Annotated in this window: 158 protein-coding genes and 1 riboswitch (2 of these 159 only partly in view); of the genes, 40 read left to right on the top strand and 118 right to left on the bottom strand. The window is 71.6% G+C overall.

Features of this window, described 5'->3' with window-relative positions; translation table 11 throughout:
- The 4 genes from P2424_RS21615 to P2424_RS21630 all read left to right on the top strand — a co-directional run.
- Window positions 1-982, top strand: partial view of a DEAD/DEAH box helicase gene (locus P2424_RS21615; protein ID WP_276477406.1) — the 3' portion only. It extends 1,142 nt beyond the left edge of the window; 982 of the gene's 2,124 nt are visible here — the last part of the coding sequence; its start codon lies off the left edge, out of view; it ends in the stop codon at window positions 980-982.
- Window positions 983-1,080: 98 nt separating this feature from the next.
- The gene (locus tag P2424_RS21620; protein ID WP_276477407.1) at window positions 1,081-1,875 is read left to right on the top strand and encodes a response regulator transcription factor; all 795 of its coding nucleotides are present in this window, start codon (window positions 1,081-1,083) and stop codon (window positions 1,873-1,875) included.
- A gap of 44 nt (window positions 1,876-1,919) precedes the next feature.
- Window positions 1,920-3,461 (top strand): HAMP domain-containing sensor histidine kinase, encoded by a 1,542-nt coding sequence (locus P2424_RS21625; protein WP_276479068.1) that lies wholly within the window; start codon window positions 1,920-1,922, stop codon window positions 3,459-3,461.
- Window positions 3,462-3,487: 26 nt separating this feature from the next.
- Window positions 3,488-4,840: a dolichyl-phosphate beta-glucosyltransferase gene (locus P2424_RS21630; RefSeq protein WP_276477408.1), complete on the top strand. Its 1,353-nt coding sequence runs from the start codon at window positions 3,488-3,490 to the stop codon at window positions 4,838-4,840.
- A gap of 56 nt (window positions 4,841-4,896) precedes the next feature.
- Here the strand turns inward: P2424_RS21630 and P2424_RS21635 are convergent, their stop codons facing one another.
- The 19 genes from P2424_RS21635 to P2424_RS21725 all read right to left on the bottom strand — a co-directional run bounded on the left by P2424_RS21635 (window position 4,897) and on the right by P2424_RS21725 (window position 29,231).
- Window positions 4,897-5,388 (bottom strand): phospholipase, encoded by a 492-nt coding sequence (locus tag P2424_RS21635; protein WP_276477409.1) that lies wholly within the window; start codon window positions 5,386-5,388, stop codon window positions 4,897-4,899.
- A 207-nt stretch (window positions 5,389-5,595) separates the two neighbouring features.
- The gene (locus P2424_RS21640; RefSeq protein ID WP_276477410.1) at window positions 5,596-7,146 is read right to left on the bottom strand and encodes a hypothetical protein; all 1,551 of its coding nucleotides are present in this window, start codon (window positions 7,144-7,146) and stop codon (window positions 5,596-5,598) included.
- Window positions 7,147-7,152: 6 nt separating this feature from the next.
- Window positions 7,153-9,744 carry a GTPase-associated protein 1-related protein gene (locus P2424_RS21645; RefSeq protein WP_276477411.1) on the bottom strand — a complete coding sequence of 864 codons (2,592 nt, stop codon included), beginning with the start codon at window positions 9,742-9,744 and terminating at the stop codon, window positions 7,153-7,155.
- Entirely contained in the window at window positions 9,741-10,931 is a 1,191-nt protein-coding gene (locus P2424_RS21650) for a hypothetical protein (RefSeq protein ID WP_276477412.1), read from the bottom strand. Before P2424_RS21650 ends, P2424_RS21645 begins: the two co-directional genes overlap by 4 nt.
- On the bottom strand, window positions 10,931-12,970 hold the full coding sequence (locus P2424_RS21655; RefSeq protein ID WP_276477413.1) for an Hsp70 family protein: 2,040 nt from the start codon (window positions 12,968-12,970) through the stop codon (window positions 10,931-10,933). Before P2424_RS21655 ends, P2424_RS21650 begins: the two co-directional genes overlap by 1 nt.
- Window positions 12,967-15,210 carry an AAA family ATPase gene (locus P2424_RS21660; protein WP_276479069.1) on the bottom strand — a complete coding sequence of 748 codons (2,244 nt, stop codon included), beginning with the start codon at window positions 15,208-15,210 and terminating at the stop codon, window positions 12,967-12,969. The genes P2424_RS21655 and P2424_RS21660 overlap by 4 nt, the downstream gene beginning before the upstream one ends.
- Window positions 15,211-15,212: 2 nt before the next feature.
- Window positions 15,213-16,703 carry a hypothetical protein gene (locus tag P2424_RS21665; RefSeq protein ID WP_276477414.1) on the bottom strand — a complete coding sequence of 497 codons (1,491 nt, stop codon included), beginning with the start codon at window positions 16,701-16,703 and terminating at the stop codon, window positions 15,213-15,215.
- Window positions 16,700-17,350: a 4Fe-4S single cluster domain-containing protein gene (locus P2424_RS21670; protein WP_276477415.1), complete on the bottom strand. Its 651-nt coding sequence runs from the start codon at window positions 17,348-17,350 to the stop codon at window positions 16,700-16,702. Before P2424_RS21670 ends, P2424_RS21665 begins: the two co-directional genes overlap by 4 nt.
- Window positions 17,338-18,450 carry a hypothetical protein gene (locus tag P2424_RS21675; RefSeq protein WP_276477416.1) on the bottom strand — a complete coding sequence of 371 codons (1,113 nt, stop codon included), beginning with the start codon at window positions 18,448-18,450 and terminating at the stop codon, window positions 17,338-17,340. The genes P2424_RS21670 and P2424_RS21675 overlap by 13 nt, the downstream gene beginning before the upstream one ends.
- Before the next feature lie 2 nt (window positions 18,451-18,452).
- Window positions 18,453-19,403: a protein phosphatase 2C domain-containing protein gene (locus P2424_RS21680; protein WP_276477417.1), complete on the bottom strand. Its 951-nt coding sequence runs from the start codon at window positions 19,401-19,403 to the stop codon at window positions 18,453-18,455.
- On the bottom strand, window positions 19,400-20,170 hold the full coding sequence (locus P2424_RS21685) for a VWA domain-containing protein (protein WP_276477418.1): 771 nt from the start codon (window positions 20,168-20,170) through the stop codon (window positions 19,400-19,402). The genes P2424_RS21680 and P2424_RS21685 overlap by 4 nt, the downstream gene beginning before the upstream one ends.
- Window positions 20,167-20,403, bottom strand: coding sequence for a hypothetical protein (locus tag P2424_RS21690; protein WP_276477419.1), 237 nt, complete (start codon window positions 20,401-20,403; stop codon window positions 20,167-20,169). The genes P2424_RS21685 and P2424_RS21690 overlap by 4 nt, the downstream gene beginning before the upstream one ends.
- Before the next feature lie 153 nt (window positions 20,404-20,556).
- Window positions 20,557-21,684 carry a hypothetical protein gene (locus P2424_RS21695; protein ID WP_276477420.1) on the bottom strand — a complete coding sequence of 376 codons (1,128 nt, stop codon included), beginning with the start codon at window positions 21,682-21,684 and terminating at the stop codon, window positions 20,557-20,559.
- Between the two features lie 92 nt (window positions 21,685-21,776).
- Complete coding sequence (locus P2424_RS21700; protein ID WP_276477421.1) at window positions 21,777-22,454, bottom strand: RES family NAD+ phosphorylase; 678 nt, start codon at window positions 22,452-22,454, stop codon at window positions 21,777-21,779.
- On the bottom strand, window positions 22,454-23,239 hold the full coding sequence (locus tag P2424_RS21705) for a hypothetical protein (protein WP_276477422.1): 786 nt from the start codon (window positions 23,237-23,239) through the stop codon (window positions 22,454-22,456). The genes P2424_RS21700 and P2424_RS21705 overlap by 1 nt, the downstream gene beginning before the upstream one ends.
- A 58-nt stretch (window positions 23,240-23,297) precedes the next feature.
- Window positions 23,298-26,909 carry a CHAT domain-containing protein gene (locus P2424_RS21710; RefSeq protein ID WP_276477423.1) on the bottom strand — a complete coding sequence of 1,204 codons (3,612 nt, stop codon included), beginning with the start codon at window positions 26,907-26,909 and terminating at the stop codon, window positions 23,298-23,300.
- A 110-nt stretch (window positions 26,910-27,019) separates the two neighbouring features.
- Window positions 27,020-27,562, bottom strand: a complete 543-nt coding sequence (locus tag P2424_RS21715; protein ID WP_276477424.1) for a hypothetical protein — start codon at window positions 27,560-27,562, stop codon at window positions 27,020-27,022.
- A gap of 145 nt (window positions 27,563-27,707) precedes the next feature.
- The gene (locus P2424_RS21720) at window positions 27,708-28,997 is read right to left on the bottom strand and encodes a condensation domain-containing protein (RefSeq protein WP_276477425.1); all 1,290 of its coding nucleotides are present in this window, start codon (window positions 28,995-28,997) and stop codon (window positions 27,708-27,710) included.
- Window positions 28,998-29,033: 36 nt separating this feature from the next.
- Complete coding sequence (locus tag P2424_RS21725; protein ID WP_346660111.1) at window positions 29,034-29,231, bottom strand: acyl carrier protein; 198 nt, start codon at window positions 29,229-29,231, stop codon at window positions 29,034-29,036.
- A gap of 261 nt (window positions 29,232-29,492) precedes the next feature.
- Here P2424_RS21725 and P2424_RS21730 point away from each other — a divergent pair, with 261 nt between their 5' ends.
- Window positions 29,493-30,998, top strand: a complete 1,506-nt coding sequence (locus tag P2424_RS21730) for an amino acid adenylation domain-containing protein (protein WP_276477427.1) — start codon at window positions 29,493-29,495, stop codon at window positions 30,996-30,998.
- Between the two features lie 161 nt (window positions 30,999-31,159).
- On the opposite strand, the gene sbnA is transcribed toward P2424_RS21730, so the two are convergent.
- The 7 genes from sbnA to P2424_RS21765 form a co-directional block, all read right to left on the bottom strand.
- Window positions 31,160-32,167, bottom strand: coding sequence for a 2,3-diaminopropionate biosynthesis protein SbnA (sbnA, locus tag P2424_RS21735; RefSeq protein ID WP_276479070.1), 1,008 nt, complete (start codon window positions 32,165-32,167; stop codon window positions 31,160-31,162).
- A 15-nt stretch (window positions 32,168-32,182) separates the two neighbouring features.
- On the bottom strand, window positions 32,183-33,238 hold the full coding sequence (gene sbnB, locus P2424_RS21740; RefSeq protein WP_276477428.1) for a 2,3-diaminopropionate biosynthesis protein SbnB: 1,056 nt from the start codon (window positions 33,236-33,238) through the stop codon (window positions 32,183-32,185).
- Between the two features lie 53 nt (window positions 33,239-33,291).
- A complete protein-coding gene (locus P2424_RS21745) occupies window positions 33,292-34,335 on the bottom strand; it encodes a TauD/TfdA family dioxygenase (RefSeq protein WP_276477429.1) in 1,044 nt (347 codons plus the stop codon).
- On the bottom strand, window positions 34,332-36,911 hold the full coding sequence (locus P2424_RS21750; protein ID WP_276477430.1) for an amino acid adenylation domain-containing protein: 2,580 nt from the start codon (window positions 36,909-36,911) through the stop codon (window positions 34,332-34,334). Before P2424_RS21750 ends, P2424_RS21745 begins: the two co-directional genes overlap by 4 nt.
- Window positions 36,912-36,995: 84 nt before the next feature.
- Window positions 36,996-37,214 carry an MbtH family protein gene (locus P2424_RS21755; protein ID WP_027761024.1) on the bottom strand — a complete coding sequence of 73 codons (219 nt, stop codon included), beginning with the start codon at window positions 37,212-37,214 and terminating at the stop codon, window positions 36,996-36,998.
- 86 nt (window positions 37,215-37,300) lie between these two features.
- Window positions 37,301-50,491, bottom strand: a complete 13,191-nt coding sequence (locus tag P2424_RS21760) for a non-ribosomal peptide synthetase (protein ID WP_276477431.1) — start codon at window positions 50,489-50,491, stop codon at window positions 37,301-37,303.
- A gap of 83 nt (window positions 50,492-50,574) precedes the next feature.
- The gene (locus tag P2424_RS21765) at window positions 50,575-72,753 is read right to left on the bottom strand and encodes a non-ribosomal peptide synthase/polyketide synthase (RefSeq protein WP_276477432.1); all 22,179 of its coding nucleotides are present in this window, start codon (window positions 72,751-72,753) and stop codon (window positions 50,575-50,577) included.
- An 870-nt stretch (window positions 72,754-73,623) separates the two neighbouring features.
- Here P2424_RS21765 and P2424_RS21770 point away from each other — a divergent pair.
- Together P2424_RS21770 and P2424_RS21775 are read left to right on the top strand one after the other, a co-directional pair.
- Window positions 73,624-74,346: a class I SAM-dependent methyltransferase gene (locus tag P2424_RS21770; RefSeq protein WP_276477433.1), complete on the top strand. Its 723-nt coding sequence runs from the start codon at window positions 73,624-73,626 to the stop codon at window positions 74,344-74,346.
- A 54-nt stretch (window positions 74,347-74,400) separates the two neighbouring features.
- Entirely contained in the window at window positions 74,401-75,633 is a 1,233-nt protein-coding gene (locus tag P2424_RS21775; protein ID WP_276477434.1) for a cytochrome P450, read from the top strand.
- A gap of 200 nt (window positions 75,634-75,833) precedes the next feature.
- Here P2424_RS21775 and P2424_RS21780 read toward each other — a convergent pair whose 3' ends face one another.
- The gene (locus tag P2424_RS21780) at window positions 75,834-76,409 is read right to left on the bottom strand and encodes a rhodanese-like domain-containing protein (RefSeq protein WP_276477435.1); all 576 of its coding nucleotides are present in this window, start codon (window positions 76,407-76,409) and stop codon (window positions 75,834-75,836) included.
- 80 nt (window positions 76,410-76,489) lie between these two features.
- Between P2424_RS21780 and P2424_RS21785 the strand changes: the two genes are divergently transcribed.
- Window positions 76,490-76,777, top strand: a complete 288-nt coding sequence (locus tag P2424_RS21785) for a metal-sensitive transcriptional regulator (protein WP_276479071.1) — start codon at window positions 76,490-76,492, stop codon at window positions 76,775-76,777.
- A 77-nt stretch (window positions 76,778-76,854) separates the two neighbouring features.
- On the opposite strand, the gene P2424_RS21790 is transcribed toward P2424_RS21785, so the two are convergent.
- The 8 genes from P2424_RS21790 to P2424_RS21825 form a co-directional block, all read right to left on the bottom strand.
- Window positions 76,855-77,598, bottom strand: coding sequence for a sulfite exporter TauE/SafE family protein (locus tag P2424_RS21790; RefSeq protein WP_276477436.1), 744 nt, complete (start codon window positions 77,596-77,598; stop codon window positions 76,855-76,857).
- Entirely contained in the window at window positions 77,595-77,960 is a 366-nt protein-coding gene (locus P2424_RS21795) for a rhodanese-like domain-containing protein (RefSeq protein ID WP_276477437.1), read from the bottom strand. The genes P2424_RS21790 and P2424_RS21795 overlap by 4 nt, the downstream gene beginning before the upstream one ends.
- A gap of 75 nt (window positions 77,961-78,035) precedes the next feature.
- Window positions 78,036-79,394: an MBL fold metallo-hydrolase gene (locus P2424_RS21800; protein WP_276477438.1), complete on the bottom strand. Its 1,359-nt coding sequence runs from the start codon at window positions 79,392-79,394 to the stop codon at window positions 78,036-78,038.
- A 401-nt stretch (window positions 79,395-79,795) separates the two neighbouring features.
- Complete coding sequence (locus tag P2424_RS21805; RefSeq protein ID WP_276477439.1) at window positions 79,796-80,383, bottom strand: class I SAM-dependent methyltransferase; 588 nt, start codon at window positions 80,381-80,383, stop codon at window positions 79,796-79,798.
- A 445-nt stretch (window positions 80,384-80,828) separates the two neighbouring features.
- Window positions 80,829-81,272: a hypothetical protein gene (locus tag P2424_RS21810; RefSeq protein ID WP_276477440.1), complete on the bottom strand. Its 444-nt coding sequence runs from the start codon at window positions 81,270-81,272 to the stop codon at window positions 80,829-80,831.
- Window positions 81,273-81,815: 543 nt separating this feature from the next.
- Window positions 81,816-83,087, bottom strand: coding sequence for a sigma-70 family RNA polymerase sigma factor (locus P2424_RS21815; protein WP_276477441.1), 1,272 nt, complete (start codon window positions 83,085-83,087; stop codon window positions 81,816-81,818).
- Window positions 83,088-83,136: 49 nt separating this feature from the next.
- Window positions 83,137-83,508 carry a YciI family protein gene (locus tag P2424_RS21820; protein WP_276477442.1) on the bottom strand — a complete coding sequence of 124 codons (372 nt, stop codon included), beginning with the start codon at window positions 83,506-83,508 and terminating at the stop codon, window positions 83,137-83,139.
- Window positions 83,509-83,549: 41 nt separating this feature from the next.
- Entirely contained in the window at window positions 83,550-84,182 is a 633-nt protein-coding gene (locus P2424_RS21825; RefSeq protein ID WP_276477443.1) for a DUF998 domain-containing protein, read from the bottom strand.
- A 149-nt stretch (window positions 84,183-84,331) separates the two neighbouring features.
- On the opposite strand from P2424_RS21825, the gene P2424_RS21830 reads away from it, so the two are divergent.
- A complete protein-coding gene (locus P2424_RS21830) occupies window positions 84,332-84,757 on the top strand; it encodes a hypothetical protein (protein WP_276477444.1) in 426 nt (141 codons plus the stop codon).
- A 220-nt stretch (window positions 84,758-84,977) separates the two neighbouring features.
- On the opposite strand, the gene P2424_RS21835 is transcribed toward P2424_RS21830, so the two are convergent.
- On the bottom strand, window positions 84,978-85,688 hold the full coding sequence (locus P2424_RS21835) for a TetR family transcriptional regulator (protein ID WP_276477445.1): 711 nt from the start codon (window positions 85,686-85,688) through the stop codon (window positions 84,978-84,980).
- Between the two features lie 82 nt (window positions 85,689-85,770).
- Between P2424_RS21835 and P2424_RS21840 the strand changes: the two genes are divergently transcribed.
- A complete protein-coding gene (locus tag P2424_RS21840) occupies window positions 85,771-86,727 on the top strand; it encodes an ABC transporter ATP-binding protein (protein ID WP_276477446.1) in 957 nt (318 codons plus the stop codon).
- The gene (locus tag P2424_RS21845; protein WP_276477447.1) at window positions 86,724-88,352 is read left to right on the top strand and encodes an anibiotic ABC transporter; all 1,629 of its coding nucleotides are present in this window, start codon (window positions 86,724-86,726) and stop codon (window positions 88,350-88,352) included. Before P2424_RS21840 ends, P2424_RS21845 begins: the two co-directional genes overlap by 4 nt.
- A gap of 232 nt (window positions 88,353-88,584) precedes the next feature.
- Here P2424_RS21845 and P2424_RS21850 read toward each other — a convergent pair whose 3' ends face one another.
- The 5 genes from P2424_RS21850 to P2424_RS21870 all read right to left on the bottom strand — a co-directional run bounded on the left by P2424_RS21850 (window position 88,585) and on the right by P2424_RS21870 (window position 96,003).
- Window positions 88,585-90,000 (bottom strand): FG-GAP-like repeat-containing protein, encoded by a 1,416-nt coding sequence (locus P2424_RS21850; protein WP_276477448.1) that lies wholly within the window; start codon window positions 89,998-90,000, stop codon window positions 88,585-88,587.
- Window positions 90,001-90,453: 453 nt separating this feature from the next.
- Window positions 90,454-92,775 carry a glycoside hydrolase family 3 N-terminal domain-containing protein gene (locus tag P2424_RS21855; RefSeq protein ID WP_276477449.1) on the bottom strand — a complete coding sequence of 774 codons (2,322 nt, stop codon included), beginning with the start codon at window positions 92,773-92,775 and terminating at the stop codon, window positions 90,454-90,456.
- 140 nt (window positions 92,776-92,915) lie between these two features.
- A complete protein-coding gene (locus P2424_RS21860; RefSeq protein ID WP_276477450.1) occupies window positions 92,916-93,737 on the bottom strand; it encodes a carbohydrate ABC transporter permease in 822 nt (273 codons plus the stop codon).
- Window positions 93,734-94,669 (bottom strand): sugar ABC transporter permease, encoded by a 936-nt coding sequence (locus P2424_RS21865; RefSeq protein ID WP_276477451.1) that lies wholly within the window; start codon window positions 94,667-94,669, stop codon window positions 93,734-93,736. The genes P2424_RS21860 and P2424_RS21865 overlap by 4 nt, the downstream gene beginning before the upstream one ends.
- A gap of 32 nt (window positions 94,670-94,701) precedes the next feature.
- Window positions 94,702-96,003 (bottom strand): extracellular solute-binding protein, encoded by a 1,302-nt coding sequence (locus P2424_RS21870; protein ID WP_276477452.1) that lies wholly within the window; start codon window positions 96,001-96,003, stop codon window positions 94,702-94,704.
- Window positions 96,004-96,143: 140 nt separating this feature from the next.
- Here P2424_RS21870 and P2424_RS21875 point away from each other — a divergent pair, with 140 nt between their 5' ends.
- Window positions 96,144-97,175 carry a LacI family DNA-binding transcriptional regulator gene (locus tag P2424_RS21875; protein WP_276477453.1) on the top strand — a complete coding sequence of 344 codons (1,032 nt, stop codon included), beginning with the start codon at window positions 96,144-96,146 and terminating at the stop codon, window positions 97,173-97,175.
- Between the two features lie 71 nt (window positions 97,176-97,246).
- Here the strand turns inward: P2424_RS21875 and P2424_RS21880 are convergent, their stop codons facing one another.
- The 4 genes from P2424_RS21880 to P2424_RS21895 all read right to left on the bottom strand — a co-directional run bounded on the left by P2424_RS21880 (window position 97,247) and on the right by P2424_RS21895 (window position 101,398).
- The gene (locus tag P2424_RS21880) at window positions 97,247-97,636 is read right to left on the bottom strand and encodes a Fic family protein (RefSeq protein WP_276477454.1); all 390 of its coding nucleotides are present in this window, start codon (window positions 97,634-97,636) and stop codon (window positions 97,247-97,249) included.
- 6 nt (window positions 97,637-97,642) lie between these two features.
- Window positions 97,643-97,840, bottom strand: a complete 198-nt coding sequence (locus P2424_RS21885; protein ID WP_276477455.1) for a hypothetical protein — start codon at window positions 97,838-97,840, stop codon at window positions 97,643-97,645.
- Window positions 97,801-99,144, bottom strand: coding sequence for a TRAM domain-containing protein (locus P2424_RS21890; protein WP_276477456.1), 1,344 nt, complete (start codon window positions 99,142-99,144; stop codon window positions 97,801-97,803). Before P2424_RS21890 ends, P2424_RS21885 begins: the two co-directional genes overlap by 40 nt.
- 133 nt (window positions 99,145-99,277) lie before the next feature.
- Complete coding sequence (locus P2424_RS21895; RefSeq protein ID WP_276477457.1) at window positions 99,278-101,398, bottom strand: APC family permease; 2,121 nt, start codon at window positions 101,396-101,398, stop codon at window positions 99,278-99,280.
- Between the two features lie 69 nt (window positions 101,399-101,467).
- Here P2424_RS21895 and P2424_RS21900 point away from each other — a divergent pair, with 69 nt between their 5' ends.
- The gene (locus P2424_RS21900) at window positions 101,468-102,127 is read left to right on the top strand and encodes a TrkA family potassium uptake protein (RefSeq protein ID WP_075003329.1); all 660 of its coding nucleotides are present in this window, start codon (window positions 101,468-101,470) and stop codon (window positions 102,125-102,127) included.
- Window positions 102,128-102,212: 85 nt separating this feature from the next.
- The gene (locus P2424_RS21905) at window positions 102,213-102,875 is read left to right on the top strand and encodes a TrkA family potassium uptake protein (RefSeq protein ID WP_276477458.1); all 663 of its coding nucleotides are present in this window, start codon (window positions 102,213-102,215) and stop codon (window positions 102,873-102,875) included.
- A 134-nt stretch (window positions 102,876-103,009) separates the two neighbouring features.
- On the opposite strand, the gene P2424_RS21910 is transcribed toward P2424_RS21905, so the two are convergent.
- The 12 genes from P2424_RS21910 to P2424_RS21965 form a co-directional block, all read right to left on the bottom strand.
- Window positions 103,010-104,011 carry a DUF3048 domain-containing protein gene (locus P2424_RS21910; protein WP_276477459.1) on the bottom strand — a complete coding sequence of 334 codons (1,002 nt, stop codon included), beginning with the start codon at window positions 104,009-104,011 and terminating at the stop codon, window positions 103,010-103,012.
- A 142-nt stretch (window positions 104,012-104,153) separates the two neighbouring features.
- Window positions 104,154-104,954 (bottom strand): DUF3159 domain-containing protein, encoded by an 801-nt coding sequence (locus tag P2424_RS21915; RefSeq protein WP_276477460.1) that lies wholly within the window; start codon window positions 104,952-104,954, stop codon window positions 104,154-104,156.
- A gap of 3 nt (window positions 104,955-104,957) precedes the next feature.
- The gene (locus tag P2424_RS21920; protein ID WP_276477461.1) at window positions 104,958-105,362 is read right to left on the bottom strand and encodes an OB-fold nucleic acid binding domain-containing protein; all 405 of its coding nucleotides are present in this window, start codon (window positions 105,360-105,362) and stop codon (window positions 104,958-104,960) included.
- 81 nt (window positions 105,363-105,443) lie between these two features.
- A complete protein-coding gene (locus tag P2424_RS21925; protein ID WP_276477462.1) occupies window positions 105,444-106,130 on the bottom strand; it encodes a response regulator in 687 nt (228 codons plus the stop codon).
- 29 nt (window positions 106,131-106,159) lie between these two features.
- Window positions 106,160-108,802 (bottom strand): ATP-binding protein, encoded by a 2,643-nt coding sequence (locus P2424_RS21930; RefSeq protein ID WP_276477463.1) that lies wholly within the window; start codon window positions 108,800-108,802, stop codon window positions 106,160-106,162.
- 238 nt (window positions 108,803-109,040) lie between these two features.
- Entirely contained in the window at window positions 109,041-109,634 is a 594-nt protein-coding gene (gene kdpC / locus P2424_RS21935) for a potassium-transporting ATPase subunit KdpC (RefSeq protein ID WP_276477464.1), read from the bottom strand.
- 5 nt (window positions 109,635-109,639) lie between these two features.
- Window positions 109,640-111,790 carry a potassium-transporting ATPase subunit KdpB gene (gene kdpB, locus P2424_RS21940; RefSeq protein WP_276477465.1) on the bottom strand — a complete coding sequence of 717 codons (2,151 nt, stop codon included), beginning with the start codon at window positions 111,788-111,790 and terminating at the stop codon, window positions 109,640-109,642.
- Complete coding sequence (gene kdpA, locus P2424_RS21945) at window positions 111,790-113,451, bottom strand: potassium-transporting ATPase subunit KdpA (RefSeq protein WP_276477466.1); 1,662 nt, start codon at window positions 113,449-113,451, stop codon at window positions 111,790-111,792. Before kdpA ends, kdpB begins: the two co-directional genes overlap by 1 nt.
- Before the next feature lie 6 nt (window positions 113,452-113,457).
- Window positions 113,458-113,547, bottom strand: a complete 90-nt coding sequence (kdpF, locus tag P2424_RS21950; RefSeq protein WP_276477467.1) for a K(+)-transporting ATPase subunit F — start codon at window positions 113,545-113,547, stop codon at window positions 113,458-113,460.
- A gap of 319 nt (window positions 113,548-113,866) precedes the next feature.
- Window positions 113,867-114,652 carry a DUF3710 domain-containing protein gene (locus P2424_RS21955; protein ID WP_276477468.1) on the bottom strand — a complete coding sequence of 262 codons (786 nt, stop codon included), beginning with the start codon at window positions 114,650-114,652 and terminating at the stop codon, window positions 113,867-113,869.
- 1 nt (window position 114,653) lies between these two features.
- Window positions 114,654-115,223: a dUTP diphosphatase gene (gene dut / locus P2424_RS21960; protein WP_276477469.1), complete on the bottom strand. Its 570-nt coding sequence runs from the start codon at window positions 115,221-115,223 to the stop codon at window positions 114,654-114,656.
- The gene (locus P2424_RS21965; RefSeq protein ID WP_276477470.1) at window positions 115,220-115,822 is read right to left on the bottom strand and encodes a PaaI family thioesterase; all 603 of its coding nucleotides are present in this window, start codon (window positions 115,820-115,822) and stop codon (window positions 115,220-115,222) included. The genes dut and P2424_RS21965 overlap by 4 nt, the downstream gene beginning before the upstream one ends.
- A gap of 57 nt (window positions 115,823-115,879) precedes the next feature.
- On the opposite strand from P2424_RS21965, the gene P2424_RS21970 reads away from it, so the two are divergent.
- Entirely contained in the window at window positions 115,880-116,347 is a 468-nt protein-coding gene (locus tag P2424_RS21970; protein ID WP_276477471.1) for a DUF3093 domain-containing protein, read from the top strand.
- Window positions 116,348-116,409: 62 nt separating this feature from the next.
- On the opposite strand, the gene P2424_RS21975 is transcribed toward P2424_RS21970, so the two are convergent.
- The 4 genes from P2424_RS21975 to P2424_RS21990 form a co-directional block, all read right to left on the bottom strand.
- On the bottom strand, window positions 116,410-117,183 hold the full coding sequence (locus tag P2424_RS21975) for a hypothetical protein (RefSeq protein WP_276477472.1): 774 nt from the start codon (window positions 117,181-117,183) through the stop codon (window positions 116,410-116,412).
- 17 nt (window positions 117,184-117,200) lie between these two features.
- Complete coding sequence (locus P2424_RS21980; protein ID WP_276477473.1) at window positions 117,201-117,500, bottom strand: DUF4193 domain-containing protein; 300 nt, start codon at window positions 117,498-117,500, stop codon at window positions 117,201-117,203.
- Window positions 117,501-117,977: 477 nt separating this feature from the next.
- Window positions 117,978-119,297 (bottom strand): ATP-binding protein, encoded by a 1,320-nt coding sequence (locus P2424_RS21985; RefSeq protein ID WP_276477474.1) that lies wholly within the window; start codon window positions 119,295-119,297, stop codon window positions 117,978-117,980.
- A 5-nt stretch (window positions 119,298-119,302) separates the two neighbouring features.
- Window positions 119,303-119,956, bottom strand: a complete 654-nt coding sequence (locus P2424_RS21990) for a response regulator transcription factor (RefSeq protein WP_019359799.1) — start codon at window positions 119,954-119,956, stop codon at window positions 119,303-119,305.
- A gap of 315 nt (window positions 119,957-120,271) precedes the next feature.
- On the opposite strand from P2424_RS21990, the gene P2424_RS21995 reads away from it, so the two are divergent.
- Entirely contained in the window at window positions 120,272-120,433 is a 162-nt protein-coding gene (locus tag P2424_RS21995) for a hypothetical protein (RefSeq protein ID WP_019359798.1), read from the top strand.
- Between the two features lie 68 nt (window positions 120,434-120,501).
- Here P2424_RS21995 and P2424_RS22000 read toward each other — a convergent pair whose 3' ends face one another.
- Together P2424_RS22000 and P2424_RS22005 are read right to left on the bottom strand one after the other, a co-directional pair.
- A complete protein-coding gene (locus tag P2424_RS22000) occupies window positions 120,502-121,362 on the bottom strand; it encodes an inositol monophosphatase family protein (protein ID WP_276477475.1) in 861 nt (286 codons plus the stop codon).
- A gap of 93 nt (window positions 121,363-121,455) precedes the next feature.
- Window positions 121,456-122,616, bottom strand: a complete 1,161-nt coding sequence (locus P2424_RS22005) for a ferrochelatase (RefSeq protein WP_276477476.1) — start codon at window positions 122,614-122,616, stop codon at window positions 121,456-121,458.
- Window positions 122,617-122,820: 204 nt separating this feature from the next.
- Here P2424_RS22005 and P2424_RS22010 point away from each other — a divergent pair, with 204 nt between their 5' ends.
- A complete protein-coding gene (locus P2424_RS22010) occupies window positions 122,821-124,167 on the top strand; it encodes a D-arabinono-1,4-lactone oxidase (protein WP_276477477.1) in 1,347 nt (448 codons plus the stop codon).
- Window positions 124,168-124,272: 105 nt separating this feature from the next.
- Here the strand turns inward: P2424_RS22010 and P2424_RS22015 are convergent, their stop codons facing one another.
- Complete coding sequence (locus P2424_RS22015; RefSeq protein ID WP_276477478.1) at window positions 124,273-125,496, bottom strand: hypothetical protein; 1,224 nt, start codon at window positions 125,494-125,496, stop codon at window positions 124,273-124,275.
- 460 nt (window positions 125,497-125,956) lie between these two features.
- Here P2424_RS22015 and sepH point away from each other — a divergent pair, with 460 nt between their 5' ends.
- Window positions 125,957-127,066: a septation protein SepH gene (sepH, locus tag P2424_RS22020; protein WP_276477479.1), complete on the top strand. Its 1,110-nt coding sequence runs from the start codon at window positions 125,957-125,959 to the stop codon at window positions 127,064-127,066.
- Window positions 127,067-127,177: 111 nt separating this feature from the next.
- Here the strand turns inward: sepH and P2424_RS22025 are convergent, their stop codons facing one another.
- Window positions 127,178-128,047 carry a sulfurtransferase gene (locus P2424_RS22025; protein ID WP_276477480.1) on the bottom strand — a complete coding sequence of 290 codons (870 nt, stop codon included), beginning with the start codon at window positions 128,045-128,047 and terminating at the stop codon, window positions 127,178-127,180.
- Window positions 128,048-128,272: 225 nt separating this feature from the next.
- On the opposite strand from P2424_RS22025, the gene P2424_RS22030 reads away from it, so the two are divergent.
- Complete coding sequence (locus tag P2424_RS22030; RefSeq protein WP_276477481.1) at window positions 128,273-129,067, top strand: VOC family protein; 795 nt, start codon at window positions 128,273-128,275, stop codon at window positions 129,065-129,067.
- Here P2424_RS22030 and P2424_RS22035 read toward each other — a convergent pair.
- From P2424_RS22035 to P2424_RS22050, 4 genes are all read right to left on the bottom strand, one after another.
- Window positions 129,033-129,746 carry a thymidine kinase gene (locus P2424_RS22035; RefSeq protein WP_276477482.1) on the bottom strand — a complete coding sequence of 238 codons (714 nt, stop codon included), beginning with the start codon at window positions 129,744-129,746 and terminating at the stop codon, window positions 129,033-129,035. The two genes, P2424_RS22030 and P2424_RS22035, sit on opposite strands and share 35 nt — an antisense overlap.
- Before the next feature lie 82 nt (window positions 129,747-129,828).
- Entirely contained in the window at window positions 129,829-131,076 is a 1,248-nt protein-coding gene (locus tag P2424_RS22040) for a nucleotide pyrophosphatase/phosphodiesterase family protein (RefSeq protein WP_276477483.1), read from the bottom strand.
- A complete protein-coding gene (locus P2424_RS22045) occupies window positions 131,073-131,675 on the bottom strand; it encodes a DUF5998 family protein (protein ID WP_019359788.1) in 603 nt (200 codons plus the stop codon). Before P2424_RS22045 ends, P2424_RS22040 begins: the two co-directional genes overlap by 4 nt.
- 71 nt (window positions 131,676-131,746) lie before the next feature.
- On the bottom strand, window positions 131,747-134,491 hold the full coding sequence (locus tag P2424_RS22050; RefSeq protein WP_276477484.1) for a bifunctional GNAT family N-acetyltransferase/acetate--CoA ligase family protein: 2,745 nt from the start codon (window positions 134,489-134,491) through the stop codon (window positions 131,747-131,749).
- 169 nt (window positions 134,492-134,660) lie between these two features.
- Here P2424_RS22050 and P2424_RS22055 point away from each other — a divergent pair, with 169 nt between their 5' ends.
- Window positions 134,661-134,942, top strand: a complete 282-nt coding sequence (locus P2424_RS22055; RefSeq protein ID WP_276477485.1) for an HPr family phosphocarrier protein — start codon at window positions 134,661-134,663, stop codon at window positions 134,940-134,942.
- A gap of 123 nt (window positions 134,943-135,065) precedes the next feature.
- On the opposite strand, the gene P2424_RS22060 is transcribed toward P2424_RS22055, so the two are convergent.
- The 3 genes from P2424_RS22060 to P2424_RS22070 form a co-directional block, all read right to left on the bottom strand.
- Window positions 135,066-135,887, bottom strand: coding sequence for a M23 family metallopeptidase (locus tag P2424_RS22060; protein WP_276477486.1), 822 nt, complete (start codon window positions 135,885-135,887; stop codon window positions 135,066-135,068).
- Between the two features lie 14 nt (window positions 135,888-135,901).
- Window positions 135,902-136,057: riboswitch (cyclic di-AMP (ydaO/yuaA leader) on the bottom strand.
- 215 nt (window positions 136,058-136,272) lie between these two features.
- Window positions 136,273-137,652 (bottom strand): pitrilysin family protein, encoded by a 1,380-nt coding sequence (locus tag P2424_RS22065; RefSeq protein WP_276479072.1) that lies wholly within the window; start codon window positions 137,650-137,652, stop codon window positions 136,273-136,275.
- Window positions 137,653-137,708: 56 nt separating this feature from the next.
- Window positions 137,709-139,031: a pitrilysin family protein gene (locus tag P2424_RS22070; RefSeq protein WP_276477487.1), complete on the bottom strand. Its 1,323-nt coding sequence runs from the start codon at window positions 139,029-139,031 to the stop codon at window positions 137,709-137,711.
- A 272-nt stretch (window positions 139,032-139,303) separates the two neighbouring features.
- Between P2424_RS22070 and P2424_RS22075 the strand changes: the two genes are divergently transcribed.
- Entirely contained in the window at window positions 139,304-141,763 is a 2,460-nt protein-coding gene (locus P2424_RS22075; protein ID WP_276477488.1) for a DNA topoisomerase IV subunit A, read from the top strand.
- A 225-nt stretch (window positions 141,764-141,988) separates the two neighbouring features.
- Here P2424_RS22075 and P2424_RS22080 read toward each other — a convergent pair whose 3' ends face one another.
- A complete protein-coding gene (locus P2424_RS22080; RefSeq protein ID WP_276477489.1) occupies window positions 141,989-143,242 on the bottom strand; it encodes a GTP-binding protein in 1,254 nt (417 codons plus the stop codon).
- A 251-nt stretch (window positions 143,243-143,493) separates the two neighbouring features.
- Here P2424_RS22080 and P2424_RS22085 point away from each other — a divergent pair, with 251 nt between their 5' ends.
- Both P2424_RS22085 and P2424_RS22090 read left to right on the top strand, forming a co-directional pair.
- Window positions 143,494-144,477, top strand: a complete 984-nt coding sequence (locus tag P2424_RS22085; RefSeq protein ID WP_276477490.1) for a sucrase ferredoxin — start codon at window positions 143,494-143,496, stop codon at window positions 144,475-144,477.
- Window positions 144,478-144,837: 360 nt separating this feature from the next.
- Window positions 144,838-146,490, top strand: a complete 1,653-nt coding sequence (locus tag P2424_RS22090) for a sensor histidine kinase (protein WP_276479073.1) — start codon at window positions 144,838-144,840, stop codon at window positions 146,488-146,490.
- Between the two features lie 46 nt (window positions 146,491-146,536).
- Here P2424_RS22090 and P2424_RS22095 read toward each other — a convergent pair whose 3' ends face one another.
- From P2424_RS22095 to P2424_RS22105, 3 genes are all read right to left on the bottom strand, one after another.
- On the bottom strand, window positions 146,537-148,216 hold the full coding sequence (locus P2424_RS22095) for a cation acetate symporter (protein ID WP_276477491.1): 1,680 nt from the start codon (window positions 148,214-148,216) through the stop codon (window positions 146,537-146,539).
- Window positions 148,213-148,716 carry a DUF485 domain-containing protein gene (locus P2424_RS22100; protein ID WP_276477492.1) on the bottom strand — a complete coding sequence of 168 codons (504 nt, stop codon included), beginning with the start codon at window positions 148,714-148,716 and terminating at the stop codon, window positions 148,213-148,215. Before P2424_RS22100 ends, P2424_RS22095 begins: the two co-directional genes overlap by 4 nt.
- A gap of 140 nt (window positions 148,717-148,856) precedes the next feature.
- On the bottom strand, window positions 148,857-150,980 hold the full coding sequence (locus P2424_RS22105; RefSeq protein ID WP_276477493.1) for a DNA topoisomerase IV subunit B: 2,124 nt from the start codon (window positions 150,978-150,980) through the stop codon (window positions 148,857-148,859).
- Window positions 150,981-151,500: 520 nt separating this feature from the next.
- Here P2424_RS22105 and P2424_RS22110 point away from each other — a divergent pair.
- Window positions 151,501-151,731 (top strand): hypothetical protein, encoded by a 231-nt coding sequence (locus tag P2424_RS22110; RefSeq protein WP_075003361.1) that lies wholly within the window; start codon window positions 151,501-151,503, stop codon window positions 151,729-151,731.
- 362 nt (window positions 151,732-152,093) lie between these two features.
- Here P2424_RS22110 and P2424_RS22115 read toward each other — a convergent pair whose 3' ends face one another.
- The 6 genes from P2424_RS22115 to P2424_RS22140 all read right to left on the bottom strand — a co-directional run bounded on the left by P2424_RS22115 (window position 152,094) and on the right by P2424_RS22140 (window position 162,545).
- A complete protein-coding gene (locus P2424_RS22115; protein ID WP_276479074.1) occupies window positions 152,094-152,900 on the bottom strand; it encodes a serine protease in 807 nt (268 codons plus the stop codon).
- Window positions 152,901-153,445: 545 nt separating this feature from the next.
- Window positions 153,446-155,053: an RNA polymerase sigma factor gene (locus tag P2424_RS22120; RefSeq protein WP_276477494.1), complete on the bottom strand. Its 1,608-nt coding sequence runs from the start codon at window positions 155,051-155,053 to the stop codon at window positions 153,446-153,448.
- A 1,252-nt stretch (window positions 155,054-156,305) separates the two neighbouring features.
- A complete protein-coding gene (locus P2424_RS22125; RefSeq protein WP_276479075.1) occupies window positions 156,306-157,334 on the bottom strand; it encodes a FadR/GntR family transcriptional regulator in 1,029 nt (342 codons plus the stop codon).
- 272 nt (window positions 157,335-157,606) lie between these two features.
- A complete protein-coding gene (locus P2424_RS22130) occupies window positions 157,607-160,369 on the bottom strand; it encodes an ATP-binding cassette domain-containing protein (RefSeq protein ID WP_276477495.1) in 2,763 nt (920 codons plus the stop codon).
- A gap of 91 nt (window positions 160,370-160,460) precedes the next feature.
- Window positions 160,461-161,219: an NUDIX domain-containing protein gene (locus P2424_RS22135; RefSeq protein ID WP_276477496.1), complete on the bottom strand. Its 759-nt coding sequence runs from the start codon at window positions 161,217-161,219 to the stop codon at window positions 160,461-160,463.
- Between the two features lie 99 nt (window positions 161,220-161,318).
- Window positions 161,319-162,545: a DUF4192 domain-containing protein gene (locus tag P2424_RS22140; protein ID WP_276477497.1), complete on the bottom strand. Its 1,227-nt coding sequence runs from the start codon at window positions 162,543-162,545 to the stop codon at window positions 161,319-161,321.
- A gap of 140 nt (window positions 162,546-162,685) precedes the next feature.
- Here P2424_RS22140 and P2424_RS22145 point away from each other — a divergent pair, with 140 nt between their 5' ends.
- Window positions 162,686-164,878, top strand: a complete 2,193-nt coding sequence (locus P2424_RS22145; protein ID WP_276477498.1) for a DEAD/DEAH box helicase — start codon at window positions 162,686-162,688, stop codon at window positions 164,876-164,878.
- Between the two features lie 204 nt (window positions 164,879-165,082).
- Here P2424_RS22145 and P2424_RS22150 read toward each other — a convergent pair whose 3' ends face one another.
- The 7 genes from P2424_RS22150 to nrdR all read right to left on the bottom strand — a co-directional run bounded on the left by P2424_RS22150 (window position 165,083) and on the right by nrdR (window position 173,081).
- Window positions 165,083-165,703 carry a hypothetical protein gene (locus P2424_RS22150; protein WP_276477499.1) on the bottom strand — a complete coding sequence of 207 codons (621 nt, stop codon included), beginning with the start codon at window positions 165,701-165,703 and terminating at the stop codon, window positions 165,083-165,085.
- Window positions 165,704-165,815: 112 nt separating this feature from the next.
- A complete protein-coding gene (locus P2424_RS22155; RefSeq protein ID WP_276477500.1) occupies window positions 165,816-166,493 on the bottom strand; it encodes a ribonuclease HII in 678 nt (225 codons plus the stop codon).
- Between the two features lie 186 nt (window positions 166,494-166,679).
- Complete coding sequence (locus P2424_RS22160) at window positions 166,680-167,696, bottom strand: ADP-ribosylglycohydrolase family protein (RefSeq protein WP_276477501.1); 1,017 nt, start codon at window positions 167,694-167,696, stop codon at window positions 166,680-166,682.
- Window positions 167,697-167,708: 12 nt separating this feature from the next.
- Complete coding sequence (locus P2424_RS22165; protein WP_276477502.1) at window positions 167,709-168,368, bottom strand: histidine phosphatase family protein; 660 nt, start codon at window positions 168,366-168,368, stop codon at window positions 167,709-167,711.
- A 15-nt stretch (window positions 168,369-168,383) separates the two neighbouring features.
- The gene (locus P2424_RS22170; protein WP_276477503.1) at window positions 168,384-168,992 is read right to left on the bottom strand and encodes a YdbC family protein; all 609 of its coding nucleotides are present in this window, start codon (window positions 168,990-168,992) and stop codon (window positions 168,384-168,386) included.
- A 371-nt stretch (window positions 168,993-169,363) separates the two neighbouring features.
- Window positions 169,364-172,258, bottom strand: a complete 2,895-nt coding sequence (locus tag P2424_RS22175; RefSeq protein WP_276477504.1) for a vitamin B12-dependent ribonucleotide reductase — start codon at window positions 172,256-172,258, stop codon at window positions 169,364-169,366.
- Window positions 172,259-172,421: 163 nt separating this feature from the next.
- Window positions 172,422-173,081, bottom strand: a complete 660-nt coding sequence (nrdR, locus tag P2424_RS22180; RefSeq protein WP_276479076.1) for a transcriptional regulator NrdR — start codon at window positions 173,079-173,081, stop codon at window positions 172,422-172,424.
- Between the two features lie 757 nt (window positions 173,082-173,838).
- Between nrdR and lexA the strand changes: the two genes are divergently transcribed.
- On the top strand, window positions 173,839-174,648 hold the full coding sequence (gene lexA / locus P2424_RS22185) for a transcriptional repressor LexA (RefSeq protein ID WP_276477505.1): 810 nt from the start codon (window positions 173,839-173,841) through the stop codon (window positions 174,646-174,648).
- Window positions 174,649-174,865: 217 nt separating this feature from the next.
- Here lexA and P2424_RS22190 read toward each other — a convergent pair whose 3' ends face one another.
- The 4 genes from P2424_RS22190 to P2424_RS22205 form a co-directional block, all read right to left on the bottom strand.
- Window positions 174,866-176,857 (bottom strand): ATP-dependent DNA helicase, encoded by a 1,992-nt coding sequence (locus P2424_RS22190; protein WP_276477506.1) that lies wholly within the window; start codon window positions 176,855-176,857, stop codon window positions 174,866-174,868.
- Window positions 176,858-177,011: 154 nt separating this feature from the next.
- A complete protein-coding gene (locus P2424_RS22195) occupies window positions 177,012-178,814 on the bottom strand; it encodes an IucA/IucC family siderophore biosynthesis protein (RefSeq protein ID WP_276477507.1) in 1,803 nt (600 codons plus the stop codon).
- A 72-nt stretch (window positions 178,815-178,886) separates the two neighbouring features.
- On the bottom strand, window positions 178,887-179,699 hold the full coding sequence (locus tag P2424_RS22200; protein ID WP_276477508.1) for a GNAT family N-acetyltransferase: 813 nt from the start codon (window positions 179,697-179,699) through the stop codon (window positions 178,887-178,889).
- 39 nt (window positions 179,700-179,738) lie between these two features.
- Window positions 179,739-181,697 carry an IucA/IucC family protein gene (locus P2424_RS22205; RefSeq protein ID WP_276477509.1) on the bottom strand — a complete coding sequence of 653 codons (1,959 nt, stop codon included), beginning with the start codon at window positions 181,695-181,697 and terminating at the stop codon, window positions 179,739-179,741.
- A gap of 290 nt (window positions 181,698-181,987) precedes the next feature.
- Here P2424_RS22205 and P2424_RS22210 point away from each other — a divergent pair, with 290 nt between their 5' ends.
- Together P2424_RS22210 and P2424_RS22215 are read left to right on the top strand one after the other, a co-directional pair.
- Entirely contained in the window at window positions 181,988-183,205 is a 1,218-nt protein-coding gene (locus tag P2424_RS22210) for a trypsin-like peptidase domain-containing protein (protein ID WP_276477510.1), read from the top strand.
- Between the two features lie 75 nt (window positions 183,206-183,280).
- Entirely contained in the window at window positions 183,281-184,483 is a 1,203-nt protein-coding gene (locus P2424_RS22215; RefSeq protein WP_276477511.1) for a hypothetical protein, read from the top strand.
- Window positions 184,484-184,593: 110 nt separating this feature from the next.
- Here the strand turns inward: P2424_RS22215 and hflX are convergent, their stop codons facing one another.
- The 6 genes from hflX to miaA all read right to left on the bottom strand — a co-directional run bounded on the left by hflX (window position 184,594) and on the right by miaA (window position 192,930).
- Window positions 184,594-186,093 (bottom strand): GTPase HflX, encoded by a 1,500-nt coding sequence (hflX, locus tag P2424_RS22220; protein WP_276477512.1) that lies wholly within the window; start codon window positions 186,091-186,093, stop codon window positions 184,594-184,596.
- Window positions 186,094-186,311: 218 nt separating this feature from the next.
- Complete coding sequence (locus P2424_RS22225) at window positions 186,312-187,853, bottom strand: M1 family metallopeptidase (protein ID WP_276477513.1); 1,542 nt, start codon at window positions 187,851-187,853, stop codon at window positions 186,312-186,314.
- 128 nt (window positions 187,854-187,981) lie between these two features.
- On the bottom strand, window positions 187,982-190,243 hold the full coding sequence (locus P2424_RS22230; protein ID WP_276477514.1) for an HD domain-containing protein: 2,262 nt from the start codon (window positions 190,241-190,243) through the stop codon (window positions 187,982-187,984).
- Between the two features lie 147 nt (window positions 190,244-190,390).
- The gene (dapF, locus tag P2424_RS22235) at window positions 190,391-191,284 is read right to left on the bottom strand and encodes a diaminopimelate epimerase (RefSeq protein WP_276477515.1); all 894 of its coding nucleotides are present in this window, start codon (window positions 191,282-191,284) and stop codon (window positions 190,391-190,393) included.
- Between the two features lie 65 nt (window positions 191,285-191,349).
- Window positions 191,350-191,862 (bottom strand): hypothetical protein, encoded by a 513-nt coding sequence (locus P2424_RS22240; protein ID WP_276479077.1) that lies wholly within the window; start codon window positions 191,860-191,862, stop codon window positions 191,350-191,352.
- Between the two features lie 108 nt (window positions 191,863-191,970).
- Window positions 191,971-192,930, bottom strand: a complete 960-nt coding sequence (miaA, locus tag P2424_RS22245; RefSeq protein ID WP_276477516.1) for a tRNA (adenosine(37)-N6)-dimethylallyltransferase MiaA — start codon at window positions 192,928-192,930, stop codon at window positions 191,971-191,973.
- Window positions 192,931-193,348: 418 nt separating this feature from the next.
- Here miaA and P2424_RS22250 point away from each other — a divergent pair, with 418 nt between their 5' ends.
- The gene (locus tag P2424_RS22250) at window positions 193,349-193,507 is read left to right on the top strand and encodes a gliding motility protein (RefSeq protein ID WP_276477517.1); all 159 of its coding nucleotides are present in this window, start codon (window positions 193,349-193,351) and stop codon (window positions 193,505-193,507) included.
- Window positions 193,508-193,552: 45 nt separating this feature from the next.
- Entirely contained in the window at window positions 193,553-193,801 is a 249-nt protein-coding gene (locus P2424_RS22255; RefSeq protein ID WP_276477518.1) for an antitoxin, read from the top strand.
- A gap of 339 nt (window positions 193,802-194,140) precedes the next feature.
- Here the strand turns inward: P2424_RS22255 and P2424_RS22260 are convergent, their stop codons facing one another.
- The 3 genes from P2424_RS22260 to P2424_RS22270 form a co-directional block, all read right to left on the bottom strand.
- Entirely contained in the window at window positions 194,141-194,848 is a 708-nt protein-coding gene (locus P2424_RS22260; RefSeq protein WP_276477519.1) for a class III extradiol dioxygenase subunit B-like domain-containing protein, read from the bottom strand.
- Window positions 194,849-195,019: 171 nt separating this feature from the next.
- A complete protein-coding gene (miaB, locus tag P2424_RS22265) occupies window positions 195,020-196,537 on the bottom strand; it encodes a tRNA (N6-isopentenyl adenosine(37)-C2)-methylthiotransferase MiaB (protein ID WP_276477520.1) in 1,518 nt (505 codons plus the stop codon).
- An 82-nt stretch (window positions 196,538-196,619) separates the two neighbouring features.
- The gene (locus P2424_RS22270) at window positions 196,620-197,126 is read right to left on the bottom strand and encodes an ATP-binding protein (RefSeq protein ID WP_276477521.1); all 507 of its coding nucleotides are present in this window, start codon (window positions 197,124-197,126) and stop codon (window positions 196,620-196,622) included.
- Window positions 197,127-197,390: 264 nt separating this feature from the next.
- Here P2424_RS22270 and P2424_RS22275 point away from each other — a divergent pair, with 264 nt between their 5' ends.
- Both P2424_RS22275 and P2424_RS22280 read left to right on the top strand, forming a co-directional pair.
- Window positions 197,391-198,425, top strand: a complete 1,035-nt coding sequence (locus tag P2424_RS22275; RefSeq protein ID WP_276477522.1) for a TAXI family TRAP transporter solute-binding subunit — start codon at window positions 197,391-197,393, stop codon at window positions 198,423-198,425.
- A gap of 52 nt (window positions 198,426-198,477) precedes the next feature.
- Window positions 198,478-201,552 carry a glycoside hydrolase family 38 C-terminal domain-containing protein gene (locus P2424_RS22280; RefSeq protein ID WP_276477523.1) on the top strand — a complete coding sequence of 1,025 codons (3,075 nt, stop codon included), beginning with the start codon at window positions 198,478-198,480 and terminating at the stop codon, window positions 201,550-201,552.
- Here the strand turns inward: P2424_RS22280 and P2424_RS22285 are convergent.
- Window positions 201,518-202,945 carry a HAMP domain-containing sensor histidine kinase gene (locus tag P2424_RS22285; protein WP_276477524.1) on the bottom strand — a complete coding sequence of 476 codons (1,428 nt, stop codon included), beginning with the start codon at window positions 202,943-202,945 and terminating at the stop codon, window positions 201,518-201,520. The two genes, P2424_RS22280 and P2424_RS22285, sit on opposite strands and share 35 nt — an antisense overlap.
- A gap of 22 nt (window positions 202,946-202,967) precedes the next feature.
- Window positions 202,968-203,693, bottom strand: a complete 726-nt coding sequence (locus P2424_RS22290; protein WP_276477525.1) for a response regulator transcription factor — start codon at window positions 203,691-203,693, stop codon at window positions 202,968-202,970.
- Between the two features lie 369 nt (window positions 203,694-204,062).
- Between P2424_RS22290 and P2424_RS22295 the strand changes: the two genes are divergently transcribed.
- The 5 genes from P2424_RS22295 (at window position 204,063) to P2424_RS22315 (ending at window position 209,501) form a co-directional block, all read left to right on the top strand.
- A complete protein-coding gene (locus tag P2424_RS22295; RefSeq protein ID WP_075003392.1) occupies window positions 204,063-204,848 on the top strand; it encodes an amino acid ABC transporter ATP-binding protein in 786 nt (261 codons plus the stop codon).
- Window positions 204,849-204,977: 129 nt separating this feature from the next.
- Entirely contained in the window at window positions 204,978-205,889 is a 912-nt protein-coding gene (locus P2424_RS22300) for a glutamate ABC transporter substrate-binding protein (protein ID WP_276477526.1), read from the top strand.
- 161 nt (window positions 205,890-206,050) lie between these two features.
- Window positions 206,051-206,698, top strand: a complete 648-nt coding sequence (locus tag P2424_RS22305; RefSeq protein WP_276477527.1) for an amino acid ABC transporter permease — start codon at window positions 206,051-206,053, stop codon at window positions 206,696-206,698.
- Entirely contained in the window at window positions 206,695-207,600 is a 906-nt protein-coding gene (locus P2424_RS22310; RefSeq protein WP_276477528.1) for an amino acid ABC transporter permease, read from the top strand. Before P2424_RS22305 ends, P2424_RS22310 begins: the two co-directional genes overlap by 4 nt.
- 215 nt (window positions 207,601-207,815) lie before the next feature.
- Window positions 207,816-209,501 carry an FAD-dependent monooxygenase gene (locus P2424_RS22315; RefSeq protein ID WP_276477529.1) on the top strand — a complete coding sequence of 562 codons (1,686 nt, stop codon included), beginning with the start codon at window positions 207,816-207,818 and terminating at the stop codon, window positions 209,499-209,501.
- Window positions 209,502-209,640: 139 nt separating this feature from the next.
- On the opposite strand, the gene recX is transcribed toward P2424_RS22315, so the two are convergent.
- The 4 genes from recX to P2424_RS22335 form a co-directional block, all read right to left on the bottom strand.
- Window positions 209,641-210,354, bottom strand: a complete 714-nt coding sequence (recX, locus tag P2424_RS22320) for a recombination regulator RecX (protein ID WP_276477530.1) — start codon at window positions 210,352-210,354, stop codon at window positions 209,641-209,643.
- Between the two features lie 3 nt (window positions 210,355-210,357).
- Window positions 210,358-211,515: a recombinase RecA gene (recA, locus tag P2424_RS22325; protein ID WP_276477531.1), complete on the bottom strand. Its 1,158-nt coding sequence runs from the start codon at window positions 211,513-211,515 to the stop codon at window positions 210,358-210,360.
- Between the two features lie 256 nt (window positions 211,516-211,771).
- On the bottom strand, window positions 211,772-213,055 hold the full coding sequence (locus P2424_RS22330) for an AI-2E family transporter (RefSeq protein ID WP_276477532.1): 1,284 nt from the start codon (window positions 213,053-213,055) through the stop codon (window positions 211,772-211,774).
- A gap of 43 nt (window positions 213,056-213,098) precedes the next feature.
- Complete coding sequence (locus P2424_RS22335) at window positions 213,099-213,293, bottom strand: DUF3046 domain-containing protein (RefSeq protein ID WP_075003397.1); 195 nt, start codon at window positions 213,291-213,293, stop codon at window positions 213,099-213,101.
- 79 nt (window positions 213,294-213,372) lie between these two features.
- On the opposite strand from P2424_RS22335, the gene P2424_RS22340 reads away from it, so the two are divergent.
- Window positions 213,373-214,278: a hypothetical protein gene (locus P2424_RS22340; protein ID WP_276477533.1), complete on the top strand. Its 906-nt coding sequence runs from the start codon at window positions 213,373-213,375 to the stop codon at window positions 214,276-214,278.
- 81 nt (window positions 214,279-214,359) lie between these two features.
- Here the strand turns inward: P2424_RS22340 and P2424_RS22345 are convergent, their stop codons facing one another.
- The 3 genes from P2424_RS22345 to P2424_RS22355 are packed head-to-tail and all read right to left on the bottom strand — an operon-like array spanning window position 214,360 to window position 216,359.
- Complete coding sequence (locus P2424_RS22345) at window positions 214,360-214,665, bottom strand: AzlD domain-containing protein (protein WP_276477534.1); 306 nt, start codon at window positions 214,663-214,665, stop codon at window positions 214,360-214,362.
- Entirely contained in the window at window positions 214,662-215,453 is a 792-nt protein-coding gene (locus tag P2424_RS22350) for an AzlC family ABC transporter permease (protein ID WP_276479078.1), read from the bottom strand. The genes P2424_RS22345 and P2424_RS22350 overlap by 4 nt, the downstream gene beginning before the upstream one ends.
- Window positions 215,454-215,513: 60 nt before the next feature.
- On the bottom strand, window positions 215,514-216,359 hold the full coding sequence (locus P2424_RS22355) for an AraC family transcriptional regulator (RefSeq protein WP_276477535.1): 846 nt from the start codon (window positions 216,357-216,359) through the stop codon (window positions 215,514-215,516).
- Between the two features lie 108 nt (window positions 216,360-216,467).
- Here P2424_RS22355 and P2424_RS22360 point away from each other — a divergent pair, with 108 nt between their 5' ends.
- Window positions 216,468-221,279, top strand: coding sequence for a DEAD/DEAH box helicase (locus P2424_RS22360; protein WP_276477536.1), 4,812 nt, complete (start codon window positions 216,468-216,470; stop codon window positions 221,277-221,279).
- Window positions 221,280-221,356: 77 nt separating this feature from the next.
- Here the strand turns inward: P2424_RS22360 and P2424_RS22365 are convergent, their stop codons facing one another.
- Window positions 221,357-221,953 carry a MarR family transcriptional regulator gene (locus P2424_RS22365; protein WP_276477537.1) on the bottom strand — a complete coding sequence of 199 codons (597 nt, stop codon included), beginning with the start codon at window positions 221,951-221,953 and terminating at the stop codon, window positions 221,357-221,359.
- 163 nt (window positions 221,954-222,116) lie between these two features.
- On the opposite strand from P2424_RS22365, the gene P2424_RS22370 reads away from it, so the two are divergent.
- The gene (locus P2424_RS22370; protein WP_276477538.1) at window positions 222,117-222,962 is read left to right on the top strand and encodes a DNA-formamidopyrimidine glycosylase family protein; all 846 of its coding nucleotides are present in this window, start codon (window positions 222,117-222,119) and stop codon (window positions 222,960-222,962) included.
- A gap of 773 nt (window positions 222,963-223,735) precedes the next feature.
- Here P2424_RS22370 and P2424_RS22375 read toward each other — a convergent pair.
- The 6 genes from P2424_RS22375 to P2424_RS22400 all read right to left on the bottom strand — a co-directional run.
- The gene (locus tag P2424_RS22375; protein WP_019360111.1) at window positions 223,736-224,116 is read right to left on the bottom strand and encodes a helix-turn-helix transcriptional regulator; all 381 of its coding nucleotides are present in this window, start codon (window positions 224,114-224,116) and stop codon (window positions 223,736-223,738) included.
- A gap of 130 nt (window positions 224,117-224,246) precedes the next feature.
- Window positions 224,247-224,831: a nicotinamide-nucleotide amidohydrolase family protein gene (locus tag P2424_RS22380; RefSeq protein WP_276479079.1), complete on the bottom strand. Its 585-nt coding sequence runs from the start codon at window positions 224,829-224,831 to the stop codon at window positions 224,247-224,249.
- Window positions 224,828-225,649: a CDP-diacylglycerol--glycerol-3-phosphate 3-phosphatidyltransferase gene (gene pgsA, locus P2424_RS22385; RefSeq protein ID WP_276477539.1), complete on the bottom strand. Its 822-nt coding sequence runs from the start codon at window positions 225,647-225,649 to the stop codon at window positions 224,828-224,830. The genes P2424_RS22380 and pgsA overlap by 4 nt, the downstream gene beginning before the upstream one ends.
- On the bottom strand, window positions 225,646-227,253 hold the full coding sequence (gene rimO, locus P2424_RS22390) for a 30S ribosomal protein S12 methylthiotransferase RimO (protein ID WP_276477540.1): 1,608 nt from the start codon (window positions 227,251-227,253) through the stop codon (window positions 225,646-225,648). The genes pgsA and rimO overlap by 4 nt, the downstream gene beginning before the upstream one ends.
- 125 nt (window positions 227,254-227,378) lie before the next feature.
- Window positions 227,379-228,185 (bottom strand): helix-turn-helix domain-containing protein, encoded by an 807-nt coding sequence (locus P2424_RS22395; protein WP_276477541.1) that lies wholly within the window; start codon window positions 228,183-228,185, stop codon window positions 227,379-227,381.
- Window positions 228,186-228,545: 360 nt separating this feature from the next.
- Window positions 228,546-230,686, bottom strand: partial view of a DNA translocase FtsK gene (locus P2424_RS22400; RefSeq protein WP_276477542.1) — the 3' portion only. 631 nt of this gene lie beyond the right edge of the window; the window shows 2,141 of its 2,772 coding nt (coding positions 632-2,772); its start codon lies beyond the right edge, outside the window; the stop codon is at window positions 228,546-228,548.

Below are 230,686 nucleotides of genomic sequence, written 5' to 3' on the forward strand. Positions count from 1 at the left end.
GGTCGAGCCGGTGACCGCTCCACCGGAGCCACGCCACCTGGTGGCTCAGCAGCTCCTCGCGCTCGTACTCCAGCAGCACAGGATCGGCGACAGCCTGTGGACGGAGCAGTGGAACGGGCTGGTGCCGTTCGACCGTTCGGCACAGCCCGTCCTGCGGCATCTGATGTCCGAGGGCTTCCTCGAACAGGACGGCGGCCTGCTGTTCATCGGCCCCGAAGCCGAGCGCCGGTTCGGCCGTCGGCACTTCATCGAGCTGACAGCCTCCTTCACCGCTCCCCCGCAGTTCACCGTCCTCTCCGGGCGTACGGAGATCGGGCAGACGGATCCGTCCGTGCTGACGGAGGAGCGCCCGGGCCCGCGCAGGCTGCTGCTGGGCGGACGCAACTGGCAGGTCACGTTCATCGACTGGGCCCGCAAACGCGTCTTCGTCGAACCGGTCGACAGCGGCGGCGTCGCCAAGTGGTCGAGCGGCTCACTCGCGGGCCTCTCCCACCCCCTCACCCGGGCGATGCGCGACGTGCTCCTGGGCACCGACCCGCCCGTTTCCCTGACCCGGCGGGCCGATGCCTGCCTGGCCGAATGGCGCCAGGACCATGCGCCCGACCTCGTGCACCCCGGCGGGACGCTGATCACCCGAAGCGGCAGCGATGTGCGGTGGTGGACCTGGGCCGGCTACCGCGCGAACGCGACCCTCGCCGCCACCCTGCCGTCGGTCGCCGACCCTGTGCAGCGGCCCACGGACTGCTTTCTCCGGCTCCGCGAGGACCTCACGCCGGAAGGATGGCGGGCGGCCCGTGCGGCCGCCGACGACGGCGCGGCCCTGGTGCTGCCGGACGTGGACCCGCGGGCTGTGCGCGGCCTGAAATTCTCCGCCGCCCTGCCCGAACGACTCGCCGTCGCGACGGTCGCCGCCCGGCTCGCCGATTTCGACGGCGCGTCCGCGGCGCTGCGGGAGCCCGTGCGCTTCCACGTTCCCGCATAATCCTGGATCCGGGCGGGCGGCCGGCATCGGGCCCGCTTCTCAGCCGGCCCCCAGGGTTTTCACAGGTTTCTCTCAGGTTGGGCGTGCAGGGTGCTCGCATGGACGAGAAGGCGGTGTCGGCCGCGCGTGAGGGTGGTGCACGAGCTGGTGCCGGGCGGGCCGGGGCGCCGGGGCAGGAGCCGTTGCGGCGGCCCGACGGCAGTGCGGTGCGGATCCTCGTGGTGGACGACGAGCCCTCGCTCACCGAACTGCTGTCGATGGCGCTGCGGTACGAGGGCTGGGAGGTGCGTGCGGCGGGCGGCGGTGAGGCCGCGGTGCGCACGGCGCGGGACTGGCGTCCGGATGCGGTGGTGCTGGATGTGATGCTGCCGGACGTGGACGGGCTCACCGTGCTCGGCCGGCTGCATTCGGTGACGCCGGGGATTCCGGTGCTGTTCCTGACGGCACGGGACGCGGTGGAGGACCGGATCGCGGGGCTGACGGCTGGCGGCGACGACTATGTGACCAAGCCGTTCAGCCTGGAGGAGGTCATCGCCCGGCTGCGCGGGCTGCTGCGGCGGGCCGGGGCCACTGCCGCCGGGCAGCCGTCGTCCGTGCTGGCCGTGGGCGATCTGACGCTGGACGAGGACACCCACGAGGTGGCCCGGGGCGGAGCGGAGATCCGGCTGACGGCGACCGAGTTCGAGCTGCTGCGGTATCTGATGCGCAATCCGCGGCGGGTGCTGAGCAAGGCGCAGATCCTGGACCGGGTGTGGTCCTACGACTTCGGCGGCCAGGGCAACGTGGTGGAGCTGTACATCTCGTATCTGCGGCGGAAGATCGACGCGGGGCGAGCTCCGATGATCCACACCCGGCGCGGTGCGGGCTATCTGCTCAAGCCCGCCGCGGAGTGAGGGAAGCGGCGGTGTTCCGGCTGTTCGCCGGGGTGCGAGCGCGGCTGCGGGTGCGCCGTTCGCTGCGTGCCCGGCTGGTGCTCTCGGTCGTGGCGATGATCGCGGTGGTGGCGGCGGTGATCGGCGCGGTGACGACCATCGCACTGCACACCTACCTGTACCAGCAGCTCGACAGCCAGCTCAAGGACGTCACCTTCCGCGCCGCGGGCCCGGGGCCGCCCGGTCATCAGCGGCCCGAGGGGCTGGAGAAGCTGCGGTTCCTGAAGGTGGGCGGGCAGCCAGTGGGTACCGTCGGCGCCTTCGTCAAGGACAGCGGCGACGACGCCTCCGACGACGGTTCCGGCAGTACGTTCAGCTCCGCGGCCCGCAGCGTGCAGCAGCAGCCGGCCGGCGGGATGCCCGGCGTCGGCATCAGGGAGCTGACCGGCGCGCAGTCCGCGGCGCTGGCCTCGGTGCCCCGCGACAGCAGTCCGCACACCGCGGAGCTGCCGCAGGTGGGCAGCTATCGGGTGACGTCGGTGCACGTGGCGGGCGGCACCCTGGTGGTCGGTCTGCCGACCGCGGCGGTGGACGACACGATCAGCACGCTCGTGCTGGTCGAGGTGTGCGTCGCCGGGGCCGGACTGCTGGGTGCGGGGATCGCGGGCGCGGCGTCGGTGCGGGTGGCGCTGCGGCCGCTGCGGCGGATGGCGCACACCGCCACCCGGGTCTCGGAACTCCCCCTGCACAGCGGGGAGGTGCGGCTGCGCGAGCGGGTGCCGGTGCGGGACACCGACCCGGAGACGGAGGTCGGCCAGGTCGGGGCGGCGCTGAACCGGATGCTCGGCCATGTCGGTTCGGCGCTGGCGGCGCGGCACGACAGCGAACTGCGGCTGCGCCGGTTCATCGCGGACGCCAGCCACGAGTTGCGTACCCCGCTGGCGTCCATCCGCGGCTATGCGGAGCTCTCGCGCCGGGAGCAAGCCGGCGCGGGCACGGACACCGGGTACGCGCTGGAGCGGATCGAGTCCGAGGCGGTGCGGATGACCGGGCTGGTGGAGGATCTGCTGCTGCTCGCGCGGCTGGATTCGGGGCGGCCGCTGGAGCGGGCGCCGGTGGATGTCTCGGCGCTCGTCGTCGACGCGGTCAGCGATGCGCGGGTGGCCGGTCCTGAGCACGTGTGGCGGCTGGAGGTGCCCTCCTCCCCACTGCTGGTGACCGGCGACGAGCCACGGCTGCGGCAGGTGCTGGCCAATCTGCTGGCCAACGCGCGCAGTCACACCCCGCCGGGTACGACGGTGCGCGCACAGCTGGCGCTGGACGGGGGCCGGGTGGAGGTGCGGGTCGTGGACGACGGGCCCGGTATCCCGGCGGATGTGCGGGAGCGCGTCTTCGAGCGGTTCGCGCGGGGCGACGCCTCGCGCTCCCGGCACCGCGGCAGCACCGGGCTGGGGCTGGCCATCGTGACGGCGGTGGTGGCCGCGCACGGCGGGGGTGTGCAAGTCGCCAGCCGGCCCGGCCGGACCGCCTTCACCGTGCGGCTGCCCGCGGATTCCGCCGGATCCGGCACCTCACAGGTGGCGCACAGCCTGGCCACACCGGGCTGACAGGCCCGTTCGCCACGGTCGGCGGCATGAGTGCGAAGACCGATCCTGTGGGGCGCGAGACCGCGCCGTCGCGCGAGGGCCTGCCGTCGTGCGAGACCCTGCCCTCCCGCCGCCATCTGCCGTCCCGGACCCCCACGACCGTGCTGGACGTGGTGGTGCCCGTCTACAACGAGGAGGCGGCCCTCGGTCCCTGCGTCCGGCGGCTGCACGCCTTTCTGACCCGGCACTTCCCCTACGGCTTCCGGATCACCGTCGCGGACAATGCCAGCCGGGACCGCACCCAGGAGGTGGCCCGCGAACTCGTCCGGGAGTTCGACTCCGTCTCGTTGACGCGGCTGGAGGAGAAGGGCCGGGGGCGCGCCCTGCGGACCGTGTGGGCCGCCTCGGACGCACCCGTACGGGCCTACATGGACGTGGATCTGTCCACCGATCTCAACGCGCTGCTGCCGCTGGTCGCACCGCTGATCTCGGGCCACTCGGATGTCGCGACCGGCACCCGGCTGGCTTCCGGTTCGCGTGTCGTCCGCGGTCCGAAGCGCGAGGTCCTCTCGCGCGGCTACAACCTGCTGCTGCGCGGCTCGCTGGCCGCCCGCTTCTCCGACGCGCAGTGCGGATTCAAAGCCGTACGCGGCGAGGTGGCCGACCGGCTGCTGCCGCTCGTGCAGGACAACGGCTGGTTCTTCGACACCGAACTGCTGGTGCTGGCCGAGCGGGCCGGGCTGCGCGTGCACGAGGTACCGGTGGACTGGGTGGACGACCCCGACTCACGGGTGGACATCCTGCGCACCGTCACGGACGACCTCAAGGGCGTCTGGCGGGTCGGCAGGGCGCTGGCCGGGGGCGCGCTGCCGCTGGACCGGCTGCGCCGCCCGTTCGGCGACGACCCGCGCGACCGGGGGCTGGCGGACGTGCCCGGCGGGCTGCCGCGGCAGCTCATCGGCTTCTGCCTGGTGGGGGCGCTGAGCACGCTGCTGTATCTGGGGCTCTACTCGCTGCTGCGGCAGGGCCTGGGTGCGCAGTCGGCCAACGCGGCGGCGCTGCTGCTGTCGGCGTTGGGGAACACCGCCGCGAACCGGCGGCTGACCTTCGGGGTGCGCGGACGGGAGCGAGCCGTCCGGCACCAGGCCCAGGGCCTGCTCGTCTTCGCCGTCGGTCTGGCGCTGACCAGCGGTTCGCTGGCCGCGCTGCACAGCGCGGCCGCGGGTGCGCCGCGCAGCGCCGAGCTCGCGGTGCTGGTGTGCGCCAACCTGGCCGCCACGGTGCTGCGCTTCCTCCTCTTCCGCGCCTGGGTGTTCGGCCGCCGCACCGGGCGGCGGGAGCCGCAGGAACGGGAGAACCCGCGGGAGCCTTCGGCTGCCGGGCGCTCCTCCCGTGGCTGAAGGACCGCGGAAGGAGCGCCCCGGTGCCCGCCCGGCGGGCGGGTGCGGCGGTCCGGTCAGGCGGCCTTGTCGGCGGCTGCCTCGTCGGCGCCCTTGAGGCCGAAGATGTCGACGGCGTGGTAATACGTCCACGCTGTGGAGTTGCAAGCCGTCTTGGTCGCGCCGGAGTAGCGGTTGCAGACCCGCTTGAGGTCCTCGTAGAAGGCCGAGTCGATACGGGACTTGTTCGCGGAGAAGGTGCCCATGGCCTTGTAGTTGCGGTAGCCGAAATCGTGGCGGGCGCAGGCGGTCTGGAAGGGGAAGCCGAAGGGGTTGTCGGGCGAGGAGCTGCAGTAGTCCGTCGACCAGTCGAAGCCGTAGGCTGACCAGTCGCCCTGGTGCTGCCGGGCCTGGTACCAGGCGTTGTAGCTGGAGGCGCTGGTCTGCGTCCAGGAGCTGAGCACCTGCGCCTTGTCGGCGGGAGCGGCCGAGGCCGAACCGGCGGGGACGAGCACGGCGGGGAGCGAGAGGGCTGCGGCAGCGAGCGGCACGGCGAATCTGCGGCGCATGAAAGACCTCCGAAGTGACGGGCCCGGAACGACCGGACCATGGGGGGGTTCACTGGGGCACGGCAAGTGTGGCAGCACCGGCCGACCCTGAACAGATCTTTCAACTCACCATCGAGTGAACGTTGTTGGACCGCCGAGCGGGCCGCAACCGAAGGCTCCGCACCGAGCGGGCCATCCCACCCGCCGGTCCTGCCGAGCCCTCGGGGGTCAGGACTCCAGACACCAGTCGACGAGCTCGGCGATGCTGGTGTCCACCCGGGCCTCCTCGTCCGCCACGGCCGCCGTGCAGAAGAACCGGACCTCGCGGAAGTCCAGTTCCATCGCGCGGACGAGGCTGTGCAGGCCGAGCGCCTCCTGGAGCCAGGCGCGGGCCTCGTCGCTGCCGGCGGCGCTCCCCGGCCCGAGGCCGGCCTCGGCCAGCACGTCCGCTTTGCTGATGGCCACGGCGAGGCGCGCGTGCCGCACGGGTGCGCGCATCGCGGCCACCGCCTGCACCGACCGGGCGAAGACCTCCTCGGGATGGACGGTGGAGGCGAGGCTGCGGTCCGGGCCGGGCCCGGGCGCGTGCTCCAGCCGGTCCCAGAACGCCTCCACCGCCATCGGGTCCAGGACGAAGAGAAAGGTGCGCGCGGCCCGGGCATACCGCAGGGCGTCGGTTTCGTCGCGGTCGACGAACCGCTCCCCGGCCGTGTCGAAGAGGTGGACGAGCCGCTCGGTGCGGCCGGTGCCGAGCACGAAGGAGTGCGCGCTGGGCAGGTCCTTCTGGGTGCCGCGGGTGTTGCCGCGGATCCGCAGCACCTCGCGGAGGATCCGGTAGTCGGCGTCGGAGCGGGCGTCGGCGAAGCGGAGCGCGGGGCCGCCGCTGCCGGCCGCGTTCTCCAGCGTCAGCAGCATGGCGGCCATCAACTGGGTTTTGCCCGCTGCCCGGCCGCCGATCAGCGGGAGGACGGTTTCCGGCATGTGCCCGGCGTCGGCGTTCATCGCCCGCCCGCAGTGCGGATGGGTGCAGTACGCCTGGAGTCGGGCCTGCCTGCTCATGAGGATCAGCAGGGTGGGCATGCGGTGCCCGCACTCGCAGCGGCGGCGCAGGAGACCGTAGGTGCCCGGGCGGATGTCGGCGTGCCGGCGCCGGCAGGCCGGTGCCGGGCAGTCGTAGGCCGGGTGGCGGACGCGTTCGTAGCAGTGCGGGCAGATCATGCCGACCGACAGCCGCCGCGTCCACAGGGCCGCACGGTCGAGGGCGCGCAGCAGTCCGGCGGTGATCCGGGCTCCTGCCATCAGCAGCGCGAGGACGAGCGCGTGCAGCGCCAGCAGGGCGCCCAGGGGCGGTACGGCCAGCGCCGCGCCCAGGCCGAGGCCCGCGTACAGCGTCAGGCCGTACGGCACGGTGAGCGCTCTGCTCCGTGCCGGGGAGGTGAACTGCCGTGCCGTCACGTCGCGGAAGGCGTCGCCGACGGCTGCCGCGTACGAACGGCGCTCCAGGGTGAGGAGCTGCCGCAGGTCCCGGGATCCGGGCCCGAAGAAGTAGTTGCGGTACGCCTTCACCTCCTCGTCCTGCGGGCGGTACGGCGGCAGGGTGCGGAACTCGGGAGTGCGCCGGTACAGGACACCGATCAGCAACTCCAGGTGGCCGCGCAGCAGCTGCATCACGAACGCGAGTGCCCGCAGGGCCGCGAGGAGCGGGGCGAACAGCAGGAAGACGGCGAGCAGGGCGAGGTAGAGCACGGGGATGACGACATAGGCGACGATCTCGGCCACCGCGCGTCACCTCTCCCCGTCGTTCTTCCGTGGATTCCACCGCGGGCTCCGCCTCGGCCGGTCCGGTTCGCTTCCGGCGCCCTCGGGGCCGGTGCCGCGGGAGTCGTCGCGGGAACGTGCGCCGCCGGTGCCGCGCAGCAGTCCCGGAAGCCGGTGTGCGAGCCGCCGCGGGCCGCTCAGCCGGGACTCGGCGCACGCGTGGAACCAGTCGGCCAGCCGGGCGTCGTAGGGCCGCACCGCGCCCTCCAGCCGCTGCAGGTCCGCCGGCCGCCAGTGCCGGGCGGCATGGAGCCGGATCCGGTCGACGGCCTCCAGGTGGGCCTGTGCCAGCCCGGCCCGCGCCGGTGCCGCGGCGGCCGCGGCGACATGGCTGAGCCGGATGTCGTCGACCGGGTCGCTGCCGGCCGCCGCGCGCTGCACGGCGGCGAGATAGCGGTCGGCCTGGGCGTGTCCGGTGTGTCCGAGGTGCTCTCCCAGGGCGCCGATGTCGGCGGGCAGCCGCAGCATCGCGGGCACCAGGCGATAGCGTTTGAGCGCCTGCGGCCCGGCCCATCTGTCCGCCTCGGGCACGGAGAACGCACGGGCGAGCCCGGTGGCTTCCCGGGCTCCGCGCAGCGCCGCGGCCAGGTCGAGGGTGGTGCGTACCCGGGCCCGGACGTCTGCGGGCAGCCGTGCCCAGCGGCCCGGCGCTGCCAACAGCCCGCACAGCTCCAGGCAGCGGTCGAGCTCCGCGACGGTCTCGATACGCCGGTTGACCGCGCGGTCGAGCCACCGGCCGACCACCGGGTCCGCCAGCGCCTCGGGTGGCAGTCCGCGGGCGATCTCGCTCGCCTCCCGGTGGGTCCAGGTCCGGGCGGGATGCCGCCACAACGCCTCCAGCAGCGCGTCGTCGGGCAGCGGCCGGCCGCGGACCCGGAGGATCCGGAACATCAGCTCCACCGTGCGGGCCGGCTCCCGTTCGGCGCGCGCCCGCCAGTAGTGCTCCAGCAGCAGCGGGCTGTCCCGCAGGTCCCGTTCCTGAAGCAGTGCGGCGGGGAACTGCGAGAAGAGCTGCTCCTGCCCCGCGCGCCCGTCCAGCACCTCCCGCACGGCTGCCGCCAGCGCGTCCCTCATCCGGGGCTCGGTGGCGACGAGCAGCTCGACCTCCCGCCGGAGTGCGGCCCCTGGCGCCGAGGTGCCCAGCAGGGCGCGGGCCGCGGTGAGCGTCTCGCGCTCGACCACTTCCGCCGGGGGCGCGAGTTGCGCGCCGTGCGCCCAGAGCAGCAGCCGCACCCGGCGGCGGGTGGTGGCCGCCTCGTCCCGCAGCAGACGCTCCCAGAGTGCGGTGGCCCGCGCGCGCAGGTCCGGGTCGTTGAGGGGTGCGGGCTCCTTCGCGTCCGCGGCGCCGGCCATATGGGCCCGCATCCGCGACTCCAGCAGCCTCCCCTCGATCTCCTGGTGCAGCACCGTGTCGCCGGCGGCTCGCGCGACGCCGCTGAGCAGGCGCAGCCGGCCGTCGTCCAGGTTCCGGTGCCTGCGGTGGAGGTCCGCGGCGATCTGGGCGCCGAGCGGGCCCAGATGCTCGGCCGCGGGCAGCCAGTCGAGCAGCGCGTCGACGTCGGCGGCGGCGAGGTCGACCCCGCCCGAGGACGCGGCCGCGGCGACGGGGGCGTGCCAGTCGCCGGGGCTCTCCTCGGCGCCGTGCGCGAAGTCCTTGGTCCAGGCCCAGACCGGCCGGACGGCTCCGACGCCGATTCTGGTGAGCAGCGCGACCAGGGCGCGCACATCCGGTGCGGCCCGCACGTCGTCGGGGAACCGGCCGCGGCAGAAGTCGAAGACGGTGTAGGCGTCCTCCTCGTCCGGCCCGAAGTCGAGCTGCGCCTCGGGCACCGTGCCGATCAGGTGCAGACTGCTGCGGGCCGGGCGGAAGACATAGGTGGCGAAGGAGAGGCGTCGGGCGAGCGGCGGCGGCAGCAGGTAGCAGACGGCGGCGAACCAGTGCGCGATCCGCTCGGTGGTGCGGTCGACCACCACTACCGAGCCGTGCTCGGTGAGCGCGGCGAACGCGGCGGCCAGCAGGTGCGGCAACTGCTCGGCGTGCGGATGCGCGTCCAGGAAGCCGCGTACCGTGCGGGGGCCGAGCGGACCGCGTGGCGGCGCCGTGAGGACCGGGATCCGGGTCGTCGGGGAGGTGCCGGCCGCCCATACCGGCGAGCCCCACAGTTCGATGCCGAGCAGCCCGCGGCCCGCGGCGGGGAAGTCCTCGCTGTGCAGGGCGTGGGCGAAGTAGTTGCCGAACCGGCGGGCCGAGTCCCGGCCCGCGTAGCGCACGCACAGCGCCGTACCGCTGCGTCCCCGCGGATCGTGCGGCCGGTAGCAGAAGTTGACCGGGCACCGGTCGAGCAGTTCCGGGGTGTCCGACTCCACCATGGAGCGGGGCGGCTCGTACCCGGCGAGGGCCTCCACGGCCTGCCGGGTGTCGACCGTGACGCCTTCGCTGACGGCGTTGAACTGGAAACCGGAGAATCCGGTGAGCCCGTGCTCGCAGGAGGTGTAGTAGAGCTGCTGGAAGTGCGGCCCCGTTGCCGGCTGTTGCTGCTGTGCGGCGTCGCCGGTCATCCACGGCCCGCCTTCGGCACCGAACCGAACTCGCTCAGCAGCCACAGCAGCGGGTCGGCGACCCGGTAGGGCTGGATGCCGGTGGCCGCGACACGGGCGTCGGGGGTGGGGTTGCGGCCGAGGGCCGAGACCCCGAAGTAGCGGTAGCGGGTGTAGTGGTTCTCCAGGAGGTTGTCGACCGGCACCCCGTCCCAGTCCTTGAGGAGCCTGCGCACCTCCTCGTGGACGCTGAGGCTGTCGCCCACCTCGAACCGGCCGCGCGGCGGGGCGTGGTCGTGCAGCGGGCTGCTGTTCTCCAGCAGGTGCCAGAAGGCGTCCAGCTTCGAGAACACCACGGCGATCGGGGTGTCGATCTTCTGCGCGGAGCGGCCGCTGCGGGGCGCCAGCAGCAGGCCGGTCACCCGGGAGAGGACGTTCATGGGCGTGTCGAGCCCCTCGGTGCCCGGCAGCGGCGTCCCCGGCACGGCCCCGTCCCGGGCGCCCGGCATCTGGAGCGGGTCGAGCAGCAGGATGATGCCGTCGGCTCCGGTCAGATAGCGGGTGTTCAGCTCGACGCTCTCCCGCGAGCTGAAGTCCTCACCCGCGGTGTCGAAGAACGAGAGCACGGTGTGCTGCGGACGGTGGCCGAACAGGGTCCGCCGCCGCAGGCCGAACCGGAACACCAGCGGGTCCACCCGGTTGAGGTTGGTGGAGGCGGTCTGGGTGCCGGGGAACAACTGGCCGTCGCGGAAGAGGCGGTCCTCGTAGTCGGTGCTGAAGCGGCGCATGGTGGGGTCGTCCAGACCCATCAGGGAGGCGCCGAACGCCTCGCCCACCCGGTGCCGGATCTCGTGCAGCAACACCGTCATGTACACGGTCTTGCCGGACGCTTTCGCGCCGACCATCGCTATCAGCCGGTTGTCCACCATGCCGAACTGCACGGGGAGTTCGGAGTGGCACACCGGACAGATCCGATAGGTCGTCTCGCCCTCGCAGTCCGGGCAGAGGGCGGTCGGGCGGCGTCCGTCCGCGGCGAAGTCGGGGCCGAGGTCGTGGCTGCGGCGCCGGCCCATCCGCTCGTCCAGCACCTGGTCCCGGCGCCGCTCGCACTTCTTCCCGGCCGGGCTCAGCCGGGTGTTGCAGCGGAAGCGGATCCCGCGCGCGGCGAAGCTCTCGTAGCAGTAGGGGCAGGTGTGCCGTCTGGCCATCAGGTCACTCGCAGTCTGTGCAGCGCCGTCGGACGGATGTCGAGGTCGCAGTCGGTGCCCGCGTCGGCGTCCGCCGGAAAGCAGACCAGCCAGGAGGGGCCCCTGGTGGCGGGCAGCGGGAACTCCACGGCCAGCGGGCTGCCCGCGGGCAGCCGCTGCCCGGGCACCTCGTGCAGGACGGTGCCCTCGGACGCGCTGGTGGGGCGGAACCGGCCCCTGCTGTGGACGATGCGGAGGCGGGGCAGATAGCAGCCGGCCTCGGAGGTGAAGGTGACCGTCGCGACCCGGCCCGTGAGCCGGCGCCGCACGGTGGGCTCGTACTCCACCAGGGACGGCTGCGCGGGCACGGTGAGCGAAGCGGCCTCCTCGCACACCGCGCCGGGATCCGCGACCAGGGCCTCCACGGTGAGGGTGACCGCGCCCCGGCCGACGGCCAGATCGAGGCCGCCGTCGTGCTCGTACACCCGGCGCCGGCAGACCAGGTCCCCGTCCCGCGGCCCGGAACCCGCGGCGCCGCCCTCCCGCCGCCAGCGGACCCGGGCACTGAGCGCGCCGTCGGGCCACGCCCACAGGACGAGGAGGTGGTCGCCGCGCCGGAGCGCCTGGAGCTGTTCGACGGGAACGGCGGCGAGGGCGTGCGGATCCGCGGTGGCGCCGCCGGGGGATGCGGGGTGCGGCGGGTCGGGCGGACCGTGCACGGCGCCCCCTGGTGCGGGGTGCGGCGGGTCCGCGGTGCCGGGCAGGTCGGGTTCCCGGTCTGCCGTGGACGGCAGCGGCCGCCCGGTGTCGCCGTCGTCCGGTGCCGGGGTGTTGCCGGAAGCGTGCGGTGTCGCCCGCGGTGGCGCCGCGGCGGCCGGGGCATACCCGTCGGGTCCGGAGGCCGGTGCGCTGCCCGCGGCGGGCGCGGAGGCCGTGGTGGGCGGGGCATCGGGGCCTCGTGCGGTGTCTCGGTCCGACCCGGCGTTCGGCCCGGCGTTCGGCCCGGATCCTGTGGGGTGCGCCTCGTGCGGTGGGCGCCGGTCTCCGGGGTCGTGTGCCGGGTGCGGCGTGGGCGAGGAAGCGAGTTCCGGCCCGGACAGGGGATCCGGATCGGGGCTCGGGCCCGGCTCGGAGGACGGGGTCGGCTCGGGGTCGAGGTCCGGGAGGAAATACCCGTCGTGCGTGACGGCCGACCGGGCCGCGGGGCCTGAGGTGAACCGCAGGACGCCGAAGTCCCGCAGCGCCAGCAGCCCCCGCACCACGGCCTGTTCCGGTCGGTCGCAGCGCACGGTGAGGCCCTGCGCGGCCGGCAACTCCCGGATCTCCGCCGGCCGGCCCGCCATGGCGTACAGGCCGCCGGCCAGCAGAACGGTGTCCGGCGCCGGGTCCGCGGCGAGCAGTTCCTCGCGCACCGCTTCCAGGGTCCGCTCCCGCAACGGCGCCCCGGCCTCCTCCACCTCGGCCCGTTCCAGGAACACCGGATGCGGCTCCCCGGCGGCGTCGGGCACCCCCCGGGTGACGCTCTCCGCATCGCCCAGTGCCCGCCGCAGGAGCGCCGCCGAACGGCGCGGATCGGCGCCGTCCGGGAGGCGTCCGGCCAGCCGGGTGGCCAGCGCCGCGTCCCAGTCGTCGCCGCCCAGGCGGTGGCTGCGGGTCCGCAGGACGCGCAGGGTGAGATCGGGGGTGACGGCCAGGACGCTCAGATCCAGCGTGGTGGCTCCCTGGTCGCAGACCAGGAGCGTGCGGTCCACGCCCTCACCGGCCGCCCCGTAGTGCAGGGCCACGGCAACCGGGTCCGGGACGACCCGCTCCACGCGGAGCCCGACGCCGTCCGCGGCACGCCGCAGCTCCTCCTCCCGGCCGTCCGACACGGACAGCCCGATGACTGCGCCGTCCGCGCCGGTGCCTCGCGGGGCGGAGTCCAGCAGCGCGGGCAGTGCCCGGCCCGGTTCCAGGACGCCGTCCACGGCCTCGAACTCGCTCGCCGTCACGTCCGGATGTCCGCCGGTGCCGAGCTGTGCCACCCTGCCGAACCGGTGGCCGAGATCGATGGCGATCATGCGGGCCCGCCCCCTTCCGCCGTGCTCGCGAGGCCGCCCTGCCCGGCCGCGTCCGCCGCAACCGCCCGGCCCGCCGGGCCCGGCATACCCGACGTGCCCCACGTCTCGGCCGTCCCGGTCGAGTTCCCGGCGCTCTCGGTGTCCGTCGTGTCCGTGGTGACCCGCACCTCTCCCTCCGGGCCGATCTCCGTCCGGATCCGGCTGCCCGGTGCCGGACGGTGCTCCAGCAGGTGGCGGACGACCTGTGCCCGCACCTGCTCCAGTTCGTTGCGGATCTGCCGCCCGCCGTACGCCTGGTGCTCGGGCTCCGACATCCGTGTGGTGATCCACGGGTGCAGCGTCTGCGTGTCGTGGACCAGTTCCACCCGGTGGCGCTCGCGCACCGACTCGGTGAGCTGCCCCAGCAGCCGGTCGGCGATGCTGACGATGTGCTCGCGGCGCAGCATGTCGAAGACGACGACGCCCGGCTTGAGCCGTCCGTAGATCTCCGGTCTGCCGTTCTCCCGGAACCGGTCCTCCACCGCCCGGGTGAAGTGCGCTTCGAGCGCGGAGTAGGGGAGTTCGTCCTCGCTGCCTTCCAGCAGGGTCCGCAGCTCCTCGGCACCCGTGTTGGAGGTGAAGATGATCAGGCATTCGGAGAAGTAGGCGGTCTGTCCGCGCCCGTCCGTGAGCCGGCCGTCCTCCAGGATCTGCAGGAACTTGTCCAGCACCTTGGGATGGGCCTTCTCGACCTCGTCGAAGAGCAGCACGCTGAAAGGCCGTTCCTGCACCCGCCGGGTCAGCTCGCCGCCCTGCTCGTAGCCGATGTAGCCGGGCGGCGCGCCCGCCAGGCGCTCAGCGGCGTGCTCCTGCTGGTACTCGCTCATGTCGAAGCGGGCGTATGCGCTCCGGTCGCCGAACATCAGCTCGGCCACGGCCTTGGCGAGTTCGGTCTTGCCCACCCCGGTGGGCCCGACGAAGAAGAACGCGCCCCGCGGCCGGGCAGCCCCCGAGTGGCCGAAGTCGACGCCGACGAAGGCCGACTGGAGGGCCGCGGCGACGGCGTTCACGGCCGCGGGCTGACCGACCACGCGGGAGGCGAGCGCGTCGGCCGCACGGGCGACGGTCTCCCGGTCCAACTGGGCCCACGGGTCGACGTTGACGTTGAGCCGGTGCAGTTCCAGAAGCTTGTCCGGCTTCTGCAGCGGCGCGCCGCGCAGCCTCGACGTTCTGGCCAGGGACTCGATCTCCCAGCCCGCCATCCCGTCGGTGGCTCCGACCAGCGCCTCGAGATCGGACCGGGCGGCGTGGCGGCCGCCGTCGAAGTACCGCAGCAGCCAGGTCAGCCACAGCCGCCGCTCGCTGGGATCGGGCGGCCCGATGTGCAGCGCGGCGATCCGCGGATCCTCCAGATGGAACCAGCCCGGCAGCCTGCCGACATCACCCACCGCGCAGAGCACGGCGTTGCGGGCGTGCGGCTGCGGGCCCTCGGCGGAGTGCGGGGTGACGGCGCCGGCCATCGCGGCGCGCAGCCGGAGATAGCCCAGCTGCGACTCGGGCCGGTCGGCCGGCAGATGGTGGTCGACGTCCTCGAAGACGAAGGCCGTGGCCGCCTCGGGCGAGGCCGCCAGGCGCTGCACGGTGGCCACGACGTCGTCGAAGGAGCGGGGCCGCCCGGGGGTGCGGGCGGCGAACAGCCGCTCGCGGCTGCGCTGCCGCTCCCCGTCGCGCCGGGGACGCCCCGTCGGCTCCGCCGCCGGCGGCTCCCCCGCGTCCCGCCGTGGTGCGCTGCCGTCGTCCGCCGTTGCTCCTGCCTCCGGCGCTCCCCCGCCGCTGTCCGCGCCGCCCGGGTCGCCGCTGCCCGCTCCGTCGCGGACCGCTCCGTCGCCGCGTCCGGTCGCGGGCGGCGCGGCGGCCAGCCGGTCGAAGCGCTCCGCATGCTCCGGCAGCGGGAAGGTGAGTCCGCCGACGGGATCCCACCAGCCGACCACCTCGGCACCGCGCGCCGCCAGCGTGCCGGCGACCACCTCCCGGAAGGAGGCCGGGCTGTCGTCGAACCACCAGCGGTCCCGGATCTGCCCGTTGAGGATGACCTGCCGCCCGCGGCGGAGTTCCCAGCCGAGCGAGACCGCCCACAGCGGCATCATCCCGTCCGCCACGACCGGTTGCCCGTCGTCCGGCGGCGCGGCTCCCGCGCGGCGGTCACCGGACGCCGACCGCTGCGGGTCGGCACCGGCTCCCGGTCCGGCGCCCTTCGCCATGTTCACCCGCGCCGCCCCCGCCCCGCACCAGGCAGCGGCCCGGCCTGCCCTCCGGGGGGTTTGCCCTGCCAGGTGAGTTCGCCCGGCAGGAAGCCGTCCCGCTCACCCATCGCCTCATGCACCCGCTCCAGCAGGTCCTCGGTACGGTCGCAGACCGCACCCTCCGCCGCCGGGTGCAGCGTCACGTCGGGCTCGCCCTCGACGTGGTACACGAGCACGGGGGTGCCGTCGGATTCCGTGGCGACCGTCGTCTCGTACCGCGCCCCGCTGGGACGCTCGAAACGCAGCACGAAGGCCGCGCCCTGCTCGCTGCCCTCGGTGAAGGTGAACCCCTCCCCGCACATGGCGTCCTGGAGCGCCTCGGCGAGGTCGCTGCGCCGGGTGAAGGCCAACTGGAGTTCGTCCAGCCGGGCCTCGGCCTCGGGCAGCAGCCGCTCCAGGGCACCGACCGCTTCGAGCGCGTCCTCGGCCGCCTGCGCGCCGAGGGCGCCGGTGACGGTGTGCAGCGCCCGTTCGACGCGGGCGGCGAGGTCCGGATCCGCCAGTTCGCGGGCCTCCGCCGCCACGGCTGCGACGGAGCTGCGCACGACGCCCAGCCGGTCGGCCGCCTCGACAAGCGCCGCCGCACGCCGCTCGTGTACGGCCGTTTCCTCGGCCTCCTCGGCCTCCTCGGCCTCCTCGGCCTCCGCGGCTTCCGCGGCTTCCGCGGCGGCTTGCTCAGCCACCGCCCGCGCCGCGGCGTGCTCCTCGCTCCGGCGCCGCTCCTCCGCCACCCGCAGCCGCTCCTGGTCGGCGTGGCGCTGCGCGGTGCCGGCATGGCGGGTGAGCGCGTGCTCCACCGTGCCGAGCAGCGCGGCGAAGCGGGTCTCCGCGCCCGATCCGGCGGCAGCCCGCAGTTGGTCGAGCAGTTCGGTGCTCTCCCGCCGGCCCTCCGGGTCGTGCCGCGCGCCGTCCGGCCCGACCGCGGCCAGTTGCTGTTCGAGCCGCGCCAGTACGGTGTCGTAGCCGGCGTCCGGTTGCGCGGCGCTGCCTCGGCTGCTCAGCAGAACGAGGCGGCCGCGCAGTTCCTCGACCGCCCCGCCGAGCGGCTCCCCGCCGCCGACCTCCCCGCGCAACTGGACCAACCGCTCCTCGATCGCGGCGAGTTCGGCGGCCGGTGCGGCGGTCCGCACCCGGACGAGCAGGTCGTTCACCTCGTCGAGGCGGCGGGAGTCGGCAGCGGCCTGCTCCTCGCGTACCCGGGAGGCGTGCGCCTCCTGCTCCGCGGCCCGCCGATCGGCCGCCTCCCGCTGCCTGCGCTCGACGTCGGCCTGCGCCCGTTCCCGGCGCGCCGCCCGCTCGCGGGCCCGCCGGGCGGCGAGTTCGGCGCGCTCCCGGGCGCGCTGTTCCTGCCGGCTGCGGCGTTCGGCCTCACGCTGGGCACGGCGCTGCGCCTCACGCCGGGCGTAGGCGGAAGCGACCGAGACCGTGCTGTACTTCGGTGATCCACTCATGTGTCCCTCCGGGCCTTGGTGTGCAGCACGAAGCCGCGTTCCGCGAGGTGCGCCTCGAGCCCCGCGCGGAACCCGCGAGTCGGCGGCACCCCGGCCCAGGAGAGCGCCCCCCCGGGCTCCACGGACACCTCGATCCCGGCGCTGGTGTCGGGTTGGGAACGCAGTTCGGGATAGCGGTCGGTGAGCGCGACGAGACGCTGGTTCGACGAGCCCCGCCAGCGCAGGCTGCCGTGCAGGGCCGCCACATAGGGTCCGTCGACGAGGAGGTCGAGGCGCCGCAGCAGCGCTCGCCGGTCGGCCCCGCCCCGGCGCAGGACCTCGTAGGTGAGGCCCGAGTAGGCCATCGCGCTGAAGTCGGGGCGCCGCGCGCGGACCGCGTCGAGCAGTGCCGCCAGCCCGGCGGCCTGGCTGAAGGGCTCTCCCCCGGAGAGGGTGACGCCCTCCACCGAGGGCAACCCGCACAGCCAGTCGGCGAGTTCGGGCACGGTCCGGTCGGTGCCGCCCTCGAAGGGCAGCGTCTCGGCCGCTACGCAGCCCCGGCAGCGCAGCGGGCAGCCCTGCACCCAGAGCACGGCACGGGCCCCCGGGCCGAGGACGGTGCAGCGGTCCAGCGTCCGGGCCACCGAGATCCGGGTCACCTCTGCCATACCTCGCCCCTTCCGCCGTCCGCCCCGTTCCGCTGCTGTCCGGTGCCGGCTGTGCCGTCGACGCGCGGGCCGGCTCGCCCGGCCCGGCCCCCGGGGCGGCCCGCGCCCCGGTCGGCCAGGTCGCACCAGGGGCACCACGGGCGCTCGACCGTGTGCACGTGCCCCGCGTCGACCCGGCACGTCCGCAGACGTCCGGGGGCCGTTTCGGCCGCCAGCGCCTCGGCCCACACGGCCGCGGTGGGGCGCACTCCGCCGAACGCCGCACGGAGCAGATCCCGGATCCGTCGCGGCAGCAGATCGGTGGGCGGCGCGGACGGTGGCAGCACGACCGACATCCGGTCCAGCAGCAGGCAGCGTCCCCGCAGGACGTTGTCGTCGTAGGAGCGGTAGTCGGCACCGTCCGCGGGGTGCCCGGCGAACGGATGCAGGCCCTCGGTGAGCAGTTGGTGGACGAGGACGGCGAGGACGAAGTTGTCCGAGGCGCTGTCCGGCGGGGTACCGGCGGGTACGCCGATCCGCTCCGGAGCCGTGTAGCCGGGGGTGCTCATCCGTCCGGGGAACACTTCGGCACCGTCCCGGAAGTGCCAGGAGTCCACGTCCGCCACACCGACTGCGCCCCGGTCGTCCACCCAGAGGTTGTCGGGCTTGAGATCACCCACCACATAGCCTTCGGCGTGCAGGTCGGCGAGGAGCCGGGCGAGCGAGCAGGCGGCGGCGAGCGCGGTCTCCCAGGTCGCGTCCGGCAGGAAGTGCCGACGGGCGGTGGGGAAGAGCAGCTGCGGCAACGGCCGGTAGGCGTGGCGCATGTCGGTCATCAGATAGCCGTCGGCGTCCGCGTTCCGGGTGCGCACCAGCACCATCGGCCAGGCGGCCCGCGGGGGTGTCGCGGCGAGCAGCCGGACCGTGCGCGGCTCGCGGCGCTGCCGGACCAGCCGGGCGAGGCGGCGCCGGTAGGCGGCCGGGTCCGGCGGGTCGGGGACGAGCTTGGCCACCAGGGGCCGGTCGTCCTCGACGCCGTAGACCACTCCTTCCGAGCCGCTGCCGATCCGCTCGGTGAGGCGCCATGCGTGTCCGGCGGAGGACTCCACCGTGAGAGCCACTGTCACCACCCGCCCGTCAGGGCGCACAGCACCGTCAGGTCGTCGCCGGTACGGGCTGCCTCCGGGCCGGAGAGCAGCGCTCTGAGGGGTTCGGCGTCGCCGCCGTTGGCACGGAGGGTCGACGCGAGTCCGCAGAAGAACCGCTCCGAGGGCAGCGGACCGGCCTGCGGCGGGAGCGCGCGGGCCGAGGGATGGTCGAGGGTCAGCGCCGTACAGCCGTCGGTGGCCAGGACCACTCCGGTCAGCTCCGGCTCCCACACGGCGAACGACCGCACCCGCAGCGCGGCGCCGGGCGAGGAGAGGAAGACCGGGCCGGGTCCGCCGGGGCCGGGCGGCGGGAGGACGAGGTGGCACCGCTCCGCGGCCTCCGGCGGCGGCCCGCCCGGCCCGGGAGTCGGCCCGGGGGACTCGATCGGCAACCCGCCGGATCCGGGAGGCGGCCCGGGGTCGGTCGTTCCGCGGGTGAGTACCGTGCCGAAGCAGTCGCCGACCGCGACGAACACGACCCAGGGCGGACGGAGGACAGCCGCGGCCACCGTGGCGGCCAGCGCTCCGGTGTCCACCGGCGGCGCGGAGGGTTCCTGGAGCGCCCGCGGCAGCCCGCCGGGTTCCTCGGGCCCGGCCTGCCCGGATAGTGCCGGGGGCCCGGCCGCGCGCAGTATCCCTTCGGCGGCCCGCAGGTGGTCGGCGACCAGCCGTGTCCCGCACGCGGCGGCCCAGCCGGTCCACACCCCGGGGGGCTCGTCCGTTCCGGGCACCCCCTCGGCCAGCACCCGGCAGGCCGTGTCCACGGCGAGGTGCGCACCGAGCGCGCTGCGCTCCCTGCCGCCGGCGCCGTCCGCCACTGCGAGCACCACCGCGTCGCCCAGGTCTGCCGCCCGGAACGCGTCCTGGCAGCCGCGCCCGGTGGCCAGATGGCCGGTGCCCTGCACGCCGGCCCCCGCGACGATCACCGGTGCTTCTCCTCGAGCAGCCGGATCCGCTCCTGCCGCTTCATCTCGGCCGACACCTGGACATGGATGTCGTCGACGGCGCCGAAGGCTCCGATGACGTCCGAGCTCTGGAACATCGACCCCAGGATCTGCTCGAAGTCCAGACCCTCCAGCCGCAGTGCGGCGTTGGGCGCGAGCATCCCGAGCAGTTCCAGGTCGGCGCCGCGCACTCCGACCGCCAGGAGGACGCATTCGCCCCGCTCCTCCCCGCTGCGCACCTTCCGCGCCGTGGCGGCGACAGCCGCGGGATCCGCCCGGCGGCCGTGCGCGTCGCTGGGCGCCCCGTCCGTCAGGACCCACAGGAAAGGCCGCCGCACCTGCACCCGCTGCGCCTGCAGCGTCCGGTACCGGTGGCGGGCCAGGCCCAGCGCGGTCTCCACGGCCTCGGTGAGCCGGGTGACCCCGGACGCCGTCAGGTGCGGCGGGCTCAGCTCGTCGACCGGCACGAAGAGCCGGTCGGCGGGGGCCTCCTCGACGGGGACGAGCGCGCCCCGCGTGGGATCGAGGACGCGCACCCGCGAGTCGAAGGTGATCAGGCAGATCTCCATCCGGGCGCGCAGGCGCAGTTTCCCCCGCACGCCGTCGAACAGGCGTCGCAGTGCCGCGTCGAGCTCCTCGATCCGCGGGCTCTCCGCCGGCCGCGCCATGGAGGCAGAGGTGTCGAGGAGCAGCACGACGGGTTGCCGTTCGTCGTAGCTCTCCGCGAGACCGAAGCCGGGTGTGCTCATCCGCGTGCGCCCCCGTCCTCCTCCTGCTCCGCCGGGGTGGATCCGGCGGGTGCGGCCCGGTACGCGACGAGCCGCCGCCGCTCCGCGTCGTACCCCACGACGACCTCCGTTCCCACGGGCGTCCCGGGGTCGTCCGGGAGCATCCGCAGCAGCACGCCCTCGACCAGTACGTAGGTGTCGGGAGCCGGCCAGGTCACGGTCCGGCCCGACGCCCCGTGAGCCCATTCCGCCATCCCACCACCCATTCGCGAACACTATGTGATCGGCCGTCAAAACTCCCTGCTGTGACAGGAATTCGCGCGGGAGGGCGCCCCCCGGCGCGCCCTCCCGCGGACACCCTCGGCACCGGCTTCACGCGGCGCGGGATGCCCTCCCATTCCATCGGGTCACCTGGTCGCCCGTCGGTCGTGCGCCGGGCGGATCCCGGCCGGAAGCCGCTCCACCAGCGCCGCCGCCTCCGGCGAACGCACCACGACGTGCAGGTCCCAGCCCGCGCCGCGCGCCGCGTCCGCCTCCACCGCGGCCCACACGGCGGCCAGGCCGGCGCCGTACGGCAGGCCGCCGCGCCCCGAGCCGAGCAGCGGGAAGCACACCGAGCGGAGCGGCGGGTCGAAGCGGTCACGCTCCTCGGCCAGGACCGCGAGCGCCCGGGAGGTGGCCCGGGTGACGTCGGACTGCAGCACGTCGTAGTCGTTGGTCCCGGCCCGCGGGACGGCGATCGCCGCGTGGTAGATCCGCCGCACCCCCTGCCCGGCCAGCGCCCCCGCACCGGTGGCGGCCACCGTGCCGGGAAGCACCGCGCGCCCCGCGGCGCCGTGCCGGGACGCCCAGCCGAGCAGTTCGTCGTGGAGCGGATCAGCCTGCAGGTCTCCGGTCACCCCGTGCACGGCGGCCGCCCGGCGCAGCGAAGCGGCGACGGAGGATTTGAAGCGCTCGGGCAGCGCGAGGTGGACGTTGACCGGGGAGACGACCACGTCCACGTCGCGCAGCAGATCCACGGGGTGCACATGGAGGGTCAGCGCCACGGTCCGGCCGCCGGCCGCGACCCGTACCGTCCGGTGCGTACCGGAGCCGTCCCCGTCAGCGGTCCGGGCCGCGACCGCGTCGGCTGCCCCGCCGGATCCGCCGCCCGGCCGGCTCGCGAGGCGCACGATGTGCTCGGCGACCTGGCCGAGGACCATCACCTCGTGATCCTTGCGGAACCGCTCGACGCTCACCCCGTACACCGAGGCCGCCCTGGCGCGGCGGGAGGCCGCGGGCCAGTCGCGGGTGCCCTGCGCCAGCCCGAGGGTGTACTCGGCGGCGGTGCGCAGCGTACCGGCGTCCAGCCGCGCCACAGCGAGCCGCAGCAGAGCCTCCACGGCGGCGCCGGGGGTGCGGGCACCGGTCGCCGTCCCGGCCGCGGCCGACTCCAGGACGGGCAGCGCGCGGCCCCGCAACCGGACCAGCCCCGCACGCCGAACCTTCTGCAATTCGGCGAAAAGTGACGCCTCATCAGGCGCGGTCGATGCCATAGGACCACCATGCACCGGGCGTCAGCCGCGAACAAGACTGATCGCCGCGGCCGGGGACGCCGCCGCTCGGCATCCCCGGACGGGAACCCGCCTCACCTCCCCGCCGGCTCGGAGATCCGCGCCCGGAGAGGTTCGAGCAGGCGATTGACCGCGGCGATGCCGTCGGCGGAGTCCAGGGCCGGGACACCGCCGTCCGCCACGGCCTCCAACGGCTTGCCGTCCCAGCGGGCGAACCGGTCGTGGAAGAGCACCAGCGCGTGCTGCGGCCGGTTGTGCCGCGACTGCCAGACCAGCCCCATGGCACCCGGCGCCTGCGCCCGGATCTCGCTCGCCCAGCGCCTGGCCGGGACGTAGTTGCGCTCGTCCTCCAGAAGCGTGGCGTCCTGGCAGACCGCGGCCAGGTCCTCCGCCTCGACCAGCGAGACCAGGTCCAATGCGCACCTGGTCCGCACGGCGCTCAACGAGCGGCCCCGGACCGCGGCGTAGGGGATCAGCCGCAGACCCGCGGGCGGTTCGAAGGGACGCGAGCGCAGCACACTCTCGGCGAGCGCCGTGGTCGGGGTGTCGGCCAGATACAGGCAGTGGTACGGGTCCAGCGACGTGCCGTCGAAGCGGTTGCCCTTCCGGAACTCGAACGGGTCGGCGAGCGTCGGGTTGAACGCGTCCGGGGCACGGCGCGCGCTGTGCACCCGCCACAACAGGGTGCCCGCCGGGAGCACCCGGTGGTTGGGGCGCAGTTGCAGCGACGTCATGGGGAAGAGGGCGCCCATCAGTCCTCCTCCACCAGAGCGGCGGCCGCACCCACCAGTGCGCGGTCGGGCAGGTGTCCCAGCAGCGAGGCGGGCGCGCCGCCGAGCCAGGTGTTGCCCTCCAGCCACCAGGCCGCCGCGCCCCAGGGGTCGATATCCGCGAGCAGCAGCCGGTTGACCTCCAGGACGACCTCGCGCGGGGCACCGTCGGCCGCGGCGAACTGGAACGCCGGGTAGTGCTCGCGCCCCAGCGGATCGGAGAGCCTGATCAGTTCGGAGGGCGGCGCCGCTCCCCCGCAACGGGCCCGCGCCTCGTCCGCGGGAAGGGCCGGTTCCCGAAGCAGCCGTTCGTGGATGTCCAGGACGCTCCCGGGGCCCGGATCGGGGCCGGCGCCAGGATCGGAGTCGGCGCCGGGGGCCTGGTCGGGGACAGGGACCGGGTCGGGGGCAGGGCCGGAACCGGCTGCCGGGAATCCCGTCAGCGCGGTGGCCAGCTCCCGCGCGTCCGCGACGGTCGCCGGTCCCGGCGGTGTCCCGGCCAGCCGGTCGGAGTCCAGCGCGCGATGCACCGGATGGTCGTAGGGCAGCGACAGCCGTGTCAGGAGCACCCGCACGCCCTGGAACGCCCTGCGCACCGCCCGGTCATCGTCCGCCGAGGTGCTCGCCAGAGCTTCCAACCGGGCCAGCAGCAGCGCGTACTGCTCCTCGCCGAGCGCCGCACGCACGGCCTCCCGGTGCTCACCGACCAGTGCGAGCAGAGGGTGCACCGGTGCGCCGGGCCGGTCACCCGCTCCGTCGTCGCTCATCCCTTCCCCTTCCCCTTCCTCGGCCGTCCTCGGCCTTTCCCGGCCTCCCCCGCCTTCTTCAGCCCCCCTCGGCCTGCCTCGGTCCTCCTCGGTCCGTGTCCGGCACCCGGCGGCCCCGCCCCGGGTGCCCCTGGTGGATGAAGGCGGCCCAGAAACGGGCCCGGTCCAGATCGGGTCGCTCCATCTGCCGCAGCAGCGGGCCGTGGAGCGAGCCCGGGTTCTTCCGGTCCGGGTCGAGCATCCACAGTTGCGCGGCCCTGAGCGCGTCGGCGGGACCGAGCCCGTCGACGGTCGCGTAGTGGTGGAAGACGGCCATCAGCAGCGCCGACACCGCGTCGTCGGTCCGCCACCGCGAGCCCACGACGTCCCGCGCCCCGCCCGAGACGAAAGCCGTGGTGAGGGTCAGCGCCTCGTCGTGATCGCGAGTGCTCAGATCGGTCTGGCAGGCGCTCAGCACGACCAGCGGCGCCCCGGCGCCCGCCCCGGTGGAGTCCGCGCGCTCGGCACCCCCTCGCGCGGCGGGCCGGTCCAGCAGCCTGGTCACCGTCAGCATGCCGGGATCCGGCCCCGTCCCGTGTGCGTCCGGGCCCCCGGTGTCCTCCGGCGCGGCAAGGTGCAGGGCGGAGACCGTGGGGCGGGTGCCCGCCGATCCGTGGGAGGCGATGTGGAGCAGCGAGGCCCCACCGGCGAGCAGCGCGAGCACGTCCTCGGGCGTGCCGGGGTGCAGTTCCTCCTCCGGCAGCTCGAAGATCCCTCCGCACATTCGCGCTTCCCGGTAGAAGGCGTCCCGCAGCGCCATGACCTCGACTTCCGCGTGCGCCAGGTCCATGCCCGGATCGGCCAGCAGCACCGGCGCCGCCGCCGGATCCCGCGGCGCGCGGCGCACCGAGCGCAGGAACTCGCCGCCGGACGCCGCGTAGCTGACCACCGTGTTCCGGCACAGGTGTTCCCGGCCCGCCGCACCCGCCCGGCTCGCGGCGTGCCAGGGGACGATGCCGAGCCGCCCGCAGGGCACCAGGACGATCCGGAGCAGCCCGTCCGCCGCCGGCCGTTCCGCCGCCTCGCGGTCTTCCGCGGGCCGGTCCGCAGCCTCGCGGCCTTGCGTCGGCCGCTCCGCCAACCTTTCGCGCACCCCGCCGAGTACCGGGTCGAGCACCGCGTAGGCCCAGTCGCAGAGCGCCGCGAGGGTCTCGTCCCAGGTCTGCTCGGCGGACGGATCGGCGGAACGCCCGCTCCCCGCGGCGTCGCGGGCGGCGGTGGCGTCGAGGTAGTCCTCCAACGGGCCGGACCCGCTACCGGACAGCAGCGGCGCCACCCCGACCGCGGCACCGAGCCGGGGCGCCACGACGAGCACCACGCCGGGATTCTCACCCTCGCCGGGGACGAGGTAGACGAGCGCGTCGGCGCCGCTGTCCGCCACCCCGTCCGAGAGGGCACTCAGCGACGGGGTGGCGAGCAGACCGTCCTCGTCCCGGTAGCCCAGTGCTTCCAGAGCCCGACGGCGCAGTGTGCTCGGCATCCGGCCCGGTACCCCGCCCTCGTCACTCTCCGCTGCGTCCCCGGCCGCCCCGCGGGCCGCCCGCCACTGCTCGGCGAGCGTGTGGTGTCCCCCCGCATCGAGCAGTTCGGGAACCGCGGAGGACGTGGACGCCGCATGCAGCACCAGCGCGCGCCCCAGTTCCAGCACGGCCACCGCCTCGTGCAGCCGTCCCTGCGAGGCCGCCCACAGCGCGGCCTGCACCCCCCTGTTCGCACCGGAGCGGGCCGCCAGCAGCCCGTGCTCGGCACCGGCTTGGAGGAGGACGTCGGCGGCGAGCGCCGTCAGCGCCTCCTTGGCCGCCTCCAGCGCTGCGATGTCGGCCACCTCGTCCTGGAGAACCGCCCGTTCGCGGTACGCCTGGGCCAGCTCCCACAGCACGTCGGCGGCGATCCGCGGCGCCTTCCCCTCCCGGACCCGGTCGCGGACCCGCTCCAGTTGGCCGATCAGCGCGTCGAGGAGGGCGGGGTCGCGGGTGAGGGAGAAGCGCAGGGCCAGGTCGAGCGCGGCGGCGTGCAGTTCCTCCGGCGAGGCGTCGGGGGGCGCGGGAACATGCTCGTGCACCGGCGCCGGGTCGCCGCCGAGGCCCGCGCGGAGCAGGTCGAAGTCCGGGAGGGGCGGAAGCGGCAGCCGGTCGGCGAACGGGAGGGCGCTCACCCCCGCGTGCCCCCGCTCGATGTACGGCAGCGCACGCAGCACCATCGCCCTGTCCCCGGTGACGGTGCCCAGCCTGGCGAGGGCCGCGCCCAGTGCCCACAGGACGACGAACCGGAACGGCTCGTCGTCGGGAACGGAGCCCTCCAGCGCCTCCGCCTCGGCCACCAGTTGGCGGAGCGTGTGGACCTCCTCCGTCTCACCCGCCGCCAGGACCCGGGTGTACAGCGCGAACGCCCGGCCCCAGAGCGCCGGGTCCCCGACTCCGGCGGGCAGCTTGCCCGCCAGCGAGCTGAGGTGGCCGACGACGGCCGACAGGTGGGCGCGCCCCGCCGCGCTGTCCTCGTGGGTGCCGCCGACGCCGGGAGAGATGTTGAGCAGCAGTGCCCGCAGAGTCTCCAGCGCGTCGGTCGGATCCGGGCCGGGGGGCGGCAGGCCCTGGACGGCATGCAGTCGCCGCAGCAGGGCGTCGAGTGCCTCGGGGTCGCCGTTCTTGAGCACGTCCTCCAGACCCCAGGTGGTGGCATGGACGGCGTCCATGGCGGCGGTGAGGCGGTGGATGTCGTCCGGGGTGAACGCGGGTCCCCGAGGCGTCGGCCGGCCCGGAGGCGGGTCACTGTCCGCGGACGGCCCCGGAGGCGGGTCCGCGGGCCGGGGCGGGCCGGGTCGCGGGCCGGACCCGGCCGGGTCGGCCCGCTCCGCCGACGAGGACGGGCCGTCCTGGCCCGGCCCGGGTCCGGGCGGCTCGCGGTCCGGGGGGCCGGGCGGGGCCGCGGAAGCGGCGGCGTTGCCGGTGGAGCCCCCGGCCGCGGTGAAAGCGTTCTCCATCGTCTGCCGCATCTGCTCCGCGAAGGGTGAGCCGGCGGGCATCATGGTCGCGAGCAGGTCGGGGAGCGACAGTCCCGACGGAGCGGTGGTGGCGCGGTGCATCTGCCGGAGTTGGGCCAGGAAGTCCTCCGGCAGCGGCAGTTCGAGCACCTCCCCGATCAGCGTCTGAAGCTCCGCCGCGGCCTGCGCCATTCCGGCGGGGCCGGTCCGGGCCGCCCACGCGGCGTAGGCGGAGAGGTCGGGCGCGCCGCCCGAAGCGCCCGGCTGCATCTGCAGCGGTGAGACGAGCGGCAGCAGGAAGAACGCCGCCCAGCGGCGGTCCTCCTCGCACGCGGCCGCGCCCTGCTCCGTCGCACGGTCCCGTACGCCGCGCAGCAGCGCCTCGGCACGCTCGCGGTCCCCCGGCCCGCCGCAGCCGGCGAGGCTCCGCGCGGCCAGCGCACCTCCGAGCCAGACACGCACCGCGCTGCGCAGGCCCGGCTCGTGGTCCAGCAGCCGTTCCAGTTGCTCGAGTTCGGCGACGGACGCGTCGTAGGCGCCCGGCGGCACCGCGCCGTCGCGAACGGCGGGCAGCAGCCGCTTGGCCCGCTCGGCGGCGTCGGCCGCCCAGGCACGCAGTCCCGCGACACCACCTGTCTCCTCGCCGTTCACGGGCAGCCCTCCTCTCCGGGACCCTCGACAGACTCGGGCCTCCGGCCCGGGCAACCGCCACTATGCCGATCCGAGGGCGCCGTTGGGAGGCGATCTCGTGCTTTCGCAGCTCAACGCCCGGAATCCGACCGGGAGACGCCCAGTTCGGCGCGCATCTCGCGGCGCGCCTGCCGCAGCCGGCCCCACAGCGCGTCGATGCGCCGCTGGGCCGCGGCCGGGGAGTCCCCCTCCCGCGATACGCCCTCGTCCAGGCGCCGGACGGTGCCGTAGACCGCGCCCAGGTCGCGGCTGAGATCACCCGCGAGGTCGAGCACCCGCTCCGGCACCCGCATCTGGGCCTCGGCGTACACGTCCCGGTACTGGTCCCGGGCCTCGGTCAGCCGCTGCCGTGCGGAGGCCAGATCCTCGGTGCGGCCCAATGCGTGCAACTGGTCGGTGAGTGCGGCCAGGTACTGCCGCGCTGAGGTGTTCAGTGCCACATAGCACGACCGCAGCTCCTGAGCCTGGCTGCGGCGCTGCCACAGCTCCTCGGCGCGGTCCTGCTCGCGGCGGCGGCTGCGGTCTGCCGCGCGCTGGGTCAGCAGCGCGGACAGCAGCGTCCCGACGACTCCGACGACCGCGACCACGGGCGCGGTCGCACCCTCGATCTCCATGCCGGCTCCCTCCGCCGTCTGCGGTCCGCCGCCAGCGAAGCAGCGGACCCGGCTGCGGTGAACGCCCGGGCCGGACATCGCCCGGTCTCCGCCCCGCGGCCGCCCACCCGGGTGGCGGGCCGGCCGCCGGCGGTGCCGGGCGGGGTCAGGGCGCTGCGGGCGCCTGCTCCAGCAGGCCGCTGACCGAGCGGAGCAGGGCGACGATGTCCTCGACGAGCCGGGTCAGTTGAGCGCGGTCGTAGAGTTCGGCGTTGCCGTCCAGAGCGATCTGCAGGCCGCGGCCGTCCATCCGGTCGTAGACGTTGATCGTCAGGTCCTCGACCGGACCGGAGCACAGGGTGTGCACGGTGGCCGGATGGCCCGCGTAGTCCCCGTGGTAGTTGAAGGACATGATGTTGATGTCGGGGCCGAACTGCTTTCTCCCCTCGGGAAGTGCGGGCAGCTCGCGCACCAGATGCTCCTGGGGGTAGCGCTGGTGCCGCAGTGCTTCCTCCAGACGCTGCGAGGTCTGGGCCACCACATCGGCGAAGGGGGTGTCCGGGCCGAACGAGAGCCGCAGCGGCACCACGTTGGTCACCATGCCGGGCACCCTGCGCAGCATCGGTTCCGTGCGGGCGGTCACCGGCAGGCCGACGACCGGTTCCCGGACGCCGGTGGCCTGCTGCAGCCGCACGGCGACCGCGGCGACGACCACCTCGGGCCAGGTCACGTCGAGTGCGCGGGCCGCACCGCGCAGGACATCGAAGTCCGCGGGTGTGAGGTGGCCGCTCTCGCGCAGCGAGGCGCGGGAGGCGGTCGGCCGCCAATCGGTGAAGGCGGCCGTCTCGGTCTGCCCGGCGAGCCGGTCCAGCCAGAACTGCCGGTCGCGCGGGTACTCCTCGGACTCCTGATAGGCGAGGTCGGAGGCGATGACCTGCTCCAGGGTGCCCGGCGGGCGCGGCCTGCGGGGCCGGCCGGTCGCCAGCGCCGTGTAGACGTCGGCCACGTGAGAGGCGATCAGGGCCAGGCCGAAGCCGTCGAGGACGATGTGGTGGGCCGCGCGGTACCACAGGGTGCGCTCTGCCCCCAGCGTGAACAGCGCCCAGGTGACGAGGGGGCCTTCGGCGAGGTCGTACTCCTTGGCCAGGTCCTGCCGCATCCACCGCTCGGCGGCCTGCCGGGGGTCGGGGTCGCCGCTGACGTCGATGCGGTGCAACGGGATGTCGACGGTGTCGTCGACATATTGGCACAGCCCCTCGTCACCGATGTCGAACCGCGCCCGCAGGGCCGGGGTCGCCGCCACGACCTCGCGGAGCGCCTGCTGGAGGAGGTCCGGCTGCACCGGCCCGGCGATGTCGCAGTACTCGCCGATGTTGAAGGACCTGTCCTCCGGGTCGAGCTGCTGCGCCATCCAGACTCCGGTCTGGGCCGAGGACAGCGCCAGTTGTGCGGCCATCAGTCACCCTCTCCCCGCCCGCCGGGCGGGACGTCCCTACGCCGCATCGTGCGGAGCGGCCGGCTCGGTCCCGGTACGCCCGGAACGCAGTTCGGCGACGAACTCGCAGACCGAGTCGAGGCTGTGGAACCTCTCCCCGACGGCGCTCCCGGTGGGCAGGACCACATCGAAGCGCTTCTCGACGAAATTTCCGAGCCGGGCCACGGAGAGGGAATCGAGAATCCCCCATTCCAACAGCGGAGTATCCCCCTCCACTTCTCCTTGCCCCTTCAGGACACTCTCCTCCACATATCCCTTGACAGCCTCGAAAACCTCATTGTCCCGCACATGGACCCCCGAGTCCGCATCAGTTCTTCGCCGGAACCACCGCCCGACTCGCCGTCACGCTACTATGCTGCCGGATGCTACTGAGCCGCCGGAAAACCTGTCAAGGTTCGCAGGATTTGACCAAATCCTCCCGGCTGTGCGGGCCAAGAGATACGGAGACGTACCGTGATGCTCCACCAACTCGTGCGGGACGCAGCCCGAAATATCCCGGACGCCACCGCCGTGGTCGGTCCGGACGGCGCAGCGACATACGGATATCTGGACGACTGGGCTGATGCGCTCGCCCTCGAACTCGCTCGCCTCGGCGTGGGCCGCGGGGACCGGGTCGGAATATGGCTCGACAAATCGGCGGCCGCCGTCGCCGCGATGCAGGCCGTGCTGCGGCTGGGCGCCGCCTATGTTCCACTCGATCCGCAGGCCCCACCCCGCCGCACGGCGAAACTGGTGGCCGACTTCGCACCCAGGGCCCTGGTGGCGCCGCCGGAGCGGGAAGAATCACTGGCGGAGTTCGGCACCGCTCCGGCAACCCTCCGCCGCTGGCCGGACGGCTCTCCCTGGGAGCGCCTGCCGGCCGGCCGGCCGCCCGCGCCGGACCGGACCCTCCCCTCGCCCACCGGCACCGAGGACGACCTCGCCTTCATCCTCTACACCTCGGGTTCGACCGGCGAACCCAAGGGCGTGTGCCACAGCCACAACAGCGCATGGGCCTTCGTCTCCTGGGCGGCCGAGACCCAGAAGGCACACGCAGCGGACCGGTACTCCAATCACGCTCCTTTCCATTTCGACCTGTCCGTCAACGATATCTATGTGCCGTTCTCCGTCGGCGCTTCCGTGCACCTGGTGCCGCAGGAGACCGCATATTCGGCGAAGGGACTCGTGCAGTTTCTGCTGGACCACCGGATAACCGTCTGGTATTCGGTTCCCGCAGCCCTCATGCTGATGATGCGGCACGGTGGCCTACTGGACACCCCCGTGCCGTCGCTGCGTTTTCTGCTGTTCGCCGGAGAGGTCTTCCCCATCGGCCCGCTGCGGGAGTTGCGCGCCCACCTCCCGTACTGCCGGTTCATGAATCTCTACGGCCCGGCCGAGACCATCATCAGTACCGGCCACGAGGTCGTGGAGATCGACCCGGGCCGTATTCTCCCGGTACCCATCGGCACCGGCGCGTGCGGAAATTCCGTAACCGTGCTGCGGCCCGACGGCAGCCGGGCCGGGACCGGCGAGGAAGGCGAGATCGTCGTCACCGGACCGAGCGTGATGCTCGGCTACTGGGGCCGCCCGCCGGTGACCGACCGGACCTATGCGACCGGCGATCTCGCCCAGGTGCTGGGGGACGGGAGCCTGCAGTTCGTCGGCCGCCGGGACAGCATGGTGAAGGTACGCGGCAACCGCATCGAACTGAGCGAGATCGAGGCCGTACTGCAGAGCCACGAGGGAGTGGCGGATGCCGCCGTGCAGGTGGCGGGCAGCGGCATCGACGCCCGTATCGTCGCGCACGTGGTGCCCGCCTCGGAGCCCGCGCCGTCTCTCATCGAGCTGAAGCGCCACTGCGCGCAGCAGCTCCCGCGGCACTCGATCGTCGACAGCGTGCACCTCTTGGACACCCTGCCCCGCAACCCCAACGGAAAGGTCGACCGCAGGCTGCTGGCCGACCGGGCCGGCGAGAGCGGCTGAGCCCCGGCACCGGGACCGGCGCGGGGCCCGCACCTCGCGCCGCCTCCCGGCCGGTGCGGCCGGTCCGGTGCGGGCCGCCCCGTCCGGCCGCGGAGTGGCGCCGCCGGGATCGACGGCGCACAGCGCCCGCCGCAGGGCCCGGACGGAGCGGCCGGCGCCGCTCATCGGGCCGGGAACTCGGCCAGCGGCAGGCCGTCCAGCGCGGAGTCCTCCTCGGCGAACGCGGCCACCCCGTACACGTCCTGGACCCAGGAGTTGCGGTAGACCGTGTCCAGGTAGCGCTCGCCCAGGTCGGGTGAGATCGCCACGGCGGTCACCTCGGCTCCCGGCCGGTGGGTGGCGAGCCACCGCTGCGCTCCGGCCACGACCGTCCCGGTCGAGCCGCCGAACAGGAATCCCGCCCCGGCCAACCTGCGGCAGGCGCGCACCGTCTCCGGTTCCGGCACCATCACCACGTCGTCGACGTAGGAGGCGTCCAGGAGCTGCGGGCGGACGCCCGCGCCGAGTCCCGGGATCATCCGGGTCCGGGGCGAGCCGCCGAAGGTCACCGACCCCACGGTGTCGACCGCCACGACGGTCACCGGGCGTCCCGACTCGCGGAAGTAGCGGGCGCACCCCATCAGGGTGCCCGTGGTGCCGGCGCCGACGAAGAGCACGTCGAGGTCGGGGAACTGCTCGGCGATCGCGGGGGCCGTGGTCCGGTGGTGGGCGATCCAGTTGTGCGCGTTCGTGTACTGGTTGAGCCACACGTAGCGCGGGTCGGAGGCGCACAGGTCCCGGACGTACTCCAGCCGCGCGCCCAGGAAGCCGCCTTCCGCGTCCGGCCGGTTCACGGAGTACACCTCGGTCCCCATGGCCTCCATCAGCCGGCGCGTGCTCTGGTTGCACCGGGCGTCGGTCACACAGAGGAAGCGGTAGCCCGCGTTCGCGGCGATCATGCTGAGTGCCACGCCCAGATTGCCCGAGGACGACTCGACCAGGACGGAGTCCTCCGTCAGCAGTCCGGACTCCTCGGCCTGCGCCACCATGGCCGCGGCCGCCTTGAGTTTGATGGAACCGGCGAAGTTGAATCCCTCGCACTTGAGATGGAGCGCGCTTCCCAGAAGCGGCCGCAGATCTATGTAGAGGTCCTCGGTGTTGAAGTCCTGCGGTGCGCTGATCACCGTCAACGTGGCCACCCCGCCCTAAGCATGTTCATCGTCGGCCCCGACGTCCCCGTAGCGGCTGGTCTCGTGGAAGAAGCCGTCGACGACGCCCAGTTCGCCCCGCTCGCGTACGGCGTCGTAGACGTGTTTGCTCACCGCGAGGTCGAGCACGCCCAGGCCGAACGGCGAGAAGATCACCGGGCGGTCGGCGGGCACCCGCACCCGGTCCGTCATCACGTCGAAGAGCGTCCCGTCCAGGAAGTCGCGGTGCCCCACGCGCTGTTCGGCCAGGTGCGGTGAGGTGTCGGCCTTCAGGCAGTGTTCGACATCGTCGACGATGTTGGCCGACGTGAGCACGATCTCCGGCGCCAGGTCACGCAGCGAGACATGCAGCACCACCGGGTTGTGCGAGAACCACGAAGGGTCGCTGACGTGCGGGACTCCCGCCACCGTCGCGAACACCACCAGGTCGCTGGAGCCGACCAGCTCCTCCGCCGTCCCGTGCACGGTGACCCGACCGCCGCCGCCGGACCGTTCCAGGTAGGAGCGGAATCCGTCCGCGTGCTCGGGGCTGAGATCGTGCACGCCCACCTCGTCGAAAGACCAGCCGGCGGCGTGCAGATAGGTGTGGATGTAGCGGGCGATGAAGCCGGTGCCGAAGAAGCCGACGCGACGCGGCCGCCCGCGCTCCCTGGTCAGCCAGTCCGCGGCCAGGGCCGCCGAGGCCGCGGTGCGCGCGGCGCTGATGATGGAACTCTCCATACAGGCGATCGGATAGCCGGTCTCCTGGTCGTTGAGGATCGCGACCGCGGAGGCCCGGGGGATCCCGGCCTCGATGTTCTGCGGAAAGCTGGATATCCACTTCACCCCGTCGACCCGGGTCCGCCCGCCGACGGACGCGGGCAGGGCGATGATGCGCGAGGCGGGCCGGTCGGGGAACCGCAGGAAGTACGAGGGCGGGTTGACCGTGTCTCCCTCGCCGTGCACCCGGTAGGTAGCCTCGATCAGCTCGATGAGCAGCCGCTCCTGCCCGGTGAGTACCTCGTGCACCTGTGAGCCGGGGATGACGGCGAAGGGAGGGATCTGTGCGTTCATGACGAAGCGCGGCTCCGTTCTGGAGAGGGGATGTGCAAGGCGCGGCCGACAGGTCAGGAAGCCACGTCGGGCAGATGGGTGGGGGCGCAGTCGGCCAGGCGCACCGGGGCGCCCAGAACCATGCCGACCTCGCGCGATCCGGTGTACGGCTCGCGGCTGTGCGCCATACGGATGTTGTCGACCAGGAGGACGTCTCCGGCCTGCCACGGTTCGCGCACCGTCGCCGCTTCGTACGCCTCGTTGACGGCCTCCACGACCTCCGCCTCGACAGCCGCCCCGTCGCCGTACCGGCTGTTGAACGGCAGCCCGTCCGCGCCGAACTGCGCCACCAGGTACTCCCGCACCGCGGGATCCATCGTCCATTCGTTGAGGAACGCGATCTGGTTGAACCAGACCCGGCGCCCGGTCCGGGGGTGCCGGATGACCGCCGAGCGGCGCTGCCTGGTCCGCAGCCCGCCGTCCGGCTGCCAGTCGTAGGCGATGCCGTTGGCCCGGCAGTACTTCTCCGCTGCCGCCCGGTCGGGCGCGTCCAGCGCCTCGGTCCAGGGCACCCCGACCAGGTCGTTGTAAGAACGCGTCAGCGACCAGCCGACCTCCGTGAAGCGCTCCACGACGGCCGGGGGCAGGGCCGCGAGCACCGCTTCGGCATCGGCGAGTCCGGTGACGCCGCCGGCGGCCGGGGGCGTGAAGCATCCCATGAGCAGCAGCCGGGGAAACTCCAGGGCATAGCTCAACTCGTGGTGCATGCACATCGGCTGGTCCGGCGGCCACTCCAGGGACGAGAAGACCGGCCCGCCCAGCGGACGGCGCCGCGCGAACGCCTCCGTCTGGGTCAGGTGCCGTCCCAGGAGCCGCTCGCCGAGGCGGCCGAGAGCTGCCGCGTCGCGCGCCTCCAGGCCGCGGATCAGCACGGCACCGTGGCGGAGCACGGCCGCCTCCAGCGACTGTGCGCGCTCGCCGATCCAGTCCTGGAGCGCGTCGGCCCCCACAGGCGCGCCGACGCGCAGGATCGGGGGCTTCCCGGGAGCCAGTTCCAGGCCGAGATCGTCGGCGGGCTGCTCCTCGGCAGTCGGCGTCGGTGCGGACGGCTGCGTCATGTGCTCTGTTCCTTCCCCTGCTGCTGGTGCTCGTCCATGACCCTGGCCAGCTCGGCCAGAACGGGGTTGTTGACGATGTCCTCGAGCGAGGCGGTGCCGCCGCTCTCGACTCCGAGGCGGACCGCCGAGAGCGAGGTGCCGCCGGACTCGAAGAAGTGCTGCCCCCGGGTGATCTCCGCGAGCGGGATGTTCAGCACCCGCGCCCACTGCTCGGCCAGCCGCCGCTCCGTCGCCGTCCGGGGCACGGTCTCCCCGCCGGGTGCGGCGGGCTCCGCGGAGCGGGACGCGGCCTCGGTCGCCTCCCGGGCCAGCACCTTCTTGTCGATCTTGCCGTTGCCGGTGAGCGGCAGGGCCTCCCGGTGGTGGTAGATCCGCGGCACCATGTACGCGGGCAGGGCGCCGCCGAGAACCTTGCGCACCTCGTCCACGGACAGCGGAAGGTCCGCGGCGTAGAAGGCGGCCAGATGCTTCTCCCCGTCGGTTCCCTCCACGACGACGACCGCGGAGTCCCGTACGCCCGGCACGCGCAGCAGATGGTTCTCGATCTCACCGATCTCGATGCGGAACCCGCGGATCTTGGTCTGGGAATCCCGCCTGCCCAGGAACTCCAGCGCACCGTCGGGGAGCCGGCGGCCGATGTCCCCCGAGCGGTAGAGGCGCTCCCCCGGCCGGTGGGGATCGGTACCGAAGGCGGCGGCCGTCCGCACCGGATCGTTGATGTAGCCGCGGCCCACGCACACCCCGGAGAAGACGATCTCCCCGGGTGCCCCGAGCGGGACCGGGACGAGCTGCTCGTCGACCACGTAGACCCGGACGTTGCGGACGGCGGGGCCGAGGGGCACCCGGTCGTGGTCGGGCACCCGGTCCATGACCGCGTGGTTGGTGTCGTCCGACGTCTCGGTCAGCCCGTAGGCGTTCACCAGCCTGATGTGGGGGAACACCGCGAACCAGCGCTCGACCAGCTCCTTCTTCAGCGCCTCACCGGTCGCGGAGACCACCCGGAGGCGGCCGAGTCCGCGCTGCTTCTCCTCCACCCAGGAGAGCATCACCTCCAGGTAGGAGGGGACGACCTGCAGCACTTCCACCCCGCCGCCGACCAGCGCTTCGACATACCGCTCGATGTCGAGGACCTCCCGCTGCCCGACGACCAGCGTGCGGGCCCCCACCAGCAACCCGCTCACGAGCTGCCACAGGGAGATGTCGAAGCACTGCGGCGCGGTCTGGGCGACCACCTGCCCGGCATCGATCTCCAAATCCTCGATCTTGGCGAGGAGATGGTTGAGCATGCCCGCGTGCTCGCACATCGCGCCCTTCGGCTCGCCCGTCGAACCGGAGGTGAAGTAGATATACGCGAGCTGTCCGGCACCGACGGGAACACGAGGATCGACGTCCACCCCCTCCCGCTCCTCCGCCAGAACGTCGGCGAGATACAGGCGCGTCGGCACCTCGCTGTCCGGCTCCGGTCGGCCGGAGGACCCACGCGAGCCGGGATCCGCCGACGCCTGATCGAGAGTCGCTGTGCTGCCGGGCTCGGTGAGCACGAAACGGCATGCACTGCGACCGAGCATGGCCGCGATCCGGTCGGCCGGGAAATGCGGCTCCACCGGGAGATACACACCCCCCGCTTTGAGGACACCGAGGACCGCGGCCATCCAGGGCAGGTTCCGCTCGGTGACCACCGCCACCACGTCCTCGGGACACAGCCCGCGGGTGAGCAGCGCGTGGGCGATCCGGTTGGCGCGGCGGTTGAGTGCGTCGTAGCTCCACTCCGTGCCGTCGTGCACGGCGGCGACCCGATCGGGGTGCTCGCGCACCCGCTCCTCGAACAGCTCGTGCATCCGCCGGTCCGGCAGGGGGCGCCGCGGCCCGGCCAGCCCGTCGATCTGATGGGCGAGCTCCGCGGCGGACAACAGACTCCGCAGGTGATGCTCAGCCGTGCCGTCGGCGGTCATCGTCGCGAGGGCGGTGAGCAGGTAGCCGCCGACGCGCTCGGCGTAGGGGCCATCGAGGACGTCGCTGCGGCCCAGCAGCCGCAGGCGCACTCCGTCCCGCTCCGCGCGGAAGCCGACACGCAGAACGCAGGTACCCGGCAATCCGTCATCGGCCGCCCGGCCGGCGGGCACCGCGGACGTGGCAGGGCCGACGGCGGAGAAGGCCGATAGGTCGAGAACCACCTCGAAACCGGAGGCAGCAGGAGCGGGCTGCTCCGACCCCGCCGACGACGGCATGGCACGCTCGGCGGCGAGCACCAACTGGTGCCAGTCGCCGTCCGCCACCAGCAGACCGCACGGCTCCGGGTCGCCCCCGCCGGGTGCGAGGACCCCGGTCAGGACGTCCCGCTCTCCGCTGAGCACGGCGAGGACCTTCGCATGCGCGGCAAGGAGTACGGACTCGGGCCGCACCCGCAGCCGGTCGGCGAGTGCGCCGAGGCCCCGGACCGTGTCGGCCGGGACCGGGCACTCGTACTCGGTCCTCGGCGTGTCGGCATGCCGCGGCTCGCTCCGCCACCGCGGAACGGCCGAAGCGATCCCGGGTCCGGGGGGTGTGCCGCCGTCGGCCACTGTCGGTGTACCCATCGATTCCGTGCCCTTACCAGAGAGGTTGGAGACCGGTGGCGCTCTCCCACTGAGAGCGCCACCAGGGGGCGGCCTTCAGCCGCTTCAGGACTCCGCGGCGGCCATGGCCGCGATCAGGCTGGCCGGCCGCATGTCCGTCCAGTTCTCCTCGACATACGCGAGGCAGGCGTCCCTCGTGTCAGCCGACTTGGCGACGGTCCAGCCATCGGGTACGTCGATGAACTCGGGCCACAGCGAGTGCTGCCCCTCGTCGTTGACGAGTACGACGTAGGTGCCGTCGGGGTCCTCGAAAGGGTTGGTCATGGCTCTTCCTCTCTTCCATCTCGTGGCTCAGCCGACATACGCGGCTTGCTCTCTCCCGGCCGGCTCCGTCTGCCGCCGGGAATCCCTCAGGGCTTGCCGGTCGGCCGTGTCATGCGGCGCAGCGCCGGACGCTTCCGCGCCGCTGTGCGGGAGGCCGTCGTCAAGTGATCGGCCAGCCCGGCGACGGTGGGGGTCTCGAAGATCGTGCCGATGGCGACTTCCGTCTGCAGTTCGCTGCGGATCCGGCTGATCAGGCGGGTGGCGAGGAGGGAGTGTCCGCCCAGGTCGAAGAAGCTGTCGTCGATCCCGACCCGCTCCAGCCCCAGCACCTCGGCGAACAGCCCGCACAGCGTCTCCTCCTGCGGAGTCCGGGCCTTGCGCCCACCCACGCTCGCCGCGTACTCCGGCACCGGCAGCGCCTTGCGGTCCAGCTTCCCGTTCGGCGTGAGCGGCAACCGGTCCAGCACCATCACCGCCGACGGCACCATGTACTCCGGCAACCCCTCCACCAGCCGCTCACGCGCCGCCTTCACCACAGCCCCGATGCCCCGCGCAGCCACCGGACTGTTCACCCACGGACCACCCGAAGCAGCCGGCAGATACACACCGGACATGGGGCGCTCGTCCTCGTCTCCGGGCAGCACCACCGCATCGAACAAAGCCACCGAGCGGGACGACCACGTCACCACCACCCGCAACCCCAACTCAGCACCCCGCACCACCAACTCCTCCGGATCCACCCCGGAACCCAGATCACCGGCATCCAACCCGTCGAGACGCCGCTCGGCAGCCACCTCCCCGATGAGTCGCGCATTGGGGATGCCGGTGATTCGAATCGGTGACTCCGCTTCGGCGAGGTCGAACTCGGGCGTCCAAGCACGCCGGGGCAACACACCCACATCCACCACCGTGGTGGGCGCCTTGTGCAGCACCACTTCATACCGGTGCCGCGTCAACTCGTTGTGACAGCCACCCCGCTTGAGCCGCACATCCACAGCCCCCACACGCGCATCACCCCCGGCCAGCCCGGTGAAGAACTCCGGAGCCACCACCAACTCCTTCTCCAACAACACCGCACGATCCACCACCGCACGCGCCTGCACACCACGATCCCCATGCACCGCCGCATGCAACACCCGCAACGAACCCGCATGCCGCACATCCCCCACCACCACACGCCCACCCGGCACCAACAACCCCAGCGCACAATCCAGCACCCGGGACAGATACTCCCCATCCGGGAAATACTGCACCACCGAATTGAGCACCACCGTGTCGAAATACCCCGACGGAAGATCCCCCGCCGCATCCGCCGGCTGACACCGCAACCACACCCGATCCGACAACCCCGCCTCAGAAACCTGACCACGCAGCCGCTCGATCACCGCACCCGACAGATCAGTACCCCAATACTCCTCAACCCCCGAAGCCAAATGCCCCATCAACAGACCGGACCCCACCCCGATCTCCAGAACCCGACCACCACCGAACCCACGCACCCGCTCGACAACCGCATCCCGCCACTCCCGCATCTCACCCAACGGAATCGGCTCACCCGAATACGAACTGTCCCAACCGGCGAAATCCTCACCAAAACCACCCGACCCCACACCCGAATACACCGAGTCATAGATCTCCCGCCACTCACCTACCTGGGCGTCCTCGTCGGACGGCGTCTCTTCGGCATCGCCCTCGGCGGTCGTGGCCACCGCCGCCAGATCCGGCACGACATAGGCGGCGAGCCGCAGGTCCCCCGGCACATCCTCACGCGCCAGGACCACGGCTTGGCGGACACCTCCGCAGCCGGTCAGGAGGGACTCGATCTCCCCCGGCTCGATGCGGAAGCCGCGCACCTTGACCTGTTCATCGGCACGGCCCATGTACTCCAGCTGACCGTCGGCTCGCCAGCGGGCCAGGTCGCCGGTCCGGTACATCCGCGTGCCGGGCTCGAAGGGGGACGCCACGAAACGTTCCGCGGTCAGGTCCGCCCGCCCGACATAGCCACGGGCCAGACCGGCACCCGAAGCGTAGAGCTCACCGACCACCCCGGCAGGAACCGGCCGCAGTACTTCGTCCAGGACGTGGGCTCGGGTGTTCGCGACCGGGCTCCCGATCGGCACCACATCGTCGGAGAAGGTGTCGCTCATCGAGATCGCCACGGTCGACTCGGTCGGGCCGTAGGCGTTCACCACGCGACGGCCCCGCGACCAGCGCGCCACCAGTTCCGGCGGAGCCGCCTCGGCACCGACGACCACGCATGCGAACTCCGTGAGCTCCTCCTCGGAGCCCGCCGGAAGTGTCGCCAGTACGGAGGGCGGGATCAGCGCATGGGTGATGTGCTGGGCGGCCAGGACATCTCGCAGTGCCTCGCCGACCAGCCGGGCGCTGTCGGGCACCACGATCGCGGCGCCGGCCGCGAAGGCGGCGACCAGTTCCCAGACTGCCGCGTCGAAGCTGGGTGAGGCGAACTGCAGGACTCGGCTGCGGGGGGTGGTGCCCAGTCGCCGGAGCTGGGTGTGGGCCAGGCCGGCCACACCACGGTGGGAGACCACGACCCCCTTGGGCCGGCCGGTCGATCCCGAGGTGTAGATCACGTAGGCGGGATGCGTCGCCTGCACCACCACACCGGGGTCGGTCTCCGGGAAGTCCGACAGATCCTGCGCCAACTCCTGCGGTCCCAGCACCAGCAGCGGATCCGCGTCCTCGACCATGAACGCACGCCGCTCGACCGGATACTCCGGATCCACCGGCACATACGCACCACCCGCCTTCACCACCGCAAGCACAGCCACCACCATCTCCACCGACCGCGGCAACTCCACCCCCACCAACACCTCAGGCCCCACACCCTGACCCACCAGCCAATGCGCCAACCGATTCGCCCGCGCATTCACCTCCCGGTAGGAGAAACTCTGCTGTCCATGGACCAGAGCCGTCGCCTCCCCGTCCCGCCGCACCTGCTCCTCGAACAACCCCGCAAGCGAGACCTCCGGCAACACCACCGCCGTGTCATTCCACCCGGCAAGCCGCCCCCGCTCCACACCCGAGAGCAACTCCACCCCACCCACAGACACCGACGGATCCGCCACCACCTGCTCCAACAACCGCACCCACCGCGCCAACAACCCCTCAACCGAACCCCGATCGAAGAGACGCGTGGAGTACTCGACGGTCCCGGTCACCCCGCGCCCGCCGGCGCGCTCGGCCAGGCTCAGCAGCATGTCGAAGCGGGACCTGCCGATCCCGACGTCTTCGGGCGTCACCCTCAGCCCCGGCAGATCGAAGTCGCCTTCAGGCGCGTTCTGGAGTACGAGTGCGACCTGGAAGAGCGGGTGGTGGGAGGTGGAACGGTTCGGGTTCAGCAACTCCACCAGGTGCTCGAAGGGCACGTCCTGGTGCGCGTACGCCTCCAGACTCGACTCCCGCACCCGGCCCAGCAGCTCCTCGAACCCCGGATCACCCGACGTGTCCGTCCGCAGCACGAACGTGTTCACGAACAACCCGACAAGGTCGTCCAACGCCTCATCGGTACGCCCCGCCACACCACTGCCCAACGCGATGTCAGTTCCCGCACCCAACCGCGTCAGCAGCGCCGCCATACCGGCCTGCAACACCATGAACACCGTCGTGTTCGACCGCCGCGCCAGCCGGACCAAGCCCTGGTGCAGCTCCGCGTCCAGTGTGAAGTCGGTATGGGTGCCTTCGAAGGAGGCGACTGCCGGACGGGGCCGGTCGGTGGGGAAGGTCACCAGCTCCGGCAGACCCGCCAACTGGTCGCGCCAGTAGTCGACTTGTCGGGTGTAGAGGCTGTCCGGGTCGTTCTCGTCGCCCAGCAACTCACGCTGCCACAGCGTGTAGTCCGCGTACTGCACCGACAGCTCCGACCACTGCGGCAAACTGCCCTGCGAACGCGCCGTGTACGCCGCCACCAGATCCCGTGCGATCGGCCCCATCGACCAACCGTCACCCGCGATGTGGTGCACCAGCAGCATCAGGACGCTGTCCTGCGGCGCCACGTCGAACAGCCATGCGCGCACGGGTATCTCGGAACCCAGCTCGAACGCGTACCGAGCCGCTTCCTCCAGAACCTTCGGCAGTTCCTCCTCCGTCACCGAGCGGCGCTGCCAGTCCAGCTCCGCACTCTGCGGATCGAGAATCGACTGGCGGGGCTCACCGTCGGTTTCGGGGAAGACCGTACGCAGCGACTCGTGCCGGACGACCAGATCACGCAGGGCACCGCTGAGTGCATCCGCGTCCAGCTCGCCCTTGAGCCTGAGCGCAAGCGGCATGTTGTAGGTGGCGGAGGGGCCCTCCAGCTTGTGGAGGAACCACAGGCGACGCTGCGCGAACGAGAGCGGCACCGCCTCAGGCCGAGGCATGGGCGTCAGGGCCGCACGCGTACGACCATCGCCCGTGAGGCGCGGCGCCAGGCCAGCCACCGTGGGGTTCTCGAAGACAGCCGCGATCGGCACCTCGACGCCGATCACGCTACGGATCCGGCTGACCAGCCGCGTCGTGAGGAGGGAGTGTCCGCCCAGGTCGAAGAAGCTGTCGTCGATCCCGACCCGTTCCAGACCCAGCACCTCGGCGAACAGCCCGCACAGCGTCTCCTCGCGCGGAGTCCGGGCCTTGCGCCCACCCACGCTCGCCGCATACTCCGGCACCGGCAGGGCCTTGCGGTCCAGCTTCCCGTTCGGCGTGAGCGGCAACCGGTCCAGCACCATCACCGCCGACGGCACCATGTACTCCGGCAATCCCTCCACCAGCCGCTCACGCGCCGCCTTCACCACAGCCCCGATGCCACGCGCAGCCACCGGACTGTTCACCCACGGACCACCCGAAGCAGCCGGCAGATACACACCCGACAGCACCGATTCGTCCCCGTCTCCGGGCAGCAGCACCGCATCGAACAGAGCCACCGAGCGGGACGACCACGTCACCACCACCCGCAACCCCAGCTCAGCACCCCGCACCACCAACTCCTCCGGATCCACCCCGGAACCCAGATCACCGGCATCCAGGCCATCCAGCCTGCGCTCTGCCGCCACCTCACCGACCAGCCGCGCATTCGGAATCCCCGAGATCCGAACCGGGCCTTCTACATCGGCCAGATCGAAATCCGGGGACCAGGAAATCTGCGGCACCTCCGCCACATCCCGGGCCTTCGACGGCGCCTTGTGCAGCACCACCTCATACCGGTGCCGCGTCAACTCGTTGTGACAGCCACCCCGCTTGAGCCGCACATCCACAGCCCCCACACGCGCATCACCCCCGGCCAGCCCGGTGAAGAACTCCGGAGCCACCACCAACTCCTTCTCCAACAACACCGCACGATCCACCACCGCACGCGCCTGCACACCACGATCCCCATGCACCGCCGCATGCAACACCCGCAACGAACCCGCATGCCGCACATCCCCCACCACCACACGCCCACCCGGCACCAACAACCCCAGCGCACAATCCAGCACCCGGGACAGATACTCCCCATCCGGGAAATACTGCACCACCGAATTGAGCACCACCGTGTCGAAATACCCCAACGGAAGATCCCCCGCCGCATCCGCCGGCTGACACCGCAACCGCACCCGATCCGACAACCCCGCCTCAGAAACCTGACCACGCAGCCGCTCGATCACCGCACCCGACAGATCAGTACCCCAATACTCCTCAACCCCCGGCGCAAGGTGCCCCATCAACAGACCGGACCCCACCCCGATCTCCAGAACCCGACCACCACCGAACCCACGCACCCGCTCGACAACCGCATCCCGCCACGCCCGCATCTCACCCAACGGAATCGGCTCACCGGTGTACGCGCTGTCCCAGCCGGCGAAATCCTCACCGAACTCGCCATATGCGCTCTCGGCGTAGACCGAGTCATAGATCTCCCGCCATTCCTCCACCTGGGCGTCGCTCGCCACAGCGGCCTCCGCCGCCGTACCGGAGTCGGCCTCGACCCCGGCCGAGGCAGCCGCCTCGAGGTCCGGCACCACATACGCCGCGAGTCGCTGATCACCGGGCGTGTCCTCGCGCGCCACGACCGCCGCCTGCCGCACACCCGTACAGCAGGCCAACAGCGACTCGATCTCCCCCGGTTCGATCCGGAAGCCCCGCAGCTTCACCTGCTCGTCCGCACGCCCCACGAACTCCAGCTGACCGTCCGCACGCCACCGCACCAGATCACCCGTGCGGTACATGCGCGCACCCGGCTCGAACGGCGACGCCACGAACCGCTCCGCCGTCAGCCCGGGACGCCGCAGATAGCCGCGTGACACCTGAGCGCCCGCGGCATAGAGCTCTCCCACGACTCCGACCGGGACCGGCTGCAGGCCCGCGTCGAGGACGAACAGCCGGGTGTTCCACATCGGCCGTCCGATGGGAACACTGTTCGCGACGCCGTCCGGACCCTGCCAGACCGAGGAGGCGACCTGGATGGTCATCTCGGTCGGGCCGTAGAGGTTGGAAAGCTCGCTGCTCCAGGACGCGCTGACGCGGGCGGCGAGGTCCGGTCGCAGGGCCTCGCCGCTGGCCCAGACACGTCGCACCGAGTGCCCGGCAGGCGGCTCGGGCAGATTGGCCAGCAGGGACGGCGGGAACTGCGCGATCGTGACCTTGTTCTCGGCCATGAAGGACACGAGGCGCTGCGGATCACGCACCACGTCGCCGGGGGCCACGCAGACCGCGGCACCGTGCAGCAGGGGAAACCAGATCTCCAGACCGACGGAGTCGAACCGCACAGAGGTGCGGAACAGCAGCACGTCGCCGGGCCCGACCGGGTAGGTGTCCTGCATCCACTGCAGATTGTTCGCCAGCCCGCGGTGCTCGACCATGACGCCCTTCGGCCGGCCGGTGGAACCGGAGGTGTAGATGACGTACAGCGGGGCGGCCGGAGTCAGTGGGGCCGCGCGGTCGGCGTCCGTCAGGTCGGACGCGTCCTGCTGAGCGACCGCTTCGACGGTCGACGTCTCGTCCATGGCGACGCACGGGACCTCCGCGTCCGCGGCCAGGTCGCGGTCGCGGGAGACAAGCATCAGTGCGGGCCGCGCGTCACCCAGTGTGTACCGAAGACGCTCGACCGGGTCGTCGGGGTCGAGCGGGAGATAGGCGGCACCGGCCTTGATCACCGCAAGGAACGCCACGATCGTGTCGGCGGAGCGGGGCAGAGCAACGGCCACCAGTTGCTCGGGGCCGACGCCGCGGGTGACCAGATGGCGGGCGAGTCGGTTGGCTCGCGCATTCACCTCAGCGTAGCTGAGCTTCGTGTCGCCGGACAGCACAGCAGGGGCGTCCGGAGTGCGCGCCATCTGCTCCTCGACCAAGCTGACGAGGGTCTCTCGGCGTACGTCGGCCGCGGTGTCGTTCCAGGTCGTCAGAGTCTGCTGCCGCTCGGTCTCGGTCAGCAGGACGGCCTTGCCGATGGGCTGCGCCGGATCGCTGAGCGTCTGCTCCAGCAGTCGCTTCCAACGGTCGAAGACCGCCTCGACGGTGGAACGGTCGAACAGGTCCGTCGCGTACTCCACGACGGTCTCGATTCCCGCGGGGTTCCCGCCGGCGTCGTGCCGTTCGGTCAGTGACAGCAGCATGTCGAACCGAGCGGTGCCCGGATCGGCTTCGGTCGTGCTGACCTGCAGCCCCGGGAGCGTGAAATCCCCCTGGTCGGTGTTCTGGAGTACGAGTGCGACCTGGAAGAGCGGGTGGTGGGAGGTGGAACGGTTCGGGTTCAGCAACTCCACCAGGTGCTCGAAGGGCACGTCCTGGTGCGCGTACGCCTCCAGACTCGACTCCCGCACCCGGCTCAGCAGCTCCTCGAACCCCGGATCACCCGACGTATCCGTCCGCAGCACGAACGTGTTCACGAACAACCCGACAAGGTCGTCCAACGCCTCATCGGTACGCCCCGCCACACCACTGCCCAACGCGATGTCAGTTCCCGCACCCAACCGCGTCAGCAACGCCGCCATACCGGCCTGCAACACCATGAACACCGTGGAACCGGTCCCGCGCGCCAGTTCCGCCATGCGCCGGTGCAGCTCTCCCTCGACCTCGAACGTGACGGTCTCACCGGCGTACGAGGCCACCGCGGGCCGGGGCCGGTCGGTCGGGAAGGTCACCTGTTCGGGCAGATCCGCAAGCTTGTCGCGCCAGTAGCCGACCTGCTGCGTGAAGAGGCTGTCCGGGTCGTTCTCGTCGCCCAGCAGTTCACGCTGCCACAGCGTGTAGTCCGCGTACTGCACCGGCAGCTCCGACCACTGCGGCACAGCGCCCTGCGCACGCGCCGTGTACGCCGCCACCACATCCCGCGCCAGCGGACCCATCGACCACCCGTCCGCCGCGATGTGGTGGAACAGCAGCAGGAGGACGCTGGTGTCACCATCCGTGTCGAAGAGCCAGGCCCTGATCGGTGCCTCGGAGGCGAGTTCGAAACCGTAGCGGGAGACTTCCCGGACCACTGTCGGCAGCTCCGCCTCGGTCACCCGACGGTGTTCCCAGCCGAACGCGGCATCAGCAGGATCGAGCACCACTTGGCGGGGCTCGCCGTCCACCTCCGGGAACACCGTACGCAGCGACTCGTGCCGAGTGGCCACATCGACCAGCGCAGCGTGCAACGCCTCCGCATTCGCGGAACCGGTCAGCCGGAAGGCCAGCGGCATGTTGTACGTCGCGGAGGGCCCCTCCAGCTTGTGCAGGAACCACAGTCGACGCTGCGCGAACGACAGCGGCACCACATCCGGCCGCTCCACCGGCACCAGAGACCTACGTATCCGGCCCTCCCCTCGCAGCCGCTCCACCAAGAGCGCCACGGTCGGGGCCTCGAAGACGTCCTTGATGGGAAGCTCGACGCCGACCACGCTACGGATCCGGCTGACCAGCCGCGTCACGAGGAGGGAGTGGCCGCCCAGGTCGAAGAAGCTGTCGTCGATCCCGACCCGCTCCAGACCCAGCACCCCGGCGAACAGCCCGCACAGCGTCTCCTCGCGCGGAGTCCGGGCCTTGCGCCCACCCACGCTCGCCGCATACTCCGGCACCGGCAGCGCCTTGCGGTCCAGCTTCCCGTTCGGCGTGAGCGGCAACCGGTCCAGCACCATCACCGCCGACGGCACCATGTACTCCGGCAACCCCTCCACCAGCCGCTCACGCGCCGCCTTCACCACAGCCCCGATGCCCCGCGCAGCCACCGGACTGTTCACCCACGGACCACCCGAACCGGCCGGAACATACACACCGGACATGGGGCGCTCGTCCTCGTCTCCGGGCAGCACCACCGCATCGAACAAAGCCACCGAACGGGACGACCACGTCACCACCACCCGCAACCCCAACTCAGCACCCCGCACCACCAACTCCTCCGGATCCACCCCGGAACCCAGATCACCGGCATCCAGGCCATCCAGCCTGCGCTCTGCCGCCACCTCACCGACCAGCCGCGCATTCGGAATCCCCGAGATCCGCACCGGGCCTTCTACATCGGCCAGATCGAAATCCGGGGACCAGGAAATCTGCGGCACCGCCGCCACATCCCGGGCCTTCGACGGCGCCTTGTGCAGCACCACCTCATACCGGTGCCGCGTCAACTCGTTGTGACAGCCACCCCGCTTGAGCCGCACATCCACAGCCCCCACACGCGCATCACCCCCGGCCAGCCCGGTGAAGAACTCCGGAGCCACCACCAACTCCTTCTCCAACAACACCGCACGATCCACCACCGCACGCGCCTGCACACCACGATCCCCATGCACCGCCGCATGCAACACCCGCAACGAACCCGCATGCCGCACATCCCCCACCACCACACGCCCACCCGGCACCAACAACCCCAGCGCACAATCCAGCACCCGGGACAGATACTCCCCATCCGGGAAATACTGCACCACCGAATTGAGAACCACCGTGTCGAAATACCCCAACGGAAGATCCCCCGCCCCATCCGCCGGCTGACACCGCAACCGCACCCGATCCGACAACCCCGCCTCAGAAACCTGACCACGAAGCCGCTCGATCACCGCACCCGACAGATCCGTACCCCAATACTCCTCAACCCCCGAAGCCAAATGCCCCATCAACAGACCGGACCCCACCCCGATCTCCAGAACCCGACCACCACCGAACCCACGCACCCGCTCGACAACCGCATCCCGCCACTCCCGCATCTCACCCAACGGAATCGGCTCACCCGAATACGAACTGTCCCACCCCGCGAAATCCTCACCAAAACCACCCGACCCCACACCCGAATACACCGAGTCATAGATCTCCCGCCACTCCTCCACCTGAGCGTCCCCACCCGAGGAGACGGCTCCCTGGTCAGCACCGGCGTGGGCGGCCGCCGCGGCCAGATCCGGCACGACATAGGCGGCGAGCCGCTGGTCCCCCGGAATGTCCTCACGCGCAACCACCGCCGCCTGGAGAATTCCTGCATCGCTGGTCAGAAGGGATTCGATCTCGCCGGGTTCGATGCGGAAGCCTCGCAGCTTCACCTGCTCGTCCGCACGGCCCGCGAACTCCAACTGGCCGTCCGCGCTCCACCGCACCAGATCACCCGTCCGGTACATCCGCGCACCCGGCTCGAAAGGCGACGCCACAAACCGCTCCGCCGTCAGGCCCGCACGCCCCAGATAACCCCGCGCCAAACCGGCACCCGACACATACAACTCACCCACCACACCGGCAGGAACCGGCCGCAACACCTCATCCAGCACATACACCTGCGTATTCACCACAGGACGACCGATCGGCGCCACCACCCCACCCGACAACCCACCGCTCATCGACACACACACCGTCGACTCCGTCGGCCCATACGCATTCACCACACGACGGCCATCCACCGACCACCGCGCAACCAACTCCGGCGGCGCCGCCTCACCCGCCAACACCACCGACTCCAACAACGGCAATGCGGACTCCGCACCCCCCGGCACCGCGCCCAACACCGACGGCGGCAACGTCACATGCGTAACCCGGCCCCGAGACAGCACCTTCAACAAGTCGTCGCCGACGACTCGACCACCCTCCGGCACCACCAACACGGCACCGGACCCGAAAGCCATCACCAACTCCCAGAACGCCGCATCAAAACCCGGCGACGCGAACTGCAACACCCGACTCGACGAACTGACCCCCAAACCCTCCACCTGGGAACGGGACAGACTCACCGCACCCCGATGAGAAACCACAACCCCCTTCGGCCAGCCCGTCGAACCCGACGTATAAATCACATAGGCAGCCTGATGACCCTCAATGTCGACACCGGGGTCGGTCTCCGGGAAGCCCGACAGATCCTGCGCCAACTCCTGCGGCCCCAGCACCAGCAACGGATCAGCGTCCTCGACCATGAACGCACGCCGCTCGACCGGATACTCCGGATCCACCGGCACATACGCACCACCCGCCTTCACCACCGCAAGCACAGCCACCACCAACTCCACCGACCGCGGCAACTCCACCCCCACCAACACCTCAGGCCCCACGCCCTGGCCGATCAGCCAATGCGCCAGCCGATTCGCCCGCGCATTCAACTCCCCATACGACAGTGACCGCTCACCACACACCACCGCTGCCGCATCCGCATCACGCCGCACCTGCTCCTCGAACAACCCCGCAAGCGAGACCTCCGGCAACGCCACCGCCGTGTCATTCCACCCGGCAAGCCGCTCCCGCTCCTCACCCGAGAGCAACTCCACCCCACCCACAGACAACGACGGATCCGCCACCACCTGCTCCAACAACCGCACCCACCGCGCCAACAACCCCTCAACCGAACCCCGATCGAACAACTCCGTCGCGAACTCGACGAGAGCCTCGATACCCGCCACACCGCCTGCGGCGTCGTGGCGTTCGTACATCTCGACGAGCATGTCGAAGCGCGAGGTGTCGGTGCTGATGAACTCGGAGCTCACCTGGAGGTGCGGCAGCCGGAAGTCCTCGGACGGTGCGTTCTGCAGCACCATGGCGACCTGGAACAGCGGGTGGTGGCCGGCGGAGCGCTGCGGGTTGAGGGCCTCGACGAGGTCCTCGAACGGCACGTCCTGGTGCTCGTGCGCACTCATGCTGCGCTCCCGCACCCGGGCGAGGAGCTCCTCGAAGGCAGGGTTGTCCGAGGTGTCCGTCCGCAGCACATAGGTGTTGACGAAGAGACCGATGAGGTCGTCGAGGGCTTCGTCCGTACGGCCGGCCACACCACTGCCCAACGCGATGTCGGTCCCCGCACCCAACCGCGTCAGCAGCGCCGCCATACCGGCCTGCAACACCATGAACACCGTCGTGTTCGACCGCCGCGCCAACTCCACCAGACCCCGATGCAACTCAGCGTCCAGCCGGAAGTCGACCCGCATCCCCTCGTAGCCGGCGGTGGCCGGCCGGGGCCGGTCGGCGGGGAAGGTCACCTGCTCCGGCAGCCCCTCCAGCTCCGCACGCCAGTAGTCGAGTTGCTGTGCGTAGACGCTCTCGGAGTCGTCGACGTCTCCGAGCCGGTCGCGCTGCCAGAGCGTGTAGTCGACATACTGCGCGGGCAGCTCGGACCACTCCGGATCGCGCTGCTCGACACGGGCGGTGTACGCCTCCACCACGTCACGCGTCAGCGGAGCCATCGACCAGCCGTCACCCGCGATGTGATGCAGCAACAGCAGCAGCGTGCTGTGCTCTGCGTCCGTGTCGAACAGCCAGGCCCGGAAGGGGATCTCGGTGGCGAGGTCGAAGGTGTGTCGGGCCGTCTCTCGGAGGGTGCGCTCCAGGTCGGCCTCGGGCACCGACCGCCGCTCCCACCGGAAGTCGGCCTCGTCGAGGTCCCGTATCAGCTGGTAGGGCTCGCCGTGCACGTCGGGGAAGACGGTGCGCAGCGACTCGTGCCGACCGACGACATCGAGCAGGGCCGAGTGCAGCGCCTCCCCGTCGACGGTGCCGGTGAGGCGGAGGGCCAGCGGAACGTTGTAGGTCGCCGAGCGGCCTTCCATCCGGTGCAGGAACCACAGGCGGCGCTGGGGGAACGACAGCGGCACCACGTCAGGACGCTCGACGCGGGTGAGAGGGGCGCGCGCGTCGTCGGCGGCCGCTCCGGTGAGCCGCCCGGCCAGCGCGGCGGGCGTGGAGAAGTCGAAGATCTCCTTGATCTTCAGCTCCTCGCCGAGAGTGGCCCGGATCCGGACGAGCAGCCTGATCGCCGTCAACGAATGACCGCCGAGCTCGAAGAGGTCGTCGTGGGGGCCGACGTGGTCCCTGCCGAGCGTCTCGGCGAACAGGGCGCACAGCGCCGCTTCGCACGATGCCTTGGCGTCCAACTTCTCGCTCCCTCTTCTGACGGTGTCGAATCCGTGCTGCATCGGCTCGGGTCGGCTCATGGGCGGCCGCTCCGGCGGTCGGGTCACTCGGTGGGGTGGGACGGGGGGAGGGCCGTGGGGTGGGCCGTGGCGGGGGAGCCGATCTGCCGGAGCTTCTCGGCCACGAGTGGACCGATCTCCCGCAGCGGTTCCGGGTTCATCATCTGGGTGTGCCGGTGGTTGAGCTTCTGGAACTCCACGGTGCCGGTGAGGTAGGGGTCCCACGTCCCTGGTTCGAGCTGGTGGTCGTTCTCGCCTCCGGTCGCGGCCAGGATCAGCGTCGGCGCGGAGACGGGCCGGGGCCTGTTGTCCAGGCCCAGGAGGGTGTGGTTCACGGTCAGGTGCATCATGGCGGCGACCTCGGTCTCGCTGAGGCCGGCCAGGGCGGAGTTCTTCGTGGTCAGCAGCTCCACCGTCGTCTCGTGGGTGAGCTGCTCCGCCTCCTCGTCGGTGAGTTCGATGTCGAAGAGGCCCAGCATGGCGCGGTGCACGTCGGCGACCCGCACCTTCGGCATCGACTCCTCGACCTCGCGGCGGCTGACCGGGTTCACCGGGAAGCAGTCCAGCAGCGCCAGCATCGCGACCTGCTCCCCGCGCTCCTCCAGCAGTGCGGCGACGGCGTGAGCGACGACTCCGCCGAACGACCAGCCCAGGAGGTGATACGGCCCCGCGGGCTGGACGCGCCGGATCTGCTCCAGGTAGTCCTCGGCCATCTCCTCGACGGACTTCGCCAGCTCTCCGCCCGTCAGACCGCGGGCCTGCAGCGCGTACACCGGGGTGTCCCGGTCGAGGTACTGGAGCAGACCGGCGTAGGACCAGCCCAGGCCGCTTCCGGGGTGGACGCAGAAGACGGGTCGGCGGCTGCCCTGCGCGCGCAGCGGCAGGAGCACGTCGAGGGCGTTCCCGTCGCCGCCCGTCTCCAGCCGGGCGGCCAGTCCAGCCACGGTGGGCGCGCCGAAGAGGGTGCGCAGCGGCAGTTCCACACCGAGTACGCCGCGGATGCGGCTCATCAGCCGGGCGGCGAGCAGCGAGTGGCCGCCCAGATCGAAGAAGCTGTCGTCGACGCCGACCCGCTCCAGCTCCAGGACGTCCGCGAACAGGCCGCACAGCACCTCCTCGTGCGGGGTGCGCGGTGCCCGGCCGCGGCCGGCCTCGGAGAAGTCGGGTGCGGGCAGGGCGGCGCGGTCGAGCTTGCCGTTGGGTGTCAGCGGGATGTCCTCGAGGGCCACCACGGCGGCGGGGACCATGTAGTCCGGCAGCGCTTCCGCCACGTGGGCCCGGAGCGCGCGCACGTCCGGCTCGGCCGCACCGCTCTCGGGCACGACGTAGCCGACGAGTCGGGCACCGCCGGGGCCGTCCTCGCGGGCGACGACCACGGCCCGCCGCACCGAGGGGTGCGAGCCGAGCACGGCTGCGATCTCGCCCGGCTCGATGCGGAAGCCGCGCACCTTGACCTGTTCGTCGGCGCGGCCCGCGAACTCCAGCAGGCCGTCGGGGCGCCGGCGCGCCAGGTCGCCGGTGCGGTACATCCGCGCACCCGGCTCGAACGGGCTCGGCACGAACCGCTCCGCGGTCAGCCCGGGGCGTCCGAGATAGCCGCGGGCGACCTGGGCTCCGGACATGTACAGCTCACCCGTCGTGCCGGGCGGTACCGGCCGCAGCCCGGCGTCGAGAACGTAGGCGCGCATGTTCCAGAACGGCCGGCCGATCGGCACCGGTCCGGTGGGCTGCTCGGCGCCGGGCTCCAGCTCGAACTGGGCGCAGTTGACGGTCAGCTCGGTCGGGCCATAGGCGTTGATCACGGTGACGGCCGGGTGCCGGTGCCGCCAGGCGGCGACGGCTTCTCCGGTCAGCGCCTCGCCGCCCAGGATCAGCGTGTCGGTGGGCGACCAGTCCGGAGGCAGCTCCGCCAGGAGCGGCAGGTGCGAGGGGGTCGCCTTCACCAGCGTCACCGGGGTGTCGGCCGGCTCCCGTCCGGCCAGTTCGCGGAGGCTGCCGAGGTGGACCCGGCCGCCGCTGACGAGGGTGGTGTAGAGGCCGGTGACCGTCAGGTCGAAGGCGAGGGAGGAGTGCACCAGCGTGGTGCCACGCGCGGCCGGGTAGTGCCGCATCGCCCAGGTGAGGTAGTTCGCCACCGAGTGGTGCTCGACCACCACGCCCTTGGGCCGCCCCGTGGAGCCCGAGGTGTAGATCACGTAGGCGGGGTGCCGAGGCAGCAGCGGAGCCGTGCGGTCGGCGTCCGACAGGTTGTGCGACGGCAGTGCGGCCAGGGCCTCCGCTGTCTCCGGGGAGTCCAGCAGCAGGTGGGTGTGGGCCGTCTCCGGGAGCTGCGGCGCCGCTTCGGTGGTGGTGAGCACGCACAGCGGCGCGGTGTCGTCGAGGGCGTACGCGAGCCGGTCGGCCGGGTGGTCGAGGTCGAGGGGCAGGTAGCCCGCCCCGGACTTCAGTACGGCGAGCATCGCCACCGGCATCGCGGCCGATCCGGGCACGGCGAGGGCGACGAACCGCTCCGGTCCGGCGCCCAGCGCGGCGAGATGGCGGGCGAGCCGGTTGGCCCGTTCGTTCAGCTCCCGGTAGGTGAGGAGTGCGTCGTCGGCCTCCACCGCCACCGCGTCCGGGCTCGCCTCGGCCCGGTCCTGGAGCAGTTGCACGACGGTGGTCGCGGGCGTCTCGAAGTCGGTGTCGTTCCCTTCGAGGAGCGCCTGCTGCCGTTCGGCCGCGGTCAGGACGTCGATCTCGCGGACGGACCGCTCCGGGGCGGCGACGACCGCCTCGGCGACCCGGACCAGGCGGCTGGTGAGCGCCGTCGCGGCGTCGTGGTCGAACAGGTCGGTGGCGTACCGGAGCTGTCCGGTCACTCCGGCCGGCGCGCCGTCGTCGGTGAAGTGCTCACCGAAGGTGAAGTCCAGGTCGAACTTGGCTGCGCCGGTCCCGGCGTCGAGGGGTGTGACGTCGAGGCCGGGCAGCGTCAGGTCGGCGCGGTCGGTGTTGGCCAGCGACATCATGACCTGGAACAGCGGGTGCCGGGACGTCGTGCGGTCCGGGTTGATGATCTCCACGAGCCGTTCGAAGGCCAGGTCCTGGTGGGCGTAGACGGCCAGGTCGGTCTCCCTGACACGGCCGAGCAGTTCGCCGAACGAGGGGTTCCCGGACAGGTCCGTGCGCAGTACCAGGGTGTTGACGAAGAAGCCCACGAGGTCGTCGAGCGCTTCGTCGGTGCGTCCGGCGATCGGGGCGCCCATGACGATGTCGTCACCGGCTCCGAGCTTCGACAGCAGGACGGCCATGGTGGCCTGGAGCGTCATGAAGACACTGGCACCGGAAGCGGAAGCCAGTTCCGCCAGTCCGCGGTGGACGTGGGCGGGCAGTTCGACGGTGACGGTCGCGCCCTGGTGGCTGGGCTGCTCGGGGCGGGGCCGGGTGGTGGGCAGGTTCAGCTCTTCCGGCGCTCCGGCCAGCATCTGCCGCCAGAAGGCCACCTGCCGGGCGATGGCGCTGTCCGGATCGTCCTCGCGGCCCAGGGCCTGCTGCTGCCAGAGGGTGAAGTCGGCGTACTGGACAGGCAGGGCGTCCCACTCGGGCGCGGTGCCGGCGCAGCGTGCGGAGTAGGCGGCGACGAGGTCCTTGGCGAGGGGTGCCAGGGACCAGCCGTCGGCGGCGATGTGATGCATCAGCACCAGCAGCACGCACGTGTCGCTCCCGCCCTCCGGCTCCTCGAAGAGCCAGGCCCGCAGCGGCGGCTCGGTGGCGAGGTCGAAGGCGTGGCAGGCGGCGGCCCCGAGCGCCGCGGGCAGTTCGTCCGCGGCGACCGCGCGGGTCTCCCAGGGGACCGCGGCCTGGTGGGGGGCGAGCACCACCTGGTGCGGCTCGTCGTCGGTCTCGGGGAAGACGGTGCGCAGCGACTCGTGCCGGGCTGCGACGTCGAGCAGCGCGGTGTGCAGTGCTTCCTGGTCCACACGGCCGGTGAGGCGCAGTGCCAGCGGCATGTTGTAGGTGGCGGACGGGCCCTCGAGCTTGTGCAGGAACCACAGCCGGCGCTGTGCGTACGACAGCGGTATGTGGTGCGGCCGCGGCATCGGTACCAGTGCGGCGCGGGCCCGCTCACCGTCGGACAGGTGCTGGCCGAGTCCGGCGACGGTCGGATCGTCGAACACGGTGCCGATGGCGATCTCCACCCCGAACACCGTGCGGATACGGCTGACCAGGCGGGTGGCCAGCAGCGAGTGGCCGCCCAGGTCGAAGAAGCTGTCGTCGATCCCGACCTGTTCCAGACCCAGCACCTCGGCGAACAGTGCGCACAGCGCCGTTTCCTGCGCGGTGCGCGGCGCCCGGCCCTGCTGGAGGGCACGGTAGTCGGGAGCGGGCAGCGCCTTGCAGTCGAGTTTGCCGATCGGGGTGAGCGGCATCCTGTCCAGCACCACGAAGGCGGTGGGGACCATGTATTCCGGCAGCCAGGTGCGCAGGCCGGTGCGGAGTTCCCGGTTCAGTTCGACCGTGCGCCGGTGCGCGGCGGGGCTGTTGGCGTGCGGTGCGGCGGTCCGGGTGGTGTCGCAGCCGCGGTAGGCGGCCACCGGGGTGCCGGTGCCCTCGGGCCTGACGACGGCGTCGAAGCAGTCGTCCCGACCGGAGTTGGCCCAGGTGGTGACGGCTTCCATGCCCAGCGCCGCGGCGAGTCCGTGCACGGCCTCCGGATCCAGGCCGGCCGGGGAGTCCGCGGCCGGGTCGCCGCCTCCCTCCAGGGTCCGCAGTGCGAGGTGGTCGGCGCGCAGCCGGGCGTTGGGGACATCGGCCAGGCGCATCCCGGCCGGGTGCGCGCGCAGGGCGGCCGACAGCCCCCCGGCGTCGGCGCCCACCGCCTCCCAGGTCAGCTCCGGCAGGTGGGTGGCGGTCTGCGGGGCGGACGGGGTCTTGTGGACGACGACGTCGTAGCGGTAGCGGGAGAGTTCGTTGGCGTGCTCGGCGCGCTTGAGGCGGACCTCGACCCCGCCGACGTCCTCGAGGGTCTCAGCGAGCAGCACGAAGAAGTCCGGTGCCAGCAGCAGTTCCTCCTCCTCCCTGATCCGCTGCTCCAGGAGCGCCTGTGCTTCCTGCGGTGCGGAGGCGGCCTCCGGGCGGTGGGAGACGACACCGGCCTGGAGGTGGCGCAGCAACCGCAGGTTGCGGATGTCGCCGAGGAAGAGGGAACCGCCGGGGGCCAGCAGCCGCAGGCTCTCGCGGACGACCCGGGCCAGGTAGTCGGCGTGCGGGAAGTACTGGGCGACGGAGTTGAGGACGACGGTGTCGAAGAAGCCCTCCGGAAGGCCACTGGTGTCGTCGGCGGCCTGAGCGCGCAGTTCGACGCGTTCGGCCAGCTCGGGCCGCTCGGCCGTCCGTGCGCGCAGGCTCTCCACAGCCGCGGCGGAGAAGTCGGTGCCCCAGTAGGCGTCGCAGTGCGGTGCGACCTGGGAGAGGATCAGCCCGTTGCCGACGCCCAGTTCGAGGACGTTGCGGGGGGCGAGCCGGAGGATCTCCGCGACAGCGGCGGAGCGCCACTGGTGCATCTCGGTCAGGGGGATCGGGGAGCCGTCGTAGCTGCTCGTCCAGATCCCGAAGTCCTCCCAGAAGCCGCCGCTGTCTGCCTGGCCGCGGTAGACCGACTCATAGACCTCCCGCCAGGAGGCGACGCGGCGGCCGTCCTCCGCGTGGTCGCTGCGCCGCGCCCACTCCTGGTCGGGGACGATGTAGCCGACGAGCTGCGGGGTGTCGGCGTCCTCCCGCACCAGGACGGTGGCCTCGGCGACACCCGGCTGCCGGGACAGTGCGGCCTCGACCTCGCCCGGTTCGATGCGGAATCCGCGTACCTTGACCTGGTCGTCGGCGCGGCCGACGAATTCGAGTCCGCCTTCGGCACGCCATCGGGCCAGGTCGCCGGTGCGGTACATGCGGGTGCCGGGTGCGCCGTGCGGGTCGGCCACGAAGCGCTCGGCGCTGAGTGCGGGCCGCCCCAGGTAGCCGCGGGCCAGGAACGGGCCCGCCAGGTACAGCTCTCCGGGAACGCCGTCGGGCACCGGGCGGAGCCGGGAGTCGAGGACGTACACCTGGGCGTTGGGCAGCGGCCGTCCGATCATCGGCGGCAGCGGCGGGCCGGTCACCTCACTCGCGGTGATCCAGACGGTGGCCTCGGTCGGCCCGTACAGGTTGACCGCTCCGCCGCCCTGGGCGTGCAGTTGCTCGGCCAGCGACGCGGAGAGCGCCTCGCCGCCGACGAGGAGCCGGACGCCGGTCAGCCCCTCGGGGTCGTGGGTGAGGATCGCGCGGTACACCGAGGGGGTGCCCTGGAAGACGGTGGCGCCGCTGTCCCGGATGAGCCGGTGCAGGGCGATGGGGTCCTTGCCGACCCGGTCGGTGGCGACCTCGACGCTCGCACCGGCCAGCAGCGGGGCGTAGAGCTCCACGGCGGCGATGTCGAAGGTGAGAGTGGTGGCGGCCACCATGCGGTCGCGTGCGGTGAGCCCCAGGCGGGCGCCGACGGAGTCGAGGAACTGGGAGAGGCTCCCGTAGGAGACCAGCACGCCCTTGGGCCGGCCGGTCGAGCCGGAGGTGTAGATGACGTAGGCGGCGTCGGCCGGGTGGACCGGGGAGCGCCGGTCGGCGTCGGTGACGTCGTGTGGTGGGCACTCCGCGAGCTGCTGCTCCACGTCCGGGTCGCCGAGGGTGACGACGAGGTCCGGTCGGGCCGCGGGCAGGTGTTCGCGAATGTCCGCGGTGGTGACCAGTGCGGCGGGCGCGGCGTCCCGGAGGACGTAGGCGAGCCGGTCGGCGGGGTGTGCCGGGTCCATCGGCAGGTAGGTCGCGCCCGCCTTCTGTACGGCAAGCAGCGCCGCGACCATGTCCACGGAGCGGGGCAGCGCCAGTGCGACCACGCTCTCGCGGCCGATGCCGCGGTCGAGGAGCAGCCGGGCGAGCCGGTTGGCGCGGGTGTTCAGGTGGCGGTAGTCGGCCGTCCGGTCTCCGGCGCGTACGGCGAGCGCCCCGGGGGTCAGCGCCGCCTGTCGTTCGAAGCGGGTGTGCGCGAGTGGCGCGGGGGCCGGTGCGGTGGTGGCGTTGCGGTCCACCAGGGTCTCGGACAGCTCCTTCTCGGAGAGCAGTTCGGCGTCGGCGACACGTACCGCCGGGTCGGCCGCCACGGCGCGCAGCAGATTCTCGTAGAGCCGGGCGATCTGTTCTGCCGTGGCACGGTCGAACAGTTCGGTGGCGTATTCCAGGGTTCCGCTCAGTCCGGCGGGCCGCCCCTCCTCGTCCTGCGTCTCGGCGAGGCTGAGGAAGAGGTCGAACTTCGCGTTGTCGCCCTCCAGCGGATAGGGCGCGGCCTCGACGTCGTGCAACCGTTGCGTCGGTGCCGCCACGTTGTGGAGCTGGAACATGACCTGGAAGAGCGCGTTGCTGGCCTGTGACCGGACCGGGTTGAGCGCTTCCACGAGGAATTCGAAGGGCAGGTCCTGGTGGGCGTACGCGCTCAGCGCGGTGTCCCGGGCGCGGTCGAGGACTTCGTCGAAGCGGGGGTTGCCCCTGGTGTCGGTGCGCAGTACGAGCGTGTTGACGAAGAAGCCCACCAGGTCGGTGAGGGCCTCGTCGGTCCGGCCCGCGATCGGAACGCCCACGGGGATGTCGTGGCCGGCGCCGAGCCGGGAGAGCAGGGCGGCGAAGCCGGCCTGCACCACCATGAACAGCGTCGCCCGGGAGTCGGTCGCCACCTGCCGCAGAGCGGCGTGCAGTTCGGCGTCCAGGGTGAAGTCCAGCGTATCGCCCTGATAGCCGGCGACGGCGGGCCGCGGCCGGTCGGTGGGCAGCTCCAGCTGGGCCGGGATGCCGTCGAGGGCTTCCCGCCAGTAGGCGAGTTGCTGTGCGGCCAGGCTGCCGGGCTCGTCCGTCGTGCCCAGGAGCTGCTGCTGCCAGATCGAGTAGTCCGCGTACTGGACGGGCAGCGGCTCCCAGTCGGGCGCCGCGCCTGCCAGGCGGGCCCCGTAGGCGCGGCCGAGGTCGCGCATCAGCGGGGCGCGGGAGGCGCCGTCGCCGATGATGTGGTGCATCAGGACGACGAGTACCGGGCCGGCCGGCTCGACCGGTTCGGCTGCCGCCTCGCCGTCCGGTGCGGTCTCGGTGGCGGGAAGGAACAGCCAGGCCCGCACCGGGGGCGCGCTGTCGAGGCGGAAGCGGTGACCGATCGCCTGCTGCACGGCCCGGTGCAGTGAGGAGGCGGGTACGTGCTCCACGTCGAGGCGGACGGCGGCCTCGGACGGGTCGAGCACGGCCGGGTGGGGCTCCCCGTCCGTCTCCGTGAAGACCGTGCGCAGTGACTCGTGCCGTACCGCCAGGTCGTTCAGCGCGGCGCGCAGCGCGTTCTGGTCGACCGCCGAGGACAGGCGCAGCGCGAGCGGCCAGTTGTACGCGGACGAGGGGCCTTCGAGCCGGTGCAGGAACCACAGCCGACGCTGTGCGAAGGAGAGCGGGATCGTGTCCGGCCGCGGCATGGGGGCCAGCGGGGTGCGGGTGCGCCCGCCGGCGTCGAGGCGGGCACTGAGGCCGGCCACGGTCGGCGACTCGAAGACGGCGGCGATCGGCACCTCGGCGCCCAGGGTCGCCCGGATCCGGCTGATCAGCCGGGTGGCGAGCAGTGAGTGGCCACCCAGGTCGAAGAAGCTGTCGTCGACGGTCACCCGCTCCACGCCGAGAACCTGCGCGAACAGGCCGCACAGCAGCTCCTCTTCGGGGGTTCGGGGAGCGCGTCCGTCGCTGAGTGCGGTGAATTCCGGGGCGGGCAGGGCCTGCCGGTCCAGCTTGCCGTTGGGTGTCAGCGGCAGTTCGTCCAGGACGACGACCGAGGCCGGAACCATGAACTCCGGCAGCCGGTCGGCGACATGTGCGCGTAGCGCGGCGATGTCGGGAGAGGAGTGCCCGGCGGCCGTTACGACGTAGCCGACGAGGCGGGTGTCGTCCCGCTCGGTCCCGTGGGCCACGACGGCGGCCTGCCCCACCTCGGGGTGGTCGAGCAGGGCGGCGGCCACCTCACCCGGTTCGATGCGGAACCCGCGCACCTTGACCTGCTCGTCGGCGCGGCCGGAGTACTCGAGCTGGCCATCTGCGCGCCATCTTGCCAGGTCGCCGGTCCGGTACATGCGCGCGCCGGGCTCGAAGGGGCAGGCGACGAAACGTTCGGCCGTCAGGCCGGTGCGGCCCAGATAGCCGCGGGCCAGCTGGGCCCCGGAGATGTACAGCTCGCCGACGGCGCCGGCCGGCAGCGGGTTGAGGCGCGCGTCGAGCACGTAGGCCCGCATGTTCCAGAAGGGGCGCCCGATGGGGACGGCTCCCGCGGCCGGCTTGTCCTTCGGGCCGATACGGAACTCGGTGCAGTTGACGGTGGTCTCGGTCGGCCCGTACGCGTTGACGACGGTGACCCTGCGGTGCGCGGCGCGCCACTCGGCCAGGGCCTCGGCGGTCAGCGCCTCACCGCCGAGGATCAGCATCTCGCCGGGCGACCGGTGCTCGGGCAGTTCGCTCAGCATCGGCAGATGCGAGGGCGTGGTCTTGGCCAGCGCCACCGGCACGCCGCCGCTCCCGGTCGGCACGTCTTCCAGGGCCGACAGGTAGACGCGTCCGCCGACCACGAGAGTCGTGTAGAGGCCGGTGACGGTGAGGTCGAAGGCGATCGAGGTGGGCACCAGCGTGGCGCCACGGGCCGCCGGATAGTGGTGCGTGGTCCAGTTGAGGTAGTTGGCGACGGCGCGGTGCTCGACGATCACGCCCTTGGGCCGGCCGGTCGAGCCCGAGGTGTAGATGACGTACGCCGGGTGCTCCATCTCGACGTCGACCTCGGGATCGGTGTCCGGCTCCCCGGACAGATCGCGGGCGAGCGCTTCCCCGTCGAGCACGAGGGCGGGCGCCGCGTCGCGGAGGATGAGCTCACGCCGCTCGCGCGGGTACTCGGGGTCGACCGGAACGTAGGCGCCACCGGACTTGAGCACGGCCAGGACGGCGACCACCATCTCCACCGACCGCGGCAGCTCCACCGCGACCAGCTTCTCCGGCCCCACACCCTGGCCGATCAGCCAGTGCGCCAGCCGGTTGGCCCGCGCGTTCAGCTCCCCGTAGGAGAGCGACTGCTCACCGCAGACCAGTGCCACGGCGTCGGGGCTGCGCCGCACCTGCGTCTCGAACAGTTCGAAGAGCGTCGCCTGCGGCACCTCGACGGCCGTGTCGTTCCAGGTGGTCAGCAGTTGCCCCCGCTCCTCCTCGGCCAGCAGCTCCACCTGGCCGACGGTCAGCGACGGGTCGGCCGCCACCTGCTCCAGGAGCCGCCTCCACCGGTCCAGGACGCTGCGCACGGTGGAGCGGTCGAAGAGGTCGGTTGCGTACTTCACCGCGCCCACGATTCCCGCGGGCGCGCCGGATCCGGTGTGCCGCTCCAGCACGTTCACCGACAGGTCGACCTTGGCGGTCTCGATGTCGACCGGCTCCCCGGCGACGTCCAGACCGGGCAGCTCGAACGCTCCGGTGGGGTTGTCCTGCATCACCAGCATGACCTGGAAGAGCGGGTGGTGCGCGGACGAGCGCCGCGGGTTGAGCAGCTCCACCAGGTGGTCGAAGGGGACGTCCTGATGCGCGTACGCGGCCAGGTTCGTCTCACGTACCCGCTCCACCAGCTCCCGGAAACTCGGATCGCCCGAGGTGTCCGTACGCAGCACGAGCGTGTTCACGAAGAAGCCGACGAGGTCGTCGAGCGCGGTGTCCATCCGTCCGGCGATCGGCGACCCCAGCGGGACGTCCGGGCCCGCGCCCAGCCGGGTGAGCAGCGCCGCCAGCGCCGCCTGCACGACCATGGGCACCGTCGCGCCCGTCTCGCGGGCGAGGTCCGCCAGCCGCTGGTGCACCTCCGCGCTCGTCGCGAAGTCGACGGACGCGCCCTCGAAGGAGGCGGCCGAGGTCCGGGAGCGGTCGGCGGGCAGGGCGATCCGCTCGGGAAGTCCCGCCAGCCGTCCGCGCCAGTAGTCCACCTGCTGCGAGTACAGGCTCCCGGGGTCGTCCTCGGCTCCCAGCAGCTCCCGCTGCCACAGCGTGTAGTCGACGTACTGCACGGGGAGCGGTTCCCACTCCGGCGCCCGGCCCCGGCAGCGCTCGGTGTAGGCCGTCACCACGTCGCGGGCGAGCGGGCCCATGGACCAGCCGTCACCGGCGATGTGGTGCAGCAGCAACAGCAGCACCCAGTTGTCGGGGCCGATCTCGAAGAGCGCGGCCCGGAACGGCACCTCGCCGGTCAGGTCGAACGCATGGCGGGCTGCCTCGTCCAGCACCGTCGGCAGCTCCGCCTCGGTCACCTGCCGGTGCTCCCAGCCGAACGCGGCGTCGGCCGCGTCCAGGACCCGCTGCTGGGGCTCGCCGTCGGTCTCGGGGAAGACGGTACGCAGCGACTCGTGCCGGCCGACCGCGTCCCGCAGGGCCGCCCGCATCGCCGCCGGATCCACGGTGCCCCGCAGCCGGAGCGGCAACGGCATGTTGTAGGTGGCGGACGGGCCCTCCAGCTTGTGCTGGAACCACAGGCGGCGCTGCGCGAAGGACAGGGGCACGCTCTCGGGGCGTTCACCTGCCCGATGCAGGGCGGGGCGGACTGCCTCACCGTCGAGCCGGCCGACGATGTGCTCCGCGAGCTGGGCAACGGTGGGGGCACCGAACAGAACACGCAGCGGCACTTCGACGTTCAGCGCCTGACGTATCCGGCTGACCAGCCGTGTCGCGAGCAGCGAGTGCCCGCCCAGATCGAAGAAGCTGGTGTCGATCCCGACCCGCTCCAGTCCCAGAAGCTCGGCGAACAGCGCGCAGAGCAGCTCCTCCCGCGCGGTACGCGGCGCCCGACCGGCGCCCCCGCCGGCGGCGAACTCCGGATCGGGAAGCGCCTGCCGGTCGATCTTCCCGCTGGGCAGCAGCGGCACCTCGGCCAAGGGCACGAGCGCGGCAGGCACCATGTGCTCGGGGACCTGCAGACGCAGGTCGGCGCGCACCCGGTCGGGAGCGAAGCCTTCGGCGGTGTCACGGTCCGGCACGACATAGCCGACGAGGACGAGACCACCGTGTCCGTCCTCCCGCGGAACCACCACCGCACGGGACACCGCAGGATGCCCGGCCAGCACATGCCGGACCTCCTCGGGCTCCACCCGGAAGCCGCGGATCTGGATTTGGTCGTCGCCGCGGCCCAGGTAGTCGAGCTGGCCGTCCTTTCGCCAGCGCACCACGTCTCCCGTGCGGTACATGCGGGATCCGGCCGGGGCGAACGGGTCGGCCACGAACCGACCAGCAGTCAGCTCAGGACGCCCCAGATACCCGCGCGTGACCCCCGACCCTGCCACATACAGCTCACCGATCGCTCCTGGCGCTACCGGCCCCAGCCGAGCATCCAGTACATACGCACGAACCCCCTGGTTCGGATATCCGATCGGCGCCTCCGGCCCGCTGAGCGGACTGCTGATCGTCGCGGCCACCGTCGTCTCCGTCGGCCCGTAGAGGTTGACCATGCGACGCCCCGGCGCCCACCGTTCCGCCAGCTCCGGCGGACACGCCTCGGCGCCCACGATCAGTGAACGGAACTCCTTCAGGTTCGATTCCGCTCCCTGCGGAAGCGTCGCGAGCACCGACGGCGGAATGAATGCATGCGTGATGCGCTGGTCCTCCAGCCGGCGTGCCAGCTCCTCCCCGGCCAGCCGCACCACACCTGGAACCACCAGCGTGCCGCCACAGGTCAGTGCGAGCATCATCTCCAGCACCGAGGCGTCGAACGCCATGGGGGCCAGCTGCAGTACCCGGCTGCCGGCATCCGCCGCGGTCCGCTCCCGCAACGTTGCGCCCAGTGCCGCCAGTCCCGTGTGGGTCACCGCCGTGCCCTTCGGCATGCCGGTGGACCCGGAGGTATAGATCACGTACGCGAGCTGCCGCACGTGCGAGGGCACCACCCGGTCCGCGTCCACCGGGTCCCTGTCCGGCTGCGCGGCGAGCAGTTCCTCGACATCCGGAGAGTCGAGACAAGCGACCTCGCGCACGCCCTGGCCCGGTACCCTGTCGACGAGTTCGAGGTCGGTCAGCAGCAGGCTCGGGTTGGAGTCGCCCAGTATGTGGGCGATGCGCTCGGCCGGGTACTCGGGGTCGACCGGCACGTACGCCGCCCCTGCTTTCAGGATCCCCCACACCACCGCCAGCAGCGAGGCCGACCGCGGCAACAGCACGCCCACCAGCTGTTCCGGGCCCACACCCTGACCGATCAGCCAATGGGCGATCCGATTGGCCCTCGCGTTCAGCAGGCGGTACGTCCACACCGCTCCGTCGGCGTCCTCGACCGCAGCCGCCGTCGGCGACGCCACGACCCGCTCCTCCAGCAACTGCGGCAACGAAGCCGTCGCCGGGCCGGGGCCGCCGCCGACCGGCCACTCACCCAGGACCAGCTCCCGCTCGCCTTCGGACAGCAGCTCCACCGCGCCGATTCGGCACTCCGGCCGGGCAACCACCGCGCGCAACAAACGCACCCACCGCGCGGCGAAGGCCTCCACGGTCCTGCGGTCGAACAGCTCCACCGAGTACTGGACGGCCATGGCGATGCCGCCAGGAGCACCGCCGAGGCTGTGGCGCTCCATCACGTTCAGTTCGAGGTCGGTCTTGACGATACTCAGGTCGACCCCGCCCGTCTCGACGTGGAGGCCGGGGAGTTCGAAGGAGCCCTCCTGGGCGTTCTGGAGTCCGAGGATGACCTGGAAGAGCGGGTGGTGTGAGGTCGAACGGTTCGGATTCAGCAGCTCCACCAGATGCTCGAAGGGCACGTCCTGGTGCGCGTACGCCGCCAGACTCGACTCCCGCACCCGGCCCAGCAGCTCCTCGAAACTCGGGTCACCCGACGTGTCCGTCCGCAGCACCAGCGTGTTCACGAAGAAACCGACCAGATCATCCAGCGCATCATCCATACGCCCCGCGATCGGCGACCCCAGCGGAATGTCCTCCCCCGCACCCAACCGCGTCAGCAACGCCGCAAGACCCGCCTGCAACACCATGAACACCGTCGTGTCCGACCGCCGCGCCAACCCGACCAGACCCCGATGCAACCCCGCATCCAACTCGAAGGCGAGAGAGGCTCCCTCGTGCGAAGCGACGGCCGGGCGCGGTCGGTCGGCCGGGAACGTCACCTGCTCGGGAAGGTCTGCCAACTGGTGCCGCCAGTAGGAGACCTGCTGCGCGTACACGCTGTCCGCATCGTCCTCACTGCCCAGCAGCTCGCGCTGCCACAGCGCGTAGTCCGCATACTGCACCGGCAGCTCCGACCACCGCGGCACACCACCCTGGGAACGCGCCGTGTACGCCGCCACCACATCCCGCGCCAACGGACCCATCGACCACCCGTCACCCGCGATGTGATGCATCAGCAGGAGCAGGACACACTCCTCCTGTCCCACCTCGAACAGCCACGCACGCACCGGCATCTCGGTGGCGAGGTCGAACGGGTACCGGGCCTTCTCGGCCAGGACGTCCGGCAGCTCCTCCTCCGTCACCCGCCGGTGGTCCCAGCCGAACGCGACGTCGGCAGGGTCGAGCACAACCTGGTGGGGCTCGCCGTCCAGCTCGCGGAAGACCGTACGCAGCGATTCGTGCCGAGTGGCGACATCGCGGAGTGCCGTGTGCAGCGCTTCCGCGTCGACGCCGCCTCCCAGCCGCAGGACGAGGGGCATGTTGTAGGTGGCGGACGGGCCCTCCAGCTTGTGCAGGAACCACAGACGACGCTGAGCGAACGACAGCGGCACCGCCTCGGGCCGGGGAGCGGGCACCAGCGGGATGCGCGTCTGGCCCTCGAGTGCGGCCACGCGGCCGGCGAGACCGGCCACGGTGGGTGCGCCGAACACGTCCCTGATCGGCAACTCCACACCGAGCACACTGCGAATACGGCTGACCAGGCGCGTGGCCAGCAGCGAATGTCCGCCCAGCTCGAAGAAGCGGTCGTCGATCCCGACCCGCTCCAGACCCAGCACCTCGGCGAACAGCCCGCACAGCACCTCCTCCTGCGGAGTCCGTGCCGTGCGCCCACCCGCGCTCACCGCGTACTCGGGTGCGGGCAGCGCCTTGCGGTCCAGCTTTCCGTTCGGCGTCAACGGCAACCGGTCCAGCACCATCACCGCCGACGGCACCATGTACTCCGGCAACCTGTCGGCCAGCCGAGCGACGAGCGTCGTCGGCTCGAGGGCGACGGCAGCCCCTTCGGACTTCTCCGGCACCACGTACGCGGCGAGTCGCTGGTCACCGGGCACGTCCTCACGCGCCACCACCGCCGCCTGCCGCACACCGGCGCAGCCGGCCAGCACCGACTCGATCTCCCCCGGCTCGATCCGGAAGCCTCGCAGCTTCACCTGCTCATCCGCACGCCCCACGAACTCCAGATGGCCATCCGCACGCCACCGCGCCAGGTCGCCGGTGCGGTACATCCGCGCGCCCGGCTCGAACGGCGACGCCACGAACCGTTCCGCCGTCAGGCCCGCGCGGTCCAGATAGCCGCGAGCAAGCCCGGAACCCGACACATACAGCTCGCCCGGCACGCCCGCGGGAACCGGTCGCAGGCCCGCGTCGAGCACGAACACGCGGGTGTCGGCCACCGGCCGTCCGATCGGGACGACGCCGCCGGAGGACGGCTCACTGTCGGTCACGGTGTGGGTGGAGACGCAGACCGTGGCCTCTGTCGGACCGTACGCGTTGAGCAGGCGGCGTCCCGCGGACCAGCGGGCCGCCAGCTCCGGCGGACACACCTCTCCCCCGGCCACCACGGTCTCGAGGCGGGGAAGGGCCGACTCGACGCCGTCGAAGGTGAGCGCGCGCAGCACCGAGACCGGGAGCTGCACATGGGTGACCTCCGCATCGGCCAGCAGCCGCAGGAGTGCCTCGCTCGACAGCTGTCCCGGTTCGGGAAGGACGAGCGCGGCACCTCCGGCGAACGCCGTGCACAGGTCACCGAAAGCCACGTCGAAGCTGGCCGAGGCGAACTGCAGCATCCGGCTCTCGGGAGACACACCCAGCCGCTGCACCTGGGTACGCGACAACGCGGCGACACCCGTGTGTGTGACGACCACGCCCTTCGGGGTGCCGGTGGAGCCCGACGTGTAGATGACGTACGCGGGGTGGTGGGGAGCGGCGCTGCGGGGCGGGTCGGTCTCCGCCCGACCGGACACATCCTGAGCCATGACGTCCGAACCCAGGACCAGCACCGGCCGGGCGTCCTCCAGCATCAGGTCCCGCCGGTCCCGCGGGTAGTCGGGGTCCAGCGGCAGGTAGGCACCGCCGGCCTTCGACACCGCCAGGACGGCGACGACCATCTCCACCGACCGCGGCAACTCCACCGCCACCAGCTTCTCCGGCCCCACACCGCGAGCGATCAACCAGTGCGCCAGCCGGTTCGCCCGCGCGTTCAGCTCCCCGTAGCCGACTCGCGTGCCGGCGAACACCACCGCGGTGGCCTCGGGAGCGCGGCGGGCCCGGGCCTCGAACAGCCCGGCCAACGTATCGGCTGGGACCTCGACCGACGCCCCGTTCCCTTCGGCGGACGTGTCGTTCCACTCGGAGAGAATCCGGTCCCGCTCCGATCCGGTCAGCAGCTCGGCCCGACCGATCGGGGCCGAGGGGTCCGCCACCAGCTGCTCCAGCAACCGCACCCACCGCCTGGCGAATCCCTCGACCGTGGAGCGGTCATACAGTGCCTGGGCGAACTCTGCGAGTGCCTCGACGCCGGTCGGCTCACCCGCGTCGTCGTACCGCTCGATGACGTTGACCGCCAGGTCGGACCTGGCCACACCCAGATCGACGCCCTCGGCCGCGACGTGGAGGCCGGGGAGTTCGAAGGAACCCTCCTGAGCGTTCTGGAGGCCGAGGATGACCTGGAAGAGCGGGTGGTGGGAGGTCGAACGATTCGGATTGAGCAACTCCACCAGATGCTCGAAGGGAACGTCCTGGTGCGCGTACGCCGCCAGACTCGACTCCCGCACCCGCCCCAGCAACTCCTCGAAACTCGGGTCACCCGACGTGTCCGTCCGCAACACCAGCGTGTTCACGAAGAAACCCACCAGATCATCCAGCGCATCATCCATACGCCCCGCGATCGGCGACCCCAGCGGAATGTCCTCCCCCGCACCCAACCGCGTCAGCAACGCCGCAAGACCCGCCTGCAACACCATGAACACCGTCGTGTCCGACCGCCGCGCCAACGCGACCAGACCCCGATGCAACTCCGCATCCAACTGGAACTGAAGGTGCGCGCCCTCGTAGGAGACCACGGCGGGGCGCGGCCGGTCCGTCGGGAACGTCACCTGCTGCGGCAGATCCGCAAGCCGGTCACGCCAGAAGCCGACCTGCTCGGCGTAGAGGCTGTCCGGATCGTTCTCGTCGCCCAGCAGCTCACGCTGCCACAGCGTGTAGTCCGCATACTGCACCGGCAGCTCCGACCACTGCGGCACACCGCCCTGCGCACGCGCCGTGTACGCCGCCACCACATCCCGCGCCAACGGACCCATCGACCACCCGTCACCCGCGATGTGATGCACGAGGAGCAGCAGGACGCACTCCTCCTGTCCCACCTCGAACAGCCACGCACGCACCGGTATCTCGGAAGCGAGGTCGAAGGCGTGGCGAGCGGCACTCCCCAACGCCTCAGGTAGTTCCTCCTCCGTCACCGGGCGACGCTGCCACTCCAACTCGGCGCTCGCCGCGTCGAGCACCACCTGGCAGGGCTCGTCCTCCACCTTGGAATAGACGGTTCGCAACGACTCGTGCCGGACGACCAGGTCCTGCAGCGCGGTGTGCAGCGCTTCCGCGTCGACGCTGCCCTGCAGCCGCAGGACAAGAGGCATGTTGTAGGTGGCGGACGGGCCCTCCAGCTTGTGCAGGAACCACAGGCGACGCTGCGCGAACGAGAGCGGCACCGCCTCAGGTCGAGGCATGGGCGCCAGTGCGGTACGCGCCTGCCCCTCTGCCGCGGTCAACCGGCCGACGAGACCGGCCACAGTAGGCGCACCGAACACATCCCTGATCGGCACCTCCACCCCGAGGGTGCTGCGGATCCGGCTGACCAGACGGGTGGCGAGGAGGGAGTGTCCGCCCAGGTCGAAGAAGCTGTCGTCGATCCCGACTCGCTCCAGCCCCAGCACCTCGGCGAACAGCCCGCACAGCGTCTCCTCCTGCGGAGTCCGGGCCTTGCGCCCACCCACGCTCGCCGCATACTCCGGCACCGGCAGCGCCTTGCGGTCCAGCTTCCCGTTCGGCGTGAGCGGCAACCGGTCCAGCACCATCACCGCCGACGGCACCATGTACTCCGGCAACCCCTCCACCAGCCGCTCACGCGCCGCCTTCACCACAGCCCCGATGCCACGCGCAGCCACCGGACTGTTCACCCACGGACCACCCGAACCGGCCGGAACATACACACCGGACATGGGGCGCTCGTCCTCGTCTCCGGGCAGCACCACCGCATCGAACAAAGCCACCGAACGGGACGACCACGTCACCACCACCCGCAACCCCAACTCAGCACCCCGCACCACCAACTCCTCCGGATCCACCCCGGAACCCAGATCACCGGCATCCAGGCCATCCAGCCGACGTTCCGCGGCCACCTCACCGACCAGCCGCGCATTCGGAATCCCGGAAACCCGAACCGGGCCATCCACATCCGCCAGATCGAACTCCGCCGACCACGCACGGCTGGGAACCCCGGAAACATCCCGGACCTTCGACGGCGCCTTGTGCAGCACCACCTCATACCGGTGCCGCGTCAACTCGTTGTGACAGCCACCCCGCTTGAGCCGCACATCCACAGCCCCCACACGCGCATCACCCCCGGCCAGCCCGGTGAAGAACTCCGGAGCCACCACCAACTCCTTCTCCAACAACACCGCACGATCCACCACCGCACGCGCCTGCACACCACGATCCCCATGCACCGCCGCATGCAACACCCGCAACGAACCCGCATGCCGCACATCCCCCACCACCACACGCCCACCCGGCACCAACAACCCCAGCGCACAATCCAGCACCCGGGACAGATACTCCCCATCCGGGAAATACTGCACCACCGAATTGAGAACCACCGTGTCGAAATACCCCGACGGAAGATCCCCCGCCGCATCCGCCGGCTGACACCGCAACCACACCCGATCCGACAGCCCCGCCTCAGAAACCTGACCACGAAGCCGCTCGATCACCGCACCCGACAGATCCGTACCCCAATACTCCTCAACCCCCGAAGCCAAATGCCCCATCAACAGACCGGACCCCACCCCGATCTCCAGAACCCGACCACCACCGAACCCACGCACCCGCTCGACAACCGCATCCCGCCACTCCCGCATCTCACCCAACGGAATCGGCTCACCCGAATACGAACTATCCCAGCCGGCGAAATCCTCACCAAAACCACCCGACCCCACACCCGAATACACCGAGTCATAGGTCTCCCGCCATTCCTCCACCTGGGCCGCTGCCTCATTGTTGGCGCCGATCGAGGCCGCGGCAGCCAGATCCGGCACCATGTACGCAGCAATCCGCTGATCGCCCGGCTCGTCCTCCCGTACGAGTACTGCTGCCTGACGTACTCCCTCACAGTCGGCCAATCGGGATTCGATCTCTCCGGGCTCGATCCGGAAGCCGCGCAGCTTCACCTGCTCGTCCGCGCGGCCCGCGAACTCCAGCTGGCCATCCACGCGCCAGCGCACCAGGTCACCCGTCCGATACATCCGCGCACCCGGCTCGAACGGCGACGCGACAAACCGCTCCGCCGACAACCCCGCACGCCCCAGATAACCCCGCGCCAACCCCGCACCCGACACATACAACTCACCCACCACACCGGCAGGAACCGGCCGCAACACCTCATCCAGCACATACACCTGTGTATTCACCACAGGACGACCGATCGGCGCCACCACCCCACCCGACAACCCACCACTCATCGACACACACACCGTCGACTCCGTCGGCCCGTACGCATTCACCACACGACGGCCATCAACCGACCACCGCGCAACCAACTCCGGCGGCGCCGCCTCACCCGCCAACACCACCGACTCCAACAACGGCAATGCGGACTCCGCACCCACCGGCACCGCGCCCAACACCGACGGCGGCAACGTCACATGCGTAACCCGGCCCCGAGACAGCACCTTCAACAAGTCGTCGCCGACGACTCGACCACCCTCCGGCACCACCAACACGGCACCGGACCCGAAAGCCATCACCAGCTCCCAGAACGCCGCATCAAAACCCGGCGACGCAAACTGCAACACCCGACTCGACGAACTGACCCCCAAACCCTCCACCTGAGCACGGGACAGACTCACCGCACCCCGATGAGAAACCACAACCCCCTTGGGCCGACCCGTCGAGCCAGAGGTGTAAATCACGTAGGCGGGATGCGCGGCCTGCACCACCACACCGGGATCGGTCTCCGGGAAGCCCGACAGATCCTGCGCCAACTCCTGCGGTCCCAGCACCAGCAGCGGATCCGCGTCCTCGACCATGAACGCACGCCGCTCGACCGGATACTCCGGATCCACCGGCACATACGCACCACCCGCCTTCACCACCGCAAGCACAGCCACCACCATCTCCACCGACCGCGGCAACTCCACCCCCACCAACACCTCGGGCCCCACACCCTGACCCACCAGCCAATGCGCCAACCGATTCGCCCGCGCATTCACCTCCCGGTAGGAGAAACTCTGCTGTCCATGGACCAGAGCCGTCGCCTCCCCGTCCCGCCGCACCTGCTCCTCGAACAACCCCGCAAGCGAGACCTCCGGCAACACCACCGCCGTGTCATTCCACCCGGCAAGCCGCTCCCGCTCCTCACCCGAGAGCAACTCCACCCCACCCACAGACACCGACGGATCCGCCACCACCTGCTCCAACAACCGCACCCACCGCGCCAACAACCCCTCAACCGAACCCCGATCGAACAACTCCGTCGCGAACTCGACGACGGTCTCGATGCCGGCCGGGCCATGGACGCGGTCATGGCGTTCGGTGAGGGAGACGAGCATGTCGAAGCGGGACGTCCCGGAACCGATCACCTCGGCCTGCACCTGGAGTCCGGGAAGTTCGAATTCCTCCGTCGGTGCGTTCTGGAGGACAAGCGCGACCTGGAAGAGCGGGTGGTGGGAGGTGGACCGGTTCGGGTTCAGCAACTCCACCAGGCGCTCGAACGGCACATCCTGGTGCTCGTACGCCGCCAGGCTCGCTCGCCGGACACGCGCGAGCAAGTCCTCGAAGGCGGGGTCGTCGGAGGTGTCCGCGCGAAGGACGAACATGTTGACGAAGAAGCCGATGAGGTCGTCGAGGGCTTCGTCCGTACGGCCGGCCACACCACTGCCCAACGCGATGTCGGTCCCCGCACCCAACCGCGTCAGCAGCGCCGCCATACCGGCCTGCAACACCATGAACACCGTCGTGTTCGACCGCCGCGCCAACTCCACCAGACCCCGATGCAACTCGGCATCCAGCTCGAACATCAGCTGGGCGCCTTCGTAGCCGGCCGTGGTCGGCCGGGGCCGGTCGGTGGGAAAGGTCACCTGCTCCGGCAGGTCCGCCAGCTCCGCACGCCAGTAGGCCACCTGCTCGGAGAAAACGCTCTCCGGGTCGGCTTCGTCGCCCAGGAGCTCGCGCTGCCAGAGCGTGTAGTCGACGTATTGGACGGGAAGTTCGGGCCACTCCGGATCGCGCTGCTCGACACGGGCGGTGTACGCCTCCACCACGTCACGCGTCAGCGGAGCCATCGACCAGCCGTCACCCGCGATGTGATGCATGAGCAGCATCAGGACGCACTCGTCGGGTCGGAGCCGGAACAGCCATGCACGCAGAGGGACGTCCGAAGAGAGGTCGAAGGTGTGGCGGGCAGCCGAGTCCAGCGCATGCGGCAGTTCGTCCTCGGAGAGCGACCTGCTCTCCCAGCCGAGGTCGAACGCATCCGGGGAAAGGACGAGCTGCTGTGGTTCGCCGTCGACCTCCGGAAACACCGTCCGCAGGGACTCGTGCCGCTCCATCACGTCCCGCAGTGCCGCACGAAGCGCCTCCGCGTCGACATCGCCTTTGAGCCGGAGCGTCAGCGGCATGTTGTACGTGGCCGACGGTCCCTCCAGCTTGTGCAGGAACCACAGGCGACGCTGAGCGAAGGACAACGGGATCACGAGCTGATTCCTTCTGGGTCGTCGGACAAAGCCCTTGGGCACGCCCCGTGGCACCCGTGGCTCATCGGGTGGATGGGCCCGTGTGGCAAGAGGACAGCGGAGTAGCTGTCAGCAGGCGTGAAAAAGTCAGGTTGAGAGGAGGAAAAGGGAAGACGGCACAGGAATGCCGACAGGAACGACGTAGGCCGAAGCCGCGTCAGAGCTGTTCGGCAGATCTCGCGGTGCGGGTGCCGGAATTATCGCGTGTCGGCCCTACCGCGTGCGCACACGTCGGACCCCGCCGCAATTGCCCATCTCGAGGTCGCGCACTCCTGGCGCACCACACCAGCGTCGTCGGTCGTCTTCGGACCCCAACACAAAGCCCCCCGTAGCGCCTTGTCGTTTGGTCGGGCGTAACTCCGCCCGGGCGGCGTCACATTAGCCGCGTACCCCCGGAGTGAAACACACTCGCCCCACGACGTGTCAAGGTCGAATCCGACGCCCCTGGAGGGCAGCCGATGTCGCCAAAGACGCGTGTGCGCAGGCGAGTTGAGCGTTCAACCTGGTTCCGGCCCAGACCCCCGGAGCGCCGCCGGGAAGGACCGGCCCCGGGGCGGTGCGAGGCTCCGACACCTTCCATCCGAAGCCGCCCCGCATGTGAGCTACCTCATACACCCGAGCCGAATGTATCGCATAGCGTGTCCAGCCGGTGACGGCGGATGCCGACGTTTGACACCCATCCGCCCCCTTCTCGTTCCGTTTCCACCTCGTTTCCATCTCACTCCGGCCTTCGGGAGCCGCACTCCTCCCACCCGACTGATTCCGCGTGGCCCGTCGCACCATCCGAACGTGGAACGTCTCCCGCCCGACCCTGAGGGACGTGCAAGGTTCATGCCAAAAGACAACGCCCGGCGAAGCGCTCTCGAGATCCTGGAAAAGCAGCGGCAGTTCGACCTCACCCTGGCGGAGATCGACGACATCGAAGGGTTCGATGCGATACTCGGCGTGGAGACGGGCAAGCCGGTGGAGCCCTGGGAAGTGCTGGAGGCGGACGACCGCACCCTGGAGAACAATTCGCGCTATTCACCGACGCCGGTCCGCACGGTGCGCGCCGCGCTCACCGCGGCCGCGGTCCGGCACGAGGAGATCTCCTTCGTCGACTTCGGCTCGGGGAAGGGGCGCGTGCTGCTCATCGCCGCCGAATACCCCTTCAAACGGGTCATCGGCGTGGACTTCTCCTCCGAGCTCTGCGCAACGGCCAGGAAGAATGTCGAGCACACCGTCAGGAGCTCGTCGGTGCGCCGGAGCCCCATCGAGATCCACCACCAGGACGCACGCGAGTTCGACATCCCTGACGATGCGGGGTTCTTCTACTTCTACGAGCCCTTCTCGGCGGCCGTCGCCGCGGCAGTCCTCGACAACATCGAGGCGTCTGTCAGCCGGTCACCACGCGCCGCGGTGCTGTGCTTCGTGGGGTCGGCCCTTCTCTCCGAAGTGGAACAGCGCCGCTCCTGGGCGCAGTTGGGAGACCCCCTGGCCTCACCGGACACCGAGTACTACAGCACCCGGCTCTACACGTACACGAACGGCTCCGAGGGAGCGCACCCCGGGTAGCTGCTTTCCGGCGCAGCTCCGCAGTACCTCCGTACCGAAGGCGAGTCCCCCTCCATGTCCAGCCTCATCACGTCCGATTCCGGTGCTCTGGACACACTGGATCTGGCCGACCCACGCACGCACGCCGAGTACGACCTCACCCAGGTGTGGCAGCGGCTGCGGAAGGAGCAGCCCTTCTACAAGCACCGGCCGGTGGGCGGGTCGGAGGGCTTCTGGGTCGTTTCGCGCCACGAGGACGTCTCCACCCTCTACCGCGACACCACGCGCTTCACCTCCGAGAAGGGGAATGTGCTCACCACGCTCCTCATGGGCGGTGACTCGGCTGCGGGCATGATGGCCGCGGTGACGGACGATCCGCGTCACAATGATCTGCGCAGGATCCTGCTCAAGGCGTTCTCGCCGCGGGTGCTCACCGGGGTGGTGGAGAACATCCAGGCAGCCGCCCGGCAGCTCCTGCTCGACGCCGTCGCGCGGGAGGAGTGCGACTTCGCACGGGACGTGGCCGCGCACATCCCGCTCAACGCGATCTGCGACCTCATGGCCGTGCCGCAGGCGGACCGTCCCTTCGTACTGGAGTGCACCGAGGCGGCGCTGGGATCGGACGGGGCGGCCCAGTCCCCCGCTGTCGCCTGGCAGGCGCGCAACGACATCCTCGCCTACTTCGAGAAGCTGGCCACCGAGCGCCGGAAGAACCCCGGTACGGACGCGGTCAGCATGCTCGCCACCGGCACCCTCGAGGGCAAGCCGCTCACGATGGACGAGATCGTCGTCAACTGCTACAGCCTCATCCTCGGCGGCGACGAGACCAGCCGGCTCTCGATGACGGGTGCCGTAGCGGCGTTCCTCGAACACCCGGATCAGTGGCGTGCGCTGCTCGACGGCGAGGTGGATGTCTCCACCGCCGTCGAGGAGGTGCTGCGCTGGACGACGCCCGCGATCCACTTCGGCCGGTCCGCGCTGGAGGATGTTCCGGTCGGCGACCGCGGGCAGGAGATCAAGGCCGGCGACATCGTCACTCTCTGGAACAACTCGGCCAACATGGATGAAGAGGTCTTCGCGGACCCGGGCCGCTTCGACCTGGCCCGTACTCCGAACAAGCAGATCGCCTTCGGCTACGGGCCGCACTTCTGCCTCGGCGCCTACCTCGGGCGCGCCGAGATCGCGGCCATGCTCACCGCGCTCCGCGACATCGTGGCCACGATCGAACCGAACGGGGAGCCCCGCCGGGTCTACTCCAATCTGCTGTCCGGCATGACCAGCCTCCCAGTGGTCCTGCGTCCCGCATGATGAGGGGCGGCCTGAGACGCAGGCCGCCCGCCGCACAGGGAGGCGAAGCCGCATGCACCGGGACCGCTCTCCGGACCGCCGGAACGTGCACGCCGCCGAGGAGATCCACCACCTCACCGATCACCTGCACGTCCTGCCTCCACAGGCGACAGGACGGCGTGGGGCGGCGTCGACGGGCGGGCGTTGTTCGACCGACCCCCTCAGCGGTTGCGGAGTTCGGCCAGGGTGGCGTCGAGGTCGGCGGCGCGGGGGCGGTTGTGGGGCAGCTTGGCGAGCATGGCGGCCATGCCGCAGGTGTTGGTGAGGGCCGAGAAGACCAGCCCGGCGGCGATCCCGGCGGAGAGCAGTTGGAAGGCCGGGTGGACGAGCAGGCCGAGGAGGAGGCCGAGGAGGACGGCCGTCCCCGCCGTGAAGCGGACCTGCCGCTCCATGCCCCAGGTGGCGCGACCGTCGCCCTGCGGGCGGTGCAGGTCGTGGCCGTCGGCGGCCCAGGCACCGGTGCCGCCGGAGAGGGTCGCGGTCTCGACGCCGTTCTCGGCGAGGATCCGGCAGGCGTTCTCGGACCGCGCGCCGGACGCGCAGACGACCAGGACGTCGCCGCGGTCGGCAGCCTGGCGGATGTCGGGCAGGGCCCGCTGGATCCGGTCGAGCGGGACGTTCAGCGCGCCGGGCAGGTGTCCCCCGGCGTATTCGCCGGGGGTGCGGACGTCGATGACGGTCAGCTCGTGCAGCCGGGTGCGGGCTTCCTCGGTACCGAGGGCGGTGGGCGTGGTCATGGCAGATGTCATCCTTTTCTTTGGGTGGTGCCCCCTCGGGGCAGTATATTACCCCCAGGGGTATTCCATGAGGAGTGATGATGGAGCTTGATCTGGCGGCAGCGGAACTGAAGGCGGTCCTCAACCGACTGCGCCGGGCGCAGGGCCAGATCTCCGGGGTGATCCGGATGATCGAGGAGGGGCGGGACTGCGAGGAGGTCGTCACGCAGTTGGCGGCCGCGTCGCGGGCGCTGGACCGGGCCGGATTCGCGATCATCGCCACCGGGCTGCAGCAGTGCCTGACCGAGGTGGAGGACGGCAGCCGCTCCGGAGAGGACCGGGACGAGATGCGCGCCCGGCTGGAGAAGCTCTTCCTCTCCCTGGCCTGACCCGGCCGCCCCGGGGCCACCGCCCCGAGCCCGACCGTGCCGAGTCGGTTGTCCCGGGTACGCGGCGGCCCGCGCGCTCAGACGATCACGTCCACGAGCATGAAGACCGCCACCCCCAGCAGGACGAAGGCGAAGGTCCGCTGCAGAGAACGGCCGGTGATCTTCGTGGCCAGGCGTTTCCCGTCCCAGGCTCCGAGGATCGCGGCTCCGGTGAACGGGGCGATCACCTCCCAGCGCAGGTCCCCGCCACCGCCCGCCCGGGCCGTGAGCGCGGCAAGCGAGTTCACGGTGATGACCAGCAGACTCGTGCCCACGGCCTGCTTCATCCGCAGCCCGAGGACCCCCACCAGCGCGGGGACCGCGAGAAACCCGCCGCCGACGCCGAGGAAGCCCGTCACGGCTCCCAGCCCGGCACCCGCCCCCGCCGCCTTGGCGGGACGTATCCGCTCGGGCGGCTCGGAGTCCGCGGGCCGCAGCATGCGCAGGGCGGCGAGCGCGGCGATGACCGCGAAGGCGGTGGTGAGTGCGGCTGCGGGGAGACGGCCCGCTGCAGCGCCGGCCAGGAACGCGGGCACGATGCCCGCGGCCGCGAACAGCGTCCCGGTCCGCCACACAACGTTGCCGTCCCGGGCATGCACGTACAGGGCGGTGACCGAGGTCGCGGTGACGATGATCAGGCTGGCGGTGGTCGCGGAGGCCGGGGAGAACCCCAGCAGATAGATCAGCGCGGGGACGGCGAGCACGCTGCCACCACCCCCGAGCGCTCCCAGGGCCAGGCCGACGACGGCCCCGGCGATCAGGGCGACGATCAGGAGGCTCACGCTGTCGAGCCGGTGTTCCCGCGTTCGTCGACGACCGGGAACCCGGCGGCGGCCCACGCGTTCATGCCGCCCTCGACGTCCACCGCGTCCGCGTCCCGCTCGCTGAGCAGCTTCGCCGCCTGCTGGGAGCGGTGCCCGCTGCGGCAGATCACCACCAGCGGACGGCGCTGTGCCGCCGCGGGCAGAGCCGCACCCGCAGTCAGCCCGGTCAGCGGGGCGTGCACGGCACCCGGGGCGTGCCCCGACTGCCACTCGGGCTGCTCGCGGACATCCAGCAGAACCGCTTCCGCCCGGTCCCCGGCGGTGCGGGTGCGGGCCTCGTCCACGGACAAGCGCGGTGCGCTCCTACGGAAGAGGGACATCGTCGACGTCGCCTTTCTCGTTCGCTTCTCGTTTCGGGCGCGGCAGGGAGCCGGGCCGTCCGGCCCCTGCCCGTTTCAACCGGTGACGACGGTCAGTCCGGCCTCGGCGGCCGCGTCGAAGCCGTCGTCCACGGCGACGACCCGCCGCCCGGCGGCATCCAGCAGCGAAGCGGCGATACCGGCGCGCATGCCACCGGCGCAGTGCACCCAGACCGTTCCGCCGGGCACCTCACCGAGCCGGCTGTGCACCTCGTGGATCGGAATGTGGACCGACCCCGCTATCCACCCCGCGGCGCGCTCGGAGTCGCGGCGCACGTCGAGGACGAGGATGTCCTCCTCGTCCCGCGCCGCCAGTTCCGCGAACGTGGCCCGGGGGAAGGAGGCGGGGCTCTCCCCGTCGCGAAGCCAGGCCGCAGGACCGCCGGTCGCCGCGGAGGCGGGCCGGTCGATGCCGACGCGGACCAGTTCCCGCTGCGCGGCGGCCAGTTGCTCCGCCGAGTCGGCGAGCAGCGTGACCGGCTTGCCCCACGGGATCATCCAGGCCAGGTAGGTGGCGAGCTTGCCCTCCGCCTCGAAGTTGAACGAGCCGGCGACATGGCCCTCCGCGAAGGCGACCCGGTGGCGCAGGTCGACCACCCACTCACCCGCCGCGAGCCGCGCGGCGATCTCGTCCGGATCCGCGATCGCGGGCCGGGTCAGGTCGACTGGAGTGGGCCCCTGGGCATTGGCGGGGCCCATGTGCGCGTAGTAGGCGGGCACGTCCTCCAGTCCGGCGAGCAGTTCGGCGACGAAGGTGTCCGCGTCGGAGGTGAGGGCCGTGTTGGCGGCCTTCTCCTTTCCGATGGTCGTGGTGTCGCCGTCGGCCTGGGCGGAGGAGCAGAAGCTGCCGAACCCGTGCGTGGGCAGGACCGCGGTCTCATCGGGCAGGGCGTCGGCGAGCCGGTGGGCCGAGGCGTGCTGGGCGTGCGCCAACTGCTCGGTCAGCCGCGGCTCGACGAGGTCCGGGCGGCCGACGGTGCCGATGAGGAGGGAGCCGCCGGTGAACGCGGCGACCGGACGCCCCGCCTCACCGAGTACGTAGGCGGTGTGGTGCGGGGTGTGCCCCGGGGTCGTCACAGCCGCCAACGTCAGGTCCGTGTCGATGTCGACGGTGTCGCCGTCGGCGACCGGGACCCGGGAGAACGAGACTCGCGCACCGGCCGGGACCAGATAGTCGGCTCCGGTGATCCGGGCGAGCTCCAGGCCGCCGGTGACGTAGTCGTTGTGGATGTGCGTCTCCACCACGTGGGAGATGCGCACCCCCCGCCGGGCGGCAGCCGTGAGGACCCGGTCGATGTCGCGAGGCGGGTCCACAGCCACCGCCGTGCGCGCCCCACCTGCGAGGTAGCTGCGGTTGCCCAGGCCCTCGATCTCGATCGTGTCGACGAAGAACACCGAGGTACTCCTTTCCCGAGAAAATTACCCCCGTAGGTATGCCGTTCAGCGTAACACTCTTACCCCGGGGGGTATATTCCGCAGCGGCTGCCCGAGACCGCCGACGCTGTTGCGCCACCGCCTCCGGGTACCCCGGACAGGGCGGGGAAAGAGGTCGGGGTCGCCCGCCGGCAGTGGGGCCCGGCGGACCGGAACGGCGACGCCCGCACCCGTATCCGTCACAGGTGACACCGCGGAGCAGAGCGGCCGCACCGACCGGACATGGAAACCTCATGCACATGTCAAAAAGTGGCGGCGGGGGAAACAAGACGGCGGAGAAGCACGGCGGTGGTACGCCAAGAGGGACAGCGAGGCAGGGAAGGCCGGGAGGCGGAGTGCGCGGCGGAACCCGTCGGGCCACCTCACCGGCGGACGGCGCGGACCACCGTGTCCAGGGCCTCGGCATCGCCCACCCGGCGGCGTGCGACCTCGGCCACGACGACATCGGCGCACGGTTCCCAGGCTGCCTCGACCCCCTCCACGCTGGACAGCACCTGCGGATCCTGCGGCCCGCCCGTCCCGTGCTCGAGGTTGGCCACGTCGTGGCCGACCAGCAGCAGGGTGCCGCCGGGCCGGGCGGCCCGGCAGGCCAGGGCAAGCACCCGCGTCATCTCCTGCGGAGGGAGATGGAGATAGGAGAGGAGAACCAGGTCGTACACGGCGTCTTCGGCGGCGTACCGGGTGACGTCGGCCTCCACGGCCCGCACTTCCGCCTGCCGACGTTCCGCGGCCTCGGCGATGCGCCGGACGGCGACGGGTGAGAAGTCGACGGCGTCCACCCGCCACCCGCGTCCGGCCAGCCACAGGGCGTTGCGCCCCTCCCCCGCGGCCAGGTCCAGCGCCCGGCCCGGCGTCAGTCCGGACGCCTCCCGGGCCACCCACCGGTTGGGCTCGGCCGGCCACAGGCGCTCCGCGGCCGAGTACCGCTCGTCCCAGGCGTCCGCGTCCATCTCTCCTCCTCCCGGCGACCGGCAGCCGGTCCGGACCACGCTGCCCGCCGGGCACGCCCGCCACCTGCCGCCACGTTACGTGTGCCGCCGCCGGACGACGGCCGCACCACACGCCGACGGTTCCGGCGCCCGTTCCGTATGCCGTACGCCGGCACGACCTCAGGTGCGGACGCGCTCCCGGATTTCGGCCGGGTGAAGGGGGACTTCGTCCTGCCGCAGCCGAAAGCGGACCCGCCGTGGGCGACTTGCGACTTGCGCGGAGAAGGCCGTGGTTCGTCGCGGCCGCGGCCCGTCCTTCCGGTTGCCGACGAGTCGTGCTCGGCTGTCGGCGGGCGAGGCCGGCTGTCCCGTCGCCGGGAGGACACCGCAGCTCCTCAGCGCCGGTGCGGGCAGAGCCGCCGGTGACCCGCCCCCCGCGGGCCGGGCCACCGCGCCCTCGGGCCGGTCAGCCCACGAGCAGATAGCTGGTGCCGTAGCCCTGCGGGTTGCAGGGGCCCAGGAAGCGCCGGTCGGTGTCGGTGTAGGAGAAGCCCGACGGGACAGTGCAGGCCCAGATCCCGGTGCGGGGTTCGCGCAGCCGGTAGGCGGTGCCGTAACCCTGCGGGTTGCAGGCACCGCGGTAGCGCCGGTCGGTGTCGTCGTAGGTGAATCCAGAGGGCACCGTGCACGCCCAGATGCCGTCGGCGGGGTCGACGACGTAGTAGCTGGTGCCGTAGCCGCTCGGGTTGCAGTCCCCTAGGAAACGCCGGTCGGTGTCCGTATAGGTCTTGCCCGCGGGCACCGTACACGCCCAGAAACCGGACGCGGACGCCCCTGGCGCCTCCGCACCGGCCGACGGCGCGGACGCGGCGGCTGCCGCAGGTGTCGCGGCGAGCCCCGTGAGAGCCATTGCCGCCACCCCGGCGGCTGCGGTGACGGCTCTGCGTAATCTCCGTCGCATCATCGAAATCCGACTCCTCCCGGTGTCGCCCGAAGCGCACGACCGGCAGTTCGGTGCACTGTGACGGGGGTGTCGCAGTCGCCGGTCGCCGGGCGCGCTCATCGTCACATCGCGTCAGGGGACGGACAACGCGCCACCTGCTCCCACCCGGTGGGTCCGGGCCATTCTACGAAGGTCCGGTGAAGGACTCTTGTGCACGACGTGACGGCGACACAGGGGCTCCCGCTCGGCTCGGAGGGAGCCGCCGGGGTCGGAATCCGGCCACCCGACGGCGCTCAGAGCGCCCCACCCGTCCCCGCATCCGGCCGGAACCCGCACGCGCGCGCCTCGGCACTCTTGACCGGGCCCCGCGGGCGGTCTCCATGTCGCGGGGAGGCGCTACCAGCCGTCGAGGGCCTCGTGTCGCGGCGCCGCTCCGGCTTCCGAGCCCGCACGCGGTGCCGCGCACCGCCGAACCGGTGCCGACAGCGGCCGCCCCCGGCGTCGGACCGGTCAGATCAACTGGTCGGCTTCGTCGAGCAGGTAGCGGCGCTCGACCTGGTTGCCGGTCAGCGCTGCCGCCTCGCGGTACAGGAGCGCGGCAGCGGCCGAGTCACCTGTCATCCGCACCAGGTGTGCGCGCACCGCGCGTTCCCGTTGCCGGGTGAGAGGAGCCCGGTCCAGCCCGTGGCGCCGGTTGAGGTCGTCGAGCAGCGCCAGCCCGCGGGCCGCACCGAAGGCACGGGCCACCGCGACCACCCGGCTCAGCCGCACCGGCGCGGTCGGGGTGAGGCGCTCGAGCCACAGATACAGCATGGCGATCTGCGGCCAGTCCGTGCACTGCGAAGCTGCGGCGGCGTGCAGAGCCGCGATCGCCGCCTGGAGCTGGTACGGCCCCGTCTCGCCACGATTCCAGACCGTGTCGATCAACTCGGTGCCCTCCTGGATCAGGGAGCGGTTCCATCGGGTCCGGTCCTGTTCGTCCAGCGGCAGCAGCCGGCCGTCCTCGCCGGTACGGGCGGCGCGCCGCGACTCGGTGAGCAGCATCAGCGCCAGCAGTCCGGTCACCTCCGCGTCGTGCGGCCTGGTGACCGCGAGCGTCCGGGTCAGCCGGATCGCCTCGGCGGTCAGGTCGAGGCGCGCGAGTTCGTCGCCGGCGGAGGCCGCGTACCCCTCGTTGAAGATCAGGTACAGCACCCGCATGACAGCATTCATCCGGGCGGGCAGGTCGGCGGCGGTGGGTGCGGTGAAGCGCGCTCCGGCCCGGGTGAGCTGCTGTTTGGCGCGGCTGATCCGCGTCCCCATGGTGGCCTCGGAGGTTCCGTGGGCGTGCGCGATCTCGGCGGTCGTCAGGCCGCCGACCGCGCGCAGGGTGAGCGCCACCTGCGAGGTGTGGCTCAGCGCAGGGTGGCAGCACAGGAGCAGCAGGGTGAGGCTGTCGTCGGTCTCCCGCGGGGGATCCTCCCGGCGATCGGATCCCGCCATGGCCAGTTCGGCCCTGCCCGCGTCCTGCTCACGTCGGTGCCGGGCCCGCTCGGAGCGGAGCAAGTCGACCATCCGCCGGTAGCCGATCCGGATGAGCCAGCTGCGCGGATCCTCCGGTACGCCGTGGGCCGGCCATGTCCGGATCGCCGCCAGCAGCGCTTCCTGTACCGCGTCCTCGGCCGTGTCGAAGCGGCCGAAGCGCCGCACCAGCGCACCGAGGACCTGGGGTGCTTCGGCACGCAGCAGGCTCTCGACGTCGGTGGCGGCGTTCGGCCCGCCGTTCACCGGACCACCGCCCATCGGCCCGGCACGGCGCGCTGCCGCACCGGGCCAGGCGGGGACCCTCCGGTCATGCGGTGAAGTCCTCGCCCATGACCGGCCGGATCTCGATCGGCTCGCCCAGTACCTCCACGATCCGCGAGGCGATCTCCACGGCCCGTTCCCGGTCGACCACGTCGATCACGGCGAAGCTGGCCAGCACTTCCTTCAGCTCGGCGAACGGCCCGTCGGTCGCCGTCGTGCCGTCCGGCGTCCGGTGGACCGTGGTACTGACCGCCGGGTGGCCCAGGCCCTCGGTGCTGAGGAGTTCACCGGTGTCGAGCAGCTCCCGCTCGATTCTCCGGTAGACGGCGAACGCCGCCAGTGCCTCCGGGGACGGCTCCTCTGCGGTCGCGGCGTCCCAGGCGGCGGCCGGCGTATAGCCGAGCAGCAGGTACTTCATCGCGGTTGCCTTTCACTCTCGTCCGGTGATGGTAGAGCGGGTCACGGGGTGCGCCGCAGGGATGTCGCGACGACGGTTGTCCAGGTGAAGGCGACCAGGCCGTTGACGGCGATCTGGACACTCATGTGCTCCTGTGACATGGGCAGGACCAGAACGAGCGCGGCGACGGCGTTCAGTACGGCCGGAAGTGCCGCACGGCGGCGCGCGCACCGCACGGCCAGCACGACGGCGGCGACGGCGAGCGCGGTGAAGGCGACGGCGGCCGAGACCGAGTGCGCGATCCCGTGCCAGGACATTTCGGCGACCGGCCGGTCCGGGGTGTCCGGCGGGAAACCGTTCTCCGGGTCCATGGTGAAGGCTCCCGCGGCGATCAGCCCGGCGCCGAAGATCCCGACGCAGACCGGCAGCGCCCGCCGCCCGACTCCGTCGTGGAGCGTGTGTCCGATGCCGGCGGCCAGTGCGAGACCGCCGAGGCCCGCGAGCACGAACGTGGCGATCTGGATCCAGCCGAGACCGCCGGTGGCGAGCTGACTGATGGGGTGCCGGGTGATGTCGAAGCCCGTACGGGTGAGCATCTGGGTGACGGCGGACGCGGCGAAGACCGGCCCGGCGAGAGCTCCGGCGGCCAGCAGACGGTCCGGGTTGCGGGCGGTGGCGACAGCGGGGGCGGTCATGGCTTCCTCCTTGACAGGTCTCGCGGACACCTCGTCGCCGGGGCCGGGATCTCGACACGGCATTCATGTGACCTGCCTCACTGGTGTTCGGCGTCGAGGACGGGTGGGCGGCTCCGAGGTGACCGCAAGACCCCATCGAGGAGGACGAGATGTCTGAGACCATTCCGCCGAGCGCCGAGCTGCGGGCCCTGGACCGCCTGGCCGGCACCTGGGCGGTCACCGGCGGAGCGGAGGGAACCGTGCGGTACGAGTGGATGCCCGGCCGGTACTTCCTGATCCAGCACGTGGAGCTCACGCAGTTCGGCGAGCAGGTCACCGGCATGGAGCTGATCGGGAACCTGCGCCCGTTCGGCGAGCCGACCGGTGCGGACGTCGTGTCGCGGTACTACGACTCGACCGGCAACACATTCGACTACGTCTACGAGCTGGTCGGCGACAAGCTCACCATCTGGGCCGGTGCGAAGGGCAGCCCGGCCTACTACGAAGGAACGTTCAGCGCCGACGGCACCACCGCGACCGGCGACTGGGTCTACCCCGGCGGAGGCGGATACACCTCGACCATGACGCGGATCTGACCCCCGGCACGCGGCAGACCGTACGAGCGGCCCGGCGCCTGGCGACGTCCCCGAGCGGACTGTCGCCAGGCGCCGGGCTCGCTGCCCGGAGGCCGGTGGGGCCTCCCCGGGATGGAGCAGGGCGGTGGGACCGTCGGGACCGTTGGGCTCCGGCCGGCCCACGAGGTCGAAGACGCTCGAGCACCACCCGCCGTCTCAAAACTGTCTCACAAAGAGACCTTTATTTTTTGAGATGCCGGTACACCGTGGCGCGGGACACACCGAGCCGTGCGGCGATGGAGTCGACCGTGTGCTCACCGGACGCGTGCAGCTGACGGGCCAGCGCCGCATCCGCCTCGCTCACCGCCCTGGGGCGCCCGCCGCCTGCCCGCCGGGCGTCGGGCCCGGACTCCGGGAGCAGCCGCCACGCCCCGGCGAGGAGGTGGCCCCGAAGCTCCTCGTTGGAGAGCTGCGGCATGAGCGCGACAGGGTCGGTGACGGCTGAGACAGCCTGCGCGACGGCGATGCGCTCGGGGATCCCCGCACCCGAGCCGGCCCCCACCTCGATGCCGTGCTCCATCGTCCGCAGCAGCCGGCTGAAGGAGTCCGAAGGTGTGGCGGGCAGCTCTCGCAGCAGCGTGACCAGGGTGTTCCTATACCGCAGGAACACATCGAGCCACCCTGTCACCAGGGTGCCGCGCACGGCCGCGATCCCCCCGGCCTCCAGCTGGCCGAGCGCGTCTCCCAGCACCTGTTCCAGTTCGCTCGTCATCGGATCCAGCAGGTCTCCGAGGATCTGCGCCTTGGAGGAGAAGTGGTAGTACAGCGCAGCCTTGGTGATCCCCACGCGGTCGGCGACCTCCTGCAGCGCCGTCGCGTGGTAGCCGCGCTCGACGAACAGCTGTTCCGCCTCGTGCAGGATCCGCTCGCGCGTGGTCGTCCGCTGGTCCATTTTCTTTCCCCTGCTTACCTCTGGTCAGTTCTGCGCTACGCTCTACTTACCAGAGGTAGGCAGAACGGCAAGGAGCTTTGCAATGCTGACCAACGTCCCGTCGCCGGGTGGTGATCCCGGTGTCGCGATCAGTATCCGCGACCTGGTGAAGACTTTCGGGGACACGACGGCCCTCGACCGCCTCCGGCTGACGGCCCGCTCCGGAGAGGTCCACGGCTTTCTCGGGCCCAACGGTGCCGGCAAGTCCACCACCATCAGGGTTCTGCTCGGACTGCTGCGCAAGGACTCCGGCCAGGCCGCTCTGCTCGGTGGCGACCCGTGGAACGACGCGGTCGAACTGCACCGGCGGCTGGCGTACGTGCCCGGCGACGTGAATCTGTGGCCCAATCTGACCGGTGGAGAGGCGATCGACCTGCTGGGTTCCCTGCGCGGCGGACTCGACGACACCCGCAGGCGGGAACTCCTGGAGAAGTTCGCCCTCGACCCGGGCAAGAAGATGCGGACCTACTCCAAGGGCAACCGGCAGAAGGTCGCACTGGTGGCCGCGTTCTCCTCCGACGTGGACCTCTACATCCTGGACGAGCCCACGTCCGGACTGGATCCGCTGATGGAGGCCGTCTTCCAGGAGTGCGTCCAGGAGCTCCGCCGAGCCGGCAAGACCATCCTGCTCTCCAGCCACATCCTGGCCGAGGTCGAGAAGCTGTGCGACCGGGTGAGCATCATCCGGGAGGGCCGGACGGTCGAATCGGGCACTCTCTCCGAGTTGCGCCACCTCACCCGCACCTCGCTCAAGGTCGAGACCGAGACAGCCCCCGCGGACCTCCGGTCGCTGTCCGGGGTGCACCAGCTCGTCGTGGACGGCCACCACGCCGAGTTCGAGGCGGACACCGCCCGACTCGGTGAGATCCACCGTTACTTGGCCTCGCTCGGCGTCCGCTCACTGACAAGCACTCCCCCGACACTCGAAGAGTTGTTCCTGCGGCACTACGGCGACCAGTCGGCCGACGAGCCCGCCGAGACGGCGGTCGGTGCACGATGAGCGCGCTCACGGGTACCGGAGTACTGACCCGGCTGGCGCTGCGGCGTGACCGCCTCCGACTGCCGCTGTGGGTGGCGGGCCTCGCGGCGCTGTTCGCCTCCATCGGCAACAGCATCTCCGGCCTCTACGACTCCGACGCCGCACGGCTGGAGAACGCCCAGGTCCGCGCGGACAACGTGGTCACCCGCGCGTTCACCGGCCCGGCCCCCGGCGCCGGCTCAGGAGCGTTGACCGTCTCCGAGGGCCTCGTCTTCACCTGTGTGCTCGTCGCCCTGATGAACATCCTGCTCGTGGTGCGGCACACCCGGCAGAACGAGGAACTCGGACGGGCCGAACTGGTCGGATCCACCGCTGTGGGGAGGCACGCCGGTCTGACCGCCGCCCTGCTGCTCGCGGCGCTGGCAAACGTCGCACTCATCGTGCTCAGCACCCTCGCCCTGCTCGGCACGGGGATGCCGGTAGGAGGGTCCGTACTGGTCGGAGTGGCGCTCGGCACGGTCGGCATGGCCTTCGCGGGCCTCACCTCGATCGCCGCCCAGCTGACCGAGAGTGCCCGCGCCGCCGGCGGACTCGGCGGGCTCCTCCTCGCCACCGCCTTTCTGCTGCGCGCCGCGGGTGACGCCTTCGGGAACACGGCATCGGACAAGGTGACGGTCGACCCCGCCTGGCCGAGCTGGATCTCCCCGCTGGGCTGGGGACAGCAGCTGCGCCCCTACGGAGAGAGCCGGCTGTGGCCCGTGGCGCTGCTGCTGCTCTGCACCGCCGTCAGTGTGCTGATCGCCGTACAGCTGAGCGTCCACCGGGACGTCGGCACCGGAATGCTTCCCGCACGGCGCGGCGCGGCCCGTGCGCGTTCCTCGCTGCTCAAGCCGATCGGGCTGGTCTGGCGCCTGCAGCGCGGCCTGCTGCTCGGCTGGGTCGTGGGCATCGCCGTGTTCGGCGCGGTCTTCGGCGGCATCGGCGACCAGGTCGAAGACCTCTTCAGCAGCGAGGAGAGCGCACAGTTCGTCCGCGACCTGGGGGGCGAGGGAGACCTGGTGAACGCGTACTTCGCCGGGATGATGGGACTGCTCTCGGTGGTGGTGGCCGGATTCACCGTCCAGTCACTCGTCCGGCTGCGCTCCGACGAGGAGAACGGACCGACCGAGGCCGTCCTGACGACGGCCGTGAGCCGGACGCACTGGGTGCTGGCGCACGCGTTCGTCGCCCTGCTGGGCACGGCACTGGTCCTGGCCGGACTCGGGCTGAGCACGGGGCTGGCCTACGGCGCCGTCTCGGGCGACCTGACGGGAGCTTTGGGAGACCTGCTCGAGACGACGCTCGCACAGCTCGCCCCCACCGCAGTTCTGGCGGGCTTCGCGCTGGCGGCGTTCGGAGTGCTGCCACGCGGTGCGGCGACCGTGTCCTGGGCGGCGTTCGCCGTCTGCCTGGTGATCGGGCAGTTCGGCACCCTGCTGGACCTGCCGGACAGTCTGATCGGCATCTCGCCCTTCACCCACCTGCCCGACCTTCCGGCCGAGTCGCTCACCGCGGCTCCGGTACTGGCCATGTCGGCACTGGCCACGGTGCTCGCCGCGGTGGGCGTGGCCGGCTTCCGCCGACGCAGCCTCGTGCTCGGTGGCTGAGCAGCCTCTGGAGGAGAGTCCGATTGAAGAGCGTCGCGACCTCACGTGGGCCGGCCCTCCCTGCCCTCGACCGGGATCAAGCGCCTGCCATCCCCCTCCCCACACCGGAACGACCGGCGAACCGGCCCATGACAGGTGAAAACTCAGATCGAGCGCTTCCGACCTGAGCTTTCACCGAGTCACCCGCGGAGACCGCCCCGGTTGCGCCGGACGCTCCTCCGACACAACCGGGTCAGCGCATCGAGCTTCCGAACCGCGCTCCGCTCACGGGCGCGTCGAGATCGCTCGGCCCGAAGGAAGCGGCGCTGTCCGTGGTGACGCCCGTAGCCGTGCCGCGAAGCGACCACACGGCGCCGGAGGAGTCGTTCTCCTTCGTCGACGAAACGTTGACGTCACGGTGTCCGTCACCGTCGACGTCCAGGAGTGCGCAGGCCGCGCCGAACTCGTCGTTCTCCTCGGCGACTCCGGGCACGCCCGGGCTGTCCTGGTCGAGCAACTGGCTGCCCTTGCCCGTGACGCCCGTCCCGGCACCGTGCAACAGGGCGATCGCGCCCGCGTCGTTGGTGTCCCCGCTGCCCTTCCAGCGGATGCCGAGGGCGACCTCGGCGCGACCGTCGCCGGTCACATCCGCGACGGAGACGCAGGAGCCGAGCATCTCGCCGGATGAAGGCGCCTCGCCGGGGAAGCCCTCGAGGCTCTGGTCGAACGTCTGCCGACGGCTGGAGGACAGGCCCTCCTTCGTGCCGAAGACGACCGTGACCTCGTCGAACAGGTCACTTCCGGCACTCACCACGAGGTCGTCGAACCCGTCGCCGTCCACGTCGCCCGCGTCCATGTCCCCGCCGCCGTCGGTCGGACCGGTGGAGACGGTGAAGCCGGAGGGGCTGCCGAGGAGGGCGTCGCTGCTGTACACGCCGTCGCCCTCGTAACGCCGGAAGACGAGATCCTGCCGGCCGTCGCCGTTGACGTCGGCCACCCCACGGGCCGTCGAAGGGCCGCTGATCGAGGTGGCGCTGTTGTTCTCGTCGTCCCACTCGGACCGGTCCAGGAAGTCGAGCTTCTCGGCCGGGGTTCCGGAACGGGTCACAGGCCCCTTCCATAGGGCCGCGGGCTGCTCGACCGGGTCGTCTCCGCTCGTCCCCGGGTCGCCCAGCAGGGCGAGGTCGGCCTTCTTGTCGCCGTCGAAGTCGCCGATCTGCGGCGTCGTCCCGAATCCGGGTATGGCCGTGCCGCCGGTGAGCCCCTTGGCCGAACCCCACAGGACGACGCTGCCGGCCGAGGCGTCGGCCGAGCCGATGATCAGGTCGGCGTACCCGTCACCGTCCAGGTCCCCCTTGCTGAAGGACTTCCCGAACTGCTGCCCGGCCGCGGCCGCCCCCGGCACACCGCTCGTCGAACGGCTCACCAGCTGCTTGTCCGAGGTGTCGAGGCCCTGGGCCGAACCGTAGGTGACAGCCACATAGCCGGCCTTCGCCTTGCCGCCGACGGTTCCTCCGGGGGCACCGCTCACCAGGTCCGCGTAACCGTCCCCGTTGAGGTCCTCCGCCACCTCGGCCTGCTGCACCGCCGGCTCCTCTGCTCGCTCCGCGGCACCCGCCTGCTGCGGGTGGGCGAACATCCCGGTGGTCAGCCCACCGACGGTCGCCATCACGAGGGCGGCTCCGATGGTCGTGAGACGGGCTGCCGATGTTCTGCGGGCAGAGCCCCACCACGCTCGGCCCGGCGTTCTCCAAAGCTCATCCGCTGCTTCCCTCGCATCCGGTCGGTTCCACGTCACATGCGGTCGCAAGCCTCGACGGCCCTCCTGAGAGCCGAGTTGCCTCTCCCCCTCCAGGAGGACTGCCGGTCGAGAGCGCTGGTCCGCTACACCGGATGAGATGACGACCGGCCGCAAAATGTTCACGGGATTCTGCCCCCGCTCGGCACAGCGGACAGTCGCAGTGCACTCGCACAGCGGCGGGGCACCAGGACGACAGGGCAACCGGCCCCACACACCGTCGGCGCCGGCTCGGAACCCTCACCGACGGTTCGGCCGCGAGACGGTGGAACCGCCCCCGACGAGGGTGTTGCCCGCGACGGCTGCCACGTGCTGCGGACCGGACTACGTCGCCTCGGTGAGAAGCGCAGTCGAGGCGCCCATGTGCAGGCGCCGGGTGTGATCGACCGCGCGCACCGGCCCGGTCAGCGTGACCGGAACCGTGAAGCGCGGGTCGGTGCTCGATGTGCCCAGCCGCAGTTCGAGGTCCCCAGGCTCGATGATCCGGTGACCCTCGCGGCCCGTGAAGGAGGCGAGGTCCGCCGGGATCGCCATGTTCACCCGGGCTGCCCGGCCCGGATCCAGGTCGAGGCGCACATATCCGACGAGGCGCTGCACCGGCTGGACCACGGAGGCGACCGGCTGGTGAAGATATACCTGCACCACTTCGACGCCCTTCCGCACACCGGTGTTGCGGACGGTGCAGGAAAGAGCGAACTCCCCTTCTGTGGATGTCCGTCCGCACTGCACTTGCAGATCGCTCCACTCGAAGTCGGTGTACGTGAGACCGTGGCCGAAACCGAATGCCGGGGTCGGGTCGATGCTGGACACCTCGCTGGAATGACCGAGCCGCGCCGCCAGGTATGTGGAGGGCTGCGCTCCCGGACCGCTCGGGACACCGACGGGCAGACGGCCGGACGGTTCGGTGCGGCCGCTGAGAAGCGAGGCGATGGCCCTCGTGCCTTCCTCACCGGGGAAGAACGACTGCACGATCGCGGCTGCCTCGTGCACCGCACGCCCAAGGGCGTAGGGGCGTCCGGCGAGCAGGGCCACGACGACAGGGGTGTGCGTGTCGAGGAGCGCATCGAGCAATTGCTGCTGGACACCGGGGAGGGCCAGGTTCTCGGCATCGCATCCTTCCCCGCTCGTTCCGCGCCCGAAGAGGCCGGCGCGGTCGCCCAGGGCCACGATCACAAGATCTGCTCCCCTGGCCAGCTCTGCTGCCTCCTCGATTCCGCCGGTGTCCGTGCCGTCGATGTCGACGCCCTGCGCGGCGACGATCTCGCTGCGGGGGAACTCCGCCGCGCATGCCGCACGCAGGGTGGGCAGTTCGATGCCCGGTGGGGTGCCGGGGTGCCGGTTTCCGACATGGACGGGGAAGGAGTAGCAGCCCAGGACCGCCGTCGGATTCTCGGCGTTGGGCCCGATGACCGCGATACGGGCAGGCGCGTCGCCGCTCGAGCCCGCCGCGAGGGGCAGAGTACCGTCATTGCTCAGCAGGACGAGGGCCTGTTCGGCAACCCGACGAGCGAGCTTCCGGTTCTCACCGGTGTCGAGACAGACCGTTCCGCGCAGTGCGTCAGGGGTGCCTCCTGCGGAACCGTCCGCCTGTTCGGCTGCGCAGAGCACTGGCGGCACCGGATTCCAGCTCGCGTCGAGCAGCCCCAACTGAACTTTCTGGACGAGCACTCGGCGTACTGCACGATCCACCAGTTCCTCGGATACGAGCCCCTGGGCAATCGCGTCCGTCAACGGGCCGCCGAACGCCTTGACGGTGGGCAGCTCCACATCCACGCCCGCGTCGAGTGCCGCCCCGGCCGCTTCCCCGAAGGATGCCACGACGCCGTGCAGGGTTTTCAGGAACGCGATGCCGAAGTAGTCGGCGACCACGGTCCCCTCGAAGCCCCAGGTGTCGCGGAGCAGACCGGTCAGCAGCTGTCCGTCGGCCGCGGAGGGGATTCCGTCGGTGTCGGTGTAGGCGTGCATGACCGAGCGGACGCCGCTCTCGCGCACGGCCATCTCGAACGGGGGCAGGATGACATCGGCCCGCTCGCGCGCCCCCATGGCGACGGGGGCGAGGTTGCGGCCCGCCCGCGAGGCGGAGTAGCCGGCGAAGTGTTTGAGCGTGGCGACGACCCCGGCCGACTCCAGTCCTCGTACGTAGGCCGTGGCGATGGTGCCCACGAGGTACGGGTCCTCGCCGATGGTCTCCTCGACGCGGCCCCAGCGCACGTCGCGTACGACGTCCAGGACCGGGGCGAGTCCCTGGTGCACGCCGACGGAACTCATGTCACGGCCGATCGCGGCGGCCATCTCGTGGATCAGCTCCGGATGGAAGGTGGCGCCCCAGGACAGTGGTACCGGGTAGGCGGTCGCACCCCAGGTGGCGAAGCCGGCAAGGCACTCCTCGTGCGCCAGTGCCGGTATGCCGAACCGGTTCGCGCGCACGATCCGCTGCTGGGTACGGAGGAGCGAGAGAGCACCGACGCCGGGGTCGACCGGGGCTGTTCCGAACGGGCGGGTCAGCTGTCCGAGGCCGTGCGGAAGCAGGTCGTCGAAGGCGACGGCCTCCTCCATGTCGTGCTGGAGCGGGGCGACTTCGCCTCCCTCGTCGGACGCACCCACCCAGACGCCGAAGAGCTGGGAGACCTTCTCCTGGAGGGTCATGGCGGCGATCAGGGCGTCAGCTCGGTCCTCGGGGGTGCGGGCTGGATCGTGCCAAGGCCCGGTGCCATGGTCCGCGGCCCCGGAGCTCGGTGTCCGGGGAGCGGCGGTCGTCGGCGCACCGGTGTTGTCCATGTTGGTGGTCACTTTCCTCCGACCCCCATCAGCCCCTGAACCAGGGCACGACGAGCGAACAGGTAGACGAGCAGGATGGGGAGCATGGACAGGACGACCGCGGCGAGCAGACCGGGAGTGTCGACGCCGTGCTCGGTCTGGAACTCGTAGAGCCCCAGGGTGATCACTTTGGTCTCGGCGGACTGTGTCAGCACCAGGGGGAAGAGGAAGCCGTTCCACGCCTGGAGTGCGGAGAAGACGATGATCGTCGCGAGGCCGCTTCTGGACAGTGGCAGCACCAGTTGGAAGAAGATCCGTCGTGACGAGGCGCCGTCCACCGTCATGGCCTCGTACAGGTCGGGGGTGATGTCCCGCATCACCCCGGTGAGGATCAGGGCGCACACCGGCATGGCGAAGGCCGCCGTCGGGAGGATGACGCCGATGAGGTTGTCGTAGAGACCGGCCTCGCTGATGACGAAGAACATCGGGACGATGACTGCCTGCGAGGGGATCGCCAGGCCCAGGAGGAACAGCCGGAAGACCGTGGAGGCGATCCGGCCCCGGCTTCTGACGATCGTGTACGCCAGTGGCGGGACGAGGAGGAGGACGATTCCCACCACGCAGGCCGTGACGATGACGGTGTTGAGGAAGTACTGCGCGAAGCCGCTGTTGAGGTCCTTGATGTAGTTGTCGAGCGTGAGGTGCTCGGGGAAGGCCAGTGGGCCGTTCGCTGCGTAGTCGGGGCGCGACTGGAACGTGGCGATCAGCATCACGTACAGCGGCAGGCCCACCACGAGGAGCCAGAGGCCTGAGCCGAAGCCGGCGAGGTGGTTGGGACGGCTCTTGCTCACAGTCCCTCCATGGTGCTGCGCATCTTGTCGTAGCCCGAGAGTCGCGCGACGATCAACGAGATCAGTGTGGAGACGAGAACCAGGAGGAGGGCGATGGCGGATGCCGATCCGTAGTCGAAGCTCTTGAACGCCTTCTGGTACATGTAGTACGCACTGATGGTGGTGTCGCTCCCCGGCCCGCCCTGGGTCAGGATGAGCACGGTGTCGAAGGTCGTGAGCCCGCCGACCACCATGAGAATCGTCGAAGTGATGATCGCGTTGCGTAGCTGCGGCAGGGTGACATGGAAGAACTGCCGCACACGTCCGGCACCGTCGATCTCCGCCGCCTGGTAGAGCACCGGCGGCACCGCGCGCGCCGCGCCTTGATAGATCAGCGTGTGCAGCGGGGTGAACTGCCAGGTGCTGACGAAGACCAGGACGGCGATCGCGCTGGACTGCGTCCCGAACAGGTTTCCGTCGCCGAACAACCAGGGCACCTGCGCGGGGACCCCGAGGTTGGGGTCGAGAAGGGCGCGCCACAGTACGGACACCGCCGCGATGGAGAGCAGCAGCGGGACGACGTAGATGGCGGACAGGACGGCCCGGTTGCGCTGGTGCCCCGCCGCCCAGACTCCGAGCAGGATGCTCAGCGCGGTCTGGACGATGACGCCGAGCGCGGTGATCAGGACGCTCAGCCAGAGGCTCTTGGCCATGAGGGGATCGTCGAGGAGCGTCCGCCAGTTGGCGAGGCCGACGAACTCCGGATCGCTCAGACCGTCCCAGGCCGTGAAGGACAGCACAGCGACCATGATGAGCGGGATGATGGCGAAGAGGCCGAAGAAGACAGCTGCGGGGGCCGCCCAGAGCAGTCCCGGACGGCCCGCTCCGTAGCGGGACGGGGTGGCCTTCCTGACCGTCCCGTTGTTCTTCCGGGGGATGGCGGTTCGGGTCATGTCATGGGTTCCGGGTTCGGATTCGGATGCGCTCACGAGGTCGGCAACGCCTGCATCGCCTCGATGAAGGTGTTCTCGTCCGTCGAGCCGTTGAAGAACTGCTGGAGGGCCCGGTACATCGCGGTGGCCGCCGACTGGGGGTAGGCCTGGTCCCAGGAGAGCTGGAAAGCCGGGGCGTTCTCGACCATGTCGTACTGAAGCTTCGCGAACTTCGGGCTGGCGGCGGTGTCCAGGAACTGTTCGGTGTTCGTCGTGGTGGGCAGGTTGCCGATACCGAGCTGCGCCTTGACGAACTGGTCCGAGTACATGAGCTTCAAGAACTCGGCGACGGCGTCCGGGTGTTTGGTCTTCTTCAGCACCGAGTAGAAATTGTTGGTATTGCCGACGAGGTTGTCCCGATTCCCCTTGCCCCCCTCGACGGCGGGAAAGGCGCCGTATCCGAGGTCGCTCTTCGCGAACTCAGGGTGCGCGTCCTGCTGTGTCGAGTACTCCCAGGAGCCCATCAGCTCGAAGCCGGCTTTGCCGGCTGCCAGGAGCGTCGGGGAGCCCTGGTCGGTGAACTTGACCGAGTCGTAGTTGGTGCCGAAGGCCCCGGCATCGACCAGTTCCCTGATCTTGCCCAGTGCCTTGCGGCTGTCCGGGCTCGCCCAGGCACTCTTGTCGCCGTCCAGGGCCTTCTGGAAGAGCCCCGGGCCGGCGATGCGGTCGTAGAGGTACTCGAACCACATCAGGGTCGGCCAGCGGTCTCCGCCGCCCAGTGCGATCGGGGTGACACCGTCGGCCTTCAGCGCCTCGACCGCCTCCAACAGCTCGTCCCAGGTCTTCGGGGGCTGAACGCCCGCCTTCCTGAGGACCTCGCCGTTGTTGAACAGCAGCACAGGCTGCGTGCCGCGCATGGGGATCCCGTAGGACTTGCCGTCGACCACGGCACTGTTGAACACCGACGGCAGGAACTTCGCCTTGAGGTCGGGGTTTTTGGCGACGAAGGGGTCCAGTGGGAGCAGCAGACCTGCGTCGACGAACGGCTTGATGCTGCCACCGCCCCAGTTGAAGAAGACGTCCGGGGCCTGCTTGCTCCTGATGATCGTCTGCAGCTTCGCCTGATAGTCGGCGCCCGGGATCGTGTCCAGGACGACCTTCACCTCCGACGTCTTGTTGAAGGTGGCGACGAGCTCTTTCTCGACCTTGTTCGCGGCGTCCCCGTAGACCAGGACGTGGATGGCGTCATCGCCGGCCGCGTCGGAGCCTCCTCCGCATCCGGACAGGGATACCACCAGGGCCAGCGCCGCACCACCGACGAGAACGGTCCGGGAGAACCGTGCGCGTTGCTTCATCGACCCGCCTCTCGAAACTGTTTCGGAGTACTTTCCGAAACTTCTTGACTGGGGACGCTAGGACTCGGCATCTGGGGGGTCAACCCTCGGTCATCGCGTTATCCAAGCGTTACCTTCCGGCGCCGCTCGGACCGTGCTCTATGCTCCTGGGCATGCGCGATGACGAGGAGACGGGCCGCATCACTCTGGCGCAGGTTGCCGAACGGGCAGGCGTCTCCATCTCGACAGTTTCGAAAGTCCTCAACGGGAGACAGGATGTGGCGGCCCCCACCCGTATGAAGGTGGAACACCTGCTGGAGGCCTACGCGTACCGACGCACCACACGGTCCGCCGGCGAGGCGCCCCTCATCGAGATCGTGTTCCACGAGCTGGAGAGCATCTGGGCGATGGAGCTGATCCGGGGAGTGGAGAACATCGCCAAGGTCCACGACGCCGGAGTCGTCCTCACCGAGAGCGGAACCCGCCACGCGCCCGGCCCCGACTGGACGGAAGCGATGCTCCAACGTCGACCGCTCGGCGTCATCCTGGTCCTCTCCACCCTGCCCGACGAAGTGAAACAACAACTCAGGGCGCGTTCCATCCCGTTCGTCATCGTCGATCCGGCGGGCGACCCGGACCCCGACGTGCCCTCGGTCGGCTCCGCCAACTGGAACGGCGGCCTGGCTGCCACCCGCCACCTCATCGAGTCGGGACACCAACGCATCGGGATCGTCACCGGACCCGAGGACATGCTCTGCTCCCTGGCACGCCTGGACGGCTTCCGCTCGGCCATGTCGATGGGAGGATTGGAGGTGGACCCCGAACTCGTCATGTTCGGTGACTTCCATGTGGAGGGCGGATACGAGCGCGCCGCCGAGATGCTGGCCCTGCCCCAGCGGCCCACCGCGATCTTCGCCGGCAGCGACCTCCAGGCACTCGGCGTGCTCGAAGCCGCCCGGGTCCAGGGCCTGCGCGTCCCCCACGATCTGTCCGTGGTCGGCTACGACGACGTGTCCATCGCCCGCTGGGCCAGCCCGGCTCTGACCACGGTCCACCAGCCGCTGCGCCAGATGGCGGAGGAGGCCACCCAGATGCTGATGCGGCTACGGGCCCAGGAGCCGGTGGCCACGCGACTGGAACTGGCCACGAGCATGGTCGTACGCAACAGCACCGCGCCACCCCCGCCGGTGTGAAGGACCCCGAACCTCATGCGGCAGAGTCTGGCCCGCATCCCGCGTACCGCTTCCTGAACCTGATCCCGCCCTTACCGCACGACGACGGGGACCCAGGCCGACAGGTGCTTGGCGATGGCCGGTACCTCGGTGTTGTCCTGCGCGACGTCCTCGACGAACGGACCGGCGGTGGGGACGGGCGGCGGCGCGGTACCCGCACTGACGCCGTTGAACCGCAGGAAGACGCGCATGGCGAGCCAAACGGTGCGCTTATTGCCGTCGATCAGCGCGTGGTTGCGGGCGACGGAGTGCAGCAGCGCCGCGCCCTTCTCGTGCAGTGTGGGGTACAGCTCGGCTCCGAACACGTTTGTCCGGGGCCGCTCGACCGCCGACACCAGAAGGCCCATGTCACGCACACTGTGCTCGGTACCGTTGACCGTGCGGGCGACGACCAGGATCTCGTCGATCCGGATGTGGCGCACGCCGGTTCACTCCAGGTAGTCCAGGATCTCCGCGTCGCTGTCCATCAGCTCGGCCAGGACGTCGTCGACCTTCAGCTCCGCCCGGTCCTGAGCGTCACGGATGGCCTCGACAGCGAGTTCCTGCTTGCTGCGGCCCTCAGCCCACCCGGCATCCGACCCCCAGTTCAGGCCCCCTTCCCCACCGGCTCCAGAATGGCCACGCACTCCACATGGTGCGTCATCGGAAACAGGTCGAAGGCGCGCAGGAAGCGGGGGCGGTAGCCGGCGGTGGCGAAGTAGGAGAGGTCGCGGGCGAGGGCGGCCGGGTCGCAGGCGACGTAGGCGATACGGCGCGGGCCGAGTGCGGTGATCTGGTCGACGATGTGCTTGCCCGCGCCGGTCCGGGGCGGGTCGAGGACGACGAGGTCGGCCTCGGTGATGCCGGTACGCGGCAGGACCTTGTCGACCTTGCCGTGCTCGATGCGCACCCGGGGGAAGTCCTCGAGGTTCTTGCGGGCGTCCGCTACCGCCCGCTTGCCCGACTCGATGCCGAGCACCGCGCCCTTCTCGCCGAGGCGGTCGGCCAGCGCTCCGGCGAACAGGCCGACGCCGCAGTACAGGTCCAGTGCCGTCTCGCCCTTGCGGGGGGTGAGGCCGCGCATCACGGCGTCCACCAGGACCTCGGCGGCGCGGGGGTGGACCTGCCAGAAGCCGCCCTCACCGATGCGCCAGGTGCGTCCGTCGGCGCGCTCGCGGACGAAGTCGCGGCCGTGGACGCGGTGTACGGCGCGGTCCTTCTCGCCCACCCGGAGGACGGAGACCTCGCGGTTCAGCTCCACGAGGGGCAGCCGGCCGCCGGGGCGGGGGGTGAGGACGACCTGGCGGTCCGCGGAGCCGGTGGCGGCGATGGCGTCGACGGTGGCGATCTGCGGCCACTCGCGGTCCTCGATGCCGAGCTCCTCGACCTCGGGCGCGGCGATCAGGCAGTGGTCGATGCGCTGCACCTCGTGCGAGCGGTGCTTGAGCAGTCCGGCGTGACCGTCGTCATCGATGGTGTAACGCATACGGGTGCGCCAGGCCGGGACCTCGCCAGGGGCGACCTTGTCGCCCGGGGCGGGCTCGACCGTGCCGTCCCAGGAGACGTCCTCGGGGGTCAGCCCGGCGAGCCGCTGGAGCTGTTCGGTGAGCACGTCGGCCTTGAGGCGCCGCTGGGCGCCGGGCTTGACGTGCTGCCAGTCGCAGCCGCCGCAGCGCCCGGGGCCCGAGAAGGGGCAGGGTGCCTCGACGCGGTCCTTGGCCGGTTCCAGGATGTCGACGGCGTCGGCCCGCAGGAAGCGCGAGTCGGTGCGGCCCTCGGTCACCCGGGCGACGACCCGCTCGCCGGGCAGCGTGTGCCGGACGAAGAGCACCTGGCCGCCACCGGTACGGGCGACGCAGTGGCCGCCGTGCGCCACCGGGCCGACCTCGACCTCGTACTCCTCCCCCACCAGGGAGGGGGCGAGCTCTTCGGACGCGCTGGCTTCGGGCATCGGGGCGTGGCTCCAAACGACTGGAAGAACTGAGGAACGGCTGGGCGACGACGGGAACGGGAGGTCCGGGGCGCCGCGCGGCGGGATGCGGGTCCGGCCGAGCGGGCGGGCCGCCGGGCCGCAGCCGCCGAGTCTACTTCCCGCGCTGCCGGGTCAGGCTCCCCGGCGGCCCGGACCCGTTCCCGGGGCCCTTGCCGCCTTTGCCGCCCTTGCCGCCGTCCTTCTGGGACTTCCGCGGCTGGATGACGGGACCGCGGCGCACGGAGCCGGGCGCGTTCCACTGCTCGCGGCGCCTGGCCCGCTTCTTGGCCAGCTCGGAGGACTCCAGCTGATAGGGCACCGAGGTGACCATGACGCCGGGTGTGAACAGCAGCCGGCCCTTGAGCCGCAACGCGCTCTGGTTGTGCAGCAGGTGCTCGTACCAGTGGCCGACCACGTACTCCGGGATGAAGACGCTCACCACGTCGCGGGGCTGCTCCTGGCGCAGCCGCTTCACGTAGTCGATGACGGGGCGCGAGATCTCCCGGTAGGGCGAGTCGAGGATGGTGAGCGGGATGTCGATGCCACTCTCCTCCCACTCCCTGCGGAGCTGCTCCGTCTCGTCCTGGTCCATGTTGACGGTGACGGCTTCGAGGGTGTCGGCGCGCAGCAGCTTGGCGTAGCGCAGGGCGCGCAGCGTGGGTTTGTGGATCTTGGATACGAGCACGAAGGAGTGCACCCGCGAGGGGCGCAGCTTCGCCTCGGTGGGGTCCTCGGCCGCCAGTTCCTCGGACACTCCGTCGTAGTGCCGGCGGATGGCGGTCATCACGACGTAGAAGAGTCCCATGCCGACCAGGGAGACCCACGCGCCGTGGGAGAACTTCGTCACCAGCACCACTACCAGCACCAGCCCGGTGAAGAAGGCTCCGAAGGTGTTGATGGCGCGGGAGCGGTGCATGCGGTGGCGGTGCGCGGAGTCGGTCTCCGTGCCGAGCAGCCGGTTCCAGTGCCGGACCATGCCGATCTGGCTGAGGGTGAAGGAGACGAACACGCCCACGATGTAGAGCTGGATCAGGCGGGTGGAGTCGGCCCCGTAGACGACCACGAGTATGATCGCGGCGCCGGCGAGCAGCACGATGCCGTTGGAGAAGGTGAGCCGGTCGCCGCGGGTGTGCAACTGCCGCGGCAGGTAGCGGTCCTGCGCCAGGATGGAGCCCAGCAGCGGGAAGCCGTTGTAGGCGGTGTTGGCGGCCAGGAACAGTACCAGCGCGGTGGCCGCGGCCAGGTAGACGAAGGGGAGCGTCCCGTCGCCGAAGACCGCGGCCGCCACCTGGGAGATGACGGGGTTCTGGGTGTAGTCGGCGCCCGCGGGCCGGCCGTCGATCAGCAGGTCCTTGGCCGGGTTCTCCGCCATCCGCACCTTGGTGGCCAGCGCCAGCGCGATGATGCCGCAGAACATGGTGACCGCCAGCACGCCCATCAGGGCCAGGGTGGTGGCGGCGTTCTTCGACTTGGGCTTGCGGAAGGCGGGCACCCCGTTGCTGATCGCCTCGACGCCGGTGAGCGCCGCACAGCCGGAGGAGAAGGCCCGCAGCAGGAGGAAGGCCAGCGCGAACGCGCCCAGGCCGGACTGTTCGGTGTGGATCTCGTAGTCGGCGGTGGGGGCGCGCATCTCGTCGCCCAGGATGACTCCGCGCACCACCCCCCACACGAGCAGCCCGAAGACGCCCGCGACGAAGCAGTAGGTCGGTACGGCGAACAGCTTGCCGGACTCGCGCACGCCCCGCAGGTTCATCAGCGTCAGCAGCACGATCACGGCGACGGCGCAGAACGTCTTGTGCTCGACGACGAACGGGATGGCCGAGCCGAGGTTCTCGACCCCGGAGGAGATCGAGACCGCCACGGTGAGCACGTAGTCGACCAGCAGTGCGCTGGCGACCGTCAGGCCCGCCCGGCGGCCGAGGTTCGTGGTCGCGACTTCGTAGTCCCCGCCCCCGCTCGGATACGCCCGGACGTTCTGCCGGTAGGAGGCCACCACCGTGAACATCAGCACGACGACCGCGACCGCGATCCACGGGCTGAAGCTGTAGGCGGAGGCCCCCGCCACCGACAGGACCAGCAGCACCTCGCCCGGCGCGTACGCCACCGAGGACAGCGGGTCTGAGGCGAAGACGGGGAGGGCGAGACGCTTGGGAAGGAGCGTCTCGGCGAGCCTGTCGCTGCGCAGCGCCCTCCCGAGGAGAAGTCGTTTCGGTACGTCGGTCATCCTGGACACGCAGAGGATCGTATGCGGTCAGTCGTGCGATGCTGAGACGGCCCGCTGTACGGGACGAAGGGACGGGCGTTGCACATTGTGATCATGGGCTGCGGGCGAGTGGGAGCAGAGCTCGCGCAGACCCTGGAGCGACAGGGCCACACGGTCGCGGTCATCGACCGGGACCCCACCGCGTTCCGGCGCCTCGGCTCGGGGTTCGGCGGACGCCGGGTCACGGGGATCGGCTTCGATCAGGACACCCTGCGCGAGGCCGGCATAGAGGAGGCGGGGGCGTTCGCCGCGGTCAGCAGCGGCGACAACTCCAACATCATCGCGGCCCGGGTGGCACGTGAGATGTTCGGCACAAAGCATGTGGCCGCGCGGATCTACGACCCGCGGCGTGCGGAGGTCTACCAGCGCCTCGGCATCCCCACCGTCGCGACGGTGCGCTGGACCGCGGACCAGATGCTGCGCCGGCTGCTGCCGTCCGGCTCGGAGCCGCTGTGGCGGGACCCGAGCGGTGCCGTGCAGCTCGCCGAAGTGCACACCTCCGCGGCGTGGGTCGGCGAGCGGGTCAGCCGGCTCCAGGAGGAGGCGGGAGTGCGCATCGCTTTCCTCACCCGGCTGGGCGAGGCCATACTGCCGACGTCCCAGACGGTGCTGCAGGAGGGCGACCTGGTGCATGTGATGATGCGCTGCGACGAGGTCGCAAAAGTAGAGGAAGTCTTCGCCGTGGGGCCGGAGTCGTGAACGGCACGCGGGCGGCAGCAGAGCCGCGCCGGGGCAGGACGCACGCACTCCGCCGGACGGGCGGAGAAGCGAACCAGGGGAACGCATGAGAGTGGCGATTGCCGGGGCGGGCGCGGTGGGCCGCTCCGTCGCGGGCGAGCTGTTGGAGAACGGGCACGAGGTCCTGCTCGTCGACAAGGCGCCGACAGCCATCTCCGTCGAGCGGGTTCCCCAGGCGGAGTGGCTGCTGGCGGACGCGTGCGAGATCACCTCGCTGGACGAGGCGGCGCTGGAGCGCTGCCATGTGGTGATCGCCGCAACGGGTGACGACAAGGTCAACCTGGTGATCTCGCTGTTGGCCAAGACGGAGTACGGGGTGCCCCGGGTGGTGGCCCGGGTCAACAACCCGAAGAACGAGTGGCTGTTCAACGAGTCGTGGGGGGTGGATGTCGCCGTCTCGACTCCGCGCCTGATGTCGGCTCTGGTGGAGGAGGCCGTCAGCGTCGGCGACCTGGTGCGGCTGCTGCGCTTCTCGCAGGGTGATGCGAACCTCGTGGAGCTGACGCTGCCGCCGGAGTCCACGCTGGCGGGCACGCGTGTGGGTGATGTGAGCTGGCCGGAGGACACCGCTTTGGTGACGATCATCCGCGGCTCCCGGGTACTGACGCCGGATCCGGACGACGTGCTGGAGGCGGGAGACGAGCTCCTCTTCGTGGCCGCTCCCGCACGCGAGGAGCAGCTCGAGGAACTGCTCTCGACCCGCGGGTGACCCCGCGGTGTCGGCCCGCCGGTGCCGGCCCCCGCGGGTGCGGGGCGCGCTCGCCGGGGACGGAAGCCGCGGGCTGAGGCGTCTGCCGTGGGCGGCTTCCGCGGTGGCTCGGCGCGCGGACGCGAGCGGCGCGGTCAGCCCTTCTTCACCAGCGCGACCCACACCTGACCGCGCGCGAAGGGCAGCCGCTCTCCGCCGTCCGCCCGGGTGAAGGTGGTGCCGTCGCTCGCCGAGGGGCGCGACCAGTGTGCTTCGTACGCCGTGCCGTCCCGCAGCACCAGGGCGTCGCCGGAGCCGACGGTCTCGGTGTAAGGGGTGACGCTGCCGGAACTGTCGTGGAAGCGGGACGGGCGGACGGTCACGTACTGGATCACGACGGTGGCGGGGGCGAGCCGTCCGCCCTCGCGGGCGCGTGCCGGGGATCCGTCCATCGCCACCAGCCAGCGGCCCCGGTCGCCGGACCAGGTGAAGGTGAAGCGGGCCCCGGGGTAGCGGACGGTGTGCCGGTCGGTGGCCCGGCCGCCGCCGGGTGCGGACCCGAAGCGGTAGCCGATGTCCCGGGGCGCGGAGGCGCCGTCGGCGGCCTGCTCGGCGCGGCGCGCCTTGAGACAGAGGTTGTGCGGGACCCGGCGGCCCGGGTCCCGCTCGTAGCCGTCGGACAGCTCGCCGGGCGGCAGCAGCCGCAGCGGTGCCGCCTCCAGGGTCGGCAGGAGTTTGCTCTGCACGCCGGAGAACGCCAGGGCCGGCTCGCCGAACTGGCGCAGCAGTTCGATGTCGGATTCGCGGGCGCTGCGCACCGGGCCGACGGTGGCGGGGACGTCGGAGGCGAAGACGGCCAGGATGCGGCTGAGCCCGGCCTCGACCTGCTCGGTGTAGACGATGTCGGCATGGTCCAGACCGTTCTGCGGGCGGGCCGCGGCCACGTTGTCGACCTTCACGGCCAGCACCCGGCCGCTCTTGTGCCCTTCGCCGGTGAACGGGGACGTGTCGCCCTCGTCGTCGGAGCCGCACGCGGCGAGGGTGCCCGAACCGAGCGCCGCGGCGGTCGCCAGGGCGGTCCGCAGCACGCTCCTGCGTACCCTGTGCGGGGCCGCTCCGTCCGTGGGCGTCCCGGGCCGCAGGGTGGATTCGTCCATGGCGCCTCGCCTCCGTGTCGCCGTGCGCGTCGCGGAGATCCTTCCCCGCGGCGGCGAGGAGGGTGCGGCAGGCGGTCCGGTTGGCCCGTTCAGCCGGAGCGCGGGGCGAGCGCGTGCGCGTCGACGGCGGCGCCGGCGCGGTTCAGCGGCGGTGCCGGCCGGTCGTGCCCGCCTCCGCCGTGGCGGCCTGCGCGGCGGCCTTCTCGGCCTTGGCCGCTTCCTCCTCGGCCTCCAGCTCGGCGATGACATTGATCGGCGGCGGCGCCTTCGCCAGGAAGATCCAGGTGAGGTAGACGGCCAGCAGGAACGGCGGGATCTTCAGGATGACGGTGACCCAGCCGAACTGGGTGGTCTCGCCCCAGAAGTAGAGCGGGAAGAGCACGGCCGACTTGCCGAGCAGGATGAATCCCCAGGCGTAGCTCGCCTTGGTGTACGCCTTCTTGCGGCCGGGGTTGCGCTTGCGCCAGGAGAGGTTCTCCTTGAACACCGGACCGAGCACCAGGCCGAGCAGCGGCACGCCCGCCATGGCGGTGACGAGGTAGGCGAGCGCCAGGCCCAGCGTGTAGAGCATGCCCGGCAGGTAGAAGTCCTTGGCGTTGCCCGTCATCATCGCGAAGAGCACGCCGAAGCCGACGCCGAAGATCCCGCTGAAGGCGTGCTTGACGGTGTCCTTGCGCAGCAGCCGGAAGACGACCATCACACCGGAGAGCACCAGCGCTGTGATCGCGGCGGTGTGGATGTCCTTGTTCACCGTGTACATCGCGATGAACACCAGGCCAGGCACCGTCGTCTCGACCAGGCCCCGCACCCCGCCGAACGCCTCGAACAGCGCCGCTTCCGTGACGGCCTGCGATCCGTTCTCCTCCGGGGCCTGCGAGCCGGTCCCGCCGGCCGGCCGGTCGTCCGGCTCCTGCGCTTCGGTCCGCTTGTCGGGAAGGGTCACCCGCTACTCCTGTCCGAGGGGTCGCAGCTCGTACTTCGGGTTGAACATGACGGGGCGGCCGTGGTTGACGGTGATCCGCCCCCAGGCGATCAGCTTGCGGCCCGGCTCGATCCCCGCGATGGAGCGGCGGCCCAGCCAGACGACGTCCAGCGAGGCCGACCCGTCGAACAGCTCGGCCTCCAGGGTGGGCACTCCGGCGCGTGGCCGCAGCGTCACGGTGCGCAGCGTACCGGTTACCCGCACCATCTCGCGGTCGGAGCATTCGGAGATCCGGGCACAGCCGGTGTCCTCGGCTTCCTCACGCAGCTCGGCCGAGCGCAGGTCCTCCTCCGAGGAGGAGAGCCGTTCCAGGAACCGTCGGAACCGCCCACTTCCCGTGCCCCGCTGCTCTCGGGTGGCGCCAGTCATAACCGCCAGGGTACCGCCGGACGGCGGCGCGTCTCCCCCGCCCGTCGGCACGTCGTATACCGGGGCGCCGGACTCGCCTGCTCACATCTCGAAGCGGTAGCCCATGCCGGCCTCGGTCACGAAGTGCCGGGGGTGCGAGGGGTCCGCCTCCAGTTTGCGGCGGAGCTGGGCCATGTAGACGCGCAGGTAGTTGGTCTCGGTGCCGTAGGAGGGGCCCCAGACCTCCCTGAGCAGCTGCTTCTGGCTCACCAGCCGCCCGGGGCTGCGGACCAGCACCTCCAGCAGGTGCCACTCGGTCGGGGTGAGCCGTACGTCGCCGCCGTCGCGGTGCACCTTCTTCGCCGCCAGGTCGACGGTGAAGGTCCGGGTCTCGATGACCCCGGATCCGTCCGGCATCCCGGCCGGGGGCTCCGCGCGCCGGACGGCGGCGCGCAGCCGCGCCAGCAGCTCGTCCATGCCGAACGGCTTGGTGACATAGTCGTCGGCTCCCGCGTCCAGCGCCTCCACCTTCTCGTCGGAGGTCTGCCGCGCGGAGAGCACCAGGATCGGCACCCGGGTCCAGCCGCGGATGCCGTGGATGACGTCCACGCCGTCCATGTCGGGCAGGCCCAGGTCCAGGACGACGGCGTCGGGATGCCGGTCGGCCGCCATGCGCAGCGCGGTCGCGCCGTCGTGCGCGGCGTCCACCTCGTATTTGCGCGCCTTGAGGTTGATCACGAGGGCGCGGACGATCTGGGGTTCGTCGTCGACCACGAGCACCCGGTGCATTCTTCTTCCTCTCGATTCCGTTGTACCGCTCAGGCGCCGGAGCGCTGCGACTGGAGCTGCGGTCTGCCGGTGCCGGCCGGCAGCCGGCCGCGCGCGGGTCCACGGCCGTGCGCCGCGCGCAGAGTGAGCACCATGGTCATGCCACCCCCGGGGGTGTCCTCGGCCTCCAGCGTGCCGCCCATCGCCTCGGCGAAGCCGCGGGCGACGGCCAGGCCGAGGCCGACCCCGGCACCGCCGGGTGCGTCGCCATAGCGCTGAAAGGGTTCGAAGATGCGGTCCTTGTCGCTGTCGGGCACCCCGGGGCCGCGGTCGGTGCAGCGCAGCTCGACCCGGTCGGCCAGCGCGCTCGCGCGCACCAGCACCTTCTTCCCCTCCGGGCTGTACTTGACCGCGTTCTCCACCAGGTTGGCGACCGTGCGCTCCAGCAGCCCCGGATCGACGGCGACCAGCGGCAGCGCCTCGGCGACGGCCAGCCGCACGCTGCCCTCGGGCACGCCGCCCAGAGCCTTGGGCACGACCTCCTCCAGGCTGATGTCCTTGATGTGCGGCCGGACGGTGCCGGTGTGCAGCCGGGACATGTCCAGCAGATTGCCGACGAGGTTGTCCAGCCTGTCCGCGCCCTCCTCGATCGCCCCCAGCAGCTCCGCCTCGTCCTCCGCCGACCACTGCACGTCGTCGGAGCGCAGCGAGGAGACGGACGCCTTGATGGCCGCCAGCGGGGTGCGCAGGTCGTGCGAGACGGCGGCCAGCAGCGCGGTGCGGATCCGGTTGCCCTCGGCCAGCTCGCGGGCCTGTTCGGCCTCGCCCAGCAGCCGCTGCCGGTCGAGCACCCCGGCGGCCTGTGCGGCGAACGCGGCGAGCACCCTGCGGTCCTCGGCGGGCAGCACCCGCCCGGAGAGCACCAGCATCATGCTGTCGCCGACCGGCATGTCCGTCTCGCCGTCCTCCGGCGCGGCCAGCCGCTTGCCGGAGCCCGTGGTGCCGACGCTGCCCGCGCAGGTCCAGGCGGCCCGCTCGGCGGTGCGCTCCAGCAGGGCGACACCGTCCATGGCGAAGGTCTCCCTGACCCGCTCCAGGAGCGCCTCCAGGCTGGGCCCGCTGCCCGGGCCGCCGCCCGCGTGCGGGGCCTCGCCGCGCAGCACGCTGCCCGCCAGCGCGGAGAGGATCTCCGACTCGGCGCGCAGCCTGGCCGCCTGCTGGGTGCGCCGGGCCGCCACGTCCACCACCGAGGCGACGGCCACGGCGACGGCGAAGAAGACGGCGAGCGAGACGACGTTGCGGCCGTCGCTGATGGTCCAGGTACGGACCGGCTCGGTGAAGAAGTAGTTCAGCAGCGCCGAGCAGACCGCGGCGGAGGCCAGCGCCGGCAGCAGTCCGCCCACGAGTCCGGCGGTGACCGTGAGCACCAGGAAGAGCAGCACGTCGTTGGCGAAGCCGATGCCCGGCTCGGTGGCCAGCATCAGGAACGTCAGCAGCACGGGAGCCCCGAAGGCGGTCAGCCAGCCGGCGACGACGCGCGCCGTGCCCAGCCGGGCCGCCCGGGTGCCGGGCAGCCCGCGCCCCCGGGCGACCTCCTCGTGGGTGACGATGTGCACGTCCAGGTCCGGTCCCGAGTCCCGGGCGACGGTGGCGCCGACCCCGGGTCCGAACACGTACTGCCAGGTCCGGCGGCGGGAGGAGCCGAGCACGATCTGGGTGGCGTTGTGGCCCCGCGCGAACTCCAGCAGGGCCTGGGGGATGTCGTCGCCGATGACGTGGTGGTACGTACCGCCCAGGTCCTCCACGAGGGTGCGCTGGACGGCGAGTTCCTGCGGGGAGGCGGGGGTGAGGCCGTCGGCGTGGGAGATGTGGACGGCCAGGATCTCGCTGCCCGAGCCCTTGGCGGCCATCCGGGCGGCGCGGCGGATGAGGGTGCGGCCCTCGGGACCGCCGGTGAGCCCGACGACGATCCGCTCGCGGGCCTGCCAGGTGGTGCGTATGCGGTGCTCGGAGCGGTACTGCTGGAGGTACTCGTCGACCCGGTCGGCCGTCCACAGCAGGGCCAGTTCGCGCAGGGCGGTCAGGTTGCCGGGCCGGAAGTAGTTGGACAGGGCCGCGTCGACCTTGTCCGGGGCGTAGACGTTGCCGTGCGCCATCCGGCGGCGCAGCGCCTGTGGCGACATGTCGACCAGTTCGATCTGGTCGGCGCGCCGCACCACCTCGTCGGGCACGGTCTCGCGCTGCCGGACGCCGGTGATGGACTCCACCACGTCGCCGAGCGACTCCAGGTGCTGGATGTTGACGGTGGAGACGACGTCGATCCCCGCGGCGAGCAGTTCCTCGACGTCCTGCCAGCGCTTGGCGTTCCGGGAGCCGGGCACGTTGGTGTGGGCCAGTTCGTCCACGACGGCCACGGCGGGGCGGCGGGCGAGCACCGCGTCGGTGTCCATCTCGGTGAGGTCCGTGCCGCGGTGTGTGGTCCCGCGGCGCGGCACCTGCTCCAGCCCGTGCAGCAGCGCCTCGGTCCGCGGACGGTCGTGGTGCTCGACGAACCCGACCACCACGTCGGTGCCCCGCTCCATCCGGCGGTGCGCCTCGGAGAGCACGGCGTAGGTCTTGCCGACGCCGGGCGCCGCGCCGAGGAAGACCCGCAGCCGTCCCCGCCGCCGCTGCTGCTGCGTTCCGGACACCATGCCCCCTATTGTCACCGCTTTCCGTTCCTGGTCATGCGGCGCGGGCGGGGCCGGGCGTCAGGGTTCCGTATGGATCGCTCGGCGGGCACCGGGCGCTGGGGCCCGGCCGCGGGCAGGCAGTCGGCGCCTGCCCGCGGGTCCGCCCCGGCCCCGCCGCAGTGGGCGGGCCGGGACGGACCGGGTGCGGGAGCCCGCGCGGCGGGGAGGCCGGGGCGGGGCTCCCCGCGGAGCCCCGCGGTCAGCGGGACGCTGCCGCGGCGCGCACGGCCACGTTCAGCTTCAGCACGTTCACATGTTCCTCGCCCAGGAATCCGGCGCCGCGGCCCTCCGTGTGCGCGGCCACCAGAGCGCGCACCGCCTGCGCGGGCAGCCTGTTGGCCCGGGCGACCCGCGCGCTCTGGATCTTCGCGTACCGGGGAGAGATGTGCGGGTCGAGGGCCGATCCGGAGCCGGTCACCGCGTCGGGGGGCACCACTGCGGGCGGCACCCCGTTCAGCTCGGCGACCTTGCGCCGGGCCTCCCGTACGGACGCGACCAGCCGCGGGTCGCTCGCGCCGAGCTGACCGGACCCGGTGGCGCGCGGGTCGTAGCCGGAGTGCGAGGGGCGGCCGTGGAACCACTTCCGCCCGCGCCACTGCTGGCCGATCAGGGCCGAACCGACCTCCTCGCCCGCCACCCGCACCGGGGAGCCGTTCGCCTTCTCGGGGAAGGCGGCCTGGGCCACACCGGTCACCGCCAGCGGGTAGAGGACCCCGCACAGGACCGTCAGTGCGAGCAGGGCGCGGCCGGCGGCCCAGCCGAGCCGGGCGGCGTTGCGTACAGCTGTGTTCATCTCGCTCAGCTCACTCCGGGAAGCGCGGTCAGCAGCAGGTCGATCAGTTTGATGCCGAGGAACGGTGCGACGAGCCCACCGGCCCCGTAGACGGCCAGGTTGCGGCGCAGCAGCCGGTCGGCGCTCAGCGGCCGGTGGCGCACCCCGCGCAGGGCGAGCGGCACCAGGGCGACGATGATCAGCGCGTTGAACACCACGGCGGAGAGGATCGCCGACTGCGGCGAGGTCAGCCGCATGATGTCGAGGGTCTCCAGGCCGGGGTAGGCGGCGGCGAACATCGCGGGGATGATCGCGAAGTACTTCGCGACGTCGTTGGCGATGGAAAAGGTGGTCAGCGCGCCTCGGGTGATCAGCAGCTGTTTGCCGATCTCCACGATCTCGATGAGCTTGGTGGGGTCCGAGTCCAGGTCCACCATGTTCCCCGCCTCCTTGGCGGCGGAGGTGCCGGTGTTCATGGCGACGCCCACGTCGGCGCGGGCCAGTGCCGGGGCGTCGTTGGTGCCGTCACCGGTCATGGCGACGAGCCGGCCGCCGGCCTGTTCGCGTTCGATGAGCGCCATCTTGTCCTCGGGCGTGGCCTCAGCGAGATGGTCGTCGACGCCGGCCTCGGCTGCGACGGCCTCGGCGGTCAGCGGATTGTCCCCCGTGATCATGACGGTTCTGATGCCCATCCGGCGCAGTTCGGCGAAGCGCTCGACGATGCCGTCCTTGACGACGTCCTTGAGGTGGATGACGCCGAGCGCCCGGGCACCGGCCGTGTCCTCGACGGCGACCACCAGGGGGGTGCCACCCGCCTCGGAGATGGCCCGCACGGCGCTGTCGACCTCCGCGCCGACCCGGCCGCCCCGCTCCTCGATCCAGCCGGACACCGCCGCGGCGGCGCCCTTGCGCACCCGCAGCCGCACGCCGGTACCGTCCGGGGCACCGACGTCGACGCCGGACATCCGGGACTGCGCGGTGAACGGCACCCAGGTGGCGCCCTCCGGCGCGGCCGGTGCTGCCGTGCCGCCGCCGTCCGTCGGGGGCTCTCCGGCGGCCAGGGCGACCACGGAGCGGCCCTCGGGTGTCTCGTCCGCGAGTGAGCCGAGCCGGGCCGCGTCCGCCAGCTCCTCCGCCGGGATGCCCGCGGCCGGGACGAAGGCGACGGCCCTGCGGTCGCCCAGCGTGATGGTGCCGGTCTTGTCGAGCAGCAGCGTCGTCACGTCCCCGGCCGCTTCCACGGCCCGCCCGGAGGTGGCCAGCACGTTGCGCTGCACCAGCCGGTCCATCCCGGCGATGCCGATGGCGGAGAGCAGCGCCCCGATGGTGGTGGGGATGAGGCAGACGAGCAGCGCCGCGAGCACGGTCAGGGACTGTTCGGCCCCGGCGTGGTCGGCGAACGGCTGCAGGGTGACGACGGCGAGGAGGAAGACGACCGTGAGGGCTGCCAGCAGGATGTTGAGGGCGATCTCGTTGGGCGTCTTCTGCCGGGCGGCACCCTCCACCAGTGCGATCATCCGGTCGATGAAGGTACGCCCGGGCTCGGTGGCGATCCGTACGACGATACGGTCGGAGAGCACCTTGGTGCCGCCGGTGACGGCGCACCGGTCGCCGCCGGACTCCCGGATGACGGGGGCCGATTCGCCGGTGATCGCGGACTCGTCGACGGTGGCGACCCCCTCCACGACATCGCCGTCCCCGGGTATCAGGTCACCCGCCTCGCAGACCACGAGGTCGCCGACCCGCAGTTCGGTGCCGGGCACCGCGGTCTCCCGGGCGTCGTCCGGTCCGGCCAGCCGCCGGGCCACGCTCTCGGTCCTGGCCCGGCGCAGGGTGTCGGCCTGTGCCTTGCCGCGCCCCTCGGCCACCGCTTCGGCGAGGTTGGCGAACAGGACGGTCAGCCACAGCCAGGCCGTGATCACCCAGCCGAACCAGTCCCGGGGGTGGGCGACGGCGAGGCAGGTGGTGACGACCGAGCCCACCTCGACCACGAACATCACCGGCGACGCGGCCATGCACCGCGGATCGAGCTTGCGCACGGCGGCCGGCAGCGACCGGGCCAGGTGCCGCGGGGCGAACGACCCGCCGCCCGGGGGCCGGCCGGGAGAGTGCCGGCCCTCGGCCGGATCCTGGGTGTCATCCGGCCGCGGAGTGCGGACCGCTGTTGTCGTGCTCATCAGGAGAGTCCCTCCGCGAGCGGCCCCAGAGCCAGGGCCGGGAAGAAGGTGAGTCCGGTGACGATCAGCACGGAGCCGACCAGCAAGCCGGAGAAGAGCGGCTTTTCGGTGCGCAGGGTGCCTGCCGTGACGGGCACCGGCGCCTGCCGGGCCAGCGAACCGGCCAGCGCCAGGACGCACACCATCGGCAGGAACCGGCCGAACAGCATGCACAGGCCCAGCGTGGTGTTGAAGAACGGCGTGTCCGCGCCGAATCCGGCGAAGGCGCTGCCGTTGTTGTTGGCGGCCGAGGTGTAGGCGTACAGCACTTCGCTGAAGCCGTGCGCCCCGATGTTGGTCATCGCCCGCTCGCCGTCGGGCAGTGCCATGGCGAGCGCGGTGCCGCCCAGTACCAGAGCGGGAGTGCTCAGCAGAAAGCAGGCCGCGTACTTGATCTCGCGGGTGCCGACCTTCTTGCCCAGGTACTCGGGCGTGCGGCCGACCATCAGCCCGGCGAGGAAGACGGCGATGACGGCCATGATCAGCATGCCGTACAGCCCGGAGCCGACCCCGCCCGGTGCGATCTCTCCGAGCATCATGCCCAACAGCGCCACCCCGCCGCCGAAGGCGGTGTAGGAGTCGTGGAAGGAGTTGACGGCGCCGGTCGAGGTCATCGTCGTGGAGGCGGCGAACAGTGCGGAGGCGCCCGCTCCGAAGCGCTGCTCCTTGCCCTCGGCGGCGCCACCGGCGAGCTGGGCCGCCGTGCCCTGGTGCGCGAACTCGGCGGCGGTGATCGCGGCGACCCCGGCGAGCCAGATGACGCCCATCGCGGCGAGGACCGCGTACCCCTGGCGCACGTTCCCGACCATCGTGCCGAACGTTCGGGTCAGGGAGAACGGGATGACGAGGAGCAGGAAGACCTCCAGCAGGTTGCTGAAGCCGTTCGGGTTCTCGAAGGGGTGTGCGGAGTTGGCGTTGAAGAAGCCGCCGCCGTTGGTGCCCAGTTCCTTGATGGCCTCCTGGGAGGCGACGGGTCCGCCCGGGATGTGCTGGGTGGCTCCGGAGAGGGTCTGCACCTCGTGCATCCCGGCGAGGTTCTGCACCACGCCGGTCGCCACCAGGGCGAGCGCGCCGAGGAACGCGACCGGCAGCAGGATGCGCACCACTCCGCGCACCATGTCGGTCCAGAAGTTGCCCAGTTCCCCGGTGCGCGACCGGGCGAAGCCGCGGACGAGGGCGATGGCGACGGCCATCCCCACGGCGGCCGAGACGAAGTTCTGCACCGCCAGCCCGGTCAGCTGCACCAGATGGCCCATGGCGGACTCGCCCGCGTAGGACTGCCAGTTGGTGTTGGTGACGAAGGAGGCGGCGGTGTTGAACGCCTGGTCCGGGTCGAGTGCGCGGAATCCGAGGGACAGCGGCAGCCTGTCCTGGAGCCGCTGCAGGGCGTAGAGGAAGAGCACTCCGGCGGCCGAGAAGGCCAGCACCGCGCGGATATAGGCGGGTGCGCGCATCCCGGCGTCCGGGTCGGTGCCGACGCAGCGGTGGACAAGCCGCTCGACGCGCAGATGCCGGTCGGACCGGTAGACGGCGGCCATGTAGTCGCCGAACGGCCGGTGCACCAGCGCGAGCGCCCCGACGAGCGCCACCACCTGGAGCACAGCTGCGAGGGATGTACTCATCGGCGCTCAGAACCTCTCCGGGAAGAGCAGGGCGCAGACGAGGTAGCCCAGCAGCGCGAGGGCCACCATGAGCCCCGCGGCGTTCTCGGCGCTCACAGCCGGTCCATCCCTCTGGCGACGAGCGACAGCAGTGCGAAGACCGCGACGGTGGTGGCGGCGAAGGCCAGATCGGCCATCGTGTGCTCCTGGTGAGTAGGTTGTGCTGACCCACCCAGAAAACCCCCGCCGACGGCGTACGCCCCGGGCGTTGACGTCCCTCATACACGTCCGGGGGCGCTCTTGACGGGGCCCATACATCCTTGACGCGGTCCCTACGCGCCTGCCGCGACTCCGCACGCGCTCGCGGCGGGTCGCACGACAAGCACGACAAGAAGGCCGGGCCCGACGGGCCCGGCCTTCGCAGCAGCACGCCGCGCTAGCGCACCTCGGAGATCTCCGGGCCACGCTGGAGCTTGTCGAGGCCGCCCGCGAACCGGGAGCCTTCTTCCACCGTCTCCTGCTGCACTCCGTCCGGCACCATCTGCGCGTCCTCGGGCAGCTTCAGGACGATGGGGTCGCGCGGCGCCATCGGCCCCTCACCGCGCACCACGACCGTGTCCCGGAAAATCTGCTCCAGCACACCGGCCGCCTCGGGCTGGACCGCGCCCTGGCCGGAGATCACCCCGCGCAGGAACCATCGCGGTCCGTCCACCCCGACGAACCGGACGACCTGCACGCCGCCCGTGCCGTCCGGCAGCTGCACCGGGACCTGCGCCCGCAGCTCCCAGCCCAGCGGCCCCTCGGCCTCGTCGATGACGCCGCCCTGCTGGGTGATGCCGGAGGCGATCTCCTCACGCACCTCGTCCCAGATGCCCTCGCGCTTGGGCGCGGCGAACGCCTGGAGCTGGACGGCGCTGTCCTGCAGCACGACGGTCGCCGCGACGATCGCGTCACCCGCGACCTCGACCCGCAGCTCCATGCCCTCGACGCCGGGGATGAACAGGCCGCCCAGGTCGACCCTGCCGGAGTCGGGCTCGGTGACCTCCTCGATGTCCCAGGGACCGTCCGGACGGGGCGCCGGAGGCAGCTTGACCCGGGTCTCTCCGGTGTCGGCTTCGGCGTCCGCGCCGTCCTGCGGCTCGTCCTCGCCTTCCTGTTCCGTCTCGAACTCGTCCGAGGTGCCCGTGGGCTCTTCGCTCTTCTTGCGACGACGTCCGAACACGTCACTGTCCTCTCAGGTCGGAAGCTCGATCGGCACCGACCGCAACGTAATCCTTCTGCTGTGCGGCTGTCTGCAGGGTGACGCCCGACGCGTCGGCGGCCGCCGACCGGGCCTGGCGGTCCGCCGCGTGGCCGCCCGTGGAGCCGAAGCCGCCCGCGGCGCGCACCGAGTCGGGCAGCTCCTCGACCTCGCGGAAGCGGACCTTCTCCACCTGCTGGACGACGAGTTGGGCGATACGGTCGAACCGCTCGAACCGCACGGTCTCGCGTGGATCGAGATTGGCCACAATCACCTTGATCTCCCCACGGTACCCGGCATCGACCGTTCCCGGTGCATTCACCAGCGAGACGCCGCAGCGGGCCGCAAGGCCGGAGCGCGGGTGGACGAAGGCCGCGTAGCCGTCCGGGAGGGCGAGCGAGATCCCGGTCGGCAGGACGGCCCGCTCCCCGGGGGCCAGTTCCGCGCCCTCGGTGGTCACCAGATCGCAACCGGCGTCCCCCGGATGCTGGTAGGCGGGCACGGGCACCTGGGGGTCGGTACGCCGCAGCAGGATCTCGACACCGTCGCTCACGGGTTCACCTCGAAGGCACGCGCGCGCCTGACCTGGTCGGGGTCGTCCATGGCCGCGTGGATCTCCTCCTCGCGGCCGTTCTCGACGAAGTGCTCGACCTTCACCTCTATGAAGACGGCGTCCGCGCGCACGGCCACCGGCCCCTCGGGACCACCGATCCGGCCGGTGGCCGTCGAGTAGATCTTGCGCCCGTGCACCGCGGTCGTACGGGCCTCCAGATACAGGAGCGTGTCCACGGGGACCGGGCGCAGGAAGTCGGTCTCCAGCCGCCCGGCCACGGCGATCACGTGCATCAGCCAGCCCAGCGAGCCCAGGGTCTCGTCCAGCGCGGTGGTCAGCACGCCGCCGTGGGCGAGGCCGGGCGCTCCCTGGTGGGCCGGCTTGACGGTGAACTCGGCGGTGACGCTGACGCCCTCCCCGGCCCGCGCCGCCAGGTGCAGGCCGTGCGGCTGCCCGCCACCGCAGCCGAAGCACATGCCGTAGTGGGCACCGAGAGGGGTACCGGGCTCGGGTGCCTCGGAGTGGCGCACCGGCGGCACGGCGTCCGGCGGCGGCACCAGCGAGGTCTTCGGGGAACTGGGGGGGTTGACTGCACTCACGGGTGCAGACCTTACCGCCGTGCGGGGCGCCGGGGGGCGCCGTGCCAAGCTGGACACATGGTTGCCCCCACCGCGCTCCACGACGAGCGCCTCACCGCTCCCCGGTCCTGGTGGCTGATCGCCGCCGGAATGGGGGTGGCCTGCGCGCTGATGCTCTTCCCCTTCGGTCCGCTGCCGCTGCTGTGCGGCCTGGTGGGGGGCGGCGCGTCGGCAGCCGTATGCGTGAGCAGCTACGGCAGCGTCCGGGTGCGGGTGGTGGCGGACTCGCTGATCGCCGGGGACGCGCGGATTCCCGTGTCGGCGCTCGGGGAGGCCGAGGCGCTGGACGCCGGCCAGGCACGCGCCTGGCGTACGTACCAGGCCGACACACGGGCGCACATGCTGCTGCGCGGCTACGTCCCGACAGCGGTGCGGGTCGAGGTGACCGATCCGCAGGACCCGACGCCGTACGTGTACCTCTCCACGCGGCATCCGCAACGGCTGGTGGAGGCACTGCGTTCGGCCCGCGAGTCGGCCGTCTCCTAGCCGGCATCGGCCGTCTCCCGATTCGGGGGCCGCCATTCTCCTCGACCGGGGGGCAGGCCCGGTCAGACGCGGTGCGGACCGGGCGCGCCGGCGCGCAGATCGGCCCGGACACGCTCGGCGAGCCGCGCGGTGTCCCTGCGGTTCAGCACGGCGCCGGCGGCGGCTCCGATCAGGAACGGGGCGAGGTTCGGGAGGGTGCGCAGGGTGCGCTTCGTGATCTGCTGCCGCAGTCTGCGGCGCAGCTCCCCGTTCATGGCCGTGCTCAGGGTGGCGGGGCGGGTGAGTTCCACGCCCCGTTCGGAGGCCCAGGCGCTCAGGTAGGCGGCGGCCCGTTCGCGGACGGTGCCGGGCGCCCGGCGGCCGTAGACCTCGTGCAGTTCGGCGATCAGTTTCAGCTCGACACCGGCGACGCCGACGATCTCGGCGGTCAGCTCGGCGGGCAGGGCCGGAGGTACCGGCAGCATCGCGGCGCCGCCGACTCCCGCGCCCACGGCGGCCGCGCTCCGGCCGGCTCCGGCCACCAGTCGGTCGGCCAGCTCCTCGGTGCTCAGCCCGGGGAACTGGCTGCGGAGGGTCGCCAGGTCCCTCACCGGCACCCGCGGGGCGAGTTCGATGACACCCTCGGTGACCGCGCGTACATACATCTGCGTACGCGTCCGGATCCGCCGCACGGCGCCGCCGGGCCGCGGTCCGGGGCCGGGCGGTGTCCCGCCGGGCGGCACGACCGGGCCGTCGGTGCCCGGCGCGGCGCCCTCGGCACCGCACTCGAGCGGCACGAGCGAGGCCGACCGGTCATGAGGGCCTCGCTCGTCGTCACGTGCGCCTTCGACTGCCACGGCAGTCGGTCCGCTGCTCAGGCCGCGCAGTCGCGGCAGATCGGCTGGCCGTTCTTCTCCGCGGCGAGCTGGGAGCGGTGGTGCACCAGGAAGCAGTTCATGCAGGTGAACTCATCCGCCTGGCGGGGCAGCACCCGGACGGACAGCTCCTCGTTGGAGAGGTCCGCTCCGGGCAGCTCGAGACCCTCGGCCTGCTCGAACTCGTCCACGTCGACGTTGGTCGCGGACTTGTCGTTCCGCCGGGCCTTCAGCTCCTCGATGCTGTCTTCGTTGACTTCGTCGTCGGTCTTGCGTGGAGTGTCGTAATCCGTAGCCATGTCGCTCTCCCCCTCTGGGTGTCTGTGGTGTCTCCAGCGCACGTAACGCGTGAGAGGCCGGACTTGTGCCCGACCCGAGGCGGAGATTTTGCCTCACATCAAGGTCTGTTACTCAATCGACACCCAACGGCACCCCTGAAGAGGTGATCATGTCGGATGTCGAGGAGGACCATAGACGGTCCCCGGCGGTGCTCCGCACACACTCCGCACCGGCCATCCGGGGTACTGCCCACGATCTCCACCTGCGGAAACCTGGATTTTCCGGGTTTTCTTCCCGTTCGGCGACCCCGGTCCGGGACCATCCGAAAATTCGCATGTGTGATCGATCACAACCCGGCCGCAGGCAGCGATAAGTGTCCCCGATTCCGCATATAGCGAACGGAGTGCCGACTACACCGGGGTGTTTTCGGTCACTTTTCGTCACCTCCATGATCCTTCGCCCTTCCTGCGAGGCTTCGCGGCGCACCCCGCCACCACTCAGAGCGGCAGCGTCACCCGCATCACCAGGCCGCCGTCCTCGCGCGGTACGGCCGAGACCGCACCGCCGTGCGCCCGCGCGACCGAGCGCACGATCGACAACCCGAGCCCGACCCCCTTGTCACTGCCCGTCCGCTCCGTACGCAGACGCCGGAACGGCTCGAAGAGGTTGTCCACCTCGTAGGCCGGGACGACGGGTCCGGTGTTCTCGACGCTGAGCACCGCCTGCCCCGGCTGGGCCTCCGTACTGACCGAGACCCATCCGCCCGCACGCAGGTTGTAGCGCACGGCATTCTGCACCAGGTTCAGTGCGACGCGCTCCAGGAGTACCCCGTTGCCCTGTACATATGTGGGCTGCCGTACTCCGCGCAACTCGACGCCCTTGGTCTCGGCCTCTCCGCGGGCCTGCTCGACCGCCTGCGAGGCCACCTCGGCCAGATCCACCGGCTTGCGGTCCACCAGCTCGTTCTCGCTCCGTGCGAGCAGCAGCAGCCCCTCCACGAGCTGCTCGCTGCGCTCGTTGGTGGCCAGCAGCGTCTTGGCCAGCTGCTGCAGCTCCGGCGAGGCGTCCGGATCGGCGAGCTGCACCTCGAGCAGCGTCCGGTTGATCGCCAGCGGGGTGCGCAACTCGTGCGAGGCGTTGCCCACGAAGCGCTGCTGCGCGGTGAAGGCACGCTCCAGCCGGTCCAGCATGTCGTCGAAGGTGTCGGACAGCTCCTTGAGCTCGTCGTCCGGGCCCTCCAGCTCGATCCGCTTGTGCAGGTCCGAGCCCGCCACCTGGCGTGCGGTGCGGGTGATGCGGCCCAGCGGCGAGAGCACCCGGCCCGCCATCACGTACCCGAAGGCGAACGCGGCCACGGCGAGCCCGAGCAGCGCGAGCAGGGAGCGGCGCAGCAACCCGTCCAGTGCCATCCTGCGCTGCGCCTCCGCGCACTCCGACAGGCGTTGCATGAACACATCGCTGGGGAGTGTTCCGGTCAGCCCCTGGCAGTCAGAGGTCGGCTGGACCTCCCCGTTGAGGATGCGGAACGAGACATGGCTGGCGTCGTCCAGCGCCTGCGCCGCCAGCAGATAGATGATCGTCAGCAGCAGCATCCCGGCGATCAGGAACATTCCGCCGTACAGCAGCGTGAGCCGTATCCGGATGGTGGGGCGCAGCAGGGGCAAGGACCGGGGGGTCTCGCGCGGGTCCCAACTCGGTTTGGGGGGTGTGCGCGGCGGGGCGCCGCCGGAGCGGTCGCCCGCCTCCGGGCCGGCGGCACCGGGGGTCCCCCGGGAAGCGGGGGAACCCGGGGATTCGGGAGAAGTGGAAGGGGCCATCGACGTCAGATCCGGTACCCCGCGCCCGGCACGGTGACGATCACCGGTGGCTCACCGAGCTTGCGGCGCAGCGTCATCACCGTCACCCGCACCACATTGGTGAACGGGTCGGTGTTCTCGTCCCACGCCTTCTCCAGGAGCTGCTCGGCGGAGACCACACTGCCCTCGCCCCGCATCAGCACCTCCAGCACCGCGAACTCCTTGGGCGCCAGCTGGATCTCCCGGCCGTCCCGGGAGACCTCGCGGCGCCCCGGGTCCAGCCGGATGCCGGCCCGCTCCAGCACCGGCGGGAGGGCTGTGGTCGTGCGCCGCCCCAGCGCCCGCACGCGGGCCGTCAGCTCGGAGAAGGCGAAGGGCTTGGGCAGGTAGTCGTCGGCGCCCAGCTCCAGGCCCTCGACCCGGTCGCTGACGTCCCCGGAGGCGGTGAGCATCAGCACCCGGGTGGGCAGCCCCAGCTCCACGATCCGGCGGCAGACGTCGTCCCCGTGCACCAGCGGCAGGTCCCGGTCGAGTACGACGACGTCGTAGTCGTTGATGTCGACGCGCTCTTGCGCCGCCGCCCCGTCGTAGACCACATCGACGGCCATGGCCTCTCTGCGGAGGCCCGTCGCCACGGCATCGGCGAGCAGCTGCTCGTCCTCGACGACGAGTACGCGCACGGCGCTGTTCCTTCCCTGGATACGGATGGGGGATCGTGCTCCCCATCGTGCCCCGGAACCCGGTAAATCGACGGTAAGAGCAGAGGTGGGAGGCCGGGCGCGCACTCCGGCACGAGCCGCCGGCACATTTTCGGGGCGGTTGAGGTTTCTCTGAGGTTCCGGTTGGGGAGGACCTGAGCACCACCCACGATCACGCCCTGTGCGCAGGGTGCCACGACGCACCTCCGACGCAGTCCGGGGACCACGCCGTGATCGGGCACGCACCACTTCCCTCGGCACACCCCGTGCCACCGACCCGCGACGAGGGGGCACACCATGGACGCATTCACCGCAGGCATCCTGCAGCGTATACGGACCACCGAGTCCGACCTGCACCGCGCACGTGAATCCGGCGACGACTTCCTCGTGGACGTCGAGCAGTCGGAGCTGGAGGACCTCCGCCGCCTGGCCGCCGAGCACGGCGTGCAGGTCGCCTGAGGACCCTTTCGAGCCCCGCTCAGGTGATGCGGCCCCCCGGTCCGGGGGGCCGCATCACCGTTCCCGGGCTACTCCGCGCCCGCCGTGCCGTTCGGCTGGTCGTGCCAGGCACCCAGCTCCTCCAGCAGCGGCTGGAGGACTTCGAAGACCCCCGGCGAAGCGGCGACGGTGAGATCGCCGTCGGCGGGCAGCCCCGGGCGGCCGCCCGTGCGGGCACCGGCCTCCCGCGCGATGAGATCCCCCGCGGCCAGATCCCACGGGTTGAGACCGCGCTCGTAGAAGCCGTCCAGCCGCCCGGTGGCGACGTCGCACAGGTCGATGGCGGCCGAGCCGCCGCGGCGGATGTCGCGCACCCGCGGCACCAGTTCCTGGGCGACAGCGGCCTGGGCCACCCGCCGCTCCCTGATGTAGCCGAATCCGGTGCCGATCAGTGCCTGGTCCAGCGGCGGGGACGGGCGGCATCGCAGGCGTCGGCCGTCCAGCTGGGCGCCCTGCCCGCTGACCGCCTGCCAGGTCTCACCCCGCACCGGTGCCGCCACCACACCCACGATCCGCTCGCCGTGGTACTCGGCGGCGATGGAGACGGCCCAGTCGGGACGTCCGTACAGGTAGTTGACGGTGCCGTCGACGGGGTCGATGACCCAACGGACACCGGAGGTGCCCTCGCTGACGGCGCCCTCCTCACCGAGGAAGCCGTCCTGCGGACGGTGCTCGGCCAGGAATCCGGTGATCAGCCGCTCGGAGGCCAGGTCCATCTCGGTGACCACGTCGATGGGGCTGGTCTTGGTCGCCGCGACGCCCAGGTCGGCCGGGCGTCCGTCGCGCAGCAGGGTGCCCGCGCGGGCGGCGGCCTCCTGGGCGAGAGCGAGCAGCTCGGCCTTGAGCGCGTCGTCGGCGGGTTCGGATGCGGACTGCGGGGTGTCGGTCACGTGTGTCGATGCTCCTGTCGTGTTGACCGGGTACCGGCGCGGCGGTGAGCCGGGGCGGGCGGTCGGGCGCGCCGGGATCCGGGCGCGGGACTCTCACAAGGGCGGTGCGTCGGCACCTGCCGCGGCCGGCTTCGGCGTCCGCGCCGGGCAGCAGCCGACCGGGCACACATCGTGGCTCGGCCCGAGCGCACCCAGCGCGCAGCGGGCGGGCGCCTCGCCCCGCTCCGTGGCGGCGCGCTCCAGCACCAGCTCCCGCACCGCGGCGGCGAATCGCGGGTCGGCACCCACCGTGGGCGAGCGGCGGGCGGGCAGGCCCAGCTCGGACGCCTTGTCCAGGGCCTCGGTGTCCAGGTCGTAGCGGACTTCCATGTGGTCCGAGACGAAGCCGACCGGCACCATCACCACCCCGGGCACGCCGGCGCCGTGCAGCTCCGCCAGGTGGTCGCAGATGTCCGGCTCCAGCCACGGTACGGAGGGCGGGCCGCTGCGCGACTGGTAGACGAGGCTCCAGGAGTGCCGTACACCGGTGCGTTCCCGGACGGCCTCGGTGATCAGTTCGGCGGCGTCGCGGTGCTGTGCGACGTAGGCGCCGCCGTCGCCGTGCTCCTCGACGGGGCCGGAGGTGTCGGCCGCGGCGGTGGGGATGGAGTGCGTGGTGAAGGCGAGGTGCGCGTCGTCGCGCACCTCGGCGGGGAGATCGTCCAGACAGGCGAGCACACCGTCGACCACGGGTTCGAGGAAGCCCGGGTGGTTGAAGTAGTGGCGCAGCTTGTCCACCCGGGGCGGGCGCAGCCCCTCCTCCCGCAGCGCCGTCAGCGACTCGGCGAGGTTCTCCCGGTACTGGCGACAGCCCGAGTAGGAGGCGTACGCGCTGGTCGCCAGGGTGAGCACCCGTCGGTGGCCGTCACGGACCAGCTCGCGCAGGGTGTCGGTGAGATACGGCGCCCAGTTGCGGTTGCCCCAGTAGACGGGCAGCTCGAGTCCGTGTGCGGCGAAGTCCTCACGGAGCGCCGCCAGCAGGGCCCGGTTCTGCTCGTTGATCGGGCTGACCCCGTCGAAGAGGTAGTAGTGGCGGCCCACCTCTTCGAGGCGTTCGGTGGGGATGCCGCGTCCCCGGGTGACGTTCTGCAGGAACGGGACGACGTCGTCCATCCCTTCGGGGCCGCCGAACGAGAGCAGCAGCAGCGCGTCATAGGGGGCCGGGGAGGAGTCCGGTCCGGGGTCGGGGGGTTCGGTGGGCAGCGCGTCGGACATGCCTCGATCTTCCCATCCGGGGGACGCGGCGGGCGCCCGGCCTCCGCTGCGCGGCGCACTGTCGGATGCGTGTGCGAGCCGTGAGTATCATCCCTCTCCAACTGGTGAACACCCGCCGGTGCGGGGGCGTCGGCGGTCGTGGTGCGTTCCTGGCCCCGGCCGCGCTCTCGGACGGAGCGCCGCGGCGAGAGGGGACGGTCACAGATGAGCGGGCGATCGGGTGTGCGGTCGACGGCGGACGGCCGGGCGGGAACGTGGCGGAACTGGGCGGGCAATGTGGTGGCCGCCCCCCGGCGGACCGTCTCGCCCTCGACCACGGAGGGGCTGGCCGAGGTGGTGCGCCGCGCGGCCGCGGACGGGCTGCGGGTGAAGGCGGCGGGCACCGGCCATTCGTTCACCGCCACCGCCGTCACGGACGGGGTGCTCATCCGGCCCGAGCGGCTGACCGGGGTGCGCGCCGTGGACCGGGCGGCGGGCACGGTCACCGTGGCGGCGGGTACTCCGCTCAAGGTGCTGAACGCCGCGCTGGCCGCCCGGGGCCTGTCGCTGACGAACATGGGCGACATCATGGAGCAGACCGTCTCGGGGGCCGTCAGCACCGGCACCCATGGCACGGGCCGCGCCTCGGCCTCGATCGCGGCGCAGATCACCGAGCTGGAGCTGGTGCTCGCCGACGGCTCCGTGGTCCGCTGCTCGGCGGAGGGGACGCCGCAGGAGCGGGCCCTCTTCGCCGCCGCGCGGATGGGGCTGGGGGCGCTGGGCGTGGTCAGTGAGATCACCTTCGCGGTGGAACCGGAGTTCCTGCTGACCGCGCGGGAGGAGCCGATGCCGTTCGACCGGGTCGTCGGCGAGTTCGATCAGTTGGTGGCCGAGAACGAACACTTCGAGTTCTACTGGTTCCCGCACACCGAGAGCTGCAACACCAAGCGCAACAACCGCAGTACGGGCCCCGCGGCTCCGCTCACCCCGCTGCGGGGCTGGGTCGACGACGAGTTGCTCTCCAACGGCGTCTTCCGGGCGGCCTGCGCACTCGGCAGGGCGATACCCGCCACCGTGCCCGGGGTCGCCCGCGTCTCCAGTCGCGCGCTGTCGGCACGCAGCTACACCGACATCCCGTACAAGGTCTTCACCAGTCCGCGCCGGGTGCGCTTCGTGGAGATGGAGTACGCGATACCGCGGGCCGCGCTGGTGGAGGTGCTGCGCGCGCTGAAGGCGCTGGTGGAGCGCTCGGACTTCCGGGTGAGCTTTCCCGTGGAGGTGCGTACCGCGCCCGCGGACGACCTCACCCTGTCGACGGCGAGCGGCCGTGAGACGGCGTACGTGGCGGTGCACATGTACCGGGGCGCACCCCACGAGGCGTACTTCAGCGCAGTGGAGCGGATCATGACGGCGCACGCCGGCCGCCCGCACTGGGGGAAGCTGCACAGCAGGGACGCGGAATATCTCGCCGGGGTGTATCCGCGCTTCGAGGAGTTCACGGCCCTGCGTGACCGGCTGGATCCGGACCGGGTCTTCGGCAACGACTACCTGCGGCGCGTGCTGGGCGACTGACCTCCCCGTGCCCGGCACGGGGAGGCGAGCAGGACGGCGGGCCGTGCCGAACATCCGGAGCGATGTGCGGCACGGCCCGCCGAACTGCGGGTCCCGGCCGGAGCGCTAGTCGGCCTGCTGCCCCTGCGGGAGATCGGCGCCGCTGCCGGAGTCTCCGGTCTCTCCCTGACCGGTGCCCGCACCGCCGTCCTGGCCACTGTCCGGGCCGCTGTCACCGGTGCCGGTGTCGCCGCTGCCGGAGTCTCCGCCGTCGTCGGTGCCGTCCGACCGGGAGGGAGACGGCTCGGGAGTCGGCGTCGATCCGCCACCGGTGTCGCCGGAGTCGTTCTGTCCGCTCTCGCCGCCGTTCCGGTCGCCCGGATCGGCCGACTGCCCGGAGTCGGACGGGTCGGTGGTCGGGCGTTGCCCGTCCGGCGTCCCGTCCCGGTCCGGACTCGCCGGGGGTGCGTCCGGGGAGTCGTCCGTGGACGCGTCGTGGCCCGGCCGGAACACGTCGCTGAGGGAGGTGCCCTTCCCGCCGGAGACGCTGTGGCCGGAGAGCGCCTCGTACAGCGTGATGCCGCCGATCGCGATCACGAACACCAGCACGGCGGGCAGCAGGGTGCGCCGCCGACCGCGCCATTTGGTGCCGTGGATGGTGGCCTCGGTGAACTCTCCGTCACCGGGGGTGCCTTCGGCGGCCACCGCCCCGACCCGCGCGGGCGCGGAGCGGTCGGCGCCGTCCAGCGGCCGGGTGGCGTCCGCGGGGTGCGGTGCGCGCGACGGGTCCTGGCTGCGCAGTACGCGGGTGGCGTCCGCGTCCCGGGGCGGGACGGCTCCCGGCCCGGAACGCAGCGCCCTGGTCAAGTCGTCGGGCCGCAGCGCCCGGGTCGGGTCCGCGGCGTCGGGCTCCGCGCCGGATCCGGTGCCGCTACTCACCGCCCCCTGCCCCCACGAAGTGGTGACGGGCCCGGAGCCGTGCAGCACGTCGGCGTTGTGGACGGCCTGGCCGGCGTGCCCGCCCTCGTCGTCCTTCCAGCCCGCTGCCGGGTCCCGGACCGGGACCTGCCGGGCCTTGGGCGGCACCGTGACTTCCTTGATCTGTTCGCCGGTCCTGCTGAAGAAGTGCTGGAAGACCGGCCCGCCGCTGGTCGCGACGAGGCTCATCACACCGGCGCCCAGGAAGGTGCCGTACACCCCGAGTTGTCCGGCGGCGAACGCTGCCACCACCGCGGCCACCGCGCTGCCCAGCACCTGGGCGAGGCTCAGCTCCAGCCGTTTTCCACTCCTGCTCTCCTCCTGCTCGGGGGCTCCCTTGCTGGATATGGATTGCTTGTCGCTCTTGTCCATTTACCGCCCTTGATCGCACACTCCAAGCACTGTGCACGATTAGGGGACTTTCGAGCGAAGGCCAGGGTTCCATTTCGGGTGGTTCTGTGACGCTTCCCACCCCCGTATCCAGGCCAAATGGACTCTTGGGGCGTCAACTCCCTTACTCCGGAGCAACTTCGGTGGCGCGGCGGTCCACCCGGGTGGCCCTAATGGAGTAGTGTGACGAGCCCTGGTCTCGGTTCTGACCCGGCGCTGGCTGCACACGGTGACCACCTCGGTCACTGTGCGTTGTGAGGAGGTAACCGTGCCGTAGCGGCGGTTCCGGGCAGTTCCACACGATTCGAACAACGATCTGGAAACAGCCTCGGACCCCGAGGAAGTCGGCAAGGTTGTGGCAGGCTGCACCCGGGCAGGCCACACTCGTCTAGCGGGAGCAGCGACGCACGTGACGTCGGCAGGCACCACCCGGGAGGTCCCCATGCCCGAACTGCGTGTCGTGGCCGTCAGCAACGACGGCACACGACTGGTGCTCAAAGCTGCCGACAGCACGGAATACACGCTTCCGATCGACGAGCGGCTGCGCGCCGCAGTCCGGAACGACCGGGCGCGGCTGGGCCAGATCGAGATCGAGGTGGAGAGCCACCTGCGGCCTCGGGACATCCAGGCGCGGATAAGAGCCGGTGCCTCCGCCGAGGAGGTCGCCTCCCTCGCCGGAATCCCGGTCGACCGGGTACGCCGCTTCGAGGGCCCGGTGCTCGCCGAGCGCGCCTTCATGGCCGAGCGCGCCCGCAAGACCCCGGTGCGCCGCCCCGGCGAGAACGTCGGCCCACAGCTGGGCGAGGCCGTCGCCGAGCGGCTGCTGCTGCGCGGCGCCGACAAGGACTCCGTGCACTGGGATTCCTGGCGGCGCGACGACGGCACCTGGGAGGTGCTGCTCGCCTACCGCGTCGCGGCCCAGCCGCACTCCGCGACCTGGACCTACGATCCGCCACGCCGCCTGGTGCAGGCGGTGGACGACGAGGCCAGGGCGCTGATCGGCGAGACCGACGACACCCCGGAGCCCAGCTTCCCGTTCGTGCCCCGGATCGCCCGGCTGCCGCGCGAGCGTCCGGAACGCGGCGAGCGCTCCGGGCGGCCCGAGCTGGAGCCCGCCGCGCCGGCGCCCGCGCCCGGCGACGAGGACGACCAGGCGCTGTCCGACGCCGAGGACGGCTCCGGCACCCCGGACTCGCTGACCAGCCTGCTGGAGGCGGTGCCCAGCTTCCGGGGCGACCTGGTCGTCCCGGAGGCGCAGCCGGGTGCGGTGGAGGACGAGGACGAGGAAGCCGCCGCCGCTGTGGCCGGGAGCGCCGCGAGCGAGCGGGACCGCGAGGAGGAGCAGGAGGCCGTGGAGCCGCCTGCCCCCGCAGCCAGCGCCGGTTCCGCCTACGCGGACGTGCTGATGCCGCGCTCGGTGACCGCGCACCGGGACCGGCTCAAGGGCAACACCGACCGGCAGGCGGAAGCCGACGGGGTCCGCCCGGGCCGCCGAGCCGCGGTGCCGAGCTGGGACGAGATCGTCTTCGGCACCCGCCGCAAGAAGGAGTAGGCGGCGCATCGGGCCCCGGGTCCGGCCGACGCGCGCCCGGGGGCGGTCCGAGCAGACCGCCCCCGGCTCTGTCCACCACGGCAGGTGGCCACGCCGCGGGAAGGGGTGTGCTCAGCCGCGCTCCGGCCCGGTGGCGACCGGGCGGCCTCCCCCGGCCGTCCACTCGCTCCAGGAGCCCACGTACAGCGCCGCCTCGATCCCGGCGAGCTGGAGGGCCAGCACTTCCTGGGCCGCGGAGACCCCGGAGCCGCAGTAGACGCCGACCTCCGTACCCGGTCCGGCGCCCAGCGCCGCGAAGCGTTCCGCGAGGGCGTCCGGGGAGCGGAAGGTGCCCGCGTCGGTGAGGTTCTCCGTGGTGGGGGCCGAGACCGCGCCCGGGATGTGCCCCGCCACCGGGTCGAGGGGCTCGACCTCTCCGCGGTAGCGCTCCGCCGCGCGGGCGTCCAGCAGTACCCCGCGCCGGGCCAGGGCCGCGGCCTCGTCCGCGTCCAGGGACGGCAGGCCGCCCGGGGCGGGCGTGAAGTCGCCGGGCACCGGTTCGGGGACCGTGGTGCTGAGCGGCAGCGGCTCCCCGCTCCCGGGGTCGCGGTGGCTCCGCCAGGCCGCCAGGCCCCCGTCCAGCACTCTGACGTCGGGGTGGCCCGCCCAGCGGAGCAGCCACCAGCAGCGGGCCGCGGCCCAGCCGCCGCCGGGACCGCCGCCGTCGTAGACGACCACGGGGCGGTCCGCTGTCACTCCCGCGCGCCGCATCGCCGAGCCGAAGACGTCCGGTGCGGGCAGCGGGTGCCGGCCGGTTCCGGCCCCCGCCGGAGCGGCGAGCTCGCTCTCCAGGTCGATGTAGACGGCACCGGGCAGATGGCCCGCGCGGTAGGCGGGCAGGCCGGGCGGGTCGCCGGGCTTGTAGCGCACGTCGAGCAGCACGGGTGCGGCGCCTGCTGCGAGGTCGTCGGCGAGCGCCGTTGCGGAGATGATGGCTGTCATGGCGCCATCCTCGCGCAGGCCCGCTCCCCCCGGGGTCCAGGGGTCGGTGACGGCACACGGATCGGGGATTCTCCACCGGAAGCGGCAACAGCGGCGCGGCCGGGAAGCGCGGCACGGCGGATGGTGACAGCATCTGCACTGGCGAGTAGTCACGACGCCGCGGCAACGAGGCCGCGGCACTTCCACCCGCACGACCGCATCGATGATGGTCAAGGAGCGAAGCAGATGACCGAGGCAGCGACTCGGCTACGGCACACGCCCGGCGCGCCCGCGTGGGCGAGTCTGATGGTGCATGGACTGGACGCCGGCAAGGAGTTCTACCAGGGCCTGTTCGGCTGGGAGTTCCGGGCCGGGCCGCGGCAGCTCGGCCCGTACGTGCGCGCGGTCGCGGCGGGGCACGAGGTCGCGGGGCTGGGCAAGAAGGCGGACGGCAGGCAGCTCCCGGTGGCGTGGCTGCCGTATCTGGCGACCGACGACGCGGATGACACGGCCTCCGCGGTCCGTTCGTACGGGGGTACGGTCGCGGTGGGCCCGCTGGACGCGGAGCAGGCGGGGCGGATGGCGATCGTCTCCGATCCGCACGGGGCCCCGTTCGGACTCTGGCAGGACACGCACGTGCCGGGGCTGGGCACCGCGCCGCGCGGGACGGCGGGGGCTCCGGTGTGGTTCGAACTGGTCACTCGGGAGACGGGCCGGGTGGTCAAGTTCTACCAGGCGGTGTTCGGTTACGACGTGCGGAGCGTCGAGGCGCCGGGCGCCGACTATCTGACGCTGTGCGTGGCGGGCGTTCCGGTGGCGGGCATCCAGGGCGTGGGGGACGCGCTGCCGCGGGACCGGGGACCGCACTGGCGTACGTACTTCGCGGTGGGGGATCCGGACGGAATGGCGGGACGCGCCGCGAAGCTGGGCGGCGGTGTGGTGCGCGGCCCCGGCGACTCACCGTACGGGCGCGTGGCGACGCTGGCGGACCCGGAGGGCGCGCACTTCAGTGTGATCCGGCCCGCCGCAGCGGATCGCTGAGCCCGCGCCCCGGCGGCACCTTCGCCCCGGCGGGTTCGTCCACCGGGAGGACGTCGGGCGAGAGCGCGCCCGCCCCTGCCGTGGCGGCCGTCAGCCGTCTGCGGTGGTGGCGCCTGCACAGGACTTCGTAGCCGACTTCACCACTGGGCTCTCCCACGTCCCCCACGACCACCTGGGCGCCCTCGACGACCATGCGGCCCCCAACGGTACGTGCATTGTGCGTGGCGCGGGCGCCGCACCAGCACAGCGCCTCCACCTGGAGGGTCTCCATCCGGTCGGCCAGTTCCATCAGCCGCTGGGAGCCGGGGAAGAGGCGGGTGCGGAAGTCGGTGGCGATACCGAACGCGTAGACGTCGATCCCCAGATCGTCGACGACGCGGGCGAGCTGCTCGACCTGCTCGGGCGAGAGGAACTGCGCCTCGTCCACGATCACGTAGTCGGTGCGGCCGCCCGAGGTCAGGTGGCGGACCAGGTGCCGCTGGAAGTCGAGTTCCTCCGCTACCTCCACGGCCTCGGCGACCAGGCCGAGCCGGGAGGAGAGCCTGCCGGTGCCCGCGCGGTCGTCCCGGGTGAAGATCATGCCCTGCAGGCCGCGCGCCGAGCGGTTGTGCTCGATCTGGAGCGCGAGCGTGCTCTTTCCGCAGTCCATCGTTCCGGAGAAGAACACCAGCTCTGGCATGGGGGGTCGGGCCCTTTCTCGGTTCGGGTTCCTCGGGCGTGGGCACATGGGGGGGCCGGGCGGGCGCACCGGACGCGGTGCGTCAGGTGCGGACCTCCAGCAGCGGGACGAGCTGCTCCGCTGACGTTGCCGAGCCGTGCATCCCGATCAGCTCGGATTCCTTGGGTTCGCGCCGGGTCGCCACCACGGCGACGTCGGCGCGCATCGCGGCGATCACGTCGCCGATCCTGCCCCGCACCCGCGGTTCGACCCCGGGGCCGAACCAGCCGAGGTCGGTGGCCTCTTCGCGGGTGGCGACCCACGCCTGCTCGGCCAGCACCTCGCGCCAGACGGCGTACACGTCGCCCGCCGCGCCGGGGACCGCGTACACGTGCCGCATCCGGCCCTCGCCGCCCAACTGCGCGACCCCGGCGCTCAGCTCCCAGTCCTCGTCGAAGTCGATCCGCGCCTCGGGCCCCGGCGGGATGTCGACCATGCCGTGGTCGGCGGTGACGTAGAGCGCCGAGCGCGGGGGCAACTGCTCCGCGAGGCGCTGCGCGAGCCGGTCGACGTACATCAGCTGGCCTCGCCAGGCGTCCGAGTCCATGCCGTAGCGGTGCCCGTTCCCGTCCAGCTCCGCGTAGTAGGTGTAGACGAGGGTGCGGTCCGCGGCGGCGAGGCGCTCGGCGGCCAGATCCATCCGGTCCTCGGCGGAAAGCCGCCCCAGGAAGGTGCCCCCGGAGAGGGCGATCTTGGTGAGCGGCGTGTGCTCGAAGTGCGGCGCCGTCACCTGGCAGACCTCCACCCCGGCGGCCGCCGCCTGCTGGAAGACGGTCGGGTACGGCTGCCAGACGTGCGGCTCGGTCCAGGGCTGCCAGCGGAGTTGGTTCATCAGCGCGCCGGTGGCCGGATCCAGCGCGGTGTATCCGGGCAGTCCGTGCTCCCCGGGGACCCGGCCGGTTCCCACCGAGGCCAGCGAGGTGGCCGTGGTGGAGGGGAAGCCGGAGGTGATCGGCTCGCCGGTGCCGGCGGTGGAGCCGGCGAGCAGCGAGGTGAGGAACGGCGCCTCGTCGGGGTGCGCTCTGAGCGCTTCCCAGCCCATCCCGTCCACGAGGAACACGCAGGCGCGGTCCGCGGGCGGGAGCCGCAGCCCGGCGGCCAGGCCGGGAACGCCGAGCCCGGCGGCCACGGACGGCAGCAGGTCGGACAGCGAGCCGGAGCCGTAGCGCGGGACGGGCGCCGTGCGCGGGTCGAGCGGGCCGTCCGGCCCGGCGCCGCCGTACCCGGCCCCGCCGGGCGGCGTGGGCGCGCCCGGGGCCCGGAGCGGGTGCGGGATGTTCTCAGCGGTCACTGCGGGGGTCCGACCCGGGTGGTTCCGGCGGTGGCCTCGGACAGCGCCTGCGCGAAGGCGAGGGTCTGGCGGACGGTGTCGGGGCCGTCGCCGGCCTCGCTGACCCGCAGCGAGAGGTCGTCGGCCGTGGCGGACCCGGTGTAGCCGTGGTCGGCCTCGCAGTTGGGGTCGCCGCAGGTGGCCGGCTCCATGTCGAGCCGGGAGACGGCGCCCCAGCCGATGGTGAGGACGACCTCGCGGGGCAGGGTGCCCGGCGTGTAGGACTCGGGGTTGGCCACCACCCGGGAGAGCACCACGGAGGAGATCCGCTCCAGCTTCACCGACTCGGTGGAGGTGGTGGCGTAGGGCGAGGGCGAGGTGCCGTCCGCCGCCTGCTCGTCGGTGTGGCTGACAAGGAAGCGGGTGCGGGTGAGCACCAGGACCGTGACGTGACGGCGGACCTCGTTGGAGTCGAACGTCGTCTCCTGGTGCACAAGGTATGAGGCCACGGGCTCGCCACCCACCGCCGCCTCGACGGCCTCGGCTACGAGGGCCGGGTAGTAGCCGCTGCGTTCGATCGCCTCACGCAGCCCCTGCGTCGTCGTACCGGTCTTCGCCATGACAGCCATCCTAAGGGCCGTACGGCGGGCTCGGCCCGGCCCGCTCCCCCCGGTACGCCCCCGCCGCGCCGTCAGTACGCCGGAAGCCTGCGCGCTCCCAGGTCGGGGCGCCTTCCCGGGTCGGCGACACGGACGGAGGCGCTCAACACTGTCACACCACGCGGCGCCACCACCACCGGGTCGAGCTCGACCGCGACCACCTGCGGATGATCGTCCATCAGCAGCGAGACCCGCAGCAGCACCTCCTCCAGCGCGGCGGTGTCCGAGGGCTCGGCCCCCCGCCAGCCGAACAGCAGCGGCGCGGAGCGGATCGCGCGGACCAGTCCTGCCGCCTCCTTGTCCGTGACGGGCACCAGCCGGTGCGCCGTGTCGCCCAGCAGCTCGGAGGGCGGACCGGCCAGCCCGAAGGAGAGCACGGCGCCGATGGCCGGGTCCAGGGTGCCGCGGACCAGGGTGCCCACGCCGCGCGGAGCCATCGCCTGCACGACCGGGCGCAGCTCCTCGGGGGCGCCGAGTCCCTCGATGAGCTCCCGGTAGGCCCGGCGCAGCCCGTTCTCGCCCGCGATGTCCAGCCGCACGCCGCCAAGGTCGGCCCGGTGCCGCAGATGCGGGGCCGTGGTCTTGAGCGCGACCGGGAAGCCGAGGGTGCGGGCCGCCTCGACGGCCGTGTCGGCGTCCGGAGCCGCGAGTGTGGGCTGTACCGGGATGCCGTAGCTGAGCAGCAGGCGGGCCGCTTCCTCGTCGGTCAGGGCCCGGCCGCGGCCCGCAGCGGCCGGCGTCGCGTCGGCCAGCAGCGCGGTCGCCGCGGACTCGTCCACGTCGAGGTCGGGCACCTTGCCGGGGCTGCCGGCCTCCGCGCGCCAGCGCGCGTAGCGCACCGCCTCGGCCAGAGCGCCGGAGGCGCGCTCCGGGGTCGGGTAGGAGGGCAGGCCGCGCTGGGCGAGCGCTTTCTGCAGTCCCTCCATCGCCAGGTGGATGACCGCGACCGGCTTGCGCGGGGCGCCCTCGGCCGCGGCGCCCTCGACGGCCTCCCGCAGCGCGTCGGCGAGGGCCTCGACATGCCCGCCGGGCGGCATGCGGGGCTCGGCCGCTCCGGCGCTGTCCGGCAGCTCCGTCGGCACGGTGGGGACCACGGTGACCAGCACGGCGTCCGCGGCCGGGTCGACGAGCGCCGTACGCAGCGCCCGGCCGAACGCGCCGGGCCCCGCCGAACCGGGCAGTGCCACGACCGGACGCGGCTGCAGCCCGTCGGTGAGGCAGGCGTCGTAGGCCAGCAGGCTCATCGCGTCGGTGTTGCCGAGGATGCCGACCCGCGGGCCCGCCGGGGGCGGCTGCTCGATCAGGAGCACCCCGGTGTCCAGCAGCTCGGTGAAGGTGTCGACCATCAGGACGCCCGCCTGGCGCAGCAGCGTGCGGACCGTGGCGTCCGGGGTGCGCGCCGCGGGCGCCGCGTGGCCGGGCGGTGGCGTGCTGCCGCGCTGCCGCGCGCCCTTGACGACGACGACCGGCTTGCGGGCTGCGGTGCGCCGGGCGAGCCGGGTGAATTTGCGCGGGTTGCCGATGGATTCCAGGTACATCAGAACGACGTCGGTGGCCTCGTCCTCGTCCCAGTGCTGCAGGAGGTCGTTCCCGGAGACATCGGCGCGGTTGCCCGCCGAGACGAAGGAGGAGGGTCCGATGCCCCGCCGGTCCAGACCGTCGAGCAGCGCGATGCCGATGGCCCCGGACTGGGTGAAGACGCCGATTCCGCCGCGCTCGGGCATCCGCAGCGCCGGGGTGGCGTTCAGCCGCACGTCCTCACCGGTGTTGATCAGTCCGAGGGCTCCGGGGCCGATCAGTCGCATGCCGTAGGAACGGGCGAGCCGGACCAGCTCGCGCTGCTCGTCCCGGCCGACCCCCTCGGAGAGGACGGCCAGCCCCTGCACGTCCGCCTCGCCGCACTCCGTGACCGCCCGGTGGAGCTGGTCCGCGGGGACGGCCAGCACGGCCAGGTCGACGTGCTCGGGGACGTCCCGCACCGAGCGGTGGGCCGAGACCCCGGCCGGTGGCACGGCTTCCCGCGGGTCCAGCGCGTGGTTGACGGCGTGCAGGCGCCCGGCGAAACCGCCGGCGCGCAGGCTGTCGAGCACCGCGCGCCCGGCGCCGCCGGGACTGCGGCTGACCCCGACGACGGCGACGGAGCCGGGGGCCAGGAGGCGCGCGACGGAGCGGGCCTCGGCGCGCTGCTCGCGGGCCCGCATGACGGCCAGCGAGCGCTCGGTGGGTTCCAGGTCGAGGGTGAGGCGGACCGCCCCGTCCTCGAAGCTGCGCTTCTGGAAGTAGCCGGCGTCCGTGAACACCTTGATCATCTTGGTGTTGGCCGGCAGCACCTCGGCGGCGAAGCGGCGGATGCCGCGCTCCCGGGCCACGGCACCGATATGTTCGAGGAGAGCCGAGGCCACTCCTCTGCCCTGCTGGTCGTCGCGGACCAGGAAGGCGACCTCGGCCTCGTCGGCGGGCTCGCTCGCGGGGCGGCCGAGGTCATCGATGCGGTCATAGCGCACGGTCGCGATGAACTCACCGCCGATGGTCGCCGCGAGGCCGACGCGGTCGACGTAGTCGTGGTGCGTGAAGCGGCGCACGTCGCGGTCGGACAGCCGTGGGTAGGGCGCGAAGAAGCGGTAGTACTTGGACTCGTCCGACACCTGCTCGTAGAAGCTGACCAGGCGCTCCGCGTCGTCCGGGGCGATCGGCCGCACCCGGGCCGTACCGCCGTCGCGCAGCACGATGTCCGCTTCCCAGTGGGCCGGGTAGGCGCGCTCCTCGGGACTCGGCATGAGGCCAGCGTACGGCGGAGGGAGGGCGCGTGCTCAGGGGTGTCCGGAGGCGTCGTATCGTCGGCGGCCGGAGCACCGTCTCCCGGGGACGCCGTCGCGGTTCACGGAGGACTCGGGCGACCGTGCAAGACTGGTCTAGACAACCTCGTACGACTCGAAGGGCAACACCATGGTTGAGCGCCGCGTCACCGTCGGCTGGGCCGAGGGGCTGCACGCCCGCCCCGCCTCCATCTTCGTCCGCGCCGCGTCGGCGACCGGAGTGCCGGTCACCGTCCGGAAGGCCGAGGGCACTCCCGTCAACGCGGCCTCGATGCTCGGCGTACTCGGCCTCGGCGCCGAGGGCGGCGAGGAGATCGTCCTGGCCTCCGAGGCGGACGGCGCGGAGGCGGCTCTGGACAGGCTGGCCAAGCTGGTCGCGGACGGGCTGGAGGAGCTTCCGGAGACGGTCTGAGCAGCTGGCCGGCCCCGGCCCCCCGCGGCCGCCGAAGCGGGCGGCACCGCAGGCCGCATGCGGCAAGCCCCCGGTCCGGTCACCGGGGGCTTGCCGCATGCGGTGCTGAGAGGGACTTCGGCCTCAGACCTTCACACCGTGCTTGCGCAGGTAGGCGACCGGGTCGATGTCCGAACCATAGTCGGGACCGGTGCGGGCCTCGAAGTGCAGATGGGGGCCGGAGGAGTTGCCGGTCGAGCCGGAGAGCCCGATCTGCTGACCCGAGGTGACCTGCTGGCCGACCGAGACGCCGATCGAGTTGAGGTGGCCGTACTGGGTGTACGTGCCGTCCTTGTGCTTGATCACGATGTTGTTGCCGTAGGCACCGCCGTTCCCGGCCTCCACGACCTCACCGGCGGCCACCGAGTGGACCGGGGTGTTCATCCCCGCGTGGAAGTCGATCCCGGTGTGGCTGCCGGACGACCACATGCCGCCGCCCTGCTGGTAACCGGTCGAGACATAGGAGCCCTCGACGGGCAGCACATAGGCGTTGAGCTTCGCACGCTCGGCCTCCCGCGCCGCCTTGCGCTTGGCCTCGCGCTCCTTCTCCGCTTTCTCGGCCGCCGCCTTGCGCCGGGCCTCGTCGGCCTTCCGCTTGGCCTCCGCCTTCGCCTCGGCGGCCGCCTCCTTGGCCTCGGACTCGGCCTTGGCCTGCTCGGCCCGGAGGGCCTGCGCGGACGCCTGCTCGTCCAGCGTCTTCGAGATCGGGCCGCCGACGGCCTCGCTCACCTCGGCGTTCTGCTGGAGCGGCGCGGTGTTCTGCCCGCCGCTCGCGGCGAAGGCGGGGGAGGCGATGGACCCGACGACGCCCACGGTGGCGAGGCCGGCTATACCGGCCGCCCCGCCCGCGGTCCTGCGGGCCTTGCTCGGACGCCTGTGCTTGCCGGTGGCACGGGTGAACGCCATAGGGAGGCGTACTCCTTTCCTTCCTTCTCGCCTACCGGGTTAGCTGACGGGTTCGGAGCAGGAAGGTCTCCTACGGACCGCCTCTTGCGAGGCCGTCCGATTCACCCCAATGGGACGTGGGTCCCCGGTCCCCCTCGGCCGCTGCCTCGGGGATTCGGCGATCGCGGTCCGTCGGCCGCGGGTGCGGTCACTTCTGACGGACAGCGGCAACGACGCTAATCGGGGCCAACTCCGAGCGGCAAACGAATCCCTGGCTTTGTCACGTACGCCACACTCCAACTCACCAGCAACCGCAACGAAAGCGGACATCACAAAGGGCCCGGAAGGAGCAATTCCTCCTCCCGGGCCCCACTTCCGCCCCCCGACCGACGCCCGTCGGCCGGGCTCAGCCGCCGGTGACCACCTTGACTTCGCCGATGCCCAACTCCCGGACCGGATCGGCGATCTGGGAAGCGTCACCGACGAGCACCGTCACCAGCCGGTCGGCCGGCAGCGCGCTGACGGCCGCCGCCGTGGCCTCCACCGTGCCTGTCTCGGCCAGTTGGGCGTAGAGCCGGCCCTGGTAGTCGTCGGGCAGGTGCTCCTCGACCTGATCGGCCAGCGTCTCCGCGACGGCCTGGGCCGTCTCGTAGCGCAGCGGAGCGACCCCCACCAGGTTCCGCACGGCCACGTCCCGCTCCTCGTCGGTCAGCCCCTCCGCTGCCAGCGTCCGCAGCACCTGCCACAGATCGGCCAGCGCGGGACCGGTCACGTCCGTGGCCACCGAGCCGCTGATGGCCAGCAGCGCGGCCCCGCTGCCGTCCTCAGCCGAACGCAGCACATGCCCGAACGCGCGGACCCCGTAGGTGTAGCCCTTCTCCTCGCGCAGCACCCGGTCCAGCCGCGAGGTGAGGGTGCCGCCCAGGCAGTAGACGCCCAGCAGCTGCGCGGGCCACACCCGGTCGTGCCGGTCCGCCCCGACCCGTCCGATCAGCAACTGCGTCTGCACCGCACCGGGCCGGTCCACGATGACGACCCGGCCGGTGTCGTCCGCGGTGATCGGCGGCATCGCACGCGAGTCGACCACAGCGCCCGTCCAGCCGCCCAGCGTCTCGGCGAGCGCCGCCTCGACGCCGCCGTCGCGGAGCCCGTCCAGATCGCCGACCACCACGGCGGTCGCCGTCGCGGGCCGCACATGGGCCTCGTAGAAGGCCCGTACCGCGGCCGCGTCGATGCGCCGCACCGTCTCCTCGGTGCCCTGCCGGGGCCGCGACATCCGCGACTCGGCCGGGAACAGCTCGCGGGAGAGCTCCTTGGCCGCGCGGCGGGCGGGGTTGGCCAGCTCGTGCGGGATCTCGTCCAGCCTGTTGGCCACCAGCCGTTCGATCTCGCTGTCGGGGAACGCCGGGGCACGCAGCGCGTCCGCGAGCAGCCCCAGCGCCTTGCGCAGCCGCGAGACGGGCACCTCGAGCGACACCCGCACACCGGCGTGGTCGGCGTTCGCGTCGAGCGTGGCACCGCAGCGCTCCAGCTCGGCGGCGAACTCCTCCGCCGTGTGCTTGTCCGTGCCCTCGCTCAGTGCCCGGGCCATGATGGTGGCGACGCCGTCCAGCCCCTCCGGCTCGGCGTCCAGCGGCGCACGCAGATCCACCTCGACGGCCACGACCTCCTGGCCGGGCCGGTGGCAGCTCAGCACCGTCAACCCGTTGGAGAGCGTGCCGCGCTCGGGGGTGGGGAAAGCCCACGGCTTGGGAGCACCCCCGGCCGGCCGGGGGTGGAACTCCATGCTCTCGCCTGCCGCCTCCGCGATGCCCGCGGGGCTCGTGCTCGCCGGTGTCTCGCTCACTGCCCGGTCTCCTCGTCGTCGTTCGCCAGCGGTTCGTACACGAGCACGGCACGGTTGTCCGCGCGCAGCCGCTCCGCCGCCACCTGCCGCACCTCCTCGCGGGTCACTTCCAGTACCCGCCGCACCGCGGTGAGCGCGAGCTGAGGGTCACCGAAGAGCACCGCGTACCGGCACAGTTCGTCGGCCCGGCCGCCGACCGTGCCGAGCCGGTCCAGCCACTCGCGCTCCAGCTGGGCCTGGGCCCGCTCCATCTCCTCCTCGCTGGGCCCCTCCTCGGCGAACCGGCGCAGCTCCTCGTCGACCGCCGCCTGGATGTCGGCGGTCTCCGCACCGCTGGAGGCTTTGATGTCCAGCCAGCCCAGCGAGGGCGCGCCCGCCAGCCGCAGCAGGCCGAAGCCGGCCGCCACCGCGGTGCGGTCGTGCCGCACCAGCCGGGTGTAGAGCCGGGAGGACTCACCTCCGCCGAGCGCGGTCAGCGCCAGGTCGGCGGCGTCCGCCTCCCGGGTGCCGTCGTGCGGCAGACGGTAGCCGTTCATCAGCGCGCGGGAGGGCACGTCCTCCTCGACGACCTCCCGCTGCTCCTCCCCGACCGGGTCCGGGAGCGCGCCGTCCCGCGGCGGACGCTTGCCGTCGTGGCCGGGGATGGAGCCGAAGTACTTCTCGATCCAGGCCAGCGTCGTGTCCGGGTCGATGTCGCCGACCACCGAGAGGACGGCGTTGTTGGGCGCGTAGTAGGTGCGGAAGAACTCCCGCGCGTCCTCCAGGGAGGCCGCGTCCAGATCGGCCATGGAGCCGATCGGGGTGTGGTGGTAGGGGTGGCCCTCGGGGTAGACCATGGCCGTCATGCGCTCGAACGCGGTGCCGTAGGGCACGTTGTCGTAGCGCTGGCGGCGCTCGTTCTTGACCACGTCCCTCTGGTTCTCCATGGACTCCTCGTCCAGCGCGGCCAGCAGCGAACCCATCCGGTCCGCCTCCAGCCACAGGGCGAGCTCCAGCTCGTGTGCGGGCATCGTCTCGAAGTAGTTGGTGCGCTCGAAGCTGGTCGTGCCGTTGAGCGAGCCGCCCGCACCCTGCACCAGCTCGAAGTGCCCGTTGCCCTCGACCTGCGCCGAGCCCTGGAACATCAGGTGCTCGAAGAGGTGGGCCAGGCCGGTGCGGCCCTCGGCCTCGTGGCGGGAACCGACGTCGTACCAGAGGCAGACAGCGGCGACGGGGGTCAGATGATCCTCGGAGAGCACCACCCGCAGGCCGTTGGCCAGCCGGTGCTCCGTCGCTGTCAGCCCACCGGTGGCCGGCGGGGGCGTGGCCGTGTGACCCATGGGCGTGGAGTCCCTTCGCTCGCGGGGGTCCCGGCCCGACGCCGGGAACTGCCGCCGCGCGCGTCTCACGCGACCGGCGGCCCTGTCACTGTATGCAACCACGCCGACAAGGTGCGAAGTTCCCGTACGGTCTACCGAGCGACCGCCCTGTCAGTGCGGCGGTCCACAATGGTCGACCGGGGCCCGTACGGTCGGCCGACCGCAGGTCCCGTAACCCGTCACAGCCGACAGCACAAGAGCGACAGCACGAAGCCGAAGGAGCCGCAGCCGCGATGGCCCGCCGCAGTAAAAGCCGTACACCGGCACCGGAGCCGGGAGAGGACTTCGAGGAGCGCATCGTCGACATCGACGTCGTCGACGAGATGCAGGGCTCCTACCTGGAGTATGCGTATTCGGTCATCTACTCGCGCGCGCTCCCCGACGCCCGCGACGGGATGAAGCCCGTGCAGCGCCGGATCCTGTACCAGATGCACGAGATGGGGCTGCGCCCCGACAGGTCGTACGTGAAGTGCGCGCGCGTGGTGGGCGAGGTGATGGGAAAGCTCCACCCGCACGGCGACTCCCCCATCTACGACGCGCTCGTGCGCATGGCGCAGGACTTCTCGATGCGCCTGCCGCTGGTGGACGGGCACGGGAACTTCGGGTCGCTGGGCAACGACGACCCGCCGGCGGCGATGCGGTACACCGAGTGCCGTTCCGCGCCGGCCGCCGGACTGATGGTCGAGTCGATCGACGAGGAGACGGTCGACTTCGGCGCCAACTACGACGGCAGCGAGGAAGAGCCCGTCACGCTGCCGGCCGCCTACCCCAACCTGCTGGTCAACGGCTCCTCGGGGATCGCGGTCGGGATGGCGACGAACATGCCCCCGCACAACCTGGGCGAGGTCATCGCGGCGGCCCGGCATCTGATCAAGCATCCGGGTGCGGACCTGGAGACCCTGATGGGTTTCATCCCCGGTCCCGACCTGCCGACCGGCGGCAAGATCGTCGGCCGGGAGGGCATCAAGGACGCGTACGTCTCCGGCCGCGGCACCTTCAAGATCCGCGCGACGGTGTCGATCGAGCAGGTCACCGCCCGGCGCAAGGGCATCGTGGTCACCGAACTGCCGTTCGCCGTGGGTCCCGAGAAGGTCATCTCCAAGATCAAGGACCTGGTCAACGCGAAGAAACTCCAGGGCATCGCAGACGTCAAGGACCTCACCGACCGCGAGCACGGGCTGCGACTGGTCATCGAGGTCAAGAACGGCTTCAACCCCGAGGCCGTCCTCTCCCAGCTCTACAAGCTGACGCCGATGGAGGAGTCCTTCGGCATCAACAACGTCGCGCTGGTGGACGGCCAGCCCCTCACCCTCGGTCTCAAGGAGCTGCTGGAGGTCTACGTCGACCACCGCTTCTCCGTGGTGCGCCGGCGCAGCGAGTTCCGGCGCGGCAAGCGGCGCGACCGGCTGCACCTGGTGGAGGGCCTGCTGGTGGCGCTCGTCGACATCGACGAGGTCATCAGAATCATCCGGTCGAGTGAGAACGCCGCCGAGGCGAAGGCCTCGCTCATCTCCCGGTTCGGCCTCAGCGAGATCCAGACCCAGTACATCCTGGACACTCCGCTGCGCCGACTGACCAAGTTCGACCGGATCGAGCTGGAGGACGAGCGGGATCGACTCAAGGGCGAGATCGAGCAGTTGACCCGCATCCTGGAGTCGGACGCGGAGCTGCGCAAGCTCGTCTCCTCGGAGCTCTCCGGCATCGCGAAGAAGTACAGCACGCCGCGCCGCACCGAGCTGCTGGACTCCGCCGAGGCTCCCGTCGTCTCCGTGCCGCTGGAGGTCGCCGACGACCCCTGCCGGGTGCTGCTCTCCTCCACCGGCCTGCTCGCCCGCACGGCCAACGGCGGAGCCGAGTTCGGCCAGGCCCCCAAGCGCGTCAAGCACGACGTGATCGTCTCCGCCGTGCCCGCCACCACCCGCGGCGAGGTCGGCGCCGTGACCTCGGCCGGCCGCCTGTTGCGGCTGCAGGTGGTCGACCTGCCCCAACTCCCGGAGACGACCACCTCGCCCAACCTGGCAGGCGGGGCGCAGATCTCGGAGTTCCTCACCCTGGAGTCCGACGAGACACTGATCTGCCTGACGACGCTGGACGAGTCCTCACCCGGGCTGGCGATCGGCACCCAACAGGGCATCGTCAAACGCGTCGTTCCCGACTATCCGACCAACCGCGGTGAGCTGGAGGTCATCACCCTCAAGGACGGCGACCGCATCGTCGGAGGCGCCGAGCTGCGCACCGGTGAGGAGGACCTGGTCTTCATCACCGACGACGCCCAGCTGCTGCGCTTCCAGGCCGGCCAGGTGCGCCCGCAGGGCCGCCCCGCGGGCGGGGTCGCGGGCATCAAGCTCGCCCAGGACGTGCAGGTACTCTTCTTCGGCGCAGTCGACCCGGCCTCCGAGGCGGCGGTGTTCACTGCGGCCGGTGCGGAGGGCACCCTCGACGACTCGCTGAGCACGGCGAAGCTCACCCTGTTCGACCAGTACCCGCGCAAGGGGCGCGCGACGGGTGGCGTGCGCTGCCAGCGCTTCCTCAAGGGCGAGGACCGGCTGCGGCTGGCCTGGGCCGGCACCACACCCGCCCTGGCGGCGACCAAGAGCGGCGCCCCCGCCGAACTGCCCGAACCCGATCCCCGCAGGGACGGGTCGGGGCTGCCGCTGAAGAAGCCGGTCGCGGCGGTGGCCGGACCCGTGTAGCAGAGCGTCCGCGGTACGGCTTCGGGAGCACGGCGCCCGGGTCCGGCTGTGGGTACCGGGGCCCGGGCCAAGGCGCGTGGCGCAGCCACCGGCGCCATCGGCCCTGGCACCGGGCCCGGGCTCTTCGGCGCGCCTCCGGGGGCGGGTCGGCCGGTCCGCCCTTGCCGTCCGCCGCCTGCCGTCCTCGTCCGCACCACGCGCCGGTCCGGCCAGGTGGCCGGTACCTCAAGGGCCGTACGCGGCGGACTCCGGAACGGCGTCGGGCTCGTCGTACGGGTCGGGCTCGTCGTACGGGTCGGGCTCGTCGTGCCCGCGGTCGTCCTCCGGAGCGCGGTCGACGAAGCGGAGCACCCCCCACAGGGCCTGCTCGTCCGAGGCGTCGGGGCCGGCGGTGCAGGCGTGGAGGCCGCGGCGCAGCGCCGCGCCGTCCACACCGGCGCCGATCAGCACCAGCTCCGTCCCGCGTTGCCCGGACGGGGATCTGCGCTGCGGTGCGAAGCGGAGGAAGCCGCCCACAGCATGCATCTCGTAGCGGTGGTCGGGGTCCGCCGCACCGAAATCCACATAGCCCTTGATCCGGTACAGACCGGGGGGCCTGGTGTCCAGGAACTCCAGGAAACGGCGCGGATCCAGCGCCCGCTCCGAGGTGAACTCCACCGACTCGTAGTGGTCGTGCAGATGGCCCTCGTGGCTGCCGCCGGCCCCGCACGGGTTCCCGGCAGTGGGACGCCCGTGCCCGCCATCGGAGTGCCCCTCCTCGACGTGCTCGCCGTCCGAGTACCCGTCGTCCTCATCGGTGCCGTACAACAGCGAGTCGAACGAGAGCTGTTCGACAGGCGGCCGCTCACGCCGCACCCGGTCGAACAGCAGCGCCGGATCGACGCGGCCGAAGGAAGCGGGCATGATGGGCGTGCCGGGACTGATGTGGCGCAATCGGGTACGGAGAGCTTCCCGGTGGTCGTCGGTCACCCGGTCGGCCTTGTTGAGGACGAGCAGGTCCGCCGCACCGGCGTGGCGCTCCAGTTCGGGGTGGCGGGCCCGGACCGAGTCGAACTCCGCCGCATCGACGACCTCCACAAGACCGCCGTAGACGATGTGCGGGCTCGAGCTGGCCAGCACCATCCGGATCAGCGTCTCCGGTTCGGCCACTCCGCTGGCCTCGATCACGATGACGTCCATCCCGGCCGCGGGCCGCGCGAGCACGTCGAGGACCTCGTCCATGTCGCTGGTGTCCACCGCGCAGCACAGGCAGCCGTCCCCGAGGGACACCATCGCGTCCACCTGGCCCGAGACCGCCATGGCGTCGATCTCGATGCTTCCGAAATCGTTGACGATCGCGCCGATGCGGGTGCCCCTGGCGGTGCGCAGCAGATGGTTCAGCAGCGTGGTCTTCCCGGAGCCGAGGAATCCGGCCAGCACGACGACCGGGATCCGGCCGCCCACCGCGCCCCGCCGCGGCCCGGTCTCCGTAACGCGCACGCCTGACGAACCTCCTGCCTCCCGCCGCTACCGGCGGCTTCGCGGCTCCCTTCCGCCGGCCGCGGAACGCGTGCCGATCGTACCGAAGAGGACTCGAGCGTGCTCCGCGCAGGGCGCTGCCCGGCCCTCCGTCCCGAGCGCGGGCGGGAGGACGTCGCAGCAGCGCGTCGGAGAGGGCGCGAGCGCGCTCCGTACGAGCACGCGGGAGCGCGCCCGCGCACCCCACTGCACCTCAGGTTAGGCTCGCCTGCGTGAGCACGTGTGCGACTGCCTCCCGGAACCTGCCCGAGCCGCTCGCCGGCACGGCGGCGACAGCCCGCACCTGGTTGCTGATCGAGCAGCCGGGCCCCTGGGGCAGGAAGGCGCTGACCCAGAGCCGGCTGGACCCGGATCTCGGGCAAGCGCTCGACGCGGCGGCGGGCGCGCACGGTGGCCGGGTCGCCCTGATCCGCCGTCCCGGACGGCATGCCGAGACCACCACCACCGCGCAGCACCGGGTGTTCCTCGCCCGCACGGCCCCGGGCGACTCATGGATCCGTACGACAACGCTCCGGGGCGACGGCATGGCGGCGCTGCGCGAACTGGACTTCGCGGCGCTGGACGCCGCTTTCCCGGACGCACGATCCGCGCGGTGGAACACCGCACTTCCGGGCCCCGGCTGGGAGCCGTACGAGGGCGATCCCCTCGCCCTCGTGTGCACCAACGGCAGGCGCGACCGCTGCTGTGCCGTGCTCGGCAGGCCGCTGGCGGCCGAACTGGTGGCGTCCGGGGGAGCGGACGTCTGGGAGATCACCCATATCGGCGGCCACCGGTTCGCACCGACCCTGCTGGTGCTGCCCTACGGCTACGCGTACGGGCGGCTCACCGCGACGGCGGTGAAGGGCGTGCTGGACGCTGTCCGGGACGGTCTCGTGCTGACGGACGGCTGCCGTGGCCGGTCGGCCTGGGACCGTCCGGGGCAGACGGCGGACCTGGCGGTACGTGAGCGCACCGGCGAAGCGGCCGCCCATGCGCTGACGGTCTCCGCGGTGCGCCGGGAACCCGCCCGGCCCGGCCGCGAGGAGCGGTGCTGGCAAGTGACCGTCACGCACATCGACGGGCGCCATTGGAACGTGACCCTGAGCGAGCACGCCGAGGGTCCACCGCTTCCGGCGAGCTGCGGCGCCGCACCGGCCGCACCGGTGCGCATGGACGTGGTCCGGTTCGAGGAACTGCCGGCCCCGCACACCGCCTGAAGGCGTCGGCCGGAACGGCGCGGACGGACGAGAACCGGACGTGGCCGTCCGGGAGACCCGGATACCGGGCGGCCGGTGTGGAGAGTCTTCGAGGGGAGGGGCTCCGTACGGAGGCGAACCCGTCCCCCGCCAGGACGGATCCGGTCGGAAGTGTCACGAAGGCGGCCGGTCGGGAGCGTCCGCTCCGGTGCGGCCATCGGCACGGGTCGGTACCGTCCGGGGCGTCCTCCGTCCGGGGGATCCGCAGCCCGTCCCCGCCCGCCATGAGGTTGCCCCGTGACCCACACCGGCACGTCCCCGCTCCGCAGCACCTCCGCCCCAGGGCCGTCCGGCCCCCGCCCACCGGGGCGTCCGCGCCCGCTGCGCGCGCCCGGCTGGCCCCGACGCGTCTCGTCCCAGGTGCTGCTCGTGCAACTGGCGGTGCTCACTGGAGTGACGGCCGTGGCGACCGGGCTGTTCCTGGCACCGTTCAGCGACCAGCTCGACGACCAGGCGTCACGCCGCGCACTGGCCATCGCCCAGGCGACGGCGGCGGAGCCGGGGCTGGACGAACTGTTGTCCGACACCGCGGGCCCGCGGCCGAACGGCCCGGTCCAGCGCCTCGCCGAGCGCGTCCGGCAGGCCACCGGTGCCAGCTACATCGTCGTACTCGACACCCGGGGTATCCGCTGGTCGCACCCGGAGCCGGACCGCATCGGCCACCAGGTCTCCACCGATCCGGGCCCCACGCTGGCCGGCCGGGAGGTGCACCACATCGACGAGGGCACGCTGGGCAGATCCGCCCGGGGCAAAGTGCCGCTGCGGAACGCGGACGGAAAGGTCGTCGGAGCCGTCTCGGTCGGCATCGCCTACGACAGCGTGCGCGACCGCTTCACCCGCGCCCTGCCCGGTCTGCTCGCCTACGCGGGCGGCGCGCTGGGGGTGGGCGCCCTCGCCGCGCTGCTCGTCTTCCGCAGGCTGCAGAAACGCACCCACGACGTCGCGTTCTCCGACATCACGGCGCTGCTGGCCGAGCGGGAAGCCGTCCTGCACGGCATCCGGGAGGGGGTGGTCGCACTGGACGCTGCCGGACGGCTGCGGCTGGTCAACGACGAGGCCCAGCGACTGCTCGACCTGGGCCGGCAGCACCTGGGAATGACCCCACACGAGGCGCTGGGCCCCGGCCGCACGACCAGGGTGCTGGCCGGGGAGGTGCCGGGACCGGATCTGCTGACCGTCAGCGGCGGCCGGGTGCTGGTCGCCAACCGGATGCCCACCGACGACGGAGGCGCCGTCGCCACCCTGCGCGACCGGACCGAGTTGGAACTCCTCGGCCGGGAGCTGGACGGCTCGCAGGGACTGATCGACGCGCTGCGCGCTCAGGACCACGAACACGCCAACCGGATGCACATCCTGCTCGGACTGCTGCAACTGGGTCTGGTCGAGGAGGCGGTGGAGTATCTGAGCGACGCCGTCGGGGTGCACCGGGCGACGGCCGAGGAGATCTCCGAGCACATCCGCGACCCGATGCTGGCCGCGCTGCTCGTCGGCAAGGCCACAGTGGCCGCGGAGCGCTCGCTGTCCCTGCGCATCACCCCGGGCACCCTGCTGCCCGACCGGCTGGTGGACCCGCCGGAGCTGGCCACGGTCCTGGGCAACCTGGTCGACAACGCCCTGGACGCGGCCGCCGGCTCATCCGACGGCCGCGTGACGGTGGGGCTGACCCCTGACGAGGGACCACGTGGGACGGGCCTCATGCTGCGGGTGGCCGACAGTGGCCCCGGCATCCCCGCGGAACACCGTGAGGCCGTCTTCACCGAGGGCTGGTCCACCAAGAAGCCGCCCGCGCACGGACGCCGGGGGCTCGGCCTCGCACTCGTCCGACGGCTCGCCGAGCGGCACGGCGGCAGCGCGCGAGTGGGCGAGAGCCCGGACGGCGGTGCCGAGTTCACCGTCGTCCTTCCGGAGGCCCTGCATCCGCGGGTGACCGCGGCCGACCGCGGGCCCCACCCGGGAGAGCCGTCCGCCCGGTGAGGGGCCACGCTCGGAGCGGGGCCGCACCCGGGCGCGGAGAGGGGGATCACACGGCGCCCGCCCCCGTGAGCGAGCGCACCTCGGACTCGGCATACCGCGCCGGGTCCGCGTCGTCGCGGGAGAGCAGGGTGCCCAGCCATCCTGCGAGGAAACCCAGCGGGATGGAGACGAGGCCGGGGTTCTCCAACGGGAAGCACGCGAAGTCCCAGCCCGGGAACAGGGCCTGCGGGCCGCCCGAGACGACCGGCGAGAACACCACCAGGACCACCGCGGGCAGCAGCCCGCCGTAGACCGACCAGACGGCACCGCGCGTGGTGAACCGCCGCCAGAAGAGGGCGTACAGCAGGACAGGCAGATTGGCCGAGGCCGCGACGGCGAAGGCGAGCCCGACCAGGAACGCCACGTTCAGCTCCTGCGCGAGCAGGCTCAGCCCGATGGCGACGCCCCCGACGATCACCGCGGCGACGCGCGCGACGAAGACCTCGTCCGCACGCCTGGTGCCGCCGCGCTGCCGCTGCCGGCCGCCGCCGCGCTGCCACCCGGAGCGCGGGCTCACCGCGGGGTCGCCCCGCTCGGCGGCGGAACCGCGCCCGGTGAACGACGCGTACAGGTCGTGGGCCGCAGCGGCCGAGGCGGCCAGGGTGACCCCCGCGACCACGGCCAGAATCGTGGCGAACGCGACGGCGGCCACCAGGGCCGTCAGTGCGGCTCCCCCGGTGGAGTCCGCCCCGCCGCCCAGCTCGGCCGAGAGCAGCGGTACGGCCGTGTTGCCCGCGGGGCTCGACCGGCGTACGGCATCCGAGCCCACGAGTGCGGCCGCACCGGTGCCGAGGACGATCGTCATCAGATAGAAGCTCCCGATGAGCCCGATCGCCCACACCACCGACCGGCGGGCCGCACGCGCGGTCGGCACGGTGTAGAAGCGGGCCAGGATGTGCGGAAGTCCGGCCGTGCCCAGCACGAGCGCCAGGCCGAGGCTGACGAAGTCGAGCCGCGAGGCCCACCCGGCTCCGCCGTAGCGCAGCCCGGGGGCGAGGAAGTCCGCACCGTGGCCGCTGCGTCCGGCCGCGCTGGTCAGCAGCTGGGCCAAGTCACCGCCGAAGCGCAGCAGCACCAGGATGCTGAGCGCGAGCGCACCGCCCATCAGCAGCACTGCCTTGACGATCTGGATCCAGGTCGTCGCCCGCATTCCACCGCAGATGACGTAGAACACCATGAGCGCGCCCACGCCCAGCACCGTCCAGGTGTGCGGGGCCGCTCCGTGGCCGCCCAGCAGGAGCGCCACCAGGCTGCCGGCACCCACCATCTGCGCCACCAGGTACAGCACCGAGACCACCATCGAGGAGCACCCCAGCGCAATCCGCACGGGCCGTTCGCGCATCCGTACGGCGACCACGTCGGCGAGGGTGAAGCGCCCGCAGTTGCGCACCAGTTCGGCGACGAGCAGCAGCACGAGCAGCCACGCCGCCAGGAAGCCGACGGAGTACAGCATCCCGTCGTAGCCGTAGAGCGCGATCAGTCCGGCTATTCCGAGGAAGGAGGCGGCGGACATGTAGTCACCTGCGAGGGCGAAACCATTCTCCAGGGGAGTGAAGAGCCGGCCTCCGGCGTAGAACTCCTCCGCCGAGCCGTGCCGCCTGCTCCCGACCCAGCTCGTGATGGCCAGGGTTGCGGCCACGACGGCGCTGAACAGCAGCAGTGTCAGGGTCTGATGAGAGCCGCTCATCTCACGGCCTCCCCGATCGTCCCGGACGCGGCGCGGCCCGGTCCGGTCGCCGCGACCGCGCTGCGGGCCATGTCCTGGGTCTCCCAGCGCAGTTCGAGCGCGAGCCGGTCCCTGCGCAGCCGGGCGTGGCGGGCGTAGAGCCAGGTCAGCAGGAAGGTGGTGGCGAACTGCGCGAGGCCGGCGAGCATCCCCACGTTCAGCACACCGGCCACCGGTCTCGCCATCAGACCGGGCGCGTAGACCGCGAGCACCACATAGCCGAGGTACCAGAGCAGGAACGCCGCGCTGACGGGCAGCGCGAAGCGCCGGTAGCGGCGGCGTACCTGCTGGAAGGCGGCGCTGCGCTGGACGGTGGGATAGACGCCGGACACGGCGGACGGCACCGGCTCGCGCCGGGGAGGCGGTGGACCGTTCCGCCGGGACGGGGTGCCGACCGGAGTGCAGTGGACCTCGGCGCCGCCCGTGGCCAGGGCGTCGTACCAGGGATCGTCGATGCGCATGCCCCAGAATGCGCCGATCCTGAAGATCACCTTCAGCGCAATCCCACCCCTTCACTCCTTCAGGTGAAACCTGATTCTGGAGTGCAGGGGTGGGGCCCCGCAGACCGGTGTGCTGCCGGTGCCGACCGGTGTGCTGCCGGTCAGACGTCGATGCGGGAACGGTCCAAGGTGGAGGCGGAAGAACTGATGAACTCCCGGCGCGGGGCCACCTCGCTGCCCATCAGCAGGGAGAACGCCTCTTCGGCGGCTTCCAGGTCACTGATGTTGATGCGCCGCAGGGTGCGGTGGCGCGGGTCCATGGTGGTCTCCGCGAGCTGATCGGCGTCCATCTCGCCCAGGCCCTTGTAGCGCTGGATGGACTCCTTGTAGCGGACCTTCCTGCTCTCCAGCTCCAGCAGCGTCTGGCGCAGCTCGTTGTCCGAATAGGTGTACAGGTACTTGTCCTGCCCCTTCTTCGGGTTGATCAACTCGATGCGGTGCAGGGGCGGCACCGCGGAGAAGACCCTGCCCTCCTCGACCATCGGCCGCATGTAGCGCTGGAAGAGGGTCAGCAGCAGGCAGCGGATATGGGCGCCGTCCACATCCGCGTCGGCCAGGAAGATGACCTTGCCGTACCTGGCCTGGTCGATGTCGAAGGTCCGTCCGGACCCGGCTCCTATCACCTGGATGATCGAGGAGCACTCGGCGTTCTTGAGCATGTCCGAGACCGACGACTTCTGCACGTTGAGAATCTTGCCCCGGATGGGCAGCAGCGCCTGGAACTCGGAGTTGCGCGCCACCTTGGCCGTACCCAGCGCCGAGTCGCCCTCGACGATGAACAACTCGGTGCGGTCGATGTCGTCCGCACGGCAGTCGGCCAGCTTGGCCGGCAGCGCGGAGGACTCCAGCGCGGTCTTCCTGCGCTGCGCCTCCTTGTGCTGCCGCGCGGCGACCCGGGTACGGGCCGCGGCGGCGATCTTCTCCAGCACCGCCCGGGCCTGCGCCTTGGCGTCCCGCTTCGAGGAGGTCAGGAACGCCTTCAACTCCTTGGCCACGACTTGCGTGACGATCCGCGAGGCGGCCGAGGTACCCAGCACCTCCTTGGTCTGCCCCTCGAACTGGGGCTCCGCCAGCCGAACCGTCACCACGGCGGTCAGCCCCTCCAACGCGTCGTCCTTGACGACGTCGTCGTCGGCGACCTTCAGCAACCGGTGCGTACGCAACGCCTCGTTGACCGTCTTGGTCACCGAGCGCTCGAACCCGGAGACGTGGGTGCCGCCCTTGGGGGTGGCGATGATGTTGACGAACGACTTGAGCGTCGTGTCGTACCCCGTCCCCCAGCGCAACGCGATGTCGACGCCCAGCTCACGCTGCACTTCGGTGGGGATCATGTGCCCGCGGTCGTCCAGCACCGGCACGGTCTCCTTGAACGTGCCCTTCCCCTGGAGTCGCAGACCGTCGCAGACCGCCCGGTCGGGCGCGAGGTACTCGCAGAACTCACTGATGCCGCCATCGTAGTGGAACGTCTCCTCCGCGACGCCTTCGTCCTCCAGGCGGCGCTCGTCCCGCACCACGATCGTCAGTCCGGGCACCAGGAAGGCCGTCTGCCGGGCCCGCGCGTGCAGCGTCTCCAGCGACAGCTTGGCGTCCTTGAGGAAGATCTGCCGGTCCCCCCAGTAGCGCACCCGGGTTCCCGTGCGGTTCTTGGGAACCTTCTTGCCCTTGAGCAGCCCGCTCGAGGGGTCGAACGGCGCGTCGGGCCCGGACTCGGTGAAGATGCCGGGCACACCGCGGCGGAAGCTGATGCTGTGGGTCCTGCCATGGAGGTCGACCTCGACGTCCAGCCGGGAGGAGAGCGCGTTGACGACCGAGGCTCCCACCCCGTGCAGACCACCGGAGGCAGCATAGGCGCCGCCGCCGAACTTGCCGCCGGCATGCAGCTTGGTCATCACCACCTCGACGCCCGAGAGCCCGGTCTTGGGCTCCACGTCCACCGGGATACCGCGGCCGTTGTCGCTGACCTCGACCGAGCCGTCGTCGTACAGGGTGACCCCGATGCGGTCGCAGTAGCCCCCCAGGGCTTCGTCGACCGAGTTGTCGATGATCTCCCAGAGGCAGTGCATCAGGCCGCGACTGTCGGTCGAGCCGATGTACATACCGGGCCGCTTGCGGACGGCCTCGAGCCCCTCCAGGACGAGCAGATGCCGCGCTGTGTAATTGGAACCGCCCTCGCGGTCTGCCCCGGTCAGCAGTGCGGTGGACGGCACGGACATGTCGGCGGTCACGCGGTTCGCTCCTCGCTGAATTCTGCATGAGACGGCTGGGTTGCCGCGTCAGAGGGTACCGAGGCCCAGGAGGGCACGTGGCGTGCGACCCAGCGGACGGAACAGGAGAACTGCCATGCTATCCCACGTTCGATATCCTGTTCGATAAGAGCTCGGGTGCCGTACACATCACGTTCCCATCGAGGCATGAACCATTTAGGCTCCGGGCACGTCCTCCACAACGCCGGGTTGAACGGCTCGGAGTCGGAGGACGACACAACGCCACGAAACTGACCTGCCAGCGCCACTGGCAGAGCCGGCCACCACCCACCGTCACAGACCTAACGACAGACCGAACACATCGACGGACCACCGACGGAAAGCCCCCAACCCCTGCAATACGGCCCATTCGCCGCCACCCGGCAACAATCCGGCCTCCCGGCCAAAAAAGTTCGGGAATGAAGGCCAGTGCGGGAACGTTTTCGGCCTGGTTGGATGTTGACCCTGGTACGACAGCTCGTCGAGCTAGAGAAGAGGCGACGTGACTACAGTTCTGACCCCCGCGACTCCGCTGACGGCAGCCGACCGCTGTGACCGGTGCAACGCTCAGGCCTACCTGCGCGTTGTCCTCGTGAGCGGCGGAGAGCTGCTGTTCTGCGCCCACCATGGCCGCAAGTTCGAGCCGGAGCTCAAGAAGATCGCCGCGGAGATACAGGACGAGACGGAGAAGCTCACCGCGACTCCCGCCACCGCAGGCGAAGACGAACGCTGACCTGCTGACCGACGCTTCGCGTCCACGTCCGTAACAACGCTTCGCGTCCACGTCCGACGAGCTTCCCCGGCGCAGGCCGGATCCGGCGGACGGTCCTCCCGACCCGGGAGGACCGTCCGCCCTCGTCATTTCCGGCCCTCCGGGCGTCCGCCCACCGGTACGCGCCGCCTGTCGGCGTCGCGTGACCTCTGTTCGGACCCCTCCGGTCAACGACACACCGTGGCACTTTCACCCGGAAGGGTGACGAGAGCACTGTCGGCCGATCGCGCCATGCGTCGCGAGCCTCGCACCCCGTCACCCCACCCCCTGCCAGGGACCGCCCCCGCAGCGCACACCGGCGCAGAGCGCGCTTCGCGGCCCCTTCAGCTCCCAGCTGGAGCCGGGGCGCCGTTGTGGTCCGCGATGACGGATTCGACTGCGGAGACCCGCGTATAGACGCCCGGACGCCCTGCCTGACCGCAGCCGATCCCCCACGAGACGAGCCCCACGAGCTTGCCCCGAGCGACCAGCGGGCCCCCACTGTCCCCCTGGCAGGCGTCCTTGCCGCCCTGCTTCAATCCGGCACACATCATGGTCGCCGGGTCGTAGGTCCCCTCCACGGAACCGGGATAGGCCCGTCGGCAGTCCGCGTCCGGGAGCACCTTCACCCGTGCGGCGTGCAGCGTGGTCGCGTAGTCCGCACGGCCGGTGGTGTCGCCCCAGCCGTAGACCGAGGCCGGGGTGCCGGCCCGGTAGCCGGGATCACCTTCCTGGGCCAACGGGAGGACGGACTCCTTCGACACGGAGGACGCCAGGCGCAGCACCGCGATGTCGCCCCTGTTGGACGTCGGGTCGTAGTCCGGGTTGACCTTCGAGGACTCGACCGCGATCTCCTTGCCCGCCGTGGCGGTCAGATCCCCGCGTCCCGTGATCACGCGCAGGTCGTCGACCTGGGAGGAATCGGCCCCCAGCACCTCGCGGCTGAGGCAGTGCGCCGCCGTGACCGCCGTGCGCGGCCCGACCAGCGCTCCCCCGCAGAACTGCCCCGAGCGCCGCGGCCCGAAGCGGGCCCGGCTGGAGAGCGCCACCACCCAGGGGTGGGCCTCGGCGCTCACCGGGGAGCCTCCGATGACGACCTTGCCGGGGCTCGTGTCGTGGGCGGGGGACTGCGCCACGGACTGCGGGGCCATCGCAGCGAGCAGCGTCACTATGAGCACCGCCCCCACGGCGAGAGGACGACTCCCGGGGCGACCCGGGACGTGGCGGGCTCCTGTTCGCTTACAGCGCATCGATCGCATGAGACCGGCCTCCTGACGGAAAGGAACTGTCTGGCTACCCAGGGTGTTCCGGGTCCACGCGAGTCGCATCCCGGGAGGCTCGGGACGAGCGCTGGATGTACACCAGATGAGCGGAGGCCGGACCCGCCTCTGCGGATACCGGGTCGGCTGGAGGCGCCGTCGTCGGCTGCGCGCTGCCCGGCCGACGCTGCGGAGCGGCGGGCCGGTGCGGCGGACGCCGTCCACCGGGGCGGCGCCGTGACCGCAGCACCGAGGCCGGTGAACCTCGGTTCGGGTTCACCGGCCTCATGTTCCGCTTGTCCGGTCCTACCGCCTCGACCGGATCTCCGTGCCTCCGGACTTCCGGCAACCGGGGGGGTCCCCGACGCGAACCGCCCGAAGGCGCCCCGGTCGGCGGCCGCGGTCGGTCCACAGCAGTCCGTCGAGCCGGCAGGCCGTCAGTCCAGGTAGTCGCGCAGGACCTGGGACCTGGAGGGGTGACGCAGCTTGGACATGGTCTTCGACTCGATCTGCCGGATACGCTCACGCGTGACGCCGTAGACCTTGCCGATCTCGTCGAGCGTCTTGGGCTGGCCGTCGGTCAGACCGAAACGCATCGAGACGACGCCCGCCTCACGCTCGCTGAGCGTGTCGAGCACGGAGTGCAGCTGCTCCTGCAGAAGCGTGAAGCTGACCGCGTCCGCCGGGACGACCGCCTCGGAGTCCTCGATCAGATCGCCGAACTCGCTGTCCCCGTCCTCGCCCAGCGGGGTGTGCAGGGAGATCGGCTCCCGGCCGTACTTCTGGACCTCGACGACCTTCTCGGGCGTCATGTCCAGTTCCTTGGCCAGCTCTTCCGGGGTGGGCTCGCGGCCCAGGTCCTGGAGCATCTGGCGCTGGACGCGGGCGAGCTTGTTGATGACCTCGACCATGTGCACCGGGATGCGGATGGTGCGGGCCTGATCGGCCATGGCGCGGGTGATGGCCTGGCGGATCCACCACGTCGCGTACGTCGAGAACTTGTAGCCCTTCGTGTAGTCGAACTTCTCGACCGCACGGATCAGACCCAGGTTGCCCTCCTGGATCAGGTCCAGGAACAGCATTCCGCGGCCCGTGTAGCGCTTGGCCAGCGAGACCACCAGACGGAGGTTGGCCTCCAGCAGGTGGTTCTTGGCGCGGCGCCCGTCCTCGGCGATGATCTCCAGTTCCCGCTGGAGCTTGGGGGCCAGCTTCTCCTCGACGGCCAGCTTGTCCTCCGCGAAGAGACCGGCCTCGATCCGCTTGGCGAGTTCGACCTCCTGCTCCGCGTTGAGGAGCGGCACCTTGCCGATCTGCTTGAGGTAGTCCTTGACCGGGTCGGCCGTGGCGCCCGCGGCGGCAACCTGCTGGGCCGGCGCGTCGTCCTCGTCATCGTCGGAGATGACGAAGCCCTCGTTCTCGTTCTTGATCTCGGCGGCAGGACCGTCCTCGGGGCCCGGCTTGCCCGCGGGCTTGGGAGCGATGTCCTCCACCAGCTCCTCGTCGCCCTCCAGGAGTTCGTCGACGACGTCGGACTTCTTGGCTGCGGTCTTCTTGGGCGCGGCCGTCTTCTTGGCTGCGGTCTTCTTCGCCACGGTCTTCCTGGCGGCAGCCTTCTTCGCGGGCTTCGGCGCGACGTCCTCCCCGGCGACCCCCTGATCCGGCGCGGCAGCCGCGACAGGAGCCGAGGCAGCAGCCGGGGCGGCAGGAGCCGCGCTCGGAGTTGCCTTCTTGGCCGGAGCGGGCTTGGCAGCGACCGTCTTGGTGGCGGTGCGCTTGGGCTGGGTCTTCGCTGCGACGCTCTTGCGGGTGCGCTTGGGCGCCTCGGCTGCGCTCACCATCAGCGTCACACCCTCCTCGTCGAGGATCTGATTGAGGCTGCGCAGGACGTTCTTCCACTGGGTTGGCGGAATCTGGTCAGCCTCGAAGGCCCGGCGCACGTCGTCGCCGGCAATCTGCCCCTCAGCCTTCCCTCGCTCGATGAGCGCCATGACGGACTCGGATTCGGCGATCTCCGCGGGGAGAGTACGGGATGTGCTGGCCGACACGAACAACCTCTCGGAACGATGGAAACGGCGGACCGCCGGCGGGGATGAACCGACGGCGCGGGCGGAGCAGTGGAGAAATATCGGGCACGAACAAGAGCCCCGGACGGAGCGCCCGTATTCCCTCCTCCGCTGTCACCTCTTGAGTCATCGCAGGGGAACGGGAAGCGTTACGCCCGATTCACGTGGCCCGAGTCACACCGCATACACCCCATCCGTGTGAATATCAGGATGAAAAGGTTACCCGAGGCGCCGCCGCATGCCGCTTAGGACCATGCGGATGCAGCTCCGGGCACGGAAACGGGCCGCGGACGGCGAGCAGACAGGCAACGGGACGGCAGGACACGACCCCCGACGGACCCACGGACACAGAGAACGTCATGAAACCGTCACTCGAGCCACTCCAGATCTCCGAATGCGGGCTCGCGGGCGTCCGGTCGACGCCAGCTCCAACGCCCGGCACCGCGCCCCGAAAGCCACCGAAGGGCCGGTGGACCTCGCGCCCGGCCCTCGTCGCCGCCCGACGAAGCCGAATCGGAGCGGGCCGGGCCGGACGAGAGGGGCCCGACCAGCTGAATCGGACCGGTCGGCCGGGAATCGGGGCGGAATGCGCCGCGAAGTGCGCATACCTTCCCCCACGGAACGACGGACTGCGAGTTCAGTCGCCCCGCCGGACCCCGGCACGCGGTCGACGGGACCGGCGACCGGCCGAGCGGGCACGGACCCGGCCGGACGGAACACCCCGACCGGGTCCACGGGGTCGCCCCGGAACGCCAGGCTCCGGATCGGCACCCGGACGGACCTGCACGAAGACGCATCGCTCCGACGCCAGGCGGGCAGTCGGCCCCGACGGCGTTCCACGCGGCTGCGGGTGCCGCGGCCGGGACCGCTGCCGGGCGGAGGAGTGCCGTACATCCGGAGCCGCAGGAGGAACGAGCCGGAGCCGACGGGACACCCACGTGGTTGATCCAGCGGACCGTGTCGGGTCGCGGGGCCGGATGCACGGAGCCAGGAACGAACAGCCTCCCGTGGCGGGTGCGACCGGATCGGACTCGTCGGGTCGGCGGACGGGGATCAGCGGCCTCGTCCGTGCGCAGCAGCTGCCGACGACCGGGCCGACCGATCCACACCGGATCGCCTCGACGGGGCAAGGAGCGAACCACGGGTGACACGGGGTCGGGCGAGGACGTGCAGAGCACCGGGCGGGCGCTGAGGGGCTCGACACCGAGCGGTCGGCCCCGAGCGCCCGCACCGGTCAATGCTCGCGAGGGGCGGGCACCACATGGTCTGCCCCGCCGGGTGCACCGGTGCCACCCGGCTGGCCCGGCTGCCCCGCCCCGGCAGGCACCCCATGGGCTCCCGGCTGTGCGGCCTGCGTCGGCTGCCCGGACTGACCGGAAGTGGCCTGAGCCGGCGCACCCTGCGCCGGCTGCGCGGCAGCCACCGACTCGGCGTTCCCGCCCAGCACCTGGCGCATGGCGGACTCGGCGACAGCCGACTCACCCGAGACGAGTGCGTCGACGACCCGGCGGTGGTGGGTGACGGTGTCCTCGGTCGGGTGGTCGCAGCAGGCGGTCGGGCCACCCGACACCTGCAATGCGGAGGAGACGATGCCGGAGAGGTGCTCCAGCATCCGGTTTCCTGCCGCCTGCAGAATGAGCCCGTGGAACTCCGCGTCGGCGCGGGAGAACGTGAGAGCGTCACCCTGCGTGTGCGCGTGGCCCATGATCTCCACCATGTCGCCGAGGCGCTGATGGACGTCGTCGTGGCTTTCCCCGGCTGCGAGCCGGGCCGCGAGGGGCTCGATGGCCCAGCGCAGCTCGCACAGCTCGCGCCGCTGCCCCTCCCGCTGGGGGCCGAAGGCCCGCCATTCGATGATGTCGGGGTCGAGCAGGTTCCAGTCACTGACGGGCCGGACCCGGGTGCCGACGTTGGGGCGCGCGCTCACCAGGCCCTTGGCCTCGAGAACGCGCAGGGATTCGCGCACGACCGTACGCGAGACCTCGAACCGCTGGCCGATCTCCTCGGGGACCAGCGGACGGTCCGCTCCCAGGTCTCCCGAGACGATCATCTGGCCGAGCTGCTGGACGAGTTGGCCGTGCAGGCCCCTTCCTCGGCTACCGGACGCACGTCGGCCCACTCGGTTCATGTCTGCCTCGGAACCCTCCCACGCCGAGGCGTTGGTTGTCGTGCGCGCCGTTCCCGTCGACTCGGCGTATGCATAGCGGTCCAGCTCGCCCGGTCCGGCGAGGCCGGTGTCGACGGGGCGAGCCGCGGTCATCATGGAGTGCGCAAGGGTAGTCACGACAACTTGTGTCGGCCGAGGTCAGCGCGGTCTTGAGGGTTTTGGTGAAAAGCACACGAAAGGGTGATCGTTGACTGCCATGCAATTGACGCCTTATCGGAAAGAACGGACCACATCACTGGTGGTCAGAGCCATCCCCCCGTCGACGCTGCCGGATTGGCCCTCTTGACGAACGAACACCGGCGGGATCAGGGGAGCTTCCGGCCAAGAGCGCCCAACCCCGCGTCCGTACGCCGCCGTCACAGCCGGGGCTACCGCTGCCTCGGTCGGCCGCGCAGGGAGGTGAGTGCGTACAGGCAGAACAGCACCGTGACCGACAATGCGAGGGCTCGGCCGACCGGTTGCGCCACTACCCCCAGGGCCACGGCACCCGACTGGTCCGCCGCCGAGGACCAGGGAAGAAGCATCGTCGAACGCAGCCGGTCCGACAGCCCCTCGAACGACGCGCCACCGGGGCCGGCTGCGGCATCCCCGACCAGCGGAGCCACCACGACCGGCACGGCCGCAACAGCAGCCACACCCAGCACAGTAGACCGGAAGACTCCGGCAGCCAGCAGCCCCGCCCAAGCGCAACCGACGCAGAGCGCGAACAGGGCCAGAGCCTGGACTCCCAGCGAAGGGACCGGCTCCCCGACCCCGGAACCGCCCGGAACGGAGAGGCCGGCGAGGTCCGCACCGTCGAATGTGTGAGCGGGAAAGGCGGCAGCCAGTCTGTCCGGACCGTAGAGCAGGCTCAATGCCGCTCCATTGCAGAGCACGGTCGCCACAGTCAGAGCAACCGCCGTACCGGCCGTCACCCCGAGCTTGGCCACCAGCAGGCCGAGCCTGCGCGGCACCGGGACATGAGCCGGAACCAGCGCCGGGTAGCGGAACTCCTGGCCGAACGCCAACGCTCCCAGCAACCCCGCGACCACAGCCACCGGCGGCACCAGGAACGGCGACCCCGGCGGCCACCCCGTCAGCAACTTCAGCCCGGACGCGGTGCCCGTCGCGGGGACAGCCGGCACTCCCTCTGTCCCCGCCGTCGCCACGGAGATACCCAGTCCCGAGACCAGCGCCACCAGAATCAGCACCCACGGCGTACGTACACCGAACAGCCGCATCAGTTCGTACCGGAACGGTGCCACCGGCCCCGGTCTGCGCACGACAACTGACAGCGGGAGCGCCGTCCCGCCACCGGCAGCCGCCGAGCACGAGCCGGAAGGCCCGGTGGGGCCGGAGGAGCCGTTTCCGGGAGAGCGGAGCCCGGTCCGCGCCGCTGACGTCTTCCCGGGCAGCGGCTCCGTGGCGGAGCCCGAGCCCTGGCCCGCACCTTCCGACGCCGAGAGTGGACCGGTCGTGTTCGCTTCCTGGTCCTGGGCCGCTGCAGCAGGGGTCCGTCCCCCGGGCGCCGGAGAATCGGCCCCTTGCACGGGGGTGCGCGGTTCCGTCCGGGCCGACCCGCCGGTCGCCGATGTCTGCCTCGCCTCCGGAGCCGGGGGCGAGGCAGGTGTCGAGGGGGAGTCCGGAGAGAGATCCGGCACCTGATCAGTGCCGACCGGCGCGAGACTTCCGCGGGCAGGGCCGGAGCCCCGGTGCGCCCGCCGGCTCCGATCGCCGCCGGAACCCGCGACGGTCTCCGCGTCTTCGTGCCCCGCCGGAACCAGAGCCCCCTCCTGGACCGCGGTGTCATCGGCCGACGGCGTCTGCTCCCCCGCGCTCCGCTCCGGAGCGACCGGCCCCGCTTCGGCGGCATCCTCTTCCGCCTCCGCCTCCGCCTCCCGCCCGCCGCCGGACTGCGGGCCGGATCCGACTCCCTCGCGCGGACCGGTCGGCGACTCCCCTTCCGCGATCGCACCATCCCTCCCCGGGGCGGAGCCGCCCGGCTTGTAGCCGCCGGGCGCGGGAACGGAAGCATGCCCCGCAGAACCGGCAGCTTCCTCCTGTTGGTGCTCACCGGCTCCTTCAGGCACCGGCTGATCCCCGTGATCCGCACGGCAGACCGCCGCGCCTGCCCCGCCCGCTTCCAGCTCCGCACCCGTCGCGGCTGCCGCGGGGCCTTCAGGCGCCGCCCGCGGAACTCGTCCGTCCGCTCTGTCCAAAGGTCCTGGTCCGGAGCGGTCTCCGACGTCCCCGACCTCTTCCGTGAGCAGATGCACGAGGATGCCGTGCCGATAGGCGGACTCCCCCACCGCCGCACAGTCGCTCCCGTAGACCGAAACCCGGCTGCCGCTCTCGCACACCACCTCCACCGCTCCGCGCCCGCCCCCAAACCGCTCCCCGCTGCGCGCCTCTTGGGACAGCACCGCGGCGAACCGCTCCGCGTGCGGCGTCCTGACCGCCACCCGGGGGCGGAGCCGGGTCCTTGAGAAGTCGCCCGCTGTCTGATCAGCCACGAGTCGGCCCCGACTGACGGAGACCACCCGGTCCGCCGTCCGCGCGGCCTCTCTGGGGTCACGCGAGGTGGCCAGTACCAGTCCGCCCTGCCGCACATACCCGCGCAGCAGCCCGTTCAGCCAGGTCGCCTCCCGTGGTGAAAGCCCCCGCGTCGGCTCGTCCAGGACGAGAGTGTGCGGGTCACCCAGGAGTGCCGCCGCCACTCCGAGCCTGCGGTCCATGCCCAGCGAGAAGTCGCCGAGCCGCTGATCGGCCAGTCCGCTGAGTCCGACCAGATCCAGCACCTCGTCGGCCCTGTCGAGCGGCACTCCTGCCACCGCGGTGAGCATCCGGAGTTGTCCACGCGCGGTGCGGGCCGGGTGAGCGGGGACATCACCGAGCAGGACGCCGATCTCCCGGGCCGGGTACGGGATCCGCTGCACCGGCCGCCCGCGGAAGAGCGCCACGCCCCTTCCCGGAACGAGTTGCAGCAACAGCCGCAACGCCTCGCTCTTGCCCGAACCGGCCGGGCCCAGCAGCACTGTGACCTCACCGGGGCGCGCCTCGAAGGTGAGGTCGTCGACATACGGTCGACTCTTGCGCCGGACCGTGCTGGTGAGTCCGATGGCCTGAATCATCGCTTCTCCCGCAGAACGCATGGCAGACGCACCTCTGCACGATAACGCGACATTTCCGACTTTCCGGGTAACCGCTCGACCCGCGGAAGCACGCCCGCGGCACAGCTCGGCCTCAGACCTCCGGTCGCAGCATCGGCGGGTTGAGCAGCGTCGCCCCTCCGGCACGGAACAGTTGGGCCGGTCGCCCTCCTTGCCGGGTTGTCGTCCCCTCGGTCGGCACCAGGAAGCCCGGGGTGCCCGTCACCTTGCGATGGAAGTTCCGGGGGTCGAGCGCCACGCCCCAGACCGCTTCGTAGACCCGTCGCAGCTCCCCCACCGTGAACTCGGCCGGGCAGAATGCGGTGGCGAGCGAGGAGTACTCGATCTTGGATCGGGCTCTTTCCACCCCGTCCCGCAAAATCTCACCGTGGTCGAAGGCGAGCGGCACCTGCTGTTCTTCCGGTTCCCGGTCGGACCCGTCCGCCGCGTCGAGAAGCGCCTCCGTCGCCGTCCATCGGGCACTGTGCGCGTCGCCGCCCGCGATGGGCGAGGGAAGGTCCGGCGCGAGAACGAGGTACGCGACACTGACCACCCGCATCCTGGGATCTCGCTGCGGCGCGCCGTAGGTGGCGAGCTGTTCGAGGTGTGCGCCCGCGTCCTGGTCCTCGAGCGCCTGCGAGCGCAGCCCCGTCTCCTCTGTGAGCTCTCGCCCCGCAGCGGACTCCAAGTCCTCGTCGTCCCGCACGAACCCACCGGGCAGCGCCCACCTGCCCTGATAGGGAGGCTCCCCGCGGCGCACGACAAGCGCGTACAGCGCATCCTTGCGGACGGTGAGCACCACAAGGTCGACAGTGACAGCAAAGGGCGGAAAAGCGGACGGGTCGTAGGGCATGGCGTGATCATAGTCGTCTCCTTGACGATAAACAGTCCGTTCCGCGGCAGCAGCACCCGCACCTCCTTCGCTTTTCGCGGGGTCGGACGGCAGCGCCGCTCAGCAAGGGGCATCGTCCGCCTCTCCGGCAGGCGGTCCCTTCTCGTCCTCCCCGTGTTCCGTCTCTCCTCCATTCCTGAGGCAGCGCCGCACCAGTTCGGGATCGAGCCCCTCGTTGCAGGCGTGGTGAAGCAGCTGGGCGAAGAGATAGTCGGGGTCGGTCCGCAGGGCCAGCCCCAGAGCGACGCGGGCCGTCGGAATGTCTCCGGCCTCCCAGGCGACCCAGCCGGCCAGCGCGATCAGCGGTACTCCGTGTCCGGTGTAGGGGCCCGCGCAACGCCGGGCAAGCGCTCGCCAGAGCCGCAGCGCGTGGGCTGAGTCCGCACCGTGCATCGACGCGGCAACCCGGTCACGGGTCTCCCGGTCCTGGATGGCGAGGATCACCGAGGCACACTCCTCGTGGCCGAGCAGCCCGTCGTCCTGCGCATCCTGGGCGGAGGTCTGCGTCGAGGCATCGGGCAACCGGCGCTGGAAGCGCTCCAGCAGCCGTCCGAGGAGCGCCAGGGTCTCGGTGCGCACCTGCTGACGTCCCTCCTCGGAGAGCATCCGCCCGGTGAGTTCGGCATCGGCGCCCTCCAGGGCCCGGATCTGTTCCTCGGCGAACGGCGGTCCCAGCGGTGCCAGTCGCCTCTCCATATCCCGGAGTGAGCCGTGCATCGGCATTCCGGCGTACGCGGCGGCGGCAGCCATGGCCGAAGTACCGGAGCGCTCCATGGGGACGCCCTCGGGCGGGCAGCAGCCCGAGTCGGGGCAGCAATAGGAGAAATACCTCCCTGCCGAGAGGCACAGCGCCTCGTACACGGGCATCTCGAGGTCACCGCAGGCGCGCCGCAGATGCTGCACGAGAGGGCGCAGCCGCTCCATTACCTCACTTCCGGTGCGCTCCGCATCCGGTTCCTGGCACAGGAAAAGCAAGGCTCCGTCAGGCCGGGCGCCCCGCACCCGAGAGCTGGAGTCGAGGCATTCGGCGAGCTGGGCGGCGAATGCAGCCCAGCCGCTGTCGGCATCGGGGATGCCGACCCTGAGGCGCCCGCCGAACCGCCCCCGCTCCCCATGGAGGGCGACGACGACGAGAGAGTCGTCCGGGTAGAAGCCGAGCAGGTAGGGAAGCGCTTCGGCGAGTTCGGAGGGACTCCGCAGAGAGACGCTCGGTGGTGCGGAGGGAGCGGTTCGCTGCGAGGGGGCGGTGGGTTCGCTGCCACGGGATTCGCGGTCGTGCTGTGTCATGCCTCGACGGTGCCCTCGCCACGGAACTTACGGCCGCCGGTTGTCCACAGCCGCGATGATCCGCATGATTGTCATATCGTTCGTGGCTTATCCACAGACCAGGTTCCACGCATGTCCGAGGCATCGGGTTGCATGGACGCATGAGTGATACGAAGCTGCGGCAGACCGCCGACGCGGTACTCGCCGATCTTGTCGGCGACCACGAGGGGACGGCCCGGCTGCGCACGGACCAGTGGCGCGCCATCGAGGCATTGGTCGCGGAGCGCAGGAGAGCGCTGGTCGTGCAGCGCACCGGCTGGGGGAAGTCTGCGGTCTACTTCGTGGCGACCGCGCTGCTACGCAAGCGCGGCGCAGGTCCGACAGTGATCGTCTCGCCGCTGCTGGCGCTGATGCGCAACCAGGTGGAAGCAGCCTCCCGGGCCGGGATCCAGGCCCGCACGATCAATTCGGCGAACCCGGAGGAGTGGCGGACCATCGAGTCCGAGATCGCCGACGGACGGGTCGACGTGCTGCTGGTCAGCCCGGAGCGCCTCAACAATCCGGATTTCCGCGATCATGTGCTGCCCAGCCTCACCGCGTCCACCGGTCTGCTCGTCGTGGACGAGGCGCACTGCATCTCCGATTGGGGCCACGACTTCCGTCCGGACTACCGACGGCTGCGGACCATACTCGCCGAGTTGCCCCCGGGTGTCCCGGTGCTCGCGACGACCGCCACGGCCAATGCGCGGGTCACGGCCGACGTCGCCGAGCAGCTCGGTACCGGCAGGGCTGCGGACGACGCCCCTGACACGGACACGTCCCCCGCACTGGTGCTGCGCGGCTCGCTGGACAGGGAGAGCCTGAGCCTCGGTGTCCTGCGGCTGCCCGACGCCCCGCACCGCCTGGCCTGGCTGGGCGAGCATCTGAAATCCCTGCCGGGGTCGGGCATCATCTACACCCTCACTGTGGCGGCCGCCGAGGAGGTGACGGCCTTCCTCCGCCAGTGCGGACACGAAGTGGCCTCCTACACCGGCCGCCAGGAGAACGCCGACCGCGAGGCCGCCGAGGGCGACCTCCTCGCCAACCGGGTCAAAGCCCTGGTGGCGACGTCGGCCCTGGGCATGGGGTTCGACAAGCCGGATCTCGGCTTCGTGGTCCATCTGGGCTCGCCCTCCTCCCCCATCGCCTACTACCAGCAGGTCGGCCGTGCGGGCCGCGGTGTCGAGCACGCGGAGGTCCTCCTGCTTCCCGGCCAGGAGGACGAAGCGATCTGGCGCTATTTCGCCTCGTTGGCCTTCCCTCCGGAGGATCAGGTGCGCCGGACCCTGGAGGTTCTGGCGGCCTCCGAGGCTCCGATGTCGCTGCCTGCCCTGGAGCCCCGGGTGGAGCTGCGCCGCTCCCGCCTGGAGGTGATGCTGAAGGTGCTCGATGTGGACGGCGCGGTGCAGCGGGTCAAGGGGGGCTGGATCGCCACCGGCCGGCCTTGGCACTACGAAGCCGACCGGTATGAGTGGGTCGAACGACAGCGGCAGGCCGAGCAGCGGGCCATGCGCCGCTACACCGAGACGACCGACTGCCGGATGGAGTATCTGCGGCGAGAGCTGGACGACGAGTCGGCGGCAGCATGCGGACGGTGCGACAACTGCGCCGGCAGCAGATTCACTCCGGAGGTCGACGAGTCGCTTGTGGTGGCCGCTCGCGGGGAGCTGAACAAGCCCGGTGTGCGGATCGAACCGCGGAAGATGTGGCCCACCGGAATGCAGGCTGCCGGCCTGGATCTCAAGGGACGGATCCCTCAGCAGCAGCAGGCGTCACCCGGCAGGGCCCTCGGACGTCTCTCCGACATCGGCTGGGGGAACCGGCTGCGGCCGCTGCTGGCCGAGCAGGGCGGCGACAGGCCGGTGCCGGAGGATGTGCTGCACGGCGCGGTGACAGTTCTCTCGGACTGGGCCAAAGGCCCTGACGGCTGGTCCTCGGGAGGTGGCGGGGAGGCATCGGAGCGGCCGGTCGGCGTCGTGGCGGTCGATTCCCGGACCCGCCCACAACTGGTGCGGTCCTTCGCGGAACGGATCGCGGATATCGGCCGGATTCCACTGCTCGGCGCGATCACGTGTGCGGACGAGTTCGGGATGCTGAACGGCGCGCGCAGCAACGGCGCCCAGCGACTGCGCGCTGTCCATGAGGCGCTGACGCTGCCGCCGGAACTCACGCAATCCGTCGCCGCCCTGGAGGGGCCGGTCCTGCTGGTGGACGACTACACCGCCACGGGGTGGACGATCGCGGTGGCCGCGCGGATGCTCCGCCAGGCCGGCGCCAAGGAGGTGCTGCCGCTGGTTCTCGCCACCCAGAACTGACCCAACGAACCCCGGACGGAAGCGGGCCCACCCAGCCGACGGCCTCCGCACGCGCCGTCGGTCCGAGGCGGTACGGAAGCGCAGGTCAGGGACGGCGCCGGCGCCGGTCACTCCGGGCACCGGCCGACCTCGACGCGATCAGGCAGGCTGCGGACTCGCCTCGGCCGCTCCCCGGAGCGGACGCCGCCGTGGCGAGGGCAGAAGTCACAGCAGTGCGCGTACGCGCTCGGGATCACCGCAGACGATGAGCTGTTCGGTTGCCTTCTCCAGAGCTGCGGGCAGCGCCGCGGTGGCCTCGGAGTCGGTGCCGCCGTTGACGGCGAGCAGCACGATGGCGCGCTGAGCGGTTCGGGTGACGGCAGAGGCGTGGGCGCAGAAGACGTCCTCCGCGTCGGCCAGTTGGTGCCAGTAGGAGTCCTCACCGAAGGAGAGTTCGTGCTCCGCCCACGGATGCTGGTCGCCAGTGGTCAGCAGCAGAATCTCGCCGGGCGCCCGGCCTTCGTCGAGAAGCTTGTCCACCGTCTCGTCGGCGACCTCCACCGCCGTCGCGTCGGTAGCCGCGACCAGGTGGATGCGGGCCGTGGTGGCCGGGCCGGGGGACTTGGCCGGGGTGGACTGTTTGCCGCTCTGCGGGGGGCCACCGGGGCGGCCCGGTGTGTTCGGGCCCTTGCTGTCGGTGCGCGGCGGTGCGGGGCGCGGTGCCTGGCGGGGGCCGGGGACCGGGGCTGCGGTGCGGGATGCCTGCGGAGTTCGGGATGCTCCCGCTGAGGCGCGGGTGCCCGGGACGCTCTCGTAAATCTGTGGCTCCTCGGGAGTGAGAGGCATGAGGTGTTGTCTATCAAATGACGGAAACAGGCGTATCAGCGGGTACCGGTTGCGCGGATATTCCCGCGACGGAGATCCAGTACTTTGTGACGGCGCCGTCGGCTGTGCCGATTCAGAAGAGGCCGATCTGTTCTGTGGGCTCGCTCCGGTTGCGCTTGAGATGTTTCCAGCGGGTCAGGGCATCCATATACGCCCACGACAGCCGGTGGTAGGGGGTGGGGCCGCTGCTTTCCAGAGCGGCCCGGTGGACGGGGGAGGGATACCCGGCGTTGTCCTCGAATGCGAACTCGGCGTGCTCCGCCGCGAGTCCGGCCATGAGAGCGTCACGGCGCACCTTGGCGATGACCGAAGCGGCCGCGACAGCGACGCATGACTGGTCGCCCTTGATCACGGTCCGCACTCGCCAAGGTGCTCCGAGGTAGTCGTGCTTGCCGTCGAGGATCACGGCATCGGGGCGTTGTGGCAGGCCGTCCAGGGCTCGGACGGCGGCGAGCCGCAGGGCAGCCGTCATGCCCTGCGCGTCGATCTCCTCCGGGGTGGAGTGACCTAGCGAATAGGCACTGACCCAACCGACGAGTTCTTCGGCGAGCTCACTGCGGCGGGGTTCGGGGATGAGTTTGGAATCGGTGAGACCGGCGGGAGGACGACGCAGACCCGTGATCGCGGCGCAGACCGTGACGGGTCCCGCCCAGGCTCCACGGCCGACCTCGTCCACTCCGGCGACAATCTTGGCGCCGGTGGTGGCGCGGAGCGAACGCTCGACGCGATGGGTTGGAGACTCGTACGGCATGGCAATAACCAGCGTATCCGCTGCGGAGGCCGTGAGTTCAGGGGAGTCCGACAAAGTTGGCCCCGGACTCGGAAAGAGTCCGGAAACCGGCGCCGGTGATCGCGGAAGGCGGTGAAACAGTGACGGAGCGTCCACGAATCCAGGAAGCGCCCCGCGGTACCCGGCCCGCCGTGGCGAGCACCGGGATCAGCGCACCGCCCGCAGCAGCCAGGAGGGGAACTGCTCGGTGCGCTCATGCCACTCTCGCGGCGGAGCCGCTCCGGGACCGGCGGCTGCCACGATGCCGCCGACGATCGCGCATGTGGTGTCCACATCACCACCGGCGCTCGCGGTCGCCCAGAGCGCCGCCCGGAAGTCCCCCAGGTTCCGGGCAGCGGCCCAGAGCGCGAAGGGGACCGTGTCCTGCGTACTGGTGCGGCGACCGCAGCCGAGAACCGCCGCGACCGTGCTCACGTCGGCGTAGTCGAGCAGATCCACGGCGCGGCGCAGCCCCGCCTGCACGGCGCTGCGGGGGACGAACTCCTGGACCCGGGCCAACAGGCGCTCGGGCGTCAGCGGAGCCGGAACGCGTTCACCGCCGGCCGCGTCCGGCGTCCGTGCCGTGCCGGCCTTCGTGCCGCGGTCGGCGCCTCCCGGAACGGTGGGGAGCGGGTTCTCCGCACCGGCGACGAGGGCAGCTGCGGCCGCAACCGCCCGGGTACCCGCGACGGCCTCAGGATGCCGGTGGGTCACCTCGGCGGAGCGAACGGCTTCGTCCGCCGCACGCTCGGGGGCGTCGGCGAACCAGGCGCCCAGCGGGGCGACCCGCATGGCGCCACCGTTCCCCCAGGAACCCTGGCCCTCGAAGAGGGCGGCCGCCAATTCCCGCCAGTCTGCACCTTCCTGGCGGATCAGGCGCAGCATCCGGTTCACCGCGGGGCCGTAGCCGCGGTCGAAGTCGTGGCGCCGGGCGAAGGAGGCGGCCAGTGCGTCCTGGTCGGTGTGGCCGTGCGCCGCGAGTACGGCGACCACCGAGGCGGCCATCTCCGTGTCGTCGGTCCACTGCCAGTTCCCCGGAGGCAGTTCCCGGCGGCGCAGGTAGGCGAGGTTGGCGGGGACGAAGAACTGGGAGCCCAGTGCGTCGCCCACGGCCAGGCCGCGCAGGGCGGCAAGAGCGCGGGAGAGCCGCTCGGCGCGGTGGGGGTCGGATGGGAGAGCACTCATGTCCGGACGATATTAGCGGTGGGTTCCGTAGGGGCGGGGGTCCTGCCAGCGCTCGAAGGGCCGGTCGAGGTGATAGCGGCCTTCAGGGCCGAGGAGGAGGGCGCGGGTCTCGCCGTTGCGTGGATTGGAGAGACATTCGAACTCCTCCACTGTCCAGTGGAACCAGCGCATGCAGAACAGCCGCATCGTGAGTCCGTGCGTGACCAGCAGAACGTTCGGCGGGTTGTCGGGCGCTTCGAAGCTGCGCCACAGGCTCTCCAGGAAGGCTCCGGCCCGGTCGTAGACGTCGGCACCGGACTCGCCCTGGGCGAAGCGGTAGAAGAAGTGCCCGTAGGCGTCCCGGTACTTCTTCTGCTGGCGGACGTCGTCGCGGTCCTGCCAGTTTCCCCAGTCCTGCTCGCGAAGTCTGGGCTCCTCGCGGACCCGCATCTGGGCAGGTCCGATCCCGAGCGCGGCGAGTGTCTCCCGGGTGCGGCGGTAGGGGGACACGAAGGCCGAGACGCGCTCCTCGCCGAAGATCTCGCGGAGTCGCCTGCCCGCCTCCTCCGCCTGCCGCCGACCGCGCTCGGTCAGTGGCAGCGCGTGATCGGGCACGCGTTCGTAGATGCTGTCATCGGCGTTTCCCTCCGATTCTCCGTGGCGGAGCAGGATGATTCGGCGAGGACGTGCCATGGGCTCCACCCTAGGTCAGACGGTCCACGACGGCTCCAGGTCGATGACGTCGCCGGTGACGTGGGAGAGGTCGGCCCCGGTCCGGGCGCGCAGGGCCAGCCGCTCCACTCGCTCCGCTCGATACTTTCCGTATTCGGCGGTGGAGTTCCACATCGACAGGACCAGGAACTCGTCCTCTGTGTTCGCCTGCGCGAAGACCCCGCGCAGCATGCCTGGCGAACCGGCCATCGCCGGGTTCCACACTTTCTCCTGCATGAGCATGTAGTGCTCGATCCGGTGGGGTCGCACCCGGCAGTGAGCCACCCGGAGCAGATCCGCGTCGGTGAAGACCGGCCGGAAGCCGGTCTTCACATCGAAACGGTAGTCGAAGAGCCTGGCCTGCATCTCTTTGTAGGTGCCGAGCTGGGAGGCGTGCAGCCGGTCGTGTGAGCGGGCCATGAAGGAGTCGTAGTAGGCCCGGCTCTCCCAGAAGCCGAAGAGGTGCACGACCCCCTCCCGGGACCGGCTCCATCCCCCGCCCTGGCCCCGGAAGCCGGGTTCGCCGAGCAGTCCCGCCCATTTCCGCTGTGCCCGCGCGAATCCCGGGCGGTCGACCACCGTGCAGCGCATCCACTTGACCAGCACCGCGCTATCGTACGGCCATCCCGGTGACCCCTCGGACAGACCGAGTACACACACGTGCAGCGCACTGATGTGCGACGACGTTCCCACGTGCCTCGCCCCGCCGATCACCTCGGGGGTCGGAGCCCGGACGGGAAGTACGACGCCGCGGGCCGTCATGGGCGATGCGGCGCCGACTACCGTGCTCCACACCTTCCCGATGCGCGCACGCGACAACAGGTCGAGGCACCGGGCAGCGGCCCCGCAGGCCGGTACAGCAGAAGCCGGGACAGCGGAGAGGGAGCCGGCCCGGAGGCCGGCTCCCTCTCTCAGGTGCGGGTGGTCGATCTCAGCAGCGCGTCCTCGAGATCCTCAGGACGCGACCCCGCCCGCTGTCAGCTGCAGCCGCTGGTCGAGCCGCAGCCCTCGCACAGGTAGCAGCTACCGGCGCGGCGCATCTTGGTACCGCAGGAGAAGCACAGCGGGGCATCGGCGTTGAGGCCGAGCTGCATCTCCATCAGCTCGGTGGAGTTGTGCGCCTCGCGGGGAGCGGGGGCGGCGGCCTCCGGCTCCGTGGCCGTGCGCTGCTCGTCCTTGCCGTCCTTGGCCTCCTCGGCGGCCGCCGCCGTCTCGGCCTTGGGAGCCGACTGGGCCAGAGCGTCCGCGTCGAACTCGTCCTCGGTCGCCTCGTAGGAGCCCGTCTCCAGATGACGCTGGCGCTCGGCGGCCGAGTGGATACCCAGCGCAGAACGGGTCTCGAAGGGGAGGAAGTCCAGCGCCAGACGGCGGAAGATGTAGTCGACGATCGACTGGGCCATCCGCACATCGGTGTCGTCGGTCATACCGGCCGGTTCGAAGCGCATATTGGTGAACTTCGAGACGTAGGTCTCCAGCGGGACCCCGTACTGGAGGCCGACCGAGACGGCGATCGAGAAGGCGTCCATCATGCCCGCCAGGGTGGAGCCCTGCTTGGACATCTTGAGGAAGACCTCACCGAGACCGTCGTCCGGGTAGGAGTTGGCCGTCATGTACCCCTCCGCGCCACCCACCGTGAAAGAGGTGGTGATGCCGGGGCGGCCCTTGGGCAGCCGGCGGCGGACGGGCCGGTACTCGACGACCTTCTCCGGTTCGGGTGCCTCCGCCTTCTTCTCCTCCTTGGCCTTCGCCGACAGCGGCTGGCCGACCTTGCTGTTCTCGACGTAGACGGCGAGCGCCTTGGTACCGAGCTTCCACCCCTGGAGGTAGATCTCCTCGACGTCCTCGACGGTGCTGCTCGCGGGCATGTTGACCGTCTTGGAGATGGCACCGGACAGGAACGGCTGGGCGGCGGCCATCATGCGCACGTGCCCCATCGGGGAGATGGACCGCTCGCCCATGGCGCAGTCGAAGACCTCGTAGTGCTCCGGCTTGAGCCCGGGCGCGTCCACCACATTGCCGTGCTCGGCGATGTGCTCGACGATCGCCTCCACCTGCTCGGGCTGGTAGCCGAGGCGCTTGAGGGCCTTGGGGACCGTGTTGTTCACGATCTGCATCGAGCCGCCGCCGACGAGCTTCTTGAACTTGACCAGGGCCAGATCGGGCTCGACGCCGGTGGTGTCGCAGTCCATCATCAGGCCGATCGTGCCGGTGGGGGCCAGCACCGACGCCTGGGCGTTGCGGAAGCCGTTCTTCTTCCCCAGCCGCTGCACGTCCTGCCACGCCTCGGTGGCCGCCGCCCACACCGGGCTGTCCAGGTCGTCCGTGCGGGGAGCTGAGTCGTTGGCGTCACTGTGCTGCTTCATGACACGCCGGTGCGCCTCGGCGTTGCGGGCGTACCCCTCGTAGGGGCCGACCACCGCGGCGAGCTCTGCCGAGCGCTTGTACGAGGTGCCGGTCATCAGCGAGGTGATGGCACCGGCCAGCGCACGGCCGCCGTCGCTGTCGTAGGCATGTCCGGTGGCCATCAGCAGCGCACCCAGGTTGGCGTAGCCGATGCCCAGCTGGCGGAAGGCCCGGGTGGTCTCGCCGATCTTCTCGGTGGGGAAGTCGGCGAAGCAGATGGAGATGTCCATCGCTGTGATGACCAGTTCGGTCACCTTCGCGAAGCGCTCCGCGTCGAAGGACTGGTTGCCCTGGTCGTCGTCGCGCAGGAACTTCATGAGGTTGAGCGAGGCCAGGTTGCACGAGGAGTTGTCCAGGTGCATGTACTCGCTGCACGGGTTGGAAGCGGTGATCCGGCCCGTCTCCGGCGAAGTGTGCCAACGGTTGATCGTGTCGTCGTACTGGATGCCGGGGTCGGCGCAGACGTGGGCTGCCTCGGCCATCTTGTGGAAGAGCTTCTTCGCGTCCACCTCCTCGACGACCTCACCGGTCATCCGGGCACGCAGCGCGAAGTTGGAACCGGACTCGACGGCCTTCATGAATTCGTCGTTGACCCGGACCGAGTTGTTGGCGTTCTGGTACTGGACGGAGGCGATGTCGTCGCCGCCCAGGTCCATGTCGAAGCCCGCGTCGCGCAGGGCGCGGATCTTCTCCTCCTCCTTGACCTTGGTGTCGATGAACGCCTCGACATCCGGGTGGTCGACGTCCAGCACGACCATCTTGGCGGCGCGGCGGGTCGCGCCGCCCGACTTGATCGTCCCGGCGGAGGCGTCGGCTCCGCGCATGAAGGAGACGGGCCCCGAGGCGTTGCCACCGGAGGAGAGGAGCTCCTTGGAGGAGCGGATCCGGGAGAGGTTCAGGCCGGCTCCGGAGCCGCCCTTGAAGATCATGCCCTCTTCCTTGTACCAGTCGAGAATCGACTCCATGGAGTCGTCGACGGACAGAATGAAGCAGGCACTGACCTGCTGGGGCTGTTTGGTCCCGACGTTGAACCAGACCGGGGAGTTGAACGCGAAGATCTGGTGCAGCACGGCATAGGCGAGTTCGTGCTCGAAGATCTCCGCGTCCGCGGGGGAGTCGAAGTAGCCGTGCTCCTCACCGGCCGCCCGGTAGGTCTTCACCACGCGGTCGATGAGCTGCTTGAGGCTGCTCTCCCGCTGAGGGGTGCCCACCGCGCCGCGGAAGTACTTGCTCGTAACAATGTTGACCGCATTCACCGACCAGAAGTCGGGGAATTCGACGCCACGCTGCTCGAAGTTGATCGAGCCGTCGCGCCAGTTGGTCATGACGACGTCGCGGCGCTCCCAGTTCACCTCGTCGTACGGGTGCACTCCGGGGGTCGTGTGGACGCGCTCGATACGCAGTCCGCTCTTCGCCTTGCCGCCCTTTGCGCGGGAGCCGCGTGCCGGGCCGCTCGTCGTCTCTGTCATTCCGCCTCCCTGTGTGGGGCATAACGCCCCAACATGCCCCGGTTCTTCCCCGAGAACTGTGCCTGTCTGATGACCGGACACGGTGCGTGTCCAGGCCAAGTCTCTGTGTATGCCGAGGGTGCGCCCCGGCCCGTCGGCCGCGCTCCGCGGAGCGGCCCGCCGCTCAGTCGGCGGCGGCAGCAGCGGAGGCGCCCTCGCCCCCGCGCGCCTGTCCCGCTCGGGGCCCCGCCGCCGGGTCTCCCGCGCCGGCGGGCGGCGGCACCTCGGGCAGCACCCGCGCCTCTCCCCCGGCTGCACGCCCCTTGCCCGCCCGGGCCGACCCCCCGGGAGCCTCGCACTCACCGGCGGCTTCGTTCTCCTGAGCCCCGGGGACGAGCGACTGCACCTCGCGCAGTTCGGATATGGCCGCCTCGAAGTCCTCCAGGGACTCGAACGCCTTGTAGACCGAGGCGAAGCGCAGATAGGCGACGAGATCGAGATCCTGGAGCGGGCCGAGTATGGCGAGTCCCACGTCGTGTGTGGACAACTCCGCGCTCCCGGTGGCCCGGACGGCCTCCTCGACCCGCTGCCCGAGCTGGGCCAGCGCGTCCTCGGTCACGGGGCGCCCCTGGCACGCCTTGCGCACCCCCGCGATCACCTTGTCCCGGCTGAAGGGCTCGGTGACACCGCTCCGCTTGATCACCGTGAGTGACGCGTTTTCGACGGTGGTGAAGCGCCTGGAGCAGTGGGGGCACTGACGGCGACGCCTGATGGCGGCCCCGTCGTCGGCCGTACGGCTGTCGACCACACGGCTGTCGGGATGCCGGCAGAAGGGGCAATGCATCGTCTCCACCCTCCCAGGGCCCGCAGAACCCTCACCGTGCATAACTGATCACGTCGCGGCGCCCCCGTCACAGAGGCCCCTCGACTGGCCTCCAGCATAGGCGACATCCCTGCGGCATGAGCACCCGGGGACACAACTTCTGGTGGCGCGCGCTCATCAAACCACTAGATCTGGTGGCCGAGAGGCAAGACGGTCACGACGCGTGTCGTCGTCCGACACAGCCCACGACCCTACGCGAAGCGGGCCGCCGGAAGGCTCCTGGGGGACGCCTGCGAGACTGTGCCGGACAGCAGCGGCGCATCCCGTGCCGGGGCCACCGGAACATGAGGACCGGCGGCGGTGCGAGCAGCGGCGGCGACGGGCCCCGGAACCGCCGCGCCGCGAAGGCAGGAGTTCACCGAGCACAGCGATTACGGACAGCGACAGGCAGGGCCGGAAAACGGCTGGAAATCGCCACACCGAGACACAGCCGGCCACCCCCTGCCCGCGCTGCGGGACGGACCTGCCGGAGGGCCCCGGCCACGGCAGCGACGGGCGAGTGCATACCGTTGACGCAGCAGAAAGACGGGGGCATCGGAGATCTGCGGCCCTTCGAAACGCCCGCCGCTCCCGCCGAGCCGGATGGCGCGACCTATACACCCATCGAGCGGTAGAAGTCAGGTGAACTGCGGATTTTCACTCGAACGTGTGTTTGGCGCAACCTTTCGAAACCAACTACCGTTGTCCAGCTAGGGAGAACTTCTCGAGAGGGGCCGACGTGACCACAACCGCAGACAGCGCCACCATCACCTCCCAGAATCGCGCAGCTCAGGCAACAGCTCAGCCCATTGACGAAATTCAGTCGGTGAATGACGCCATGACCGCGGAGATTCCGGACGGCCAACAAGCGAAGCGTTCGCTTCCAGGACGACCTCCAGGCATCCGCGCGGACAGTTCGGGGCTGACCGATCGGCAGCGCCGGGTGATCGAGGTGATCCGGGATTCGGTGCAGCGGCGCGGCTACCCGCCGTCCATGCGCGAAATCGGTCAGGCCGTCGGACTCTCCAGCACCTCCTCGGTGGCCCACCAGTTGATGGCCCTGGAGCGGAAGGGCTTTCTCCGCCGCGACCCGCACCGCCCACGCGCCTACGAGGTACGTGGCTCCGACGCGCCGAGCAGCACGCAGGCGGCCACCGACACCGCCGGAAAGCCGTCCGCCTCCTACGTCCCGCTGGTGGGCCGTATCGCCGCGGGTGGTCCGATCCTCGCCGAGGAATCGGTCGAAGACGTCTTCCCGCTGCCACGCCAACTGGTCGGCGACGGCGAGCTCTTCGTCCTGAAGGTCATCGGCGACTCCATGGTCGAGGCCGCGATCTGCGACGGCGACTGGGTCACCGTCCGGCGCCAGCCCGTCGCGGAGAACGGCGACATCGTCGCCGCGATGCTGGACGGCGAGGCCACCGTGAAGCGCTTCAAGCGCGAGGACGGGCACGTGTGGCTGCTGCCGCACAACTCCTCGTACCAGCCGATCCCCGGCGACGACGCGACGATCCTCGGCAAGGTCGTCGCCGTCCTCCGCAGGGTGTGATCACCGCACCGGCGCACGACCGACAGGCAGCGAGGCAGCCACACGCTCGCTGACCGCGCCTGCTCGCCGCCGCCCGAAGGCTACGGGCCGCTGGTTCCCCCATTTCGGGACCGGCGGCCCGCCGTCGTGCCGAGAGTCGAAGAGAACCGCTGAGCAACAGCAGACCCCCGGGGGCCCTTCCTGCTCCCCTCCTCGCTCGTGCGGCGCAGAGACTCGGCTACGCCTTCTTGGCTGCCTCGTCGATGGCCGAAAGGGAGCGGCGGACCTGGTTGCGGTCCGTCGTGTACCAGAAGTCGGGCATCGAAGTCCGCAGAAAGCCGCCGTAGCGCGCCCGCTCCAGGCGCGGATCCAGCACCGCGACCACACCGCGGTCCCCGGTCGCGCGGACCAGTCGACCGGCGCCCTGGGCCATCAGCAGCGCCGCATGCGTTGCCGCCACCGCCATGAAGCCGTTGCCGCCCGACTCCTCCACGGCCTTCTGCCGGGCGCTCATCAGCGGATCGTCGGGGCGCGGGAACGGCACCCTGTCCATCACCACCAGTTGGCAGTTCGGCCCCGGGACGTCCACCCCCTGCCACAGGGACAGGGTGCCGAACAGGCAGGTCTCCGCATCGTCCGCGAAACGTCTGATGAGCTCCCCGAGCGTCTCCTCGCCCTGGAGCAGGATGGGGAGCCCCAGCCTGCCGCGCAGTTCCTCCGCGGCGGCCCGCGCACCCCGCATGGAGGAGAAGAGCCCCAGAGTGCGGCCGCCCGCCGCTTCCACCAGCTCGGCGAGCTCATCGAGCATGTCGCTGCGTTGGACGTCCCGACCGGGGGGATTCAGGTGTCCGGCGACGTAGAGGATGCCCTGCTTGCGGTAGTCGAACGGGGAACCGACGTCCAGCCCGCTCCACACGGGCACCTCGTCGTCCTCGGCCTTGCCTTCGGCATCGGTCCCCCTGATCCCCTCCGGCGCGAGGCCGAGTGAGGCGCCGACCCCGTTGAAGTTCCCGCCCAGTTTGAGCGTGGCGGAGGTCAGGATGACGGAGCGGTCGGTGAAGAGCTTCTCGCGCAGCAGCCCGGATACCGACAGCGGTGCCACCCGCAGCGAGGCTCCGTACCGCTCGTGCCGCTCGTACCAGAGGACATCGAACTCGGAGTGCTCCAGGATGCGTTCGGCGACATCGTGGATGTTCTCGACAGCCGCCTTGGCCTGCTTGCGGACCGCGTCCTCGTCCTGGACCGAGGAGTCCCGTGTGTTGCCCAGCGCGCTGAGACAGTTGCGGCCGGCGTCGCGCAGGGCCATCAGGGCGTACTCCAGGTCCTCCGGGACGGCTTCCAGCCGACCCGGCAGGGCGAGCTCCATCAGCCGTTCGAAGGACTCGGAGGCGGTCTGGAGCTGATCGGCCGCCTTCTCGTCCACCAGCTTGGCGACGCGGCGCACCGCGCGGTTGACGCTGCCGGGAGTCAGCTCGCCGGTGGCCACCCCTGTGACCCGGGAGACCAGCTCGTGCGCCTCGTCGACGATCAGCACCTCGTGGCCGGGGAGCACGGGAGCGCCCTCGATGGCGTCGATGGCCAGCAGCGCGTGGTTGGTGACGATCACATCGGCGAGCTTGGCCCGCTCCCGTGCAGCCTCCGCGAAGCATTCGGCACCGTACGCGCACTTGGACGCTCCGAGGCACTCGCGGGAGGAGACGGAGACCTGGCCCCAGGCGCGGTCGGAGACGCCGGGCTTGAGGTCGTCCCGGTCACCCGTCTCCGTCTCGTCCGACCAGTCACGCAGCCGCAGCAGGTCCTTACCGAGCTTGGAGGTGGGGGTCGCGCTCTCGAAGGGGTCGAAGAGGCCGTCCTCCTCTTCCTGCGGCACTCCCTCATGGAGTCGGTGCAGACACAGGTAGTTCGACCTCCCCTTGAGCATGGCGAACTCCGGGCGGCGTCGCAGCAGCGGATGGAGGGCCTCGACAGTACGCGGCAGGTCGCGCTCGACCAGTTGCCGCTGGAGCGCGAGCGTGGCGGTGGCCACCACGACCCGCTCTCCGTGGGCCAGCGCGGGGACCAGGTAGCCGAGGGATTTCCCGGTTCCGGTACCCGCCTGCACGAGGAGGTGGCGGCCGTCTTCGACAGCCTCGGCCACTGCCTCGGCCATAGCGGCCTGACCTGGGCGTTCCGTGCCTTTGACGGCGGTGACGGCGGCCTGGAGGAGTTCGGTGACGGCGGGCTTGCTCATAGACCCGACACCTTACGCGGCGCCACTGACACTCCGCTCGGCTGCTTTCTTGCGCGCACGGTTCCTTCCGGCCATGATCGGATCAGCTCGAACGGGAGCGCTCCGTGTCCGCATGGAGACGCTCGGTCCGATCCCCCAGGGAGTGCTCTCCTTCTCAGTGCAGCGGATTACGCACCGTCCCGTGTACGGCCGCGTGCGGGCGCTCGGCCCTGTCGCGGTAGCCGTCCGCGTGCAGTCGGTTGCGATTGAGGCAGAGGCGTTCGATGCGCGGCGTCAGCAGGTCGAACGTCTCGAACCGGGGCTTCAGCACCGGGAAACGGGCGTGATAGCGATCGATCTCGGCCCTTACGAGTGACCAGAAATCGCGCTCGCTCACCCCGAGCTGCACCTCGCACAGCGGAGCGAGATAGCGGAAGACCCCCACGAAGAGCGCCGAGTGGATGAACTGCGTCAGGAACGCGGGAGGTTCGCTCAGCAGCACCCCCCGCACGTCCCCCGGCATGGAATCGAGCTCGGGAACCGGCTCGGCACTGACGTTGACGTCGTCCACGAAATCTTTCATCGCCAGACGGGTCGGGACGTCGTGCTCGTCGAAGACCACGATGGCGTTCTCGCCGTGCGGCGAGAAGACGGTGCCGTAGCGGTACAGAAAGTGCAGCAGCGGCGGCAGCAGCGCCGCGAAAAGGTGCCTGAGCCAGATCCGGGGCTCCAGGCCCGAGCGCGCCACCAGTTCGGCGGTGAGGGAGTTGCCGTTCGCGTCGGTGTGGATCAGCGAGGCGAGCGTGCGGGCCCGCTCGTCGGAGTCGAGCAGCGGGGCGAGCGGCTCGCGCCAGATGCAGCCGAGCAGTTCACGGTACTGGTAGGGCACGTCGCCGAGCGGCTCGTACACCGGGTGCGGGACGCCCACCGAGGCCACCTCGCCCAGCAGGATCACCCGGCACTCCTCGGCGAGGAACGGATCCTGGTCCCGCAGTCCCTGCACCCAGCCGGTGACGGACGGCGCGGCGAGCGTGCGGTCGGTGGGCAGCCCGCGCCACACGAGCGTGTTGAGGATGGCGAGCGGCAGCTTGACGGTGTGCCGGTCGGGCCTGCTGACGTTGAGGAACGTGCGGATGGACTGCTGGGGCAGCCGCAGGTCTCCGTCGGTCGGCAGCGGAAGGATCTCCTGCGCCGCCACCTGCGCGGCGAACAGCGGCACGACGGTCTCGTCCCACTGCCAGGGGTGCACGGGCATGCAGAGGTAGTCCTGGGGCACCAGTCCGCGCGAGATCAGCCGCTCCCGGAAAGCGGCGCGCGTCTCCTCGCCCAGCTCGCGTGCGTACAGCTCCCCCGCGTCGGCGAGCCGCGGCGTGCCGCGGTACTGCGCCAGCCGCCGGTGCACGGCGAGCCAGGGCAGCGGCTGCGCCGTGCGGGCCTCGGGCGCCCAGTGCGTGGCGTCGCTTCCGGAGAAGCCGAGCCGTCCCTTGTTGGCCACCAGCCAGGGGTGTCCGGTCATGTGCCCCTCCAGTTCGGCGTAGCCCAGCGAGGCCAGGGCGGTGGCGGGCAGTTCGGAGGACAGCAGCCCGGCGTCTGCGGTGAGTGTGGCGGTCAGTTCGCGGAGGTAGTGGCCGGCCGTCTCACCGCTGAGCCCCAGCAGGGTGCCGGCCCGGGAGACAAAGCTCAGCGGATCCGGAGCCGGCTCCATCGAGGAGGCGTCGACGCTCCAGTGTCCGTAGGCGCCGCGGCGGGCCCGGAAGCGGACGGTGAGCTCCTCGTCCACGGGGAGGGCATAGCAGCCGGGCGCGCCACCGGGCGCGGACTGCGGCTGGAGGATCTCCTCGTAGGAGAACTCGGCGATCAGCTTGGCCAGCAGCCGCCGGGAGGCACGGGCCCAGTGCTCCGGCCCTCTCTCCAGGCCGGCGGGGACGGATAGCGGGGCTACGTCATGTGAGGAGGACGAGGAGGAGGTTCGGGACACGGAGGTTGCTCCTTGCGGGAGGCGTGGATTCAGAGGGCGGTGGCCGCACGGCACACGGCAGCGGCCACCGGGTCAGCGCGCGCGGCGCGGCTCGCGGTCCCGCACCATCAGGGCCGCGCGCTTGCCGGGGAGCTCGATCTCGGCACTGCGCCGGAACCCGGCGCCGAGGAACGCGGCGAGCGAGGGGGCGTTGCGCACGTCGGGCTCGGCCAGGACGCGCATGCACCGCGGGCGCTGCGCCAGGACGAGGTCGGCGACCGTGCGCAGCAGCAGCGTGCCCAGACCCCTTCCGCGGTGCGCCGTGCCGCCGAGGAGCAGATGCACCCCCGTGTCGTGCGGCCCCACCCGGCAGTACTGGGCGAGCGGGTCGAGGTCGGCGCGGTAGAGCTCCCAGTAGCTCATGGGCACGCCGTCGAGAACCCCGAGACAGGGAGCACTGCGCCCGTCGCCGTCCAGCTGGGGCCGCACATGCGCCTCGGTCACCCGCTCGGGTCCGGGGAGCTCCCAGAAGGCTGCCACCACCGGGTCGTTCATCCAACCGGTGAGCAGCGGCAGATCGCCGGGGAGCCCGACCGGTACGAGCCGGAAGAGGCCGGCCCCGGTCGGGACCGCGGGCCAGCTTCCGGGAGCGTCGAGGGGATCGGCGCGCTGAGGGGCGGTGTTCCCGTCGGCGCAGGACAGCCCGGCAGCGGTTCGGTCCGATGCGGCCGCGGCGCGGTACGGCCCCGGCCGACCGGACCGGTGCGCGGCGGAGTCCCGGGCGGAGGCGTCAGCGTCCCGGTCGGAGGCGGTGAGGTGATCGTCGCTACGGGTGGCGCCGGACTCCACCGGTTCCGCTTCGGCGGTTCCGGCAGGTGGCGCGGAGCCCGGCTGAGGGTGCGGCATGACGACGTCTCCTCTCCTGGGGAGGCCGGAGGCCAGGGGTCAGGGGGCTAGCGGGTTGTCGAGGGTGACGTAGACGGACTGGGTGTCGACCGGGCCGACGAGCTCGTCCATACCGTGCAACCGGGTGAGCAGGTTCGCCTTGCAACGCAGCGTCGGGGAGTCGAGCAGCAGCGCGGGCAGCGGGGAGGCGGGGTCCTGACGTGCCGCATCCTGCAGAAAGCGACGGAGCGCGGCGAGCAGCACCGTTTCGTCCGCGAGCTGCTGGGCGCCGAACGCGCCGATGAGTCCGAGAATGTTGTTGATGCCCAGGTAGTAGGCGAAGCGTTCGTCGGTGACGTCGTCCGCGACGAAGGTGTCGCTCTCCACCCCCAGCTCCGGGCCGGGCAGCCGGCGGGTGAGTGCGTCCCGGTGCGAGGTGCGGAAGTAGTACCCCTGGTTGTCCCGGTAGCGTCCGCCCGCGGGCCAGCCGTGTGCGTCCAGGAGTACGAGGGTGTTCTGCTGGTGGGCCTCGAGGGCGATGCCTCCGTGCGCGTCCAGCCAGAGGATCGGCCCCACCACGGTGTCCAGATAGCGCAGGAACCACTCGGCGGCCACCGCGCCGACCGGCCGCCTGGTGTGCCGGGCGAGCGCGTGCACCACGGCTCCGAGCCGGGAGAGCAACGCGTCGGAGGAACCGGGGTTTCCGGGCACGTGAGGGGCGGGGACGGGCGCAGTCAGTCCGGCGACGCACACGGCGTCCTCGCCCGCGCCGAAGGGATTGTGCCGTACGACGGTGTCGAAGCCGGGCACGCGTCCTTCCCCGGGGACGTCGACGCCGAGCCAGGCGGGGTCGCGCACGATGTCGAAGCAGGGATGGGCGGCGCGCCAGGCGCGGCCGAGACCGCCGCGGAGCAGCCGGTGCATCTCCACACCGCGCAGCAGTTCCTTGCGGAGGTTCTCGCGGCGCGAGTTGGTGATGCGCAGCCCCACCGAGAGCTTGAGCATCGCGTTGCTGTCCGCCCGGAAGACGGTGCGCACCGAGGAGGTGGGGCTCCAGCTCTCCCCCGTCCGACCGAGGTCGTGCAGGAGTCCGACGTCCAGCAGGGCCCGGACCATGCGGTTGTGCTGTACCTCCCGGGCCTGCCACGGGTGCAGGGGTACCGGTACGCATTCCTCGGGGAGGCGGCCGGCGAGGGCGCGCCCGCTCAGGCGCAGCGCGAGCTGGGTGACCGGTACGGGTTTGCCGCGGTCGGTCCAGGCGGAGTCCCCCGCGAGGACCGAACGGTGCACCGCCATCCAGTGCAGCGGGAAGCTGCCGCGCAGTTCGGGCGAGTAGACGCCCTCCTCCGCGTCGGAGAGGCCCTCGCGGCTCTTGGGGGTGGGGTGCAGGGGGTGACCGAAGAGCAGCGCCTGCTCACCGTCGAGGAACGGCCCGGTGCCGGGCGGGGGCGCGGGATGGTCGCGCCTGTCGGCGAGGAACCGCGCGGTGCGCTGCACGGAGTCGGCGACCCGGCCCACGAGGGCGGCGTTCTCCGCGGCTCCCGCGCCCTCGGCCGCGCCCCCGGCGGAGCCGGGGTTCCGGGCGGCGTGCGCGGCCTCGCGTCCGATCAGGGCGGCGACCGCGACGGCCTGCAGCGGGGCGGCGCCATCCGGCGCGCCCTCCAGATGCGGCGGGTCGAAACGGTGCCATCCGACGGGCGACCAGTGCCGTACCGGAACCAGCAGCGCGGTGCCGCTGGCGGACAGCGGGATGCGCAGCACTCCGTCCCGCGGGGCTTCGGGGGCGGTCTCGCGGACCCAGCAGCGCAGCAGGTTCTCGACCGCGGCCGCGTCGGCCGCCGCGCGGGGATCCGGGTTCTCCAGCGGATCGCGACGCGGCATGCATGCGTGGCGCCGGGGGGACTCCTGGTCGGAAGGCGCGAGACGGCGCTCCTGCTGGGGGACCGTCGGCTCGATCAGGTCGGCGAGCCTCCGACGGACCGGTTCCGTCGGCTCGTCGGCTCCGGAGCGCGCGTTCACTGAAGTCTCCTCCGCTGGTGTCGACCGGGCGCGCCGGGCAGCGAGCCACTGTCCCCCTTACGTACCAACGAGGTGAACGGCCCCCGAACACGGCCTGGGTGAAGTCCCCTCCACGGTCGCCGTGGCATGCGGAGCACTTGAGGGCGCGTGTGGAGGTCGTGCGCCCCGGGGAACCGCGGACCCTGCTGTGCCCGTCCCGAACACCACCGGGCATAGTGGGGGCCGCCCTCACCCGGCGAGGTGCATGACAAGTCAACAGGCACAAGTTCCACTTCAGGGGGAGTTCAGCCATGCCATCGATAGCCAGGTCCGCTCGGCGCCGTCCGGCGCTGGCCGCGGCAGCGGTCGCCGCCGTGCTGGCGGTCACTGCCACCGCCTGCGGTCCGGAGGACGACAAAGCCGACGCCAAGGCCGACTCGGCCTCCTCGCAGGAGGCGAGCCGCGACGTCAAGAAGGACCTGGGGCTCCCCGACGACCTCCCGAAGGATCTCCCGACCTCCCTGGACGACCTGGACGCCTGGAAGAACGGCGCCTGGAAGAACTGGGACCGGGACAAGTGGCTCAAGGAAGCCAAGGAGTTCTTCAACCCGATCATCGACGACCTGTGGGACCCGGACCGCATGAAGGACGCGGACGGGAACGACCGCAAGGTCGACGACTCGGACATCGACGACAGCCCCAGCGGCGGCAGCGACGGCACCGGCGAGGACGAGGGTGTCACCGACCCGAAGCCGGAGGCGGTCAAGGCCGCCGCGGTCAAGACGCCCTACACCAAGGACGATCTGCCTGTCGGCAAGGTGTTCATGGACACGCCGAAGGGGGCCATGGTCTGCTCCGGCTCCGTGTTGAAGGACCCGCGCCATCCGGGCAAGTCCAACCTGGTGGCCACCGCCGGGCACTGCGTGCACGGCGGGGCGGGCAAGGGCTGGTACCGCAACGTGGTCTTCGTGCCGGACTACAACCCCACCGGACTGTCGAACAAGCAGCTCGCCACCGCGTCGCAGAGCCAGGTCGCCCCCGACGGCATCTGGTGGGCCAAGCGCGCCCGGACGACCAAGCACTGGATCCAGAACGGCGCCGAGCGCGGCGGCAAGGGCGCCCAGCAGGACTTCGCCGTGCTCCAGGTCCAGCCCGAGGACAAAAGCAGCGCCTCGCTGGAGGAGAAGGCCGGCGGCGCACTGCAGGCCACCTTCACCACGCCGCGGGTCAAGTCCATCAAGAGCCTCGGCGCCGTGGGCTACCCGGCCGCACCGCCCTTCGACGGCTCCCGGATGTACCGCTGCGACGACAAGCCGGGCCGACTGACGATCGACCCGCAGCAGCCCTCGATGTACCGCATCGGCTGCACCATGACGGCCGGTTCCTCCGGCGGCCCCTGGCTGGACTCCTCGGGCACCCGGTTGCTCTCCGTGACCTCCATCGGCCCGATCACCGCCGACTGGCTGGCCGGTGCCCGCCTCGGCAAGGAGGCCAAGGCCGTCTTCGACACGATCAGCAAGGAGAGCTGAGCACCGATGCGGCCCGAAGAACGCCGTACGCGCCAGGCCCACCTCTCGTACGGATCATCAGGGGAACCTCGGATCATGCCACGCCTACGCAGGTCCGGACGCGGACGTCCGGTTCTGGTCACCGCGGCGCTCGCGGCGACACTCACCCTCACCGCCACCGCATGCTCGGGTGACGACGACTCCGGCAAGAAGGCGGACGCCAAGCCCGCCGCTTCCGATTCCGCTCAGGGCGGCGACGACGGGAAGGACAGGATCGGTCTCCCCGACAAGCTGCCCAAGGACCTGCCCACGTCGATGAAGGACCTCGAGGGGTGGAAGAAGGGCGCCTGGAAGAACTGGGACAAGGACCAGTGGGTGCGCGAGGCCGAGGACTTCGCCAACCCCTATATCAAGGGTCACTGGGACCTGGGGCGGATGAAGAAGGCCGAGGACAACGAGAAGAACGTCCCGAAGGACATCGAAAGCACCTCGGGCGCCGCCAATACCGCGGAACCGCGCCCGGTCAAGGCGCAGGCCGTCAAGACCCCGTACACCCGGAACGCGGCCCCCGCCGGCAAGGTCTTCATGGACACTCCGGAGGGCCCGATGGTCTGCTCCGGCACGGTCGTCAAGGATCCGCGCCATCCGGGCAAGTCCAATCTGGTGGCCACCGCCGGGCACTGCGTCCACTCCGGCAGGAGCGGCGGCTGGCTGCGCAACATCACCTTCATCCCGGCCTTCAACGACAAGGGCCGCTCCATGCCCGCGGTCAACAGCGCCCCGCCGCAGGAGGTGGCGCCGTACGGTCAGTGGTGGGTGAAGTGGGCCCAGACCAGCAACTACTGGATCCAGAAGGGCGCCAAGTCCGGGGGCGGCGGCTCCCAGCAGGACTTCGCTGTGCTGCGCGTGGAGCCGGTGAACAAGTCGGGCAAATCACTGGAGGAGACCGTCGGCAACGCCATCAAGGTCAACTTCCACGCGCCCTCGTCCTCCCGGATCAAGGGTGTCAGCAATTACGGCTACCCGGCGGCTCCGCCCTTCGACGGAGCCAGGATGTACTCCTGCACCGACCGGCCGGGCGCGCTGACGATCGACCCGCAACAGCCCGCGCTGTACCGCATCGGCTGCACCATGACGGGCGGTTCCTCCGGCGGTGCCTGGCTGATCAAGGGCTCCGGCGGCAAGCCCGAGCTGATCTCGGTCAACTCCATCGGCCCGCACCCGGCCACCTGGCTGGCGGGACCGCGGCTGGGCGCGACCGCCAAGGCGGTCTTCGACGCCGCGAGCAAAAAGGGCTGACCCTGTCGGGCACGCCGTCCCGGCGCGCCCGGCGCACATCGGACGAGGGCCGTCCCTCCCGGTCTCCGGGAGGGACGGCCCTCGTTGTCGTTCCGGTGCGGTACGCGCTGCTACGGCCGTGCGGCCAGCGGCTGGAACCCGCGCAGCTCCGCGGCGAGCTCCTCGTGCACCCGCGCCTTGAGCAGGGTTCCCTGTTCGACGTGTTCCTCGGAGAGGACCTCGCCCTGGGAGTGCACCCGGGAGACCAGCTTGCCCTCGGTGTAGGGAAGCAGCACCTCCAGCTCCACGGAAGGATGCGGCAGCTCGTTGTCGATCAGCTCCCGCAACTCGTCGACGCCCTGCCCGGTGCGGGCGGAGACGACCAGTGCGTGCTTCTCGTTGCGCAGCAGCCGCTGCACGACCAGCGGGTCGGCTGCGTCGGCCTTGTTCACGACCACGATCTCGGGCACCTGGGCAGCGCCCACCTCGCGGATGACCTCGCGCACGGCGGCCAGCTGCTCCTCGGGGGCGGGGTGTGCCCCGTCCACCACGTGCAGGATCAGGTCGGCGTCGCCGACCTCCTCCATGGTGGAGCGGAACGCCTCCACCAAGTGGTGCGGAAGGTGCCGGACGAAGCCGACCGTGTCGGCCAGCGTGTAGGCCCTGCCCGTGGGGGTCTCCGCCTTGCGCACGGTGGGGTCCAGAGTGGCGAACAGCGCGTTCTCCACCAGCACACCCGCGCCGGTGAGGCGGTTGAGCAGGGAGGACTTGCCCGCGTTGGTGTATCCGGCGATGGCAACCGAAGGCACCTTGTTGCGCCGCCGGTCCTGCCGCTGCACGTCGCGGCCGGTTTTCATCTCCGCGATCTCCCGGCGCATCTTCGCCATCTTCTCGCGGATCCGCCGCCGGTCGGTCTCGATCTTGGTCTCACCAGGACCACGCGTGGCCATACCGCCACCCGCCGAGCCGGAACCACCGCCACCCATCTGCCGCGAGAGCGACTGGCCCCAGCCCCGCAGCCTGGGCAGCATGTAGTTCATCTGGGCCAGTGCCACCTGCGCCTTGCCCTCTCGCGACTTGGCGTGCTGGGCGAAGATGTCCAGGATCAGCGCCGTGCGGTCCACGACCTTGACCTTGACGACGTCTTCGAGGTGGATGAGCTGGCCGGGAGTGAGTTCGCCGTCGCACACCACGGTGTCGGCACCGGTCTCCAGGACGATGTCCCGCAGCTCCGCCGCCTTGCCGGAGCCGATGTAGGTGGCCGCGTCGGGCTTGTCCCTGCGCTGGACGACTCCGTCGAGCACCAGCGCACCCGCGGTCTCCGCGAGGGCTGCCAGCTCGGCCAGGGAGTTCTCCGCGTCATCGGCGCTGCCGGACGTCCAGACGCCGACCAGCACCACGCGCTCCAGACGCAGCTGCCGGTACTCGACCTCTGTGACGTCCTCCAGCTCGGTGGAGAGGCCCGCCACGCGCCGCAGCGCGGCACGCTCCGAGCGGTCGAGCTGCTCACCGTCACGGTTTTCGTCCAGCTCATGACCGAGAGCGACGTCCTCTTCCATCAGGGCGCCGGCTCGGCGGTTCGTCGTGGCGGTGCGCTGGCCGTTCTGTGGAAGGGAAGAGGAGTGGGTCAAGTGGATCCTTAGGTCGACGGACTGTTGCGTACCGAACAACGTCGCAGCGGCGCGGAAGATTCCCGGCGTGAGCGGGCCCCTCGGGTCCGGCGGCGCTGCGCCGCGCGGCCACAAGGATGGTCGCACGGCGCAGCGACGGCGTCACCCGTATTTGCCGCCACTCGCCCGGCCCGGCCGACTCGGACGGGCCGGACGGACCGGCGCTGGACCGCGAGCCGCTACCGTCCGTCCGCGCGCGCCTGCTCGAGAGATCTCGCCGTGCTCACGCGCGCCTTTCCGGCCTTTCCGGCCGGGCGCCGCGGCGGCGGCTGCTGCTTCCACTCCGGGTGCCCGGGCATGGGCGGGGTGGTCTTCCCGTAGAGCCACTTCTTCAGGAACCCGCTCTGGTCCCGGCCGGACACCTCACCGGCCAGCGCGATGAAGTCGGCGGTGGTGGCGCTGGAATCGCGGTACCGGCGGGGCCAGGCGCGCTGCAGCCGGGCGAACGCCTGCTCGCCCATGTGTGCACGCAGCGCGTACAGCACCACGGCGGCGCCGTTGTACACGATCGGGGTGAAGAGCTCGATCTTCCCGCTCTTGCGAGCGGGGAGGAGCGCCGCGGGCGGCCCGTAGCGTTCGCGCCAGGTGTCGGACTGCTCGTAGGAGGCCCGCACCCGCTTCTCCACCGGGATGCCGCCGCGCTTCTCCGCATAGGCCCACTCGTGCCAGGTCGCGTGCCCCTCGTTCAGCCACAGGTCGGTCCAGCGGTGTGGGGAGACACTGTCGCCGTACCACTGGTGCGCCAGTTCGTGCACCATCAGTGACTCCCGGTACCAGTCCGGGACCTGCCGCGAGGAGAGCAGGTTCTGCTCGAAGAGCGAGAGGGTCTGCGTCTCCAGCGCGAACCCGAAGTCCGCGTCGGCGGCCAGCACCCCGTAGGTCTCGAACGGGTACTTCCCGGCCCGTCGCTCCATCCAGGAGATCTGCCGGGAGGTCTCGTTCAGCACCGGCTCCAGCGCCTTGCGCTGCCGGGCGGGGACGACGTGCCGCAGGGCCAGCCCGTGCGGTCCCGTGGAGCGCACGACAGCGGAGCGGCCGATCGACACCTGCGCCAGTTCGGTGGCCATCGGGTGCCCCGAGCGGTACGTCCAGACCGTCTGCCGCGCCGACCCGGTACGGCCGGCCGGCAGCCCGCCGGCCACGACGGTCAGCCCGCGCGGGGCCCGCACCCGGAAGGTGAACATGGCCTTGTCCGACGGATGGTCGTTGGAGGGGAACACCCGGTGTGCCGCGTCGGCCTGGTTGGCCATGGCGAGGCCGTCCGCGGTGCGCACCCAGCCGCCGTTCTTCCGGGTGGGGTCGCTGGTGTGGCGGACCTCGATGTGCAGCCAGGAACCGCGGTGCAGCGGCGCCCCCGGCGTGACCACCAGGTCCTCGCCCGCCCGCGCGTACTCCGCCGGCCGACCGTTGACGCGCACGGACCGTACATCTCCGCCGGCGAAGTCCAGGTTGAACCGTTCCATCGGCCCGGTGATCTGCGCGTCGATCACGGTGCGGGCGCTGAGCGGCTTGCTGTTGTCACCGCTGTAGTCGAAGGAGATGTCGTAGCTGCGGACGTCGTAGCCGGGGTTGCCGAGCTGTGGGAAGAGGTGGTCGCCGATGCCGACCGGCCGGGGCGCCGGAAGGGCTGCGCCGACCAGGGCGAGCGCGGTGGCCGCGACCGTGCCGGCGACGGCGCAGCGCCGTCCGGCCGATGCGCGGGTGAGGGCTGTGAGGGCCATGCAGGATCGCTACCAGCCAGCGGGCCGCGTCCCGCCCGGCTCGGGGCCTCTCCACCCGAAAGGGGACGTGCCGCGCCTCCGCCCGCGCGGCCCGGCGGCTGTCCGGTGGCGTCCGGACGGACAGTGCGTCAGTTCGCTGGGGTCCGGCGGACGGAGCGGGTGACGTCATAGACCCCGGGCACCTGCCGCATGGCGCGCATCAGCGCGGGCAGCCCGGCGGCGTCGGGAAGTTGCAGGGTGTAGGTGTGGCGGACGCGCTGCTCGCGCGGTGGCTCGACCTCGGCCGAGACGACGGCAGCGCCTTCGGCTGCGATGGTCTCGGTGAGATCCGCGAGCAGGTGCGGGCGGCCGAACGCCTCGGCCCGCAGGGTGACCCGGCACCCCGCGTCGCCCTGTTCCCAGCGCACCGGCAGGGTGAGACGCCCCGCGGAGGCCATCCGGGCCACCGACCGGCAGCTCTCCCGGTGCACGGTGACGGCGCCGCCGCGCACCGGGAATCCGGTGACCGCGTCCGTCGGCACGGGTGTGCAGCAGCGGGCGAGCCGCACCGGCGTACCGGGGTGGCCGGGGACGACGGGGATGTTCTCGCCGTACTCGACCGGCTGCTCCCGGTGCGTGGCCGCGCGGCGCGCCCCGTTCGGCCGTGCGTCCTGCGTCGCATGCCGCGCCGGACGGTACTCGGGATGCCGCGCTCCGCGATGCGGCGATCGCAGCTCTCCCTGGGGCGTCTCGGAGCCCGCCGCCGGGTGTTCGCGCCGCGTGCCGTCCCGGTCGGCGGCTGCGTTCTCGTGCGGGTCGGACTCGCCCCGACCGGGTGCGGCGAGCCATTCTCGGATGGCGAGCCGCGCCGCAGGAGTGCGCACGTGTTCGAGCCACTCGGGTGCGGGGCCTGAGGGGGTGCCGTGGCCGGGCTCGAGGAAGAGCTGGAGGGCGTCGCCGTCCCGCAGCACGGTGGTGAGGGCGACCAGTCGGCCGTTGACGCGGGCTCCGATACACCGATGGGCGGCCTTCCCCAGCCGGGCGTAGGCGGCGTCCACGCAGGTCGCGCCGGCCGGCAGCGGCAGCGCACCCCCCGCGGGGCTCTCCCCGCCGGGGGCGGCGCAGTAGACGGTGATCTCCAGATCCTGTGCCAGTTCGTCGCGCAGTTCCTGCCAGAAGGTGTTCGGGTCGGAAGCGTGGCTCTGCCATTCCAGCAGGCGCGAGAGCCAGCCGGGGCGGGTGGGATCGGTCCGCTCCCCCGCCCCGTCTGCGGTCGACGGCGATGCTCCGCCACCATCCGGTTCGGTGAGGTCGGGCGCCTCGGCGGCGTGCGGGTCGCCGAGCGCGATGACCCCGGTCTCGGCGACCCGGTGCATGCGGCGGGTGCGGACGAGCACCTCGGCCACTTCGCCGTTCTCATCGGCGATGGCGGTGTGCAGCGACTGGTAGAGGTTGAACTTGGGTGCCGCGATGAAGTCCTTGAACTCCGAGACGAGCGGAGCGAAACAGGTGTGCAGCTCTCCCAGCACGGCGTAGCAGTCCGCGTCCTCCTCCACGAGGACCAGCAGGCGCGCGAAGTCGCAGTCGCCCAACTGGCCGCGCTTGAGCCGCAGGCGGTGGACGGAGACGGTGTGCCGGGGACGGATGAGCACCTGCGCGGCGATCCCCGCCTCCCGCAGCGTGCGGCGCACCCGGGAGGCGAAGGCGGTGAGCGGGTCGGGGCGGCCGTGCCGCTCCTGGATCAACTCGCGTGTCGCCGCGTGCTCTTCCGGATGCAGCACGGCGAAGACGAGGTCCTCCAGCTCGCTCTTGAGCGCCTGGATGCCGAGCCGTTCCGCGAGCGGAATCAGCACGTCCCTGGTCACCTGTGCGATCCGGACCTGCTTCTCGCGGCGCATCACGCCGAGGGTGCGCATGTTGTGCAACCGGTCGGCAAGCTTGATCGACATGACCCGTACATCGTTGCCGGTGGCGACGAGCATCTTGCGGAAGGTCTCCGGCTCGGCGGCCGACCCGTGGTCGACCTTCTCCAGCTTGGTGACCCCGTCGACCAGATAGCAGACCTGGTCCCCGAACTCCTGCCGTACCTGTTCGAGCGTCACGGCGGTGTCCTCGACGGTGTCGTGCAGCAGCGAGGCCGTCAACGTGGTCGTCTCCGCCCCGAGCTGGGCCAGCAGCAGGGTGACCGCGAGAGGATGTGTGATGTAGGGCTCGCCGCTCTTGCGCATCTGCCCCCGGTGCGAGGACTCGGCCAGCATGTAGGCCCTGCGCAGCGGCCGCAGGTCGGCCCGCGGGTGGTGTGCCCTGTGCACCTTCGCGACGTGCTCGATGGCGTCCGGCAGGGAGTCGCGTGGCGTGGCGCCCAGCAGTGCCGCTCTGCTGAGCTTCCGCAGACTGCGCACCGCGCTCATGGCACCTCCCGCTCCTGCGCACCCCGGCCGGAGGTGCGATGGTACCGACCCCATCACGTGCCGCCGACCGGGTCCTGTCGAGCGTGAGGCGGATCACCCCATCGTGCGACGCCGGGGTGGTGGGCCGTCGACGGGTCGCGGGTGCCGTCAGGAGAGCAGTGCCGGATCGATCGCCCCTTCTGCGACGATCTCGGCCGGGCCGGCCATCTCGATCTCCCCGTCCGGCCGCTCGGTGATCTCCAGGCGGCCTCCGGGCACCTCCACGGTGTAGGTCACGGCCACGCCGTCCCGGCGCGGGTCGGCGCCGTCCCTGCGGGCCGCCGCGACCATCACCGCGCAGGCGCCGGTGCCGCAGGACCGGGTCTCGCCCGCACCGCGCTCGTGCACCCGGAGCGCGACGTGCCGGGGACCCCGCGCGACCACGAACTCGACGTTGACGCCGTCCGGGTAGGCGCTCGCAGGCAGCACCTGCGGGGCCTCCTGCAGGGCGCCCGGCTCGGCCAGATCGGGGACGAACACCACCGCGTGCGGGTTCCCCATGCCGACCTTGCGAGCCGGCCAGGTGTGTCCGGGAACACTGACCGTGATCCTGTCTCCGCCGCCGTCCGCCGCGCTGTCCGGTGCCGCCAGCTCGGCCGCGCCCATGCCCACGGTGATGTCACCGCCGTCCTCGGCGATGTGTACCTTGCGCACCCCCGCACGGGTCGCGATGGGCAGCTCGCCGACCCCGGCCAACCCGGCACGCTCCAGGTAGCGCGCGAAGACGCGGGTGCCGTTGCCGCACATCTCCGCGACGGATCCGTCGCCGTTGCGGTAGTCCATGAACCACTCCGCTTCGGCGGCCATGGACGCGGCTTCCGGGTGCGCCGCCGAGCGGACCACGCGCAGCAGGCCGTCCCCGCCGATGCCCGCACGCCGGTCGCACAACCGGGCCACCGTCCCGGACGGCAGATCCAACAGGCCGTCCGGGTCCGGAATGATCACGAAGTCGTTCTCCGTGCCGTGCCCCTTGAGGAACGGCACTCCTGGTGTGCTGATCACGCTGCCGATCGTACGGGAGGAGTGGGATGCACCCTGCCCGCGGGCAGATCACGGCGGTAGGCAGGTCAGCGGAGCCGGGCCACCCGCCAGACGGCCAGCACCACGACGGTGCAGACCACCACGGCGTAGATCAGGACGACCCGCCAGTCGGGGCGTCCGCCGGAGCCGCGGGCCGGGAGCCCCGGCCAGGTGTGCCCCACCCGGCGGGCCGCCATCACGCTCCAGCCGGCCGAGCAGCCGCACAGCAGCAGCCCCAGCATCGCGACCACCGCTCCGGCGCTGTCACCGGGCTCGAAGGCGAGCGGGAAGGCGAACATCAGCGAGCCGAGCGCACCGAGCACCACGATCGGCGCAAGCTGCCACAGCCGCAGCTTGCGCTGCGGGCGCAGCTCGTGCGGCTCCACCGGCGGCCCCTGCTCGGCTTCGGACTCCTCGGCGGCCGGCTCGTCCGGGTCCGCCGCGAACTCGTGTCCCGGCAGCGGCTCACGGTCCTCCATGGCCGCACGCCCCGGCAGCTCACGCTCCGGCGACAGCTCCGCTTCCGCGGAAGTGGAATCGTCCCGAGGGCTGGCCTCCATTGCCACGCGCCCTCCCAACTCCGGCTTCACGGCACCCGACGTTGCTCGATGATGGCACGCCGGGGGTGACGGAACGGTCGCTCAGGGCTTCCCGATGCCATCACGTGATCAGGCTGTAACCGCCTCCGTGAGCAACGCCAGCGCCGCCCCCGACAGTTCCCGCCGGTCGGCGACCGCACCGCTCAGCCAGTTCACCCGCGGATCGCGGCGGAACCAGGAGTCCTGGCGGCGTGCGAAGCGCTTGGTCGCGCGGACGGTCGCCGCGCGGGCCTCGTCCAGCGTGCACTCCCCCGCGAGCGCCGCGAGGACCTGCTGGTACCCGAGGGCACGAGGAGCCGTGCGGCCTTCCCGCAGCCCCTGCCGCTCCAGCTCCCGGACCTCCTCCACCAGGCCGCTTTCCCACATCCGGTCCACCCGGCGGGTGATCCGCTCGTCCAGTTCGGGCCGCGCCACGTCCACGCCGATCTGCACGGTCTCGTAGACGGCCTCGTGACCGGGCAGGTTCGCGGTGAAGGGCCGCCCCGTGATCTCGATGACCTCCAAGGCCCGTACGACGCGTCTGCCGTTGCTGGGGAGGATCGCACGGGCCGCTTCCGGGTCCGCCGCCGCGAGCCGCGCGTGCAGCGGGCCGGGGCCGTACTCGGCCACTTCCGCCTCCAGCCGGGCGCGCACCTCGGGGTCCGTGCCGGGGAACTCCATGGCATCCAGGGCACCGCGGACGTACAGCCCGGAGCCGCCGACCAGGACGGGCACCCTGCCCAGTGCGCGCAGCCTGTCGATCTCCGCACGGGCCAGCCGCTGGTATTCGGCGACGCTCGCGGCGACGGTGACGTCCCAGATGTCGAGCAGGTGGTGCGGGACGCCCTGCCGCTCCTGGACGGTCAGCTTGGCGGTGCCGATGTCCATACCCCGGTAGAGCTGCATCGAGTCGGCGTTGACGACTTCGCCGCCCAGCTCACGGGCGAGGAAGACGCCCAGGTCCGACTTGCCGGCCGCGGTGGGACCCACCACTGCGACGACCGGTGGGGAATCCGGGGGGAGAGGCTGGGAGGCGGCTGCGTCAGTCACGGGTCAAGTCTCGCAAACCCGTCCGCGCCTTCTCGAACGAGCGACGTGACGGAGCGCTCATGGGGTCGTTGCCCGTTGCGAGGTTCCGACAGCCGGTTTTCCGCCGGTGCCTCGGGGCGGCGCCATGGGACGCTCCGCGAGGCGCGGGATTTCACCCACACGAGTAATATCTGGAGTAGCTATGGGTGTTTTTGCCAAACTTTTCGGCCGTTTGTCCAGTAGGTCAACACAGGAGGCTCGAGAGCCCACTCCCGCAGGGGATTCCGGGGCCCGGGAGCTGCCCCCCGAGCCGGGCGGCGGTTCCGTCGCGACGGAACCGGAAAGCGGTGAACCGGAGGGCGTGGAATCGGGCGGAGCGGGCACCCGGAGCCCGGAGGATGTGCCCTCGGCGGATGCCCCGGCGGCCGCAGACGCTCCGGTGGATGCACGTGGCCGCGAGGAATCCGAGGAGGCAGCCGACACCGGGACCGCCGCGACGGCCGGTACCGGGCCCGGCGAAGCGGGTGTCGGCATTCCCAAACAACCGTCCGCGGACGAGGCCGCCGACAGCGAGACGGGAGAGAACGCCCGCAAGTAGGCCGCGCGGCTCAGCCCGCTCGGCGTGGGAGAAAGGTGAACCCTCATGGGCTTCATGGACAAGGTCAAGGGCATGCTCGGCCAGCACGGCGACAAGGTCCAGCAGGGTGTGGACAAGGCCGCGCAGGTCGCGGACTCCAAGACCAGGGGCAAGTACAGCGACAAGATCAATTCCGGCGCCCGGAAGGCCAAGGACACAGCCCAGAAGCTGGGCGACGAGGGCCGCGGCGGCAGCGGGACGGGAGGCGGGCAGTCCGGGTCCGGCCCCACCGGCGGCACGGGCACCGGCTCCTGACCCTTCCAGGCAGGCCGGGTACCTCCCAGCACGCTGTGGAGCGCGGCCGACGCCCGGGCAGCCGCCCCGGAACCGCTCCGGCAGCACGCCGGACACCGGTCGGCGCGGCCCCGGGCGACCCGCACCGTCGGCCGGTCTTCGGCGACCCGTCGGCAGGCCGGTGGACACAGTCCCCGGCGGCCTCTGCGACGCCCCCCGAGACCCGTGTGCGCCGGCCCGCCCGGAAGCCCCCTGTGGGCACGCAGCGGGCACGCGGTGGGGGCGTACGGCGCGCACCACGCCGCACGCCCCCACCACCGTCCGCCCGGGCTGCGCCCGCGGCACAGCCCGGGCGGACGATCAGGACCAGCTGGCGACCATGTAGCCCACGCCGTAGGGCGCTTCGTCGTAGAGCAGCTTTCCGGCCAGGTCGCTGCCCTGACCGGCGCCCGCGAGCACCTGCCAGGAGGACCGCCCGGCGGCCTTCAGCTCGTACGCCAGCTCCTCGTCCAGCGCGAGCAGTGCGGCGGTGTCGGCCTCGGCCAGTGCGCGGGCGGTCTCCGCATCGAAGGCCGCGGCCCGCTCGTCGAAGTAGCCGGGTGCCTTGAGCGTGCGGCAGTTGCTGCCGTCGCCCATCACCAGAAGCGCCACCCGGTCGGCGCGGGCCGCAAGCTCGCGGCCCGCCTCCTGACAGCGGTCCCGCGACAGGGGTTCCCCGATACCCAGGCCCTCGACCGGGCAGCAGGTCCAGTCGGTGCGCTCCAGGAGCCAGGCGCCGACGGTCAGTGAGGGTGGCAGTTCACGACGGGCGGGCTCGCCCTTGCCGAGGCTCACCTCGAGGGGCACGCCGAACCCGGCGAGCGTTCCCCGCGCTCCCTGCGGGTGGGGACCGCGTCCGGCCGGTTCCGCGGGGCCGAGCACGCACAACAGGTCCGGGCGGGCGGCCGCCAGCACCCCGAGGGTGTCGTAGCAGGCGGCCCGCGCCTGATCCATCTCGGCGGCGGCTCCGCCCGCGACCTCGGGCACGAGCAGCGGGGGGCAAGGGCATACGGCTGCGGCGACAAGCATGGCGCGCAGCTTAAGTGCCCTGCACGCCTCTTCCCACCCTGCCCGCGCCGGGACTCACCCGCCCGTGCGAGATCGGCTGAAACAGGTGACGCCGGCCGACGGAAGTCGGACGGCCGGGGGCGGATGGTCACATGGCCGGCGTGGCGGCCGCTCGGCGCGGCAGGCAGCCGGTCAGCCCAGCCCGCAGCCGCCGGTGGCGGCGGGTAGCGGGTCCGGGGCGCCCACGGTGGGCAGTCCGAGCATGACGCCGCTGCCCTGCTGCTCCGGCGGCGCGGAGGTACGCCGCTCCCACGCGTCCCCGGCACGCGTGCGGCGCACGGCTCCGGCGGGCCCCTCGGCGAGCAAGTGATGGGGCGCCGCGTAGGTGATGTCGACGGTGACGACGTCACCGGGCCGCACGGGCTCCTCGGGCCGGGTGAAGTGCACCAGCCGGTTGTCGGGTGCCCGTCCGGACAGTCGCCGGGTGGCGTCGTCCTTGCGGCCCTCGCCCTCGGCGACCATCAGCTCCAGCGTGCGACCGACCTGCTTCTTGTTCTCCTCCCAGGAGATCTCCTCCTGGAGTGCCACCAGACGTTCGTAGCGCTCCTGCACGACCTTCTTGGGGATCTGGTCGGGCATCTCGGCGGCGGGAGTGCCGGGACGCTTGCTGTACTGGAAGGTGAACGCCTGCGCGAACCGGGCTTCCCGCACCACGTGCAGCGTCTCGGCGAAGTCCTCCTCGGTCTCGCCGGGGAAGCCGACGATGATGTCGGTCGAGAGCGCGGCCTGCGGGATGGCGGCGCGGACCTTCTCGATGATCCCGAGGAAGCGCTCCTGCCGGTAGGAGCGGCGCATCGCCTTCAGGACGCGGGAGGATCCCGACTGCAGGGGCATGTGCAGCTGCGGCATCACGTTGGGGGTCTCCGCCATGGCGGCGATCACGTCGTCGGTGAAGTCGCGGGGGTGGGGCGAGGTGAAGCGGACGCGCTCGAGTCCGTCGATCCGGCCGCATGCGCGCAGCAGCTTGCTGAACGCCTCGCGGTCGCCGATGTCGGAGCCGTAGGCGTTGACGTTCTGGCCGAGCAGGGTGATCTCGCTGACGCCTTCGTCGACCAGCGCTTCGATCTCGGCGAGGATGTCGCCGGGGCGGCGGTCCTTCTCCTTGCCGCGCAGCTGCGGGACGATGCAGAAGGTGCAGGTGTTGTTGCAGCCCACCGAGACCGAGACCCACGCCGCGTAGGCGCTCTCACGGCGGGTGGGGAGAGTGGAGGGGAACGCCTCGAGCGACTCGGCGATCTCCACCTGCGCCTCGTCCTGCAGCCGGGCCCGCTCCAGCAGCACCGGCAGCTTGCCGACGTTGTGGGTGCCGAAGACGACGTCGACCCAGGGGGCCTTCTCGACGATGGTGTCCCGGTCCTTCTGGGCCAGGCAGCCACCGACCGCGATCTGCATCCCCGGGCGGGCGGCCTTCTTCGGGGCGAGCTGGCCGAGATTGCCGTAGAGCCGGTTGTCGGCGTTCTCGCGGACGGCGCAGGTGTTGAAGACGACGACGTCCGCCGCGTCGGCGCCCTGGGGGGCGCGGACATAGCCGGCACCCTCCAGCAGTCCCGCCATCCGCTCGGAGTCGTGGACGTTCATCTGGCACCCGAAGGTGCGTACCTCGTACGTTCCCTTGACGTCCGCTGCCTGACTCCGGTCGCTACTGCTCATGTGACAAGGGTAGGCGTTCGTCCGGGCAGTCCCGGCCGCGCGGGGGCACGCTTCACGCGCCGACCCGGCAGTGTGACACACTTCACCCGGCTTCGGGTCCGGCCGGGAGGCGGAGCGTCGCCCACACCGCGTTGCCACCGGTCACGGACGAGGGCCGCACGCCCCAGTCCGCCGCCAGGGCCGCCACGATGCACAGGCCCCGGCCGCTCTCGTCCGCGGCCTCGCTGTTCTTCAGCCTTGGGCGGTCGTCGCCCTCCGCGTGGTCGTGCACCTCGATCCGCAGCAGCGCGGCAACGGACGTCTCCCGGGACACCAGGGTGGCCCGGCACAGGAGTTCGGCTTCGGGCAGGCAGCGGGTGTGCACGACGGCGTTGGTGGTCAGCTCGGACAGCAGCAGCACGGCGTCGTCCGCGGTGCCGGTGGATATCGGCGGGTCCCCCCGCTCCTCCAGCCAGCCGGTGAAGGCCAGGCGCGCACGGGCGATGTGCTGCTCACGCGCGGGGAGACGCAACTGCCAGGTGGAGTCCTCCGCGCGTCCCGGTGGCGCCCCCGGAGACGGACTGCCGGCGGGCGCTGGAGACGCCGGCATGGAGGCTGCTGCGGGATCCCTGCGAGCGGGGGCGGCGTACACGTGGAGGCGCCTTCCGTCGAGCTGGTCCCGGCCCCGCGGAAGGGCCGTGACGCGCGTGGTCTGACCGTCACTATGGCCCCTGCAGTTCCACTCAGCAAGCGACAGTGTGAAATTTGCAGTTCGCGAATCGGCGTGTTCGCACACGGCAGTTGGACCGGCAGACGGGCCGGAGTGACTCCCGCCACTCCCTTCCCGGCCGCCGGGCTGGCAGTATCCCCTTCCATGGCCGGCCTGCGTCCGCGAACGGTGTCCCGGCCGGTGCGCCGCCCGGGCGGCTCCGGCACCGGCCGGCGACGCCTGCTGTGGTCCGCGACGGCGGTGCTCGTGGTGTGCGGGCTGCTGGCGTGGTGGCTGCGGCCGTCGCCCTCGCCCGCCCCCGGCGGAAAGATCACTTTCGCCACCGGGGTACGCACCGGTGTGTACGAGCGCTACGGCACCCTGTTCAAGAAGCGGCTGTCCCGGGATCTGCCGCAGGTCGACCTGACGCTGCAGCACAGCGAGGGGTCGGTGCAGAACCTCGCCCGGATCGTCTCCGGGGAGGCCGACTTCACGATCACCGCCTCCGACGCGCTCGCCGCCTACCGGGAGAAGGGTGGCAAGGACGCCTTCCACATCCGGGCCTGCGCCCGGCTCTACGACGACTACATGCACCTGGTCGTGCCCCGTGACTCGCCGGTCGACAGTGCCGAGGACCTCAAGGGGCTGCGCGTCGGTGTGGGTGAGAAGCGCTCCGGGGTCGCCCTGGTGACCCGGAGACTGCTGAAGGCCGCGGGGCTCGACATGGACCACGACGTGCATGCCGTGCGCAAGGGCATCGACCGCATGCCCGACCTGCTCTCCGCAGGCGAGCTGGACGCGTTCTTCTGGTCGGGCGGGCTGCCGACGGGAGCGATCGAGCGCCTGGCGGAGCGGACGGACATCCGGCTGGTGCAGCTCGGCGACCTGCTCCCCCGGCTGCACGAGCAGCGCCCCGACATGCGCTACTACCGCGCGGCTGTGATGGCACCCGATGCCTACCCCACCGTGCAGCGCGGCCGGTCCGTCAAGACGGTGGCCATCGCCAATCTGCTGGTGACCATGGACCACACGGACGCGGCGCTGACCGAGGGCATCACCCGCTCCGTCATCAAGAGCAGGGACCAGATCGGACGCGAGGTGCACGCGGCGCAGAAGGTCGACCTGCGGAGCGCCATCTACACCGACCCCGTGCCGCTGCACGAGGGAGCCCGTCGCTACTACCGCTCGGCCAAACCCTGACCGGAACACCGCTGTCGGCACCAGGCCCCGACCCCCACCGAGGAGCCGCCCGATGCATGACGACCACCGCACCGTCGAGGACCGGCTGCGCCGGGTACTGGAGGAACGCGTACGGCCCGCCGTCCACACCTACGCGCTGCCGCTGACCGTCGCACGCTGGGAAGCGCCGGGAGAGCCCGTGCCCGCGGCGGACGCCATCGCGGCGCCCTACCGGCCGTCGGCCGTGGGCGAGACCTGGGGGCCGGCCTGGGGCACCACCTGGTTCCGGGTGACGGGTCAGGTGCCGCACAGCTGGGCGGGCCGCACCGTGGAGGCCGTACTCGACCTGGGCTTCGAGCGGGACATGCCGGGGTTCCAGTGCGAGGGGCTGGTGCACCGGGCGGACGGCGAGCCCGTCAAGGGGCTGCATCCGCGCAACTCCTGGGTGCGGCTTGCGGAGCCGGCAGCCGGGGGTGAGGAGGTCGAGCTGTACGTCGAGGCGGCCTCCAACCCGATCCTCAACACGCCGCAGACACCGACCTACCAGGGAGATGTCCGCACGGCCGGCAGCGCTCCGCTGTACCGGTTGGCGCGGATGGACCTGACGGTCTTCGAGCCGCAGGTGTGGGAGCTGGCTCTGGACCTGGAGGTGGCGGGCTCCCTGATGCGCGAGCTGCCGCTGGAGGACGCCCGCCGCTGGGAGCTGCTGCGCGCCCTGGAGCGGGCGCTGGACGCGCTGGATCTCGCCGACGTGCCCGGCAGCGCGGAGCGGGCGCGGGAGCGGCTGACGGCGGCGCTGGGCGCTCCCGCACGGGCCTCTGCGCACCGGGTCAGCGCGGTGGGACACGCGCACATCGACTCGGCATGGCTGTGGCCGCTGCGCGAGACGGTGCGCAAGGTGGCCCGGACCTCCTCCAACATGGTCGCGCTGATGGACGAGCATCCCGGCTTCGTCTTCGCCATGTCGCAGGCCCAGCAGTTCGCCTGGCTCAAGGAGCACCGGCCCGAGGTGTACGCCAAGGTCGCGCGCAAGGTCGCCGAGGGCCGTTTCGTCCCGGTGGGCGGGATGTGGGTCGAGTCGGACACCAACATGGTGGGCGGCGAGGCCATGGCGCGGCAGCTCGGCTACGGGAAGAAGTTCTTCCTGGAAGAGTTCGGCATCGAGACGAAGGAGGTGTGGCTGCCCGACTCCTTCGGATACACCGCGGCGCTGCCGCAACTGGTGAAGCTCTCCGGTTCCGACTGGTTCCTGACCCAGAAGATCTCCTGGAGCAGCACCAACCCCTTCCCGCACCACACCTTCTGGTGGGAGGGCATCGACGGCACCCGGGTCTTCACCCACTTCCCGCCGGTCGACACCTACAACGCGACGCTCAGCGGCGAGGAGCTGGCGCACGCGGCGCGCAACTTCCGCGAGAAGGGCGCCGCCTCGCGCTCCCTGGTGCCGTTCGGCCACGGCGACGGCGGTGGGGGCGCGACCCGCGAGATGCTGGGGCGCGCGGCACGTACCCGTGATCTGGACGGCTCGCCGCGGGTCACGGTCGAGAAGCCCGCAGCGTTCTTCGAGAAGGCGCGGGCGGAGTATCCCGACGCACCGGTGTGGCAGGGCGAGCTCTATCTGGAGCTGCACCGGGGCACCTACACCTCGCAAGCCGCCACCAAGCAGGGCAACCGGCGGTCCGAGTCCCTGCTGCACGAGGCCGAGCTGTGGGCGGCCACTGCCGCTGTGCGCACCGGGTACGCCTATCCGTACGCGCAGCTCGAGGAGCTGTGGAAGACGGTGCTGCTGCACCAGTTCCACGACATCCTGCCGGGGTCGTCCATCGCCTGGGTGCACCGCGAGGCCCGCCGGACGTATGCGCGGGTCGCCGAGGAGCTGACAGGGATCGTCGAGGAGGCCCAGCGGGCGCTCGTCGGGCGCGGGGAGCGCGACGTCGTCTTCAACGGCTCCCCGCACACCCGTCGTGGCGTCCCGGCGGGCGGCGCCCGGCCCGCCACCGAGAGCGGCGCCGAGCACCGGACCGGCGCCGAGGGCGAGGAGACGGTGACCGTGACCGAGCGGACACGCGGCGGCTGGACGCTGGACAACGGGCTGGTGCGGGTGGAGGTGGACGGCCGCGGACTGGTCGTCTCCGCGTACGACCGGCGCGCCCGGCGGGAGGCCGTGGCCCCCGGCTGCCCGGCCAACCTCCTCCAGCTCCACCCCGATCTGCCCAACCACTGGGACGCCTGGGACGTCGACGCGTTCTACCGGCACACGGCCACCGATCTGACGCACGCCGACGACGTGACCCTCTCCGCTGCGGACGGCAGCAGCGCCACCGTCCGGGCCCGCCGCTCCTTCGGCGACTCGACCGCGGTGCAGTCGGTGACCCTGCACGCGGGCAGTCCTCTGCTGCTGATGGAGGCCGACGTCGACTGGCACGAGAGCGAGAAGCTGCTCAAGGCGGCGTTCCCGCTGGACGTGAAGGCCGACCGGTCGGCTGCCGAAACCCAGTTCGGACACGTCTTCCGGCCCACCCACACCAACACCACGTGGGAGGCGGCGAAGTTCGAGATCTGCGCCCACCGCTGGCTGCACGTGGAGGAGCCGGGCTGGGGCGCGACGCTGGTCAACGACTCCACCTATGGGCATGACGTCACCCGGGACATCCGCGCCGACGGGGGCCAGACCACCACGGTGCGGCTGTCGCTGCTGCGCGCGCCCCGCTATCCGGACCCGGAGACGGACCAGGGCCGTCACCTGATGCGCTACGGGCTGGTACCGGGCGCGACCCTGTGGGACGCGGTGCGCGAGGGGCACTGGATCAACCTGCCCGAGCGGACCGTGCCGGGGGACGGCAGCGCCGTCGCCCCGCTGATCACGCTCGACGGCGACCAGGGCGGCCAGGTCGTCGCCGAGACGGTGAAACTGGCGGACGACGGCAGCGGCGACGTGATCGTGCGCCTCTACGAGTCGCTGGGCGGCCGGGCCGGCGCACTGCTGGCGCCCGGCTTCCCCGTCACGTCGGTGAGCGAGACGGACCTGCTGGAGCGGCCGTCGGCCGAGCCGCGGGCGCACCACACGGTGGAGGAGGACGGGGTCCGGGTGGCGCTGCGGCCCTTCCAGATCCTCACGCTGCGTCTGGGGCGTTCCGGGGAACAGTGATCAGCACCCGCAGCCCCCGCGGCTCGTGGTGCGCGAAGGACAGCCCGGCACCGCCCCCGGCGAGCAGGGCTCGGGTGATGGAGAGGCCGAGCCCCGAGCCGGAGACGTTCTGGTGGCGGCCGCTGCGCCAGAAGCGGTCGCCCACGCGCTCCAGTTCCTCGTCGGTCAGCCCGGGGCCGCCGTCGGCCGTCTCGACGGTCACGCTGTCGCCCTCGGCGTGGACGGTGACCGTGACGGTGCCGCCCTCCGGGGTGAACTTCACCGCGTTGTCGACCACGGCGTCCAGCCCGCTGGAGAGCGCCACCGGGTCGGCCCACCCGGTCGCCGCCGTCTGTCCCTCGAGCCTCAGCTCCACTCCGCTGTGCTCCGCGGTGGGCCGCCAGGCGGCGACCCGCTCGGCAGCGATCTCGGCGACGTCGGTGAGCTGCACGTGCGCGCTGCCCGAATGCTCGGCCAGCGCCAGGTCGAGCAGGTCGTCCAGCACCCTCGCCAGCCGCTTGCCCTCCGCCCGCACCGACGCCATCTCCTCGTTGCCCTCGGGCAGCTCCAGCGCGAGCAGTTCGATACGCAGCAGCAGCGCCGAGAGCGGGTTGCGCAACTGGTGCGAGGCGTCGGCGACGAAAGCGCGCTGCTGCTCCAGCACGCTCTCCAGGTTGCCGGCCATCTCGTTGAAGGAGTGCGCGAGCCTGCGCAGCTCCGGAGGTCCCACCGAGGCGACGACGCGGGAGGTGAGCTTTCCGGTGGCGATCTCGTGGGCGGCCCGGTCCAGGGTCCGGACCGGCTTGAGCACCCAGCCGGTCAGGCGCAGCGCGGCGCCGAGGGCCAGCAGCATGGCGGCCGCCTCCCCGACGGCGATGGCCAGCCAGCCGCGCAGGGTCCGCGACCGCATCGGTCCGGTGGGCGAGTCGGTCAGCACCACCGCGGCCACATCGCCGTCCCGGATGACGGGGGAGGCGACGGCGATCCGGCCGTCGCTCTGCCAGGGCCACACCTGGGGCGGGTCGTGGCTGCGGCGCCCGGCCAGCGCCTCGGCGAAGGCGCGTGCGCCGTCGGGTCGCCCCTCCGGCCCGGCCGCCTTGTCCTCGCCGGGTATCCGCCAGGTGGCGGGGGAGGCCGCCATGGTGCGGCCGTCGCGGTAGAAGACGCCGGCGCGGATGCCGTAGAGGTCGTGGTAGCGGTCGAGTTCGTGCTGGAGGGTGGCGCGACGCTCGTCCGGTGCGCTGGTGGAGGTGACGAATTGCGCGAGTGAGGCGAACCGGGCGGTGTCGTCGATCCGGTCGACGACCACCCGCTGCTGCTCGGCCTGCGCCTGGCTCAACGCCAGCGGGAAGCCCAGGGCCAGCAGGACCCCGGCCAGCAGGACGATGAGGAGCGGAAGGAGGCGGGTGCGCACGTCGGGGTTCCGGTCCGGCGGGTCAGTCGGCCCGGGCGGTCATGCGGTAGCCCACCCCGCGCACCGTCTCGATCAGGGTCGGCTGCCGCAGTTTCGAGCGGAGCGAGGCCACGTGCACCTCCAGGGTGCGCCCGGTGCCCTCCCAGCTCGTCCGCCAGACCTCGCTGATGATCTGCTCGCGCCGGAAGACGACACCGGGCCGCTGGGCCAGCAGCGCCAGCAGGTCGAACTCCTTGCGGGTGAGCGGTACGGGTGCGCCGTCCACCCGGACCTGCCGGGTGGGCAACTCGATGGTCACGGCGCCCAGCCGCAGCGTGCCGCTCTCGTCCGGCCCCTGGGAGGCGGTGCGCTCGCCGGGCGGGGGCGTCTCTTCGACCGCCGTGCGGCGGCTGACGGCGTGGATCCGGGCCAGCAGCTCTCCCATGTCGTAGGGCTTGACCACGTAGTCGTCCGCGCCGAGGTTGAGGCCGTGTATACGGGAGCGCACATCGGCGCGCGCGGTCACCATGATCACCGGGGTGGAGCTGGTGCGGCGGATACGGCCACACACCTCGAAGCCGTCCTGGTCGGGCAGGCCGAGGTCGAGCAGGACGACGGCGAAGCAGGGTCCCTCCTGACCGCCCACGAGGAGCTCCTGGAGCGCCTCGGCGCCGCTGCGTACATGGGTGACCTCGAAGCCGTGCCGCGCCAGCACCGCGGAGAGCGCCGCGGCCACGCGGTCGTCGTCCTCGACGAGCAGCAGTTTCACCGGGCACCTCCTGTTCTCCCACCGCCTCCGGCGAACGAGTCCAACAGTGCATCCACGCTGATCGGCGCAGGTGAGTCAAGGGCTCACCGGTACCGCGCGGACATCCGTTATACAGCCGGTACGACGACCGTCAGGCGGCCGCTACGCCGACCGCCGCCGGGGCCGCCACCCGGACCCGGGCGGGCCCGGCCGGGCCGGGCGAGCCGCGGCGGCATGGTGGGAGAACCGATCGGCCCCCTCTTGCCCTCTATACCCAGTCTGCCGGGGTGCGGCCGGATCGTTATGCTCAATTTCAGCTCAGATGTGATGACGCTCCTCGCAGCCGCTCACTAAGGTCCTCGCAACCGACGAGGACGGAGCTGGACGTCGATGAGCGAAGTATCGGTGACCAAGGACGCAGGCGGTCCCGAGCCCGCGACCGACAAGCTGGTCGTACTGGACAACATCAACAAGCACTTCGGTGCGCTGCACGTCCTCCAGGACATTGACCTGACCATCGCGCGCGGCGAGGTCGTCGTCGTCATCGGCCCCTCGGGGTCGGGCAAGTCCACACTGTGCCGCACCATCAACCGGCTGGAGACCGTCGACTCGGGCAGCATCACGATCGACGACAAGCCGCTGCCCGAGGAGGGCAGGGAACTGGCGAAGCTCCGTGCCGACGTCGGCATGGTCTTCCAGTCCTTCAACCTCTTCGCGCACAAGACGGTGCTGGAGAACGTCACGCTGGGCCAGACCAAGGTCCGCAGGACGGACAAGCAGACGGCGGAGCAGAAGGGCCGCGCGCTGCTGGACCGGGTCGGCGTCGGCAACCAGGCCGACAAGTACCCCGCCCAGCTCTCCGGCGGCCAGCAGCAGCGCGTCGCAATCGCCCGGGCTCTGGCGATGGACCCGAAGGTGATGCTCTTCGACGAGCCGACCTCGGCCCTCGACCCCGAGATGATCAATGAAGTCCTGGAGGTCATGCAGCAACTGGCCCGGGACGGAATGACCATGGTCGTCGTCACCCATGAGATGGGATTCGCGCGTTCGGCGGCGAACCGCGTGGTCTTCATGGCGGACGGCCGGATCGTGGAGGAAGCCACCCCCGAGCAGTTCTTCAGCAACCCGCGCAGCGACCGCGCCAAGGACTTCCTCTCGAAGATCCTGCACCACTGAGCTTTCACCGCTTGCCATGTGACCCCGTATGACCCCGTACCCACCGCCCGCTTCGGCAGCAGCGCACAGCCGGACGGGCAGCGCTTCGGCACACCGGGCCAACGACTTTCCGAGCAAGGGATGTTCACTATGAAGTTCCACAAGACCGCCGCGGCGGCAGCCGCCGTACTGGCTCTCGCCGCCACCGCGGCCTGCGGTGGCAAAGAGGGCTCCGCGGGCGACAAGCCCAAGGACCAGACGGACGAGAAGGCGCTCCCCACCTACGAGGTCGCCAAGGACGTCAAGGTCGACTCGGCCGTCCTCAAGAAGGCCCAGAAGCGCGGGAAGATCGTCATCGGCGCCAAGGCCGACCAGCCCTACCTCGGCTTCCAGGACCAGTCGACCAAGAAGTACTCCGGCTTCGACATCGAGATGGCCAAGATGATCGCGGCCGATCTCGGCTTCACGCCCAAGCAGATCGAGTGGAAGACGGTCGACTCCGGCGCCCGTGAGACCACGGTCTCCAAGGGCGACGTCGATCTGATGATCGGCACCTACACGATCAACGACGAGCGCAAGAAGCAGATCGACTTCGCCGGCCCGTACTTCCACGCCGGCGCCTCGCTGCTCGTCCGCAAGGACGAGAAGGAGGTCACCGGACCGGAGTCGGTCAAGGGCAAGAAGGTCTGCTCCATCGTCGGCTCGACGCCGCTGCAGGTCATCAAGAAGCCCAAGTACGGCGCCGAGGTCACCGAGCTGAGCAAGTACTCCGAGTGCGTCTCGCAGCTCCTCGACGGCCAGGTCGACGCGGTCACCACGGACGACGCGATCCTGATGGGCTACGCGGCGCAGAACCCCGGCAAGCTCAAGGTCGTCGGCAAGCCCTTCTCCGACGAGCCCTACGGCGTCGGCCTGAAGAAGGGCGACGCCGCGCTGCAGAAGGCCGTCGCCGACTCGATCAAGAAGCACGAGGACAACGGCGACTACAAGAAGGCGTACGACGCGACGCTGGGCAAGTCCGGCTCCAAGTTCAAGACGCCGCCCGAGATCACCGAGAAGTGATGCCGCACGCCCCGCTCCCCGGCGCCGGTGCCGCGCGGGGCGGGGCGTGGTGTTGCGGGCGCACCGCCCGCCCTTCCCGGTGCCTCGCACCCGGCGGGTGACCGCCGGGTGACCGGCCCGGCCCTTCCCGCCGTCCCTACGCGACTCCTCGCGGAGAATTCATGAACGTACTGCTCGACAACCTGGCGCTGTTCCGCGAGGGATTCCTCGGCACCCTGTGGCTGACGGTCGTCAGCGCGCTGCTCGCCGTCGTACTCGGACTGCTGATCGCCGGCTTCCGGGTCTCGCCGGTGCCTCCGCTGCGCATCTTCGGCACCCTGTGGGTGAACGTGCTGCGGAACACCCCGCTCACACTGCTGTTCCTGGTGGCGTTCTTCGTGGTGCCCAAGGTGCTCTTCCCGGGCGTCGACTCCTTCGTCCTGGCCGTCTGCGCCTGCGGCTTCTACACCTCGTCCTTCGTCGCCGAGGCCGTCCGCTCGGGCATCAACACCGTCCCGATGGGTCAGGCGGAGGCCGCCCGCGCCATCGGTATGACGTTCACCCAGACCATGCGGATCGTGGTGCTCCCCCAGGCCACGCGCTCGGTCGTACCCCCGCTGAGCAGCATATTCATCGCGTTGACGAAGAACACCGCGGTCGCCGGTGCCTTCGACAACGTCGATCTGTTCAACATCCAGAAGACACTGAGCAACGACGGCTACGACATCGCAGTGATCTTCATCTGGATCACCCTCGGCTATCTGATCATCACCTACGCCATCAACGGCCTCTTCCGGCTGCTGGAGAACCGTCTGGAGGTCGCCCGATGAGCGCGAGCGTCCTGTTCGACGCGCCCGGCCCGAAGGCGCGCTTCCGCAACCTCGTCTACTCGGTCGTCGGCAGCATCGGTCTCGCCGCCCTGATCGCCTGGGTCTGCTACCGGCTCTACGACAAGGGGCAGTTCGAAGGCGAGCTGTGGGACATCTTCAACTACGCGGGCATCCGGGAGAACATCCTCGACGCCCTGATGTCCACCTTGAAGGTGTTCGCGCTGGCGGGCGTCTTCTCCCTGGTCTTCGCGGTGCTGCTGTGCGTGGCCCGGCTGTCCGACCACAAGCCGGTGCGCTGGGTGGCGGTCGTCTTCATCGACCTGTTCCGGTCGATCCCCCTGCTCATCACGATCTTCGCACTGTGGGTGGGCATCCTCGGCCACATGACCCCGATGTGGGCGCTCGTGCTGGGCCTGACCATCTACAACGGCTGCGTCCAGGCCGAGGTGCTGCGTGCCGGTGTCAACTCGGTGCCCAAGGGCCAGGTCGAGGCGGCCTACGCACTCGGGCTGCGCAAGACGCAGGTGACCGCCTCGGTGCTGTTCCCGCAGGCCGTACGCGCCATGCTGCCGTCCATCATCAGCCAGTTGGTGGTCACCCTCAAGGACACCTCGCTGGGCTACATCATCCTCTACCCGGAGCTGCTGTACTCGGCCCGCCTGATCGCCAACAACACCCCCGTCGGCGGCGTCTATCCGACAGTGCAGACCGTCATCGTCTTCGGCGCCATCTACATCTCGCTGTGTCTCGCCCTGGCGTGGCTCGCGAAGTTCGTCGAGCAGCGCGGCAGCCGCTCCAAGGCCGGCATCGTGCCTGCCGAGGCGAAGGAGCTCGAGGAGGCCGCGGCCCCCGCAGCGCCCGAGACGAACGGCCCGGGCAGCGGCCGACCGCCGTCGAAGTGACCCGAGAACCGACCGGCTGATCCGCACGCCGCCGCCCCCCGGACGGCCTGTGGCAAGGGCACCCACCCGAGCCACAGGCCGTCCCGGCGCCCCAGGGCCTCACTTGACGCATGCTCAGGCAATGGGTTGCATACCAGCGTGATCGCGCACCAGGCTCCACCATCGGAGAACCCCGGCCCCCGTCAGCACCACCAGGGCAGTGAGGTCTCCGCACCGTGGACCCGGTGATCGTCGTCGGGGCGGGTCCGGCCGGCCTCGCCCTGTCCCTCGCCCTCGCCCGCCACGCCGTCCCCTCCCTCGTCCTGGACTCCACCGACGGCATCCCCGCAGCCCGCGCGGCCCGCACCTGCCTGCTGCGGCCGGACACCGCTGCCGTCCTGCCCGCGCTGCCCGGACTGCGCTGGCGCTCCTGGCGCACCCGGCGCCGCGCGCAGCCGGTCGAGCGGGTCGACCTGCCTCCGGAGCAGGCGCCGCTGCACATCGAGCAGCACGCGCTGGAGCGGACACTGCGCAGCGCACTGGCGGACGAGAAGCTGGCGCGGATCGTCACCGGCAGCCATGTGGACCTGCTGGAACAGGACGCCGACGGGGTCACCGCACACACCCGGGGCCCCTCCGGTACCTGGTGGCGCGGCAGCTACGCCGTGGGCTGCGACGGCGCACGCTCGACCGTCCGCAAGCTGCTCGGAGTGCGCTTCCCGGGACGCACCTCGGTCGAACGGCACGCGGTCGCCGCACTGCGGGTGCGACTGCCGTGGGAGGAGAGGGCCTACGAAGCGGACGGCCGACGCGGCGCCGCCGACGTGGGCAGTGCGCTGCTGCACCGCGACCCGGACGGAGCGCCGGGAGAGGTGACCGCCCGCCCGCTCGCCGACGAGCGTTGGCGGCTGGACTGGCTGCTGCCGCCGCGCGGCGAGCTGGTCACCCCCGAGGAGATGCTGGAGCGGGTGGCGGAGACCCTCGCCGTCTGGTCCGAGGAGTCGGTGAGCACCCTCGCGCCCGGTCGCGGCAGGACCGGGGGCGGGCGCGGACACGGTTCCGGGCAGCCGGAACCCGGCCCGGGCGGCGGAATCGGCCCCTACGAACTCGTGGACACCGGCGTCCACACCGTCCACCAGCGGTTGGCCCGGCACTGGCGCGTCCAACGGGTCTTCCTCGCCGGGGACGCCGCCCATCTGACCGGCGCGCTGGGGGTGCAGTCCGTCGACGAGGGGCTACGGGACGCGGCGAACCTCGCCTGGAAGATCGCACTGGCCTGGCACCACGGTCACGGCGCGGCGGCGGACACCCTGCTGGACAGCTACGAGACGGAACGACGGGGTGCCGTGGCCGCCCGGCTGCACGCCGTCGACCAGACGCTGCCCGTGGTACGGCGCGGGGGCGGGCTGCGGGCGCTGCTCCCGGGCGGGGGCACGCGCTCCCGTCTGGGGCTGCTCACCGACGGCCACTTGGGGCGCGGGCTGCTGGGCGCGCCCCCCACCTACGCCCGCACGCCGTTGACATCTCCGCGTCTGAAGTCTGAAACAGTGTCGGTGGGAACGGCTCCCGGTGCTCCCGTGTCCGACGTCGCGGTCACGGCGGCGGACGGCTCCCGCGGCGCGCTGCACGACTGGTTGGGCGGGCGGGGCGGAGAGCTCCTGGTGCTGCTGGTGGCTCCGGGCACCGGCGTATGGGACAGCAAACACTGGCTGTCGGCAGGCATGATGCCCGAACTGGCGTCCGCCGTAGCGGAGCTGCCACTGCGCGCGACGCTGCTGGTCACCGAGAGCTACCCGGAGACGGCGGCGCACACGGTGCTGGCGATTCGCGCGGACGGCCATCTCGCGGCGGCCTTCCCCGCGGGACGTCCGCACGCGCTGCGAGCCTGCGCGGAAGCGGTGCGCGGGGGCGCGCACACGTGAGCCCACGTGCTCTCCGCCTGCGCGGCGTCGGGTGGCGCACGGTGCGCTGCCCGAGCCCGGCATGGCAGGTGCGAGAGCACCTGGTTGCGGTGCGCTGCCGGAGCGCCGACCGGCCCGCTGTCCGGCCCGTTCATCGCCGTCACAAACCGTGGAGATACTCGTCGAGTATCTCCGAGTCCTCGCCCTCCTCCTCGAGTGCCCGCCGGACCACCCGGAGCGCGAGACCCTCGGAGTACCCCTTGCGGGCCAGCATGCCGACGAGTCGCCGAAGGCGCTTCTCCCGGTCGAGCCCTCTGGTGGAGCGCAGTTTGCGCGCCACCAAGGCGCGCGCCGTCTCCTCCTCGGAGTCGGAGTCGAGCCGGCCGACAGCCTCGTCGATCACGGTGGAATCCACCCCCTTGGTACGCAGTTCCCGGGCGAGCGCTCTGCGGGCCAGACCTCTGCTGTGGTGCCGGGAATCCACCCAGGCGGCGGCGAACGCGGCGTCGTCGATGAGACCGACGTCCTCGAATCTGGCCAGCACCTCTTCCGCCGCCTCCTCGGGCACCTCTCGCTTGCGGAGCGCGTCGGCAAGCTGCCGTCGCGTCCGGGGCGTGCCGGTGAGGAGTCGGAGGCAGATGGCCCTGGCCCGCTCCACCGGGTCCTTCGGCTCGGCCTCCGCCCCGGGCCCCCGCTCGTCCGAGCCTCGCCCCCGGTTCCGGGACGACGCACGCGATGGTCCCGCTTCGGCCCTCGACGGAGCGGGACCATCGCTGTCCTGGATGTCCGCCGACAGGCCGTCGCCACAGCGGGCGGAGGCCGAGGGCGGCTCCGGGGAAAGTGTGTACTCCGGCCAGTCGCTGCGCCGTGTCACGGGCTAGCTCTTGGCCGCGGCGGCCTTGGATGCCTTGCTCGTCCTGGCCGCCTTGGCCGCCGGAGCCGGAACGCTCTTGGCCGGGTCGGTGCCGCTGTCCGCCGCAGGGGCTGCCGGGCTGCTGTCCGCGGCGTCGGTGCCGGGCTCGCCGGCCGGATCCTGCGGCTGTACGCCGATGCCCAGCTTCTCCTTGATCTTCTTCTCGATCTCGTTGGCCAGGTCGGGATTGTCCCGCAGGAAGTTGCGGGCGTTCTCCTTGCCCTGGCCGAGTTGATCGCCCTCGTAGGTGTACCAGGCTCCGGACTTGCGGATGAAGCCGTTCTCCACACCCATGTCGATCAGGCCGCCCTCGCGACTGATGCCCATGCCGTACAGGATGTCGAACTCGGCCTGCTTGAAGGGCGGCGCCACCTTGTTCTTGACAACCTTGACGCGAGTGCGGTTGCCGACGGCGTCGGTGCCGTCCTTCAAGGTCTCGATGCGGCGGATGTCGAGCCGCACCGAGGCGTAGAACTTCAGCGCGCGGCCACCTGTGGTGGTCTCCGGCGAGCCGAACATCACGCCGACCTTCTCGCGGAGCTGGTTGATGAAGATCGCGGTGGTCTTGGACTGGTTCAGCGCACCGGCGATCTTCCGCAGCGCCTGGCTCATCAGCCGGGCCTGGAGGCCCACGTGGGAGTCACCCATCTCGCCCTCGATCTCGGCCCGGGGCACCAGCGCCGCGACCGAGTCGACGATGATCAGGTCCAGCGCGCCGGAGCGGATCAGCATGTCGGTGATCTCGAGAGCCTGCTCACCGTTGTCCGGCTGCGAGAGGATCAGCGCGTCGGTGTCGACGCCGAGGCGCTTGGCGTATTCGGGGTCCAGCGCGTGCTCGGCGTCCACGAAGGCCACCGTGCCGCCCGCCTTCTGCGCGTTGGCCACCGCGTGCAGGGTCAGGGTCGTCTTGCCGGAGGACTCCGGGCCGTAGACCTCGACCACACGACCGCGCGGGAGGCCGCCGACGCCGAGGGCCACGTCCAGGGCGGTCGACCCGGTGGGGATGATCTCGATCGGCTCGTTCGGCCGCTCGCCCATGCGCATCACGGCGCCCTTGCCGAATTGCCGTTCAATCTGTGCGAGCGCGGCGTCGAGCGCCTTCTCGCGGTCGGTTCCTGCCATGGGTGCCACCCGGTTGTTTGCTTGAGTCGATCGCTTCACGTCTCACGACGCTAGCGGCTGCCACTGACAATCGGTCCGGACCCGCGCTCACTGGGCCGTGGCCTGAGCGGGCGTGCTCGCCGGAGACTCCATAAGAATCGATGTTCGATTTTTGCGTCAAGTCGCCCCGCACGCCTGTGGAAAACCCGCAGAACCGCAGATGAGAACGCCGATATGACGGTGACCCGAGCATGGCGCCGTCGTCGATCCACCGCGTTCACCGGCCGCGACGCCACCACCGGCTGCTTCGCTCACGACCCTCGCGGCTCCTATGCCTCTCGTGCCTCCCGAGCCCCTCATTTCCCCCGCGCCCCCTCCGCCGCCGCAGACGCGGCGCGTCAGCGTCGCCCGGTACGTCGTAGCGCTTCACATACGCACCGAGGAACCCCTGGAGCGTCGCCGTGGCGGGGATGGCGACCAGCGCGCCCACGACCCCCAGCAGCGAGGCTCCGGCGACCACCGAGCCGAAGGCGACGGCCGGATGGATGTCCACGGTCCGCGCCGTGATACGCGGCTGCAGGACGTAGTTCTCCAGCTGTTGGTAGAGCACGATGAACGCCAGGACCCACAAGGCCGTCCAGGGGTCCACGGTGAACGCGATCAGCAGCGGCAGTGCTCCGCCGATGTAGGTGCCGACGGTGGGCACGAACTGCGAGACCACCCCGACCCAGACCGCCAGTGCGGCGGCGTAGGGCACACCGAGCAGTTCGAGGAAGACGAAGTGCGCACCGCCGGAGATCAGCGCCATCAGAGCCCGCGAGTAGAGGTACCCCCCGGTCTTGGCCACGGCGATCTCCCAGGCCCGCAGCACCTCCGCCTGCCGCGCGGGCGGCAGCACCGAGCACAGCGCCACCCGCAGACGCGGAGCCTCGGCGGCGAAGTAGAAGGTGAAAAGGGCGACCGTCAGGAGTTGGAAGACCCCGCCCAGCAGGGTGGCGGAGATTCCCCACACGTTCCGCGCTCCGCTGCGCAGGAATCCGCGCGCCCAGTCGGAGTGGATGGCCCGCGAGCGGAGCCTGTCGACGTCCAGGTCGGTGTGGAAGTGGGCGTTGCTCCAGCGGAGTACGTCGGAGACATACCGGGGCAGGTTCTCCACGATGCGGCTGACCTGCTCGACGAAGAGCGAGCCGAGCGCCCCGAAGAACCCCGCCGCGGCGGCCAGAAGGACCACGGAGACCAGCGCGGTGGCCGGGCCGCGCCGCACACCGCGCCGGGAGAGACCGGCGACGGCGGGCTCCATGGCCAACGCCAGGAAGAACGCGATCAGCACGTCCAGCAGCAGCCCGAGGACACGTAGGAAGGCCCAGGAGAGGATCTGATAGGCGGCGACAAGACCGAGCGCGAGCACGAAGGCCCGGGGCAGCCAGCGCGGCATGCCGGCGGACCGCGCCCCGGGCGGCTCACCCGAGCCGGCTCCCCTGCTGCCCGCCGGGCCGCCGCAGCCGGCTCCGCCCCCGGCGCGACCGTCCCGCTGCCCGTCGCCGTCGCCTGGTGCACCCACCAGGCAAGTTTCGCGCCCGCGGAGACGGCGTCCGGTAAACGACTCACCTCTTGTGCGCGGGGACCTCCATGACGTCGCACACCACGCGCCAGATGTCCTTCGCGTCCCAGCCCGCGGCGAGTGCGTCGTGCACCGTCCGCCCGCCCAGACCGGACATCACATGATCGTGCGCGAAGGAGTCGGCGTACGACTCGCCGAAGTGCTCCGCCATCCGCTGCCAGAAGTCCGTCAACCGCATGACTCCAGTATCCAGCCCTCAGGGGGCGGCTCTCCCCGACCGGCCGGCCCCCGGAGGCGCGCGGGCCTACCGTCGGGGAATGGCTCCCTGTGGATCGGTCCTCTCCCGTGCGGAGAACTTCATCTGGCTGACGGCGCGCGTCCTGGAGCAGCGCCGATTCGCGCACGACTTCCTGGACGGCGATCCGGGCGCCGTCGAGACGGCTCTCGACGCCTACCGCAACAGCGACGGCGGCTACGGCCACGCACTCGACCCGGATCTGCGCGGCCCGGTGAGCCAGCCGCTGCACACTGCCGCCGCCGTGCGGATCCTGGACAGCATCGGGCGCTGCGCCGGGCAGCGGGTGGAGCGCATCGGCCGCTATCTGACGGCGGTCTCCACCCGGGAGGGCGCGCTGCCCGCCGTGCATCCCTCGCTGCGAGGTTGTCCGGCAGCGCCCTGGTTCCCGGTCGTGGACGCGCCCCCGGGCGACCTGCTGGCCACCGGTCCGGTAGTCGGCACCCTGCACCGCAACAACGTGTGGCACGCATGGCTGTTCCGCGCGACGGACTACTGCTGGAACACCGTCGAGTCCCTGGGCAAGACCCATCCGTACGAGGTGCGGGCGGCGCTCGCCTTCCTGGAGGGCGTCCCCGACCGGCCGCGCGCCGAGGCCGCAGCGGAGCGTCTGGGGACGCTGGTGCGCGAGCAGCGCCTTGTCGTGACGGACCCGGGCCGCAGGGCGGATTTCCCGCTCCCCAAGGGGTACACGCCGGCCGAGTACCACTACCCGACCGACTTCGCGCGTTCTCCCCGCTCGCCCGCCCGGCGCTGGTTCTCCGACGTGGAGCTGGAGCGCGCACTCGACCACCTGGTCAGCCGCCGGCGGGACGACGGCGGCTGGGACGTGAACCGGCCCCACTGGGCGCCGGGGACAGCACTGGAGGGGCGTCCGCAGGTCACGCTGGAGGCGCTGCGCACGCTGCGTGCCTACGGTCGGCTGTGAACGCGCTCCGATCAGTCGTCCTCCGAAGCGACGGCGCGCGCGTGCTGCTCGGACCGCGCGAGCCCCGCGGGATCCGACGGGCTAGCCCAGCGCCCGTACGCCTGCCGTGACCAGCACCGCGACGGCGACGACCACCAGGAACGGCGCCCGCACCGCCAGTGCTGCAGCGGCAGCGGCGAGCCCGGCGGCGCGGGCGTCGAGCACCAGCGACACCTGGTCGGCGAAGGTCTGCTGCGCGATCAGTGCCGCGAGCAGCGCGACGGGCAGCAGCGCGGCCAGCCGCTGGACCAGGGGCCGCTCCAGCACTCCCGCGGGTACCGAGAGACCGAGCAGCTTCACCAGGTAGCAGCCGAGGGCGGTGGCCCCTATGGCGATCCACACGCTCATCGTGTCTCCTCTGTCGCGTTCCGTTCCGCTTCCCGCACCGCACGCCGACGGGACAGCGGCCTGCTGTACACCAGCAGCACGAGAGGTGCCGCCATTGCGGCCGCCAGCACCGGCACCCCGGCCGGCAGCACCGGGAGCAGCCCGAGCCCCAGGATGACGGCCACAGCTGCTGTCGCCCGCTCCCGACCGGCGCGGAGCATGGGCGCCAACAGGGCGAGGAAGGCGGCAGGGCCGGCCGCGTCCAGCCCCCAGGTGTCCGTGTCCCCCAGGGCTCCGGCGCCCAGCGCGCCGATCAGGGTGGTGAGGTTCCACAGCACGAACAGGGTCGCTCCGGTGACGGTGAATCCGAGCCGGACCGCGTGCTGTCCGCGCTGCGCCAGGGCGACGGCCGAGGTCTCGTCGATCACCCAGTGCGCGGCGGCCGGCCGCACACTCCCGCGCAGCCCGAGCAGCGGGGAGAGCCGCAGCCCGTAGAAGGCGTTCCGGAAGCTCAGGAAGAAGGCACCGGCAGCGGCGGTCAGGGGCCCGCCCCCGGCGGCGAGCGCGCCGACGAGGGCGAACTGCGAGGCACCGGTGAAGACGAACAGGCTCAGGGCGCAGGTCTGGGCGAGGGAGATGCCCGCACCGGCGGCCGTCACGCCGAAGGCGAAGCCGGAGAGTCCGACGGCGACGCCGACGCCCAGTGCGTCGCGTACGACAGCACGGTCGTCGCGCGGGCTCTCCGCTGTGGTGTCCCCCGGTGCGCTCGGTACGCCGGTGGTTTCCGGGGGTGCGGAGGTGCTCGGCATCTCCGGTTGGTCGAGGGTTTCTCTCCGCTGTGGCACACGGTCACGTTAGGGAACCGGAGCTCATCCGTTCTTGTACGTTCTTGCACGTCCCCGCCGGTAGGCGCCGGGCGGTACGCCGACGATCCGGCCGAAGTGCCGCGTCAGGTGGGACTGGTCGGCGAAGCCGACGGCCGTGGCCGTCTCCGCGACCGGCAGCCCCGCGTCCAGCAGGGCGCGCGCCCGCTGCACGCGCGCGTCCGTCAGCCAGGTGTGCGGCGGCATCCCGTACATCCGGCGGAAGGCGCGCAGCAGGGCGAAGGGGCTGGTCCCCAGGTCGGCGGCGAGGCTCTCCAGGGAGGGCGGGTCGGCCATCCGCTCCTCCAGCAGCGCGCGGGCCCGCAGCGCGTACCGGGCCCCCGGGAGGCGGACCGGGCGTTCGGGCAGCACGCCGCCGTGCAGCTTCAGCAGCCGGGCGACCACCGCGTGCAGGTGGGTGTCGGCGGCGAGCGCGTTGCCCTCGTCGAGCGCTCGGTGCACGGCCCGCACCTGGTGGGCCGAGACCGGGTCGTCGGCAGCCGCGACGGTGAATCCGGGGGTGCCCCGGAGGCTGGTGGTCTCGGCGGCGATCCGGGCGACCAGGGCCGTATCGGGGTAGAGCACCTCGTAGGACCAGCCCTCGGGCGTCCCGGCGTGCCCGGTGTGCATCGTGTCCGGGTTGATCAGCGCCATCCCTCCGGCGCCCACCCGGTGTACGCGGCCACCGTGGTGGAACGCCTCCACTCCGTCGGTGATCGCGGCCAGCACATAGGTCTCGTGTGTGTGCCGGGCGAAGGTCTTGCGGATGTAGCGGGCTCGCAGCAGGTCCACTCCCGGCAGCTTCGGCGACTGCCAGTAGTGCGCCCTCTCCTCCCGCGTCATATCCCCCATTGTCCTCCGCGCCGATGATCCGATGAGCGGGGGTTGTGTCGGCTTCGGCGCGGCTCTCGCCTGCCTCCCGGTCGTGGCCCCGGGCCGGTGTCAGTGCCGTGCTGCACGATGGGAACCATGGCTCGGACATCGGCGCTGGACGCCTTCTCACCGGCGACCCGTGCATGGTTCACGGGTGCCTTCAGCGAGCCCACGGCCGCGCAGGAGGGTGCCTGGCGTGCGCTGGCGGAGGAGTCGGACGCGCTCGTGGTGGCACCGACCGGTTCGGGCAAGACGCTGGCCGCCTTCCTCGCTTCGCTGGACGCGCTGACCGCCACCCCGCCGCCCGCCGATCCGCTCAAGCGCTGTCGTGTGCTGTACGTGTCGCCGCTGAAGGCGCTCGCCGTCGATGTCGAACGCAATCTGCGCAGCCCTCTCACGGGTATCCGGCAGGAGTCGCTGCGGCTGGGACTGCCCGAGCCGGAGATCAGGGTCGGGATCCGTTCCGGCGACACCCCCGCGACCGAGCGCAGGTCGATCGCCCGGCGCCCGCCGGACATCCTGATCACCACCCCCGAGTCGCTGTTCCTGATGCTGACCTCCGGCGCCCGGGAGGCGCTCTCCGGCGTCGAGACGGTGATCCTCGACGAGGTGCACGCGGTGGCGGGCACCAAGCGGGGTGCGCATCTGGCGCTCTCCCTGGAGCGGCTGGACGAGCTGCTGGACGGCCCGGCGCGCCGGATCGGCCTGTCGGCCACCGTGCGGCCGGTGGACGAGGTGGCCCGTTTCCTCTCGCCCCGCAGGAACGCCGCGATCGTGCAGCCACCTTCCGGCAAGCGCTTCGACCTCTCGGTCGTGGTGCCCGTCGAGGACATGGGCGAGCTGGGAGGTTCCCCCGCTCAGGACGCCTCCGGGACCGCGGGCGGTGGTCCGGGAGGTGGAGACACGCCATCGATCTGGCCCTCGGTGGAGGAGCGGATCACCGACCTCATCCAGGAACACCGCTCCACCATCGTCTTCGCCAACTCACGGCGGCTGGCCGAGCGGCTGTGCAACCGGCTGAACGAGATCGCCTACGAACGCGCCACAGGCGAGCCCATGCCCGAGGACCACTCGCCGGCCGAGCTGATGGGCAACGCGGGCGCGGTCACCGGGGCACCCCCGGTGCTCGCCCGGGCGCACCACGGTTCGGTCTCCAAGGAGCAGCGCTCCCAGGTGGAGGAGGATCTGAAGGCGGGCAGGCTGCCTGCCGTCGTGGCCACCTCCAGTCTGGAGCTGGGCATCGACATGGGAGCCGTCGATCTCGTGATCCAGGTGGAGTCGCCGCCCTCGGTGGCTTCGGGGCTTCAGCGTGTGGGTCGGGCGGGCCACCAGGTGGGCGCGGTCTCGGCGGGAGTGGTCTTCCCCAAGTACCGGGGCGATCTGGTGCAGTCCGCCGTGGTCACCGAGCGGATGCGCGAGGGGGCCATCGAGGCGCTGCGCATCCCCGCCAACCCCCTGGACGTCCTCGCCCAGCAGATCGTCGCGATGGTCGCGGTGGACACCTGGAACGTGGACGAGCTGCTGGCTCTGGTGCGGCGGGCGGCCCCGTTCGCCGCACTTCCGGAGTCCGCCTACATCTCGGTGCTGGACATGCTGGCCGGACGGTATCCCTCGGACGCCTTCGCCGAGCTGCGCCCGCGCCTGGTGTGGGACCGGGTGGCCGAGACACTCAGCGGCCGTCCGGGCGCGCAGCGGCTGGCCGTGACCTCCGGCGGCACCATCCCGGACCGTGGGCTGTTCGGGGTGTTCCTGGCCGGAGCCGACCCGAAGAAGGGCGGCGGCCGGGTCGGGGAGCTGGACGAGGAGATGGTCTACGAGTCCCGGGTGGGTGATGTCTTCACCCTCGGTACGACGACATGGCGCATCGAGGACATCACCCGGGATCGTGTCCTGGTCACTCCCGCACCCGGGGTGCCGGGTCGGCTGCCGTTCTGGCGGGGCGACCAGTTGGGCAGACCGCTGGAGCTGGGCCGAGCCCTGGGCGCCTTTCTGCGGGAGATCGGCTCGCTCTCCCGCGAGCAGGCGGAGCAGCGGCTGGCGGCCTCCGGAATGGACGCGCTGGCCGTCGGCAATCTGCTGGCCTATCTGGCCGAGCAGCGCGAGGCCGCCGGGCACGTCCCGGACGACAGGACGATCGTCGTCGAGCGCTTCCGCGACGAGCTGGGCGACTGGCGCATCGTGGTGCACTCACCGTTCGGCGCCCAGGTGCACGCGCCCTGGGCGCTGGCCATCGGCGCCCGGCTGACGGAGCGGTACGGCATGGACGCGCAGGTGATGCATGCCGACGACGGGCTGGTGTTGCGGCTGCCGGACGCGGAACTGCTGGACCTCGACCTGTTCGACGGGGAAGCGCGGCCGCCGCGCACGCCCGGGCAGGAGGCCCCGGCCGACCGGGACGAGCCTCCGCTGGGTGTCGGCGACGTCCTCTTCGACAAGGGCGAGGTCGAGCAGACCGTCACCGACCAGGTGGGCAATTCGGCGCTGTTCGCGGCCCGCTTCCGGGAGTGCGCCTCGCGGGCGCTGCTGCTGCCGCGCCGCAGCCCGGGCAAGCGCACTCCGCTGTGGCAGCAACGCCAGCGGGCCTCCCAGCTCCTCCAGGTGGCCGCCGAGTTCGGCTCCTTCCCGATCGTCCTGGAGGCCGTGCGCGAGTGCCTCCAGGACGTGTTCGACGTCCCGGGGCTCACGGAACTGATGGGCGACATCGAGTCCCGCCGGGTGCGCGTGGTCGAGGTCACCACGCCGGAGCCGTCACCGTTCGCCCGGTCGCTGCTGTTCGGCTATGTCGCGCAGTATCTGTACGAGGGCGACTCGCCGCTGGCCGAGCGGCGGGCCGCCGCGCTCTCCCTGGACTCGCGGCTGCTGTCGGAGCTGCTGGGGCAGGCGGAGCTGCGGGAGCTGCTGGACGCCGACGTGCTGGCGGAACTGGAGCGGGAACTCCAGTGGCGTACCGAGGACCGACGCCTCAAGGACGTGGAGGGCGTGGCCGATCTGCTACGGCTGCTGGGCCCGCTCACCCCGGACGAACTGGCCGAGCGCGGCGCCGAGCCGGGCTGGGCGGCAGAGTTGGAGACGGCCCGCCGCGCCGTCCTGGTGCGGATCGCGGGCCGGGACCACTGGGCGGCGATCGAAGACGCGGGGCGGCTGCGGGACGCGCTCGGGGTGGCGCTGCCCGTCGGGGTTCCCGAAGCCTTCACCGAGCCGGTGGCGGACCCGCTGGGCGACTTGCTCTCCCGCTACGCCCGCACTCACGGCCCGTTCACCTCCGTCGAGGCGGCGGACCGCTTCGGGCTCGGGACGGCTGTCGCGGACGGCGCGCTGCACCGGCTGGCGGCCGTGGGGCGGCTGGTGCAGGGCGAGTTCCACCCCTCGGGGATCGGCCAGGAGTGGTGCGATACGGGGGTGCTGCGCAGGCTGCGGCGTCGCTCGCTGGCCGCGCTGCGCCAGGAGTTGGAGCCGGTCCCCCCGCAGTCGCTGGCCGCTTTCCTGCCGCAGTGGCAGCATGTGCGCACCAACAGCCTGCGAGGGGTGGAGGGGCTGCTGCGCTCGGTGGAACAATTGCAGGGGGCGCCCGTTCCGGCGTCCGCGTTGGAGAAGCTGGTACTGCCCGGCAGAGTCGCGGACTACGCACCGCCCCTGCTGGACGAGCTGACCGCCTCGGGCGAGGTCGTCTGGGCAGGTGCCGGAGCGCTGCCCGGCAAGGACGGCTGGATCTCGCTCCTGTTGGCCGACGCCGCCCCGCTGCTGCTGCCTTCCCCGCAACCGCTGGAGCTGACTCCGGTGCACCGGGCAGTGCTGACAGCGCTGGAAGGAGGCTACGGGCTGTTCTTCCGGCAGATCGCCGAGCGCGCGCGGGCCGCGCATCCGGAGACGACCGATCCGCAGCTCACCGAGGCCCTGTGGGATCTGGTGTGGTCGGGGAGGGTCACCGGTGACACGCTCTCACCACTGCGCGCGCTGCTGGGCTCGGGGCGTACGGCGGGCTCGACGGCGCACCGCGCGAAGCGACCCACTCCGCGGGGGCGCTACGGCTCGTTCACCGCGGCAGCCGTCGCCGCGGGCAGCGGTGCGGCCCGTCGCGGGCCGGGGCGCCCACCGGGTGCCGCACCACCGACCGTGGCCGGACGCTGGTCGCTGCTGCCCGCCGCGGAAAGCGAACCCACGCATCGGGCACACGCGCTGGCGCGCACCTTGCTGGACCGGCACGGCGTGGTGACACGTGGCGCGGTGGCCGCCGAGGGCGTGGAGGGCGGGTTCTCGGCCGCCTACCGGGTGCTGTCCGCCTTCGAGGAGAGCGGGCAGGCGCGGCGGGGCTACGTGGTCGAGGGGCTGGGGGCCGCGCAGTTCGCCATGGACGGCGCGGTGGACCGACTGCGCGCGGTCAGCACGGCCCGCGAGCGGGAGAGCGGCGTCCCCGGCGCGTACGGCGGGCCGCACAGGAGCGGCGCCCCCGCCGGGGCGGGTGCGCTGGTGCTGGCGGCCGCCGACCCGGCGAACGCCTACGGTGCCGCTCTGCCCTGGCCGGCGCCTCCGCCCGGCGCCACCCACAAGCCGGGGCGAAAGGCGGGCGCGCTGGTAGTGCTGGTGGACGGCGCGCTGACTCTCTACGTCGAACGGGGCGGGAAGACGCTGCTGGCCTGGGCGCGGGATCCCGCGGCGCCGGAGAGCGCTGCGGCGGATCCGGGGACCGCGCCGACCTCGGAAGCCGCGCACCCACCGGACTCGGCGCAGGTGGTGGCCGCCGTCGACGCGCTCACCGAGGCTGCGCGCCGGGGCGCGCTCGGTACCGTCACGGTGGAGCGGGTCAACGGCACGGCGGCGCTGTCGTCACCGTTGAGCGCCGCCCTGGAAGCCGCGGGGTTCCATCCGACCCCGCGCGGACTGCGGCTGCGCGCGAGATAGCCGAGCGTCGTCGCCGACCGCGCCGACCGCCCGGGCCTCTTGGACCGCGCCCTCCCTCCACCCCCGGAAGTCGCCGGTCATTCCTGACCGGACGCCCCGGAGGACTCGCTGTCGGAGCCGGTCGCCAGCATGATCTGCCGGAGAAGGCCGGCGAGCAGTCGCTGTTCGTGCCAGTCCAGGACGCTGAACAGGCGACGCTCCTCCTCGGCGGCCGTCTCGATGGCGGCCAGCCACACAGAGCGCCCCTCGTCGGTGAGGGTGACTTCCGAAGAGGGGCCGCCGGTGGCGGTGCGGGCCACGAGATCCCGCTGCTCCAGCACGGCCAACAGTTCGGACAGGGCGTTGGGCGCCGTTCCGAGGTCGACGGCGAGTCCGGTGAGATCGGCCCGCCCGCCGTTCCCGGCCAGCAGGTGCAGGACTTCGTGCTCCTCCCGGCGCAGTCCGCACTCCGCCAGCGCCCGCTCCCCCGACCGCCGCAGGTGGTCGGCGAGGTACTGCATCCGGGTGACAGCGCCTTCGACATGGCGGTTGAGGTCGGGCAGCACCGACTGCCAGCGATCCAGATGGTCCTCGACCCAGTCCCGCGCGCCCTCCAGCGCGTCCCTCTGTTCGGCCTCGGCCTCTCCGTCCACGTCGAGCGCGTCGTGCTGTCGTTGATATCCCCACTGCCCCATGGCCACGGATCGTATCCCGTGATCGTCCGGCACTTCCCGCCGCTCTCCCCCGCTTCCGTCGGTGGCTCCTGCAACCATGGGCATATGTCCCGGGGAGCCGGGATGGTGAAGGACGCCGGAAGGCCGGGAATGTCGTGCAAGCCGTGAAAGGGGTTGATGGCCGATGCCCGAAGGGGACACCGTCTGGCGTACCGCGCACGCCCTGCACTCGGCGCTGGCCGGGCAGCCGCTGGTCCGCACGGACTTCCGGGTGCCCAGGATGGCGACGGTCGATCTGTCGGGACGGACGCTGCTGGATGTCACTCCGCGCGGCAAACATCTGCTGATGCGCGTCGAGGGCGGCTTGACGGTGCACTCCCATCTGGGCATGGAGGGCGCGTGGCGGGTCAGGGCGGGTCCGCCGGGGAATACCGACCCGCTCCGGGGCTTCGGGCCCGGCCATCAGATCCGTGCACTCCTGGCCACCGGGTCGCACACCGTTGCCGGGATCCGGCTCCCCGTACTGGAACTGGTGCGCACCTCGGCGGAGTTCACCGTGGTCGGCCACCTGGGTCCCGACCTGCTCGGCCCCGACTGGGACGCGGCTGAAGCCGAACGGCGGCTGCTCCAGGACCCGGCCCGGCCGCTGGTCGAGGCTCTGCTCGACCAGCGCAACCTGGCGGGCATCGGCAACGTCTACGCAGCCGAGTTGTGCTTTCTTGCCCGCACTTCACCCTGGGCCCCGGTGGGCTCGCTGCCCGCCGGGCTGCCGACCCGCCTGGTCGGCGCGGCCAAGCGGCTGTTGGAGGCCAACAAGGACCGCTCCCGCCGCCGCACCACCAACAGCCCGCGGCCGGACCGCGGTCTGGCGGTCTACGGACGCGCGAACCGACCGTGCCACCGTTGCGGCACCCCGATCCGCACCGGCTCCCACGGGCCGCCCGAGCGTGTCCGCACCGTCTGGTACTGCCCGCGCTGCCAGCCGGCGCCCGGGGGCGTCGAAGAAGAAGCCCAGTTCACCGGAACTTGACGTACTGTCAGCTCTCAAGGTGCCGCAGCAGCGGACTGAGCACTTCCGGCGTCTGGCGGGTCGCCGCTCGGGACGGCACAGTCCGTGCGAGAGGTCCGGCCTCTCCGCCTCTCACGACCGGGCGGACTCCGCGCTGCCACGGCCGGGGCGCCCTGCCATGGCAGCTCGCCGGACGCCCTTCCGCACCGAGCGCCCTCGCGCCACATGCACGGGCAGTACGCTCAACCCCCATCCCCCCGCTGTCACCGACGCCTCCACCGGGCCGCCCTCCCCTGCGGCCACCCGCCATATCGCACACAACCACCCGATGGCACAGGCACTCCCGAGTGCCCAGCGACACCGCAGCAACGGGCGCACAGCCGACATGCCGCCACCTCCCGCGACGGAGCCCTGGCCGCATCGGGCGGCGGCGAAGAGGACGGGCCGTCGACGAAATCGAGAACACGGCCATCGTCCCGCACCCCGGGCGACCCCGCGACCACAGCACGTGGCCCCCGGACGCAGGGGGGCGCCTCGTGCCTGCCGCGAGAGCCTCCCGCCCGGCCCCGCCCGGGAAGGGGGCGCGGCCCCGGAAGGACCTCCTGACCCGCTCGCCGCTCGGGACCGGAGCGCCGGGGGCCGGTGTGACGCCGTCGCCTCCGCATATACGAAGATCCCGCCGGAGGAACTCCGGCGGGATCTGTCGTCCGTTCCATGCCTCACCCGGCTGCCGCGTTCCGCACCCCGTGCGGAACCTCGGCAGCGGCGTGCCCGGTCACGATCGCCACCCGGCGTCAGGCCGCGACCACGTCCACGGCCTCCGTCGGCGCCTTGATCGTGACGCGCTCCTCGGGCACCCCGGTGACCGAAGTGACGGACAGCGGGTTGAGCACCGGCCGCATCGGGGCGGGCACGGCGTCGCTCGCCGCGGACTCGGCCAGCTCAGCGAGCGCCAGCTCGTCGCTGACCTCCCGCATCAGCTCGGACATCCGCACATCGAGGGCGTCACAGATCGATGAGAGCAGCTCGGACGAGGCTTCCTTCTGGCCGCGCTCGACCTCGGAGAGGTATCCGAGCGAGACCCTGGCGGACGATGAGACTTCGCGCAGGGTGCGACCCTGGCGTTGGCGCTGCCGACGCAGCACGTCACCCAACAGGCGACGGAGCAGAATCATCGGTGCTCCTCCCTCTCAACGCGCGGCGTCTTCCACAGCCTGTATCGGGACGGCCAGTTGACCCCGACTCCTTCAGGCTCCACCGTACCGCCTCGGCAGGCGGCCGTGCGGGGAGCGATGTCGTGTTCACTCAGGGCTGCAAACATCCATTCCCCCCGGTCTGTTCCCTATCCTGCCCTCCGGCATTTTCGATCAGTTCGTTGTAGAGCAGCTCCAGCGCTCCTCGAACACTCTCCGTGCGGATCCCGGCACGCTCACGTTCTCCGGCTGCCGCACCGCCGTCGGCCGGCTCACCGCTCCGGCCGACGGCCAATCGCAGCTTCCGCGCCACTGGCGTCGCCCCGGGGGCGGCGATGGCGACGTACACCGTTCCGACCGGCTGCCCGTCCTGGGGCTCGGGCCCGGCCACACCCGTCGTGGCGAGGCCCCAGTCGGCGCCGAGCACCGTGCGTACACCGTGCGCCATCCGACGAGCGACCTCCGCGTCGACAGCACCCCGCTCCTCAAGGAGTGCCCCGTCCACACCGAGTACATCCCTCTTGAGCGAGGTCGCATACGCGGTCACCGAACCACGGAAGACTCGTGAGGCACCTGGGACGCCGGTGATCTCGGCCGCGACCAGTCCTCCAGTCAGCGACTCCGCCACGGCGAGCGTCTGGTCCCGTTCGGCGAGCAGCGCCAGCACACCACCTGCCCTGGAATCCGCCTGCGTCAGGGCCGCTCACCTCCTGTGTCCTCTGCGCTCCCGGTGGCCCGCTTCTTCCCCGGGTTCCCGGAACCAAGCCCTTCATCCGCCTGGGCGCTCGCCGCCCTCTCGCCGTGCGCGGCATCGCCGCGGGCCGCCGGCTCGCTCCCGGGCGAGGACGGCCCGCTCCCCGCCGGGGACGCCGCGGACCCGGCCGCCTCCGCGGCCAGACCCGCCCGGCGCAGCACGACGGCCTGGCGTACGTAGTCGAGACCGGTGACGACGGTGAGGACGACGGCCACCCCCATCACCCACCAGCGGGCGGTGGCCAGCGGCCCGGTCAGGGCCAGCACGTACATGCCGACGGCGACGCCCTGCGCGAGCGTCTTCATCTTGCCGCCCCGGCTGGCCGGGATGACCCCGTGCCTGATCACCCAGAAGCGCAGCAGCGTGATGCCCAACTCACGGAAGAGGATCACCCCGGTGACCCACCACGGCAGGTCCGAAAGGGCGGAGAGGCAGATCAGCGCCGCTCCCATGATCGCCTTGTCCGCTATGGGATCGGCGATCTTCCCGAAGTCGGTGACGAGGTTGTACCGGCGCGCCAGCTCCCCGTCGAACAGGTCGGTGATCATGGCGATGGTGAATGCGGCCCAGGCGAACGAACGCCAGGCCGGGTCGTGACCGCCGTTCGCGACCATGAGCAGCACGAACGCGGGCACCAGCAGGAGCCGCACCATGGTCAGGATGTTCGCGATGTTCCACAGGCTCACAGGGCGTACCGTGCTCGCCGCCGCCGGTTTGGGTACGGTGCCACGCCGGGCCGCGGAGGCCGGGACTCCGGTCATCTGCCGGCCTCCTCCCCGATGCGGAGCAGGTCGGCGCCCGAACGGGCGGCCGGAGCGGCGCCGTGCCCTGCGGCGGCGGTGAGGGGCTCCGCGATCAGATCCACACCCTCGGCTGCGACGACGCGCGCCTCGACCATCCGGCCCACCGGCAGGGCGCGGCCCTCGCCGAGGACCGACCCGGAGGCCTCCAGCCGCACCAGGCCGTCGGTCTCCGGTGCCTGGTGTGCGCCGCGGCCGAGTGGCCCGTCCTCCTCGTCGTGGGTCTCGACGAGCACCCGGACGGTTTCGCCCACTCGTTCCTCGGCGCGCTGGGCGGTCAGCTCCTCGGCGAGCCTGGACATGTGCGCGAGTCGCTCTGCGACCTCGTCCGGATCCACCTTGTCCGCGTACCCGGCGGCCTCGGTGCCGTCCTCGTCCGAGTACCCGAACACCCCGATCGCGTCGAGGCGCGCTTCGGTCAGGAAGCGCTCCAGCTCCGCCACGTCCTGCTCGCTCTCGCCGGGGAAGCCGACGATGAAGTTCGACCGGGCGCCCGCCTGCGGAGCCCTCGTGCGGATCTCCTCCAGCAGCCCGAGGAAGCGCTCGGTGTCGCCGAAGCGCCGCATCGCGCGCAGCACGCCCGGCGCCGAGTGCTGGAAGGACAGGTCGAAGTAGGGAGCGACCTTCTCGGTGCCGGTGAGCACGTCGATCAGCCCGGGCCGCATCTCGGCCGGCTGGAGGTAGCTCACCCGCACCCGCTCGATGCCGTCGACGGCGGCCAGCTCCGGCAGCAGCGTCTCCAGCAGCCGGATGTCCCCCAGGTCCTTCCCGTAGGAGGTGTTGTTCTCGGAGACGAGCATGATCTCCCGAACGCCCTGCTCGGCGAGCCATCTGGTCTCGGTGAGCACGTCGGCCGGGCGGCGCGAGATGAACGAGCCGCGGAAGGACGGAATGGCGCAGAAGGAGCACCGGCGGTCGCAGCCGGAGGCGAGCTTGACGGAGGCGACGGGGCTGCTGCCCAGCCGCCGCCGCAGCGGCGCGCGCGGCCCGGAGGCGGGCGCGACACCCTCGGGGAGGTCAGCGGGGGCGGACTCGGCGGCCTCGTCGGCGCTCTGCTGGGTGGTCGCCCCGGCAGCTGCCGCGGCCCCGTGTCCGGGGAGCGCGACGGCGGCGCCCTGGCGCTCGGCCGGGCTCACGGGCAGCAGCTTGCGCCGGTCGCGCGGGACGTGCGGCGCGTGCACCCCGCCGCCCAGGATGGTGCGGAGGCGGTCGGAGATATCCGTGTAGTCGTCGAACCCGAGGACCCCGTCCGCCTCGGGGAGCGCCTCGGCCAGTTCCTTGCCGTAGCGCTCGGCCATACAGCCCACGGCCACCACGGCCTGGGTTCTGCCCTCGCCCTCCTTGGCTGCGTTCTTGAGGTCGTTGGCCTCCAGCAGCGCGTCGACGGAGTCCTTCTTGGCGGCCTCGACGAAACCGCAGGTGTTGACGACGGCGACATCGGCGGCGGCGGCATCCTCGACGAGATCCCAACCATCCGCCGCCAGGCGGCCTGCGAGCTCTTCCGAGTCCACCTCGTTACGGGCGCAGCCGAGAGTGACAAGGGCGACGGTACGGCGTTCGGGCATGGGATCAGCCTACTTCGTCCCTCCGGCACCATCCGCCGCCAGGTTGCGACCATGCAGCTCACCGGTACGGGCGCGGCGCCGCATCCGGCGGCGGGCCCCTGCCGGACCCCGGTACGCGGTGCCGGTCAGCCCGCTTCGGGGTCGCCCCGGGTGTAGCTGAGGCGCTGCACCTGGCCGACCTCTCCCGCGTGCTCCACCTGCTTGCCGTTGACGTACAGCTTCACGCCCCCGGCGTTGCCCAGCACGAGGTCGAGCCGCTTGTCGTCGGTGAGGGTCTTGGACTGGCCCTCCTTGAGCACGCCTTCGTGGATCAGCCGTCCGTTGTGGTCCTTCGCGGAGACCCAGCTGTTGCCCTTCTCCGCGGTCATCCGGACGGTGACCTTGTCGGCGGGGGCCCCGGCGATGGCGCTCTCGGACGGCTTGGGCTCGCTCTTCCCGGAGGGCGAGGGGTCGGCGGAGGGTTCCGCCGAGGACTTCCCCGCGGGTGCCTCCTCCGCGGCCTGCTTGCCGGATTCCTCCCCGCCACCGCCGCCGACGAGAGTGAAACCGACGAAACCGATCACCGCGACGATTGCGGCGACCATCGCGGCCGTCCAGTTCGGTCTGCGGGGCTCGGGGCGGATGCGCTCCGCTTCGAACAGGGTTGCGGGCGGCGTGGGCTCGGGACGGCCGCCGTGTTCCTCGTCGTACTGCGCGACCAGGGCGTCGCCGTCGAGGCCGACCGCGCGTGCCAGAGTGCGGAGGTGGCCGCGCGCGTACACGTCGCCGCCGCATCGGGAGTAGTCGTCCTGTTCGATCGCCTGCACGATCGGGACACGCACCCGGGTGGCGGTACTGACCTCTTCCACGGTCAGCCGTGCGTCGATGCGGGCCTGCTGGAGGGCTCGACCGACCGGGGGCCGGTCCTCTTCGGGGGAGTTGCCGATGGACACGGGGGCGCCTTTCGAGCGTGTAGCCACCTGCTGGAGGTTCAGTCTAGGGGCGGAGCAAAAGGGTGGGGCAAGCGGGCGGAGCAAGTTTGTACGCCATATGTATGGCGTACGTATGACCGAGCTGCGCCGGGGGCGCCCGCGCGGAACCGAGTACGCCGACGTCTCTGCCCGTCCCTTCCCCCAACTTGACGTACAGACCACGGAAACGGTTGCCTCGACCGCCCTTTCGAGTGAGCTGTACCGCCGGGCAGCCGGTGCGCGGCACCCCGTCGGCACTCTGGAAGCCGCCCGCCGGCCTGCACCGGGCCGCCCACGCCGAGGTGGACGCGCCGAGTGCGGCGCCGGGCCTCCGCACGGGGACTACTGCCCGCCACCTCTGATGACCGTGAGCACCTCGTCCAGCTCGTCGGGCTTGACCAGGACATCCCGCGCCTTGGAGCCCTCGCTGGGACCCACCACGCCACGCGACTCCATCAGGTCCATCAGCCGCCCCGCCTTGGCGAACCCGACCCGCAACTTGCGCTGGAGCATCGAGGTCGACCCGAACTGGGTGGAGACGACCAGCTCCGCCGCCTGGCAGAGCAGATCCATGTCGTCGCCGATCTCCTCGTCGATCTCCTTCTTCTTGCCCTGCGCCCCGGTCACGTCCTCCCGGAAGACAGGCGTCATCTGCGCCTTGCAGTGCTCGACGACCGCCTGGACCTCCTGCTCATTGACGTAGGCGCCCTGCATCCGGGTCGGTTTGCCCGCACCCATCGGCAGGAACAGTCCGTCACCCTTGCCGATGAGCTTCTCGGCACCGCCCTGGTCGAGGATGACGCGGCTGTCGGCCAGGGACGAGGTGGAGAAGCCGAGCCGGGAGGGGACATTCGCCTTGATGAGACCGGTGACGACGTCCACCGACGGCCGCTGGGTCGCCAGCACCAGGTGGATGCCGGCGGCCCGCGCGAGCTGGGTGATCCGCACGATCGCGTCCTCCACGTCGCGCGGCGCGACCATCATCAGGTCGGCCAGCTCGTCCACGATCACCAGCAGATAGGGGTACGGCGTCAGCTCCCGTTCGCTGCCCTCGGGAGCGGACACCCGGCCGGCCCGTACCGCCTCGTTGAAGTCGTCGATGTGGCGGAACCCGAACGCCGCCAGGTCGTCGTAGCGCAGATCCATCTCGCGCACGACCCACTGGAGGGCTTCGGCGGCCTTCTTGGGGTTGGTGATGATCGGGGTGATCAGATGCGGGATGCCCTCGTAGGCGGTCAGCTCGACCCGCTTGGGGTCGACGAGCACCATCCGCACGTCCTCCGGCGTGGCCCGGGCCATCACCGAGGTGATGAGGCAGTTGATGCAGGAGGACTTGCCGGAGCCGGTGGCGCCCGCGACGAGGATGTGCGGCATCTTCGCGAGATTGGCCGAGACGTATCCCCCCTCGACGTCCTTGCCGAGCCCGACCAGCAGCGGATGCTCCTCACCCGACGCGTCGGCGGACCGCAGCACGTCACCGAGATTGACCATCTCCCGGTCGCTGTTGGGGATCTCGATCCCCACCGCGGACTTCCCGGGAATCGGATTGATGATGCGGACGTCGGGACTGGCCACGGCGTAGGCGATGTTCTTGGCCAGAGCCGTGATCTTCTCCACCTTCACCCCCGGCCCCAGCTCGATCTCGTAGCGGGTGACCGTCGGACCGCGGGTGAAGCCGGTGACGGCGGCGTTCACCTTGAACTCGGTGAAGACGGTGGTCAGCGACTGCACCACCTGATCGTTGGCGGCACTGCGGGACCGCCCCGGTCCGCCGCGTTCCAGCAGGTCCAGCGACGGCAGCGCATAGGTGATGTCTCCGGAGAGAGTGAGCTGTTCGGCACGCGCGGGCAGGTCGGCGGGTTCCGGCGACGCCGCGGCCTTCGTCAGGTCGGGGACCGGGGTGCGCTCCGTGGCCTCGTCACCCTGCGGACCCTCGCCCTGCGCACCGACCCGGCCTCGCGCGCCCGGCACGGCCGACCCGGCCGCATCGCCCTTGCGCCTCCCACCGCGCGACTTGGCGACCGAAGTGGTCAGATCGGCGACCACCGGCGACGGCTGGACCCCGTTGACGACGGCCCCGTCCAGCGAGGCGGCAGCGGCGGCGGCCACGTCCACCGCGTCCCGCGTCCGCTCGCCCTCCCCGGCGCTCGCGCCGATCTCGCCGTCGGCGGGAAGCGCCTCCCGCGGCCCTGCCCGCCGACGGCGATCGAGGGCCTCCTTCTCGGCGAGCGCGGGAGCGATCCGATCCTTGCGCATGCTGTGCGCACGGCGTCCGGTGACCGGCTCCTCCTCGTCCGGCTCCAGGTCGTAGTCGTAACCGGCCACCGGCTGGACGACACCCAGCCTCACCCCTGCGGCCCGGAGACGCTGCGGGATGGCGTTGACCGGGGTGGCCGTCACCACCAGCAGTCCGAAGACGGTGACGAGGGTGAGCAGCGCGACCGCGAGCATGTCCCCCAGCGTGAAGAGCAGCGGACGGGAGA

The organism is Streptomyces sp. WMMB303 (assembly GCF_029351045.1).
Classification (GTDB): Bacteria; Actinomycetota; Actinomycetes; order Streptomycetales; family Streptomycetaceae; genus Streptomyces.

Coding starts and splice junctions, on each gene's coding strand:
- P2424_RS21720 (WP_276477425.1), bottom strand. CDS start 28,997: ATGGCCGCACAACTGGCGCTGTCCTCGGCCCAGACCGGAGTCTGGATG.
- P2424_RS22165 (WP_276477502.1), bottom strand. CDS start 168,368: ATGGCACGTCCTCGCCGAATCATCCTGCTCCGCCACGGAGAATCGGAG.
- P2424_RS21775 (WP_276477434.1), top strand. CDS start 74,401: ATGTCCAGCCTCATCACGTCCGATTCCGGTGCTCTGGACACACTGGAT.
- P2424_RS21870 (WP_276477452.1), bottom strand. CDS start 96,003: ATGAAGCAACGCGCACGGTTCTCCCGGACCGTTCTCGTCGGTGGTGCG.
- P2424_RS22035 (WP_276477482.1), bottom strand. CDS start 129,746: ATGCCAGAGCTGGTGTTCTTCTCCGGAACGATGGACTGCGGAAAGAGC.
- P2424_RS22300 (WP_276477526.1), top strand. CDS start 204,978: ATGAAGTTCCACAAGACCGCCGCGGCGGCAGCCGCCGTACTGGCTCTC.
- P2424_RS22230 (WP_276477514.1), bottom strand. CDS start 190,243: ATGAGCGCGGTGCGCAGTCTGCGGAAGCTCAGCAGAGCGGCACTGCTG.
- P2424_RS21785 (WP_276479071.1), top strand. CDS start 76,490: ATGGAGCTTGATCTGGCGGCAGCGGAACTGAAGGCGGTCCTCAACCGA.
- P2424_RS21805 (WP_276477439.1), bottom strand. CDS start 80,383: ATGGACGCGGACGCCTGGGACGAGCGGTACTCGGCCGCGGAGCGCCTG.
- P2424_RS21730 (WP_276477427.1), top strand. CDS start 29,493: ATGCTCCACCAACTCGTGCGGGACGCAGCCCGAAATATCCCGGACGCC.
- nrdR (WP_276479076.1), bottom strand. CDS start 173,081: ATGCATTGCCCCTTCTGCCGGCATCCCGACAGCCGTGTGGTCGACAGC.
- P2424_RS22115 (WP_276479074.1), bottom strand. CDS start 152,900: ATGGCCCCGCAGTCCGTGGCGCAGTCCCCCGCCCACGACACGAGCCCC.
- P2424_RS22075 (WP_276477488.1), top strand. CDS start 139,304: ATGGCCCGCCGCAGTAAAAGCCGTACACCGGCACCGGAGCCGGGAGAG.
- P2424_RS21755 (WP_027761024.1), bottom strand. CDS start 37,214: ATGACCAACCCTTTCGAGGACCCCGACGGCACCTACGTCGTACTCGTC.
- P2424_RS22060 (WP_276477486.1), bottom strand. CDS start 135,887: ATGGCGTTCACCCGTGCCACCGGCAAGCACAGGCGTCCGAGCAAGGCC.
- P2424_RS21835 (WP_276477445.1), bottom strand. CDS start 85,688: ATGGACCAGCGGACGACCACGCGCGAGCGGATCCTGCACGAGGCGGAA.
- P2424_RS21875 (WP_276477453.1), top strand. CDS start 96,144: ATGCTCCTGGGCATGCGCGATGACGAGGAGACGGGCCGCATCACTCTG.
- P2424_RS22145 (WP_276477498.1), top strand. CDS start 162,686: ATGAGTGATACGAAGCTGCGGCAGACCGCCGACGCGGTACTCGCCGAT.
- P2424_RS22100 (WP_276477492.1), bottom strand. CDS start 148,716: ATGCGCATCGACGATCCCTGGTACGACGCCCTGGCCACGGGCGGCGCC.
- P2424_RS22310 (WP_276477528.1), top strand. CDS start 206,695: ATGAGCGCGAGCGTCCTGTTCGACGCGCCCGGCCCGAAGGCGCGCTTC.
- P2424_RS21690 (WP_276477419.1), bottom strand. CDS start 20,403: ATGGCGGAATGGGCTCACGGGGCGTCGGGCCGGACCGTGACCTGGCCG.
- P2424_RS22375 (WP_019360111.1), bottom strand. CDS start 224,116: ATGATTCTGCTCCGTCGCCTGTTGGGTGACGTGCTGCGTCGGCAGCGC.
- P2424_RS21920 (WP_276477461.1), bottom strand. CDS start 105,362: ATGACTGGCGCCACCCGAGAGCAGCGGGGCACGGGAAGTGGGCGGTTC.
- P2424_RS22280 (WP_276477523.1), top strand. CDS start 198,478: ATGCATGACGACCACCGCACCGTCGAGGACCGGCTGCGCCGGGTACTG.
- P2424_RS22150 (WP_276477499.1), bottom strand. CDS start 165,703: ATGCCTCTCACTCCCGAGGAGCCACAGATTTACGAGAGCGTCCCGGGC.
- P2424_RS21890 (WP_276477456.1), bottom strand. CDS start 99,144: ATGCCCGAAGCCAGCGCGTCCGAAGAGCTCGCCCCCTCCCTGGTGGGG.
- P2424_RS22155 (WP_276477500.1), bottom strand. CDS start 166,493: ATGCCGTACGAGTCTCCAACCCATCGCGTCGAGCGTTCGCTCCGCGCC.
- P2424_RS21645 (WP_276477411.1), bottom strand. CDS start 9,744: ATGACCGGCGACGCCGCACAGCAGCAACAGCCGGCAACGGGGCCGCAC.
- P2424_RS21910 (WP_276477459.1), bottom strand. CDS start 104,011: ATGGACGAATCCACCCTGCGGCCCGGGACGCCCACGGACGGAGCGGCC.
- P2424_RS21750 (WP_276477430.1), bottom strand. CDS start 36,911: ATGGGTACACCGACAGTGGCCGACGGCGGCACACCCCCCGGACCCGGG.
- P2424_RS21980 (WP_276477473.1), bottom strand. CDS start 117,500: ATGGCTACGGATTACGACACTCCACGCAAGACCGACGACGAAGTCAAC.
- P2424_RS21635 (WP_276477409.1), bottom strand. CDS start 5,388: ATGCGCCGCAGATTCGCCGTGCCGCTCGCTGCCGCAGCCCTCTCGCTC.
- recA (WP_276477531.1), bottom strand. CDS start 211,515: ATGGCAGGAACCGACCGCGAGAAGGCGCTCGACGCCGCGCTCGCACAG.
- sbnB (WP_276477428.1), bottom strand. CDS start 33,238: ATGAACGCACAGATCCCTCCCTTCGCCGTCATCCCCGGCTCACAGGTG.
- P2424_RS22065 (WP_276479072.1), bottom strand. CDS start 137,652: ATGGAGTTCCACCCCCGGCCGGCCGGGGGTGCTCCCAAGCCGTGGGCT.
- P2424_RS21925 (WP_276477462.1), bottom strand. CDS start 106,130: ATGCACCGGGTGCTCGTGGTCGACGACGAACCCCAGATCGTCCGCGCC.
- P2424_RS21815 (WP_276477441.1), bottom strand. CDS start 83,087: ATGGGCGGTGGTCCGGTGAACGGCGGGCCGAACGCCGCCACCGACGTC.
- P2424_RS21825 (WP_276477443.1), bottom strand. CDS start 84,182: ATGACCGCCCCCGCTGTCGCCACCGCCCGCAACCCGGACCGTCTGCTG.
- P2424_RS22340 (WP_276477533.1), top strand. CDS start 213,373: ATGGCTCCCTGTGGATCGGTCCTCTCCCGTGCGGAGAACTTCATCTGG.
- kdpA (WP_276477466.1), bottom strand. CDS start 113,451: ATGAGTACATCCCTCGCAGCTGTGCTCCAGGTGGTGGCGCTCGTCGGG.
- P2424_RS22355 (WP_276477535.1), bottom strand. CDS start 216,359: ATGGGGGATATGACGCGGGAGGAGAGGGCGCACTACTGGCAGTCGCCG.
- P2424_RS22190 (WP_276477506.1), bottom strand. CDS start 176,857: ATGAGCAAGCCCGCCGTCACCGAACTCCTCCAGGCCGCCGTCACCGCC.
- P2424_RS21650 (WP_276477412.1), bottom strand. CDS start 10,931: ATGGCCAGACGGCACACCTGCCCCTACTGCTACGAGAGCTTCGCCGCG.
- P2424_RS22140 (WP_276477497.1), bottom strand. CDS start 162,545: ATGACACAGCACGACCGCGAATCCCGTGGCAGCGAACCCACCGCCCCC.
- P2424_RS21700 (WP_276477421.1), bottom strand. CDS start 22,454: ATGGGCGCCCTCTTCCCCATGACGTCGCTGCAACTGCGCCCCAACCAC.
- P2424_RS22370 (WP_276477538.1), top strand. CDS start 222,117: ATGCCCGAAGGGGACACCGTCTGGCGTACCGCGCACGCCCTGCACTCG.
- P2424_RS22270 (WP_276477521.1), bottom strand. CDS start 197,126: ATGCCGGCGTCTCCAGCGCCCGCCGGCAGTCCGTCTCCGGGGGCGCCA.
- pgsA (WP_276477539.1), bottom strand. CDS start 225,649: ATGACCGGAGTCCCGGCCTCCGCGGCCCGGCGTGGCACCGTACCCAAA.
- P2424_RS21685 (WP_276477418.1), bottom strand. CDS start 20,170: ATGAGCACACCCGGCTTCGGTCTCGCGGAGAGCTACGACGAACGGCAA.
- P2424_RS22070 (WP_276477487.1), bottom strand. CDS start 139,031: ATGGGTCACACGGCCACGCCCCCGCCGGCCACCGGTGGGCTGACAGCG.
- miaB (WP_276477520.1), bottom strand. CDS start 196,537: ATGAGCAGTAGCGACCGGAGTCAGGCAGCGGACGTCAAGGGAACGTAC.
- P2424_RS22010 (WP_276477477.1), top strand. CDS start 122,821: ATGAGCGGGCGATCGGGTGTGCGGTCGACGGCGGACGGCCGGGCGGGA.
- P2424_RS21630 (WP_276477408.1), top strand. CDS start 3,488: ATGAGTGCGAAGACCGATCCTGTGGGGCGCGAGACCGCGCCGTCGCGC.
- P2424_RS22335 (WP_075003397.1), bottom strand. CDS start 213,293: ATGCGGTTGACGGACTTCTGGCAGCGGATGGCGGAGCACTTCGGCGAG.
- P2424_RS22135 (WP_276477496.1), bottom strand. CDS start 161,219: ATGCCCTACGACCCGTCCGCTTTTCCGCCCTTTGCTGTCACTGTCGAC.
- P2424_RS21655 (WP_276477413.1), bottom strand. CDS start 12,970: ATGATCGCCATCGATCTCGGCCACCGGTTCGGCAGGGTGGCACAGCTC.
- P2424_RS22130 (WP_276477495.1), bottom strand. CDS start 160,369: ATGCGTTCTGCGGGAGAAGCGATGATTCAGGCCATCGGACTCACCAGC.
- P2424_RS21840 (WP_276477446.1), top strand. CDS start 85,771: ATGCTGACCAACGTCCCGTCGCCGGGTGGTGATCCCGGTGTCGCGATC.
- P2424_RS21670 (WP_276477415.1), bottom strand. CDS start 17,350: ATGGCAGAGGTGACCCGGATCTCGGTGGCCCGGACGCTGGACCGCTGC.
- P2424_RS22200 (WP_276477508.1), bottom strand. CDS start 179,699: ATGCCGCACCCTCAGCCGGGCTCCGCGCCACCTGCCGGAACCGCCGAA.
- P2424_RS22295 (WP_075003392.1), top strand. CDS start 204,063: ATGAGCGAAGTATCGGTGACCAAGGACGCAGGCGGTCCCGAGCCCGCG.
- P2424_RS21795 (WP_276477437.1), bottom strand. CDS start 77,960: ATGTCCCTCTTCCGTAGGAGCGCACCGCGCTTGTCCGTGGACGAGGCC.
- P2424_RS22255 (WP_276477518.1), top strand. CDS start 193,553: ATGGGCTTCATGGACAAGGTCAAGGGCATGCTCGGCCAGCACGGCGAC.
- P2424_RS21830 (WP_276477444.1), top strand. CDS start 84,332: ATGTCTGAGACCATTCCGCCGAGCGCCGAGCTGCGGGCCCTGGACCGC.
- P2424_RS21985 (WP_276477474.1), bottom strand. CDS start 119,297: ATGGCCCCTTCCACTTCTCCCGAATCCCCGGGTTCCCCCGCTTCCCGG.
- P2424_RS22225 (WP_276477513.1), bottom strand. CDS start 187,853: ATGGCCCTCACAGCCCTCACCCGCGCATCGGCCGGACGGCGCTGCGCC.
- P2424_RS21845 (WP_276477447.1), top strand. CDS start 86,724: ATGAGCGCGCTCACGGGTACCGGAGTACTGACCCGGCTGGCGCTGCGG.
- P2424_RS21745 (WP_276477429.1), bottom strand. CDS start 34,335: ATGACGCAGCCGTCCGCACCGACGCCGACTGCCGAGGAGCAGCCCGCC.
- P2424_RS22125 (WP_276479075.1), bottom strand. CDS start 157,334: ATGATGACCGCGGCTCGCCCCGTCGACACCGGCCTCGCCGGACCGGGC.
- P2424_RS22055 (WP_276477485.1), top strand. CDS start 134,661: ATGGTTGAGCGCCGCGTCACCGTCGGCTGGGCCGAGGGGCTGCACGCC.
- kdpC (WP_276477464.1), bottom strand. CDS start 109,634: ATGAACACAGCTGTACGCAACGCCGCCCGGCTCGGCTGGGCCGCCGGC.
- P2424_RS21665 (WP_276477414.1), bottom strand. CDS start 16,703: ATGAGTGGATCACCGAAGTACAGCACGGTCTCGGTCGCTTCCGCCTAC.
- P2424_RS22045 (WP_019359788.1), bottom strand. CDS start 131,675: ATGGCGAAGACCGGTACGACGACGCAGGGGCTGCGTGAGGCGATCGAA.
- P2424_RS21865 (WP_276477451.1), bottom strand. CDS start 94,669: ATGACCCGAACCGCCATCCCCCGGAAGAACAACGGGACGGTCAGGAAG.
- P2424_RS21995 (WP_019359798.1), top strand. CDS start 120,272: ATGGACGCATTCACCGCAGGCATCCTGCAGCGTATACGGACCACCGAG.
- P2424_RS22275 (WP_276477522.1), top strand. CDS start 197,391: ATGGCCGGCCTGCGTCCGCGAACGGTGTCCCGGCCGGTGCGCCGCCCG.
- P2424_RS22210 (WP_276477510.1), top strand. CDS start 181,988: ATGCCATCGATAGCCAGGTCCGCTCGGCGCCGTCCGGCGCTGGCCGCG.
- P2424_RS22305 (WP_276477527.1), top strand. CDS start 206,051: ATGAACGTACTGCTCGACAACCTGGCGCTGTTCCGCGAGGGATTCCTC.
- P2424_RS21715 (WP_276477424.1), bottom strand. CDS start 27,562: ATGGAGATCGAGGGTGCGACCGCGCCCGTGGTCGCGGTCGTCGGAGTC.
- P2424_RS21905 (WP_276477458.1), top strand. CDS start 102,213: ATGAGAGTGGCGATTGCCGGGGCGGGCGCGGTGGGCCGCTCCGTCGCG.
- P2424_RS21780 (WP_276477435.1), bottom strand. CDS start 76,409: ATGACCACGCCCACCGCCCTCGGTACCGAGGAAGCCCGCACCCGGCTG.
- P2424_RS21660 (WP_276479069.1), bottom strand. CDS start 15,210: ATGGCGAAGGGCGCCGGACCGGGAGCCGGTGCCGACCCGCAGCGGTCG.
- P2424_RS22005 (WP_276477476.1), bottom strand. CDS start 122,616: ATGTCCGACGCGCTGCCCACCGAACCCCCCGACCCCGGACCGGACTCC.
- P2424_RS21970 (WP_276477471.1), top strand. CDS start 115,880: ATGGTTGCCCCCACCGCGCTCCACGACGAGCGCCTCACCGCTCCCCGG.
- P2424_RS22160 (WP_276477501.1), bottom strand. CDS start 167,696: ATGAGTGCTCTCCCATCCGACCCCCACCGCGCCGAGCGGCTCTCCCGC.
- P2424_RS22260 (WP_276477519.1), bottom strand. CDS start 194,848: ATGCTTGTCGCCGCAGCCGTATGCCCTTGCCCCCCGCTGCTCGTGCCC.
- P2424_RS21695 (WP_276477420.1), bottom strand. CDS start 21,684: ATGGCATCGACCGCGCCTGATGAGGCGTCACTTTTCGCCGAATTGCAG.
- P2424_RS21930 (WP_276477463.1), bottom strand. CDS start 108,802: ATGGTGTCCGGAACGCAGCAGCAGCGGCGGCGGGGACGGCTGCGGGTC.
- P2424_RS22050 (WP_276477484.1), bottom strand. CDS start 134,491: ATGCCGAGTCCCGAGGAGCGCGCCTACCCGGCCCACTGGGAAGCGGAC.
- sepH (WP_276477479.1), top strand. CDS start 125,957: ATGCCCGAACTGCGTGTCGTGGCCGTCAGCAACGACGGCACACGACTG.
- P2424_RS22025 (WP_276477480.1), bottom strand. CDS start 128,047: ATGACAGCCATCATCTCCGCAACGGCGCTCGCCGACGACCTCGCAGCA.
- P2424_RS22030 (WP_276477481.1), top strand. CDS start 128,273: ATGACCGAGGCAGCGACTCGGCTACGGCACACGCCCGGCGCGCCCGCG.
- P2424_RS22360 (WP_276477536.1), top strand. CDS start 216,468: ATGGGAACCATGGCTCGGACATCGGCGCTGGACGCCTTCTCACCGGCG.
- P2424_RS22015 (WP_276477478.1), bottom strand. CDS start 125,496: ATGGACAAGAGCGACAAGCAATCCATATCCAGCAAGGGAGCCCCCGAG.
- P2424_RS21810 (WP_276477440.1), bottom strand. CDS start 81,272: ATGGCTCTCACGGGGCTCGCCGCGACACCTGCGGCAGCCGCCGCGTCC.
- P2424_RS22345 (WP_276477534.1), bottom strand. CDS start 214,665: ATGAGCGTGTGGATCGCCATAGGGGCCACCGCCCTCGGCTGCTACCTG.
- P2424_RS22215 (WP_276477511.1), top strand. CDS start 183,281: ATGCCACGCCTACGCAGGTCCGGACGCGGACGTCCGGTTCTGGTCACC.
- P2424_RS22240 (WP_276479077.1), bottom strand. CDS start 191,862: ATGGAGGCCAGCCCTCGGGACGATTCCACTTCCGCGGAAGCGGAGCTG.
- P2424_RS21820 (WP_276477442.1), bottom strand. CDS start 83,508: ATGAAGTACCTGCTGCTCGGCTATACGCCGGCCGCCGCCTGGGACGCC.
- P2424_RS21705 (WP_276477422.1), bottom strand. CDS start 23,239: ATGAGCGACGACGGAGCGGGTGACCGGCCCGGCGCACCGGTGCACCCT.
- P2424_RS21855 (WP_276477449.1), bottom strand. CDS start 92,775: ATGACCCTCCAGGAGAAGGTCTCCCAGCTCTTCGGCGTCTGGGTGGGT.
- P2424_RS22095 (WP_276477491.1), bottom strand. CDS start 148,216: ATGAGCGGCTCTCATCAGACCCTGACACTGCTGCTGTTCAGCGCCGTC.
- P2424_RS21850 (WP_276477448.1), bottom strand. CDS start 90,000: ATGGCGACCGTCGGTGGGCTGACCACCGGGATGTTCGCCCACCCGCAG.
- kdpB (WP_276477465.1), bottom strand. CDS start 111,790: ATGAGCACGACAACAGCGGTCCGCACTCCGCGGCCGGATGACACCCAG.
- P2424_RS21620 (WP_276477407.1), top strand. CDS start 1,081: ATGGACGAGAAGGCGGTGTCGGCCGCGCGTGAGGGTGGTGCACGAGCT.
- P2424_RS22365 (WP_276477537.1), bottom strand. CDS start 221,953: ATGGGGCAGTGGGGATATCAACGACAGCACGACGCGCTCGACGTGGAC.
- P2424_RS22175 (WP_276477504.1), bottom strand. CDS start 172,258: ATGACAGAGACGACGAGCGGCCCGGCACGCGGCTCCCGCGCAAAGGGC.
- P2424_RS22350 (WP_276479078.1), bottom strand. CDS start 215,453: ATGCCGAGCACCTCCGCACCCCCGGAAACCACCGGCGTACCGAGCGCA.
- P2424_RS21770 (WP_276477433.1), top strand. CDS start 73,624: ATGCCAAAAGACAACGCCCGGCGAAGCGCTCTCGAGATCCTGGAAAAG.
- rimO (WP_276477540.1), bottom strand. CDS start 227,253: ATGCCCGAACGCCGTACCGTCGCCCTTGTCACTCTCGGCTGCGCCCGT.